The sequence below is a fragment of the Serratia sp. Je.1.23.a genome (assembly GCF_051129805.1).
Taxonomy (GTDB): Bacteria; Pseudomonadota; Gammaproteobacteria; order Enterobacterales; family Enterobacteriaceae; genus Serratia; species Serratia liquefaciens.
In genome coordinates this window covers 860850-1091535 of the sequence record NZ_JBCPSR010000001.1, presented here as the reverse complement: position 1 = coordinate 1091535, position 230686 = coordinate 860850, and the positions used below count along the sequence as shown (strand labels likewise).

The window sequence follows — 230686 nt, the reverse complement described above, 5'->3', positions numbered from 1 at the left end:
CGCGGGGGACATCCTGATGATTAACGGCGGCGGTTCGGCGATCGGCCTGCTGTTTTGTCAGTTGGCGGCTTTGCGCGGTATCAGATTGGTGGTTGTGGTGCGTAATCCCACCCATCGCCAGGCGCTGCTGAATGCCGGTGCCTGGCGGGTTGTAGAAGGACAATTACTGCAGCAATATCGTTTGCAACAGCTCACGGGCCATGCGGCGCGTGCCGCGATCGACTGCGTCGGCGGTGAAGATGGCTTGCATCTGGCACTTTCGGTCAGCGTGACCGGCGATTTTGTCGCCCTGGGGTTGCTCGGCAACCGGCAGGTGGACTGGCAGTATATTTCTCGCCAACTCCGGCTTCGCACTTCCCTGTTTCACCTGCGTAAATGGAACGCACAGGCAACTGCGGTGCAGTGGCAGGCGGCATTCCAACAGCTGTTCAATCTGGTGAGACGCGGCCAATTGGTGTTGCAAAGCCCGGCGGCTATTTATCCGTTGCGGCATTATAAACTGGCACTGCAACACGCCGCCGACAGCAAAACCCAGGGGAAAGTCTTCTTTACTCCGGAGTAACCGGTTTGCCTGGCTGACCATCGCCGAGAATAACCGCCAATTTATGTCCCCCTTCGGTGGTCTCCAGGGCAATGCGGGTAATAATGGTCAGCGGCACCGACAGTAACATCCCTACCGGCCCCATCAGCCAGCCCCAGAAGATCAACGACAGGAAAACCACCAGCGTCGATAACCCAAGTCCTCGCCCCATGACACGCGGCTCCAGCATATTGCCAATCACCAGATTGATCGCGATAAAACCTGCGGCTACCACCAGCGCATCACCAAAGCCGTTAAACAGCAGCGCCTGGATCAGTGGCGGAACCGCGGCGATCACCGAGCCGATGTTGGGAATATAATTCAGCAAAAACGCCAGCAGCCCCCAAATAAAGGCAAAGCGCACATCGACCGCAGCCAAAAATCCCCAGACGATGACGCCGGTTGCCAGACTGATCGCCGTTTTGATCACCAGATAACGCGTGACCCCGTCTAACGCACGCCGAATATTGGCGATGCCTTCGCTAGGTTTATCCAGCGCCTGCTGCAGTTTGTAAGGCAACAGCTGCACTTCAAACAGCATAAATACCACAGTCATCAGCAGCAGGAAAATATTGGTCATGGCCCCCGAGAAACGGCTTAACAGGCGGGTGATCAAATTCATCGCCGAGCTGGGGTCAACATACTGCAGCATCGCTTCGGGGGATATGGTGATGTTGAGGCGATCGGCGTAATGCTGCAGCTCACTCAGTTTTTCCATCATCATACCGCGGTACTGGGGGAGCGAACGGGCAAATTCGTTCAGCGATGCGCCCAATATGCCGATGAACAACATCAACGCCACCACGACCAGCACCACCAGTAAAGTCACACCGAGCACGCGCGGTATACGCCAGCGTTCTAGCTGCGTTACCAGCGGATTCAGTACCATAGCGAGAAACACCGCCAGTAAGAATGGCACCACGATATCCGCAGCCGCTTTGACGCCGGCGAGAATAATGACCAACATTGCCAGCAAGATAGCCAGGCGCAGGCTGCGATCGGTCAACAGGGTTCGACCCATGACATTTCCTTTGTGTTAATGGTGTGACCCTGCGGGCCATCCGATGTGTCTTATGTTAGCAAACTCTGTTGTCCTGCCGCAGAGGTATTGCTGTATGAATAAACGTCCCACTTTTGCAGAACATTGACTGGAAATAATCGACAAACTTGACTAGCGATTTATTCGCCAGAACAATCCACGCTATTTACGTAAAATGACAAAAGCTGACAATAATAAATAAAACCATTATTTTTCAATCAATAACAATCCAACAATACACAATCACAATTATTACCTTCAACGATTTCACTGATTAACCTGACGCTATCTCAGCCAAATTCACTGATTAATATTTTAAAGAAGTAACATAGTTAAATTTATTATTGATTTTATGTTTCTTAAAGTTTAATTATTGCAGCCAGAAAATGTTGAAAGTAGGGAAACACCATGCTTTGGAAAAATACCGCCAACCGCTTTGGTCATATTTCAGTGTTGATCCACTGGTTGGTTGCGCTGACGGTGTACGGTATGTTCGCCCTGGGCCTATGGATGGTCACGTTGGGCTATTACGATGTCTGGTACCACCAGGCACCGGAAATTCATAAAAGTATCGGCACGCTGCTGTTCATCGTGATGGTGGTCCGGGTGATCTGGCGTTTTGTTTCGCCGCCGCCCAAACCGCTGGCCAGCTACGGTCGTTTTACGCGCGTCAGTGCGATTCTGGCCCATCTGGCGCTGTATGTTGTGCTGTTCAGTATCCTGATTAGCGGCTACCTGATTTCGACCGCCGACGGTCAACCAATCAGCGTATTCGGCTGGTTCGATATCCCCGCGACCGCCACAGGTATGGCGGAGCAGGCCGATACCGCCGGTACCATTCATCTTTACCTGGCTTGGGCCGTCGTGGTGCTGTCAGTACTGCACGCTCTGGCTGCGCTTAAACATCACTTCGTTGATCGTGATGTTACTTTGAAACGGATGCTGGGTAGCAGCGCCGATTAACCTTTGGACTTATGGAGATTGCTATGTTGAAGAAAACCGTACTGGGCTTGACCGCAGGTGCCCTGCTGCTGAGCGCCGGTTCCGCGCTGGCTGCCGACTACAAAATTGACAAACAGGGCCAGCACGCCTTTATCGAATTCCGCATCCAGCACCTGGGCTACAGCTGGTTGTACGGCACCTTTAAAGACTTTGACGGCGGCTTCACCTTCGACGAAAAAGATCCGTCCAAGGACAAGGTTAGCGTCACCATCAACACCGCCAGCGTCGACACCAACCACGCTGAGCGTGACAAGCACCTGCGCAGCGCAGAATTCCTGAATGTGGAGAAAAACAAGCAGGCCAAGTTTGAATCTACCGAAGTGAAAAAGAACGGTGAAGGTTATGCGGTTGTCGGTAACCTGACGCTGAACGGCGTGACCAAACCGGTAACGCTGGACGCTAAACTGATCGGTCAAGGCAATGACCCTTGGGGCGGCTACCGTGCCGGCTTCGAAGCCAACGGTAAAATCAAGCTTAAAGACTTCGGCATCACTACCGATCTCGGCCCGGCGTCTCAGGACGTAGAGCTGATTATTTCCGTGGAAGGCGTTCGCGCGAAGTAATGCAAAAGCGCGGCAAGAACGCCGCGCTTATTTCAGGCTCAGTTGGCTGAGCCTTTATCTTCTTCCGGTGCCGGAATATGCATCGTGGTCTGCAATAACCCTTTCGACTTATTGAAAATCTTGATGCCATTCTCACGGCCAGCTCGGCGCGCACGCTGCTCTTCACGCGGCAGCTTCAGCTCTTCGCGGCAGATCTCGCTGCAGCAACCTTCAAACTTGGCGGCACAGCTCGGGCACTGAATAAACAGCAGGTGACAGCCGTCATTCTTGCAGTTGGTATGGGTATCGCAAGGTGCGCCGCACTGGTGGCAATTGGCGATCACATCGTCAGAAATCCGCTCGCCCATGCGCTCGTCGAACACAAAGTTTTTGCCGACGAACTTCAGCGGCAGCCCCTGCTCTTTCGCCTTGCGCGCGTACTCAATAATGCCGCCTTCCACGTGATAGACGTTTTTGAAGCCGTTATGCAGCATATACGCACTGGCTTTTTCACAGCGAATACCGCCGGTGCAATACATGACAATATTTTTGTCTTTATTGTCCTGCAACATCTCGACCGCCATCGGCAACTGGTCGCGGAAAGTATCTGAAGGCACTTCGATGGCGTTCTCGAAGTGGCCGACTTCATATTCGTAGTGGTTACGCATATCGACAAACAGCGTATCCGGATCGTCAATCATCTGGTTTACGCGATCGGCCTGTAAATACTCACCGACATTCGCTGGGTTGAAGCTTTCATCATCGATGCCATCGGCGACGATGCGATCGCGCACCTTCAGGCGCAGCACCCAGAAGGATTTGCCGTCGTCTTCCAGTGCGATATTCAGACGCACCTGATCCAACGCCGGATGCGAGGCAAACAACGCGGCTTTAAACGCCTCGAACTTGTTCTGCGGTACGCTGATTTGCGCGTTGATGCCCTCTTTCGCCACATAAATGCGGCCAAAAACCTTCAGCTTGTCGAACTGAACGTAGAGGCTGTCGCGAAACGCTTTGGGATCGTCGATGGTGAAGTATTTATAAAAAGAAACTGTGGTGCGCGGCTCGGTTTCCGCCAGCATGCGCGCCTTCAGTTCCTCGTTAGAAATTCGGTTATGTAACACTGGCATGGTGTACTTTCCTGTCTTTCGGAGGTGACTGATTTTGATGCGCGCCGGCCGCCGGCCCACGCGCGGCGCACATAATACCCGAAAATGTAGCTCAAAACAGCATTAACGCACCGGTGATAACAAAGGCTGGAAGCTTGACGTCGCTCACAAATCTCGATAAGCCTTAAGGGAGCTTATCCCATTTTTACCACGGACCTGGAGGACGTCATGAGTCAGCTATTTACCCCGATTACGCTGGGGAAACTGAGTTTGCCCAACCGTATAGTTATCGCACCGATGTGCCAATACTCCGCCGATGACGGCAAGGCCACCGAATGGCACACGATGCATCTCGGTCATCTGGCATTGTCCGGCGCAGGCCTGTTGATTGTCGAGGCCACATCGGTCGCCCCCGAAGGACGCATCACCCCCAACGATCTCGGCCTGTGGGACGACGCGACGGAACAGGCGCTTGCAGAAGTGGTACAAGCGGTAAGAAAACACGCCACCTTGCCGCTGGGCATTCAACTCGGCCACGCCGGGCGCAAAGCCTCCTGTGCAGTTCCCTGGGCCGGTGGGGGCCAACTGAACAGGACAGACGGCGGCTGGCAGACGCTGTCCGCCTCGGATATCCCCTTCGCCCAGCATGATGCCTCTCCGGCAGCAATGAGCCTGGAACAAATTGAACAATTGAAAGCGCAGTTCGTTACTGCGGCGAAACGCGCGGATCGGCTAGGTTTTGAACTGATTGAACTGCATGGCGCACACGGTTATCTACTACACCAGTTCCTGTCACCGCTGTCTAACCAACGTAACGACCAGTACGGCGGTTCATTGCAAAACCGCATGCGTCTGCTGCTGGAGATTTACAATGAAGTGCGCGCCGTATTCCCGGCACAAAAAGCGCTTGGTGTGCGTATTTCCGCTAGCGACTGGGTCGAGGGCGGCTGGGATGAACAGCAGTCGGTAGCCTTGGCAAAAGCGCTGAAGGAGCTGGGTTGCGACTACATCCATGTTTCCAGCGGTGGCCTTTCGCCACTGCAGAAAATCCCGGTGGGGCCGAATTACCAGGTACCGTTCGCCGAGACCATCAAGCGGGAAAGCGGGCTGCCGACCATTGCCGTGGGATTAATCACCGAGCCGGAACAGGCGGAAGCGATTGTCGCCACCGGGCAGGCGGATATGGTGGCGCTGGCGCGCGGTATCCTTTACAACCCACGTTGGCCATGGCACGCCGCCGCCAAATTGGGCGAGAAGGTCAGCGCGCCACCGCAATATTGGCGGTCTGAACCGCACGTATTGAAAGGGTTGTTCAAAAACGACTGATGATTCTGGGGTGGATGCTCAGCCTCTGCCCCGGCATTCGGTAAAACCGGAAATCACGATACCTGCCAGCAATGCGACACCTGCCACCAGCAGTAACGGATTAAACTGCAGGTGTGCGCCAACGCTGCCCAACAGTGCTCCTGAGACTAATAAACCCGCACTTAACCATGAAGCCAACATACATCCCCCTAAAAATTTGGGCAAAATTATACGCCGCCCACGTCTGCCAACTTTATCCTTTTGAGCGCATTAGCCCAATTAATCGCCAAATCATGTCCATTCATCACTAAAAATTATGTTTTAATGCGGTGTTTTTTCACGTTGCGCGATAAAAGTGCCACAATACTCGGTTATAAACGGCAGAAAGTTAATACATGGCCAAACCTCCTGCGGATGTAGGCCATACTATGACTCTGTTATTATCATTAAATGACTGCTTCTAAGCTGAGAACACATGACTCAAGTTCCCTCTTTTAATCGCTCTTTACTGCATCCACGTTACTGGCTTACCTGGTTCGGCATCGGTTTGCTCTATTTGTTAGTCCTGCTGCCATATCCGATCATTTATCGTCTGGGCACCTGGCTGGGCCGTTTTTCCATGCGCTTTCTCAAGCGCCGTGTGGCCATTGCACAACGTAACCTGGTGTTATGCTTCCCGGACATGCCGCAAGCCGAGCGCGATGCGCTGGTCGTGCAGAACTTTGAATCCGTCGGCATGGGGCTATTTGAAACCGGCATGGCGTGGTTTTGGCCGAACTGGCGTATCGAACGTTGGTTCAAAGTCAGCGGACTGGAGCATATCCAAAAAGCGCGCGACAACCATCAGGGCGTTTTGTTGATCGGTCTGCACTTTCTGACGCTGGAACTGGGCGCCCGCATCTTTGGCATTCACAACCCGGGCATCGGCGTTTATCGGCCGCACGACAACAAGCTGATGGACTGGCTGCAAACCTGGGGCCGCATGCGCTCCAACAAATCCATGCTGGACCGCAAAGACGTGAAAGGCATGATCCGGGCCCTGAAACAGGGTGATATTATCTGGTACGCTCCGGACCACGACTACGGCCCGCGCAGCAGCGTGTTCGCCCCGTTGTTCGCCGTTGAAAAAGCCGCCACCACCACCGGCAGCTACGTGCTGGTACGAATGGGCAAACCGGCCATTATTCCCTTTACCCCACGCCGCTTGCCGGACGCTAAAGGGTATGAGCTGATTATGCAGCCGGCGGTGGAAAACTTCCCGCTGGATAATGAGCTCGAGGCCGCTGCGTTTATGAATAAAGTGGTCGAAAAAGAGATCCTGATGGCACCGGATCAATACATGTGGCTACACCGTCGCTTCAAGACCCGCCCAGAAGGCGAGCCTTCACTCTACTGACTTCTGACCCGCCGTTTGGCGGGTTAGTTTTTTATGCCGCAGACCTTGAGAAACGACAGCAACGGTGGGATGGTAAAGCCTTCGTCGTTCATCCTGGAGCCGTTATGTACATCGTTAGCCTGACCTACCATCGCCCGATAGAAGAAGTCGATAGCCACCTCGAGGGGCACATTGCCTGGTTGAAAAAATACTTCCAGGACGGCACCTTTATCGCCTCCGGTCGCAAAAACCCGCGCACCGGCGGTGTGATCCTGGTGAAAGGGATAGATCGTTCACAGTTGGATACCATCGTGGCGCAAGATCCCTTCAATGCCGTGGCTCACTATGAGATAACCGACGTAGCCCTCTCGACAACCTCCAGCGGTTTTGAACTGCTCGCCGGGCTTTAAGTAAGCTTTTTTCCGCGCGCACAGCGCGGAATACTGTCTATATTCAATTTTTAAAACTTTATTTCATTTTCAGAATATCCCCTGCCACATCGATTGATGCAGCCTATAATTAAGCGCATACTTACCAGGCTAACTTTTTTGCTTTGCCCCATGGCCTGTGCACACGCGCAAAGCGCTCCTCTTTTTGCAGCAGGAATTTATGGCTTCGGCACCAGAACCCATCAACTGGAAACGCAACCTTTTCGTCACCTGGCTGGGGTGCTTCCTGACCGGTGCCGCGTTCAGCCTGATCATGCCCTTCCTGCCACTCTATGTAGAAACCCTCGGTGTTACCGGTCACGAAGCCTTGAACATGTGGTCCGGTCTGGTATTCAGCATCACCTTCCTGTTTTCAGCAATTGCTTCCCCATTCTGGGGCGGTCTGGCCGACCGCCGCGGGCGTAAGTTGATGCTGCTGCGATCGGCGCTGGGTATGTCGATTGTGATGCTTTTAATGGGTATGGCGCAGAATATCTGGCAGTTCTTGGCGTTGCGCGCGGTGTTGGGCCTTCTCGGCGGTTTTATTCCCAACGCCAACGCGCTGATTGCCACCCAGGTACCGCGCAATCGCAGCGGCTGGGCGCTGGGCACCCTGTCCACCGGCGGTGTCAGTGGCGCGCTGATTGGCCCGTTGATCGGCGGCCTGCTGGCCGACCAGTATGGTTTACGACCTGTGTTCTACATCACCGCTGGCGTGCTGTTGGCCTGTTTTGTTTTAACGCTGCTGTACGTTAAAGAACAATTCACCCCAGTACAGAAGAAAGATATGCTGCATGCCCGTCAGGTATTCGCAGCGCTGAAAAGTCCCAAACTGATCCTTAGCCTGTTTGTGACCACCATGATTATTCAGGTTGCCACAGGATCCATTGCGCCGATTCTGACGCTGTACGTGCGCGATTTGGCCGGCAATATTCATAACCTGGCCTTTGTCAGCGGCCTGATAGCCTCGGTGCCGGGCGTAGCCGCACTGATGAGTGCACCACGGCTGGGCAAACTGGGCGACCGGATAGGTCCGGAGCGCATTCTGGTGTTTATGCTAATCGTATCGGTGCTGTTGCTGATCCCCATGGCCTTTGTGCAAACCCCATGGCAGCTCGGCGTGCTGCGCTTCCTGCTTGGCGCCGCCGATGGCGCACTGCTGCCGGCCGTGCAAACACTGTTGATTTATAACTGCACTAATCAGGTGGCCGGCCGGATCTTCAGCTATAACCAATCGTTCCGGGACATAGGTAACGTCAGCGGCCCGCTGTTGGGTGCGGCGGTTTCCGCCAGCTATGGTTTCAGGGCAGTGTTCTGCGTTACCGCCATGGTAGTACTGTTCAACGCGATTTATTCCTGGTGGTGTTTGCAACGCCGCCCGGCGCGAATGAGAGAAGACACTCTGCAGGAAGAACAATAGCCGTATTTATCACCAGTTCTGCGCTCAAACAGAGCCGAGCCCCTGTTTACCTTACTTTTAGTATTGATACCCTCTGCGCCTCTTCACCCTATTCCCATAAGAATAATCTCAATGTAATTCCATGTTTTTAAACAGATAATTAACTTTTAGCGCAATAAACCAGCTGTCAATAACAATCCCGCCTTAACCAACATAAAAACCAGGAAAGGAGATGTTTGTCGACTTTTCATCTAAAAAATGGGATACAGGGACTAGACAAAACCATCATCCAGTTATCAAATGGTTAAATAATATCACGCCAGTTGTAAATCATTGGCCAAGTGAAAAAAGGCTAACGCGCTTTCCACGGTTCACAGGCGCTGCAGCTACGGTTTTGTCGGGTAATCCGCATTGGGCGGATCACCTTCCTTAAATACACATACATACCACAGTATAAGCTGCATCAATGCGGCGCATTTTATTGGGAAGACGTTATGCAATCCTCTGTTAATAAACAAGAAAGCCGGACCTTCTTCGGCCATCCTTATCCGCTCGGATCCCTGTTCTTTACCGAAATGTGGGAGCGGTTCTCGTTTTACGGCATTCGCCCATTACTGATCCTGTTCATGGCCGCCACCGTGTACGACGGCGGTATGGGGTTGGCACGTGAAAACGCCTCGGCGATTGTCGGCATTTTCGCCGGCAGCATGTACCTGGCTGCCCTGCCGGGCGGCTGGTTGGCGGATAACTGGCTTGGCCAGCAAAAAGCGGTGTGGTACGGCTCGATTCTGATCGCGCTGGGCCACCTGTCGATCGCCCTGTCTGCCGTCATGGGCAATAACCTGTTCTTCATCGGCCTGATGTTTATCGTGCTGGGGTCCGGTCTGTTCAAGACCTGTATCTCGGTGATGGTCGGCACGCTGTATAAGAAAGGCGACAACCGCCGCGACGGTGGCTTCTCGCTGTTTTATATGGGCATCAACATGGGCTCATTCATCGCCCCGCTGATCTCCGGTTGGTTGATCCGTTCCCATGGCTGGCATTGGGGCTTCGGCATCGGCGGGATCGGGATGCTGGTGGCGCTGGTGATCTTCCGCGTCTTTGCAGTACCGGCGATGAAACGCTATGACAGCGAAGTCGGCCTGGACTCCACCTGGAACAGCCCGGTCACCAAGAAAAACGGCGTCGGTCGCTGGCTGCTGGCGTTAGCCGTCGGCGTCGCGGTGGTTATCACCCTGATTGCCCAAGGCATCATCGTGATTAACCCGGTAGCGGTAGCCAGCATGCTGGTTTACGTGATTGCCGCCTCGGTGACCCTGTACTTTATTTATCTGTTCGTGTTTGCCGGCCTGAGCCGCAAAGAGCGTGCCCGCCTGCTGGTCTGCTTTATCCTGCTGGTGTCAGCCGCCTTCTTCTGGTCCGCATTCGAACAGAAACCGACCTCGTTCAACCTGTTCGCTAACGACTACACCAACCGTATGATCGGCGATTTCGAGATCCCGGCAGTGTGGTTCCAGTCAATCAACGCCCTGTTTATTATCCTGCTGGCCCCGGTATTTAGCTGGGCATGGCCTGCGCTGGCACGTAACAAGGTACGCCTGAGCAGCATCACCAAGTTCGTTATCGGCATTCTGTTCGCCGCAGCAGGCTTTGGCCTGATGATGCTGGCCGCGCAGAACGTGCTGAGCAACGGCGGTGCCGGTGTGTCGCCGATGTGGCTGGTGGGCAGTATCCTGATGCTGACGCTGGGCGAACTCTGCCTTAGCCCAATCGGGTTGGCGACCATGACCCTGCTGGCACCGGAAAGAATGCGCGGCCAGATGATGGGGCTGTGGTTCTGTGCCAGCGCGCTGGGTAACCTGGCTGCCGGCCTGATCGGCGGCCATGTTAAGGCCGACCAACTGGAAATGCTGCCTAACCTGTTCGCACGCTGCTCAATTGCGCTGCTGATTTGTGCCGCGGTATTGACCCTGTTGATCGTCCCTATCCGTCGCATGATGGAAAATACTCAGGGTAAAAGCGCGCAGAAACCGGCAACCAACGCCTGATAGCCTTTTCGCTTGACCCTTTCAGCCAGCGCCCGGTGCGCTGGCTTTTTTATTGCCCCCACGCCCGCTGTTGCAGCACCACCCGGTAACCGTCCGGATCTTCAAACGTCTGCCCATGGGCATCCCAGTAGGGATTGTAGGCCGCAACGCGCCGAAAACCGGCGGTCAACATGCGTTGGCATCCTGTAACCCACTCCTGTTCATCCGGCAGATAAAACACCAGCAGATGATCCTGCGTCGGCGCCTGCCCCACCGCCACTCCCCGATGATGAGTAAACTCAAGGTGATAACCCCGTTGTGGGTGCCCGACCATTACGCCATCAAAACCCTGATGATCGCGGAACTCACCCAGCCGTTCGAAGCCCAAGCCCTGGCAGTACAGGGTCGCAATCTCCTGTAACCTGTCGGTCGGGCGGGCAATGCGCAACACCGCGTTAGCTATCGGCATTATTTTCTCCAAAACAGAATAACTTCATACAACGCCATTCCTGCCAGCATTGCCGCAACGAACTGCCAGCCGGCTGACGAGCCCGCTCCGGCCAGCACCCAGGCCGGGCCGGGACAGATGCCCGCCATTCCCCACCCGATGCCAAACAGCGCGCTGCCTGCCAATAAGCGGCGGTCGATGCGGCGGGAAGATGGGAGTTGTACTGTTTCACCCAACAAGGTACGTGGTCGGCGGCGAACCCAAAAGAACGCCGGTGCCGCCACCGCAATCGCTCCCACCATCACCAGGGCCAGTGACGGATCCCAGTGGCCGGTGACATCGAGAAAAGCCAGCACCTTGGCGGGATTGGCCATTCCGGCGACGATCAGACCAAGGCCAAAGATGGCGCCACTCAGTAAGGCAAACACGGATCGGTACATCACGTTAACCCTCCCCACTGGCGGACGGCCCATACCGTAATAAACCCCAACAGCATAAATACCGCCGTGGCCACTAATGAACGCGGAGACAATCTCGCCACGCCGCAAACACCGTGACCGCTGGTACAGCCGCCGCCCAGGCGAGTACCCAGCCCGACCAATATCCCGGCGGCGATCAGCCATAAACTGCTGCCGTTAACCGGCATGTCCGGTAAAGGCCTGGCGATACGATACAGCCAGGGCGAAATCAGCAACCCGACAAGAAATGCGGCCCGCCAGCCTTTCTCTTTGCCCTGCGGCGTCAGCAGGCCACCGGTAATGCCACTGATGCCGGCGACGCGGCCGTTAGACAGCAACAACAGCGCCACCGCACTGCCGATTATCCCCCCGCCGACCAGCGCGGACAGCGGGGTAAAATGCAACCAGTCGACGGTCATGGCCTCTCCTCCCGTGCCGGGCAAAAGAGTTGATATAAAGTATTAAGCAGCGTCAGCGCCTTCGGATCGCAAACGGCATAGTAGATTTGTTTACCGTCGCGCCGCGTTGATACCAGCCCTTCCTGACGCAATACCCCAAGCTGTTGCGAAAGCGTCGGCTGGCGGATCTCCAGCGCCTGTGACAACTCCCCCACCGACATCTCGCCCTGGCTGAGTTGGCACAGCAGCAGTAAACGATCTTCATTGCCCAGCGCCCGCAGCAATGCCCCGGCCTGCGTTGCCGCCTGCCGCATACTGTCGATATCCATCTTCCCTCCAAACAATTTACTAAATTATATATTGTTTATTTATAGACTATAACGCCTCACCGTACCAGAGGCTGGTATGAAAGGTATCGGCGTGGCATGCTGCCATTATGATTTTCCGTGGACCGGGGATGCCCCAAGAAATGCTGCTTTTTCATGACGCTGTGCCCGCGAACCGCTCGATTGTGCCGGTCGCCAAAGATTATCAGCACGGCGAGTTCGAACCGCTCCATTACCACGACTGTGCACAGTTGATTCATAGCCTGAGCGGCGTAGTGCAAGTGAATACTCGTCTGGGCAGTTGGGTGGTCCCCCCAGGGCGTGGCGTTTGGCTGCCTGCGCGCGTAGAACACAGTCTGCAAATCACCGGTAAAGTGGCGGCAAGAGCGCTGTTAGTCGATCCGCTGGCACGAGCCGACCTGCCGGCAAGCTGCGAAGTGGTGCAGATATCCCCGTTGCTGCGTGAGCTGATTATCTGTGCGATGGACATTACGGCGGATTATCCGACGGGAGGTCGTGAAGAGCGAATTATGGAGCTGATCCTGGATGAATTGCGTGTGCTGCCAATCCTGCCGCTGAATTTGCCCGAACCGCGCAGCGATGCCCTATTAAGGTTGTGCCGGCATATTCAGCAATCGCTGGCACACCCCTGGGAGTTAGAACAGGCCGCCAGCTACATCAACGTCAGCGGCCGCACGCTGTCACGACGTTTTCAACGAGAAACCGGGCTGCGTTTTGGCGACTGGGTGCGCCGCGCCCGTTTGCTGGCGGCATTGAATGCCCTGGCCGCCGGGCATTCGGTGCTGGAAGTGGCGCTGGACTTGGGCTATGACAGCCCCAGTGCTTTCAGCGCCATGTTCCGCCGCCAGCTGGGCGTTGCGCCCAGCACTTATTTCGCTAAATAACGCGCAGCCACGTTGAACAACGCCTGCAGGGAAGCGCTGGCAGAATCGACGTCGATGCCGACCCCGTAAGCCGCCTCACCGTGCGCCAGCGTACAGCGAATATAGGCCACGGCACGGCTTTGGCTCTGATGCCCCAACGTGTGTTCGTGGTAGTCCTCTATCGCCAAATTCAAGCCAAAGCGCTGGCGCAGCGCATCCACCGCGCTGGACAACAAACCGTTCCCTACCCCCAGCAGCCGTTGCTGTTGCCCTTCGAACAACACCCTGGCACTGAAACTATAAGCCTCGATGCTGTGGCTTTCGGTCTGATAGCTCAGCAACTGCAGCCGCGGTTGTTCCACCAATCCATAGCTGATTCTAAACAGCCGCCACAGCTCGGCGGTGGTCATCTCTTTGCCGCTGCCGTCGGTCGCCTGCTGCACCACCTTGCTGAAATCAATTTGCAGCCCACGCGGCAACGACAGCCCATGGTTCTGTTCCAGTAGCCAGGCAGCGCCGCTTTTGCCCGACTGGCTGTTAACCCGGATCACCGCCTCATAGCTGCAGCCGACGTCCGCCGGATCGAGCGGTAAATAAGGCACTTGCCACAGACCGTCCTGCCTCTGCTGTTGGGCGGCAAAGCCTTTTTTAATCGCATCCTGATGAGAGCCGGAAAAGGCGGTGAACACCAACTCACCGGCGTAAGGATGACGCGGATGAACCGGCAGTTGGTTACACTGCTCAACCACCTCCACCACCTGCTTCAGTTGGCTGAAATCCAGCCCCGGCGCAACGCCCTGGGTATACAGGTTGAGCGCCAGCGTCACCAGATCGACATTGCCGGTGCGTTCACCGTTGCCGAACAGACAACCTTCTACCCGGTCGGCACCGGCCAGCATTGCCAGCTCGGCGCAGGCCACTCCGGTGCCACGATCGTTATGCGGATGCACGCTGATGGTCACCCGGTTGCGCTGACTGAAGCGGCGGCAGAACCACTCAATCTGGTCAGCGTAGACGTTCGGCGTACTGACCTCCACCGTGGCCGGCAGATTGATGATCATCGGCCGCCCCGGCCCAGGCTGCCAGACATCGGCAACGGCCTCACAGATTTCCAGCGCAAACTCCAGCTCGGTAAAGCAGAAAGTCTCAGGTGAATATTCGAAGGTCCATGCCGTTTCCGGCTGCTGCTCGCACTGCTGTCGAATACGCAGCGCGCCGTTAACCGCCAGCGCTACCGTTGCCGCCTTGTCCTGTTTGAAGACGATTTCACGAAACATCGGTGCGGTAGCGTTATACAGGTGCACGATGGCACGTGGTGCACCACGCAACGCATCGAAGGTACGGTCGATCAAATCGTCTCGCGATTGGGTCAGCACCTGAATACTGACGTCATCCGGGATCAACTGCTCATCAATCAGCGAGCGGACAAAATCGAAGTCCGTTTGCGAGGCAGAAGGAAACGCCACCTCAATCTCTTTGAACCCACACGCCAGAAGCATCTGGTAGAACTGGTGTTTGCGGGCGTTATCCATAGGTTCCGCCAGCGCCTGATTGCCGTCACGCAAATCGCTGGAGCACCAGCGCGGTGCCTGCTGCAAAGTGCGGCCCGGCCACTGGCGATCCGGCAAGGTCACGGGCGGGAACGGACGGTATTTGATTGAAGGGTCGGTTAACATGGCACTCTCCTGGCGGTAATAAGCAATGCCCTATTATTTCCTGCCGTGATCCCTCCTGCTCCCGCTTAGCGGACAACCATCGTCGCGAAACGGACAACAAAAAAATTTGCATCCTGCGCCAGTGCGGCAACAATTACTTCTGACGTTTGTCATGGCGCTTCGGCGCACCCAGCCCTGAGCAATGCTTACCCTGACTGGAGAAAAATATGAGCCTGTATGCAACCCTGGAAGAAGCCGTTGAAGCGGCGCGCGAGGAGTTTATCGAGTCTGCCGAAGGCGGTAACGACGACGAACCGCCGGTGCCGCAACAGTTCAATCTGCAAAAATACGTGATGCTGGATGGTGATATCATGTGGCAGGCCGAATTCTTTGAACAAGAAGGCGAATCGGTCGAATGCCTGACGTTACGCAGCGGCGCTGCCGCTCAGGCTATTTTCGACGGGGATTTTGACGAAGTCGAAATCAGCGCCGAATGGATTGAGGAAAATACGCTGCACGAGTGGGAAGAAGGAGACTTCCAGCTCGATCCGCCGTTGGATACCGAAGAGGGCCAAACAGCCGCCGACGAGTGGGATGAGCGTTGAATGATCACGGGCGGGAGCAGACAATCCCCCGCCCTTCACCCTATGATTTTCTGAGAGGCTGCATGATTATCCGCCAGGCGCGTCCCGAAGATTTCCCCGCGATTTTGCAACTGCAAACACAAAACACCCCGGCAAACTTGAGCGACAGCCAAAAACGCCAGGGATTTATCGTCTCGCGCATGAATGAAGCGCAGCTAACAAGCATTAACCAGGGGCTGGGTATTCTGGTGGCGGTCGAAGGTGAAGCGCTGGCCGGGTTTGTCTGCCTGATGCCGACGAATGCGCAACCGCACCCGCCGGTGGTGGATGCGATGCTGGACACGCTGGCCGGCCAATCATTCAAGGGACGGCCACTGAGTGAGCAGCGGGTGTTTCTGTATGGTCCGGTGTGCCTTGACAGCGCCTGGCGTGGCAAAGGTGTGCTGAAGCAGCTCTACGCCGCCGTCAAGGCGCGTACCCGCAAGGAGTTCGACGTTGGCGCGCTCTTTATTGACGACAGTAACCCGCATTCGTTAGCGGCTCATGTACAGGGCTTGCAGATGACGGCGCTGGCTCCGTTCCGCTGTGGTGATCAGGGTTACCAACTGGTGGTTTTTGCCACCGGGGATTAGCTTATTCGTAGGGGCCGTGTTGGGCGTCAAACGGCAGCATAAAGGTATCTACCACCATCGACAGCGGCACATCAATGACCGTGATATACCGCCAGGGGCTATCGCGCAGATCCCACTGAACGCCCGGATAATATTGATGGCCGTGCCCGGCCCCCGGCACTGTGCGACTGATAATACTGCCGCAGCCGGTTAACGCCGTGACTCCTGCCACCAGCAATACCAGACGAAGAAGAGAAGAGAGATTCACCAAAATGATTTTTGCCCCGGGTTTGTTTTGTGGGGCCACAACGCCCGGCGCGAATTTTAACACAGTTTTTCACGCGAGTTTGTCGGCGTTGCGTAAGCCAAATACCAAAAAAAAACGGGGAACACGCTATGCGTATTCCCCGTACAGGTCACCCGATCAGCCTTTAACGCTGACCCACCGGATGAGCCCGCTCATTGTGCGGCAGTTGCTGATAAAACTCGCGCCAAGCGGCGCCCTGCGGCAGTAGCCAAACCCGCTGATGCAAACGCGACAGCGCGACAGGATCGCTCAGCAGCTCAAGACGTTTGCCTTTCACCAGCTTCTCCGGCCCCAGCTCCAACGCCTCGTTCACTCGCTCTTCACGATTACGCTCGATAGCGCCGCGCAGATGGTGACGCGCAGTAGCCAGCGCCGTCGCCAATGCGTTGAAGGACGGGTTAACCACCGCGTGCATAAAGCCATTGCTCAATGCTCGCTCACGATTAAGCTGCAGATATTCTTCCGTCGCCAGCAGTTCACGCGGCGGCGAATACTCTTCCGGGATCAGGAACAGCTTGGCACGCTTGCTCTTGATACCTAACGTCGCACGGCTCGACAAGACCGAAACGAACGGCGACAGGATCAGCGAGAAGACGATTGGCGACAGCCACCACAGGAAGCGCAGATCCAGCCAGGCCATACCGCCAGCCCAGACCAGACCGAGCAGCATCTGTGAACCGTGGCGTTTAAAGGCTTCGCTCCAAGGGGTGTCATCATCGTCACGCTGTGGCGAGTTCCATACCACTTCCCAACCCAGGAAGGCACTGACCACGAATACCGTGTGGAACAGCATGCGCACCGGCGCCAGCAGCACCGAGAACAGCATTTCCATCAGCATCGACAGGAACAGGCGTATACCACCGCCGTACTCCTTGGCACCCTTCGCCCAGATCAGCACAATGCTCAACAGTTTAGGCAAGAACAGCAGCACCAGCGTGGTAGAGAACAGCGCTATCGCCAGTTCAGGACGCCACTGCGGCCACACCGGGAACAGCTGGCGCGGTTGCAGGAAGTACTGCGGCTCCATCAGGGTATGCACCACCTGCAGTGCGGTAGACAGCGCCAGGAACATAAACCACAGCGGTGCCGACAGGTAGGACATCACACCGGTCAGGAACACCGCACGGTGTACCGGGTGCATGCCCTTGACCAGGAACAGGCGGAAGTTCATCAGGTTACCGTGGCACCAGCGACGGTCACGCTTCAACTCATCCAGCAGGTTCGGCGGCAGTTCTTCATAGCTGCCCGGCAGATCGTAAGCAATCCACACGCCCCAACCGGCACGGCGCATCAACGCGGCTTCCACAAAGTCATGCGACAAGATGGAGCCGGCAAAAGAGCCTTCGCCAGGCAGTGGTGCCAGCGCACAGTGTTCGATAAACGGCTTCACGCGGATAATGGCGTTATGGCCCCAATAGTGCGATTCACCCAACTGCCAGAAATGCAGACCGGCAGTAAACAGCGGCCCGTAAACCCGGGTGGCAAACTGCTGCACGCGGGCATACAGCGTATCCATGCCTGATGCTTTCGGCGCAGACTGAATAATACCGGCGTTCGGGTTGGCTTCCATCAGGCGCACCAGACCGGTGAGACACTCACCGCTCATCACGCTGTCGGCATCCAGGATCACCATGTAGCTGTATTCGCCACCCCAGCGACGGCAGAAGTCGTCGATGTTGCCGCTTTTGCGTTTCACGCGGCGACGGCGACGGCGATAGAAGATACGGCCATGGCCATCTACGTCGCGGCACAGTTCCATCCAGGCTTTCTGTTCCGCCATGCAGATATCCGGGTCGTAGCTGTCGCTCAGCACGTAGATATCGAAATGCTCGAGCTGGCCGGTGGCCGCGACGGACTCATAGGTCGCGCGCAGGCCGGCGAACACGCGTTCGACGTCTTCGTTACAGATTGGCATGATCAACGCGGTGCGATGCGTCGGGTCGATCGGCTCATCGCCTTTGATGGTGGAAGAAATACTGTATTTGTCTTTGCCGATCAGTAACTGCAGGAAGCCCATCAGCGCAGTCCAGAAACCGGCCGAGACCCAACAGAACAGGATCGCGAACAGGATCAGAATGCCGGTTTGCAACACATAAGGCAGCAGTTGCAGCACCGACTGCATCAGATCCTGATCCCACATGGCCATCGGGTCGATCAGCGCCCAGCCCTGATACGGCAGAATCGTTTTCATGTACCAGGTGGCGATGCCGGTCTGCACCAGCATCAGCACCAACAGCACATAACGACGCATCGAGCCGACCACACGCCAGCGGTTTTCCGCCGCGGCTTCCTCTTTGGAGGCGTGACGGTTGTGTGGCGTGCGCCCCAGCAGAGAATCCCAGAAGCGCGCTACCGGGTTGGTACGCCAGGCTTCCGGGAACATGCTGGTGCGTTTGATTGGCGGCGTAGCCTTGAGAATGCTGCGCCCTTCCACGTCGGTATCGAAATCTTTGTCGCTAACCGCATCCGGCCAGGCGTCTTCGATTCGTGTTTTGACCGAGGCCAGCGTGACGTCATCGGCAGACAGCGTATTGACGTTGGCATCGTCAGCGCCCATCTTGCGATGCAGCGCCTCAAAAGCCTGGGCGTCATCCGCCCCCGGCTGTGGTTTAAGCGCCTCTGACCGCTCAGCGGTCAGAGGCATTGCCGCAAGATAATCCTGGGCAAGTTGAGTAGGCTTATTCATTGGCAGGTAGCTGATAGCTCCAGGTTTCCGACAGGGTCTTATCACCATTGACCAGCGCTGCGCGCATTTCTACCGGCTTCTTGTCGTCTTTCACTTTCAGACGCAGCGTCAGGCGCCAGCCTTTGGTCACTGGATTATAGCGGACATTGTTTTCTACCATTTCACCGTTGTCGCCGATGCTCACCTGAGAGGCAACCGGCGTAGCGCCGTCCAAGCCTTTCAGTACCGGGCCAACGAAGTCAACCAGGAATGCCACGCTGCCGTCTGGCTCGCGGATCAGGTTGGACTGCTTCACGTCACCGGTTGAACGCATGGTCTGGCTGACGTAGGCAATGTCCTGCGAATGCAGTTTGTCTTCGTCACGGGTGAAATGCAGGCGGTAGCTCAACGCCAGCGGAGTTTTGGCGTCCGGCAGAACGTCTGGCGTCCAGAAAGCAACGATGTTGTCATTGGTTTCATCCGCTGTCGGGATCTCCACCAGCTCAACCTTGCCCTTGCCCCAGTCGCCGCGTGGCTCGATCCAGGCGCTTGGGCGCAGATCGTAGCGATCGTCCAGATCTTCGTAATCCTTGAAGTTACGGCCGCGCTGCAGCAGGCCGAAACCTTTCGGGTTTTCGACCTGGTAAGTGCTGACGGACAGATGCTTCGGATTATTCAACGGACGCCAGATCCACTCGCCGTTACCGGCATGGATAGACAGACCGTTGGAGTCATGCAGCGCCGGACGGTAGTTCAGGGTTGGCGACGGCTGGCTCGGCCCGAACAGGTACATGCTGGTCAGCGGTGCCATGCCCAGTTTGCCGACTTTGTCGCGCAGGAACACTTTGGACTCAACGTCCACGGTGGTGTCGCGGCCCGGATAAACCACAAAACGGTAAGCCCCGGTAGCACGCGGCGAATCCAGCAGCGCGTAAATTACCAGATGCTTGTCGCCCTGCTTCGGACGTTCAACCCAGAATTCGCGGAAACGCGGGAATTCTTCGCCGGAAGGCAACGCAGTATCAATCGCCAGGCCACGTGCGGAAAGCCCGTAAACCTGCCCTTTACCTACCACGCGGAAGTAGCTCGCGCCCAGCAGGCTCATAATTTCGTCGTTCTTATCCGCACTGTTGATCGGATAAATCACCTTGAAGCCGGCAAAACCGAGGTTTTTTACCGACTCCGGATCGTGTTTTACCGAACCGAAGTTGAAGTAGTCCGGGCTGTACTTGATCTGTTTTACGCTGGTCGCGGTGACTTCATTGATTTTCACCGGCGTATCGAAGTACATCCCCTGATGATAAAACTCAAGCTTGAAAGGGGTTTTCAGTTTGCTCCAATAGGCTTTATCGTGATTGAACTGAATCTGTTGGTAATCCGCGAATTTCATCTCACGGAATTGAGAAGGAAGGTTGCTCTTCGGGGCTTCGAAGCCTTTTCCTGCCAGATCCTGCGCCTGCTTGGCCACATCATCTATAGAAAAAGCCCATGCCGGCGAAGTAAACAGCGTGAACAATACGGTCGCACCTAACCAACGTACGCTCGCGGCGCGTGGTTTTTTGGATAATATATTAACTAGCACATCCCCCCCTATTCGTGTGCTCAAATCATTTAAATCCATATTAATGGATTATTCAGCTTTCCGACAACATGATAAATGGATGGTTCATGTTTATGGCTCATAGTTTAAGCAGCTGACTAAACACCAGCGTAGCAAGCCGCGCATCAAGACGCTATGGAAAAATGTGAAACGGTATAGTAGGGTTTGTGATTCGATTTAACCATTGCCGACTTATTAAGCGTGTTAATGACCACTCGATAAAATCACCAGCGGTAACCTATGACTAAAGGCAGCAACCAACGCGAGTTTTTCCTCGATTCGATCCGGGCTTATTTGATGTTGCTCGGCATCCCTTTTCATCTTTCTCTGATTTATTCCAGCCATAGCTGGGCGGTAAACAGCGCCAGCCCCTCCTTCTCGCTGACGGTGCTGAACGACTTCATCCATGCTTTCCGCATGCAGGTGTTCTTCGTGATTTCCGGCTACTTCTCTTACATGCTCTATGAGCGCTACGAGCGCCACCAGTGGCTGAAGGTCAGGCTTGAGCGAGTGGCGATCCCCCTGCTGAGTTCGATTCCGTTAATAACGGTGCCGCAGTTTTTCATGCTGAAATACTTCACGGACAAATTAAACGGTTGGGAAAATTTTTCGCTCTATCAGAAAATAAATGTAACAGTTTGGGAACTGGTTTCTCACCTGTGGTTTTTATTAACCCTGTCATTGCTGACCACCCTATGTTTTTATCTGTTCAAAAAAATCAAGGCACTTAAAAATAATACCGTTCCCTACCCGATAAATAAAATGACCGGATTAGGAAACATCTCACTGCTCTTTCTTATTTATGCTTTATGCTATTCGGCCGCGCACCGTATGATTTTAATTTTTGCGCCAGCTTTACTCTCCAATGGTCTGTTCAATTTTGTGGTGATGGAGACGATGTTCTACCTGCCGTTCTTCATCCTGGGCGCCTATGCCTTTAAGTACGTGTGGCTGAAAGAGATTTTCCTCAAACCGTCCCTCGGCGCGCTGCTGGGTTCGCTGTTGCTGTTCATTGCCTATATGCTGAATCAGAAGTTTCTGGCTCACAGCAGCTATATGTTTGAGCTGGAAGTGCTGATCAAAACCCTGCTGGGGATCCTGATGGCCAACGTGACTTTCTCATTCGGACATAATCTGCTGAACTATCACTCACCGCGTATCACCTATCTGGTGAATGCATCGCTATTTATATATCTGGTGCACCATCCGTTGACCCTGATATATGGCGCTTTTGTGACGCCGCATATCAACAATAACCTGCTGGGTTTTCTGGCTGGCTTGGTGTTTGTCTTCTCTTGCGCCTTCCTGTTATATGAACTGCACAAGCGTATCCCGCTGTTCCGTTTCCTGTTCTCCGGTAAACCGCAATAATCCTACTGCCCGGCAGCCGTTTCGGCTTGCCGGGTAGCTCACGGTCATAGCTTCGTCTACCAATACCTTTATCATTTACCTTCGCACCGGCAACGCGCCTGGTGATTCAAGCACTGAGCACAGATTGCTCACCCCTATGACGAAAGTTAAGGCAAAGTTATGCTGGAGCATATTGCCGCGAGTTGTTATAACGGCAATGCATAAGTGGAAATCCACATCCCTGCCTTACGGTAGCGATTGGGCTCAATGAACCCTAAGGGACGGCCTTGTCACCATCGCGACAAGGCTTGCAGCATCTCCCTTCCGTCACGACAGAGAGGATTTTTAATGACTGATAAAGACACTTCGGCTCAGGAAGCCGTACCAGAGAACGCCACCCTACTGAAAATTCTTGGCCGGTTGCTTTCCGCACTGGATTCGTCGATCAGCGGCAAGGATCGCAGCATTCTGGTCGCCGAACTTTCCAGCCTTAACCTTGACGGTATCTCAGAGTCAGAAAGAAAACTGGCTGCCGAGCTGATCAGACGGGCCCTGCAGTCACTCGACCATTTATAACGCCTCGCCTGCAAACCATTAAGCCTCCTGGAGGGGGTTTAATGGTTTTTCCTTATCCGGGCACGGCAACGCCCACCATTTATTGCCTAAGCGCAATCACAGCAAGCTGATAAATATAGATAAAAGAAAGAAGTTCACCGGTTTCTCCCCACTTCCATATGGTTCTCCGCTTAAATGACAATAAAGGTCAAACTGTTTTATGAATCAGCCTTGGCGTTTTACCTGAAAAACAGGCTATCATCAGGGGGTATCTGCGCTAGCGCGCAACGCCCTTCCCCCCAGCCTGCAGGAGAACGTCATTTTGGATGCCAGCACCATTAACAGTTTGTTCATCATCGGTGCCGTGTTGGTGGGAGCAAGTATTCTTCTCAGTTCATTTTCGTCACGCCTGGGTATTCCTATTCTGGTGATCTTCCTGGCTATTGGCATGTTGGCGGGGGTCGATGGTCCGGGCGGTATCGTTTTCAGCAACTATCCGGTGGCCTATCTGGTCAGTAACCTGGCGCTGGCGGTGATCCTGCTGGACGGCGGGATGCGTACCCGAGTCAGCTCATTCCGCGTCGCGCTATGGCCGGCACTTTCGCTGGCAACTATCGGCGTGGTGATCACCGCCGGGCTGACCGGGCTGGCCGCCGCCTGGCTGTTCAACCTCGACCTGCTGCAGGGCATGCTGATTGGCGCTATTATCGGCTCCACCGACGCCGCGGCTGTCTTCTCGCTATTAGGTGGTAAAGGACTGAACGAACGCGTCAGCGCCACGCTGGAAATCGAATCCGGCAGCAACGATCCCATGGCGGTGTTCCTTACCATTACGCTGATTGCGATGATCGCCGCAGGCGAAACCACGCTGAGCTGGATGTTCCCTCTCCATCTGTTGCAGCAGTTCGGCATGGGGATTGTCTTTGGTCTTGGCGGCGGTTGGCTACTGCTGACGTTAATCAACCACATTAAACTGGCAGAAGGCCTGTATCCGCTGCTGGCCGTCAGCGGCGGCATTCTGATTTTTGCCCTGACCACCGCACTGGACGGCAGCGGCATTCTGGCAGTATACCTGTGCGGCCTGATGCTGGGTAATCGCCCGATCCGCAACCGGCACGGCATCGTGCAAACCTTTGACGGCCTGGCATGGCTGAGCCAGATCGGCATGTTCCTAGTGCTGGGATTATTGCTGAACCCGCATGAGCTGCTGCCGATCGCCATCCCTGCCCTGCTGCTTTCGCTGTGGATGATCTTATTTGCCCGACCGCTGTCGGTATTTATAGGGCTGTTGCCGTTCCGCAGTTTTACCCTGCGCGAGCGCAGCTTTATTTCCTGGGTCGGCCTGCGCGGGGCCGTACCGGTGATTCTGGCCGTCTTCCCGATGATGGCCGGCCTGCCCAATGCTCAGCTGTTCTTTAATGTCGCCTTCTTTGTGGTGCTGGTTTCCCTGTTGCTGCAGGGCACCACCCTGTCGTTCGCCGCGAAGAAAGCCAAGGTGATCGTCCCACCAGCGCTGGCGCCGATTTCACGGGTTGGGCTGGATGTTCATCCTGAAAACCAGTGGGAGCAGTTTGTTTATCAGCTGTCGTCCGAAAACTGGTGCGTCGGTGCCGCGCTGCGTGAGCTGAAAATGCCACCGGGTACGCGCATTGCCGCATTGTTCCGAGGCAAAGAACTGTTGCACCCCAGCGGCAGCACACGACTACGCGAAGATGACATTCTGTGTGTTATCGGTCACGAGCACGACCTGCCGGTGCTGGGTAAGTTATTTAGCCAGGCGCCGGTGGTTACGTTGGATGAACGCTTCTTCGGTGATTTTATCCTGCAGTCGGACGCGCGCCTGAGCGATATTTCACAGGTTTATGGTCTGAATCTGCACGAAGGCGTGGATGAACAGCAAACCCTCGGCCAATTCGTCATTCAACTGATTGGCGGCGAACCGGTAGTGGGCGATCAGATCGAATGGGATGGCCTGACCTGGACCATCGCCGAAATGGATGGCAATGCGATCAGTAAGGTCGGCGTAAGAATTGTTACTGACTGATCCCTCCGCATAACCGGTCTGCTGCGCGGCCATGCCCGCAGCGGACCTTTCAAACAGACGGAACTTATACGTCTAGGAAGGTTCTTAACCTCTGGAATAACCCAAACCGGGCATTCAGCTCCGGCGTTTTAACCTTTACTCTGGGAACATCGCATCGCGGTGATGGGTATCGATTTGAACAGTAAAATTCGATTTCTATCGGCCATGTTGGGGATCGCACTGACTGTTATAGTGCTGGATCTGGGCGTCGCCGATTTGGTCCATAGACTCTTAATTGGATAACGTTAACGTGGCACAGCAGCAAGAAAAAGACATTCTGGGAAAGATACTGGTTACCGTCTCCGCACTCTGCGTGATTATTGTGGCGGTATTGCTGATATGGGGATTTGTACTGGATTAATCCCCAGCCAGGCGCAGTAACATAGCAACACTACAACTACCGTTTTGTTACAAAACACCGAAATCACTTACCGGCCATTGCGCGTAAGCTAGACGCAGAGAGTTATAAAAATAATCCCTCATACGACTTAAGTGTTGGCCCGCCTGAAACGGGCTTTTTTTTTGCCCGCAACCCCAAATTTGGAGCATAAAAAAACCGCCGAAGCGGTTCTTTAAAGGCGATGGCGATCAGATTTTGCAGCCTTCGCAGTCCGCCTCGTCCTCAAGGATCTCGGGGAGTTCTTTCACTTTCTGCGCCGCTTTTTCTTCTGCTTGCGCCAATTCGGCATCGATATCAAAATCGAAAATATCATCACTCATCGTAAATTCCTCAGGCTTATCTGACTTCAATGCGTGAGTATAATCGACAACCGCGCGAGCGGAAACCCTCAGTTAAGCACGGCCACCTGCGGCTGCTCATCCTGCGGCTTCTTTGAGTACGCCAGATCGTAGACGTCATAGAAATCAATCTCGCCTTTATTAGCGATGATTTCCTGCATGCGATTTTTCGTCGCGGCACCGATTGTCGGTTCATCCAGCAATGCCTTCACCGACTGCGGCGACAGCGCCCGGGTGAAATACCACTCGCCGTTATAACAAACGCGCAGATCCAGCACGCCAATATCTTCAAAGCGATAGACCGGTTTGATTTCAATCAGCAGCATGGCGAACATGAACAGAACGAAGGCGGTGAAAGCCAAAAACGCGATGAAGCCCATGTAAGGAACCTGATACATCACGGCGATCACGGCAAAATAACCGGCAAACATGGCGAGACACAGATAACGGTGGTCGCGGGCAAACTCGCTATTGAAGCGCAACTTGCCGTCACGTCCTTCCTGTCGATTGATCCGTTCGATTTCTTTTACCAAGATGCTTTTAATCGCGTCCATAGCTACAACCTTATGCCTTGGGGGGACATTATTGCTATCAATAATCATTCCTCAAACTAACACAGGTACAGTTTGCCCAGGTAGATCAGTTATGCAATTTAATATCGGTAACTGTTATACCTGCTGTGGCTAGCGTTGCAGCGAGTTTTTGCCTTGAGCAAACATAAACATCCGCTGGGCGATATCGTCGGCCTGTTTGATTTTTTGCTTTTGCGGCTCGTTGCAGCGCTGAATAGCACGCGCATAAGCCAGTTCATGCGCCTGATCGATCATCGCAATAATCTTGTCACGCTCCTGTTGAGCCAGGTTGCCCAGCATGGTGGTGATAATTGCCTGATAGGCGTTGGAGGCGGCGGTAAGCGACTTCTCTCTGGCTTCGAGCGCCGCCACACGTTGCAATAACTCCTGCAGTTGATCGGACTCAGACATGGCGATCTCCTGTTGCCGGGCAGCGAACCTGCCTGATTAGAGTCTAGCAAAGATCGATTACAACAGAAGAAGATTAAGAAAAGGAGAGAACCCGTTACGGTAAAGCGCACCCGAAAATCCCAACAAGGAGCCGATAGTGCAAATCAACCCGGATGCGCTTTACGGTAACTGTTCCCGAAAAGGAAGCTGGCGCGCTATGCAGGACTCGAACCCGCGTCTATCAATTTTGTAGCCAAAATAAGCATTTTAAAACCAATCACTCTGCCAACTGAGTTAATAGCGCATTCCTTCGCTTCGGGACTTTATTATCCATATTGATACTAAGGACTCAACAAAAAGCACTATGAATACCTGAATTTTAAGAGAAATCCTGCATTTATGACTATTAAGCGTCCAGAGTGGTGATTGTTTTCATTGCGCGATAGTTAACCAATGAAACCTTTATTGCAGCGTCTGCTGCATGTTTATTGTTAGTTAAAGCACTGAATGCCACTATAAGTGCTTTCTGGGAAAGTCGTTCTCTCCGTTATGGACAACACTATGAAAGTTACTCCGCGCCGTTGGGCGTTTATACTGGCTGGCGCCCTGCTGGTGATTATTGCCTTCATGGCGGCGTTCTCTTTGCAATCCCCTTCTCAGGACGCCTATGTCACCGCACAGGTTCGCCTTGGCGATATAGAAAATGCCGTGCTGGCCACAGGTAAATTGGACGCATTCGAACGGGTCAACGTCGGTGCGCAGGTTTCTGGCCAGGTGAAATCCCTGAAGGTCAAACTTGGCGACCGGGTCACCAAAGGCCAACCGATCGCCGACATTGATGATCTGCCGCAACGCAATGATTTACGCAACGCTGAAGCGGCGCTGAACGTGGCAAAAGCGGATTTACAGGCCAAACAGGCGCTGTTGAAGCAGGCGGAGTCCCGTTTTAAACGCCAGAAACGCATGTTGAACGATGAAGCCGGCTCGCGCGAGGATTTTGAAGCGGCCGAGGCCACGCTTGCCGCTACCCGCGCCGAACTGATTGCGCTGAATGCACGTATTGTGCAGGCGCAAATTGAGGTGGACAAGAAGAAGGTCGATCTGAGCTACACCCGCATCCTGGCACCGATGGACGGCATTGTCATTGCCGTCATTACCCAGCAAGGCCAAACGGTAAACGCCAATCAGAGCGCCCCTACCATCGTCAAACTGGCGCAGTTGGATGTGATGACCATCAAGGCGCAGATTTCCGAAGCCGACATTACCCGCGTTACCCAAGGGCAAAAAGCCTACTTCACCATTTTCTCCGAACCGGACAAAAAGTACGATGCCACGCTACGCACCGTCGAATTGGCGCCTGAGTCCATCATGAAAGACGATTCGCTCAGCGGCGGCGGTTCCGCCTCAGGCTCCGGCAGCGCCAACGCTTCGGTGTATTACAACGCGCTGCTCGACGTGCCCAATCCGGAAAACCGGCTGCGCATTGCCATGACGGCTCAGGTTTCATTGCTACTGGGTGAGGCAAAAAACACGCTGTTGGTTCCGATTCAGGCAGTGCATAAAAACGCGGACAAAAAACAGCAGGTACAAGTGCTGACCGGGGATAACCGGGTGGAATTACGTGAGGTGACAACCGGTATTACCAATAACGTCGATATACAAATCCTCTCCGGATTAAAGGCGGGTGAACACGTAGTGCTGGTGCAAGAAAGCGCCAAGCCGGGCGAAGAAGGCCTGTTACTGTGAACACCATTATTGAACTGAAAGGGATTGGCCGCACCTATACCAACAGCAGCGAGCCGCTCACCGTACTGAAAAACATCAACCTCAAGATCGCCGCCGGTGAGTTGGTTGCCATTATCGGTGCCTCAGGCTCGGGCAAATCAACGCTGATGAACATCATCGGTTGTCTGGACGTGCCGGATCAGGGGGACTATTTCATCAGCGGCCATAATGCCGCACACCTGTCGCCGGACGAATTGGCCAGGCTTCGTCGGGAACACATTGGTTTTATCTTCCAGCGCTATCACCTGATGCCGGACATCAGCGCATTGGGCAACGTCGAAATCCCGGCGATTTACGCCAACAGCAAGCGCGACCAACGTCGCCTGCGCGCGGCACAATTGTTGGCGCGCCTGGGGTTGGAGGGCCGTGAGCACCATAAGCCCGGTCAACTGTCCGGCGGCCAACAGCAACGCGTCAGCATTGCTCGTTCGTTAATCAACGGCGGTGAAATCATCCTGGCGGACGAACCGACCGGCGCGTTGGACTCTAAATCCGGTCAGGAAGTATTGGCGATCCTCAGCGAACTGAACCAGCGTGGTCACACGGTGGTGATCGTCACCCACGACATGAAAGTCGCCCAGCACGCGCAGCGTATTATCGAACTGCAGGATGGCGAGATCGTCGCCGACAGCGGCCGTAAATCGCCGGTGCCTCCCCCGGTGATGAAAAAGAGCGCGCCAGTTGCACAAGGCTATTGGCAAAGCTTGCTCGACCGCACCCGGGAGTCACTGCAGATGGCGCTGAAAGCGATGAACGCCCACCGCTTGCGCACAGCGCTGACTATGACCGGCATCATTTTCGGCATCGCCGCCGTGGTTACGGTGGTCGCCCTGGGCGAAGGTGCAAAACAGCGCACGCTGGAGAGCATTAAAGATCTGGGCACTAACGTCGTCAGCATTTATCCCGGGCGTGATTTCTTTGACGACAGCATCGACAGCATTCGCACCCTGGTACCGGCGGACGCCGACGCGCTGGCCAGCCAGAGCTTTGTCGACAGCGTCAGCCCTGAAGTCAGCGCCTCAGAGAGCATTCGCTTTCGCAGCAAATCGGCGACCGCCTCCATCAACGGCGTCGGCCGCGATTACTTCCGCGTTAATGGTCTCACGTTGGTGCAAGGCAGCACTTTCCGGGGTGATCGTAATGCATTGCAGGAAGTGATCATTGACGAAAATGCACGTCGCTCGCTGTTCGGCGAGTTTGGCGTAGAGCCGTTGGGCCAAATTGTGTTTCTCGGCGCAGTGCCGGCCCGGGTCGTCGGCGTGGTGCAAAGCAACCAGGATTCGGCCCCCAACCGCATCAGCGTGTGGATGCCGTACTCCACCGTGATGTATCGCATGGTGGGTAAACCGACCCTGAGCAGCATCAGCGTGCGATTGAAAGATGACGTCGCTAACGAGGCCGCGGTCAGCGCCATCAGCCAATTGTTAACCCAGCGCCATGGCGTGAAAGACTTTATGCTGTTCAACCGCGATAAATTTCGTAAATCAATCGAACATACCTCAATGACCCTGAGTCTGCTGATCCTCATGGTCGCCTCAATTTCGCTGATTATCGGCAGTCTGGGCGTGATGAACATTATGTTGGTGTCGGTTACTGAACGCACCCATGAAATCGGCGTGCGTATGGCCGTCGGTGCCCGGCGTAGCGACATCATGCAGCAATTTATGATAGAAGCCGTGCTGGTTTGCCTGATCGGCGGTGTATTGGGCATATTGCTGTCATTCGCCGCTGGTTCGCTGTTTACCCTGTTGGCGGGGGGCATGCTCACCGCCATCTATTCCTGGCAGGCTGCTGCCGTGGCCTTCTGCTGCTCCACCCTGATTGGCATGATCTTCGGTTATCTCCCTGCCCGCAAAGCGGCGCGGATGGATCCGGTCATTTCTCTGGCCAGCGAGTAACTTATGAAAACCTTATCCCCTCTCGCATTATGCCTCGCGGCCTTGCTCAGTACCGGTTGCGGCAATGCGCTGAAAAGCGAGTATCAGTCTCCAAAGGTGCAGTATCCGGCCGACTGGCAGCAAAACGCCGAAGCCGACACGTCAGAACCATTCAACTGGCGTGATTTCCGCGATCCCCAGTTGGACCGATGGCTGCAGCAGGTGATGGCGGCCAATAACGATTTGGCCGCCGCCGCACTGCGCGTATACCGTGCCCAACTGGCGGCGCAGCGGGCTGATATCGGCACCGCGCCAAGTGTGAACGCAACGCTCAGCAGCGGAGCCAATACCACCCTTTCCGACTCCTCGCCTTGGAACAAAAGCAGCAGCGCAAATCTCGGCGTCAGCTATGAGGTCGATCTGTGGGGCAAACTGGCGCGGCAACGTGACGCTGCGGAATGGGCCAGCCAGGCCACGCAACAGGATTTGCAAAGTGCGCGTCTGGCTTTGCTCGCCAGCGCCAGCAAGAATTACTGGCGTATCGGCTTTATCAATCAGCGAATCCGCGTCAGTCAGCAAAGCATCGACTATTCCCAACAAACCCTGGGGCTGGTCAAGGCACGCTACCGCGCGGGCAGCGTCTCTTCATTGGACGTGGTGGATGCCGAACAGAACCTGATTAATCAGCAAAGCAGCCATCTGGCACTGCTGCGTGAGCGTCAACAGGCGCTGAACGAACAGACGGTACTGCTGGGTGCGCCGCCGGGAAATACGTTGATTGAGCCCGAGAGCCTGCCGACCGGTCCATTGCCGCAAATCAATGCCGGCATCCCGGCCAGCGTGCTGCGCCATCGGCCGGATATCAGTGCCAAAGAGTGGCGACTGCGTGAAACTCTGGCTAACGTGGACATCAAACGCACCCAGTACTACCCGGCCTTCAGCCTGACGGGCTCATTAGGTGCCAGCAGCACCGCATTGCTGGAGTTTTTGCGTAATCCGCTGGCAACGGTAGGTGCCGGACTGTCGCTGCCGTTCCTCGAATGGCGGCAAATGGACGTCGATATCAAAATCGCCCGCAGCGACTATGAACTGCAGGTGCTGGAATTCAAGCAGGCGTTGTATAAAGCCATGGCCGATATTGATGATGCCCTGTCGTTACGTACGCAACTGATGGCACAGGAGAAACACCTGCAGGCGGCATTGGCGCTGGCGCGTAAATCTGAACGGTTGAATGAAAGCCGCTACCGGCAAGGCTCGGTGCCGATCAATTTCTGGCTGGATGCGCAAAACCGCCGTCGGTTGGCGGAGCTGGCCGTGGATGAAAACCGGTTCGCTCAATACCAAAACCTGGCGCAACTCTATCTGGAGTTTGGTGGATCTGCGCAGTAAGGCTGAGCCTGGCGATCGCGCCAGGCTTTTTCATCTGGAATGCATTAATTTTGCCCGTTTTTACTGCAGTTCTTTCTATACTTGTTTCATCCCTTCCCAGACAAAAAACCACCATTATGAACAATAATTAATCTATTTATGCGCTAAATCGGTGCAAATTGATAAGATAAACTGCTAAATTTGATCGCCGCAAGATATAACGCTAAGCTATAGATGCAAAATAATTAGTCACCTAAATGACATATTCCCGGTGAAAATTGACTTATTACGTGACTCGCATCACACAAAAAAGGCAGTGGCGAATCTGGCAACATCGCAATAAGATTAGCCACGCTGATAACTGGGCAGAAGAAGTGAACGAGGATTGCGAATTCACGTACGACTAAAATTGATTAAGGGATGATTATATGAAGTTAAGAAAAAAACGACATAAACCGATGCATATTAATGACATCACCATCATCGATGACAGCAAGCTGAAAAAAGCCATTACCGCGGCCGCATTAGGTAACGCAATGGAATGGTTCGACTTCGGTGTATATGGCTTTGTGGCCTACGCCCTTGGGCAAGTCTTTTTCCCTGGCGCCACCCCTGGCGTTCAGATGATTGCCGCACTGGCGACCTTTTCCGTTCCCTTCCTGGTACGTCCATTAGGCGGTATCTTCTTTGGCGCGATGGGCGATAAATTCGGTCGCCAGAAAGTACTCTCCATCACCATTATTATCATGGCGGTCAGTACCTTCTGTATCGGCCTGATCCCCTCCTATGCCTCTATCGGCATCTGGGCACCGGTTCTGCTGTTGCTGGCCAAATTGGCACAGGGCTTCTCGGTAGGTGGCGAATACTCCGGCGCGGCTATCTTCGTAGCCGAATACTCACCGGACAGAAAACGCGGCTTTATGGGCAGCTGGCTTGATTTCGGCTCCATTGCCGGTTTCGTGCTGGGTGCTGGCGTGGTGGTGCTGATCTCCAGCATCGTCGGTGAAACCAACTTCCTCGACTGGGGCTGGCGTATTCCGTTCTTTATCGCAGCGCCTTTGGGTCTGATCGGTTTGTACCTGCGCCATGCGCTGGAAGAAACACCGGCCTTCCAGCAGCACGTGGAAAAGATGGAGAAAGACGACCGCAACGCCATCGAAAACCCGCCGAAGACCTCTTTCAAAGAGATCGCGGCCAAGCACTGGAGAAGCCTGCTGGTCTGCGTCGGTATCGTGATTTCAACCAACGTGACCTATTACATGTTGCTGACTTACATGCCGAGCTACCTGTCGCATAACCTGCACTACTCGGAAGATCACGGTGTACTGATCATTATCGCCATCATGATCGGTATGTTGTTCGTGCAGCCGGTCATAGGCCTGGCCAGTGACCGCATCGGCCGTAAGCCGTTTATTATCGGCGGCAGCGTCGGTCTGTTGGCTCTGTCTATCCCCTGCTTTATTCTGATCAACAGTAACGTGATTGGTCTGATCTTCGTCGGTCTGTTGGTGCTGGCGGTGCTGCTGAACTCCTTCACCGGTGTGATGGCCTCCACCCTGCCGGCGATGTTCCCGACGCATATTCGTTACAGCGCGTTGGCGATTTCATTCAACATCTCGGTACTGGTTGCCGGTGCGACGCCGACGGTAGCCGCCTGGCTGGTCGAAGCGACCGGGAACCTGTATATGCCGGCTTATTATCTGATGGTCGTCGCCGTCATCGGTCTGATCACCGGCCTGTACATGAAAGAAACCGCCAATAAACCGCTGCGCGGTGCCACTCCGGCGGCTTCGGATCGTTCGGAAGCCAAAGAGCTGCTGCAAGAAAACTACGACAACATCGAACAGAAAGTCGAAGACATCAATGAGCAGATTGCCGAGTTGGAAAAGAAAAAACAGACGTTGATCGACCAGCATCCAAAACTGGACTAAACAGCGTTCTAACGACAAGCCACCTTCGGGTGGCTTTTTTATTGCCGTAATCCGGTCAACGTCCGAACGTAAATTTGCACAACCTTCCTTCTGCGCCCCATGCGCGACCGCCGTTTTTCACCGGCAGTAATCATCGGGGTATAAGCGGCCACAGTGCGATTTCGGCAAACCGGATTTTGGCACTATTAGCCTGATATTTTATCCCGGCGAGGTTTGATGCTAGGCTTGAAATCAAGTTAACCCATTGAAGAAGATAGCCAATGAGTAGAATGGATATGCCGATCGTTATTGCCGTAGCCATCATGATTGCGATATGGATAGGCGCGTTATTTAACATTGGCGATATCACGCACGCCCTGGCGCGGATCTTCCACTGGATTGAGAGTCTTCGTTAAGGGGGCTTTCCGCCAGCTTAATGCATAAAAAAACCGCCTTTCGGCGGTTAGTCATACGGCTGGCAACTCAGTTGACCTGGCACCAGTTACGCTGCTTCACAATCCCGCCGTCCGGCGAGGTATAGCCGATACAACCCAGCACGCTGTCGAACAGCTTTTCATGAAACACCGGCGTTTTTGCCTTTTGCAGCGCCTTTAACTGATTAAATGCCGCCTGGTGATCGGGCTGACTGAGAAACTTGTCGGATGCCCAGACCATAATTGGCACGGTACGCTGTTCTTTCGGCGCGTGATCGCGCGGCGTGCCGTGGAAATGCATATTTTCCGAGATCGACTCACCGTGATCAGAGGCGTAAAACACGATAGCGTTACGGTTGCGCAACTGATTGAACACCTGCTCAAGAACATAGTCGGTGTACAACAGGCTGTTGTCGTAAGAGTTGATCATCGATTCCGTTGAACACGTATCGTCAATACCCTGGCATTCCGGCTGATAGCGAGCGAAAGCCCGCGGATAGCGTTCTGTGTACATATAGTGTGAACCTTTGGTATGCAAAATCACCAAATGTTTGCCCTGAGGATGGCGGTCCAGCGAATCCTGCAGTTCATCGATCAACGCAATATCATCCACGGGTTTACCGGCATTGCGTTTTTCCGCCTGAATGCTTTCTCGAAGAGCATAGCTGTCCGCCTGGGTCTTATTATAAAACCAGGCTTCGCTTTGCATAGAGAATAGCTCGGAGGAAAACCCCTGCTTCTTCAGCACCGAAAAGACGTTCATTTCCTTCAGTGTGCGCTGCGGCTCTTCCGATGCCCCGCCTTCTCTGACGAACATGCAACGCAGAGAGAGCTTGGTCGATGTGTCGCAAGAATAGCCTTGCAGCACCGCCAGGTTGGCTTCCTTGTCCAGATTCGGCGTATTGTCGCGCTGGTAGCCGTAAACCCCCATATGATCGCGTCTGGCACTTTCACCAATCACGAATACCACATAAAGATCATTCACGTCTTTTGGCGGCTGGTAGGTGAAATGCGCCGCCGGATCAAACAGATTCCGGCTGTCCTCTGCCTGGCTGTAGGAACTGTAAGTCAGCAGCCCAAGGGCCGAAAGCCAGTTAGACGGTGAATAGCTGCCGGCAACGACCCCGCCATAACTCGCCATCATCTGATTATTTTCACGGTCGTGTTGATCCTGAACCTGGCCCATCAACTGAAGCGGTAGCCAGCAGAACAGGCCAGCGGCCAGCATAATCCCGCCTTTTTTGACCAATGCCAGCTGATTGCCGCGTTTGAATGCGGCTTCGTGCATCGGGGCCAGCCAAATCAACAGCAGCGGCAACAGGCTCACCAGCACCATCCATACGCCAAAATGCCAGCCTACCGACTCTTTGGATAAATCAACGTCGGTGGTCATCACCGCCGCCAGAATGCCGTAGCCGATATCGACGTGGAACAACACCATGTAATAGCTGGCAGCAACCGAGCTCAGGACCAGCAGCGTGGCCAAAACACGAAACAACCGGCGCCCCAAAAAGGAGATAAGCAGCGTGATAAAGCATACGAGGCAAAAGGCCGCGACAATTTCAATGCCAATCGACAACAGGTTATCGTTATGAAGCTGTTGATAACGACGATAAAAAATAGGGATATTGAGTAATACGCCGAGATAGAAAGCGATAAAAAAAGAGACCTGCAACTGGGTCCAACGTCGGAACTTCTGCATTATTGATACCATTCCTGCCAAAGTGAGTTCATAGCCATCTGCCAGATACAGGTTGTTGTGAGAGTTTCTCTCCCCCTGCTACTGGGTGGTTATCTGACAGGTAATTTAGGCGGGCGTTGCCAGCACGGAGAAAAATAACGTTGTTATGATGTAACAATTCGTGTGCAAAACGGCTTTTATCCTTCCTGCGGTAGCGGTTAGTTGCGCTGCCGCAGGAAGATGGTTTATCCCGCTATGGCGTCAGGGATTGTTCACCAACCGCAGCGCTGGGTGCCGATGCCGCAGCCTGATTTTCTTCGCGGTACTTCTGCTTATCCCAGGCACGGAAGAACGGGTAGTAAATTGCCATTGAAATCAGCAGATTGACCACCTGGATCACCGTTCCCGAAATATGGCCTCCGGTTGCCAGATAGCCGCTAATGAAAATCGGCGTGGTAAACGGTAAGGCTATACCAACCGGCGGCGTCACCAAACCGGTTGCCATCGCGGTGTAGGTCACGATCACCAGCACCACTGGTGTCAGGATAAACGGCAGGAAGAAGTAGGGGTTCATCACCAACGGGATGCCAAACACCATGGGCTCACTGATATTAAACAGGCAACCCGGCGCGGCGATTTTCCCCAACTGCTTCATCTGCGCGCTACGGCTGCGCACCAGCATGAAGATCACCAACCCCAACAGGGCACCGGTTCCGCCGGGCGCTATCCATAAATCGTAAAATTGCTGGGTAATAATGTGCGGAATAGGCTGGTTGTTCTGAAACGCCACCAGGTTTTCCGACATATTCGCCAACCACACCGGCTGAATGAACACCAATACGATGGCATCACCGTGCAGCCCCAACGTCCATAACAGGCCAATCAGGATCACTGAGAAAATCATTCCCGGCAGCGTTCCGCCCACGTGGTGCATCGGGATACCGATCAGCGTAGCGATCATGGTGTTGATATCGCCAAACGGCGTGGCTTCGACGATAAGGCGCAGCACGAGGATCACCGCCAACACGCAGAACCCCGGGATCAACGCCAGGAAGGATTTCGCCACCGCCGGCGGCACGCCTTCAGGCATATTGATCACCAGATTGCGGTTATGCACGAACCGGTAGATTTCCGTCGACAACAGCGCCACCACGATTGCCACAAACAATCCCTGGCTGCCGATAAAGTTCATCGGCAGCACGCCTTTGACAATCTGCTCCGCGGCACCTTTCACCGGGGCAAAAAGGGTGTGTTGAGGAATGGTCATGATAAACGCCACTAACGAAACCGCACCGGTACTGAGTGGGTCCATACCACGGTATTTTTCCGCCAGCCGGTAGGCAATGCCAAAGCTGGAGATAATCGCCATGATGTCGTAGGTCGCTTTGACCGGATACAACAGCTTGTCGCGCCAGGCCGCACCGAATACCTCCCCCATCAGGTTGGCATAGCTCGGGATCGGCAAGTAGGCGAAGATCAGGAAAAATGACCCGATCAACATAAACGGCATATTGAGAATTATGCCGTCGCGTACCGATAAAATGTGTTTTTGCCCGGCGATTTTTAACGCCGTCGGCAATACGTAACGTTCCAGAATGCTATTTAAACTCGCCATCATTCCCCCTGCCCGGCCAAGCCGGCATCGTGATTATTATTATGGAATATCGACTTAGTTGAACTGCGGCAAATAGGCTTGGTTCAGGTTCAGCACCTCATCCAGCAAAGGTTCTGCGATACCGACGCCGCCAATCAGCGGATTCACCACCAGCGCCAACAGCGCACTCTGACGATCGCCATGCACCGCAGCCTCAATGGTCAAACGCTCGAAATCTTTCACCTGCTGAGTCAGCCCGTTCATGGCCAGCGGCAGCGGCCCGAAGCTCAGCGGGTGAGCGCCCTGTGCGTCGATCACGCAGTTGGTTTCAATCACTGCATCATCCGGCAGGCCCTGAATCGCGCCATTATTGCGGGTGTTCACCACCAGCACCTTGCCGCTGTTATTGTGAATGGCACGGATCAGCTCGACCGCAACTTCTGAATAGAAGGCACCGCCACGGAAGCTCAACTGCTCCGGTTTTTTATCCAGCGTTGGGTCGGCGTACAGTGCAAATAGCTCTGCCTCTACCTTCATCACCTGTTCAGCACGGGTTCCCTGAGCCGCAGCGGCTTCAAGCTCTTCTTCCAGCATGCCGGCGGTTTGGTAGAAATAGCGATGATATGGGCAAGGGATCGCACCCAGCGCCTGCAAAAACGCCGGCGGCCAAGGCAGATCCTTGATGTTGTTCATCGACAGCGTTTCGCCATTGCTCAGCATCTCCAACACCTGGGCGGTCACATCCCTGCCGCTTTGCGTTACCTGATGTACCCACACCATATGATTCAGTCCAGCAAAACGGAGATCGACCTGATCATGAGGTGCCTTCAGCATGTCGGCAATCATGTGGTGCATGGTGATCGGTACGTTGCACAAGCCGATAATCTTCGCCTTGCTGTAACGGGAGACCGCTTCGGTGACAATACCGGCCGGATTGGTAAAATTGATGATCCAGGCGTCCGGCGCTACCTCCTCTACGGTACGCGCCACTTCCAACATGACAGGAATGGTGCGCAATGCCTTGGCGAAGCCGCCGACACCGGTGGTCTCTTGCCCCAGGCGCTGGTATTTCAAACCCAAACGCTCGTCGGCAGCACGGGCAGCCAGTTGCCCGACCCGCAGTTGAGTCAGTACAAAGCTGGCACCGCGAATGGCCGTTTCCAGCTCGAAATGTACCGATACCACCACCTGCTCCAGCCCGTTGCGCTTGAGCATTCTTTTGGTCAGTTCGGCAATGATGCCCACTTTCTCGCGACCGGACTCTACATCTACCAACGCCAGTTCGGTTAATGGAACATCTTGATAGTGGGCGATCAGCCCCTCGACCAACTCCGGCGTGTAGCTGCTGCCCCCGCCAATTACGGTTATCTTAGTCATTGCTTTGCCCCTGCGGTAAACGGCGATAAAGCTCGATCATGTCGGTGGCCAGATCTTGAATCAGCATGGCGTTCATCAAATGATCCTGCGCATGCACCAGAATCAGACTGACCGGTATTTTCCCAACCCCTTCATCCATGCCAATCAGCTCCGTCTGCATGCCGTGCGCCCTCCCGATGCCGGCCTTCGCCTCTTCCAACTTAATCTCTGCGGCTGCGAACTGACCGCGACGTGCCAGCTGCAGCGCCGAAAGCAGCGAACTGCGAGCGCTGCCGGCATGAACCAGCAACTCCATAACGCTAGTTTCCAAATCCACCATCACCTCCCCGGCCTTATTTCAGGCGCAGCGATCCCGCCGAGAGTCATGAAATAACCCGCGGTCGATGAATAAAATAAAGGATAAAAGGGGCCAAGCCCCTCAGGGTGTTATCAGGCTAACAAGCCCAGCGCCTTATCCAGCACCTTGTCTCCACGCATGGTGCCGTAATCCATCATGTCGATCACCGCGACAGTTTTACCCAAGGGCGCAGCAAGTTCGGAAAGGCGTGCGTGTTCATATTTCACCTGCGGCCCAAGCAGTACAATGTCCGCACGCTCGACGATGCGCTCGAAATCCGCCACCGGCACGGCTTCAATCACGATATCCAGCGCCCGTTTTTGCGCCTCAGCTTTCATTTTTTGTACCAGCATGCTGGTCGACATGCCTGCTGCGCAGCATAAGACGATGGTTTGCATTTTAAGTATCCCGGTTGTTAGCCACTTGGCGATGCAAATATAAAACAGTTCCGTAACACTCTTGTAAATACCTTGATTCCATACGATTTGATTATGACTTTTGGCTAATCCTTTAAAAACAATGCATTAAAGAATTTTCATCGTGAAAATTTTTTTCAACACTGTGATCGGCGATCTAATTTTTCATAACCATAAAATTTAAAACCTGTCTTTAACGTTTAAAAACAAAGTGATAAATCACTACCTGATAAACAATGCGAAGAGCATCTCGTTTCAAATCTGTCCTGATTGAAAATTATTTTCATTAGCTTATTCTTCTGGTTATCGCTTTATGCCGTGTGAAAAACAGGCTAATTTGAAGCACAGACCGCCGGTTGGCATTACAGAAGGGACACTGCAGTCATGGATCTCGTTTACCACATTCAGTTTCGCCAGGATCCGTTCAGCCGCCAGGAAGCAAAAGTTGCCCGAGCCATACTGGACAACCCGGGGTTTACATCAACAGCAACCATTGCGCAATTGGCAGAGCGAGCAGGTGTCAGCACCGAGATCGTCGCTCATTTTGCCCAATCCCTTGGCTGTCAGGATCTTAACGACTTTATCGCGCTAATGCGCTCCCCGTCGACGGCAACACCTCCACCTACTGAGGTAGCCCAACCCGTGCTCGGCGGCATGGATATCGCCTTTGCCTCCGCGGCCGGCATCGGCAAACTGCCTGGCGTCAGCTCCACCACCCTCAGCCGTTTTGCTAAATCCATCGGTTGTGAAGATATTGGCGACATCGTCTATCAGATCCGCGCACGACAAAATCAGTTCAGTCAGCAGGAGGCCAAAGTCGCACAGACCATTTTGGACGATATTGCCTTCGCCTCCTCCGCCACCATCGAATTGCTGGCCAACCAAGCGGGGGTCAGCCCGGCCACCATTACCCGATTTGCCAAAACCATTGGCTGCGATGATATTCGCGATCTGCGCATGAAACTGGCTCAGGCCAGCGTGAGCGGCTCACGCTATTTGACCGCCCAAGCCACGCCTAATGGCCCACCGCGGCTGTGGCTACAGCGCGTCAACGACGTGGAAACCACCTTGCATCAACAGCTGCAACAAGTAGAACATGCAGCGCTGATCGATGCTTGCCAGCAGCTGAGCCAATCCAAGAGCGTGCATATTTTCGGCGTAAACAGCATGGCGCTTTATGCCAATGAGCTGCAACAGCGCCTGGTGGGCCTGGGTTACCCTGCATTTATCTGCCAGGACGCGGCGCTGATGCGCATGACGGCCTCCACGCTCAGCACGCAACAGTGCGTGATCCTGCTGTCTATGAGTGGGGAAAACAGCGATTTGCTGAACGCGGCCAAACTGACCGGCGCGACCGGTGCTTATCGCATCGCCCTAACCCCTGCGGGCACTACGCTGGCCGGGCTGGCGGATAAGGTGTTGCCGCTCAGCGGCGGCAGTACAGCACGCTATGGACTGATGCTGACTCTCGACCTGCTGCTGGCGCAGTTATTGCCCGAAAGCCTGGGGTCGCAGACAGAAGATTGAGTCTCTGCCACCGCGCCGTTTGCCGGGCTTTCAATGGTAAATATCGCCGCTGCGGCGCTGGCCTGAGGTTTTTCCTAATTAGCAGTTTGGCTTACAACTGCCTATTGATGGGAATATTCTTACTACGTTATCGTTAACATTCCACTTAGATATCAGCCTAAGTGAAATTTGCACGACTTTATTTTTTTAATGGCTTCTCTGCCAGCTTCGGCTGGCACTTTAAATTTCACCAGCGGTAAAATTCTATGATCGATTACTCCCTTTACGGTCTCCACGATAGAGATATCGAGACATACCGTGAACAAATATACAGCCTGCTCGGCAAAGGCGTTATTCAGGTGCTTTCCGCGAACAAACCCATCAGCAAGCAAAACATTCTCGCCTATCTCATCGCTGAAATTGAAAGGCAACCCGACGAGTACTGTCAGAAACTGCACAGAGCGGCAATCGAGGTTATTGGGATCAACGCTCGCTAAGGAGAAGCATGCGCAAATCGGATCTGTGCGCGATCATTTCCATCGCCGTCGTCGTGGCCGTGATGTGGGTGGCAAACTGCAGTGCGAATGGGCTTCCGTTCCTGGGCACCGGAGGTTAGGTTCTAAGGCCTGGAACAGGCAGTATCCGGCGATCGGCACAGCGATCAAACAGCCGGATATGGCTTGATTGGGTTATCGAAAGAGATTCACACTGGCCAAAGGGTTCGGCCCGGCAATAAATCGACGATGTTGCCTAACGGCATTCACCGGTGATGGCATTTTTCCCTTGAGGGCAAACATCGGAGCTTTGCGGGATCACACCCAGGAACGATCCAAAAGACCCCGAACACCCAGATAGCATGACAATCGCCAATAAAAATAACCCCCCTCTCATCCAACACTCCTTATCTATTGCACTATCTGGTTATAGTTCACTTATCGCCAACCGTCTTTAAAAAACGGCCATGCATCCATGTTTAAAACTGACAGCCGGATGATAGTCCCTATTGTAGGCAACAGTAAATTGTTCAAGGCACGAGAACAGAATAAAACTGGAAGAGAAAAATCGTGGAAAGGGGAATTTCAGGCACAAAAAAACCGCCTTCCGGCGGTCACGACATTACTACTTATTGCTTTGATTATTCTGGAATTTATTTTCCTGGTACCCGGGGCGGGACTTGAACCCGCACAGCCATAAGCCGAGGGATTTTAAATCCCTTGTGTCTACCGATTTCACCACCCGGGCTCGGGAAAATTGGAGGCGCGTTCCGGAGTCGAACCGGACTAGACGGATTTGCAATCCGCTACATAACCGCTTTGTTAACGCGCCTAAATTCTTGTTTGCCTTTATCAGGCTAAAGCTCGTGAAACACCAGCTTCATCAAATTTGGAGCGGGAAACGAGACTCGAACTCGCGACCCCGACCTTGGCAAGGTCGTGCTCTACCAACTGAGCTATTCCCGCATTAATCAGAACTTACTGATTTTTTTGCTATCTTTCGGCAAATCACCGCTGCCGTCTGATGCGATGCATTCTACTTACCTGACGTAATGAGTCAATAAAATTGTTGTCTCATTACGTTCGTTTGACGATTTTTGCATCGCTTTGATCAGGGTTCCAGCAAATCTTTCCGCGCAGCGTTCAAATATTGGAACATTGACCAGAAAGTCAGCACCGCCGCGATGTATAGCAAACCAAAGGATACGTACTCCACGGTGCGATCGGGACGCCACAGCAACCCGACCAGCGACATCATTTGCGCCATGGTTTTGACTTTGCCAATCCAGGACACCGCCACGCTGCTGCGCTTGCCGATCTCCGCCATCCACTCACGCAGCGACGAGATGATAATTTCACGGGCAATCATGGTCGCCGCAGGCAGGGTAATCCACCAAGTGTGATAGTGTTCTGCCACCAGCACCAGCGCAACCGCCACCATCACTTTGTCCGCCACAGGATCGAGGAACGCCCCAAAACGGGTCGTTTGCTTCCAGCGACGGGCCAGGAAGCCGTCAAACCAGTCGGTTATGGCAGCAAACACAAAAATGACGGCGCAAACCATCGGAGCCCAAGTGAACGGCAGGTAAAATGCCAGAACAAAGAATGGGATCAGAACTACGCGAAACAGAGTAAGCCAAGTCGGTATATTCAATTGCATAATGCTACGGTAACTATCTGGCTGGAGTGGGAATTAAGAGTATGTTGCTACATTGCCCTCAGTGTTTCAATGCATTGTAGATCTTTTCTGCCAATGCTTGTGAAATACCCGGCACTTTTGCAATTTCCTCAACGCTGGCGTTCAATAATGGTTGAAGTCCGCCCATATACTTCAACAGCACCTGTCGCCGTTTTGGCCCAACGCCGTCGATCAGTTCCAACGCGCTGGTGTTTCTTACTTTTGCCCTTCTCTGCCGATGCCCGGTTATCGCGTGGTTATGCGAATCATCGCGGATATGCTGGATAACATGCAGCGCTGGCGAATCCGACGGTAAGGCAATACCCTCGCCCTCCGGCACAAAAAACAGTGTTTCCAACCCGGCTTTGCGGTCGGCTCCTTTGGCGATGCCAATCAGCAAGGGTTTGTTTTTATCCCAGGTCACGTTCAGCGAGTTAAATACATCAATCGCCATACCGAGTTGCCCCTTGCCGCCGTCGATAAAGATAACGTCGGGGATTTTTTTCTCTTCGAGAGCCTTACCGTAACGGCGCTTCAACACCTGCGCCATCGCGGCATAATCATCCCCTGGCGTTATGCCGGTGATATTATAGCGCCGATATTCCGAACGTAGCGGACCATTCGAGTCAAATACCACACAGGAAGCCACAGTTTGCTCACCCATGGTGTGGCTGATGTCGAAACATTCCATGCGGTTAATTTCGGCAAGGTTGAGCACCTTCGCCAATTCGGCCAATCTCTGATGGATAGTCGACTGCTGTGAAAGCTTGGTGGTTAGCGCCGTCGCCGCGTTGGTACGAGCCAATTTAAGGTAGCGTGCGCGATCCCCTCGCGGTTTGCTCTGAATCTGAATTTTCCGGTCGGCAAGTTCTGAAAGCGACTCAGCCAGCAGGTCTTTCTCCGGAAGAGTAAAGTCCAATAGAATTTCCGCCGGCAAGGTGCGCATCTGGCTGCCCTGCAAATAGAACTGGCCGACAAAGGTTTGCACCACTTCGCTCATGTCGGTGCCGCCCGGCACTTTCGGGAAGTAACTGCGGCTGCCCAACACTTTACCCTGACGGATAAACAGCACGTGCAGGCAAGCCATACCGGCATCGAAGGCCACGCCGATGACGTCCAGATCGTCGCTATTGCCGGAAACGAACTGACGTTCGGTCACCCTTCGCACCGCCTGGATCTGATCGCGAATGCGTGCCGCTTCTTCAAAGTTCAGTGTCTTGCTGGCGTTTTCCATCCTTTCGATCAACTGGTGTAATACTTGCTGATCTTTACCGGACAGGAACAGGCGCACGTAATCCACCTGCTGCCGGTACTCTTCCTCACTCACCAATCCGGCGACGCAAGGCCCCAGGCAACGCCCAATCTGATATTGCAGGCAGGGACGCGAACGGTTGCGATACACGCTGTTCTCGCACTGGCGTATCGGGAACAATTTCTGCAGCAGCGCCAGCGTTTCACGCACGGCATAAGAATTGGGGAACGGCCCGAAATATTCCCCTTTGGCGTGTTTAGCGCCGCGATGAACCGCCAGGCGTGGGTGTCTGTCCGCGCTGAGGAAGATCAACGGATAAGATTTATCGTCTCGCAAAAGAACATTATATCGCGGTTGGTATAACTTTATGTAGTTATGTTCCAGTAATAGCGCTTCTGTTTCGGTATGAGTAACAGTTACGTCTATTTGGGCGATATTTTTAACCAACGTCTCAGTCTTTCGACTACTCACCTGTTGGCGAAAGTAACTGGCGAGGCGCTTTTTCAGGTCTTTGGCTTTACCGACATAGATAACCGTGCCAGTAGCGTCGTACATACGGTAGACGCCAGGCTGGCTGGTTACGGTACTGAGAAATGCTTTGGCATCAAAACGGTCACTCACTGCTTAACAACGTCTCCGCATTGAACAATCCGTGTCGAATAGCCAGGTGTGTCAATTCAACATCACCACTGATATTCAGCTTGCTGAACATGCGGTAACGGTAACTGTTCACCGTTTTAGGGCTGAGACTCAGCTGTTCTGAGATCTCGTTAACTTTTTTGCCTTTGGTGATCATCAGCATAATCTGTAGCTCACGCTCAGACAGGCAGCTAAACGGGGTTTCCGTTTGCGGCTCCAGTTGGCTCAACGCCATTTGCTGAGCAATATCGGACGCAATGTAACGCTGCCCAGCTTGCACAGTACGAATGGCATTCACCACATCCTGCGGCGCAGCGCCTTTACTGAGATAGCCCGCGGCACCGGCTTGCATCACCTTTGCAGGCAATGGATTTTCAGTGTGAATAGTCAGCATGATGACTTTTACGTCCGGCGCATAGCGTACAATTTTACGCGTGGCTTCCAGCCCGCCAATGCCCGGCATATTCATATCCATAAGAACGATATCTACAGCATTGCCACGGCACCATTTCACGGCGTCCTCACCGCACTGGGCCTCCCCGACAACTTTTATACCTTTGATATCTTCAAGAATGCGTCGAATCCCTGCGCGCACCAGTTCGTGGTCATCAACAAGAAGAACGCTAATCAAGGAAAAATCTCCAAAAAGAAGGGAGTAACGCAATCAGCCTCTGTTATAGCCCGAGATATTACTTGTTTTTCAGCCAAGAATGAACACAGATTAATACTTACTCCCGATTAACTTTGCGCTGTGGGCCTGATTTTTGAATTTTAGTCACTCAGCGTAGCCCGATAAAGTGGTCGTCCGCCGATGAAAAGCAGGCGACACCAATATTACCCACTATGCCCAAGTTTATGATACTGCGTCAATCCTACACCGCAGGTAAAATCTGTGTAAACAATCACAGCACAGATTATATTAACACGAACACAACAAAACTGTAATGCATTGAAATAAAACAAAATAGTAAAAATGGCATTATCCATCAGTACAAAATCTATTACGAAAAAAATTATTCACTTCACGTTTGGGTTACATCGAGCAAGATGGCAGCGTTAAACATTTAAATAATATCAGCCCGTAAACAATAAGCTCGTGGACAACGACTTATTAACTTGTCCAAAATAACTTAAACATTATTCTTCTGGCAACGGGATGTCATGAGAAGTCAATCGCTTTATTAATCAGTAGTGCGTATGCACTATAATCTTAAGACCGTTTAATTCTCGTCCAGCATGCGGATAACTGCAGTTCAGGCCGATTCACGCTATCAATGCAGATGGATATCTGCATGCTATGCTATACTCCGCGCCCAGTTAAATACGCATCTGCATGTCTGAGTAAGTTCAATCGGTGTGGGTGTGCGTCAAAAAGCACATTGTTTCAGGCTTCGGCCTCAAAAATCAGGAGAGAAAATGAGCAACGTTGACTTTACTACGTCTGCAAACCCGGAAACGCTGGCGACAGAAGTCGCCTGTCTTAAAGCTACGCTGACACTGATCCTGAAATCGATCGGCCAGGCCGATGCCGGGAAAGTCATTATCAACATGGAGCGCTTTATCGCGCAGATTGAAGATCCAACCCAGGCCGAAATCTTTAAAAACAGTATCCAACAAATTAAGCACGCCTACCGCCAATAAGCTGCCGCACTTCCGGCCTGCCATAACCGCGGGCCCGTTTTCCCTCAGCCCCTGTGATTGATCCCCCTGACACTTTCAGGCAATGTGTTTTTATTTACGTCAGAGAAACATATGGGCATCGTGGTAAAAGCGCTGATTGGCGCACTGGTGGTGGTACTCATTGGCCTGCTTGCCAAAAGTCGCAGCTACTATATTGCCGGTTTGGTGCCGTTGTTCCCTACCTTTGCACTGATTGCCCATTACATCGTCGGCAGCGAACGCTCAATCGAAGCGTTGAGAACCACGATGATTTTTGGCATGTGGGCCGTTTTACCCTATCTGGTTTACCTGATCTCGCTGTATTTCTTTATCAACAGCATGAGATTGTCTTGGGCGCTGGCCGCTGCGGTAATATGTTGGATCGCAGCGGCCTGGCTTTTGATTACCCTGTGGGGATGGTGGCAGGGGCGTTGACTGCCCCGCCAGAATTACGGCCTGCCGGCCTGCAGAACAAATCCGCGTTGCATATCTCCTGCCACGCGGAAATAGCGACTTTCACCGGCACGCAACGTCATCGGTAGCCGGCCGCTGGTATCGCGCCAGATACACAGACTGTTTTCGATCATATCCTGCCCAATGCTGATTTCATTATTGCCGACCGGCACCCGGAACTCAGCCTTTTCTTTCGCCGCCAGCGACGCAGCAAACTCCCCGTTGATATAAACCCCGGTTCGGCAACTGCCTGCCAACATTCCGCTGTCACGTACTACCACCAGGGTCGCATAAGGCGTCTGCGGCATATTTTGATAAAGCAACAGTCGGCTAGGAGGCGGTAATTCGGCCTGCTGCAGCGGAACGGACTGCGTAGCGCAGCCAGACAACAGCAAGGTAGTAACAAATAACGCGGCGTAATGCTTCATCCTGAGCTCCTGGGAAAAACCAGTCTTTATAGTAGCAACAGAATAGGCTGCGGCTGTAGCGCTGGGGTAACATCAATACCAAAATAAGATAATTTCCAGTGATCTGAAGAACATCGGGAGCACAACGGATTGGTCCTCGCCAACCGCGATGTTTGTTAGACAACGCGATCGATAGCATAAGAAAATTCCGTAGTTAGTATATTGAAATGAATAAGATTTTTATAATTCCCTTAAAGCTTGACCATACGTTTTTGAATGTCTTCGCGAAAGGCGTCACCCACAAAATTAAAACCATCCTCAGTCACATAAACGCGTGAGTAACCATTATCTGATAACGTCGTCACCATGTAACCCGCGCTTATCATCTCTGCTGAAGGCGCATTCATCAGCGTGAGAAAACCGCGTCCCCGGCACCATTGATAAAAACGAGTACGACCATAACCCAATGAATCCCCCACATCGGAAAGGTTTCTTAACCTGTCACAATCTTCTGATAATGAAGGTAAACCAGCGCTGTCTTTAGGTACTTCCGATTTATTCGCCAAAATAAAACTCCCTTTAACGTCTTCATCATCATGACAATCACTTCTCGATCCTGAATCTAAAAAATTTGCGCATGAATTGCAATCGTATTACCGGCAAATTTAATAATAGTTTTAATTTCGATAATTTATAAAAAGCAATAAAAAAGTCCCTATTCTAATTCACGGTTCTTCAAATACCTTTGTGTAACCAATAATAAGAATTAATCTTTAGGTAAATATCTTAAAAAATCACTTCCCATATATATCCAATAAAAGTTAGCAGGTACATTATAACAAGCGGGACTATTTCATGATTGGGAGTAACGTTCTTAGCCCTGCACTGTCGGTATTACATCAACCTCGCCTAAACAATAACTATTATCATTTCCAATTTTAACATCAGTTTATTACACTCATGCCCTATCTCGCTTAGGAAGATTCTTAGCGTGTGAATACAGGACGAAAGGAAGAGTTAGGGATACCATGAAGACGTTTAGCTTTTTGATTATTTTGCCATTAATGACATTAACCGCCTGCACCCAGTGGGAGAAACCCGGTGCCGGCAATGCCACCCGCGACATGGAATATGCTGAATGCAAAGCTCGCGGTTACGAACGTTTCCCTCCCGATGTGGTGAGAGATTTTGAGTTTAGCTACGAAAACCAATACCAAAGCTGTAAAAAAGACAAAAAAGACTGCCCGGCAGGTTACCGCTACGAAAAACAGCCCTCGTTCAAGACAGTGCAGAACGATCGTAACGAAGATGCTCGCTCAGCGACCATAGAAGCCTGCATGTATGGTAAAGGCTGGCATGAGAAAACCTATTACTGGCCACAGTGAAGGTAATACCAACGGCGCGGTCGGCGCACTGCCCCACTCGCCCGTAAGGATCACTCATCATCGCCATGCGGCATGCCGGTCCTGGGTTTAGGTTTACCCCCTTGCGGCTTTTTATCTTTTGCGGCCGATAGCGCCCGGCTAATCAACCACAACAAAAGCGGTATTAACAGCAGGCACAGCCCCAGCGTAATCAGTGCATTCGTCATCCGTTATCCGCCCGATTTGTCCGGTCATCTTGCCTGAGTGTAGCAGGCTTATTCGTCAGTCTCGATGTCGTTCAATCGGGCCAAGGTTTCGCTCCTTACCGGCGTCAATGGTATCCGCGGTGCCGGTAGCGGCCAGCCAAGCAAATGACGCGCCGCCGTCGCGCAAATCTTCCCCTGACAAGCCCCCATGCCACAGCGGCTGCTCAGCTTGGCCGCCGTCCAGTCAGGAAAGCCGTTTAGCTGGCCTAAGGAAACATCTTCACAACGGCACACCAAAGTTTGCGGTTCTGCCAACGCTTTCAGCGCGGGATTCAAGGCAAAAGTCTGTGCCACAGCATCGGCGAATCGCCTCCATTTATCACGTTGCCGCCTCAATCCCTTCGCCCGTTGTTGATTGCCGGTAGCGACATACCCAGCAATGGCTCCTTCCGTCAGCGCCAGTTCGCTGCCCCCTATTCCGGTACATTCACCGGCGGCATATATTTTCGGCTGGCTGGTGTGCTGGTTCTCGTCCACGGCAACGGCGTCATCACGAAGGCGGCAGCCCAGCAGCATCGCCAATTCGACGTTCGCCACCAGGCCAAAACCGCAGGCCAAGCGTTCGCAGGCCAGCGTCGTCACGCGAGTGCCCGTCTGCAGTCGTATCGCCGTCAGTCGTTGCTCACCTATTGCCTCCAGCACAAAGCTGTCAGGACGATAATGACGGTTGAGCAGGGTAAATGACTGGCGTAATTTGACTGGCCAACGCCACAACCCGCCAGCAAATGCCGTCAGGCGCATGGCTGACGCCTGTTCTGCCACCCTCACAACTTCTCCCCCTGCTTTGATCACGCTGTCGGCCACCGCCATCAGTAACGGGCCACTGCCGGCAATCGCCACCCGCTCCCCTTTGATCGGCATTCCCTGTTTAATCTGCGCCTGCAACCCACCGGCACCGGTGACGCCAGGCAACGTCCAACCGGGAAACGGCAATAGCAACTCACGTGCGCCACAGCACAAGATCAATGTTTGATAGTCCACCACTCCGCTGCCAGTCGCAGCTTCGTAGAGGATGTTCTGCGGCCCACAACAAGCGATGATTTTCACCCCGTTCAGCAGGGTCACGTTGCTCAGCGCTTCCACCGCCCGCCGATACTGCTGCGCCAGCGCCGGTAGCGCCACGTTGGGTCCGTCACGCCAGATCTGCCCGCCCGGGCGCAGGTTATCATCAAGCACCAGCACCGACTGGCCACTTTCTGCCGCCGCCCGGGCCGCCGCAAGCCCGGCCGGGCCCGCACCGATAACCAACACATCGCACACGAGATCACTCATTCTCCGTCCTCTCAATCTGCATTCCCGGCTGGCAGAGGGTCTGACACGCCAGCCGCCGCAGGCCATTTACGGTCACGCGGCACTCCTGGCAAACTCCCATGCCACAAAACGGCGTGCGCACTTGCCCGCTGACCGAAACGCGACAGCTGTCCTCGCCACTCAGACTGAGCGCCGCCGCCACGTTAACCCCTTCCGGAACCCAGAGGCTTTCACCGTTAAGGGTCACATTCAGTTGATTCTGTTTTTGACTCATATCGCTAACACCTCCGTACTGAACATGCGCGCAGCCAGATAAGGCGTGTCGTCAATCGCCGGACGATGATGATGGATCTGGGCGGAAATCAGCTCAGCACTGCCCAACGCGGTGGTGACGCCTAACCCTTCGTGCCCCAGCGCCAGCCACAGCCAACGGTGTTGCGGATGCGGGCCCAACAGCGGCAAACCGTCGGCGGAGGCGGCACGCTGGCCGGTCCAACAGCGAATGACGTTCATCTGTGCCAGCGTAGGCAGAAAAGCGTTGGCGCGCGCCAACATTGCGGCCAGCAACGGAAAATCGATGTCATTGCCTGGGGCGTCAAACTGGCGCGATGAGCCGATCAACAACTGGCCGGTTGGGCGCGCCTGAACGTTAAACGCCACCGAAGTCCCGTCGCTGGCATGGGCGCTGGCGCCATACCCCAATTCAACCAACTGATGATGGATCCTGTGCGGATAGCGATCGGTAATCGCCAACTGCCCTTTTTTGGCCCGCAGTATGGGCTGTTCCAGCAGCCTGTTGGCCTGCAGACCGCAGGCCAGCACCACTGCCGGTGCCGTCAGACGCTCACCACTCGCCAGCACGATGGCCCGTTCTTCCAACGCGCAAGCCTCTCCGGTAATGACTCTGATTGCCGACCCTGCGTCGTTCACGAGCCAGCGGGCCACGTTAGGTGCATAGACGATGCCATCGCCCGGCACTCGCAGCCCGCCCGCCAAACCGGGGCGTAGCATAGGTTCCAGGCCTGCCACCTGTGCGGCACTTTGTATTTCGCTGGCCACGCCATACTCCGCCATACGTTGGCACTTGGCTTCGGCAATCGCCATTTCATCGTCCCGCTCTGCCAGCCACAGCGTACCGCAGCCACGCCAGGCGCAGTTTTCCGGCAGTCGTTCCACCAGGCTGCGCCACAGCTGCAGTGAGTAGGCGCTTAAGGCCAGCTCGGCAGGGTTGTCGTCCATACACACCAGGTGCCCCATGCCTGCGGCGGTCGCACCGGCGCGCTGATTATCCACCAGCAGCACCTGCAGCCCTTGTTGCGCCAGGCGCCAGGCGCAGGCGGCACCAATAATGCCGGCCCCCACCACGATCGCTTCAGCACGCCTGTCGGCAGCCATCAGCGGATACCCCAAACGAAAGGATCGCGCTCATCCAACAGCAGTTGGCTGTCAGCGCATACATAGGCTTGCCCACGGATAAACGGCGTTACCCGATCGCCGTTGCGTTGGTAATACCCGCTGAACTGGCTGCCGATCACGCTCGCCTGGCGCCAGATCTCACCCGGTTGCAGTTTGCCGTCGGCCGCCAGACAGGCCAGTTTGGCGCTGGTGCCGGTCCCGCAGGGTGAGCGATCATAGGCTTTACCCGGGCAAAGCACGAAGTTACGACTGTCCGCCTGCGGATCGGCGGCAAACAGTTCGATATGATCGATAACCCCGCCGTCTTCGCCATAAATCCCCGCAGACTCCAGAGCCACCCGCACCGCCCAACAAAAAGCGGTGAGCGCGTCCAGGTTTTGCGTATCGATCGCCAGGTAATGTTCACCGATAAGGAAAAACCAATTCCCACCCCAGGCAATGTCACCCACCACCAGGCCATAGCCGCTCACCTCCACCCTTACCTGGCGGCGGTAGCGATAGGCCGGTACGTTTTCCACCGTCACGCTGCCATCCTCATGCAGCCTGGCATTTACCGTACCGACAGGCGTTTCAATCAGGTGATCTCCCACGCCAATTCGCCCCAAATAGGCCAATGAGGCCACCAGACCAATGGTGCCGTGGCCGCACATGCCCAAATAGCCGGCGTTGTTGAAGAAAATCACCCCGGCAGCGGCCTGCGGCGAACAGGGCTGGCAGAGCAAAGCCCCGACCAGGACATCATTGCCTCGCGGCTCCAGAATGATGGCGCTGCGCCAATCATCATAATCTTGGGCAAATCGGGCTTTGCGCTCCGCCATACTGCCGCTACCCAAATCGGGAAACCCTTCGATGATCAACCGGGTAGGTTCACCGGCAGTATGGGAATCGATCGCCCGCAGCGCGGTGAAATGCGAAGAAAGTGCCATCGGAGCCTCCTGAGTTAATGAAATGTTACCGTTGGCGTTAGACTGACCGAATATGTCAGCGGCGGCTTGATACATTTCGGCTCGGCACATGCAGAAATCAGCACAATCCTTAATTGGATATCCGGTTAACGCCGAACAGAGAAAAGCGATGAGCCATAAGAATGAGTTATTTATCAAATCGTTACTTTTATGTTATTTCCAGACTTGTGCGAAAGAGGCGATTTTTTTCTGCGTGGAATGTGTCACGGAGGGAAAAAGTTTGCGGTGATCCGCATAATTGACGGCTGCGCTTGAAAAGTTACAAGAAAGTTAATATTGATGAGGCGCGTCAACATGGCCGGCCCGGCCACTCCAGATTCTGTGCCATCCAGCGGGAAAAGGTATTGCCATGCGATTAACTCAACGCCACCAGGTTATCACTGACACCAGGCCCGCTTTCGATGAACAAGAAGATGACGTTTTCGCCGTTGAGCAACTGTCCCGCTGGTGCGACGGCCTGGCACAGCAACGGCCGAATACTCTGCGCGACCTGCTTAATTCCCTGGCGTTGATCGCCCCGCTGTTCAATGCCATGCCCAACGTGGTGTTCTTCATCAAAGACGTGCAAGCCCGTTATCTGTTCGCCAATCTGACGCTGGCCAAACGCTGTGGGTTTAAAACCGTCGCGCCGCTGCTGGGCAAAACCTCGGCGGACGTTTTCCCCGCCCAGCTCGGATCGGGGTATACCGAGCAGGATCTCCGCGTGCTGCGTCACGGGGAGCTGATCCAGGATCAGCTGGAAATGCACTTGTATAACGGACGTGAGACCGGTTGGTGCCTGACGCAAAAGCTGGCGCTGTACGATGCGCAGGGCAAAATCATCGGCATGGCTGGCATTTCGCACGATCTGCAGGAAGCCAAGGCCAATCACCCAGCCTATCAGCGGCTGGCGGCCATCGATGTCTACATTCGCCAGCATTACGCCCGGCCGATCGCACTTGAGGAACTGACGACGCTCACTGCACTTTCCGTGGCGCAGATTGAACGTTACTGCAAACGCATTTTTCATCTCACGCCGCGCCAGATGATCCACAAGGTGCGGCTGGAAAAAGCCACCGAACTGCTGGCCGGCGATATGCCGATTACCGACATCGCCTTGCAGTGCGGCTACACCGATCACAGCGCATTCAGCCGTCAATTCAAAGCCATGACCGGTTCAACACCGCGCGACTTCCGCACCACCATAACCCTTTAATACACTGATTTATATTAGTAAAAAAATCGCCATGGTGCCTTGTGCATCAGGTTCCTTCTCGTCTGAAGTCCCGCCTCACTGTGCCAATTTCGTCATGGCATTCGGCGAAAACCGTCAAGCCCCTGCGAACAATACAGGTCAATCTGTGATTGGATTTCACCAATAATTCACCATTGATTAACAAACTTGGACGACAGGAAAAACACTATGAGCCATAAAGCCATTAGCTGGAGCGGCGTATTCCCGGCGGTCAGCACCCAGTTCCGCAGCGATTTTTCTCTGGATCTCGACGCCACCCACACGGTGATCAAAAACCTGGTCAAAGACGGCGTTTCGGGCCTGGTGGTGTGCGGCACCGTGGGTGAGAACACCTCGTTGACCGTTCAGGAAAAACTGTCGGTGATTGAAGTGGCACGCGACGCAGCTCAGGGTCAGGTCCCGGTGATTGCCGGTATCGCCGAGTTCACCACCGCCTTTGCGCGCAATATGGCGCGCGAAGCCCAGAAGGTCGGCGTCGACGGCATTATGGTAATGCCGGCGTTAGTCTATTCAGCCAAACCCCATGAAACCGCAACGCATTTTCGCAGCGTCGCTACCGCCACCGATCTGCCGATCATGGTCTACAACAACCCGCCGATTTATAAAAATGACGTGACGCCGGACATCCTGACGTCACTGGTCGATTGCGAAAATATCGTCTGCTTCAAGGATTCCTCTGGCGACACCCGTCGCTTTATCGATCTGCGCAACGAAGTGGGCGATCGCTTTGTGCTGTTCGCCGGGTTGGATGACGTGGTGCTGGAAAGCATCGCCGTCGGCGCCGAAGGCTGGATCTCCGGCATGTCTAACGCCTTCCCGCGTGAAGGCGAAACCTTGTTCCGTCTGGCGAAGCAAAAACGCTTCGAGGAGGCGCTGGCGCTGTACAGCTGGTTTATGCCGCTGCTGCATTTGGATGCGCGTCCCGATCTGGTGCAGTGCATCAAGCTGTGTGAAGAGTTGGTGGGTCGCGGCAGCGCCATTACCCGTCCGCCACGTCTGGCATTGCAGGGCGATACCCTGGCCGAGGTCACCGCAGTGGTCAAAAAAGCGCTGGCAAACCGCCCTGCGCTGCCGGATGTCGGCCTCTGATCGCCACTCACGCCCGGCGGCCTGCCGGGCTCTGTCACTGACCCAACGGGGGAACCCATGTCCAACGCCCATACCATCAGCGGCCAACAGTTTATCGGCGGTCAACGCCGTGCCAGCGGCGAGGCCCAGCTTGTCAGCCTGCGCGCCGACAACGGCCTGCCGACCGGCCACGTTTTTTTCTCGGCCAGTCACGAAGAAGCCGCCGCCGCCGCCGATGCCGCCGCACAAGCATTCACGGCCTATTCTCAGCTCAGCGCCGAGCGTCGAGCCGACTTTCTTGAGGCCATTGCCGACCAATTAGACGCTCTGGATGAGGATTTCTTCGGCTTCGCCATGCAGGAAACAGCCCTGCCATTAGCCCGACTGAGCGGCGAACGGGCCAGAACCAGCGGCCAAATGCGACTGTTTGCCACCCTGCTGCGCCGTGGGGATGTGCATCGCGTGCGCATAGACAGCGCATTGCCTCAACGAACGCCGGTGCCCCGCCCGGATCTGCGGCAGTATCGCACTGCCCTCGGGCCAGTGGCGGTGTTTGGTGCCAGCAATTTCCCATTGGCATTCTCCACCGCAGGCGGAGACACCGCGGCCGCGTTGGCCGCAGGCTGTCCGGTGGTGTTCAAGGCGCACAGCGGCCATATGATCACCGCAGAACTGACCGCGCTGGCCATCGAACGGGCAAGAGAACAACAGCAGATCCCGGCCGGAGTTTTCAACATGATTTACGGGGACCACATTGGCGCGGAACTGGTGCAGCATCCGGCCATTCAGGCGGTGGGTTTCACCGGATCGCTACGGGGCGGCCGGGCCTTGTTCGATTTGGCCCAGCGGCGCGCCCAACCGATCCCGGTATTTGCCGAGATGTCGAGCATCAACCCGCTAATCATTATGCCGCAGGCTTTAGCCCGCCGTGGGCAGCAGATCGCCCGCGAGCTGGTCGCATCCTTCACCCTCGGCTGCGGCCAGTTCTGCACCAAGCCTGGGCTGATCATCGGGCAACGCGGCGAAGCATTCAGCGAATTTGTACGCGAACTGTCCGCACAGGTCAACGCCGCGCCTGCACAAGCCATGCTCAATGCCGGCACGCTAGCCAATTACCGCCGCGGATTGGCTGCTCTTGATGAGCAAAACGGTATCCGTCACCTGGCCGGTCATCGCGAAGAGCGCCCGCATTTATCAACGGCACAGCTCTATCAGGCCGATTTCGATTTGCTGCTCAGCGGAAACCCGCTGCTGCAAGAGGAAGTGTTTGGCCCGGCAGCCATTCTGGTGGAAGTGGAAGATCGTCGACAGCTAACTGCCGCACTGGACAGCCTGCAGGGGCAACTGACCGCCACGCTGCTGACAGAAAACGAGGATCTGGCCGACGCAGAACCGCTGGCCCAACGGCTGGCCCAAAAAGCGGGGCGGGTATTGTTTAACGGTTATCCGACCGGGGTAGAAGTCTGCGATGCCATGGTGCATGGCGGGCCTTATCCGGCCACCAGCGACGCACGCGGTACGTCGGTGGGTACGCTGGCTATTGAACGTTTTCTGCGCCCGGTCTGCCTGCAGAATTACCCCCCTGCATTGCTGCCCCCGCAGCTGCAAGACAGCAATCCACTGGGCCTGCTGCGGCTGGTTAACGGGGTTTACACCCGTGAACCTCTCCGCTCACCAGCCAACCACTAACCAAATCGCATCTGTCTGCCACCTAATAACAAAAGGGTCATTCCATGACAACCCAAGGCAAATTCAAGAAGCAGCTTACGCTCACCGATCTGACGTTTATCGGCCTGGGCGCAATCTTTGGTTCCGGCTGGCTGTTCGCCGCCAGCCACGTCTCTTCCATTGCCGGCCCGGCCGGTATTTACTCCTGGCTGATCGGCGGCCTGGCGGTGTTGCTGCTCGGCATTGTCTATTGTGAGCTGGGCGCAGCGCTGCCGCGCGCCGGCGGTATTATCCGCTATCCGGTATTTTCCCACGGTGAACTGATGGGCTATCTGCTGGGCTTTATCACCCTGATCGCGTTCTCCAGCCTGATCTCCATTGAGATCGTGGCCGCCCGTCAATACGCCGCCGCCTGGTTTCCTTTTTTGAGCCAACCGGGCTCCGGCGATCCGACGCTGATCGGCTGGCTGGTCCAACTGTTGCTGCTGTGTTTTTTCTTCGCGCTGAACTACTACAGCGTCAAGACCTTTGCCAAATCCAACAACCTGATCAGCGTGATTAAATTTGTGGTGCCGCTGTTGGTGATCATCGTGTTGTTCAGTTTCTTCAAACCCGAAAACCTGCACAGCCAGGGGTTTGCCCCCTTTGGCTCCGCCGGCGTCGAAGCCGCCATATCCGCCGGGGGGATTATTTTCGCCTACCTGGGCCTGACGCCGATTATCTCGGTTGCCAGCGAGGTGCAAAACCCGCAGCGCACCATTCCTATCGCGCTGATCCTGTCGGTGGTGTTGTCCACGCTCATTTACGTGCTGCTGCAGGTGGCTTTCCTCGGCAGTATTCCCAGCGAGATGCTGAACGGCGGCTGGGCCGGGATCAGCCAGCAATTTTCGCTGCCCTACCGTGATATCGCCATCACCCTGGGCATGGGCTGGCTGGCTTTTCTGGTGGTGAGCGATGCGATTATCTCGCCGAGCGGCACCGGTAACATTTATATGAACGCCACACCACGCGTGGTATACGGTTGGGCGCGCGCCGGCACCTTCTTTAAAATATTCACTCGCGTCGACGGCGAGTCCGGCATTCCGCGTCCTGCTCTCTGGCTGACTTTCGCCTTGTCGATCTTCTGGACGCTGCCCTTCCCTTCATGGGAGAAGCTGATCGGCGTGGTTTCCGCCGCGCTGGTCCTGAGTTACGCGATTGCGCCCGTCACCGCCGCCGGCCTGCGCCGCAATGCCCCTGAGCTGCCGCGACCATTTTTCGTGCGGGGCTTCTGCGTACTCGGTCCGGTGTCATTTATCATCTCGGCGCTGATCGTCTACTGGTCCGGTTGGAATACCGTCTCCTGGCTGCTCGGCCTGCAAATCCTGATGTTTGTGGTCTATATCCTGTTCAAAAATAAGGTGCCGACCCACGCCGTCAGCCTCAAACAGCAGATTTGGTCCTCGCTGTGGCTGATCGCCTTCTATGCGCTGATTATCATCGCTTCTTATCTCGGCAGTTTTGGCGGCATCAACGCTATCGGTCACCCATGGGATACCATCACCGTCGCAGTCATTGCGCTGGCGATCTACTACTGGGGCGCCTATACCTGTTTACCTCGGGCGAATTTTGCCGGTGATGAAGAAGAGTAAATCCAGAGGAGATATCTGATGACGCAAACCCAGAGGCTGACGTTGGAGCAAGCCTATGAGCTGGCGCTGCAGGCATTGCGCAGTAACGGATTCAGCGCTGAACACGCCGATGCCGTCGCCCAAAATGTGACGGCCGGTGAACGCGACGGCTGCGCTTCGCACGGTTTGTACCGAGTGCTTGGCTGCGTGCGTTCGCTATTGGCGGGCAAAGTTTCCGCCGATGCCCGTCCGACGCTGCTTGATCAGGCCCCGGCGATCTTGCGGGTCGACTCCCACGATGCTTTTTCGCTGCTGGCCTATCGCACGGCGCTGCCGGCTTTTGTCGAAAAGGTACGTACCAACGGCATTGCCGCGCTGGCCATTAACCACTGTGTGCATTACTCGGCATTATGGGCCGATATCGAACCTTTAACCGATCAAGGTCTGGTGGCGTTGGCCTGCACGCCCAGCCATGCCTGGGTTACGCCAGCAGGGGGAAGCCGGCCGTTGTTCGGTACCAACCCTATCGCCTTCGGCTGGCCGCGGCCACAGCGGCCCCCCTTTATTTTTGATATGGCCACCAGCGCCGCCGCACGCGGCGAGATTGAACTGCATCGTCGTGCCGGTACCCCATTGCCGCCAGGCTGGGGCATAGATCAACAGGGGAAACCCTCTACCGATGCCCAAAGCGTGTTGCAAGGTGCGATGCTGACCTTTGGCGGTCATAAAGGCTCGGCGCTGGCGGCGATGGTTGAACTGCTTGCCGGGCCGTTGATTGGCGATATGACCAGTAAAGAATCGCTGGCCTACGATCGCCAGACCGGCTCCTCCCCTTACGGCGGCGAGCTGATCATCGCCATGGATCCCGATCGTTTTCTGGGGCCGGATAAAGTGGCGCATTTGGCCAGGGCGGAAGCCTTGTTTGCTGATATGAGCGAGCAAGGGGCGCGCATTCCGGGTGAACGGCGCTTTCAACAGCGGCAATACAGCGAACAGCACGGCGTCACCATCCCGCAGGCGTTGTATGAGGAGATTGCGGCTCTTTGTCGCTAACGTTTAATAATGAGGCAGGCCCACAGCATTAAGCTGCGGGCCTGATTTGAAAGGATTACCGGACAACCATCACCGAAATATTGGCATGGCGAACAATGGCCGCCGCATTGGAACCCAGCAGATAGGTTTTCACGCTCGGTCGGCGCGAGCCGATGATGATCAGATCGGCTTCGATTTCCTCCGCCAGTTCCAGTACCTGATCGCGCGGCGAACCGAAGCTGACGGTGTAATCCAGCCGCTCCAGCGGAAGGTCGATTTCCGCCATGATCTGCTTAAGCTTATCCACCGCCTTCACTTCCGCCTTGTTCTCAAACTCTTTGATGCCGAACGAGTAAGCGGTAACGAATGCCGACGCGTCCGGCAGCGCATGGAAAAAGTGCACTTTGGCACCGGACATTTTCGCCAGGTACACCACATGCTCCAGCGCATGCTCGGTCAACAGATCCTCTTCAATATCTATCGGCACTAATATGGTCTTATACATATCACATCCCTTCTATGTAACCGTGGTGCCCACAGGGTACTGCCGGGGAGGATAAGGGTGAACCGCTTTGTCGCGCTTTTGTGATCGGCGGTAAATACTGAGTGGGATATTTCCTTATTTAACAAAATATAAACACAATCCGTCTAACGGCTAGCCGAATAATTATTTCAAAGGCGGCTAAATCAGCTGTAAATACACCGCTTTTGCGGTAGCGGCGGTTTTATTGGCCACCGACAGTTTTTTAATCGAGTTACCGATGTGGAAATTTACGGTGCGCTCACTCAAGCCCATTAACAGTGCCGTTTCTTCCGAGGTTTTGCCTTCGCTGCACCAGCGTAAAATATCTTTCTCACGCAGCGTCAGCACATCCTTTATTGCCTCGTCGTTTACCGATATTAATGCTTCGCGCAGCGTCTTGTGGGCGGTCTGTGCCAGCCACAGGAAGAAAGTTTCGTTACGTGCCCCGGCCTGCGGGGACTGAGTGGGGATACTCTTACCGGCAAAAGTGAGGATGCCCAACCGGCCGTAGCAATCCTTGACGGACTGCGACCAGCCTTCACGAATGCCGTACTGCGCCATGCGCCACCACAGCTCCGGTTTATCCCGGTAGAACGGCTCGTCCCAATAGAATTGCAGCGTAGAGTGATGGGCCTGCTCGATCATCGGATCCTGCAGGTAGATCCGCAATTTGCGATAGTCCTCAAGATATTGCGCAGGATAATTGCCCTCTATCAGCATCTTGGGCCGGCTGGCCGGGTAGCAGGAAAAGACCGTATAAGAGAAGTACTCGAAGCCCAGCGCCTGAGCGCAAGGTGCCAGACGGTTTAAAAAAAGGTCGCGGTCAGACAGGCTGCCAAGCAGATCATCCATCAAAGGCTGAAAGTGAGTGTCCATAACACGGGTTCTCCAGAGCACAGCGCCGCAATCATTAAGTGAGGTTAACTATAGTGGAGGGCTCAGGGCGACAACAGCCGTTTCATATAATAAAAAATACCATGGCTATAACAAAAACAGCTATTCCCCTGCCGTGATTAATAAATAACGAATTTATATTGCACCGGCGCTAAGAATTTCGCGAATAACATAAAGCCTATTTATTGTAAACCTGTCACTTCTACCGTTAGACAGTCACTCCGCTGCCAATTACCTTCGCCATAGGCACCTGGTGCTTTTTAAATTCAAAAAAATATAAGCATTTGCGAATTTTGCAAAGCAGAAGAATACTCACGGGGATTTTTATGGCAGAGAATAATACGGCAATAAATTCGGTCGCCGTGATTGGCGCCGGAACCATGGGCAGAGGTATTGCCTATCTATTGGCACTGAACGGCATACGAACCCTGCTTTATAATCGCAGCGCTCATTCTTTGAATCAGGCACGTGATTATATTGTCGGTGACCTGAATAAAAAAATCGATAACGGAAAAATAAGCCAACAGAAAAAAGGCGAGATCTTGGCCAACCTGGTTTTCTCGCCTGTTTTCGACGCTATCGCCGACAGTGACCTGGTGATTGAAACCATTGCGGAACATGAACCCACCAAGCATGAGATTCTCGCGGCCATTGCCGCCACGGTAAAAAAAGAGGCGATTATCGCCACCAATACCTCTTCGCTGTCGCTGAATAAACTGGCCGCGGGCATAGAAAATAACTCGCGCTTTATCGGCCTGCATTTCTTCAACCCGGCACCGCTGATGAAGCTGATCGAAATTATCCCGTCCTATTTTACCGCCCGGGTCACAACCTTACGCTGCCAGCAGTTGGTCACGGCGATAGGCAAACAGTTTGTGGTCTGCAAAGCCACGCCGGGCTTTATCGTCAATCGCATGGCGCGGCCTTTTTATCTGGAAGGTTTTCGCCTGCTGGAAGAAAACGTGGCGCGGGCACCGCAAATCGACCGTGCGCTCAAGGCCGGTGGCCACTTTCGCATGGGGCCTTTGGAACTGACAGATTTTATCGGTCAGGACATTAATTATCAGGTCAGCAGCCAGATTTGGCAGGACATGCAGTATGACCCCCGCTACACCCCCGGCCATTTGCAACGTTCGCTGGTGGATGCCGGGCTGTTGGGGAAGAAAAACGGCCGCTCCTTTTTTTCTCCCTCGGCTGACACAGCCCCCCCACCGGCTGCCGGCGGCGGTACGCTGAGCTCGCTGCATTTTTTTGGCGAACATCCGCTGTTCGATCTGCTGCAACAGCATGCCCTCGCGACCTGGGCGCCCCTCCCAATAACACGTCAGCCGGAACACCCGGTTCTGGGACGGTTTATCCAGGTGAATGACAGTCTGGCAGTCAAAATCACCGATGGGCGAACGGCCAATCAACTTGCCGACTTAGTGGGCCTCGATACCTTCGTGATCGACGTTGCACTGAACTACGCCAACACCGCTTTTCTGGTGGCGGCCCATAGCCAACAGGCTACCGAGACGAATAAAGCGCTGTTCCTCACGCTGGTGCAAGCGGTGATCCCGCAGGTGGAGTTTGTTAAAGATTCCCCAGGCCTGATCGTCGCGCGAGTTCTGAGCAGCCTGATCAATGAGTCGGTGATCATGGTGGAGAGCGGGGTTTGTAGCCGAGAAGACATCGATATCGCCGCCGTGGCCGGCGTCAACTATGCCGACGGTATTTTTGCCTGGCTGGCTCAGCTCGGGCAGAAAAACGTGAAATCGACGCTGGATAATATGGCGCAACTGCTGCATTCCGCCCGCTATTACCCGCATTACTCGTTGCTGCACACCACAAGGCCCGAGCTGGCCGTCGCGCCCTAAGGAAAAATGATGACGATTAAAGATGATGGGGTCTATTTGATTGACGGTACGCGCACGGCGATCGGCGCCTACGGCGGTAGTCTGGCATTAACCCGCCCGGACGATATGGCGGCCTCGATTATTCGGGCGTTGCTGCAACGACACCCGGAAAGCGAGGCGGATGTCGATGAGGTGGTGCTGGGCTGTGCCAATCAGGCCGGTGAAGACAACCGTAACGTTGCGCGCATGGCGGCGTTGTTGTCCGGTCTGGATCAGGGAGTACCGGCGATTACCCTTAACCGGCTGTGCGCCTCCGGGCTGGACGCCGTGATTTATGCCGGCGCAAAAATCAAAAGCGGCCTTAGCGATCTGGTGTTGGCCGGCGGTGTCGAAAGCATGAGCCGCGCGCCCTATGTGATGAGCAAAGGCGAAACGCCATTCGATAAGGGAATCAAACTGTTCGACACCACGCTGGGCTGGCGCTTTGTCAACCCTCAGTTGGCGCAACGCTATGGCAGCGATCCGTTGGGCATCACGGCCGAAAACGTCGCGCAGCAATACCGCATATCCCGCGAGGATCAGGATAATTTTGCCCTGGCGTCGCAGCAAAAGGCCTGGCGGGCTATCGAAAATGGCCGATTGGCCAGGGAGATCACCGCGCTGGATGTTCAGGTCGATCGCAAAACCCGCCAATCCTTCGCGCAGGATGAGTTCCCGCGCCAGACCACGCTGCAAAAATTGCAGGCGCTGAAGCCAGCCTTCAGCCCTGAAGGCTCGGTCACCGCCGGGAATGCCTCCGGTATCAATGACGGTGCCGCCGTGCTGTTGCTGGCCAGCGGTCGCTATGTCAAGCGCAAGTCACTCCAGCCGCTGGCGGAAATTGGCGACAGCGCCAGCGCCGGCGTTGCCCCCGCGTTGATGGGCATTGGGCCGATCGCCGCGACCGAGCGTCTGTTAGCACGTACCGGTTTTACGCTGAATGATTTCGACGTCATTGAAATTAATGAGGCATTTGCCGCGCAGGTGTTGGCGACGCTGCAAAGTTGGCGCATCGACTTCGACGATACGCGAGTCAATCCGAACGGTGGTGCCATCGCCCTCGGGCATCCGCTGGGCATGTCCGGCGCGCGTCTGGTGCTTTCCAGCGCGCTGGAGCTGCATACCCGGCAATTAAGCAATGCGCTGGTGACGATGTGTGTCGGTGTCGGCCAGGGTGTTTCATTGGTGATTAAAGCCCTCTAATGTAAGGAATTCCGTATGAGCGTATTGAACATTCTTGAAGAAAAACTGGCCGAAACCAAAAAACAGGGCCGGTTCCGCGAGTTCCTCAACCTTGAACGCAGCGTGCTGGATAAACCCTGGGCCACCAGCCACGGGCAACAGGGTGAGCGCCGTCTGAACGTCTGGTGCTCCAATGACTATCTGGCGATGAGCCATCACCCCAAGGTGATTCTGGCCACCACCGAGGCGGTAAACCGTGTCGGGCTGGGTACCTGCGGGGCACGCAGTATTTCCGGCACTTCGATCTACCACAGCGAGTTGGAAAGCTTGCTGGCCAAAGCCTACGGCAAGGAGTCCGCGCTGTTGTTCACCACCGGCTTTGGGGCCAATGACGCCACGCTCTCGACGCTGTGCGACGCCATTCCCAATCTGATCGTCTTTTCTGATGAGCTGAACCATGCTTCGATGATTTACGGCATTCGCTACAGCAAGGCGGAGAAGAAAATCTTTCGCCACAATGACGTTGCGCACCTGGCCGAGCTGCTGCAGGAAGCCGATCCGCAGCGTCCCAAGCTGATCGCCTTCGAGTCGCTCTATTCGATGGACGGCGACTTTGCCCCGCTGGCACAGATTGTCGCGCTGGCGGAGAAACATCAGGCGCTGACCTATCTGGACGAAATCCACTCCGCCGGCGTTTACGGCCAGCGGGGCTTGGGTTATGCCGAACAACTGGGCCTGCTGGACAAGATCACCATTATTCAGGGGGGCTTTGGTAAGTCCTACGGCGCTGCCGGTGGCTATATCGCCGCACCGCGCGCGGTGGTAGAAGCCGTACGCAGCTGGGCACCGGCGTTCGTCTTCAGCACCTCCTCCCCCGCGCCGGTGGTGGCGGCGGCGTTGGCCAGCTTCAAGTACAACCTGGAACATGACAACCAACGCAAACATCTGCTGGCGATAATCGATCACCTGAAATCCGGCCTGCGCGCCGCCGGTATTCCTCTGGTCTCGGAGGACAGCCATATTCTGCCGGTGCTGGTCGGCGATCCACACCGCAACAAGCACATCAGCAAACAACTGCTCGATGAGTACGATATTTACGTGCAACCGGTCAATGCCCCGACGGTGCCGGCCGGCAGCGAACGTTTGCGGGTTACGCCGACCTCGGCCCATACTCATGAGGACGTGGAATATTTCCTGGCGGCGCTGAGCAAAATCTGGGCCGCCAATGCGTTACGGAGAGCGGGATGAAGTTGACGGAATACAACGGCCATTTTCTTACGCTGTGTCTGATGGCGACCGGCACCTTTGCCATCGGTACCGATGCGTTTATCGTCGCTGGCATACTTGACGAGATTTCTGGCACCTTTGCCGTCAGCCCTGCGCAAGCGGGGCAGTTGATCTCGGTCTTCGCCCTGGCCTATATGGTGTTCGCTCCGCTGACCGCCTGGCTGCTGGGCAACCTCAACCGCAAACATATCTTGCAGTTGGCTCTGGTGTTGTTTATCGCCGGTAACCTGGTTTGCGCCTATGCCGACAGCTTTTTGCAAATCTCCGCGGGCCGCGTACTGGCGGCGCTGGGGGCGGCTTGCTACACGCCGCAGGCCGCCGCCGCCGCAGTCGGGCTGGTGGCGGAAAAACGCCGCGGGCTGGCGATATCGATTGTGTATGGCGGCATGACGCTGGCTATCGCGCTGGGCATTCCCTTTGGCACCTTCCTGGCCAAGCTGATCGGCTGGCGGGAGATCTTCCTGCTGATCGCCCTGTTAGGTGCCGTTGCGCTGCTGGGGCTTTCGCTGGCGCTGAACGCCATCGCCGCGCCGGGGAAACATTCGCTGAAAGAACGGTTGGCCCCACTGCGACAAAAGGCAGTGCTGACCACGCTGCTGATCACCTTCTTCGCCGTCTGCTCCGAACACATTGTTTACAGCTATGTGAGCGTATTGCTGAAGAATACTCAGTTGGGCCCGGAGGCGATTTTGCCCATCGCGTTACTGGTGTTCGGCATCGGGGCCGTCATCGGCAATTTCGTTTCCGGTTTATTGACCGATACCTTCGGCAGTAAATTTGTCCTGCTGTTTTCCGTGTCGATTCAAACCCTTTCATTGTTCCTGCTGGCCTTTTACGTCACCTCACCCTGGTGGGTGCTGGCAATATTTCTGGTATGGGGGATTACCGGCTGGATGTATCTGGTGCCTATTCAGCACCACTTGCTGTCGCTGTCCAAACGTTTTGGCGCGCTGACCGTGTCGCTGAACAGCTCGGTACTGTATGCCGGCATTGCGGCAGGCGGCATGCTCGGCGGCCTGACGCTGTATACCTTGCCTGCTTATTACCTGCCGCTGTTTTCGTTGCCGTTGGGCGCCATCGCCCTGCTGCTGACGCTGCTGTTCTTCCAGGGAGAAAAAAGCCATGACTGACCTGCCACCACCGGTGCTGTATGAACAACAGGACGGCATCGCCGTGATTACCCTGAACCGGCCGGAAAAAAAGAACGCCATCAATTTGGCGATGGCTCACCTGATCCAACGCTACCTGCAACAGGCCGAGCAGGATGAAAAGGTTCGGGTGATCCTGTTGACCGGTCAGCCTCAGGTGTTCTCGGCCGGGATGGACGTCAAAGCCTTTCAGCAGGGCGAACTTCCGGTGGTCGATCCGAATGGCTTTGCCGGCCTGGTGCATGCGCGACTCACCAAGGTGATTATCGCCGCCGTGGACGGTATCGCCTTCGGCGGAGGGTTCGAGATAGCGCTGGCCTGTGACCTGATCGTCGCCGGGCGGGATGCGCAATTCAGTTTCCCGGAGACCGGGCTGGGGCTGATTGCGGCACAAGGCGGATGTTCGCGCCTGCCGGCGCGCATCTCCCCCTATATCGCCCTCGACTGGTTACTGACCGGTCGCGTTATAGGCGTGGAGGAAGCCTGGCGGCACGGTGTTATTTCACGGATCAGCGAAGGAAGCGCTCTGGAAGAGGCACGGCTGATCGCCTGGCAAATCGCCCAGAAGAACCCGCTGGCTACCCAGGCGGTAAAAGCCATCGTTCGTCATGGGATGACGCAACATGAGGCCCCCAGCTTTGATTACCAACAAAGCTGGGTAGATCAGGTGCGGTTGGCAGCAAAAGTCTTTTAAGAGCATTCTGAGGGAATGGCAATCATTCGCAGTCTAATTTTTAATCACTACAAGACCGCAATTGAGAAGCCATTGACCCCGCTCTGCGGGGATTTTTTTGCCTGGTTAACCCTCGTCTGAGGGAAAAGGCTGCATAAACAAAAAGGTACAAGGCTTGCTCTGGTGCTGATTGATTAAAGGCACCAGGCGCTTGAAATGCTCGGTTTGGCAATGCGTGTCCAACGCTGCCCGATCGGGCCACTCCTCAACGAAAATAAAATGCCCCGGATCCTGATGGTCAATCAACAACTCATAGGAGAGGCACAGCGCCTCCTGACGGGTTTTCTCTACCAATTCGCGATACAGCGGCAACACCGTTTCAATACGGTCGTGCTTGATAAAATCTTCAGCAATCACCTTTAGCATGGCGTCTTTTCTCTTTCAATTTATCTGTCATGGGTGGCCACTCTACCCTCGAAGACCAGACTTTGCCTTCATTAATCGCGGTGATAATTCAAAGCTTGTCATTCAGTGATTACGCGCACAGATATTCATCAGCAGGCTTGAATCACGACCGGCCATGTGTGAGTTTCAGGTTAACCAATTGTCAATTTTTGGTTTCTACCAACAGATTTTCCGTGGCTGCACAGGCCAGGATAGCGTGCATTGCTGCTTTTTTTTGCCCACAAAGGCCTGACCATTAGTCCTTTAGACCTTTGGGTGAAAACTGAAAACCGACGGTGAATGTTCCGCAGTGGCAATAGGTGCAGGCAAGCTGCCGGCGTTACGCCGCCGGCCCCAGTTGTTTAACCTGTTTGAGAGGGTAGCCCCGTGAGTAATACGACCAACACCAGTTCCGCGCTCAATTCAGCGATTAAAAAAACGTGGCGCAGATTAATCCCCCTGATGTTCTCTCTGTATTTCGTCGCCTTTATCGATCGGGTAAACGTAGGCTTTGCCAAGGAGGCAATGTCGGTAGATATTGGCCTGTCGCAATCCGCCTTCGCATTGGGTGCAGGGATTTTCTTCGCGGCTTACGCCATCTTCGGCATTCCAGCCAACCTGATGATGAACAAACTAGGGGCAAAAGTCTGGCTTAGCGCCACCACGGCAGTGTGGGGGGCCTTGTCCGCCTGCACCGGTTTCGTCAGCAACGAATATCAATTTATCGCCTTGCGTTTCCTGTTGGGGTTGGCCGAGGCTGGCTTCTACCCGGGTATCCTGTTGCTGGCTTCCCTTTATTTTCCCAATAAGGTTCGAGCCTCAGTGATAGGTATCTTTGTCCTCGGGGTTCCCGCGGCCTTGACCCTGGGCTCGCCCATTTCTGGCGCGTTGCTCGAAATGCACGGCGTGCTGGGGCAGCCAGGTTGGTTCTGGATGTTTGTTTTGGAAGGTTTACCGGCCGTCGTGTTGGGGATCTTCGCCTATTTCTATCTTGACGACAGCCCGGCCAAGGCGCGATTTCTTAACCCGGAAGAGAAGCAGGCGTTGGTGGCACAGTTGGCCCTGGAGCAAACAAATACCGAGGCCAGCAGCGTGAAAGAGGCGTTGAAAAATTCCAAGGTTTGGCACCTGGCGTTTATTTACGGCACCATTCAGGTCGGCGTGTATGGCCTGTTGTTTTTCCTGCCCTCGCAGGTGGCCTCGCTGATGGGCACCAATATCGGGTTTAAGGCATCGCTGGTAGCGGCAATTCCCTGGGCCGTTTCTGCATTTGGGGTCTATTACATCCCGCGTTATGCCGACCGCAAAACCTCTCGCCGCTTGCCCATCGCCATCGGCTGCATGGTGATTGCCGCACTGGGATTGGTTGTTTCGTCCTATGCCGGGCCGACTGTTGCCATTATTGCGTTGTGCTTTTGCGCCGTCAGCTTCCTAGCGGTGCAGCCGATATTCTGGACCTTACCGGCGCAGATACTTTCAGGCCCGGCACTGGCGGCCGGCATCGGTTTTTGCACCACGCTGGGCGCACTGTTCAGTTTCCTGGCGCCGCTAATCCGCACCGAGGCAGAACTGCGCTTCGATAGCCCGCATGCCGGCCTGATCGTACTGGCAATTTTCTCTTTGCTGTGCGCCGCGCTGATTTTTGCACTCAAAGGGTGGGCTACGCAGAGCACCGAGCGTCAGGCTCAGGTGAGTGGGTAAGCCTGAGCTGAAGCCCATTCGATTTAGCTTATATTGAAGCGGTGAATGAGACACTGACCCTACATTTTCTGGGGGTCATCCATGGAGACATTAACCGCTATTATCACCAAATACGGCCCGGAGCCCGGTCTCCTGTTGCTGCTTATTTTTCTGTTTGTAATTTTTAGCATTATTATTTTTTCAAATCATTAATATATCTCTATATTTTTATAAAAAATAGACGTGTATTGACCCAAGAAAATGACAATTAAATTTCGCGTCAAAACGATAACACAACCTTTCCATATCCGCCATGCGTAGCATTTATCCTAAAAAACAAAAATAACCATTTGATTTATAACGGCTTTAAAAAAATAAGCGAGTAATAAAAATCCCAATCAAATAGCCCTACTATACTTTTCACGAAAATTTAACGAAAAGAAAACAACAAGATAACAACTCTTTTTCGTAAATAAAAATAAATCCATATCTATTTCAAAAAAGATTAGAGGTTTAATTGATGATTAGCATTCAGATATTAAGAGCTATAGCTGCAGTATTAGTTGTCATATATCATGTAACAGAAAAAGCTAAAACACAAAACATAGGGAGTTTCTTTTTCGATATTGGTGCCGCAGGCGTTGACTTGTTTTTTATAATATCAGGATTTATTATGATGATGGTGAGCGCCAAAGAAAAAAACGCCATGTCATTCATAAACAAACGAGCAATGAGAATATTGCCTCTTTATTATATATTTACAACAATAGCACTCACGGTATATTTAGTGGCTCCGTGGGCTATAAACAGTCAAGCAAAAGAAACCAATGTGTTATTATCATACTTATTCATTCCTTTAGAAAACAAACCAATGTTACTACTTGTTGGATGGACATTAACTTACGAAATCCTCTTTTACATCATCTTTTCTTTATTTGTCTTCACGAAAAACTTTCGCTGGTTATATATAAGTGTAGCCATGGTTACTTTTTCTTTATTTGCAAAAAAGTCTGATTTATTTATCGTAAATTACTTGGGGAATAATATAATTTACGAATTTATATTCGGGATTGTAATTCATGAACTTTATAAGAAAGAGGGGCGTATATTGACTTCGTCCGTACTGCCAAACGCTCTCCTTATCTTATGCGGCGTGATTTTGCTATTCACTTCAAGCATGTATGAATACAGCCGCGTTATCGAATTTGGAGTTCCAGCAATGTTAATATTTATTGGGGTGATAAATCTAGACCAAAAAATAAACAAAGAAAACAAAGTATCAACCATGCTGGCGTACACAGGAGATGCATCATACTCTATATATTTAAGCCATCTATTTTCCATAGGCATTCTCACCTTAGCATTTAAAAAAATGGACTTATTCACAACTAATCTTTACGAAGTCTACTTTACTATTTCGGTATTGATATCATTAATATCTGGTATATTGACGTATCATATATTAGAAAACCCTATCAACAATTGGATAAAAAAATACAGAGCGCGTAGTATCATTACGCCAGAACTCATAGAAAAATAATATTTTTACAACCTTCCACATTCAAAAAAACTTTATTTAACATTTATTGAGGTTAGAAATGAAATACTGACCCTCAGACACATTTTCTGGGGGTCATCCATGGAGACATTAACCGCTATTATCGACAAATACGGCCCGGAGCCCGGTCTCCTGTTGCTGCTTATTTTTCTGTTTGCATTGGGCAAGTCGGTCATTTTCATTTCTTCGGTTCTGCCGCCCGCATCGGTGACGTTGATGTTAGGCATTGTCGCCGGCAAGCCGGTGCTGGCCGATGCTCATGTCTGGGCGGCGATAACCCTGGGTGCCCTGTTCGGCTCCGTTTTGTCTTTCCATTGCGGCGCATGGCTTCAAAAGCGCCAAAGTGGGAATTGGCTGCCGGTCAGATACCGTGGCGCATTGAACAAGGCGCAATCCGCATTACAGAACAACGGGATCCCGCTGCTGTTTGTATCGCGCTTTCTGGCCGTAATGCGCTATACCGTGCCATTGGTTGCCGGCATGATTGCCCTGCCGCGCAAGCAGGTCTATTGCGCCAGTGCGCTGTCTGCCGGGGTGTGGGCCGTGGCTCTGATGTCCGTCGGTCAGCTGTTTTAATGGTCGCTCTCGATTATTGAGGACGGAATTCCAACGCGGCATTCTTAACCACAGCGTAAACCGCCGGTGTCGGGGGTTTGGGAAAGCTGGCATTTGCGGTTGCCACTACAGCCGCACGGCAAAGTGCGGGATCACCGCCTTCAGCCCGGACATCTAACAGCATGCCATCCGGAGCCAACTTGAGTCGTAATGAGCATTCCTTGCCGGCGTAGACGCTGTCATATTGAAAATGACTTTGAATAGCCGCTGCGATCTGCGCGATATATCGGTTGATCTCTTGCCCAGGTGCTGGCGCCGTTTTACCTTGCAATCCAGCGAAAAGGTCATCGACTTCGCCTCCAGATACCTCAGGTTTAGCCGCAGTGTCCGTCCCCGAGCAGCCTGCTAACAACAGCGTTGCGATAACGAGCAATACTGCCGACAGGCGAGTTTCCGATCCTGAATTAACTTTTCTCATGATTCCCTTCCTTTTAGAACCGCCCTATCCGCTGTTGACGGGTGCCTGTTCAGAATGCAAAAAGCCCACGCAAGTGGGCTTTATCGTAAATCAGTTCTGCCGGGTTGCGTGCTTCATTTCTCGCTCGCCCGGCGATTGTGTTTTGACGGATAAAGGCGCAACGAATGCCTTCCACTCTTTGCCACCGGCCTGGTCTGCAGAGGCCTTGTTACGCGACTCGTCGTCGTCCTGTTGCCCCGCACAGCCTGACAGTACCATCACACCCAGAGCCATTATTAACGCTTTACGCATCTCTATCTCCCTATAGAAAAATTTTCGCAAATGATAACAAATCTCAACTCTTAGCGTTAGCTGAAAGCCGGCTGTGAATTATAATAAGAAAATATTATCATTGGCGTGATACCCCACTTCCCTATAAGCAGTGAGTTTCTGATAATCCATGTATCAATACCCTGAACATCTGACCGGTGAGGTCGCCAACCTGCCGCAGAGCTGCGGGGTTTATTTCTTTCACGGCGACAACGGCGCCCATCCCCTCTACATAGGCAAGAGCGTCAACATTCGCCGCCGCGTTCAGTCTCATCTACGCAATCCGCGCGAAGCTCGGTTGCTTGCCGCCACCCGCCGCATAACCTGCATCGAAACCGTTGGGGAGATTGGTGCGCTGCTGCTTGAATCCTCCCTGGTGAAACAGCAAAGCCCGCTCTACAACAAGCGGCTGCGTAAAATCCGCCGGCTATGCGCGCTGCAGGTACAGGACTCCCAAACGCGAATCGTATACAGCGATGCGCTAGACTTTTCCCGGACGCCTAACTTGTACGGCCTGTTTCTACGGCGTGCGGCGGCCGTCGATTTTCTGATCGACATTGCCGATCGGGAGCAGCTCTGCCTGACATACCTGGATATTGAAAAAGGACGCCCCGGACAACCCTGCTTTCGCCATCAATTAGGCAAATGCGCGGGAGTATGCTGCGGTAAAGAGACCCCACAAGCGCACCAGAGCAGGCTGCTTAGCGCCCTGGAGCAGGCCCAGGTGCGGCACTGGCCATTCCCCGGCAGGATCGCCATTGAGGAACGACAAGGGCCACTTAAAGCTTTTCATGTCATCAGCAACTGGTTCTACCTCGGTACGGCACCGACGCTGTCTGCCGCCGAAAAACTCAGTTTCCCGGCCGATGAGTTCGACCGAGACTGTTACCGTATTCTTTGTCGGCGGTTATTCCATGAAAGCCGTGAGCACATTCACTTGATTGATACGCCCTGACCCCTGCGTAAGCAGATTTATCCCTTTAAAAGTTCCATTATCAATTTTGCAGGGAATAAGCGCCGTGGTGTCTCGATAAATAGATAGAGTCAGGCCTAACTTGCGCCAGATCACTCAACTGAACATTCAGGCTGAATTGATGTGATTTTGCATACTACTGTCTAGCCTATCAGTAATGTTTTTTTGCGCATCACAGAGCACCTATATAGATGCTCTGTGATGGACAATAAAAACCGCCCGAAGGCGGTTTTTTTGTAGTTTAATAGTGATTATGTGAGGATCTGTCAGCTTAAAATATTACAGTGACTCAAAATGAGTATTGATTTGCGCATCAATACTAGTTGAGTCATTTAAAGTAAGGTCTTCATAGTTTTTAACATGGAAATCAGGTTCGTTTTCGTAAATAGTTACAAAAGCATATTTAGAATCACTATTTGAGAAAACCTCGTATTTTGCTCTCTTACCTGTAGAATTCTTGAGCATGAGCACTTTTTCTAATTCGTGTTTCACAGCAGGAATAAAATGCTCAAAGGCAGTATAAACCATGGCCTTAATCTCATAATACCCTTCAACCGATGTCATGAAATCAAGATACATGTACACTTGGTTATCAGAATAATTTATCTCGATAATCATGTGATTCGGATAAACGTTATTCCAATTAGTAAGCAGAGCTTTAAGTGCATCAAGATTTTCATCATCTTTTGCTGTTCCATATAATTTCACTGGGAAACTAATAATTTTAACCGCATCTTCTTTGTTCATAATATAGTCCTTAATCGTCTTTTTGTCGTAAATTTACACTGATATATACTGCAACACTGTTTTGGCAGCTTCATAAGCATATCTGAAAATAATGCTGATAAGGCGAACTCTACCTTCTATAGCGACTCACACAACAATAGATATTGGTGTCATTAAAGAAAAGGTCCTGAACCTAGGAGTTCATATACGTTTCATTTTCAGGCTGCCAAAACGTGATCACCTCCTATAGGGATTCTCTGTCTTATTCCTTGTCGGGGGAATTTGTGCATCAGGTGGGTACTGACGAGGACTAGGCCTGCGTCGCACCATTTGCATTTAACACGCGATAGAGCGAGTGACGGTACCGGTCTAACAACCTTATCTCTGGCCTATATGGTGGTGGGGCCGGGAATTTTCTTCCCATTGGTATCTTCCAACTGACAGATGCCCTGATTCAGCGTTAAAGGTGAAACCTGGTATACGAGTTACTCGTAACCGGACAGCCAGCGAATTAAGGAAGGCCTTGCCCAATGGGCAAGCACCATGCACAGAACTTGCACGACATGCGAAAAACAGAGCTTTGGAGAATAAATTGTCTGGGAGAAATGCCGGATGCGACTTTAGAGGAAGTCTGCTTGCGCTGGCTTGGAAAAAAGCAAACAAGAAGCCGATTGATACAGACAAGGTGATAATCGGCTTCTGGCTGAATTGTTTTGAAGGTGTGAAATTGAAAAATACAACGGAAGCGAAGATTTATACGACCGTGAGCAAAATGACAAACCGTGCGCATTATGGGAACTGGCTCAGAAGTACTTAGTCTCTGACTAAACTAGTCAAGGAGGCCCCGGAGTTCAAACACAAGCCAGTTGCTGTTGATACCAAGGCTGCTTATCTGGCTTTTATGAAGTCCCTTCTAAGAGCCACAGAGCGAGAATGGAAATGGTAAGACAGAGCACCAATCATCAAGATCCCCCAGCCTAAGAATAGGCGGATTAGATGGCTAGAACCTCATGAAGCACAACGTCTAATAGACGAGTGTCTAGAGCCATTAAAGTCAGTTGTCAAATTTGCATTAGTTACCGGATTACGACGCTCGAATATTCTCGTCTTAGAGTGGTCGCAGATCGACATGCAAAGGAAGGTAACCTGGATACACCCAGAGCAAAGTAAATCGACCAGGGCAATAGGTGTTGCCCTAAACGACACTGCTTGTAAAGTTCTGCGTGACCAGATTGGTCGCCATAGTAAATGGGTGTTTGTTCAAACAGAAATCAAGATTCATTCTTATGGAACAGTTGCACCGGCAATGGAGGAAAATGCGCGTTAATTCAAATACAGCTTGGTGGGTGGCGAAAAAACGCGCAGACATCGAGAATTTCCGATTTCACGATCTCAGAAACACATGGGCGAGCTGGTTAATTCAAGCAAGAGTCCCATTATCAATTTTGCAGGATATAGGCGGTTGGGAGTCGATAGATATGGTGTGTACGTATGCCTACACTGCGCCAGATCACTTAACTGAACATTCACACCAAATCGATACAATTTTTGCAGAGTGTGTCCCAATTTTGTCCCTCACTGAAAAATCGGAGGGGACAAATAACAGCTAACCATCTGATTTGTTAGTGGGTCGTACAGGGTTCGAACCTGTGCCCCATTGCTTGAGAGTCAACTGCTCTACCGACGGAGCTCACCACCCAACGACGTAAACTATTCTCTTCAGCCCCCTCGACGTCAAACGCTTACACCCATTAGTTTTTCTCATGCGACATTTCCAAGGCCCTGTTATATCAACAAGATAAGTCAGATCAGGGCTGTTAATCTGCTACGACGAGGAGTAATCTTCCGCCCCCAAGACGTCCGATTTGCCTCCTCGGTGTAAAGAACAATCGACTTTTATCCCTCGCATAAATGTTGTAAACATGTTGCACAAAGGTGGCGTTATTGCACTACCTTACTAAAGCCGGGCCAACCGGATAATCGTATAAAAAAGAGCCACTTCAGAGCTCGCTATTTCACTCATGACAGGTAAAACAGGACATCATCAGATGGTAGATCACTCTAAAATAGCCACAGACGCCGCGCCTGCGTCAGAAGATCATCTACGGCGAAACCTAACTAACCGACATATTCAACTGATCGCCATCGGTGGCGCCATCGGTACGGGTCTGTTTATGGGTTCCGGCAAAACCATCAGTCTGGCCGGCCCCTCCATCATCTTCGTGTACATGATCATCGGCTTTATGCTGTTCTTCGTGATGCGCGCGATGGGCGAGCTGCTGCTTTCCAATCTGGAATACAAATCTTTCAGCGATTTCGCCGCCGACCTGCTCGGCCCCTGGGCCGGTTTCTTTACCGGCTGGACCTACTGGTTTTGCTGGGTGGTCACAGGCATTGCCGACGTGGTGGCGATCACCGCCTATGCCCAGTTCTGGTTCCCGGGATTGTCGCAATGGATCGCCTCGTTGCTGTGCGTCTTGCTGTTGCTGGGCCTTAACCTGGCGACGGTGAAGATGTTTGGCGAAATGGAGTTCTGGTTTGCGATGATCAAAATCGTTGCCATTGTCGGGCTGATCGTCGCCGGGCTGGTCATGATCGCCATGCAGTTCCAGTCGCCTACCGGTACCGTCGCGTCGTTCTCACACCTGTGGAATGACGGTGGCATGTTCCCGAAAGGCATCAGCGGTTTCTTCGCCGGTTTCCAGATTGCGGTGTTCGCCTTTGTCGGTATCGAACTGGTTGGTACCACCGCGGCTGAAACCAAAGATCCGGAAAAAGTGCTGCCCCGCGCCATCAACTCCATTCCGATCCGCATCATCATGTTCTACGTGTTCGCCCTGATCGTTATCATGTCGGTCACGCCATGGAGTTCTGTGGTTGCCGACAAGAGCCCGTTCGTGGAACTGTTCGTGCTGATTGGCCTGCCGGCGGCAGCCAGCGTGATTAACTTTGTGGTGCTGACCTCCGCCGCCTCTTCCGCCAACAGCGGGGTGTTTTCCACCAGCCGCATGCTGTTCGGTCTGGCGCAGGAGGGCGATGCGCCCAAGTCGTTCGCCAATCTGTCCAAGCGGGCAGTGCCGGCTAACGGGCTGACCTTCTCCTGTATCTGCCTGCTGGGCGGTGTGGTGCTGATTTACCTGATCCCGAACGTCATGACCGTGTTCACGCTGGTGACCACCGTCTCGGCGATCCTGTTCATGTTTGTCTGGACCATCATCCTGTGTTCGTACCTGGTTTATCGCAGGAAGCGTCCGGCGCTGCACCAGAAATCGATTTACAAGATGCCGGCCGGCAAACTGATGTGCTGGGTCTGTATGGCGTTCTTCGTGTTTGTGTTGGTGCTGCTGACGCTGCGCGATGACACCCGCCAGGCGCTGATCGTCACGCCGTTGTGGTTTGTGATCCTGGGTCTGTCTTACGTATTCCTGCGTAAGAAGAAAGCCGCCTAATGCCACAGGGGGATAGTTCGCTATCCCCCTGAATATCCCCTCTTTTGGCGCCTAGCGCGGCCGTATTCCGTCGATAATCACCCTCTGCACGTTCTCTACCGTCTGCTGAAAAAACGCCTCATCTTCTAACGTTTTACCGGTTACCGCTTCTATCTGGACCCAAAAATCGGCGTAGTGCTGAGTGGTCGCCCACAGCATAAAAATCAGGTGATGCGGCTCTGTCGGCGCGATATGACCTTCGTCAATCCAACGCTCGATCATGGCGGACTTCTCGTCCACCAGCATCTTCAACCCACCCTGCAACTCCTGTTTCAGCAACGGCGCACCCTGGATCATCTCCAGGCAAAACAGCCGTGAAGCCTGCGGATGATGGCGCGAGACCTCAAGCTTCAGCCGTATATATTCACGAATGGCCTGCAACGGCTCCTGATCGGCGCGCAGCGCTTTCAGCGGCGCCAGCCAGACATCGAGAATGCCTTTCAGCACCGCTACGTAGAGTTCTTCTTTGGAGGGGAAGTAGTACAACAGGTTGGTTTTGGAAACGTCGGCGCGCTCCGCCACCTGATCCAGACTGGTGCCGTGAATACCGTACAGCGAGAAGAACTCCAGCGCCGCATCCATGATGGTACTGCGTTTTGCAGCTACCGCACGCGAGCGGCGCGTGGGCGGTTTAACGGCTTGTGGCTTCACTGCGGCTCCTTGGCACAATCTGACTCCGGCCAGCATAGCAAAGCCCTTGTATGAAACCCACGCTTTTACCTACCCCTTCCGGGGGATCTTTTGCACCTTTAATGAGCATGCGCGCCTGTTTTTTGTGCAGATAATTTTGACCAAATGGTCTGTTTTGGACCATCCACTCAATAACTGGGCGCCAAATAAACTATAACAATTTGATAAATAAACAATTTTAAAACATGGCATCGGGTTTGCTTTGGTTCAGGCAAGCAGCCTGTGATTGTCCCCTTCACTGACCCGAGGTATTCAAATGAAAATTGGCGTATTTATTCCGATCGGCAACAACGGCTGGCTGATTTCCAGCAATGCCCCACAGTACAAACCGACGTTTGAACTCAATAAAACCATCGTGCAGAAGGCCGAGCACTACAACTTTGATTTCGCCCTGTCGATGATCAAACTGCGCGGCTTCGGCGGCAAAACCGAATTCTGGGATCATAACCTGGAGTCCTTCACCCTGATGGCCGGGCTGGCTGCCGTAACCTCACGCATCAAGATCTACGCCACCGCCGCCACCCTTACCATGCCGCCGGCCATCGTCGCGCGTATGGCTTCCACCATTGATTCTATTTCCGGTGGGCGCTTTGGCCTGAACGTGGTGACCGGCTGGCAGAAACCGGAATACGAGCAGATGGGCATGTGGCCGGGTGACGAGTACTTTGGTCGTCGCTACGACTATCTGGCGGAATACGTCAGGGTGCTACGCGATCTGTGGGGCACCGGAAAATCCGATTTCAAGGGCGAGTTTTTCCAGATGGATGACTGTCGCGTCAGCCCGCAACCCCAGGCGGACATCAAGGTGATTTGCGCTGGTCAAAGCGATGCGGGCATGGCTTTCTCGGCCAAATACGCCGACTACAACTTCTGCTTCGGCAAAGGCGTCAACACCCCCACCGCTTTCGCCCCGACGGCTGCCCGGTTGAAAACTGCCGCCGATGCCGAAGGACGCAGCGTGGCCTGCTACGTGCTGTTTATGATCATTGCGGATGAAACCGACGAGGCTGCCCGCGCCAAATGGGAAAGCTATAAAGCCGGGGCCGATACCGAAGCCCTGGCCTGGCTCACCGAGCAGAGCGGCAAAGACACTAAATCCGGCGCTGACACCAATGTGCGCCAAATGGCCGACCCCACTTCCGCCGTCAACATCAACATGGGTACGCTGGTCGGCTCCTACGCCAACGTGGCGCGAATGATGGATGAAATCGCCACCGTGCCCGGCACCGAAGGCGTGCTGCTGACTTTCGACGACTTCGTGCAAGGCGTAGAAGACTTCGGCGAACGCATTCAACCCCTGATGAAAAGCCGGGCAGACGTTTGCCCACAAACTGCAGCAAGCCGTGAGGTGGCATGATGAAAATTGTTGAAAGCCAAACAGTGGTACGCCGCCAGTCACCGCAAGGCGGAGCGACGGTCACCCTGCCCGCCCGTCCGGAGGCCATCGCCTTTGCGCCGCAGGAAACCGCATTAATCGTGGTCGATATGCAAAATGCCTACGCCTCGCAGGGGGGATATTTGGATTTGGCCGGGTTCGACGTTTCGACCACCGCGCCGGTGATCGCCAACATCAAGCGCGCCATCACTGCCGCGCGCGCCGCGGGCATTAAGGTGATTTTTTTCCAGAACGGCTGGGACAACCAGTACGTCGAAGCCGGCGGTGAAGGCTCGCCTAACTGGCACAAGTCCAACGCGCTGAAAACCATGCGCCAGCGCCCGGAACTGATGGGCAAGCTGCTGGCCAAAGGCGATTGGGACTACGACCTGGTGGATGAACTGCAACCACAGCCTGGCGATATCGTGCTGCCGAAACCGCGCTACAGCGGCTTTTTCAACACCCAGCTCGACAGCCTGCTGCGCTCTTACGGCATTCACCATCTGGTGTTTACCGGCATCGCCACCAACGTTTGTGTGGAATCCACGCTGCGCGACGGCTTTTTCCTCGAGTATTTCGGCATTGTGCTGGCCGACGCCACCCACCAGGCCGGCCCGGCGTTCGCCCAGCAGGCGGCGCTGTACAACATCGAAACCTTTTTCGGCTGGGTGTCGGACGTCGACAGTTTCTGTGACGTTCTCGCCGCTCCGCTTAGCCAGACGGCATGAATCTTGCCTGTTTAAACCCAAAACAACCTTCACCAGGAGCGCGACAATGCCAAAAACAGTGATCACTCCACCGGGCACCGGCAAACCGCTGGCTCCCTTTGTTCCGGGCACCCTGGCCGACGGCGTGGTGTATGTCTCGGGTACGCTGGCCTTCGATAAAGACAATAACGTCGTTCACGTCGGTGACGCCGCGGCACAAACACGCCACGTGCTGGAGACCATCAAAAGCGTGATCGAAACCGCCGGTGGAAGCATGGACGACGTGACCTTTAACTCGATCTTTCTCACCGACTGGCAAAACTATGCCGCCATCAATCAGGTATATGCCGAGTATTTTCCCGGCGATAAACCGGCCCGCTACTGCATTCAGTGCGGGCTGGTGAAGCCGGACGCATTGATTGAAATCGCCACAGTGGCCCATATCGGCCGCTGAGCCATTGAGGATCGAGCATGTACTTTGAGATTTTGGGAAAAGATACGCCACTGGCGCCGACGCTGGTGCTGTCCGCAGGCCTCGGTGGCTCGGGTAGCTTCTGGCAACCGCAGATTGATGCGCTAACCCGGCATTTCCGGGTGGTCATTTACGATCACTATGGCACCGGCCGCAGCAAAGGCGTGGTACCGGACGGCTATAGCATGGCCGATATGGCGGATGAAGTAGCACAACTGCTGCGTTCGTTCAGTATCGAACGCTGTTATTTCGTCGGCCACGCGCTGGGCGGCATGATTGGCCTGCAACTGGCGCTCACCCAGCCGCAGTTGCTGGAAAAACTGGTAGTGGTCAACGGCTGGCCGGCGCTGGACAGCCAGACCCGGCGCTGCTTCCACGTCCGACAGGATCTGCTGCTTAACAGCGGCGTTGAAGCCTATGTGCGCGCCCAGCCGCTGTTTCTGTTCCCCGCCGACTGGCTATCGCAGCACGAAGCCTTGCTAGGTGAAGAGTTGCAGCACCAAACCGCGCATTTTCAGGGCACAGAAAACCTGCTGCGCCGCCTGAATGCATTGATTAATACCGATTTCCGCCCTCACCTTGCGGACATCACCACACCAACCCTGGCCTTGTGCGCTCGCGACGATCTGCTGGTGCCCTATCTCTGTTCGCATCAGTTGGCGGAAAGCCTGCCCAACGGCGAGCTGGCGCAGATGACCTACGGCGGCCACGCGATGAGCGTGACCGACAGCGAAACTTTCAACCGCACCCTGCTGGACTGGCTATTGAAAACGCCGAACGCCAGCAGCAGCCTCGCCCTCTAGCCCGGAGATACCTTATGCAAAGCCAAACAGGGTTTGCCGATGCACCGCTGCAACCAGCGTACGTAGAAAAACAAGACTTCCGCAATGCCATGGCCCGCCTGGGATCGGCGGTGAATATCATTACCACCGACGGCCCCGCAGGCCGCGCCGGTTTTACCGCCTCTGCGGTATGCAGCGTCACCGACACGCCCCCCACGTTGCTGGTGTGCCTGAACCGCTCGGCGTCGGTGTATGCGGTGTTCAAGCAAAACCAAACGCTGTGCGTCAATACGCTGGCGGCAGAGCACGAATCGCTGTCGAATCTGTTCGGCGGCAAAACGCCGATGGACATGCGATTCTCCGCCGCTCGCTGGTCTACGCTGGTGACCGGCGCCCCGATTTTGCACGGCGCGCTGGCTTCTTTCGATTGCCAAATCAGCCAGATTGTCAGCGTCGGCACCCACGACATTCTGTTCTGTCAGGCGGTGGCATTGGCGCGTAATGACCACAGCCACGGCCTGGCCTATTTTGACCGGCGTTATCACTCGCTGTTGAAACAATGATCGGCGCGTAGCCGCAACGCTCGCATCTGTAACCCTAACCTGCACCTCAATATTTTGGAGATGACGATGGCGAATATCTGGTTTCCCCAATGGCGGCTGAAGCAAGGCAATCTGGACGGTGCGGTTGTTGCGCCCGATGAACGGCTGCCAGTGACCCAGACGTTGGTGATGGGTTTGCAGCATGCGGTGGCGATGTTTGGTGCTACGGTGCTGATGCCTTTGCTGATGGGCTTTGACGCCAATCTGGCCATTCTGATGTCCGGTATCGGCACGCTGCTGTTTTTTCTGGTGGTCGGCGGTCGGGTACCGAGCTATCTCGGCTCGAGCGCGGCATTTGTCGGGCTGGTCATCACCCTGACCGGTTACAGCGGCCAGGGCGCCAACCCCAATATTGCCCTGGCCCTCGGTGGCATCATCGCCTGCGGGCTGGTGTATCTGCTGATCGGTTTCGTGGTGATGAGCGTAGGCACCCGTTGGATAGAGCGGCTGATGCCGCCGGTAGTGACAGGGGCGGTGGTCATGGCTATCGGCCTCAACCTGGCGCCCATTGCGGTGCGCAGCGTTTCAGCCTCCCATTTTGACAGTTGGATGGCGGTGGTCACTATCTTGTGTATCGGTTCGGTGGCGGTTTTTACCCGCGGGCTGATGCAGCGGTTGCTGATCCTGGTTGGCCTGATCGCCGCCTATTTGATTTACGTCGTGGCAACCAACGGTTTCGGCCTCGGCAAACCGGTAGATTACAGCGCACTGAGCCAGGCCCCTTGGTTCGGTCTGCCGCAATTCACCGCCCCGGTATTTAACCTGCATGCCATGCTGCTGATTGCCCCGGTAGCGATCATTTTGGTGGCGGAAAACCTCGGGCATGTGAAAGCGGTGGCGGGTATGACCGGCCGGGATCTTGACCCTTATATCGGTCGCGCGTTCGTCGGCGACGGGTTGGCGACAATGCTATCCGGCTCGGTCGGGGGCACCGGAGTGACGACCTATGCCGAAAATATCGGGGTGATGGCGGTCACCAAAATCTACTCCACGCTAGTGTTTGTCGCCGCCGCAGCGGTAGCGATTGTGCTGGGGTTTTCACCCAAGTTCGGTGCATTGATCCACACTATTCCCGGGCCGGTGCTGGGTGGTGCTTCGATCGTGGTGTTCGGCTTGATTGCCGTCGCCGGCGCGCGCATCTGGGTGCAAAACAAGGTTGATCTGGGGGATAACGGCAACCTGATTATGGTGGCGGTAACGCTGGTGTTGGGTGCAGGGGACTTTGCGTTAACCCTCGGCAACTTCACCATGGGGGGCATTGGCACCGCCACTTTCGGTGCCATTATCCTCAATGCGCTATTGCGCAACCGTAAAATCTTGCCACTGGCAGACAGCGCTACCCGTTAGCACCGCGGCCCGGCTTGCCGGGCCTTATTCAACCAACGCCGCCTTTGCTTTACGTCGAATACGCATTTCGCTGACCAGCACGCCCAATACGATCAGCGCACAGCCCAATAGCGCTACGCCCGGCAAACGCTCGCCTGCAATGCGCCCCACCAGCCCGGCCCACACCGGCTCGCCGGCATAAATGACCGTGGCACGGGTCGGCGAAACGCTTCGTTGCGCCCAGTTCATCGTCACTTGAATGATGGCGCTGGCCAGCCCCAGGCCGACTGCGCTGTAGAGCAGGTAATTGCTGTAAGGCGGTACCGACTCGCCGGTCGGTACCATCATCAGAAACGCCGCCAGCGAGGCCGTCGCCAATTGCACCACCGTCACCCGCTTAACGTTAACCTTGCCCGCATAGGCACCAATCAAAATGATCTCGGCAGCCATGCCCAGCGTGCCAATCAACGTCAGGATCTCGCCGATGCTAAGCGCCATATCGGCACTGCTTGGCGCGGCCAAGAGCATCAGGCCACTGAAGGCCAATAACACGCCGACCCAGGCCATAACGCCGGGGAAGCGCCCGAGCACCAACCACTGCAATAACGGCACCATCGGCACATACATGGCGGTGATGAACGCCGACTGACTGCTGCTGATGGTTTGCAGCCCCACGGTTTGCAGGCCGTAACCGAACATGATGGCGATACCGATAAACACGCCCGCTTTCAGCTCGTACCAGGTCAATCCGCGTAAGCTGCGCAAGGAGAATAACGTCAGCACCAGCGTAGCCGCAGCGAAGCGCAAACCCACGAAGAAGAACGGCCCGCTGACCTGCATCGCAAGATGGACCGCCAGAAAGGTTCCGCCCCAGATCATGGTGATGAAAATCAGCACCGCTTCCTGCCGCTTTATCGTGGGAATGAAAGTGAAAATAGAGGATTTTTTTACTGCAGACACCGGCTTGCCCTTCCTGCTGGGTGCAATATAATGCACAGATCCTGCCAGTATGAGGTAAAGCCCTGGGATGAGCAATACGGTGAACAGCGGTAAACATGAAGCGCCCAAGGTGTTGCAATACCTGAGCAGCAACCTGCGTGGCTATCGCCAGCAGGCGGGGCTAAGCCAGGTGACGCTGGCGGAAAAATCCGGCGTCAGCCGCCGCATGCTGGCCGGCATCGAGGCCGGTGACCGCAACGTCAGCCTGGCGGTGTTGGACAAATTGGCCGAGGCATTGAATATCGCCTTCACCGATCTGATCCAGGCTCCCGAAGCGCGCGGCAGCCATTTGGTCGGCGAATTGGCATGGCAAGGCGTACAACCGGCAAGTCAGGCTTTGTTTGCCGCCAGCGTGCCTGCTCGTCAGCGGGTTGAGCTTTGGGAATGGACACTGATGCCCGGCGAGCACTACGATTCTGTGCCGGATGCCGAAGGCTGGAGTGAAATAATCTACGTGATTACCGGCAGCCTGACGCTGGTGCTGGAACAGCAAACCCTGACGCTGGACGCCGGCCAAACCCAGGTGTTCAACAGCGATCAGCACTATGCCTACGCCAACCGCACCGATTTTCCGCTGCGCTTTATCCGTAACGTCACCTTCTAACCCGCATACTCAGCGGGTTGTCACCTGGCTGTCGTACAGATGTCATGCGCCTGTCGTGGCGGTCAACGGCCTCAACTCCTACACTTGGCCTCAATGAAGGTTCATTTTTGGAGCGTGCAATGCAAACTTACCGCATCCGGCAATTACGGCTGGAAAAAGGCTGGTCTCAGGAACAATTGGCCAGCATTGCCGGGCTTAGCACCCGTACCGTTCAGCGCCTTGAAAATGGCGAGCAGGCCAGCCTGGAAACCCTGACCGCGATAGCCGCGGCGCTGGAGTTACAGATTGGCGATCTCAACCAGCCGCCGCAACAGGAAAACAGCGACAGCAGCCAGGCCGAGCAGGCGATTCGCCGACAGGTGGAGGAAGAAGGCAGGCTGCTGCGCATGATAGTGAGGTTCGCATTTATCGCAGTGCTGTTGTTCGCCATTAACTGGTTTACTCATCCGCAATATCTGTGGTCGCTTTGGGCCATGGCCGGCATGAGTATCGCGGTGATTATGCGCGCGACGCGCACCCTGCTGTTACGCGACTTCTTCAGCCGTTGGCAACGCCAGCGCCTGGAGCAAAAGCTCAAGCGTCTGCACTGAGTTTCAGCCAGTCTGCCAGCCGGGACAGCGCGCTGCCCGGCCTGATTTCTTGCGGTGTCAGCAGACAATAACCGCTACCGTCCGACGTAAAACCAAAGGGGGCGCTCAGTAGCCCACCGGCCACATCATCCCGCACCTGCTGCCAAGGGCCAATAGCGACGCCTATCCCCGCCACCGCCGCCTGCAAGCTGAAGTAAAAGTGATCGAAACGCTGCTCTGGACAGCCTTCCAACGACACACTCTGCTGCTGAGCCCAATGCCGCCAGGCATCAGGCCGGGTGGCCGAATGTAACAGCACCGCATCGCGGCTCAACTGCGGCTGACCGGCGTGGAGGGAGATAAAACGCGGCAGCATTTCAGGCTTGCATACCGGCCCGACTTGCTCGTTGAACAGCCACTGGCTGTGCAGCTTATCGCCCCAGTCAAAATCGTTGCGCCGTAGGGCGGCGCTGATGCCGTCGTGAAACGAAAATGGCCCGCCGCCCGCGACCAACTGCAGATGGATGTCCGGGTGCGCCAACTGAAACGCAGGCAGGCGGGGTATCAGCCAACGCATCAATAGCGTCGGCTCACAGGACAATACCAGTGGTGCGTCCTGTGCCTGCTGCCGCAGTTGTTGCGCAGTCTGCTCCAGGATGCCGAATGCCTGCTGCGACGCCTGAAACAACGTCCGCCCGGCGGCCGTCAGATACACCCGCCGATGACGACGTTCAAACAACGCAATACCCAGCTCATCCTCCAGCGCCCTGACCGCACGACTCACCGCCCCGTGCGTCAGGTTTAAACTGTTCGCCGCCTGGGTGAAACTTTCCAGCCTGGCCGCCGCTTCAAAGCATCGCAATCCGCCCAATGACAGTGGCCGGCTTATTTTGCGTGAGTTTTTCTCACCGAAATCGTCAGTTTTCATCGTTTGTCACCGTTGGCCATTCCCTTTATAAATCAGCCACTCTATTCTGATTCATCTACAGGATTACTATGACCGAACTCATCGCTGTCGTCACCATCACTTTACTTGCCGTCATTAGCCCAGGGCCTGATTTCGCCATGGTGTCGCGCAACAGCCTGTTGCTTTCCCGTCGTGCCGGCGTGGTGACCGCTTGCGGCATTGGTGCCGGGGTGTTGATCCACGTGAGCTACACCCTGATCGGCGTCGGCGTGGTGATCCAGCAATCGCTGTGGCTATTCACCCTGTTGAAGATGATTGGCGCTGCCTACCTGATTTACCTGGGTGTCAGCATGCTGCGTAGTGCCGGTGCTGCCACGGTTTCTGCCGGCGCGGCCCCCACCGCCGCCAGCGATTTCGCCGCGCTGAAAACCGGCTTTTTAACCAATGCGCTGAACCCGAAAACCACCATTTTTGTCGTCAGCCTGTTTATGCAGGTGGTTAATCCACAGACGTCGCTGGCGGTGCAAATCGGTTACGGCTTGTTTATCGCCCTGGCCCATATCCTGTGGTTCAGCGCCGTTGCGCTGCTGTTTTCCGCGCCGAGCATCAATGCGCGACTGCTGCGCCTGCGTAAAGGCATAGACAGGGTATTCGGTGGCCTGCTGATTGCCTTCGGTGCGCTGCTGGCGATAGCCGGGATGAGATAAGGCCACAAGGCCAAGTTCCGCATTCACTCCTATGCTTAGGAAGCATCTCTTTCATCCACCACAGCGGAGAACGGAACATGGCGAAAATTTTGGTACTGTATTACTCAATGTACGGACATATTGAAACCCTGGCGAACGCGGTAGCGGAAGGCGCACGCAAGGTCAGTGGCGTAGAAGTCACCCTAAAACGCGTGCCGGAAACCATGCCGTCAGAAGCCTTTGCCAAAGCCGGCGGCAAGCAAGATCAACAGGCTCCTGTCGCCAGCCCGCAGGAACTGGCCGATTACGACGGCATCATCTTCGGTACCCCAACCCGCTTTGGCAACATGGCGGGCCAAATGCGGACCTTCCTCGATCAAACCGGCGGGCTCTGGGCTTCCGGCGCCCTGTACGGCAAGGTAGGCAGCGTATTCTCTTCCACCGGTACCGGCGGTGGTCAGGAGCACACCATCAGCTCAACCTGGACCACGCTGGCGCACCACGGTTTCATTATTGTGCCTATCGGTTACGGAACACCCGAGCTGTTTGACGTTTCACAAACCCGCGGCGGCACCCCTTACGGAGCAACCACCATTGCCGGTGGCGACGGTTCGCGCCAGCCCAGTGCGGAAGAGCTGGCCATTGCCCGCTTCCAGGGTGAACACGTAGCGAAAATCACCGCCAAGCTGAAAAGTTAAGCTATCACCTGCCCGATGGGGCCGCGGATTCCTTCGGCCCCATCTTGTTGCCAACCCCCGGCAAGGTTAAAATGCCGCTCAGCCTGCCATTCACTACCTGAACGTCACGGTCGAAATTCGTTCTGCCCGCCAATCACCGGCCTTTGCCCTGATGACGGGCGTTCTGTTTTTGCGCATAGCGAAGGGAAATAAGTCAGTGTCTAAAGATTTTGATGAACTAATAAGAGACATGGATCTTATTATTGAAAATGTAGACAGTTTCAAGGCTATGGCCCCGCGCGCACCCGAGCCCCCCGCAGCACCGCCTGCGGTTCATCACTACGATTCGTTCTGCGAGAATGTGGCGCTGAAAGTGGTGTTGAAGGTGCTGCTCTCGTCGGTGGATAAGATCGTCAAGGTACAGATTGCCAATAAGGTCGAGCAGGAAATTGCTCAAATAGAACAGCAGGTGGTACGTGCCGGCGGTGGGCCTGTGTCCCCCGAGGATCTGGCGCAAATGACGCAATACGTGCGTCGCACCGTAAACACCCTGTTGGAATAATCGCCATTGCGATTAAAAAACGTGCCAACCCTTTCAGGCGATATGAATTTTTACGTTATTTTTATATCGCCTGCCTTATTCTTTCAGGCTTAAAGAATAAATTGACTCATTGCCGTCAGGCAACTCGGGCGCAAGTATTATGGTCAAGAATAAGCAGATATTGGTCGTTATTCATCTTTGCAGTTTTTTAGTTTTCCTTTACAGCCTGTCAATGATTCCACCTCTGCTGGTGGCGCTGCTCTATAAAGAAAAAAGCGTTTTCTCCTTTTTCTATACCCTGGTGATTGCCGGATCGCTCGGTGGGTTAGGCTGGTTCAGCACCCGTCAGGCCAAAGTACAATTGCGTACCCAGGACGGTTTTCTGATTATCGTCATGTTCTGGCTGCTGTTTTCGATGATCAGCGCCCTGCCGCTGTGGCTCGATGACACGCTGAACGTCAGCCTGACGGACGCGATGTTCGAAGGCGTGTCCGGCATCACCACCACCGGCGCTTCGGTACTTAACGATGTCTCGGGCATACCTAAATCCTTTCTCTACTACCGTTCCCAGCTCAACTTTATCGGCGGCCTCGGCGTCATTGTGTTAGCCGTGGCCGTGCTGCCGCTGCTGGGTATCGGTGGCGCCAAGCTTTATCAGTCGGAAATGCCCGGACCATTCAAAGAAGAACGACTGACGCCACGGCTGGCCGATACCTCGAAAAACCTGTGGCTGATCTATCTCGGTCTGGGGCTGGCCTGTACGGTGGCTTTCCGCATTGCCGGCATGCCGTGGTTCGATGCCCTCTGCCATGGGATTTCCACCGTATCGCTCGGGGGATTTTCCACCCGCAACGAGAGCCTGGGCTATTACGACAGCTCGGCGGTCGAAATGGTCGGCGGTATTTTCTCCATTCTGGCCGCGGTAAACTTCACCCTGTATTTCGTTGCCGTAGGCCGCCGCAGCCTGAAACCATTGTATAAAAACCCGGAGCTGCGCTTCTTCCTGCTGGTGCTGTCGATTATCGTGGCGATTGTTTGCCTCGAGCTTTACCGTTCCGGCATGTACGGCGCCAAGGACTCCTTCGTGCATGGCTTCTTTCTCACCAGTTCGATGATGACCGATAACGGTTTGGCCACCGCCGACTATGCCAAAATGCCCTCTCACACCATTATGTTGTTATTGGCGGCGAGCTTTTTCGGTGGCTGCGTGGGCTCCACCTGCGGCGGCATCAAGGCGCTGCGTTTTCTGATCATGTACAAACAAAGCCGGCATGAGATCAACCAGTTGGTGCATCCCAATGCCGTTTACACCATCAAGGTCGGCAACGCGCCGATTCACGATCGGGTGTTACGGTCGGTCTGGAGCTTTTTCTTTCTGTACGTTTTTTTCAGCTGCTTCTTCATCTGGCTGCTGAACCTGATGGGCTATGATCTGGTGACCTCTTTCGCCACCGTGGCCGCCTGCATCAATAACATGGGGTTGGGCTTCGGCGAAACTGCCGCGGGGTTTGGTACGCTTAGCGATGCGGCGAAATGGTTGATGTGCGCGGCGATGCTGCTCGGCCGCCTTGAGATCTACCCCATGCTGATATTGTGCTCGCGTGCCTTTTGGCGTTTTTAAGGCTTTGTAGCCCGCCATTTACAGGCTGTTTTAATCCACCTTGCTGTACCAATGCTGACACATTCGTAACGTGAATGTGTTGCATTGTTGTATTCGTTTCACTGCGATAAGTTACAAATACTGTAAATACATACAGTATTATTATAACTTATTGAGGATATGAATATGCGTTTTAACAAGATGTTAGCTCTGGTAACCATCCTGTTTACCGCCCAGGCTTCCGCCGAGGCATTGGAATCTATCGACAACTGCGCGGTCGGTTGCCCCACCGGTGGCAGCAGTAACGTGTCCATCGTCCGCCATGCTTATACGCTGAACAACAACAGCACCACCAAGTTCGCCAACTGGGTGGCTTATCACATCACCAAAGACACGCCGGCCAGCGGGAAAACCCGTAACTGGAAGGCCGATCCGGCACTGAATCCGGCAGATACATTGGTACCGGCAGATTACACCGGTGCCAACGCGGCGCTGAAAGTTGACCGCGGGCATCAAGCGCCGCTGGCCTCACTGGCGGGCGTCTCTGACTGGGAATCACTGAACTACCTTTCCAATATCACCCCGCAGATGGCCGATCTTAACCAGGGCTCCTGGGCACGGCTGGAAGATCAGGAACGCAAGCTGATTGACCGGGCGGATATCAGTTCGGTGTATACCGTGACCGGCCCACTGTACGAACGCAATATGGGAAAATTGCCGGGCACCCAGAAAGCGCACACCATTCCCAGCGCTTACTGGAAGGTCATCTTTATCAATAACAGCCCGGAAGTGAACCACTATGCGGCGTTTCTGTTTGACCAAAACACCCCGAAAAATGCCGATTTCTGCCAATATCGCGTCACGGTGAATGAAATCGAGAAACGCACCGGGCTGATTATTTGGGCTGGTCTGCCCGACGACGTACAGGCTTCGCTGAAAGCCAAACCGGGCGTGCTGCCAGAACTGATGGGTTGCAAGAGCTAAAATAATGACCAATAACCCGCTACGGCGGGTTTTTATTGGTCAATATAATGACGGCGTCTGTGATTTAAATATAAACATTACTTATTAATACCCCGTTTTAAATCCGTCCTAATAGCGGAAATAATGTTATTTACCGTCATTAATTATCTTTAAATACCCGCCACGGCACCGTTCACTCTCCCGCCAAGCGGCCACACCTCCGGTCTTTTTTATTCTTTCTGTGCTTTTTTATCAGGGCGTTTGAGCAAGTTTATTGCCGAAAAGTTATCGGCAAGTTAATATCCCGCCAAATTATTAGATACAGAACCGTAAACAATGCATTTATCCCATTGTTGATTATTTTTTATCTCTCTTTACCCCTTCTCTTTTGCCTGCTTTGGCAATAACACCTGTTTTGTGAGAAAAACACATGGAAAATTTGTTATCAGACGATGGTGAGTTACCGACCAAAAATGGAACCGGTTTCAGTCGACGGGAAGTGCTGCTGGGGCTGGCCTCAACCCTGCTGGCAACGTCATTGCTCAGTTACCCGTTCCTCAGCCTGGCAGAACAACATACCGCGGCGGCCAACCCGCTGCAGTTTGCTCGTTTCTTCAAAATATCCCAGACATTGAGCGAACATGAGGACATCGATCAGGGAATGTCGGCGCGTATTTTTACGGCCTTACATAATCAGAATGATCAGTTCGCCACGCAGGTTGAGCAGCTTGGTGGGCTGTTACAGTCGGGTCAAAGCGCAAAACAGCTGCAACAACTGGCCATTCAGGCCGGCTTGCAGGCCCTGGTGACCGCCATTATCACCGCCTGGTATACCGGCACCGTCGGCCACGGCCAAACGGCTGAGCTGATTGCCTATAAAGACGCGTTGATGTACCTCCCCGCCAGCGACGCGCTGATCGTTCCCACCTACTGCGGCAATGGCCCGTTGTGGTGGACCGCTCCCCCTCCAGCGGTCAACGCTTCCCTGTGATCTGAGAGTCTTCTAATGAAAAAACCTGAATTTACTGCCGATGGCAACGCCTCGGCCGATATCGTGATCGTGGGCTCCGGCATTGTGGGCGGCATGATGGCCGATCAATTAGTCAGCCAGGGTTATTCTGTGCTGGTGCTGGAAGCAGGCCTGCGTATTGAACGCGCCCAGGCCGTAGAAAACTGGCGCAATATGCCTTTTGATAACCGCGCCGGCTCCGATTATCAAGGGTTGTACCCGCAATCCGAGTTCGCCACTGCTCCGCTCTATTTTCCTGAAAACAACTATGTCGCCCTGAGCGGCCCGAGCGCAGGCAGCTTCAAGCAAGGGTATCTGCGTACCGTCGGCGGCACCACCTGGCACTGGGCCGCGTCCTGCTGGCGCCACCTGCCCAGCGATTTCCAAATGAAAACCCTGTACGGCGTTGGCCGCGACTGGCCGATTTCCTATGATGAACTTGAGCCGTACTATTGCCGGGCCGAAGAGGAAATTGGCGTGGCGGGCCCTAACGATCCGCAGCAGCAGTCGCCGGTTGAACGCAGCAAACCCTACCCGATGGATATGGTGCCCTGGGCGCATGGCGATATTCGTTTTGCCGAAGTGGTTAACCCGCACGGCTACCGTTCAGTCCCGATCCCACAGGGGCGCAGTATCCACCCGTGGAAGGGCCGTCCAACCTGCTGCGGCAACAACAACTGTCAGCCCATTTGCCCCATCGGTGCCATGTACAACGGCATTCATCATGTTGAACGTGCTGAAATGAAAGGTGCGGTGGTGCTGGCGGAAGCGGTGGTCTACAAGATAGATACCGATGAGCAAAATCGGGTCACTGCGGTGCATTGGCTTGACAACAAAAAGCAGTCTCACCAGGCCACGGCCAAGGCTTTCGCGTTGGCCTGTAACGGCATAGAAACGCCGCGCCTGCTGTTGATGGCGGCCAACGATCGCAACCCGAACGGCATCGCCAACGCTTCCGATCAGGTCGGTCGTAACATGATGGATCACTCCGGTTTTCACTGTACTTTCCTGGCGAAAGAGCCGCTGTGGCTCGGGCGTGGCCCGGCGCAGAGCAGCTGCCTGGTCGGCCCACGTGACGGTGAGTTCCGCAAAGACTACTCGGCCAATAAGATGATCCTCAACAACATCAACCGGGTCGTGCCTGCCACCCAGAAGGCGCTGGAACAAGGCTTGGTCGGTAAAGAATTGGATGCCGAAATACGCCGTCGCGCCGCTTACGGCGTCGATTTATCCATCAGCCTGGAACCGTTACCAGACCCAAATAACCGCCTGACGCTGAGTAAAACCCGCAAAGATGCCCACGGTTTGCCTTGCCCGGACATCCACTACGATGTCGGCGATTACGTGCGTAAAGGCGCAGAGGCCGCACATAAGCAATTGGAACATATCGGCCAACTGTTCGACGCCGAAGAGTTCAACATCACCACCAGCCTGAATGCCAATAACCACATCATGGGCGGCACCATCATGGGCGATAACCCAGCAGACTCGGTGGTCGATGGCAACTGCCGCACCCATGACCATGCCAACCTTTGGTTGCCGGGCGGCGGCGCAATTCCTTCCGCCAGCGTGGTGAACAGCACCTTGACCATGGCGGCTCTGGGCATCAAGGCCGCCGATGACATTGCGCGGGCACTGGCGGTGAAACCATGAAAAAACAGGCGAAATTGACGCTATTATCCCTGCTGTTGCTCGGCGGCAGCGCCGTGCAGGCGGCGGATAACGGAGAGTTAAGCGGTGCGGCGTTGATTAAAAAAGGCGAGCAAATTGCTATCTCCTCGGACTGCCAGGCCTGCCATACCAAACCCGAAGGCGGTACCCCCTTTGCCGGCGGCTATGGTATCAGTTCCCCTATGGGCGTGATTTACGCAACCAACATCACCCCATCAAACGCGGAGGGCATTGGCAGTTATAGCGAAGAGCAGTTTGCTCGTGCCGTCAGGGACGGGATCCGTGCCGATGGCACCCACCTCTATCCCGCCATGCCCTATACCTCTTATACCAGGTTGAGCGATGCGGACATCAAGGCGCTGTATGCCTACTTTATGCACGGCGTGAAGCCGGTCGATCAGAAAAATACGCTGACCGACCTGCCCTTCCCATTCAACCTGCGCTTTAGCATGGCCGCCTGGAATCTGCTGTTTCTCAAAGACGGCCGATTTGCACCCGATGCGGCCAAAAGCGAGCAATGGAACCGGGGGGCTTATCTGGTCAACGGGCCTGGGCACTGCGACACCTGCCATACCCCGCGCAACCTGCTGATGGCTGAAGACAGCAGTCAGGCTCTTGCGGGTGGCATGGTCGGCAGCTGGTACGCTCCCAATATCACGTCAGACCCGATCAGCGGTATCGGCGGCTGGAGCAACCAGCAACTGGTGCAGTACCTGAAAACCGGTCGGGTGGTCGGCAAAAATCAGGCTGCGGGCGGCATGGCGGAAGCCATCGAAAACAGCCTGCAATATTTTTCCGATGACGATCTGGCGGCTATTGCCGTTTACCTGAAAAGCACCACGCCTGTCAGAGATGCCAAGGATAGCCAGCCGGCCGACAGTTACGGCAAGCCGTTGAACGTTGAGCCTCAGCTGCGCGGGTTGCAGCCTGCCAATGCCAACAACACCGTTACCGACGGCGCAGCGTTATTCAGCGGCAACTGCGCCAGTTGCCACCAACCGGACGGCAGCGGCAGCAGAAACCAGGCTTATCCTTCGCTGTTCAATAATACCGCCACCGGTTCAAGCAATCCGGCCAACCTGATCTCGGCCATACTGTTCGGGGTCGAGCGAAAGGTGGGCGATCAGCACGTGCTGATGCCGAACTTTGGCCCGCTGTCGTACGTCAATCCGTTGAACGACCAGCAGATCGCCGCTATCAGCAATTATGTGCTACAGCAGTACGGCAATCCCGCAGTGAAGGTCAGCGCTGCGGACGTGACCGTATTGCGCCTGGGTGGCCCGGTGCCACTGCTGGCGATGCTGCAGCCTTATATGGCCCCGGCAATCGGCATTGCGGTGGTGGCGTTGATCTTTATGGCATGGCTGTTGGGGAGAAAGCGGCGCTGAATTGATGACTGCAGGCTGGGGAGCTATCCCCAGCTTGCAGGCATTGCCGCATTTCCACAGGGATAGTTCGCAGACCGAATCTGAAAAGAACGGGGGTTATTGCGTTTGATTTTCCACACGGGTAATACCGTGTTTCTTCATCACTTCTTCCATGGTCAGATTGTCATCATCCGGCGTTTCGTCAATCACAACATCCTGCGGGCGGACATAAGGCTTGGTTGCGCGTTTGAACATCCACCACCAAACGAACACCAGAAAGGCACCGGACTTCAGAAAGATCATGGTCCATAACGCTATTTGATACCAGCTCATCTTTATCTCCATGAAAGCGTTAAACGCGAGCGAATGGATCTATTTTAACCCTTGGCTTGATCGGATCAATAGTAAACGGCAGATCCCTCCGGGTTCAGGCCACTGTTATAGGGATTTCTATCATGATCTGCTCTACCTGCCGCTAAAACCCCCTTGAACTGCCTCAGAAACCCTGCCCGCAGCCTGATCCTGTTTTTGCCCGCATTTTGTCATAGTGAAAGCCATGCAAATTCCTCTGCACCGGTTTTTCCCTGCAAAAAGAGTGAATTACCCTTTCTCATCGCAATGTTTTTATATAGCTAAAACGTCTAACCAAACCACTTAAAACAGCCTTTTTGACCATAAAAATGTAAATTGCCCCGATTTTTCTATATACTCGCGGAGTTTAATTTCTTGGGCAGCCTGTTTGCCCCTCTTTTTATGGAGTTGTTTTAACGGACTATCCCATTCCCTAACGGACTAGCAAGAAGGTATTCTATGAGCCAAAACGACACTGAAATTGTGGCACGTCGTAGCCATATCAATCCTCCGGTATTTTTTATATCTGCCGCTTTAATCATCGTCCTGGTGGCCTTTGCCGCCTTCTATCCTGAGTTAGCCGATCGTAAGTTCAAGGCGCTGCAACAGGGTATTTTCACTAACGCCAGCTGGTTTTACATTCTGGCGGTCGCCCTGATCCTGCTGAGCGTGACCTATCTGGGGTTATCGCGTTACGGCAATATCAAGCTCGGGCCGGATCACGCCCAGCCAGACTTCAGCTATGTTTCCTGGTTTGCCATGCTGTTTTCCGCCGGTATGGGCATTGGTCTGATGTTCTTTGGCGTCGCCGAACCGGTGATGCACTACCTTTCTCCCCCGACCGGGACACCGGAAACAGTGGAAGCGGCTAAACAGGCCATGCGCCTAACCTTCTTCCACTGGGGCCTGCATGCCTGGGCGATTTATGCCATCGTGGCGCTGATCCTGGCGTTCTTCAGCTACCGTCATGGCCTGCCCTTGACGCTGCGTTCCGCGCTTTATCCCATCATCGGCGATCGCATATACGGGCCGATTGGCCACGCAGTCGATATTTTTGCGGTAATAGGTACCGTATTCGGCGTCGCGACCTCCCTGGGCTACGGCGTGTTGCAGGTTAACGCCGGGCTTAATCACCTGTTCGGCTTGCCGATCAATGCAACGGTGCAGGTGGTGCTGATCGTGGTGATCACCGGGCTGGCAACGTTGTCGGTGGTTTCCGGGTTGGATAAGGGCATCCGTATTCTGTCCGAACTGAACCTCGGCCTGGCGGTGCTGCTGCTGGTCCTGGTGGGTACACTCGGCCCGACCGTGCTGTTGCTGAAATCCTTTGTTGAAAATACCGGCGGCTATCTTTCCGATATCGTCAATAAAACCTTTAACCTTTACGCTTACGAGCCGAAATCCAGCAACTGGCTGGGAGGCTGGACACTGCTGTATTGGGGCTGGTGGCTATCCTGGTCACCGTTCGTCGGCATGTTTATCGCCCGCGTTTCACGCGGACGTACCATCCGTGAATTCGTTACCGGCGTGTTGTTCGTTCCGGCGGGCTTTACGCTGCTGTGGATGACCGTTTTCGGCAACAGCGCCATTAATTTGATCATGAACGAAGGGGCGCGCGATCTGGCCAATACGGTGCAAAACGACGTAGCCCTGGCGTTGTTCAACTTCCTGGAGCACTTCCCGTTCTCTAATATTCTGTCGTTTATCGCTATGGCGATGGTCGTGGTGTTCTTCGTCACGTCGGCAGACTCTGGGGCGATGGTGGTTGATACGCTGGCTTCGGGCGGTTCGGATCAAACCCCTATATGGCAGCGGATCTTTTGGGCTTCCCTGATGGGTCTGGTGGCGATTGCGTTGTTGATTGCCGGCGGTTTAAGCGCATTGCAAACCGTGACTATTGCCAGCGCCCTGCCGTTTTCGATGATCCTGCTGGTCTCAATCTACGGGTTGTTAAAAGCCTTACGTATCGACGCCTACAAACGCGACAGCCAGATGATGACCACGATTGCGCCGACCGCCGCGCGCAACCCGATCTCATGGCAGCGGCGTTTGCGTAATATTGCCTATTTCCCGAAGCGTTCTCAGGTAAAACGCTTTGTCGGTGAAGTGGTTCAACCGGCGATGGCGCTGGTGGAAGCCGAACTGGCCAAGCAAAATACCACCTCCTCGATTGACGATTCGCAAGACGATCGCATCCGTTTCGAAGTCGATTTAGGGGAAGATCTGAACTTTGTCTATGAAGTGCGCCTGCGCGCTTACATTCAACCGGCCTTTGCTCTGGCGGGGTTGAAAGATGAGGAACGCGACGAGGAACATAAATACTATCGCGGTGAGGTTCATCTGAAGGAAGGGGGCCAGGATTACGATGTGATGGGCTGGACGCAAGAACAGATCATTCACGATATTCTCGACCAGTACGAGAAGCACCTGCACTTCCTGCATTTGGTGCGTTAGCGGTTGCTTTGCCAGACAAACCGTCCCAGCCGGGGCGGTTTTTTTATGGGTCCACGGCGGCGATTGCCGTTTTTCAAACCCAATAAAAAACCCCGCGCTCAGAGAGCACGGGGTCATAATTTATGGCGGAGGAGCAGAGATTCGAACTCTGGAACGGTTTCCCGTCGACGGTTTTCAAGACCGTTGCCTTCAGCCACTCGGCCACCCCTCCGCAACGAGGCGAACTATAAACAGAGCTGATCCGCTTGTAAAGCCCAAGGCCGTTCAACCGAACGAAAAACCAGCACCTCACGCTTGAGCGTTGAAGAAACCGCCAACTCCGGTTCAAGGTTGCAGCAATGATAACTAAGGGTAAAGATTGGTAAACAAACTTTAATCAAACGCTTGCGCTGCCTATCATCGTCACTAATTTTGTGATGACCTGACTAAGAGAGATCATTATGGACCGTATTGTCGTCTCATCCTCCTCGCGCGACTCTTTGCTGAGTACGCATAAGGTTCTGCGTAACACCTATTTTCTGCTTTCACTGACGCTGGCTTTCTCGGCGCTCACCGCAACCGCCAGCACCATGCTGGGGCTGCCGGCGCCGGGCCTGCTGCTGATGCTGGTCGGCTTCTACGGGCTGATGTTCCTGACCCACAAGCTGGCTAACAGCCCTGCAGGCATCCTGGCGGCATTCGCCCTGACCGGTTTTATGGGTTATGCCCTGGGCCCCATCCTCAGTTCATTTATTAATACCGGAGCCGGCGACCTGATCATGCTGGCGCTGGGAGGCACCGCAGTGGTGTTCTTCTGCTGTTCGGCCTACGTGCTGACCACCCGCAAGGATATGTCGTTCCTGTCCGGAATGATGATGGCCGGTTTTGTAGTACTGCTGGTGGCGGTGATCGCCAATCTGTTCCTGCAGATCCCGGCCCTGCACCTGGCGATTAGCGCACTGTTTATCCTGTTCTCCGCCGGCGCCATCCTGTGGGAAACCAGCAACATTATTCACGGCGGCGAGACTAACTACATCCGCGCCACCGTCAGCCTGTACGTATCGTTGTACAACATGTTCATCAGCCTGTTGAGCATTCTGGGCTTCGCGCGCAGCAACTGATTCGGCGTCTGAGTCATACCCAAAGCCCCGCTCCGGCGGGGCTTTATTTTTTGCGGCGGTAAAAGTTTGCTAAACTGGCGGCCGTTCTGAATTACCCGTTACCGAGGCAGTATGTTGGAGTATCAAGGTCAGGTTATTGAAACTGACGCACAGGGTTACCTGAAAAACAGCGCCGACTGGCACGAGGCCCTGGCGCCGCTGCTGGCCGAGCAGGAAGAAATCACGCTAACCGAGGCGCATTGGGAAGTGGTGCGTTTCGTACGCGGCTTTTACCTGGAATTTAATACTTCACCGGCGATCCGCATGCTGGTCAAAGCTATGGCGCAGAAGTACGGAGAGGAGAAAGGCAACAGCCGCTACCTCTATCGCCTGTTCCCCAAAGGCCCGGCCAAACAGGCAACAAAAATCGCCGGTTTGCCGAAGCCGGTAAAATGCATCTGAGACGCTAATAGCGAATGCTGAAGCCTTGATAATCTGCCGTACCGCGCGGTTCCACCAGCACGCGATCGACACGTGCGCTACGCGGACCGCCGCTTTTCAGCCATTCCACCAACTTATCCACCTGCGGTTGCTCGCCGCAGGCCACCACCTCGACGCTGCCGTCATCAAGATTGCGCGCATATCCGCTTAACCCCAACGCCGTCGCCTGATGCTGGGTGTTGTAGCGAAACCCTACCCCTTGCACCACGCCATAGACATACGCAGCAATACAAACTTGTGTCATAATCGGCCCCTTATCGAATTTCGTTTATGGCATTTTCTGTGCGTTTGCACGGCAATGTCACTCTTTTTACCTAGCTGGCAGCATTCTTAATTATGACCGTACGCCTGTTTCTCGCCAAAGGACGTGAAAAGTCCTTACTCCGTCGCCACCCATGGGTCTTCTCCGGTGCCGTTCAACGTATTGAAGGTAAAGCCCTGTCCGGCGAAACCATCGATATTCACGACGCGCAGGGCAAATGGCTGGCGCGCGGCGCCTACTCGCCTGAATCGCAAATCCGTGCCCGTGTCTGGACTTTCCAGCAGGATGAAGACGTTAACATCGAATTCTTCATCCGCCGTTTACAGCAGGCACAAAGCTGGCGTGATTGGGTTGCGAAGCGCGACGGGTTGGACGGATACCGTCTGATCGCCGGTGAATCCGACGGCATGCCGGGCATCACCATCGATCGCTTCCAGAATTTCCTGGTGTTGCAATTGTTGTCTGCCGGCGCCGAGTATCAACGTGCTGCGCTGATTACCGCCTTGCAGCATTGCTACCCGGAATGCGCCATTTACGATCGCTCAGACGTCGCGGTGCGTAAGAAAGAAGGCCTGCCGTTGGCGCAAGGGCCGGTATTGGGTGACCTGCCCCCTGCTCTGTTGCCGATCACCGAGCATGGCATGAAGCTGCTGGTGGACATTCAGCAGGGCCATAAGACCGGTTTTTACCTCGACCAGCGCGACAGCCGCCTGGCTGCCCGTAACTATTCCGCCGGCCGCCGCGTGCTTAACTGCTTCTCTTATACCGGCGCATTCGCGGTATCTGCATTGATGGGTGGTTGCTCACAGGTGATCAGCGTAGATACGTCGCAAGCGGCGTTGGATATCGCCAAGCAGAACGTTGAACTGAACCGGTTGGATCTGAGCAAGGCCGAGTTTGTGCGCGATGACGTGTTCCAACTGCTGCGCAACTACCGCACGCAGGGTGAAAAATTCGATCTGATTATTATGGATCCGCCGAAGTTCGTCGAAAATAAAAACCAGCTGGCCAGTGCCTGCCGTGGCTATAAAGATATCAACATGTTAGCGCTTCAGTTGCTGAATCCAGGCGGTATTTTGCTGAGCTTCTCCTGCTCCGGTCTGATGCCTACCGATTTGTTCCAGAAAATTTTGGCCGATGCCGCTGTAGATGCCGGGCGTGATGTACAATTTATAGAGCAGTATCGTCAGGCTGCCGATCACCCGGTAATTGCGACTTACCCTGAAGGGCTGTATTTGAAAGGGTTTGCGTGTCGGGTGATGTAACTTGAAATACGCTGTTTTGCCCTCATATAGAGAGCAAGGCACTGTTTCTCAGGAGGTCATCATGATTGCCAGCAAATTCGGTATCGGACAACAGGTTCGGCATAAGCTGCTGGGGTACTTGGGGGTGGTAATTGATATCGACCCTGAATACTCCATGGAACAGCCTAAAGCTGATGAAATAGCGGCGAATACCGATCTACGTTTCGCCCCTTGGTACCACGTGGTGATGGAGGACGAAGAAGGCCAACCGGTGCATACCTATCTGGCAGAAGCACAGCTGGATGGCGAAGCCCAGGATGCCCATCCTGAACAACCTTCACTGGACGAGTTGGCGGAATCTATCCGTCACCAGCTCCAAGCCCCGCGCCTGCGCAACTGATTAGCCAGGCCTGAGAAACACCCAATAAGGGCCTGGCATTTGTCAGGCCTTTTCTTTTACCGGCTTTCAGCGCTCCAGACCCAGGCGAGGAAGCTCGATTTTAGGGCAACGGTCCATTACCACCTTCAATCCTGCCTCACGCGCCAATGCCTCGGCCTGTTCATTAATGACGCCAATTTGCAGCCATAACGCTTTGGCACCAATCGCAATCGCCTCTTGCGCTACGCCATACGCCGCCTCTGAATTACGGAACACATCAACCATGTCCACCGGGTGCGGAATATCTTTCAGCGTGGCATAGGCCTGTTGGCCAAGCAACGTTTGCCCTGACAGCTTGGGACTGACCGGCGTTACCTGATATCCCTGTGACAGCAGATAAGCCATGACACCAAAGCTGGGCCGGGACGGATTATCACTGGCACCCACCAGCGCAATGGTTTTCACCTGCTTGAGCAGGTCGGCAATCTCATGGTCTTGCATCTTCGGCTCCAATCATCAACGGGCGATTTCCCTGTTCCGAGTGTACTCTATCGGCTTTAAATCGGCTAAACGCAACCATGCGGAAACTCCCGGCCACTTTTGCGGTCTGATGCTGTCACTGCCAGCACATCCGGCTCAAATAAATATCCAAATGAAAATAAGTGTGTACATTTGTAAATCAAACCGTAATCCTGAAAAACTTTGACACAATCTATGGCGTGTTCAACACTAATAGCGATGCCACTTATAAGGAGATAACCATGAAATTTGGTCTGATGGTTGCGGGGCTGCTCAGCATCAGTATCAGCATGCCTGCCGTGGCTACGACTCTGAAACTCTCCCCGGACATCGATCTGCTGGTGGTCGACGGCAAGAAAATGACAGGAGCGTTGTTAAAAGGTGCCGACAGCCTGGAGCTGGATGGCGGGCAACATCAGTTGCTGTTTAAAGTGGCCAAGTCTGTACGTTCAGGGCAGCACGAACAAACTGCCTATACCTCCCCTCCGCTGATCGCGACCTTCAGTACGCAGAATGTCAGCTCCGTTGCCATTGAGCTGCCGCGTATTGAAAATGTACGTGATGGCCAAAGATTCGATAAAACGCTCAACTATCAAGTGATTGATAAGAACGGTAACGCGCTGGCGATGAAACACGACGTGCTGCATGCCGATGGCGCCACGCTCAGCGTCGATTTGGAAAAAGTCATGGCGGACTACAACAGTCAAAACCGCCCGGCCTCGGTGCCGGCTTTCACCCAGGTGCGCGCGACCACGCCTTCCTCTCCGCTCGCCAGTGCCGCGCTGAACTCCCCCACGGTCACTTTGAAGGGTGAAAACGTTTCCGAACAGATGCTGCAATACTGGTTCCAACAGGCGGACAAAGAGACGCAAAAGCGTTTCCTCCAGTGGGCGAATAAACAGCCCGTTCGTTAAGATTACCGGCGCCTTTATTTAAAGGCGCGCTTTCTTCGCATTTTCAGGTGTAAACGCTAGGCAGTGAAAAACAGTTTCAGTAATCTGTCGCACATCCCCTGATTAGCGAAGGACATCGAGATGGAATTTACTACCCGCACTATCGCCGCGCGTAAACACATTGCGCTGGTGGCACACGATCACCGCAAACAAGCCCTGCTTGCCTGGGTTGAAGAAAACAAATCCGTCCTTGAGCATCATCAACTGTACGCCACCGGCACTACCGGTAACCTGATCCAGCGTGCCAGCGGCATTCCGGTGCAGAGCATGTTAAGCGGCCCGATGGGAGGCGATCAGCAGGTCGGCGCGCTGATTGCCGAGGGCAAAATAGATATGCTGATCTTCTTCTGGGATCCCCTCAATGCGGTTCCCCACGATCCGGATGTGAAAGCCCTGCTGCGTCTGGCGACGGTATGGAACATTCCCGTCGCCACCAACCGCTCAACGGCGGATTTCCTGATCGATTCCTCGCTCTTCAAACGTGAAGTGGAAATTGCTATTCCTGATTATCAGCGCTATTTGCAGGATCGTCTGAAGTAACGCTCGCGGCCTGGTTTCCGCCAGGCCTTAATTTTAAGGCTTCTTCTGAGCAGGAACGCCGAGATCCTGCAGTTGTTCAACGAAGACCGACGGACGTTCACGATCCTGCAGTAACCAGACCTGATGCTTGGCGCGAGTCAGCGCTACATACAGCAGTCGCCGCTCTTCGGCATCAGGGAAATCTTCCGGCTGCGGCAACAAAACATCCTCCAATACCGACTCACGCGCGACCGCCGGAAAACCGTCGCTGCCTTGGTGCAAACCGGCGATGATCACGTACTCCGCCTGCTGCCCTTTACTGGCGTGAATGGTCATAAACTCGAGGGTCAGTTTTGGCCAACGGGTCACCGCTTTTGCCAGCGCCTGCGGTTTCAAATGGTGATAGCGCGCCAGCACCAGAATTCGCTCATCCGGCTTGGCATAACCGCTCAGCTTGTCCAACAGATTTTCAAGCTGCTCATTCGGTAATAAAATCACCGATTTCTTATTGCCCTTGATCAGGCTGTTCAACGGTTTTTTCAGCTGATGCGGGTTCTGTTGCACAAAACGATTCGCGATCTCGCCGATACGATCATTAAAACGGTAAGTGGTATCGAGCGCACACTGGGCACCTTCGCCAAAGTTCTCGGCAAAGGCGGTGGTCAACGTCAGCTCGGCCCCGCTGAAGCGGTAAATGGCCTGCCAGTCGTCACCCACCGCAAACAGGCAGGTTTGTTTATTTTGTTTACGCAACGCCGCCAGTAATTGCGCACGCTGGGGTGAAATGTCCTGAAACTCGTCCACCAGGATGTGTTTCCACGGGCTGACGAACCGACCTTTCTCCAAGATATTGACCGCCTGGTGGATCAGGCCTGAGAAGTCCACCGCCCCTTCCTCTTTCAACGCCCCTTTCCAGGCCTTGAGCAAAGGAGCCATTAAGCGAATGCGTTTTGAGAACAGGTCACGGATTTCTTCATCCGCCTGTTCGATCATTTCTGCCTGGCTACCGCCGTGCATGCGCATCAGGCCCAACCAGCGTTCGAGTCTGCCGGCCAACCGCTCCGCCAGGCGCTTGTCCTGCCAAAAATCGCCTTCGGGCACTTCCCATTCCAACTCTTCAATCAACCATTGGCGCCAGCCTTTAGCCTGGGCTTTTTTCTCTGCGCACTGCTGCTGCCAATGGGTAATCAGCAAAGCCCGGCGAGCCTTGCTGTCGGTTTCCAGCTTACTGATCGCCGGCACCTTGCGGTTGCCCTGTTGGATAATCTGTAGTGCCAGTGCATGGAAGGTTTTGGCCTGGATGGCCACGCCGCCCAGCCGTTCCTGAATGCGTTCGTTCATCTCTTCCGCCGCCTGGCGACCGAATGCCAGCAGCAGTATTTGCCCGGGTTCGGCCTCCTGACGGCGCAATAGCCAGCCCGCGCGCGCCACCAATACCGAGGTTTTTCCGCTGCCTGCTCCGGCCAATACCAATACCGAGTCTTCACCATTAACTACGGCGCGACTTTGCGAGTCGTTCAGCGGTGAGCTTTCTATGCTCTGGAAGAAATCCTGGTGCGTCTCCAGCATCCGTTCGGTCCACTGCCGGTTACGCTGCTCCACGCTGTGCAACCCGTGCTGCAGCCATTGGCGGCAGAGTTGATAATCCTCCCGACAGTTGTCAAATTCCTCCAGCCGTGCGACCGGCATGGGCAAAGCACCGAAAGACTGGCGAATCTGTTGCTGCAACTTGCCCAGTTCGGATTTCTTGAACCACTTATCCTGTTGCTCAATTCGCTGAATATGTTCGACCTGTTGCTGTAAAACGCCGGCGCTGACCTCGCTCATCTCAGCGCTCCACTGCTGCCAGGCTTGCTGGAGGTAATGATAGAAACGCTGAGTTTCCTGCCATTCAGTCCCGTGCAGGCGCACCACTTTTTCATCCGGTAGCTCAAACTCCAGCTCGCCCCAGACGATGCCGCGCTTGCATCTAACCTGAATCAACTGATTGAAAGGAATAAGGTATTCATGCTTTTCACCGCTCACCTCGACCCCGGCGTGCAGCAAACGCACGCGGTTATAAGGATGCTGAGCCAGGTGTTTCCCCAGCGATGTCGCTTTAAGTTCCATATCTTCGCGCCATGACTATGTTGAGATTAAATAACGGATATCTGCCAGTTTACCTGCGATAAGCAGTGGCACTCTAGCGCTAAAAAAAGGGTAGAATAGATTTTGCGTTTTGATAGCAAACGCAACCGCATCGCGGTTTGGCCATCATTAGAGCAGAATGACGACTATGCGTACTGTACTGAATATTCTTAATTTTGTGTTGGGCGGTTTTGTCACTACCCTGGGCTGGCTGATCGCCACGGTATTTAGCGTGCTGTTGATCATCACCCTGCCACTGACTCGCTCCTGCTGGGAGATCACCAAGCTGTCGTTACTGCCGTTCGGTAATGAAGCTATTCACGTTAATGAGCTTTACCCGGAAAAAAGTAATGCGCTGCTTTCCGCCAGCGGCTCGCTGCTGAATATTGTCTGGCTGATCCTGTTCGGCTGGTGGCTCTGCCTGTCGCATATCGCTGCCGGTATTGTGCAGTGCGTAACTATTATTGGCATTCCGGTGGGCATTGCCAATTTCAAAATTGCCGCCATTGCCCTGTGGCCAGTTGGGCGTCGCGTGGTCTCAGTAGAAATGGCGCAACAGGCCAGAACTGAAAATGCCCGTCGTCAGTATCAGCAGCGTTAATTTTTTCTCCGCCCGAGGAGTTTTTTGTGCTCTCTTTTGCACCAGCAATACGCCGTTATGCCTACAACAGCAACCTGCTTTATGACCTGCGTATTTTTATTGCGCTGGCCGGCTCAGCCGCCGTCCCCTGGTGGCTCGGTATACCGAAACTCACCATTCCCCTGACTCTGGGGGTGGTGGCGGCGGCGTTGACCGATTTGGACGACCGCCTGACCGGCAGACTACGCAACTTGCTGATTACGCTGGTGTGTTTTTTTGTTGCCTCTGCCTCCATTGAACTGCTGTTTCCCTACCCCTGGCTGTTCGCGCTTGGCCTGACGACCTCCACCTGCGGCTTTATTCTGTTAGGTGCTCTGGGGCAACGTTACGCCACCATTGCATTTGGTGCCTTGCTGATCGCGGTTTACACCATGCTCGGCACTTCGATGTATGACGCCTGGTATCAACAGCCTATGCTGCTGATCATTGGTGCCCTGTGGTACAACCTGTTGACGCTGATAGGTCACCTGATCTTCCCTATCCGCCCTTTACAGGAAAACCTGGCGCGTTGTTACGACCAGTTGGCGAATTATCTGGACGCCAAAGCCAATCTGTTTGATCCCGACGCCGAACAGGATGCAGACCTGCCCTGGATGGACGTTGCCATGGCCAACAGCACGCTGGTGACTATCCTCAACCAAACCAAAGCTTCATTGCTGACGCGGTTAAAAGGCGATCGCGGCCAACGAGGCACCCGCCGGACACTGCATTATTACTTCGTTGCGCAGGACATCCATGAACGCGCCAGCTCCGCGCACGTTCAATACCAGGCGCTAAGCCGACAATTCCGTCATAGCGATATCCTGTTCCGCTTTCAGCGCTTGCTCAGCATGCAGGCTCGCGCCTGCCAGCAGTTGGCCCAGTCAATTTTGATGCGGCAAAAGTATCAGCATAACATTCGCTTCGAACCTGCCTTTGCTCGCATTGATGAAGCTTTGGCTCGCGTTACCCTGACCCCGGAAAATCGCGAGTTGACCAAGGCGCTTTCGCACCTGTTGAAAAATTTGCGAGCGATTGACGCACAGCTGGCAAATATTGAATCCGAACAGGCATTGGCCAACGGCCAGGTGGAAGAGAACAGCCTGTCGGATGACCGGCTCACCGGCTGGAGCGATATTCGCTTGCGCATCAGCCGCCATCTGACGCCGCAATCGGCCTTGTTCCGCCATGCCATTCGCATGTCTGTGGTGCTGTGTATTGGTTATGCCTTTATTCAATTTACTGGGATGCAGCATGGTTATTGGATCCTGTTAACCAGCCTGTTTGTCTGCCAACCCAACTACAACGCCACTCGCCGCAGGCTGGCCTTGAGGATAATCGGCACACTGGCCGGTATTCTTGTCGGGCTGCCAATCCTCTATTTTGTGCCCTCGGTGGAAGGCCAACTGGTGCTGATTGTGATTAGCGGCGTTTTGTTTTTTGCTTTTCGCACCGTGCAGTACGCACATGCCACCATGTTTATCACCCTGCTGGTATTGCTGTGCTTTAACCTACTGGGCGAAGGTTTCGAAGTCGCCGCACCGCGCGTATACGACACGCTTTTGGGTTGCGCCATCGCTTGGGCCGCGGTCAGCTTTATCTGGCCTGACTGGAAGTTCCGCCAATTACCCACGGTGGTCAGTAAGACGCTGAACGCCAACTGCCGTTATCTTGATGCCATTCTGGTGCAATACCATCAGGGGAAAGACAACGGCCTTTCCTACCGTATCGCTCGTCGGGATGCGCACAACAGTGATGCAGAGCTGGCATCGGTGATTTCAAATATGTCTGCCGATCCCAAGGCTAATAAGGCTATTCAGGACGCTGCATTCCGCCTGCTTTGTTTGAACCACACCTTATTGAGCTATATCTCTGCGCTCGGTGCACACCGTGAACGCCTGAATAACCCTGCGACCTTGGATCTGCTGAATGATGCCGTTTGCTATGTCGATGGTGCCCTGCACCAGGAGGAGCAGGACAACCGGCGCATCACTCAGGCATTAGAAAGCTTGGCAGAACGTATTCAACACGCAACGCCGGAGCCGGAAAGTAAAGATCAATTGGTACTGCAGCAGATTGGGTTGGTGATTGAACTCTTGCCGGAACTGACGATGCTTAAGGCGCAAATAGGTAAATCGGCATAATCATTCGGGCTATTTATCAGGCCCCTTATTTTTGGATTGTGGCCATGGCTCAGCAACATCATGGTACGCTCGAGCCATTGCGTCAGTTCACTGCTCAATTGCGAAGTCAATTAATCTTGATAAATAGCCGGTTCAAGAAAACAATTTAGAATAATGATGTTGCGAAAAAGAAATGAAATTAATTGTCAAATCATTTCCGGTTGGCTCTGCACTTTTTCATGCCACTTACAATTCAACGGCCATCCGCTCCCGCCGAGATAAGTAAGAATTGGTTGAGCAGCTTGACTACGGAGGAGAGCTAAAGATGAAGTATTTTTTTGTTAGTCTGAAGGTACTATTATGGGTGCAATCTTCGAGTTTTGGCGGGGATGACCTGATGTTATCAAAAGCAAGTGGCAAGTCGCAGAGGTACACATAAATACCGAATTTCCACGCACTCCATTCTACGCATGGAACGACCGGCAGCCTATTGGGTGACTTTTTACGGTGATGTAAAAAGGATTGCGAATGATACTTCAGAGGGGTAGGGTCACCTCCACAAAATCCGGGGGGGTCATCTTGTTTGAAGCGGGTATGAACTGTAATTGCTGGAATTAATCTCATGAAAAAGGCCGCATTGCTTCTGATCATTGCCTTCACATCTCTTTGTGCGGAGGCATCGCAATCCATGTGCACCAGCAACGTCACAAAAGAGCTTGAGGCGTGTGCAAAGGAAAATTTCGAAGATTCAGATAAAAATCTGAATCTTGCCTATAACGACTTAGCAGAAAAGCTATCCGCCACCGACAAGGGAATTCTCGTCCGTGCAGAAAAAGAGTGGCTCGCGTACAAAGAATCCACCTGTCAGAGCGCCTTTGAAATCACATTCCCTGGCGAAGAGGCAGGAATCGACAAATGGACGTGCCTGGACCAGATAACAAGAGCACGGACAGAAGAAATACAGTATTTGAATGCTGGAATTGGAGCATTGGGATTTTATAAGGCATTAGATGTAGTCCCAAAACTCTACGAGGCTGGTTCGCGCGATAAATTTATTTCGAAGCTGACCGATGCTTACGCCAAAGAGGATAACAAAAACTGGCGTGCGTACGTTGAAGACAATTGCAAATTGGCCGTCTCCAGAGTACACGAGGACAGATTCGCTTGTATCGCGAGACAAACATTCTATCGATATTAGATTTGACAAAGCACAATGGACCTAGCGGCATAAACGATCGACAAGGCAGGGATGACTATGCAGTTGTCACCGCGGTCAAGTTGCGACAGCCCGAATTCAGCATGGCCCGACAACAAATGCTGCAACGTCAGCGATAAAAAATCTGAACAGGCCAAACTCGGAAACCCGTGAGTATGACCAGGCCCTGATTGATGTCATTTATGCGGAATGCGGGAAGACCAACTCACATGGTCAATTAATTAGATTCATACACTCTTCGGCTGCCTAGCAAGCGGGAGTCGCTGGACGATACACATTGGAAAAACCAAAGGTTCAGGATGAACTGCGAAATGAAAGCGATTATTAAATCAATTTTTCTCAGTGTTCTACTTCTCCAATCTCAGTATGCAATGTGCGGAACGGCGATAAGTATATACGCCGGCGCGCATGGCAACGCTATATTGATTGATTCTGGCGAAAGTAAAACGCTACTTGTAGCTGGGGGAGCAATACCCCAAGGTCCGGCTACGCCTTCGGATTGCTTCGCAAAGGCCACACTGCACCTAAAAAAGGGGCCAAATTATTATGAGGGGGCACTCAATCCTGTTCACAACGAGATAATCGACACCGATACTAATGCTATTTCAGGAAAGCAAGCTGGCGTATTTATTTATCCGTCTCGTATCCGCATTGGAAATGTGGAAGTTGATGGTATCTGTGCAGACGGCATAGATTTTTCGGGTTACTATAAAAAAGTCGCCGAGCAAAGTGCAAAGTATGCAAGCACTTTCACTTATTTCATGCGCATGGAAGACCAGAATGCAGCGGAAATGAGAAAAAAAGGTAAGTCCGCTGAGGCAAATGAAGAATTGCGGCCTTTCATTGAGGCAAACCACAGCAAACTGAAATTAGATAATCAAGACAGAAAAATCGTCGAATCCATTTCGAAAGAATATATATTCACACAGAAGCCATGATTACGCTTGCTGTCAACGAGGGGCGCCCTTGCAAAAACGATTGGGATTCAACCTTAACGGTGGGGGAATGGATGAAGAAAAGATTAATAGGTTCGCTAGCGTTCCTACTGTGCATTGCATGGATATCACTTCCTGTCTACGCTACAGAGGAGTCGCCACTCGAAGTCTCTGCCAACGCGATTCGGGTCGGCTGCTTGGTGTCGTTCGCTAAACAATTTCATCCCGTTCAGGATGACCCTTTGAGTGCCGCTCCATTTGATTTGCTGGCAACATGGCAATGTGACGATGGTGAGAAGTCGGTAATTGACAAATATGAGATAAACGGCGCCAGCCCAGAGGTGGCGACTGTGTTGTACTGGGGGCAGCACCACATCGTAGTACTTGTTAAATGGTCAATAAACTCACAGGCGGCGGATTATAGTGGTGATTTTTATAAGGTATTTATATATAAATCCACCAAAACTTCCGGCAAAGATAATTTTGAAAGGGACGTCGCCGCAATGAAACGTCTTCCTGCTGGCTGGGACGGTCAAGCGAAAGACGGAAAAACCATTGTGTATCCATTTAAGGATGCAGATTCGATACGCAAGAGGCTTCAGGCAATTAATTTTGATAAATAGCCGGTTCAAGAAAACAATTTAGAATAATGATGTTGCGAAAAAGAAATGAAATTGATTGTCAAATCATTTCCGGTTGGCTCTACACTTTTTCACGCCACCTACAATTCAACGGCCATCCGCTCCCGCCGAGATAAGTAAGAGTTGGTTGAGCAGCTTGACTATGGAGGAGCGTTAAGGATGAGATATCTTTTTGTTAATCTGACGATACTATTTTTGGTGCAATCTTCGCGTTTTGGCGGGGGTGACCTGATGTTATCAAAGGCAAGTGGCGGAGGTTCACATAAATACCGAGTTTCCACGCGTTCCATTCTACGCATGGAACGACCGGCAGCTTGCTGGGCGACTTTTTGCGGTTAATGTAAAAAGGATTGCGAATGTTACTTCCGATGATTCCGAGTGCATCACGCCAAGAATTAGAGCAACTCTCATGCGATAGCTGCGCTTGTCCCCATTGAATCGTAAATCATAAATATTACGAATACCTGCTCGCCACAGCAGGCGCTCCATATTGATGTCGATGTTCGGTAAGGTTTTTAATCGACTCTGATTGTCAGCTTGAACCTCAAGCTCCCGCCGCGCCTCCCGAATGGCTTGCCGCGCCAGTCCTATCAGTTCCTCCCTTTCTCGCCACATGGTTTCATCCACCTAGTAATAGCAGATTGGGTTGGTGATTGAACTCTTGCCGGAACTGACGATGCTTAATACGCAAATAGGTAAATCGGCATAATCATTCGGGGCTATTTATCAGGCCCCTTATTTTTGGATTGTGACCGTGGCTCAGCAACATCATGGTACGCTCGAACCATTGCGTCAGTTCACTGCGCAATTGCGAAGGCAAGGCCGCATGATGGTAACCGGCAATGGCCCCACCCAATGATAGCAGCACCCGTAGCCCTAAATTCTTTTGCTGTTGCAACAGCCTCAGATAGCTGCGCTTAGCCCCATTGAGTCGTAAATCATAAACATTACGAATACCGGCTCGCCACAGCAGGCGCTCCATATTGATGTCGATATTCGGTAAGGTTTTTAATCGACTCTGATTGCCAGCTTTAACCTCAAGCTCCCGCCGCGCCTCCCGGATGGCTTGCCAGGCCAATCCTATCAGCTCCTCCCTGTCTCGCCACATGGCTTCATCCACCCAGTAATAGCGCATGGTAATTGGCACCCCGCGTTTGGAGTAGACCATATTGACCATGCCGCGCGAACGGAAGACAGATTCCAGCCCTTCCGTAGCGCGGAGATAAAGCTCTCCTTCGGCGATCACGGCAAACATGATGCCGTCAGCCAGTATGCCATAGCCTCCGAACTGTGAGCGTGTGGTGATACCGCCCAATGCGTAAAAACAGGCTTTGGCCTGTGCGATCCTTCCCGTTGATGTCCCTTTCATAACGTTCTCCTGGTGTAGGTTACCGTTCTATCATTTCCCGTATCAATGAAATAAAACTAACGCGAACAAGTAATTAGAAAAATACGCACTATCCGTGGTCATGCCAATCATAAAAGTTGATCGTATAAAAAATGATCGCGATTATGCGAGGTGCCACGAAGATTTGGGTTGATCTTAATGGCAACTGGATGTACTGTATAAACATACAGTGACACTACGGGCGGGATACTTTATGCGTACTCAATCACTCTACAAAACCCATTTCAGCCACACCTCTTTTGCGGTGAACAATGCTGCAGAAAACACAGATGCCGGCAACAAGAATGGCCTTATCAGTGAACTTGTTTACAACGAGCATCAGCCCGCAGTGGCGCAACTGTTGCTGCCTTTGCTACAGCAGTTGGGCATGCAGTCGCGCTGGTTGTTATGGCTGACTCCACAGCAAAAGCTGAGCAAACGGTGGCTACAGCAGTCCGGCCTGCCGGTTGGGAAAGTGGTGCAGCTGAGCCAAATCAGTCCGCTGGACACGGTCGAAGCGATGGAAAAAGCGTTACTGACGGGAAATTACAGTGTCGTACTCGGCTGGCTGCCCGATCTTACAGAAGAAGATCGTCTAAAATTAAGACGCGCGGCAGAATTAGGTAACGCTTATGGGTTCATTATGCGTCCTCAACGTGACATAAACCCGGTTCACGGACAGTGTTCCACCCTAAAAATTCACTCTTCTTTGTATCATTAAGTAAATTTAGGATTTTTCCCATCATTTTCATCGTTCCTCAATGGAACCTTTATGGGATCAGGGGCAAAGCGAGTGCGGCTGCGGTTCCGCGTCCCAAAACGAACGTCAAAATGCTCGTTTTTTTGCCGGTTAATGTTAGTAAATATGTACGATTCCGCGTTTTTTTTTAGAGCTTTATCACATCACACTTGTAACTTTCGCGCCACGTTGTAGACTTTACATCGCCAAGGTTGCTCTATAACGCCAGATAAACTGGCCGAGTAACAAACGAGGGCTCAAACCTTGGCGAAGGAATTTAACCAAGGGCTTAAAACAGCTTTAAAGCTCATTGCCTATTTGGATGATAACGAGGCGCAAAATGAAAAAGACAGCTATCGCATTAGCAGTGGCACTGGCTGGTTTCGCTACCGTAGCGCAAGCCGCCCCAAAAGATAATACCTGGTACACCGGTGCTAAACTGGGCTGGTCCCAGTACCATGACACTGGTTTCTACGGCAACGGTTACCAGAATGGTATCGGCAATGGTCCGACCCATAAAGATCAACTGGGTGCTGGCGCGTTCCTGGGTTACCAGGCGAACCAATACCTGGGCTTCGAGCTGGGCTATGACTGGCTTGGCCGTATGCCTTACAAAGGCAGCGTGAACAACGGTGCTTTCAAAGCACAGGGCGTTCAACTGGCAGCTAAACTGAGCTACCCAATCATCGACGATCTGGACATCTACACTCGTCTGGGTGGTATGGTATGGCGTGCAGATTCCAAAGCTAACTACGGCAATGGCACTCGTCTGAGCGACCACGACACTGGCGTTTCTCCGCTGGCTGCAGTGGGTGTTGAGTACGCACTGACCAAAAACTGGGCTACTCGCCTGGACTACCAATTCGTTAGCAACATCGGTGATGCAGGTACTGTCGGCGCACGTCCAGACAACACCATGCTGAGCCTGGGTGTTTCTTACCGTTTCGGTCAGGATGATGTTGTTGCTCCAGCACCAGCTCCGGCTCCAGCTCCAGTTGTTGAAACCAAGCGTTTCACTCTGAAGTCTGACGTGCTGTTCAACTTCAACAAATCCACTCTGAAAGCAGAAGGCCAACAGGCTCTGGACCAGCTGTACACTCAGCTGAGCTCCATGGATCCTAAAGATGGTTCTGTTGTAGTTCTGGGTTACACCGACGCCGTTGGTTCTGACCAGTACAACCAGAAACTGTCTGAAAAACGCGCTCAAAGCGTTGTTGACTACCTGGTATCTAAAGGTATTCCTTCAGACAAAATCTCTGCACGTGGTATGGGCGAAGCTGATTCCGTCACTGGTAACACCTGTGGCTACAAAGCTGGCCGTGCTACCAAAGCACAGATCGATTGCCTGGCACCAGATCGTCGCGTAGAGATCGAAGTTAAAGGTATCAAAGACGTTGTAACTCAGCCACAAGGCTAAGCTACCACTCTTAGTAAAAAACCCCGCTATGCGGGGTTTTTTTTCGCTCAAAATCAGCGTAACTGGCTACGTGCCCCCTTTCAAGGAATCACGGAGCGGGGACTTACTGTTCGTCTTTACCGAGAATGGCTTTTAAATCCTGTTTCAGCGATGACATCTGACTGGCATACTTCTCTTTACGTTCCGCATCTTCAATCAACTGAACCACGGTTTCTGACAAAGTCACGCCACGGCGACGAGCCAGGCCGGCCAAACGCTGCCAAACCAAAAACTCCAGATCGATAGATTTTTTACGCGTATGTTGGTGTTCTGCGTTAAAATGACGTTTACGCCGTGCGCGGATCGTCTGCTTCATCCGGTTATCCAGTTCCGGATTCATATGGTGGCTAATCCACGTCAGCACTTTTACCGGCTCATTTTCCAGCTTCAGCAGCTCTTCAATGGCTTCCTGAGCAACGCTGTTTTCAATGTGGCGGGTAATAGCTTCCCCTTCCCGGTGCTTCTTCACCAGGTACTTCCATTTCCAACCGCTCTCCAGATTTTCCAGTTGCTGATATTTCATCGTGAGCTCTTCAGTGACCGCGTAACTTTAATTAAGCATAACAGCTTTACGCCGAATTTCCCCGGCAATTCCCCCTCTTTTAGACTGTTTTTTGCACAGTCATCGCGCGATGTCAAACTCCCTGACACCAACTACGACTCTGCATGTATCAAGCTGTCATTATTCTTGTATAATCGCCCTTTCCCTTTTTGACGATTGCATCTAACACTTTGACCAATAACCGACTTGAATGGCAATCACTGTTGCCGGACGTTACGCCTTATCAAGCGATATTTGATACCGCCGCGCAGTTGGCGCCCGTGTCCTTTGCTTCCATTCAGCCTCGGCTGGAAAATGCACTGACGCTGTTTTGCCATCCACAGTCGCCACCGCGTTTCATGCTGTTGAAAGCGCAGGAAACGCGTGAGTATCTGGCATTGATAGCCCAGGCAGTTGAGCAACTGCAACCGCAGAATACCGCGTTTAAGGGCAGTCACTATGTGATCCAGGGCAGCAAAGTCAGCGTTGAACCCGCAAGCCAGGGTGATGAAGCCTTTGCGGCCGGTGGCGCCTGTGTGTTTCAGGAGTGGATTGAGCCGGAGCAGCTGTTTGGCTGCGTCAGGATCCACAACAATGAAATCAGCTTGCAACCTGGCCTGGTGCATAAAGCCAACGGTGGCGTGCTGATCCTGTCGGCACGTTCCCTGCTGGCTCAGCCGTTACTGTGGCTGCGGTTGAAGCAAATGATCACCCAGCGCCAATTCCATTGGGTTTCCCCGGATGAAACGCGACCGCTGCCGATTGCCATTCCCCCGATGCCGTTGGAATTACGGCTAATCGTTGTGGGCGATCGCCACGGTCTGGCCGATTTCCATGATATCGAGCCGGAGCTGAGCGAGCAGGCGGTCTACGGCGAATACGAAGAAGATCTGCAACTCACCGAAATCGATGACATGGCGCAATGGTGTGGCTACGTCAATGCCCTTATCGACGAGAAGCAATTACCACCGCTGGCCGCCGATGCCTGGTATCCGTTAATGGTTCAAGCCGTGCGTCACAGCGGCGATCAGGGCAATCTGCCGCTCTCCCCGCTGTGGATCAGCCAACAACTTTCTGAAGCGGCGCTGTATGCCGAGGAAGAGAGCATCACCGCCAAAGCATTCGAAGCCGCATTGAATGCCCGCGAGTGGCGTGAAAGCTACCTCGCAGAGCGGATGCAGGATGAAATTGAGCTAGGCCAAATCCTGATTGAAACCGAAGGTGAAGTCGTCGGCCAGATCAACGGCCTGTCGGTGCTGGAGTATCCTGGCCACCCACGCAGCTTTGGCGAACCATCTCGCATCAGCTGTGTGGTGCATCTTGGCGATGGCGAATTTACCGACGTCGAGCGCAAAGCCGAACTTGGCGGTAATCTGCATGCTAAAGGCATGATGATTATGCAGGCGTTCCTGATTTCCGAACTGGAACTGGACCAGCCGCTACCCTTCTCGGCTTCAATCGTGTTTGAGCAATCTTACGGCGAAGTGGATGGCGACAGCGCCTCACTGGCCGAGTTATGTGCGCTTATCAGTGCACTCTCGTCGCAGCCAATTACCCAGCAGATTGCGGTAACCGGCTCCGTCGACCAATTCGGCAATGTACAGCCTATTGGCGGCGTCAACGAGAAGATCGAAGGCTTTTTCGAAGTTTGCCAACGTCGCGGTTTGACAGGCAAACAGGGCATCATCATGCCCGCTACCAACGTGCGCCACCTGTGTCTACGCCAGGACGTAGTCGATGCGGTGCGCGAGGGGCAATTCCATCTGTGGGCCGTCGACAGCGCCGCAGAGGCCTTGCCATTACTCACCGGTTATCCTTACTCTGATGAACAGCAACCTAATCTGTTGGCTGCGATTCAGGAACGGATTGCACAGGTGAATCCGCAGGAACGCCGGCGCTGGCCGTGGCCACTTCGTTGGCTCAACTGGTTCAACCACGGCTGATCGGACTTGTTCAGCGTACACGTGTAAGCTAATCTGCGCCCTTCATTAAAATAAGGTTTACTGAGAACATGGTAGAAAAACGCGACTCCTATACGAAAGAAGACCTCGAAGCATCCGGCCGTGGCGAGCTGTTTGGCGCCGGCGGCCCGCCGTTGCCGGCAGGTAACATGTTGATGATGGACCGCGTGGTCAAGATGACCGAAGACGGTGGTACCCACAACAAAGGCTATGTGGAAGCGGAACTGGATATCAATCCTGACCTGTGGTTCTTCGGTTGCCACTTTATCGGCGATCCAGTGATGCCAGGCTGCCTGGGTCTGGATGCCATGTGGCAGTTGGTAGGCTTCTACCTCGGCTGGCTGGGTGGCGAAGGCAAAGGTCGTGCGCTGGGCGTGGGTGAAGTTAAATTCACCGGCCAGGTATTGCCGACTGCGAAGAAAGTCACCTACCGCATCAACTTCAAACGCGTGATCATCCGTAAGCTGATTATGGGTGTGGCTGATGGTGAAGTTCTGGTCGACGGCCAGGTGATTTACACCGCCAGCGATCTTAAAGTGGGCCTGTTCAAGGACACTGCTGCGTTCTAATCGCAGTCACGGCGGCCCTTCCCGGTCGCCGTTTTATTTCCCCGCCATTATCGTGCCCTGTGCTTTTAAACCCCAGGTTCATGGCGGCTAAATAGTAACTACAATTATTGTAGTTACCAGGAGGTATGCCATGCAGAAAACCCGTTTTGACAACATGCCATGCCCAGTAGCCCGCTCACTGGACCGCGTGGGAGAATGGTGGAGCATCCTGATACTTCGCGATGCGTTCCATGGCCTATCGCGGTTTGATGAATTCCAGCAAAGCCTGGGGCTTTCGCCCACCATATTGACCCGCCGCCTGAGATACCTGGTGGAAAGCGGTATCCTGCATAAGCAGCGATATCAAACCCGACCAGTACGGTATGAGTATCTTCTCACCGAACGCGGTAAGGATTTTTTCCCAGTGCTCGCGGCCCTGTTCCATTGGGGAAATACCCATCTGGCCGATGACGGCATTAGCGCGGAACTGGTCGACCGCCGTACCGGGCAGCCAATACGCGTAGAACTGATCGACAGCATTACCCGGCAGCCTATCGCGCTGCATAATATTACCTTAGCGCCAGGGCCGGCAGCGACCGACGGTATGCGCCAACGCGCGGCCCTGATGCAGCAGAACCTTTCTGCATTCCCCCCCGAATCATCCAAGGAGTCACTATGAACAGTCGTCGTATAGTCATTACCGGCATGGGCGCCGTTTCGCCACTGGGATGCGGCGTAGAGGCTATCTGGCAGCGTCTGCTGAATGGCCAGTCCGGTATTCGTCCGCTCCCGGAAGAGATCGTTGCCGACCTGCAGGTTAAAATCGGCGGGCAGGTGCCTTCACTGGAGCAGGACGCCGAGGCAGGTTTTGACCCCGACAGCTCCGTACCGCCAAAAGACCAAAAGAAAATGGACCGCTTTATTCTGCTGGCGATGGCGGCGGCCGATGAGGCCATTCGTCAGGCAGGCTGGACAGCGGATACGGAAGATAAGCAGGAGCGCACCGCAACCGTGATTGCCTCCGGTATCGGTGGCTTTCCGGCGATTGCTCACGCGGTGCGCACCACCGACAGCCGGGGAGCCAAACGCCTTTCGCCATTTACCATTCCTTCGTTCCTGGTCAATCTGGCGGCCGGTCATGTGTCGATTAAGCACCAGTTCAAGGGCCCGATCGGCGCCCCCGTTACCGCTTGTGCAGCAGGCGTCCAGGCTATTGGCGACGCGGTACGCATGATTCGTAATGATGAGGCCGATATCGCGCTGTGTGGCGGTACAGAAGCCGCAATCGACACCGTCAGCCTCGGGGGCTTTGCCGCAGCGCGCGCCATGTCCACGACGTCACCTGAAGAGGCAGAAAAAGCCTCCCGGCCATTCGACAGTGCCCGCAACGGTTTTGTCATGGGGGAAGGTGCCGGCATGTTGGTTATTGAAACGCTGGAACATGCGCTGGCGCGTGGTGCCACACCACTGGCAGAAATTGTCGGCTACGGTACCAGTGCCGATGCCTACCACATGACCTCCGGTGCTGAAGACGGTGACGGCGCCTATCGCGCAATGAAAATTGCGCTGAAACAGGCCGGTGTCGCACCGGAGCAAATTCAGCACCTGAATGCCCACGCGACCTCAACACCCGTCGGTGATTTGGGTGAGATCAACGCCATTAAACACCTGTTCGGTACCGGGGGCAGCGTAGCCATCACGTCGACCAAATCCGCCACTGGGCATTTACTCGGGGCTGCTGGCGGGCTGGAAACCATATTTACGGCGCTGGCATTGCGCGATCAGATCGCACCAGCCACGCTGAATCTGGATAATCCGGATCCGGCGGCCGAGGGGTTGCATTTGGTGGCCAATAAAGCGCAACCAATGACCATCAACTACGCGCTGTCGAACGGCTTTGGCTTTGGCGGCGTGAATGCGAGTATCTTGCTGAAACGCTGGCAGGGATAAGACCGTTTAAACAAAAACCTCCGCCCGGAGCGGAGGTTATTCCTTTTTTTTGACAGAGAGCCGCTTAAGCGGTCACAGCCCTGTCTTCCATGGCTTCTCGCCAACCTCCCAGCCATTGAGACCGGGCGTCCACAGATGATTGGTAGGGACAATATTCCCTAGAACGCCCTAAGATACCTGCCTGATAACCTCGTGAATGCGCCCTTTCCAGACGATCGCGTTTCTGTCTCTTCATGCCTCGTTTCCCTCATATTTGGTCTGGTGGAAAGAAAACAATGGCTGCTTTTTGTGCAGCCACGTATAAGCAATAGCGCTAAATGAAGGGAAGATCAATGCGCAAAATTCACGCCAATGTCATATTTGTGAGCTACACACGCAGAATTGGCTAAGTGGCTGATATGCCGGGAAAGAGGTTAACTAATTGAAATAAAATAAAAATCCCTCCCGACGAAAAGTTTTAATATTTTTCATCGGAAGGGATTAGACCTTTTTAGTCCAAATTATGACTAAAAACGACCGGCCTGCGAGGCGATGGACTGCGCCTCTTGCTGCCAGCCTTGCGCCAAGGTACGGACTAACGCATCGTAACCATCCTCGCCCTGTTTCAGCTCCAGGCTGAATGGCCGTTTGGTCAGCTTGCCTTGATGACTCAGCACCCATTCGCCACGAATAATCACCTTGCCATCAAAACGACCATGGAAACCGCTGATCGTCACGTTCAACACATCCTGATCGCTGCTCATCGGCTGGGAGGAGACCACCCAGCCCGGCAATGCGCTGCTCAGGTTAGTGACCAGCGTTTGCTGCAGCTGCTGGTCGAGCGGGCTGGCCCACAGGTTATTCTGAGCAATAACGTACTGCACATCATTGGTTTGATAAACCACGCCGTTCTGCGCCAGATAATCCGCCACGGTGACGTGTTCCAACCACAGTTGGCGAGAAGTCTCACCGCCGCTCACCTGTGTCGGCGCACCCAGCGCCGGCAGTTGGTAGTAGGTTTTCTGTGGTGTGCTGCTACAGGCGCTGAGTACCAGCGCCAGGGCTACAGGAATCCATTTCATCATTTATTGGCCTTCTTCGGCTGAGGATCGTTACTGCCCGCGGCTTCAAATACCAGCGCGTTGCTCTTTTCGTTCAGAGTGCGCAGCACTGGCTGCAACTCACGCAGCACCTGATCGAGACGTTGCATATCGCCGACCATCTTGTTGTAGGCCGGTGAACCTGGCTGGAAGCCTTTCATGCTGCGATTCAGCTCCTGCAGCGTTTTCTGCATATCCTGCGGCAGTGCCTTCATCTCTTTGCTGGCGATGATGTCGTTCAACGATTTCATGGTCTGTTGCGTCGACTTCATGGTTTTCTGACTTTCCGCCAGGGTCTTGGTCGCTTCATTGATCATCGGATTCAATGGCATCGCGTTGATCTTATCCAAGGTCTGCATCAGTTTCTGTTGGATCTGCGCCAGACCGCCGCTGGTGGTCGGCATCAACGGATAACCAAACAGCTCACGCGGCCCTTTCCACGGTTTCTCCTGCGGATAGAAATCCAGATCGATGTACAGTGAACCGGTTAGCAGGTTGGCAGATTTGAGCGCAGCACGCATACCGCGAGATTCAGCATCTTTCAGATGGCCTTCAATATCGAAATTGCCGCCCAACTGTTTTTGGAAACGATCGGGTTCGATGCGGATCAGCACCGGGATCCGGTAATCGTTATCCAGACGCTGCATCATACCTTCTTTATAGAATGGCACTTGCGCCACGGTCCCCAAACGGATGCCGCGGAACTCAACTGGCGCCCCCGGCTGCAGGCCACGGATCGAGTCGGAGAAGAACATCAGGTAATCTTTGTGTACGGTGTACAACGAATCCTGGATGCTGCGTTGGTTATCGAACAGCTGATATTCGGTTTTCTCTTTTACCTGCTCACCGCGATCCCAACCGTCCGGCACGTCAAAGCTGACGCCACCGCTGAACAGCGTAGCCAGGGACCCCATTTCTACCCGCATCCCCTGCGCGGACATGTCGAAGGCCACGCCGCTGTCTTTCCAGAAGCGAACGTTGCTGGTCACCAGTTGGTCGTAAGGAGCTGAGACGAACAGCTGATAACGCATAGCGCGCATTTTCGGATCAAAATAGCTGGTCTCTACCGAGCCAACGCGGTAGCCACGGAACAATACCGGATCGCCGGCATTCAACTGACCCGATTTCTCACTGTCCAGTATGATGCGCAAACCTTTGGCGTCCGGAGAAGCCAACGGTGGTGCATCCAGCAGTTGGTAATCGTTTTTCTCTTTGCCTTTTTTGCCCGGCTGCAGCTCGATGTAAGCCCCAGACAGCAACGTACCCAGACCGGAAATGCCTTCACGGCCAATCTGCGGTTTCACCACCCAGAAGGCGGTATCCTCGCGCAGCAATTTCTCCATGCCGGAGTTTAACCGAGCCTGCACCACCACCTTGCTCAGGTCATCGCTCAGGGTCACGGTTTCCACTACACCGACGTCAACGCTACGGCTGGTGATTTTGGTTTTACCCGCCTCCAGCCCTTCAGCGGTTGTGGTGACCAGCGTCACCTGAGGCCCCTGGTGGCTGAAATGGTAAAACAGGATCCAGGCGCCGATCAGCGCAGTGACGATGGGGATAATCCACACCGGCGACCAGCGCTTGATCTTTTCAACGTCCGCGACGCTATGATTATTTTCCGTCACCTTGCGGCTCCTTTTTTATTGTTTCATTTACGCGATCCCAGGTCAGCCGGGGGTCAAACGTCATGGCAGCAAACATAGTGAGGATCACCACCATGGCGAACAGCAGTGCGCCAGTAGCAGGATAAATACTCATCAATTGTCCCATCCGTACCAATGCCGAAAGCACGGCAATCACAAACACGTCGATCATTGACCAACGGCCAACGAATTCAACCACTTCATAAATCAGGTGCATCCGTTCGCTGTCAGCCCGGGGTTTATGCCTGCCGTTAGCATCCCAGCACAACCAGCCAATCGCCAACATTTTCAACGAAGGCACCATGATGCTGGCGATGAAGATCACCATCGCCACCGGATAAGATCCCTCGCCCCACAGCAGGATCACCCCGGCCATGATGGTAGAGGTGATTTTGTTGCCCAGGGCTTCGGTAACCATAATAGGCAGCAGATTAGCCGGAATATACAGCATGATAGAGGTGACAAGCAGTGCCAATGTCCATTGCAAACTGTGGCGACGACGGACATAACCTTTGGTGTGGCAACGCGGGCAACGGGTCATCTCGGCCGGCAGAATCGCCGTACAGCATTGGCAAGAGCGCAGGCCCTGGCGCAACCCGATGTGCCCAACCTGCATTGGACGATCGAGCCGCGGTGCAGGTTCAATGTCATTCCATAACCAGCGGCGATCGACACATTGGAAGGCACGCACCTGCAGCAGGCAGAACAGGCAATAAGGCACAAAGCTGCTGCCGATACCGATATCGCCATAGGCCATCAGCTTGACGAAGCTGACCAACACCCCTGCGAGGAAAATCTCCACCATGCACCAGGTTTTAAACTGGAACAGCATCTTGGCCATCCACTCTTTCAGGCCAAGGGGGATGCGCACTCGGGCACACAGCACAATGATCGCCACCATGCAGAATGCAGGGATCAACTGTACGAACACCATAAACAACGTGGCCATGCTGGCGTAGTCTTCCGCCACCATCACCTGCGGGATCTGGATCAGTTTGATTTCGTTACCGAGGCCGGCAACGCGCATATTGATAAACGGGAAAATATTCGCCAGCAGCAGCATGAACAATGCGCTGAGGGCATAGCCAATTGGCCGCTTGCGCGGTTCCTGCCAGCGTGAGCTGAGGGTCGTTTTACAACGCGGGCATACCGCTTTTGAACCATATGCCAGCGGCGGCAACGCCACCAACATGTCGCATTGTGGACACAGCATCAGATTGTCCTGTTGCTGTTTTGCGTGTGTTGCGTGACTGTGCTGCTCGTGATTCTCGTGGGAACACACCATAATCCTCCTTAACAACGTCGCTCACCGGTACGGCAATACCGTCCGCAGCAGCGCGCGGACGGTATTCTCAACGGTTAGCCGTTTTTCATCGCTTCCAACTCTTCCCAACGGGCGAAGGCTTCTTCCAACGCCCCTTCGGCAGCGGCCAGCGCCGTCAACACCTGTTGTGTTTCGCTGTGAGGGCGCGTGAAGAAATCAGCATCGCTCATTTGCGCCTGCAGTGCTTCAATTTCCGCTTCCAGCTGTTCAAGGCGTTGCGGCAACTGTTCCAGTTCGCGTAACAAGTTATAGCTCAGTTTAGCCGCCGGTTTCTTGGGCTGTTCAGCCTTTTTCTCCGCCGCCGGTTTATTCTGTTCAGCCGCAACCTGACGAATAGGTTTTGCCGTTGCGCGCTGGTGGTGCGCATCGTAATAACCGCCGACAAAGGTGCTGATCTCGCCGTTGCCTTCAAAGATCCAGCACTCAGTCACGGAGTTGTCGACGAATTGACGATCGTGGCTCACCAGCAGCACGGTGCCCTGATAGCCATCGATCAACTCTTCCAGCAGCTCCAGCGTTTCGACGTCAAGATCGTTGGTTGGTTCATCGAGAATCAATAAGTTGCTTGGCTTCAGGAACAGCTTGGCCAGCAACAGACGGTTACGCTCGCCGCCTGACAATGCTTTCACCGGCGTCATGGCGCGTTTCGGGTGGAACAGGAAGTCCTGCAGATAGCCCAGTACGTGGCGGGAACGGCCATTGACCATCACCTCCTGCTTGCCTTCTGCCAGGTTGTCCATCACCGTACGTTCCGGATCCAGTTCGGCGCGGTGCTGGTCGAAGTAGGCCACTTCAAGCTTGGTGCCGCAGTGTACGCGACCGCTGTCGGCCTTCAACTGGCCAAGCATCAGCTTCAGCAAGGTCGTCTTGCCGCAGCCGTTCGGACCGACCAGGGCAATCTTGTCGCCGCGCTGCACCTGAGCGGAGAAATTGCGCACCAGCACTTTACCGCCGACCTGATAGTTGACGTCTTCCATCTCGAACACAATCTTGCCGGAGCGTACCGCTTCTTCAACCTGCATTTTGGCGGTGCCCATCACTTCACGACGTTCTGAACGCTCGTTACGTAACGCCTTCAGCGCACGTACGCGGCCTTCGTTACGGGTACGACGCGCCTTGATGCCCTGACGGATCCACACTTCTTCCTGCGCCAGCTTGCGGTCGAATTCGGCGTTTTGCAGCTCTTCTACCCGCAGCGCTTCTTCTTTGCTCAGCAGATACAGATCATAATTGCCCGGCCAGGACACCAGCTTGCCACGGTCGAGATCGACAATGCGCGTCGCCATGTTGCGGATAAAGGAACGGTCGTGGGAAATGAACACGATGCTGCCCTGGAACTCTTTCAGGAAGCCTTCCAGCCAGTCGATGGTGGTAATGTCCAGGTGGTTGGTCGGTTCGTCCAGCAGCAATACGCGTGGAGAGCTGACCAGCGCGCGCCCCAGCGCCGCTTTACGCAGCCAACCGCCGGAAAGCGAGGAAAGCTCCGCGTCCCCGTTCAGGCCCAGCTGCAACAGCACTTCGCTGATGCGGCTGTCGAGCTGCCAAAGTCCCTGGTGATCGAGGATTTCCATAATCTGCGCCATACGCGTCAGGTTTTTTTCGCTCGGATCGGTTTCCACCAGGTGCGAAATCGCGTGATAGGCCTTCAGGTGTTCCGCCTGCTCGGCCACGCCTTCGGCCACGAAATCGAATACTGTCCCGCCGATATTGCGCGGGGGATCCTGTTGCAGACGCGCAACGATCAGATCTTGCTCGTAAATCACCCGGCCATCGTCCAGCGGAATTTCTTTACCGAGGATCTTCAACAGCGTGGATTTACCGGCGCCATTACGCCCAACCAGACAAACGCGTTCGTTGTCTTCAATATGAATTTCGGTGTTATCTAAAAGCGGCGCATCGCTGAAGGACAGCCAGGCACCGGACATGCTGATTAACGACATAGTAATTATTTTCCTTCGCCGGCGTGGGTAACCAGCCAGCAGTTATGAATTTGACGGTTACGGGCAAAGTCCTGCGACTGCGTCTGGGCGGTAATTTCTTTCGCCTCCAGACCCAGGGCGCTCAGGCCGGCCATATCCATCTGGAAACCGCGCTTGTTGTTCGAGAACATGATGGTCCCGTTACGACGCAGTAACCGTTTCAAATCTTGCATCAGCACCAGGTGATCGCGCTGAACGTCAAAAGTGTTCTCCATCCGCTTGGAGTTGGAGAAGGTCGGCGGATCGATAAAGATCACATCGAATTGTTCGTCGGCATTTTGCAGCCATGACAGGCAATCCGCATGGATCAATCTGTGCTGTTTGCCGGTCAGGCCGTTAACGCGCAGGTTTTTCTCTGCCCATTCGAGATAGGTACGCGACATATCCACCGTGGTGGTACTGCGCGCGCCACCCAATCCGGCGTGTACGCTGGCGGTGCCGGTATAGGCGAACAGGTTGAGGAAGTCTTTGCCCTTGCTCATCTCACCCAGCATGCGGCGAGCAATGCGGTGGTCGAGGAACAGGCCGGTATCGAGATAGTCTGTCAGGTTAACCCACAGCTTGGCGTTAAACTCTTCCACCAACAGGAACTCGCCCTTCTGCGCCAGTTTTTCATACTGGTTTTTGCCTTTCTGGCGCTCACGGGTTTTCAGGATCAGCTGATTGGACGGCAATTCCAGCACCGCCAGCGTGGCATTGATCACATCGAACAGACGTTGACGCGCTTTCTGCGCATCGATGGTTTTCGGCGGCGCATACTCTTGTACCACCACCTTGCTGCCGTAGCGGTCTACCGCCACGTTGTATTCCGGCAGGTCAGCATCATACAGGCGATAGCATTCAATGCCCTGCTGTTTGGCCCACTTGTCGAGCTTCTTCAGGTTCTTGCGCAGGCGGTTGGCAAAATCTTCCGCTACCTGAATACCGCCGGAGCCCTGTGGGTTCTCCGCCAGTTGGTAATTTTTCTGCACGCAGTCCAGCGGGCCATTTTTGGCCTTGAACTGGCGTTCGGCACGCAGTTGCAGGCAGCTCAGCAGTTCCGGCGATGCGCTGAACAATGACAACTGCCAGCCGCCGAATGCGCTCTTCATGATACGGCCCAGCATATTATGCAAGGCGATCAGCGCCGGTTCACTTTCCAGACGCTCGCCGTACGGCGGGTTGCACACTACGGTGCCCGTCGGGCCTTCCGGCAGTGGATTGGTCAGTTTGGCGACGTCGTTGATGTTAAAGGTAATCAGTTCGGCAACGCCTGCACGACGGGCATTGCCGCGCGCCATTTCAATCACCCGACGATCGATATCAGAACCGAAGAAACGTGAGGTGGTTTCTTGCAAGCCACGGCGTGCACGCACCTGTGCTTCGGTGATCACTTCGCGCCACAGATCGACGTTATGGCCATTCCAGGCGGTAAAGCCCCAATGTTGACGGTGCAGACCCGGAGCGCGATCGGAAGCTATCATCGCCGCTTCGATCAATAGCGTCCCCGAGCCACACATAGGATCGAGCATCGGAGTCCCCGGCTGCCAGCCGGAACGTTGCACAATCGCCGCCGCCAGGCTCTCTTTCAGCGGTGCCTGGCCGGTCAGATCACGGTAGCCACGTTGATGCAGGCCTTCACCGCTCAGATCGAGCGCCACGCTGGCCATATCACGCTGCAGGAACACATTGACGCGAATATCCGGCTGTTGCTTCGCAACCGTCGGACGCTGGTCGAGTTTGCGAGTGAAGCTGTCGACGATGGCGTCCTTAACCTTCAACGCACCATATTGGCTGTTGCGGATCTCTTCGTTCACGCCGCTGAAATGCACGGCGAAGGTTTTATCCACGCCGAAAATGTTAGTCCAGTCGATCGCCTGCACACCCAGATACAGATCCAGATCGCTGTGCACGCGGAATTCATTCAGCGGCAGCAAAATACGTGAGGCCAGACGGCTCCACAGCAAGCTTTGGTACAGAAGACGATCGCCACCCTGAAAATGTACCCCACCCTGCACTACTTTACAGGCGTGAGCGCCCAGCGCTTCCAGTTCGCTTTTTAACAGTTCTTCCAGTCCACGCGCCGTGCTGGCAAACAGAGAGTTCATATCGTACTTATCACCAAAAAGAAAATTGTTGCGCATTATAGCTAATCCAGACCGCTTGTCATAAAGTTGCTCCCTTCTATTTAATAATCGCACGGGGATAAGGGTGATTACGCTTTCGAAAATTTACGTTCATCCGGTGAAATCGCTTCGTGGTTTGCAGCTTTCGCACGCGCAGGCTTCCAGCAGTGGATTGGCTTTCGACCGTACCTTTATGATCACCGAACCGGATGGCACCTTTATTACCGCGCGCCAATATCCGCAAATGGTGATGTTCACCCCGGCTCTGCTGCCCGATGGGCTATTTCTGACCGCGCCGGACGGAGAAAGTGCGGCCATCCGCTTCAGCGATTTCGCCCCTGAGGCGCAACCGACCGAAGTTTGGGGCAATCATTTCACCGCCCTGATTGCGCCGGCAGCGATTAACAGCTGGCTGAGCGGTTATTTCCAGCGTGAAGTGCAGCTGCGTTGGCTTGGCCCCGAGCTGACCCGCCGCGTGAAAAAACACCCGGAAATCCCCCTTTCTTTCGCCGACGGCTATCCTTATTTGCTGATCAACGAAGCCTCATTCAACGATTTGCAGCAACGTTGCCCCGGCAGCATCAAGCTTGAGCAGTTCCGCCCCAATCTGGTGGTCACCGGCGCGAATGCCTGGGCCGAGGATGGTTGGCAGGTGATCCGCGTCGGTGACGTGATGTTTGATCTGGTCAAGCCCTGTAGCCGCTGCGTGTTGACCACCGTCAGCACCGAACGTGGGCGCAAGCACCCAAGCGGCGAACCACTGAGCACTCTGCAGAAATTCCGCACGGCTGATAACGGCGATATCGATTTTGGCCAGAATATGGTGGCGCGCAGCAGCGGTATTATCCGCGTCGGCGATAGAGTAGAAGTGTTATCCACCAAGCCGCCACGCCCGTATGGCGCTGGAAAAGTGGTTGAGAGCGTGCAGGCACCGCAGGACAGTGAACATAGCGTCACTATCGAATACGCGGGAACGGTGTTTACCGGCAATAATCAGCAGATCTTACTGGAGCAGTTGGAACAGCAAGGGCTCCGCGTGCCTTATTCATGCCGTGCGGGAATTTGCGGAAGTTGTCGCATCACCTTGGTCAGTGGCGAAGTGGCGCCGCTGAAGAAAAGTGCGGTAGCCAACAATGGCACCATCCTTTGCTGCAGCTGTATTCCAAAAAGCGATTTGACGCTGGCGTAATCGCCGTTATACCGCCCTGTCGTAAGCCGGGGCGGAAGTTTCATCTTGCGCGCAGGGTTTAAGGCGATCGTGCATCACTTTGATGGCGTCACCCAGAACCATAGTGCGACCAGCGACGGAGAGTTGGTTTTGCGCCAGCAGGCACAGGCTGGCGTTATCACCGGCTTCCACCACCAGCAGACGCGCTTCAACGCCGCTCTCCATCACCTTCACCGCCGCTAATTCGCCATTTTTCGGCTGCAACGGGTAATGCTGCTGCGAGAAATGCCAGCTTTTCGGCATCAGCGGTTTCAGGAAGCGATAGGCCACCAGGGCATTTAATACCAGTTCGGCGCGTTGTTCATGGCTGAGCTTTATCTGTTTGCACTGCTCTTCATAATTAAAATAAAGCGCCGCGTCATCCACACAGAAAGAACACTCATCAAAGGCATCCGGCGTTAACATTTTGGCAGGAAAACGCGAGCGGAAGATCATCCCATTGGCTAAATCCAGCATTAGCCGATCGTGTTCGGCGTCAAAATACCAACGCCAATTATCGTCAGGTTTTATCTTCATGTCTTATCCTTCTCGCTGCCCATGCCACGCCGTATTTACCCTAAAAGGTGATTTTATCACCACTCAAGTTGCTTAAACATCGGATAATTCCGCGAACGATATTTATGCTAGTGGACAAAATATAGACGAGCCGGGGGAAGAAATAAACCCCCGGCTGAAAATGAAAGGAAAAATATTAGATGTAGTTAACGATATCTTTAATCAGGCGCGGACCTTTGAAGATAAATCCGGAATAAATTTGTACCAGCGAAGCACCGGCCGCCATTTTTTCCCGTGCGGCCATCAGGGAATCAATTCCGCCAACGCCGATAATCGGTAAACGCCCTTGCAGCTCTAGCGACAAACGACGGATCACTTCGGTGCTGCTCGCCTGCAGTGGACGACCACTTAGGCCCCCCATTTGCTCGCAATAATTCAGCCCCTGGATCAATTTACGATCCAGCGTGGTATTGGTCGCGATCACACCATCAATATTATGGCGCACCAAACTGTCGGCTATTTGGATCAATTCTTCTTCTGAAAGATCCGGCGCGATCTTTACCGCCACCGGCACATATTTGTGATGGCGCGCATGCAATTCCTGCTGCTTATTTTTAATGGCGGCCAAAAGATCGTCTAACGCTTCGCCGTACTGTAAGGATCGTAACCCCGGCGTATTGGGTGACGAAATGTTAATCGCGATATAACCGGCATACGGATAAACTTTATCCATACAGATCAGATAATCGTCTTTTCCTTGCTCGACCGGGGTATCTTTATTCTTACCGATATTAATCCCCAGAATACCGCCGAAATGGGATTTCTTAACGTTTTCAACCAGATTATCCACGCCCTGGTTATTAAAGCCCATTCGGTTGATCAGGCCTTCCGCTTCCACGATGCGGAATAGACGCGGTTTGTCATTGCCCGACTGCGGGCGTGGCGTCACGGTGCCAACTTCGACAAAGCCAAAGCCCATGGCACCAAATGCGTCGATGCACTCGCCGTCTTTATCCAGGCCGGCGGCCAAACCCAAAGGATTTTTAAAAGAGAGCCCCATGCAGCTTACTGGCTTGGTCGGCACAGACTGGCGAATAACAAATTCTAACGGGGTGCCGGTGACGCGGCGGAGCTGATGAAAAGTCAATTCATGCGCACGCTCGGGATCGAGCTGGAACAACGCTTTTCTGATGAGGGGGTAGTACATGTACTCTCCTGATTTCCCGGTTGCAAACCGGGGGCGTATTATCCGGTATCCCTTGGCCAATTGGAATTGATTAAAAGCAAAAAAAGCGTTTTTAACGCAATCGTTTCCCCTGACGGGGAGCCAATGCCCCGCCAATCCGCATTTACGCATATCAAAATCAAAAAATGAGATTTAAGTAACCCGCCCCTTTGCTGATAGGTTTAAAACACTTCTCGACGATTTTTTAATTAAACCTAACTTTTAGTTATAAGGAGTGGTAATGCGCGTTATATCACTGTCCGGCAGCCCTCGCATCCCATCACGTTCAGCGGCCCTGCTTTCCTTGAGTAAAAATTGGTTGCAGCAGCAAGGTGTAGAAGTGATCTCCTACACCCTGCACGACTTTGATGCAGAAGACTTGCTGTACGCCAATTTCAATAGCCCGGCGATAAAAGCCTTTACCGAGCAACTGGCTTTGGCCGACGGCCTGTTGGTCTCTACGCCGGTGTATAAGGCCTCGTTTTCCGGTGCGCTGAAAACCCTGCTGGATCTGCTGCCGGAGCGAGCGCTTGACCATAAGGTGGTGTTACCCCTGGCCACCGGCGGTTCTATTGGTCATATGTTGGCAGTGGACTATGCCCTTAAGCCGGTGTTGGCGGCATTGAAAGCTCAGGAAGTGCTGCACGGGGTGTTCGCCGACGATAGCCAGGTGGTATTGAGCGGTGAAGATATCACGCTGTCCGACGGGCTGGCATCGCGGTTGGAAGAAGCCCTGGAAAGCTTCTACCTGGCACTCGGTCGCCGTAAACCGCCCCAGGCAAAACTCTCCCCGTCTCTGTTTGCACGTCAAACCGCCTGACAGCACGCTCTATATAAGGAAAGAGAATGACGCGACTTTCATCACTTGGCCGTTGGCTTGGCACTGGCGCTTTGGCCGGCATCATCTCACTGGCGTGGATCAATTCCGCCAGCGCACAGGATCCGGCGCAGTTTCGTATTGGTTATCAAAAAGGATCGGTCAGTCTGGTATTGGCAAAATCCCACCGCCTGCTGGAACAGCGTTTCCCCACTACCAAAATCAGTTGGATCGAATTCCCCGCCGGCCCGCAGATGCTTGAGGCGTTGAACGTCGGCAGTATCGATCTGGGCAGCACCGGCGATATTCCGCCGATCTTTGCCCAGGCCGCCGGGGCGGATCTGCTGTATGTCGGCGTAGAGCCACCTAAACCCAAGGCGGAAGTGATCCTGGTGCCGGAAAATAGCCCGATCAAAACCGTCGCTGATTTGAAAGGCCACAAGGTCGCCTTCCAGAAAGGCTCCAGTTCCCACAACCTGCTGCTGCGTTCGCTGCAAAAAGCCGGACTGAAATTCACCGATATCCAACCGGTTTACCTGACGCCGGCAGATGCCCGCGCCGCATTCCAGCAGGGCAACGTCGATGCCTGGACCATCTGGGACCCGTACTATTCCGCAGCCTTGTTGCAGGGCGGCGTGCGGGTGCTGGGTGACGGCACCGATTTGAATCAAACCGGCTCCTTCTATCTGGCGGTGCGCACTTATACCGAAGCTAACGGGCCGTTTATTCAGCAGGTGCTCGATGAGTTGACCAAAGCGGATGCGCTGACCCAAAGCGACCGGGCGCAAAGCGTCACGCTGCTGGCGAACGCCATGGGGCTGCCGGAAAAAGTGATCTCGTCTTATTTGGATCACCGTCCACCGACCGCCATCAAACCGCTGGACGCACGCACCATTGCCGCCCAGCAGCAAACCGCCGATCTGTTTTACGCCAACCGTCTGGTGCCCGTGAAGGTCGATATCTCGCAACGCATCTGGCGCCCGAGCGCACAATAATTTTGGAGAATAGACGATGAGCCTGAACGTATTCTGGTTTTTACCAACCCATGGCGACGGCCACTATCTCGGCAGCACCGAAGGCGCGCGCAGCGTTGATTACGGCTATTTGCAGCAAATTGCCCAAGCGGCCGATCGGCTAGGGTTCGGCGGCGTGTTGATCCCCACCGGCCGTTCTTGTGAAGACTCCTGGCTCGTGGCCGCATCGTTAATTCCTGTTACTCAACGGCTGAAATTCCTGGTGGCTTTGCGCCCCGGCATAATTTCGCCCACCCTGGCGGCTCGCCAGGCGGCGACGCTGGATCGTCTTTCCAATGGTCGAGCGTTGTTCAACCTGGTTACCGGCGGCGATCCCGAGGAGCTGGCGGCGGAAGGGCTGCATCTGAATCACGAAGAACGTTACGAGGCATCGGCAGAGTTCACCCACGTTTGGCGAAAGGTGCTGGAAGGGGAAACCGTCGATTTCGATGGCAAGCATATTCAGGTGAAGGGGGCAAAGCTGCTGTACCCGCCGGTGCAACAACCGCGTCCGCCGCTGTATTTCGGCGGATCCTCTGCCGCTGCGCAGGATCTGGCCGCCGAACAGGTTGAAATGTACCTCACCTGGGGAGAACCCCCGGCGCAGGTGAAAGAAAAAATTGCCGAGGTCCGCGCCAAAGCAGCGGCTAAAGGTCGCAAGGTGCGCTTCGGCATTCGCCTGCACGTGATCGTGCGTGAAACTACGGAAGAAGCCTGGCGTGCAGCAGACCGACTGATTGCCAATCTGGATGAAAAAACCATCGCCGATGCACAAAAGGCATTTGCCCGCTTTGACTCTGTAGGGCAACGACGCATGGCAGCGCTGCACGGCGGCAAAAAAGACAATCTGGAGATCAGCCCCAATCTGTGGGCCGGGGTGGGCTTGGTCCGTGGCGGGGCCGGTACTGCCCTGGTCGGCGACGGCCCGACGGTGGCGGCGCGCATGCAGGAATATGCCGATCTGGGCATCGATACCTTTATCCTGTCCGGCTACCCGCACCTGGAAGAAGCCTATCGCGTCGGCGAACTGCTGTTCCCCCATCTTGACCTGGTGGAAAACCAAATCCCCACGCAGCGCAAACCGGTCAAGGCCCAGGGAGAAGTGGTGGCCAATATCTATATTCCGCAAAAAGCGTCGCAAAGCTGAGGAGCCCCCTTATGGCGAAGGGTACACAACGCATATTGCACCGGCTGGCCCCTTGGGCATTGCCGGTAGCGCTGGTGGTTATCTGGCAAATCTCCGTCGAGGCGGGGTGGCTGTCGAACCGTATTCTGCCGGCGCCGAGCGCGGTCGTCACCGCCTTCTGGACGCTAACCAAAAGCGGCGAATTGTGGCAACACCTGACGATCAGCAGTTGGCGCGCACTGATCGGTTTTAGCATCGGCGGCAGCATTGGGCTGGTGCTGGGCTTTATCACCGGTTTGTCACGTTGGGGTGAGCGCCTGTTGGACAGCTCCGTGCAGATGATCCGCAACGTGCCGCATCTGGCGCTGATCCCGCTGGTGATCCTGTGGTTCGGTATCGATGAGTCCGCCAAGATTTTTCTGGTGGCGTTAGGCACGCTGTTCCCCATTTATTTGAATACCTATCACGGTATCAAGAATATCGATCACGGCCTGCTTGAAATGGCACGCAGCTACGGTCTGAGCGGTTTCCAGCTCTTTGCTCAGGTGGTTTTGCCAGGCGCTCTGCCGTCGATTATGGTCGGCGTGCGTTTCGCGTTGGGCTTTATGTGGCTGACGCTGATCGTGGCCGAAACCATTTCCGCCAATTCGGGTATCGGTTATCTGGCGATGAACGCACGTGAATTCTTGCAGACCGACGTGGTGGTGGTGGCGATTGTGCTTTATGCCCTGCTCGGCAAGCTGGCGGACGTCAGCGCACAGTTGCTGGAACGCGTCTGGTTGCGCTGGCACCCGGCCTATCAACTGAAACAAGGAGAAGCGCTATGACGACTCCCGCTCGAATTCCCCAAGGGACGCCGGTCACGCTGGAGTCCATTGCCAAGCGCTACGGTAACCGCACCGTGCTGGACAATATTCAATTGCGCATCAGCGCGGGACAGTTTGTCGCCGTGGTCGGCCGCAGTGGCTGCGGTAAAAGCACGCTGCTGCGTCTAATGGCAGGACTGGAAAAAGCCACCAGCGGCGCCTTGCTGAGCGGGAATGCGCCCCTTGCCAGCGCCAGAGACGATACCCGCTTAATGTTTCAGGACGCCCGCCTGCTACCGTGGAAAAAGGTGATCGACAATGTGGGCCTTGGCCTGCGCGGTAACTGGCGTGCCGATGCGTTGCAAGCGCTGGAAGCCGTCGGGCTGGCCGACCGCGCCAACGAGTGGCCAGCGGCCTTGTCCGGAGGACAAAAACAACGAGTGGCTCTGGCACGTGCGCTGATCCACCGTCCACGCCTGTTGCTGTTGGACGAACCTTTGGGGGCGCTTGACGCCTTGACGCGAATTGAAATGCAGGGATTGATTGAAGGGTTGTGGCAACAGCACGGTTTCACCGTATTGCTGGTGACACATGACGTCAGTGAAGCCATTGCGCTGGCGGATCGTGTGATTTTGATTGAAGAAGGCCGTATCGGTTTGGATCTGACCGTCGACCTGCCGCGCCCACGACGCAAAGGGTCGGTCAAACTGGCAGAGCTGGAAGCCGAGGTGCTGGACAGAGTATTGTCTCCGCCCTCCCCCTTAAGCCAGGCCACACGCCGCGCAGCAAATTAAAAAAGGGACGGCATGCCGTCCCTTTTTAGACTTACGCGTCGAGCGCCTTGGTGATTTTCTCGAACAGGTCACCGGACAAATTCTCCAGTCCTTTCAACTGTTCAAGCGCTTTGCGCATTAATGCCTGACGTGAAGCATCATAGCGTTTCAAGCGGATCAAAGGTTCGATCAGGCGAGCAGCAATCTGCGGGTTGCGTTGGTTCAAATCGCTGAGGATTTCCACCAGGAACTGATAGCCACTGCCGTCCGCCGCATGGAACGCCGCCGGGTTGGCAGAAGCAAAGCCTCCAATCAATGAGCGTGTGCGGTTTGGATTGCTCAGGCTGAATGAACGGTGTTTCAGCAACCCACGCACTTTGGTCAGCACGTCCGCCGCCGGGCTGGTCGCCTGCAGCACAAACCACTTGTCCATCACCAGACCATCCTGGTGCCAGCGTTCGTCAAAGGCCGCCAGCAGCGCGTCGCGGCAAGGCAATTGCGCCGCCACCGCAGCGGCCAGTGCCGCCAGCGAATCGGTCATATTATCCGCCTGGCGATACTGCTCCGTCACCAATCGGTCGGCCAGCGCTTCATCGCCAAAGGCCAGGTAACCCAAGCACACGTTGCGCAACGCACGTTTCGCGATATCAGCATGTTCAACCCGGTAGCCGTCGGTCTTGTTAGCGTGATAAACCGCCAGCCACTCATCAGCCATTTCCTTCGCCAGACAGCGGACGATCGCTTCGTGCACCACGGCGATCGCTTCAGGATCGATAGTGGCAAACAGCTCGGCAATTTCACTTTCTGAAGGCAACGTCAGGATCTGTGCAGCCAACGCCGGATCCAACTTCTCGTCCAACAATACGGCGCGGAACGCATCAACAACGTGCAGCGGCAGCGACAACGGCTGTTGTTGCTGATGTTTGGCCACGTTCAGTTTGATGTAGGTCGCCAGCAGGCTCTGTGCCGCATCCCAACGGGCAAACTCATTACGAGCATGCTGCATCAGGAAGGTCAGTTGCTGATCGCTGTACGGATAATCCAGTTTAACCGGTGCAGAGAACTCACGTAGCAGGGACGGTACCGGCTTGTGCGCCACGCCATCAAACACGAAGGTCTGTTCCGCTTCGGTGACGTTAAGCACGTTATTGATCGGCGAGCCGTTTCTCTGCAGGGCAATCACGTTGCCTTGTGCATCGTACAATTCAATATCCAGCGGGATGTGCAGCGGCAGTTTTTCCGGCTGATCGGCGGTCGGCGCGGTTTTCTGGCTGACGTGCAGACGGTACTGGTGGTGCTCGGCGTCGTATTCGTCACGAACCGTCAGTAACGGCGTACCAGACTGGCTGTACCAGCGGCGGAACAGCGACAGGTCAACGTTGGACGCATCTTCCATCGCCTGAACGAAATCGTCACAGGTCGCCGCACTGCCATCATGACGCTCGAAATAGAGCTGAATCCCCTTCTGGAACTGTTCTTCTCCCAGCAGCGTATGCATCATGCGGATCACTTCGGAACCTTTCTCGTACACCGTCAGGGTGTAGAAGTTGTTCATTTCGATCACTTTGTCCGGACGAATAGCATGCGCCATTGGGCTGGCATCTTCGGCGAACTGCGCACCGCGCATAACGCGCACGTTATCGATACGGTTGACCGGACGCGAGCCCAAATCGGAGCTGAACTCCTGATCGCGGAATACCGTCAGCCCTTCCTTCAGGCTGAGCTGGAACCAGTCACGACAGGTCACGCGGTTGCCGGTCCAGTTGTGGAAATATTCGTGGCCGATCACCGCCTCGATATTCAGGTAATCCTTGTCGGTGGCGGTTTCGGCTTTCGCCAGCACGTATTTGGAGTTAAAAATATTTAACCCTTTGTTCTCCATCGCGCCCATGTTGAAGAAGTCGACCGCGACGATCATATAAATGTCGAGATCGTACTCCAGGCCAAAACGGGTTTCGTCCCATTTCATCGAGTTCTTCAGGGAGGTCATTGCCCAATCGGCGCGATCCAGGTTACCGCGGTCAACGAACAGCTCCAGCGCCACTTCGCGACCGGAACGGGTGGTAAAGCTGTCGCGCAGCACGTCGAAATCACCGGCCACCAGCGCAAACAGATAACAGGGTTTTGGGAAAGGATCTTGCCACTGCACCCAGTGACGCCCATCTTCCAGTTCGCCCTGCCCCACGCGGTTGCCGTTTGACAGCAGGAACGGGTAACGCGCCTTGTCGGCCACGATGCGAGTGGTAAACCGCGCCAGCACATCCGGGCGGTCGAGATAATAAGTAATGTGGCGGAAGCCTTCAGCTTCACATTGGGTACACAGCGCTTCGCCGGACAGATACAGTCCTTCCAGCGCGGTGTTTTTGGCCGGGTGGATATCATTGACAATAGTCATGGTAAATTGTGCTGGCAATTGCTCGATAACCAGTTTGTTATCCTGCAACTGATAGACTGTCCACGGCTGACCGTCGATCTCAATACTCACCAGCGTCAGGTCTTCACCGTTCAGCACCAGCGCCGCATCGGCAGCGCCCTGGCGTTTGATTTTGCTGACGGCAGTGACGCGAGTGCTCTCTGCATCCAACTCAAAATTCAGGTCAATATCAGTGATGGTGTAATCTGGCGCGCGATAATCGTGGCGATACTTCGCCTGTGGCTGTTGTGTCATAAAAACCCTTTGACGTCTCAGTGAGTTACAGGTGCCAGGCTTTCATCATTCGCCTATTTCGCCGTCGGAAAAGAGCAGAAATTTCGATGAGCCTGATTGTAAATAAACTGTATCACAGCTACAAAAAAAACCCAGAGAGAGCAGGCCACAGGAGCGGAGAAATCGGAGGTGGATCGTAATCCTGTCGAAGAATTGCCCACGCCATCAGGCTCCTTCACCTGATGCGGCATCAAAATCAGCATTAAATGCTAAAGATGCCCTGCGGAGTTGTACGTTTTCCAGATGAGAACATCGGCGTCAAAAGTGCGAATTTACCCTATCTCACGGAGCAGCCTTCCCGGCTCAACGGCACTTTGCAGGCAATCTTCCCTTATTGGGTATAGCCAAGACAGGCCGGGAGACTCAGTGATATAATTAGCGGATCGGGCTCAAGGACGCGTAGTGCATATGAAAGTAAAATATCTGATCTATTTTTTTACCTTTGCCCTGATGTCCTCATTTGCCCTGTTTATTTCCGATGAGTTGTCGGAAGCTGACACCGAGTATCGCGACAACCAACTCAATCTATACAAAATTACCCGAGCCAAAGAGATTTCAGAGGCTTTTCAGGCCACACTATTGGCACATCGCCTTAAACGTTTAAGCCTGATCGACCCACGTATCACTCCACATCAGTGGCAAGACGCCGATCGCGTAGCGCGGGAGAAAATTGCCCACTTCCGACCGCACATCGACAGCGAAATCTCGCAACGGCTCGGCATCAGGCAAAAAATTGCCGCACTTTCCATGCTCAGTCTGATGGAACAATTGCTCAATAATGACAACCTGCAGCTTTCGCAGGTGACCGAAGCCAATGCCAATCTGTTCAATATCAATAGCGCTTACTATATTTCCCAGGCCAGTAAAAGTTACTACCGCTATAGCTACGATAACCGCATGGTCGATGGCGATTCATTTATGTTTCTTGAGGCAGTGCGATTAAATAACCGGCTGAACATGTCAGTGACCGAACTCATCGATCAGATTATTGACGTCAATACCAATCGACTGGCGCGCAAAGACGCTTATCTGAAAGCAATTCAGCTCACCGGCGTATTGAATGCGTTGAGTACTCGGCTGATTTTTATGAAACTTACCTATAACGACGTGAAAACTACTGCACTGGTGAATGAGATTCTGGGGCAGCTGTCAGCTCAGCAGATCAAGATCATTACCGAAGGATTATATACCGCCGTAAACACGCATACCGCCTACCCTACAGACGCTATTTATCCCTATGTTAAAAACCTGAGTGAGCTGTCACAACGGCTCTATCAGCGCAGTTTCGAAATGGAGACCGCCGCCTCGCAGAGCAAGATTTATGACAGCCAAACCGCCATTGACGGCATGATTTCGCTGGCGGGTCTGATTGCGCTATTTATCTTCCTGCCTACGCTGGTTTACTGTTCAAATATCAGCCGCTGGCTGACGAAAACGCATAATAATATTTTGCGCTTGTCCCACGGCGATATGAATATCGCTCGCAACGAAGTGTTCTACGGCCAGGAGTTGATAGCCATCAGCGACGCTATCAAACAGCTTAAACAGTACCAGTTGGAAAAGGTAACGCTGGAAAATGAGAAACACCTGCTGATTAAAGAGCTGGAAGCCTCCTCCTATCTCGATCCTCTCACCAATATCTATAACCGGCGCAAATTCTTCCTGGAGTGCGAATCGCTGGCTGCCGGCAGCTACCCACTCGCTTTTTGTCTGATCGACATTGATAATTTCAAAAGCCTCAATGACACCTACGGCCATCACGTAGGCGACCTGGTGCTGGTGGCATTTGGCAAGCTGCTGCAAAGCACCTTCCGCTCCAGCGACATTTTCTGTCGCTACGGTGGTGAAGAATTTGCCGTGATCCTCGGTAACTGTACGCTGGAAAATGCGCAGGAAGTGATGTCCAAGCTACGCGAGCGTACGCACCAGTTCAGCCTGACACTAACCGATGGGCAAAACGTCCGCTTCACCACCAGTTGCGGCATTGCCCAGGTTCGCGATATCCGCTTGTTGCCGGCAGCAATCAAACAGGCGGATGAAGCGCTCTATTTTTGCAAGAAAAACGGCAAAGACCGGATAGGCATTCATACCCAGAACGGTTTTATCTGAATTGTTGTTTAAAATAATTAACATTATAATTTTTATGACTAATTAGGCTAAGTCATTCACCTTACAGACTTATCTGACTTTTCTGTCGGTATCCTGATGGCAAGCAGAGATAAAGGCACGTTTAATCCTCGACCGGCTCCGATGAATTGTGGTGTGATGCAGCTTCAATAACAGGATAATCCGGGTATACTCCCCCCACTTTTTTATGATTATCCGGATTTGGACACGCGCCTGACGAGGATGCAGTAACGCGATATGACTCAATACGCCTCCCCGATTTTGACATCACTGCTTGATACTGATGCTTATAAGCTTCATATGCAGCAAGCAGTGTTCCATCGCTATCCTGCTATCAGCGTGGCGGCGGAATTCCGCTGCCGCGGTGACGAGCTGCTTGGCGAATATGCCGACGAGATCCGTGCCCAGATCGCACTGATGAGCCAACTGGCGCTAACAGACGCTGAGTTCAACTATCTTTCCGGGTTGCCTTTCTTCCGCGAGGATTACCTGAACTGGCTGCGCGAGTTTCGTTACGATCCGCAACAGGTTCAGATCGAAGATCATGCGGGCAAGTTGCACATCCGCATTGCCGGTCCCTGGCGTGAAGTGATCATGTGGGAAGTCCCACTGCTGGCAGTGATCAGTGAGGTGGTGCACCGTCACCGCTCCCCGGAAGTCACGCCTGAGATGGCCGTCGCTCATCTGCGCAGCAAACTCGAGCATTTTAAAGCCATGAGCGCTGACGTGGACATTTCTCGCTTCAAACTGATGGACTTCGGCACCCGCCGTCGTTTCTCGCAGAGTGTGCAGCAGGCGATTGTCAGCACCTTGAAAGACGAATTTCCTTATCTGGTCGGCACCAGCAACTACGATCTGGCCCACCAGCTTGCTCTGGCGCCCGTGGGTACTCAGGCTCATGAATGGTTCCAGGCGCACCAGCAAATCAGCCCGGTGTTGGCCAACAGCCAACGTGCAGCTTTGCAAGCCTGGCTGGATGAATATCCGGACCAGCTCGGCATCGCGCTGACCGACTGCATCACCATGGACGCCTTCCTGCGTGATTTCGGTCCGCAGTTCGCCCAGCGTTATCAGGGCCTGCGCCATGATTCGGGTGATCCGTTCGAATGGGGCGAGAAAGCCATTGCGCATTATCAGAAGCTCGGCATCGACCCGATGAGCAAAACGCTGGTGTTCTCCGACAATCTGGATCTGGACAAGGCGATGGCGCTGTATCGCCGTTTCTACCAACGCGTCAATCTGGTGTTCGGCATAGGTACGCGTCTGACCTGCGATATCCCGGGGGTTAAACCGCTGAACATCGTGATCAAGCTGGTCGAATGCAAAGGCAAGCCGGTGGCTAAACTGTCCGACAGCCCGGGCAAAACCATCTGCCAGGATCAGGCCTTTGTGAAAGCGTTACGCAAGGCCTTCGATTTACCGCTGGTGAAGAAAGCCAGCTAAGCCACACCGCCCTGCCAACGCGAAAAAGCCGGCTGAAGACCTCACGCCGGCTTTTTTCTTCTTTATAAGAGACTTTGCCGTGCTCCCTTTTCGCCCAGAGCCAAGAAATGTTGCTCCAATCCGGCGATTTCTGCTTGTGCTCTGCACCGCGGCAAGTAACATAGCAACATCCCCATATTCTTGGGTTGTAAGCTATTTCTAAACCAAATTATTAAGAGAGAAATCTATGAGCGTAGTGCCTGTAGTCGACGTACTGCAAGGCCGTGCTGCGGTTGACAGTGAAGTCACCGTGCGCGGTTGGGTGCGTACCCGGAGAGATTCTAAAGCTGGTATCTCCTTCCTGGCCGTCTATGACGGTTCCTGCTTTGATCCGTTACAGGCCGTCGTTAATAATTCTCTGCCGAATTATCAGGATGAAGTGTTACATCTGACCACCGGTTGCTCGATTGAAGTGACAGGCAAAGTGGTCGCCTCTCCAGGCGAAGGTCAGAGTTTCGAACTGCAGGCGACCGAGATTAAAGTGGTCGGTTGGGTTGACGATCCGGACACGTACCCGATGGCGGCCAAACGCCACAGCATCGAATATCTGCGCGAAGTGGCGCACCTGCGCCCACGTACCAACCTGATCGGTGCCGTTGCCCGTGTTCGCCATACCCTGGCGCAGGCTATTCACCGCTTCTATCACGAGAATGGTTTCTTCTGGGTTTCCACCCCGCTGATCACCGCTTCCGATACCGAAGGCGCCGGCGAAATGTTCCGCGTTTCCACGCTGGATCTGGAAAACCTGCCACGTACCGATAAAGGCGCTGTCGATTTCAGCCAGGACTTTTTCGGTAAAGAAGCGTTCCTGACCGTTTCCGGCCAGTTGAACGGCGAAACCTACGCCTGTGCGTTGTCGAAAATTTACACCTTCGGCCCGACTTTCCGCGCCGAAAACTCCAACACCAGCCGTCACCTGGCCGAGTTTTGGATGATCGAACCGGAAGTCGCCTTTGCTGATCTCGAGGATATCGCGGAACTGGCAGAGAAAATGCTGAAGTATGTGTTCCAGGCCGTATTGAACGAGCGTATGGATGACATGCAGTTCTTCGCAGAACGCGTAGACAAAGATGCGATTGACCGCCTGAAGCGTTTTGTTTCTTCCGACTTCGCTCAGGTTGATTACACCGAAGCGGTGGAAATTCTGATCGCCTCTGGCCAGACTTTCGAGAACCCGGTTTCCTGGGGTATCGATCTGTCTTCCGAGCATGAGCGTTATCTGGCCGAGAAACACTTCAAAGCGCCGGTGGTGGTGAAAAACTACCCGAAAGACATCAAAGCTTTCTATATGCGTATGAACGACGACGGTAAAACCGTTGCGGCGATGGACGTGTTGGCCCCAGGCATCGGCGAGATCATCGGCGGTGCTCAGCGTGAAGAACGTCTGGACGTGCTGGATCAGCGTCTGGATGCCATGGGCCTGAATAAAGAAGATTATTGGTGGTATCGTGACCTGCGTCGTTACGGCACCGTGCCACACGCCGGCTTCGGTTTAGGTTTTGAGCGTTTAATCGCCTATGTCACCGGTGTGCAAAACGTGCGCGACGTAATTCCGTTCCCTCGCACACCACGTAATGCAACCTTTTAATTAATCAGATAATACATTTTCTAATTAATTTAGTTACAAAACCAAGGCCAGCTTAGCTGGCCTTTCGCATTTTTTAATATTGACCTGCGTCACAAAGTTCCCTCAAAATTACATTTTGTTACAAATACTTTCTTTCTGAAACCTCATTGGGACATTGGTAGCATTTTCGTTCTAGATTAACCCGCCCGTGAATGGAACACTGCGTGCAGACACAGGACGACACCAATCTATCAACAATAGTTCCAAAAGAATTATTGGCGGCAGTGGCAAAGGTGTCCGAATAACACCAATGAGGGTAATATAATGATGAAGCGCAATATTCTTGCAGTGGTAATCCCAGCTCTGTTAGCCGCTGGTGCAGCTAACGCTGCTGAAATCTACAACAAAGACGGCAACAAACTGGATCTGTACGGTAAAGTTGACGGTCTGCACTACTTCTCAGACGACAAAGGCAATGATGGCGATCAGTCCTATGTTCGTTTCGGCTTCAAAGGTGAAACCCAGATTACTGACCAACTGACCGGTTACGGCCAGTGGGAATACAACGTTCAGGCTAACCACTCTGAATCTCAAGGCACCGAAGGCACCAAGACTCGTCTGGGCTTCGCTGGTCTGAAATTTGCTGACTACGGTTCATTCGACTACGGCCGTAACTACGGCGTACTGTACGACGTAGAAGGCTGGACAGATATGCTGCCAGAGTTCGGTGGCGATACTTACACCATTACCGACAACTACATGACTGGCCGTACCAACGGCGTTGCTACTTACCGTAACAACAACTTCTTCGGTCTGGTTGACGGTCTGAACTTCGCTGTTCAGTACCAAGGTAAAAACCAGAACGACGACCGTGACATCAAGAAACAAAACGGCGACGGCTGGGGCCTGTCTTCTACTTATGACATCGGCGAAGGCATCAGCGTAGGTGCAGCATACGCTTCTTCCAACCGTACCGATGATCAAAAACTGCGTTCTAACGAACGTGGCGACAAAGCTGATGCATGGACCGTTGGCGCGAAATACGACGCTAACAACGTTTACCTGGCAGCTATGTACGCAGAAACTCGTAACATGACTCCATTCGGCGGCGGCAACTTCAGCTCAACCTGTAATGCTTCTACCGATTGCGGCGGCTTCGCCAGCAAAACTCAGAACTTCGAAGTGACTGCACAGTACCAGTTCGACTTCGGTCTGCGTCCAGAAGTGTCTTACCTGCAGTCTAAAGGTAAGAACCTGAACGTCCCTGGCGCAGGTACTGACCAGGATCTGGTTAAATATGTTTCTGTTGGTACCACTTACTACTTCAACAAAAACATGTCTACCTACGTTGATTACAAAATCAACCTGCTGGACGACAACGAGTTCACTAAAGCCACTGGCACTGCTACCGATGATATCGTAGGTGTTGGTCTGGTTTACCAGTTCTAAGTTGTCTCACTTAACGGCGGTTCACCGTCGGCTAAGTTAAAAAACAGGGCTTCGGCCCTGTTTTTGTTTTTGCGCTACGCGTAAATTTTTATCCTGCCAATGTCCCCTTCTTCCTCATTTTTTATGCTGAATCTGCGCCCTTCACAAGATCGCTGTGTTTTTCTCGCAAACGGTTGGCAAAGCGCATAACTGGCGCTACCCTGATGCTTCTGTCTGCTTAACTCCGAGCCATGGAAGCACCTGACATGTTTGAAAAAATCACTGCTGCACCTGCCGATCCGATTCTGGGTCTGACCGACATTTTCCGCGCCGACGCGCGCCCGAACAAAATCAATTTGGGCATTGGCGTCTACAAAGACGAAACCGGCAAAACGCCGGTGCTGACCAGCGTGAAAAAAGCTGAGCAGTATCTGCTGGAAAATGAAGCCACCAAAAACTATCTCGGCATTGAGGGCATCCCCGCTTTCGCCAACTGCACGCAAGAGCTGCTGTTCGGCAAACAAAGCCCAATCATTGCCGACAAGCGTGCACGCACCGCGCAAACACCTGGTGGCACCGGCGGCCTGCGTGTGGCAGCTGACTTCATCGCCAACCAGACCAGCGCTAAACGCATCTGGATCAGCAACCCAAGCTGGCCGAACCATAAAAACGTGTTCGGCGCCGTCGGCCTGGAAGTGCTGGAATATGCCTACTACGATGCGGCTAATCATGCGCTGGACTTCGATGGCCTGCTGAACAGCCTGAAACAGGCTCAGGCAGGCGATGTGGTTCTGTTCCATGGTTGCTGCCATAATCCGACCGGTATCGATCCTACGCCAGAACAGTGGGCTCAGTTAGCCGAACTGTCTGTGGCTAACGGCTGGCTGCCGCTGTTCGACTTTGCTTATCAGGGCTTCGCAAAAGGCCTGGAAGAAGATGCGCAGGGCCTGCGTATTTTCGCCGCCAAGCATCAGGAACTGATCGTAGCCAGCTCGTACTCGAAGAATTTCGGCCTATACAACGAACGCGTCGGCGCCTGTACTCTGGTTGCTACAGATGCGGATACCGCTGACCGCGCCTTCAGCCAGGTGAAAGCCGCCATTCGCGCCAACTACTCCAATCCGCCGTCACACGGTGCTGCGGTGGTCGCGACCATCCTGGGTGATGATGCGCTGCGCGCCCTTTGGGAGCAGGAGCTGACCGATATGCGTCAACGCATTCACCGCATGCGTCAGCTGTTCGTGAATACTTTGCAGGAGAAAGGCGCAGAGCAGGACTTCAGCTTTATCATTAATCAGAACGGCATGTTCTCGTTCAGCGGATTGACCAAAGAACAGGTGCTGCGCCTGCGTGACGAATTTGGCGTTTACGCCGTTAACTCCGGCCGGGTTAACGTCGCAGGCATGACGCCAGACAATATGGCGCCTCTGTGCGAAGCCATCGTAGCCGTGCTGTAAAGGTTACGGTTTCAAATAAGCAAAAGGGGCGCTAAATGCGCCCCTTAGTTATTTCTGCCGGGAAATAACCTTACCAGATGGCCGGTTCTTCTCGCAGGAACGGATTGGTTTCACGCTCCTGACCGAAGGTAGACATCGGTCCGTGCCCCGGGATAAACGCCATGTCATCCCCCTGTGGCAGGAGCTTGGTGCGGATCGAGTTGATTAATGCCTGGTGATCGCCGCGTGGGAAGTCGCTGCGACCCACGCCACCGTTAAACAATACGTCACCCACCAGCGCCAACCGCGCCTGCTCATTAATAAACACAATATGACCAGGAGTATGACCCGGGCAATGCAGCACCTTGAGCGTCATTTCACCCACCTGCACGCTGTCCCCTTCTTCCAGCCAGCGAGTTGGCGTCAGAGGCGCACACTCTTCCAGACCAAACATCCGGCTCTGTGCAGGCAGACCATCCAACCAGAAAGCGTCTTCCTTGTCCGGACCGTAGATCGGTACCTGATAGTGTTCCGCCAGCTCAGCCGCTGCCCCTACGTGATCGAGATGGCCGTGCGTCAACAGGATCTGCGTGACCGTCACGCCCTGCCTGGCAATTTCGGTCTTTAATTTTTCCGCTTCGCCGCCGGGATCGACCAACGCCGCCTGTTGAGTACTCTCACACCAGATCAGGCTGCAATTCTGACTAAAAGCGGTAACGGGAATAATTTGGTATTTCATAAGGCTCCAACGACAACAGCGCCATACCCTGATGGGCTGGCGCTACTCACTTATGGTGCACAGCGATTACCAGGTCCGCACCGGGCCGGTATCGATGTGTACAAAGTTGCTACGTGGGTAATATCCTACACCACCGGCGCTCATTTTTAACGCCGCTTTGCGGATATTGCTCAACTGGATGCCTTCGATATGGAAGTCCATCGCCTGGCCCTTGGTATGATAGCTGTGCTTGGCCACACCGCGGCTGCGCTCACGCAGCTCATTGTTGGTATCCAGGGAACGATAACCTGAAACCAACTGTACCGGTTTGTTGGTGCCCAACAGACCCTGCAGGCGATAGAGGTGATCAAATAGACGAGGATCGATCGACTTGACTTTATTGGCTCGATAATCACGGAAGAGATGATTAAGACGAACTAATTCGTCTTTATTATATCCCTTGCCGTCGAAGAATTCGGCTTTCAAGGATTCGCCCGTATGCATATTATTAACGACAAGAATACGCGGGCGCGAAGTAGAAAGACTGGCAAAGGCTTGCCCAGGGAGCAGCGCTATGCCCACAGCGGCGCTACCTAACGCCAGCCACTTACGGCGATGATGATCAATTTTGTCCATGTTTCTGTTAAACCCGGCAAGAATATCAAAATATATGCACAAAACAGCGCACTGCCTGAACCATAACCGCCCACACTGATTGAGTCAACCCGTGATATCCCGCGGTTTGCAGGCACTCACGGAATGAGTGCCTGCACCATGGCCCGATATTCTGACCGTTATTTATTTATAATTACTGCATTTATTGCATTAATTTTTCGGCCTGAGCCAAAATTTGTGCACCCGATCTCACCGTATCATCGTAATTGTAAATATCTGTACGGAATTGTGGCTTTCCATCATCAGAGACCCAGGCGGTTAAATAATACAATTTAACCGGAATATGCTGGCGGATATTTACGTAGGTGGTATTTCCCTGTTTTAGGGTCGAGGAAACACGGGTATTGTTCCAGCCCGCATCCTGCAACAGCATATTCGCCAAATCCGAAGCCTTGTTGACCCGCACGCAACCCGAGCTCAGGGCACGAATGTCTTTCTGGAACAGGTTATGGTTCGGCGTGTCGTGCAAATAGATGGCGTCCGAACTCGGCATGTTGAATTTAAAACGCCCCAGCGAGTTGGTCGCTCCCGGAGCCTGGCGGATCCGGTACGGGAAGTTACGGGCCGACACCATATTCCAGTCGATCATTGCCGGGTTGATCACCTCAGCATCGTTGCTCCAGCCGGAAAGCACGGTATAACCGTGTTTTTGGAAGTAGCTGCCGTCACGCATCGCCTTCGGCACAATGTCTTCGCGCACCAGCGTGGTCGGCACGTTCCACGGCGGGTTAACTACCACATTGTTCAGCGCACTGTTCATCAACGGCGTCTTGCGGCTGGGCCGCCCTACGATCACCCGTGACGAAAGCACCTCATTGCCGTTCAGGTAATAGGTCAACGAGTAGTTAGGAATGTTGACCATAATTCCGGTGTCAACACGACCGGGAAGAATGCGTAAACGCTGGATGTTCAAGGCTAACAGCGAAGCTCGCATTTGCGGCGTCACGTTAAGCCATTCGCGGGTGCGTACGCCAATCACGCCATCAGCGCTCAACCCTTGCCATTTCTGGAAGCGTTTAACGCCCTCAACCAAATCGGCAGTATAGCGATTGTCCGTGACCGTGACCGGACTCTCCTGCTGCTGACTGAACGGCGATTGCGGTGACGGCGCCAAGTCTTTTACCGGCGCGGCGGCCGGGCTGACTACCGCACTCTGGGCCTCGCGATTTTTCTCTTCATCTACCGATAAGCCACCATCGTCTGGCTCATTGCGCGAACCGGTCAATACCGCAGGCGGCTCCTGCGCCTCTGCCGGCGCGGCAGAAGTGGTCAGCATACCGTTGCGCGCCAGGATCTCGCGCAAGGCAGGAATATCATCGCTCAGTTGATCGGGGCGCAAACTCGGGCCATTGGCCATCTGCGGCCATGGGCGTCCATCAGCCAGCATGTCGCGTAATGCCTGATGCATCTTGGCGTATTGCGGGTGCTGCGGTGCCAGCGAGTTGACATACGGCACCGTTTTACCCTGACGCACCGCCAACTGCCACTGGTTAATCACCGTATTGGGTGGTAAACCGAGCTTGTAGGGAATGTTGCTGTACAGCCAGCTGTTGCCATTGGCGCCGATCGATGAAACGAACTGCAAATAGCCCAACATCGCATCAGACAGTACGATATCGCGAGCCACACCGGTAATGGCTGGATTGGTCAGCAATTTCACCCATTGGGTGAACTGCGGCTGAACGCCAGACATCGCCAACTCGGCCAACTGCTGCTGAAATTGCTGTACCGCTTCGCGATCCTGCCACATCAACTGCATCCGGTTCGCTGCGTACAAAGGAGCAAGCGTTGAAAGATAATGTGGCGTAATGCCCTTCGGCAATGCCGCAAGCAATTCCGAACGACTTTGCGCAACTGACATGCCGGAAGACGCCACCGGGAATGCAGGAACGGTTGCCCATACGGGTAGCGACGACGCAAGACCACATGCCATTGCGCAACTCAACGCCAAACGTCGTACCTTGTTTCCATTTCTAAGCAACATCCATTGCCCCCTGTATGCTCACAAAAAATACAACTAAGACAGCTTATTAGTTTCAGTATACGAACAGAAAAGCCATTTTGCCCTTTGGCACTAATGAATAACTGTAATTCATTAAGCTACCCGTTTAAAAGCGGATAAAAAAGCAGGACTATCATCCATGTGTACAAAAAAATAGCCACCCCAGGGCGGCTATTTTCAGATTATTAGCGGGCTTTTTTGCGCTTACGGCGTTTCAGCCGCGGTGACACCCAGTGCCGCAGGCGGTTCGTTAGCGAAACCGCGCAGCCCCACAACGTGTACGTGTTCATGGTTCTGGAACACCTTACGCACCAGCTTATACGTGGTCCCTTTTTCCGGGCTGATGTTTTCCGGTGCGGCGATGATCAGCTGCATTTCCAGGCGATCGCACAACTCGAACAGGGTCGCGATGGATTTGGCATCCAGTCGAGCCGCTTCATCGAGGAACAGCAGACGGCATGGGGAGATATCTTTACCGCGCAGGCGGCGAGATTCTTCTTCCCAACTCTGTACCACCATCACCAGAATCGACATCCCGGTACCGATCGCTTCACCGGTAGACAACGCGCCGCTCTCCGCACGCAACCAGCCGTCGGAGCCGCGGAACACTTCCACTTCCAGCTCGAGGTAGTTACGGTAATCCAGCAGCTCTTCACCGATGGTCTGCGGCGTGCGCTGGCCCATATCAATCTGCGGATTCAGGCGCTGGTACAGCTTGGCCAGCGCTTCTGAGAAGGTCAGGCGGTTGCTGTTAAACAGATCCTGATGCTGTTCCTGCTGCTCAGAGAGCACGTCCAACAGGGTCGCGTGCGCTTCACGCACGTTGACGTTCAATCGCACGCTTTTCACCTGGCCGAAGGAAACCGCCTGCAAGCCCTGGTTGAGCATACGGATACGGTTCTGTTCGCGCTGGATGGTTTTGCGAATGATGTTCGCCACGCTCTTGGAACTGATCGCCAGCTTCTGCTCACGGGCGGTCAGTTCTTCGGTCAGACGGCCCAGCTCGATTTCCATCTGCTCGATAGCCTCGACCGGGTCATCAGTACGAATGATGTCCTGACGAATACGCTCGCGCAGATGCTGGTACACCGCGATATAAAACTGGATCTTGCGTTCAGGACGCTTAGGATCTTCAGACAGACGCAGCACGTCGCGCAGGTGTTCGTTATCCGATACCGCCAGACGCAGCGCACCGAGCGCCTTATCCGACATCGAGCGCAGTTCGTCGCCGTCCATATAGGCCAGTTCGCGACGGTGCAGACGACGCTCAACTCCATTGTCTTTCACCATGCGCATCACAGCGCACCAGCCCGCCTTGGCGGTCACCACCTGCTCACGCAACTGATGGTAATCACGCTCAAGCTTACGCAGTTTCTTCTGCAAGCCGTCCATTTCCGCTTCGCAGAAGGTCAGCTGTTTTTCCAACTGGTTACGGCGTGCGCGGTTGTTGCTCAGGCCGGCGTGCAGTTCATCACGACGTGCGCGGGCACGGGCTTCAGCATTGGCATCCGCCTGTACGCCAATGTCGACCAGCTCCTGGCTCAGTTCTTTCAGCATGTCGCGCTTGGCGTCATACGAGCTTTTCAGCGACGCCAACACTTGGCTGTACTGAGTAAACTGGGTCTGATACTGACGTAACTGCTCGCGGGCACGGGTACGTTCCGCTTCCGCGTGCTCAAGACGTTGGCGCAGCTTGTCGTTCAAATCGTTGTTGGCGTTTTGCATACCGGCAGAGTCGGTATAACCGAAGTGCGCGCGGCGCTGTACCACTTCGATCAAGGCAAACGCCTGCTGTTTAGCCTGACGCTGTACGCTTTGCGCCTGGATGTAATCCTGCTGCAGCTGTTCATGTTGCTGCGGATCGCTCTGCAGCACCGACAGCAACGGCTCCAGCTTGGTCAGGGAAACGCCGTGCTGCTGAATATGACGCGCGGCATCCTGCGCCTCTTCCAGCTCTTCACGGATTTCTTCTACGCGATCCTGCAGGGTTTCATCGTTTAACAATGAGACCAACGGCATCAGGCGGTTCAGCGCGGAGATGCCTTCTTTCGCCTGCTCATATTGCTGGCGTTGCTGCTGGTTCTGCGCTTCATGGTTGTTCAGCGCGCGCTCTACTTCACCGCGACGGGAAGTGAGGCTGCGGATTTCCGCTTCCGGATCGGCGTCAAACGCCACCGCCAGATGAGAGCCGATGAAGCGGCTGAAGGCCTGATGCGAACGCTGGGTCTTTTGCACGTCGAATGACAGCGTGGCGTAACGCTCAGCCAGCGTTTCACGCTCGGCGTGCAGCACTTCCAGGCGGTTTTCGCGGGCAGCGCGACCAAACAGCGGCACTTCCGGATAACGGGAGTAACGCCATTGGCGATCGGCGGTTTTCACCAACACCGCTCGGTCCTGCTCTTCAACGGCGAACACGCTGTCATCGAATGACTGCGGATCCCCTTCGATCAGATAGAGATCTTCCGGGCAATCTTCCAACCCTTCCAGCATTTCGCGGACCAGCGACAGATCCGGCACCACGATCGCGTGACGCGACGGGCCATACAATGCGGAGAAGTAAGGCGCATCGTCGATAGTGACATCGTCGTAAATTTCGGAGAGCAGCACGCCGCCAAAACGTTCGGCCAGCGTAACCAGGCGTTGGTCTTCGGCCCCGCCCGGCTGGCTGAGACGTTCGATCTGCGCTTCAACCGCACGCTTGCTGGCAGCCACTTCGTCACGCTCAACGGTGGTTTCGCGTTCCCGCTCCAGCAGTTGCTGCATGTACTCAGTCACCTGCTGGCTGCTTTCCAGCGGTTCGCCGCTCTGCTCGCTGAGCTGGCTCAGGGCATCCTGCGCCGCTAACCAGACAGGGGCGCGGGTGGTGAGCTCACGAATGCGTTGCTGAATTTGCTCCAGTTCCTGGCGCATTTCCATCCGACGTTCGCCGGCCTCGCTGACGCTTTGCGACAGCGACTCCAGACGCTCTTCCAGCTCTTGTTGCAGAGCATCGAGTTCATCCGGCTGATACTGCTGACCATGCCGCTTGCAGAATTCCTGCAGCAGGCGTTCGGCATCCTGCTGGGAGCGCAGACGTTGTTCCAGCTCGCTCAGGCGCATGCGCAATGGCTGTACGCGTTCGGCAAGGTGTTGTTGCGATGGCCAGTCACGCAGCAATTCGCGCGCGCACTGCCAGGCTTCGCTGCGGCTGACCTGACCGGCGATTTTCCCCACCAGCTGATAAGCCTGTTCAAACTGACCGTGCGCGGCATCGGCCACGCTCAGTTTCTGCTCGAGCATCAGCAAGGCTTCCGTCGCCTCTTGCTCGCGCGCCTGGAAAGTATCCAGCCACTGTTCGGCATTTTCGGCGGTCAGCTCCGGCAGTTGGCACAGTGCTCGCGCACGTTCCAACGCCTGCAGCGCTTGCTGATATTGAATGGCGCGGGTCTGCTGCACGTCCAGCGCCTGCTGGTAGTCGGCGAGTTGGCTTTTCAGCTCATCCACTTCCAGTTCGGCCGCCTCGGCGCGCGCTTCGTTTTCGGCCTGCTGTTCGCTGGCCTCCGCAACCACTTCGTTCTGTTCTTCCAGACGGTAGGTCAGCTCTTCCAGATCGCCTTCATAGCGCTCGATCTTTTCCTGCTGACGCATCGCCGTCTGCACCAGGTTAAGGTGATCGCTGGCGGCCTGATAATCCGTTTCCAGATCGGATTCTGCGCCACTCTGCTCCGCCAGTTCGCGCGCCATTTCGACATGGCGATACTGCTCAGCAGCCAGCTGTTTGCGGCTGCCCAACAGATCGCTGCGCAATGCCAGCGCGCCGTCCAGATGAATACGCCGCTCATTGGCATGGCGCATATAGTCCGCCGCCACGTAGGAGGTGGCTTCTGAAATCAGGTGCTTGAACAGATCGCGATCGCTTTGGGTCACGCGGATCGCTTCCAGCGTCATGCGGTTTTCACGCAACGCCGCTTCCATGTCCTGGAAGGCCTTGCGCACGCCGCTGTTTTCCGGCAACAGATAGTCGCGCAATGAGCGGGTGATGGCGCTGGAAATACCGCCGTACAGTGAAGCTTCGATCAGACGATAGAACTTGCTGCGATCGGACGATGAACGCAAGCGTTTCGGGATCACGCCCAGATCGAACATTAATGAGTGGTAGTCGGTGATGGAGTTGAATTGCTTGAACTGCACGCCTTCCATCTCTTCAACGCGCTCTTTCAACTCCTGCAGTGTCAGCACGCGCGCCTGGCGCTCGCCCACCGTTTGGGTCAAAAGTTCGGTCGGCTGTACTGCCGTTGGCAGGCCCTGGATGGTGAATGGCTTGATGTCCACTTTACGGTCACGGCCGGCCACCTGTTGCAGGCGCACGCCCACCACGACACGCTGGTGGCGTGAGTTGATCACATCGAGAGTGGAATAACACACCCCGGCACGCAGCTTACCGTGCAGGCCCTTGTCGCGCGAGCCGCTGGTGGCGCCGGCTTCGGTAGTGTTACGAAAGTGCAACAGCGTCAAGTCGGGGATAAGCGCAGTGACGAAAGCCGCCATGGTGGTGGATTTCCCTGCCCCGTTACCGCCGGACAGCGTGGTCACCAACTCATCGAGATCAAAGGTGCGGGCGAAGAAGCCGTTCCAGTTGACCAGCGTCAGCGAGCGAAATTTACCGCGTTCAATCATTCCTGTTCATCCTCTGCACTGTCCGGTGTGGTATCAAGCTGCGAATCTTCAGCATCGCTTTCATCAGTCAGCGACAGGCTGTTTTCAACCGGCATCGCTTCGCCGTCACGGATCATACGTAACTGTGCTTCACGCGGATCGTCACCGCTGCGCACATCGGCGCCAAAGCGGAACACCGCTTCGGTGATGCGGAACTTGCTGCTGTCATTGCCCATGAAGTAGATCATGCCCAGACGACGCAGGCGGTTCAGTGAAGTGCGCACTTTTTCGTGCAGCTTCTGGCGATCGAGATCCGAACCGGTAGAGCGCTGATTAACGAACTTCAGCAATTTGGTTTCGTCTGCCAGGCTCAGCAACTCGTCGTACAGCTCCTGATGGCTGAAAATCCCCTCATGCGCCAGACGCTCCGGGCTGAGGTAGAGATAGCACAGGATTTTCCCCACCATCATGTCCAGCTCGGATAAAACCGAACGCGGGATCAGGGTAGTGGAGCGCGGACGCAGATAGAAGAACCCTTCCGGCGCGCGGATCAACTCCACGCTGTAGCGGGCGTAAAACTCTTCCAGTTCATCCTGGAAATCCATTAAGAAGGCGTGGTTGTCCAGCTCATCGATACCGATGTGACGACCTGCGCGCAGATGGCTGTCCAGCGCAGGGAACAGCGCGTTAGACAATGCCTTGGCCAGCTTGACTGGCATTACTTGTTCAATATTTGTCGATGACATGGGCCTGGACCTTGGCTCCGTAATCATTGATTGCCTGCCATTGTGCCGGCAACCCTGAAAAATCTGCTTCAGCCACACCAAGGCGCACTGCCTGGTCGACCACTATACGTGCCACATCGAAATGACGGGCACGCGGATATTGCGCCAGATAATCGCGCATCACCGCCCCTAAATTGAGCGGCATCTGTTGTTCCTGATAAATCTTCAACGCCTGTTCGATCATGGCCGCCAGTTGCTCGCGAATTTCGCTGAACTCCTCGAATTCCAGATCCGGCGGCAATTCCCCGGTCACTTCCTCGCTGCGCAAGGCCAGCTCTTCGTCACGCATATCCAGCAGGCGATCGGCGTTGGCATGGGTCAGTGTCCATGGATTGTCGAAATAGTTCTGCACCGACTGGCGCAAACGCTGGGCGAACACCCGGTTCTTGTCCATGTCGATCGCGGTACGGATAAATTTGTGCACGTGGCGGTCGTAGCCAATCCACAGGTCGATCGCCTGCTGGCCCCAACTGATGATGCGGTCGAGCTTGCTTTGCAAGTCGAACACCAGCTTATCGACGAAACCCAGCTCCGCGCCACCCAGTGTAGCATCCTGAATGCGCAGCAGATTGGCCTGCAGCTTGTCGCCTGCCGCTTCCAGAGTATCCTGCAGTTCACGCAGTGTGCCTGAGGTTTCGGACAACAGCATCTCACAGCTGGAAATGGCCGCCCGCCAGTCCTGGTTCAGCAGCGCGGCGATATCATCTTTTACGCCCTGCTGCTGTTCATCCATCACCCGTTGGGTCATGTCGATGCTGTCGAAGATTTCCGCTACCGAATATTTCAGCGGGGCAAATACGTTGCGGTGCCAGTGGAAATCGTCACCGCCCTCTTCGGCGGCGTCGGCGGCGCGTTTCAGCTCCTGCGCCACGATCGACAGCTGCATCGACAGACGCAGCGTGGAGAATTCGCGCTGACGAATATAGTAATCGGTAATGCCGATCCCCAGCGGCGTCAAACGGTAAATTGCGTTACCGTCCGCCAGTTCGCTGGTGAAGCGGTTTAACAGGCGCTGGCGCACCATGTCGTTAATCGCATTGTTGGCGCGGACCGCCACCGTTTCATGCGTCTGTTCGAAACCCTTGCTGACATGGCGAAATGCATCAACCAGCTCACCTTCGCTCATCTCGCCGTCCAGCCGCTCGCCGTTCAATGTGGCGATAGCAAGCAAAAACGCGAGACGCTCCGTAGGGAGCGAAATAGAGAAATCATTTTTCCGTGCCCAGGCGACCAGTTCGGGTACTGTCTGGGAAAATTCACTCATAGTTCGTCCTTCAGGTTTGGTTTATGCGCCATGACGTGAATATAGCGCCCCAAACTCACGTACGGCTCCTGCCGGCAATAGTGCTGTTCAAGCGCCAGTAACTCTTCAAATTTTTGCGTCTGTAACTGCCTGCTTTGCAGGTAATCGTGGAACACCCGCACGCCGGTTTTCCCGCTGATGCGCATGCCCAATTGTTCCAGCCAGCCGTATACCTGCGGCGGACTATGTGGATATTGCGGTGACAACGAACGCTTTCTGCGCCTTCTGACCTCGGGGTTCACCAGTTGGAAATTACCCAACACCACATTGCGCATCAAGAGGCCATTGGCATTAAAGAACATCAATGACAGTGCGCCACCTGGCAGCAGGCAGTCGAACAACGCCCGCAGTGCCGCTTCAGGTTCGGCAATCCATTCAAGCACAGCATGAAACAATACCAGATCAACCGGCTGTTCCAAATGTTGGCCAATATCCTGTGCTGAACTTTGTATGAATTGCATGTTCTGGCTCACACCTTTCTGCTCAGCCAGTAATGCGGCGCGTTGGATCATCTCACCAGAAAGATCGCACAACAACACCTGATGTCCTAATTCTGCCAATTGGCAAGCCATATGGCCTTCGCCGCCGCCGGCATCCAGAATGCGCAGCGGCCGCTGCGGCAACTGGGCCAACAGCGTGGTCAGATCCTGCCAGACTACCGCCTGACGGATTTTCCCTTTGGTGGTGCCGTAAATATTACGCGCAAACTTTTCAGCAATATCGTCAAAATTGCGATCCTGCATGGACAACGGCTCCGCTGATCTTATTCTGTTGGGGGCAAAGCGCCAGCCCATTCAAACCTGCTATTTTGGCACAGACTGGCTTAGAATGAATCTTCTTGCGGCCTGAATGTGCCCGGATGTCGTTTTTTCGCCCAAAAGGACCTGATTTTTGATGCTGTTTAACCTGAAAAAGTTCATTGGCGCCATTTTAATGCCGTTACCTGCGCTGCTGCTGTTGATGGGACTGGCGCTGTTGCTGCTGTGGTTCACCCGTTGGCAAAAAAGCGGCAGGGTCATTTTGACGGTGAGCTGGCTGTTTTTACTGCTTTTCAGCCTGCAGCCGGTGGCCGACAGGCTGCTACGCCCAATCGAATCGGAGTATGCCACCTATCGCGGCACTGACCCGGTAAAGTATATCGTGGTGCTGGGGGGCGGTTATACCTTTAATCCCGATTGGGCCCCCAGTTCCAACCTGATCGGTAACAGCCTGCCACGCGTCACGGAAGGCGTGCGCCTGTATCTCGCGCATCCCGGGGCAAAAATGGTATTCACCGGAGCCGGGGGGCCCAATACTCTGAGTAACGCGGCGACGGCGGCGAAGGTAGCGGAAAGCCTGGGAGTGCCAGGCAGCGACATAGTGCTGTTGGATCGCCCGATGGATACCGAGCAAGAGGCGTTGCAGGTGTCGAAGCTGGTCGGGCAACAGCCCTTTATTCTGGTGACCTCGGCTAACCATTTGCCAAGGGCGATGCGCTTCTTTGAAGCCAAGGGGCTGCACCCTATTCCGGCACCGGCCAACCAATTGGCCATCAGCTCACGTTTGAATATCTGGGATCGCGTGGTGCCATCGGCTATGTTCCTTGGCCACAGCGAACGCGCCTGGTATGAAACGCTCGGCAGCCTGTGGCAATGGCTTAAAGGGGCCGATGAGGTTTCTGCCGACTAAACCAGCTTAACCGGCAAGCCAGGGCAGCAGCTGTTTGGAAGCATAATCAAACGGTTGCCGATCCAGCTTGCCGGTATGAATCAACCGCCCCACCGCCTCCCACACCACATACAACCAGCGCCGCACCAGGAAAGATTCCGCCACCGGCGCACGTTGCAAATAATAAAACAGCAGTTGGCTGGGCATGCCCGCTTCACACAGCCTGAAAAGCTCATATTCCCGTGGCGCCCACAGCATCATTCCAGGGTTCAACATCGCCAGTAATTGATCGCTTTTGGGGTCTTTTAACATACTGCGTAGCGACAAGTTGCCGTGCACCAGCACGCAGGGATCGTCGAATCCGACAAAAAAATGGGTCAATGCTTCACGTGTGCGATACAGCAAGCGACGGTCTGCCATCGTCAGCTGCGGCGAATTAAGGTTGCTGACCGTTGACCACAGCACTTCCACCCGCTGTTGATACCAGCAGAACCAGTCGTTTTCCTGAGTGCTGTCGACCGTGCCGACGCAGCCGTGGCTGTCGATACGGTGCCAGGCTAATACGCCGTCGACCACCTGTTCCATCAACGAATTCCAACGATCCGGTGTGCGCGTCGGCGCTTCTGCGGATACGCCCCGCAAACGTTCTATCAGCAAGATCTCTTTATAGGGTGATTGCTGGGTATAGACCACGCCATACACCGTCGGCAAACGAATATCGCCTTCGCGCGCCAGCATCGACAGCTTATAGGCCTCCTGCTGGGCAATCCCTTGGCAGACAAAGCTTTTCGCCATCAGCGGAATAGCGTGCCCCTGTTGGTCGTACAGTGAATACATGTGTGCATAAGGCTGCTCGCTGACGCGTTCCAGTCGGCTGATAGACTCACCCAGCACAATACACAGTTCAGCGCGTAACTGCTCCATAAGGAAATAGCCTCAAGAGATAGGAAGAGACGCAGCTATCATCGAACGCTAAGCAGATAAATTCTTCAACGCAGATCAACAAAATGGGGATATAAGAAGGGAAATGATAATACCGCCGGCGCGCCGTGTGGCGCACCGGCGTTCAATGATCAGCTTTTCATGCTGTCACGGACACGCTGCAAGTCTTCCGGCGTATCAACCCCCACGCTCGGCATTGCCTTGGCAACCGCCACGTGGATTTTTTCGCCGTACCACAGCACCCGCAACTGCTCCAGCAACTCAATTTGTTCCAGTTGGCTTGGCGCCCAGGTGACATAACGGCGCACAAAGCCGGCGCGATAGGCGTAAATGCCGATATGCCGCAACAGGCTGTCGCCGATGCTCTCTTTGGATTGGGCGAAACGTTCACGATCCCACGGAATGGTGGCGCGCGAAAAGTAGAGCGCATAGCCCTTCGCATCCATAACCACCTTAACTGCATTGGGGTTAAAGGCTTCTTCCGCACTGTCGATCGGCACTGCCAAGGTAGCCATACCAGCCTGGCTGCCCGCCAGGTTTTCAGCCACCTGCCGTACTATGACCGGAGGGATAAGAGGTTCGTCACCCTGAACGTTAACGATGATTTCGTCATCATTAAAGCCATAATGCTCGATCACTTCAGCCAAACGTTCGGTGCCCGAATTGTGATCGGCCCGGGTCATGCAAACTTCACCACCGGCCGCTTTCACCGCTTCGGCGACGGCTGGGTGGTCGGTCGCCACAATGACGCGGCTGGCACCGGACTCGCGCGCACGTTCCATGACGTGCACCACCATCGGCTTACCGTGAATATCGGCCAGTGGTTTCCCAGGCAAACGGGTTGAAGCATAACGAGCTGGAATAATAGCGATGAAACTCATGCGTGTTTCTCATCCAATGAAAGCGCCCGCGCCTCATTTTCCAGCAGAACCGGAATGCCATCACGCAGCGGGTAGGCCAGGCCATCCACTTTACACACCAGTTCCTGGTTTTCTTTGTTGAAATAGAGCTTACCGTTGCAGACCGGACAGGCAACGATTTCGAGTAAACGGTGGTCCATGCATCCTCCAGGGTGGAGATCTTACGTAAGGAAAGTGGATGAGGATAGCACAACGCTATGCGCCAGGTTAATCACCGGCTGCCTTGCTGTTGCGTTTTAATCTGCTGCAGGGATTGAACTGGCAATGGCGCAGGCGTAGAATTTTGTGATTCAGATCACAAAAAGATATTTCTCATGATCAAACGTATTCATAAGATCATCGCCATGTTTGCCAACTTCAGCAACTGAGGCCCCCCCCTTGTAACGAGCGGCGCTGGAATTCGTTTTACCCACGCCGACAACGCCGTTCGTTATTCCACTTCCCAACCCTCGCGCCATTCGGTCGCCAGCGGTGCCGGAATATCACCCAAAATAACCTGATTTGCACCGTGCCATTTTGCACTACGGGTGATGGCTAGCCGAATGTCCTGCATACGCTGTTTACCAAAGCGAACCTTGGTCTGCGGATGGAAACTGATGATTTCAAATATACCCTGCCGACGATGCATTTTTGCATCAATGCGACCAATCAGTTCTCCACGTTGCAACACGGGAAGGGTGAAATAGCCATACTGCCGTTTTTCTTTTGGCGTGTAACACTCCAACCGGTAATCGAAATCGAACAACTCCAGGGCGCGGCGGCGATCCCAAACCACTGGATCGAAGGGAGAAAGCAGAGTGGTTACGCTTGATTTCAGCTTACCTTGCTCCGCCAGGTGCAGTTCTGCGGCCAACGAATGGTGTACGTAAAACTCCCCGTCCAATCCGTCGATCAACACCGGCAGCACTTCTCCCTGCTGCTGCAACCCGGCCAAGAGCGCCTTCGGCGCCACTCGCTTCAGTCGGTAGTAATCTGCCAGCCATTCAGCCTTGAATATCCCCAGGAAGCGACAGGTACGCGTCAACATCTCATGCCGCGCATGATCGGCCGCCAGCCCGTGTCGACTATCATCCCAATGGGGCATTAGCCTTTCCGTAAGATCATAAACGCGGTGGAAGTTGCGTCGCTCAGCCACCATAAGTTTGCCGGCGGTAAACAGGATCTCGAGATGCCGCTTTTCCGGCTTCCAATCCCACCAACCGCTGTTACCTTTCTTCTCGGCGCTAAAATCCGCCGAACGTACGGGGCCAGCGGCTTCAATATGTTGCAGCAGTGCATCAATTGCGGTGCGATGGTCCTGCATCCACTCTTCGGAATACTTCCAGCCCATACCCTGCGGCTGCAGCATACGATGTCGCAGCAGGCCAAAATCTTCAATGGGTAAAAAGCAGGCTTCATGTGCCCAGTACTCGAACAACTGTCTACCGGCCAGCGCCTGTTCCAGCCATTCGGGCTGATAATCACCCAAGCGGCTGAACAGCACCAAATAGGGGCTGCGAGCGACAACGCTGATGGTATCGATTTGCAGGAGGCCCATACGCTGAATGGCGGCAACCACATCGTCGGGCTTGGCTTTACGTTTTATCGGGGCTAACAACCCCTGTGCGGCAAGGTGGAGCGCACGGGCGGCAGTAAGAGAAATAACGGGGGTGTTCATCCTGATATCCGAAGTGACTGAACAATCGCTTGATAATAGTGGATATCGGGAAATTTATCTTCGCCAGTGCTTGGGGTGGCGGCACCGGCACTGGCGAGGAAGGGGTGGGTCAGAACGCGATAACGTCTGCCGCTGACAGCCCATGAGAGCTGCGATAGATCGAGAACTCGACGTTCTGACCTTCGTTTAATGATTTATTTTTAGTATTGGCAATAGAACGACGGCTTACATAGATTTCGTCGCTACCGTCTACCGGTGAAATAAAACCATAGCCTGCAGCCTGATCAAACCATTTCACACGGCCCATTTGTAACACAGTATTTTTAAACATAACTTATATCCTTTTACTTGAGCATCCTTAACAACGTCATTTTTATTATTGTTGGACGCTACCAGCCCATCCTAAAGTTTTTCGTAACAAACCTCTCGTGAGCAAAAAATAAAAAACCCGCACTACGGCGGGCCTGTTGAACTTAATATCTTCCGCAATGAATCAGCAATAACGCATCATCATGGTTGTATTAAGATCGTTTTACGCTATTCCCTGTTTTCTTACAGAGCAACAACGTTGGCGGCAGCCGGCCCGCGCGGGCTGTCCTGGATGGTATACTCAACACGCTGGCCTTCAGCCAGAGTTTTGAAACCATCGGTCGCGATTGCAGAGAAATGTACGAATACATCTTTTCCACCGTCGTTCTGTTCAATAAAACCAAAACCTTTGCTTTCGTTGAACCACTTCACCTGACCAGTCTTCTTAGACATTACACATTTACCTTTTAAATATATATACAAAACCTGCCATAAGGCAATTTAGGCCGTTTTTAGAAACATTACTTATGGGAGGTACTTAGAAGGTTCGTCTTTGAAGCGGAATCAGATGATAACGTTTTTGGAGGAACTGCTTAACTCTATACTCGAACATAAATAGGTCTGTATCACAGGCCGACTTGCATTTACTCATAAATCTATTCTTTGCACAAGAGGTTTATTGCCTTATTTTTATCATTACTTCGAATTTGTTTTTATGTCTATGATTGTGCATGAGTTAATTTATCTTTTTTTATGTAAAAATCTTGGCGTTATTGCCTTCTGGACGGCCAATGTTACCGCCCTGTGCTGTTCAAATGAGAGCTAACGCATAAAAATCTAATATGCTTGCCCAAGCTATAACAAAACCCAATCGACATGGCTAAACTTGAGGTGAAAACAAGGCAGATGGCCTTGCAGCCAGCACTTATGCCGTCAAAAATATAATTTTTCAGATTATACTGAATCAAGGAGCTATGCGCATGACCGCCCAGCAGTTCGTCTCACCGAATGAAATCCGCGCCAGATTCTCCCACGCCATGTCAGAGATGTACCAAAAAGAGGTACCTCTGTACGGCGATTTGCTCGAACTGGTAGCGGAAACTAACAGACAGGTCCTGCGCGAAGATGCCGCATTGGCTCATCAATTACAAATTACTGGCGAAATCGAACGACTGGCCATGGAGCGTCACGGCGCTATTCGGGTGGGTACTGAGCAAGAACTGGCGACCCTGCGGCGGCTGTTTAACGTTATGGGCATGTCGCCGGTGGGCTATTATGACCTGGCAGTAGCAGGCGTTCCGGTCCACTCCACCGCATTTCGTGCGGTACATGAAGACGCGCTGCAGATCAGCCCCTTTCGTGTGTTCACTTCGCTCTTGCGACTAGAGCTGATTGATAATCCGGAACTACGTCAACTGGCGCAACAACTGTTGGCGCGTCGTAGAATATTTACCGAGCGCGCACTAGAGCTGATCGCCTTGCAAGAAGCCCAGGGTGGGTTGGACGAGAACCAGGCCGACGAATTTGTCGAGCAAGCGTTGGAAACCTTCCGTTGGCACAGCCGGGCGACGGTCAGCGCAGCCGAATATCAGCAGTTGCACGACCAACACCGTTTGATTGCTGACGTGGTCGCGTTCAAAGGCCCGCACATTAACCACCTGACGCCGCGCACCCTTAATATCGACCTGGTTCAACAGGCAATGCCTGGCCGAGGCATCACTCCCAAAGCGGTGATTGAAGGGCCACCGCCGCGTCGCCGCCCTATCCTGCTGCGCCAAACCAGCTTTAAAGCGCTGGAGGAAAACGTCGATTTCGTTGAGCATGACGGCAGCGCCGTTCACGGGCACCATACTGCCCGCTTCGGTGAAATAGAACAGCGCGGCGTTGCGTTGACGACGAAAGGCCGCGCACTCTACGATCGTCTGCTGCAGGCTACCAACGATGCACTGCAGGCACCGCCCAACGAGAAAAACGCAGATCGCTACAATCAACTGCTGGCGCAAAACTTTCAGGCGTTTCCGGATGATTATGCCACCCTGCGAGAGCAGCAGTTGGCCTGGTTCCGCTATTTCCCGACCGAATGCGGGCTGGCAGCCAAAGACTCATTGGATCAGCACAGCACGCTGGAACAGTTGATTGCCAAGGAATATATCCGCTTCCAGCCATTGGTGTATGAAGATTTCTTGCCGGTCAGTGCCGCGGGTATTTTTCAGTCGAATCTCGGCGATACCAGCCATGCGCAATACAACGCAACGTCAAGCAAAGCGGCGTTTGAACTGGCTTTGGGAGCCGAGGTGATCGATGAGCTATCGCTGTATCAGCAAACACAGCAGCGCTCGATAGACGCCTGCGCGCAAGCCTTGGGGCTGCACGCGCTAGCGGTTTGAATTATTGCTTCAGCAGGGCTTCGATGTTTTGCAGCAGTTGCTCAGCCTGATCGGGGGGAAGTACCGCATCAACCGGTAAATACCACCAGTTAGGCTGGGCAAAGGCCCGGCATTTGACCGCATCTTTTTCAGTCATCAGCAGCGTTTGTCCAGGAGTTACCAGCGCCGCCAGCGGGTCATGTTGGTATTCCTGATGATCGGCAAACGCCACTTCTCTTTCAACGTCCACACCCAGCTTTTCCAGCGTGGCGAAGAAGCGCGGCGGATGGCCAATGCCGGCCATCGCCACCACATGCAGCAATTCAACCGCGGGCCGGCGTTCGCCAGTGGCAACATTCACCGCTTCGCGCGCCTGCAATCGCATGGCAATTTCACCCGGTTGCGCCACGCCACCGTTGGTGATCAATGCATCAACGCTGTTCAAACGCGAAACGCGTTCGCGCATCGGGCCCGCAGGCAACCACCAACCATTACCGAAGCGGCGTACACCATCAATCACGACCAATTCAAAATCGCGCTGTAAGGCGTAATGCTGCAAACCGTCATCGGTAATCACAATATCAAGTCGGTGCTGCTTAAGCAGCGCCTGAACCGCTTCGGCACGGTTCGGCGAGATGGCAACCGGCGCGGCGGTACGTTGATATATCAGAACCGGCTCATCCCCGGCCTGCCGGGTAGTAGTACTCGCATTGAGTAACAGCGGATACGCCTCTGCTTTACCGCCATAACCGCGCGAAACGACACCCACCCGGTAACCACGCTGCTGCAACTGCTCCACCAGCCAGATCACCATCGGGGTTTTGCCATTGCCGCCAGCGGTGAGATTTCCCACCACTACTACCGGTACCGGCGCACGCCAGCTTTTACGCAGGCCGCAACGGTAGCTGAGCCGAATCAGTCCGCTGACCAGGCCATACAGCCAGGACAGCGGTAATAACAGCAAATAAACCAGCGAACTGCCTGACCAGATGCGTTCGATCATTATTGACCAAACTGCATACGGTGCAGCTGGGCATAGGCGCCCTGCTTTTCGATCAATACGGCATGCTCGCCACGCTCGACGATACGGCCATCCTCAACCACCAGGATTTCATCGGCTTTCTCAATCGTCGACAGACGGTGCGCAATCACTAATGAAGTACGGTTTTTCTGCAACTCATCCAACGCGGCCTGAATAGCACGCTCTGATTCGGTGTCCAGTGCCGAGGTGGCTTCATCGAGGATCAGAATCGGGCAATCGCGCAGCAAGGCACGGGCGATGGCGATACGCTGGCGCTGACCGCCGGAAAGCATTACGCCATTCTCGCCAATTACCGTATCCAGACCATTGTCCATTTTCTCAATGAAATCCATGGCGTAAGCCATGCGCGCGGCCTTCTCTATCTCTTCGCGGGTATAGCGTTCCTCACGCGCGTAAGCGATGTTGTTGGCGATGGTGTCATTGAATAAATGCACATTTTGCGAAACCAGGGCTACCTGATCGCGCAACGACGCAAGCGTGTATTCGCGCAGATCGTGACCATCCATCAGGATCTCGCCTTCCTGAACGTCATAGAATCGGGTCAGCAAATTGGCGATGGTCGACTTGCCCGATCCTGAACGGCCCACCAACGCCACCGTTTTACCTTCTGAAATGCTCAGATTGATATCACGCAGCGCTGGGGTTTCTTTGCCTGGATAGTAGAAAGTAACATTGCGGAATTCGATGTCGCCTTTCGCACGAGTCACTTCGCGGGTACCGGTGTCTTTTTCCTGCTCCATGTCCAGAATCGAGAACAAGGTCTGGCACGCGGCCATCCCACGCTGGAACTGCGCGTTGACGTTAGTCAGTGACTTCAGCGGACGCATCAGAGCGATCATCGAAGAGAACACCACGGTGATGGTACCCGCAGTCAGGGTTTCCATCACGCTTGGGAAGCTGGCGGCATACAGCACAAAGGCCAAAGCCAACGAAGCGATCAACTGAATGATAGGGTCAGAGATTGAGGAAGCTGAAACTAACTTCATACCCTGTTGACGCATGCGATTGCTGACCGAATTGAAGCGATCGGTTTCAACCTGCTGGCCGCCAAAAATCAGAACTTCCTTGTGGCCCTTCAGCATTTGCTCGGCGCTGGTCGTCACCTGCCCCATGGTGTTCTGCATGTTTTTACTGATATTACGGAAGCGCTTGGAAACGATGCGGATCGCAATAGAGACAATAGGAGCCAGGACGATCAGGATCACCGAAAGCTGCCAGCTGTAATAGAACATCATGGTGAACAGCGCGATGATCGACGCCCCTTCACGCACCACGGTCACCAGTGCACTGGACGAGGATGAAGCGACCTGCTCGGAATCATAAGTGATGCGAGACAGTAATGTACCGGTAGATTGCTGGTCGAAGAAGGACACCGGCATTCTCATCATGTGGCCAAACAGACGACGACGCATGTGCATCACCACCATGCCGGAAACCCATGAAATGCAATAGCTGGAAACAAAGCCCGTCGCCCCGCGCACCACCATGAGGCCAATAACGGCCAATGGCATCCACAGCAGGATACTGCTTTCCGTTTTCCCAAAACCGTCATCCAATAAAGGTTTAAGCAAAGACAGCATAAAGGCGTCGCTGGCTGCGTTCATTACCAACGCAATGGCGGCCACGATCAGCCCGGTCTTAAAAGGTGTGATCATCGGCCAGAGGCGACGGAAAGTCTGCCAGGTGGAGAGATCTTTATCATTCATCATGCAAATACCAGCATCGGAAGAAATAGCGGCCCATTTTACTCATTATCACCCTCTACGCCAAACCGCTGATGGTACCAACGGGGCATTATTTGTTCACGAAAGCCTTTAATTTGCCAATCGTTGTCGAAAAAAAGTACGGATAACTGACCGGAGCGCGATGTATCGCGCCATATGATGCCATTTTCCCGATATCTGGCGACGACTTTAACCGCAGGTAATCGCCATTTATTGTAACGCGATGCGGAAGCTATTGCCGCCTCCGGCGCTACAGCACGTAAAAATGGCGGAGTGGATGACGTTTTACTGCCATGGTGAGGAACCTGTAATATCGTCGAACGCAACAAATGGCGCTGATGCCGTACCAGCTGTGCTTCCGACCTTTTTTCCGCATCACCGGTCAGCAACAGGCTGTATTTGCCATCATCGATACGGATGACGCACGAGTCGTCATTTCCCGCGGTCTTTACTGCTTTCGGTGGCCACAGCACCTGGAATTGCAGCGATTGCCATTGCCAACTTTCCCCCGCGATGCAGGGTAAGTGGCCAGCGCCAAGCCGAGGACTTCTCACCGTCGCCAGCGGGAATGCCTGCTGCAATTCCTCAAGACCACCGATATGGTCCAAATGATCGTGGCTAATGACGATTTGATCCACCGGCAGCCCACGCCAGTTAAGAAAGGGGACGATATTGCGCGTGGCCGCACTGCCCGTCTCCCAACGGGGTCCAGTATCGTACAATATCGCCCGGCCATTCTTTTCAACCACCATGGCCAAGCCATGACCAATATCGAGCATATCTACGCGCCAGCGATATGACGGGGCTTTCTCCCGCCACAGCAGGCAGCACACTGCCAGCGTTACCAGCACCGAGACATAGCGCAGCCACCAATGAAAGCGCCAGAAAATCACCATCAACCAGCCCATAATGCTGACAACCAGCGATGCTGCGCCAAGGTCAAGCCACCCGTTCTGCAGGTAGTGTAATGGGGTGAAAACCCACGCCAGCGTGAGGTCTGCTGCCCACCACAACCCGGTACTCAACGGAGGGAAAATCCCCAGTACCACGGCGAGAAGTATCAGCGGAACCGTCACCAGGGAAACCAAGGGTACGGCCCAAAGATTGGCCGGTATTGAGGTCATACTGAGGCCAAGAAACAAGCCTGCTTGCATCGGCACCAGCAACAAAGTGATACCACACTGAATATGCAGCCAACGCAGCGGTGCCCAATACCATCCCACGCGAAAACGGGAATTGAGGGGGACCCATTCAAACCAAAATATCAGGCATAACACCGCCATCGCCGAGAGCCAAAAGCTGTCGGACAACACCGCCAGCGGATCGCAAATCAGTATCAAGCCGATACACCACAACCAAACTTGCCAAGAGGAACAATGAATGCCCCGTATGCGTAGCAGCATCCAGAGGGTCAACGCCAGGCCGGTTCTTACCGCCGGTGGGTGTGCACCAGCCAACCAGATATAACCCAATGCACCGAGCCAACTGATCACCAGAGGGAAACGGTAACCAATCCTATGGGCAGGCAACAAAACTTGTATCACCCGCAGCAAAGACCAAATCAAAATGGCCACCATCGCCACATGTAACCCTGAAATGGCCATCAGGTGAGCAATACCAGTTTTTAACATCAGCGAACGCAGTGAAGGCTCTAGTGCCCCGCGCTCACCAAAGGCCAAAGCCAGTAAAACGGCCTGATAACGAACCGTACCAATATTGTTTTCGGCATGGCGGATAATACGCTGTCGCCTGCTACAGGCGGGATCCAAAAGTGTGGCGCTCTTTACCTGTGCCGTTAATGGTTGACGCTGCGAGATAGCCCAACGTTGGCTGTCAAAGCCCCCTTCATTTAAATTGCCGTGCACAGGCCGCAGGCGCAGTTGCATCTGCCAGCGCTGTCCGGCGCACAAAGGTTGCTCTTTGGGTTGCCACAGTGTGGAAAAGGCAATGGATGGCACCAACCACCTGCCATTAATCTGTTCTATATGCATTACCGTCTGCTTGCGTGCTGTAGCCGCAAGCTCAATGCCGCTAACCTTGACCACGGCATGCACTACAGGCCCCTGGCTCAGGCGGTTGATTTGATCGACCAGGTTTCCGGCAGTGAATACCGCCCACAAAAAGCCTAAAGCCCCCCATGCCATAAATCGGCATAGGGCCCCCCTGCGCCACAGGTAACAACAGATGGGCAAAATGACGCATAGCATTATTCGTGCGTCAGGCAGGTGCGGCATGAAAAGCAGGGGCAGAGTGCCGCAGATAATCGCGATGATCGCCAAATCCAGCGAGGTCTTGATAGGGTTTCTCCCGGTTTGGGGCAGCTATTCAAGCCGCCAACATCACGGGATTGTTCACATCAAGACCAGGTTCCACCAGCCATAATCTAACGACGTGCGCGAGGCGCCGCACAATAACGATGACCGTTACCTTCAGGAGCAACATGTTGCGACCTAGCAAGCAGAAAAGTGCAGAATCAACCTGTCAATCTCAGCGTTCAGGCCAAAAAAAACGGCGCCCTGGGGGCGCCGTTTTATATTTCAGTACAAGCAACAACTCTATGGAAGTCAGTGACTAACCATAGATATTGGCGCGGTCACGCAGCTCTTTGCCTGGCTTGAAGTGAGGAACGTACTTGCCGTCCAACTCAACTTTATCACCAGTTTTCGGGTTGCGACCCACACGCGGAGCACGGTAGTGAAGAGAAAAACTGCCGAATCCGCGGATCTCAATGCGTTCACCATCGGCTAACGTAGCAGCCATATGTTCTAGCATCTCTTTCACTGCATCCTCAACGGCTTTCGCCGGTACATGAGATTGCTGGCCAGCAAGTCTTTCAATAAGTTCAGACTTGGTCATAGTTCCTCCAAGCTTTGCAGCTAAACTACCGTATCGGGGCGATTAAAAAACCGCCCCCCGTCATTACTCGCCTTTAGCCGCTTTGAAAGCTTCAGCCATAGCGTTAGAGAAGTTGCTCTCTTCCTGTTTGTTGTTAACAGTAGCGATTGCGTCTTTCTCGTCAGCTTCGTCCTTAGCACGTACGGACAGGCTTACTACGCGGTTCTTACGGTCAACGCCGGTGAATTTAGCTTCAACGTCGTCACCCACATTCAGAACCAGAGTTGCATCTTCAATGCGGTCGCGAGAGGCTTCAGATGCACGCAGGTAACCTTCTACGCCGCCTGCTAATTCAACTGTAGCACCTTTGGCGTCAACTGCAGTGACTTTACCAGTAACAATAGTACCTTTCTTGTTCATAGACAGGTAGTTATTGAACGGGTCTTCAGCCAGTTGCTTCACGCCCAGGGAGATACGCTCGCGCTCTGCGTCAACTTGCAGAACAACCGCTGCGATTTCGTCGCCTTTCTTGTATTCACGAACTGCTTCTTCGCCTGCAACGTTCCAGGAGATGTCAGACAGGTGAACCAGGCCGTCGATGCCGCCGTCCAGGCCGATGAAGATACCGAAGTCAGTGATAGACTTGATTTTACCTTCAACGCGGTCGCCCTTGTTGTGGGTTTCTGCAAACTGCTGCCATGGGTTGTTTTTGCACTGCTTCAGACCCAGGGAGATACGACGACGCTCTTCATCGATGTCCAGAACCATAACTTCCACTACATCGCCCACGTTAACAACTTTGGACGGATGGATGTTTTTGTTGGTCCAATCCATTTCAGAAACGTGTACCAGGCCTTCAACGCCTTCTTCGATTTCTACGAAGCAGCCGTAATCAGTCAGGTTGGTTACACGACCAGTCAGCTTGGTGCCTTCTGGGTAACGTTTCGCGATAGCGACCCATGGATCTTCGCCCAGTTGCTTCAGGCCCAGGGAAACACGAGTACGCTCGCGGTCGAACTTCAGCACTTTAACAGTGATTTCGTCGCCAACGTTGACGATTTCGCTCGGATGCTTAACGCGTTTCCAAGCCATATCAGTGATGTGCAGCAGGCCGTCTACGCCGCCCAGATCAACGAATGCACCGTAGTCAGTGAGGTTCTTAACGATACCTTTAACTTCCATGCCTTCCTGCAGGTTTTCCAGCAGTTGATCACGTTCTGCGCTGTTCTCTGATTCGATAACCGCACGGCGAGAAACTACAACGTTGTTGCGTTTCTGGTCCAGCTTGATGACTTTGAACTCAAGCTCTTTGCCTTCCAGGTGCAGAGTGTCACGTACTGGACGCACGTCAACCAGGGAACCTGGCAGGAACGCACGAATACCGTTCAGCTCTACAGTGAAGCCACCCTTAACTTTGCCGTTGATAACACCGACGACAGTTTCAGCTTCTTCGTAAGCTTTTTCCAGCGTGATCCAAGCTTCGTGACGCTTAGCTTTCTCACGGGACAGCAGAGTTTCACCGAAGCCATCTTCAACAGCGTCCAGCGCAACATCAACTTCGTCGCCTACCTGGATTTCCAGCTCGCCCTGTGCGTTTTTGAATTGCTCAGCCGGGATGGCAGACTCAGATTTCAGACCGGCGTCAACCAGTACTACGTCTTTGTCGATAGCAACTACAACGCCACGAACGATGGAACCCGGACGGGTTTCGATTGTTTTCAGGGATTCTTCAAAGAGTTGAGCGAAAGATTCAGTCATGTTTAATCTTCAGGGTTCTATAGTTTAACGTCCATTTAGCATCCCGCCGAATGGGGTTGTTTCACATACCCCGCCATTGGCTCCATGCCGACAGGGTTTAGGTTACAGGGGTAAAATTTTACCCGATATAGTTCGATACTGCCATGACAAATATGACAAAAAGCCAATAACGCCGCCGCGCTTACTGCTGCGGCAACGCTAAAACTTCATGTGCATATGTCAGCGCACGCTGGATGACTTCGTCGATCGACATGCTGGTTGAATCCAGCACGAGGGCGTCGGAGGCCGGCACCAGTGGCGCGATAGGCCGATTACGGTCACGGTCGTCCCGTTCCTTTATCTCGGCTAAAAGACGTTCAAAGTTAACATTAAAGCCCTTTTCCTGCAACTGTAGCATGCGGCGGTGCGCACGCTCTTCAGAACTGGCATCCAGGAAAATTTTTACCGGCGCATCGGGGAATACCACGGTGCCCATGTCGCGTCCATCGGCAATCAGGCCCGGGGCCTCGCGGAATGCACGCTGGCGCCGCAACAAGGCTTCACGCACGCGCGGAAAAGCCGCGGCCTGCGAAGCGGTATTGCCGACGGTTTCAGTGCGGATTTCATTGCTGACATCCTCACCTTCCAAAATCACCTGCAGTTTGCCACCTTCGGCAACAAAGCGAACATCGAGATGTGCGGCCAGGGGAACCAGCGCCTCCTCAGAAGTGATATCAACCTGATGATGCAGTGCCGCCAGTGCCAGTACGCGATAGATCGCACCGGAATCCAGCAAACGCCAACCAAGGGATTCGGCCAGCGCCTTACACAAAGTACCTTTGCCTGCGCCACTTGGTCCATCAACGGTTATCACCGGAGCTGTAGCCGTCATTTCTCTCTCCTTCAGGTAGAAAACCTCACAGGGACATAACCTGCCGTCAGCACAATGCGAAAGCATAATTAAAAGCGTCCCTGCCGCCTGCCCAGTCGGGGCAGTCACGGTGGCGCATTATACGCTGCCAAACGACTAACTGTTACCCTGGAACTGTCTGGTTGTTGAAAATAAGCGTACGTCCGCGCAAAAGTATAGTGGACGCCCGCAGCCTGCGGGCGTTAAAAACGATAAAGGCCCAATTAAGGGCCTTAAAAAAAAAGCATCTGACTGCGGAGTTATGCCAATTGACTGATGCGCGCCAGCTGTTCGAAGTAATCCGGGAAGGTTTTCGCGGTACATTTCGGATCGAGAATGGTCACTGGGGTGTCCGATAACGCCACCAGCGAGAAGCACATCGCCATACGGTGATCATTATAGGTGCCGATATCGGCAAATTTCAGCTTGGCCGGTGGCACCACGTGAATGTAGTCTTCCCCTTCATCCACCTCAGCCCCCACTTTACGCAGCTCCGTCGCCATCGCCGCCAGGCGATCGGTCTCTTTGACCCGCCAGTTGTAGATATTGCGGATGGTGGTCGGGCCTTCGGCAAACAGGGCTGCGGTTGCGATGGTCATTGCCGCATCAGGAATATGGTTCATGTCCATGTCGATACCGCGCAGTTCACCACGGCTGCATTCAATATAGTCATCGCCCCAGGTAATACGTGCGCCCATTTTTTCCAGCACGTCGGCAAACTTGGTGTCGCCCTGAACGCTTTTTTTACCAATGCCGGTAACGCGTACAGTACCGCCTTTAATCGCCGCTGCCGCCAGGAAATAAGACGCGGAAGAGGCATCCCCTTCCACCAGATAATCACCCGGTGAGCGATAGGTTTGGCTACCGCTAATGTGGAACACGCGATAGTTGTCGTGGCTGACTTCAACGCCGAAGGTGCGCATCAGATGCAGGGTGATATCAATGTACGGCTTGGAAACCAGCTCGCCCTTGATATGGATATGGGTGTCCTGTTTGGCCAGCGGTGCCGTCATCAGCAATGCGGTCAGAAACTGACTGGATACGCTGCCGTCCACGGTCACATCGCCGCCCTGGAAGCCACCGCGCAGGCGCAATGGCGGGTAATCGGTCTGCTCCAGATAATCAATCTGCGCGCCCCCCTGACGCAGGGCATCCACCAGATGACCGATTGGGCGCTCTTTCATCCGCGGTTCGCCGGTCAACACCACATCATTGCTGCCCAGGCACAGCGCCGCCGCCAAAGGGCGCATCGCGGTGCCGGCATTGCCCAGGAACAGCTCAAGCGGTTGGTTAGCCACCAGCGGGCCGGCAACACCTTCGACTGTACAGGTGGTACGATCGTCTGACAGTTGGTAGCTCACCCCTAATGCCTGTAGCGCATTCAGCATATGGCGCACGTCATCGCTGTCCAGCAGATTGGTCAGCGTCGTCGTCCCCTCCGCCAGCGCAGCCAGCAGCAGAGCACGGTTGGACACGCTCTTGGAGCCAGGTAAGTTGACGGTGCCATTGACCAAGGCAACCGGTTGTAACGTCAGGGAATCCACCATGTGAACAAAAATCTCCAAAATCTGATAAACGAAACGGCCCCGGGATAATGCCGGAGCCGCTTTAACGCAAAAGGACAACAGCGAAGGCTACCTGCTCACGACAGGCGCCGGACTTAACCGTGACGACGTTCGAAGTCGACCATAAAGTCGGTTAAGGTCTTCACCCCGGCCAACGGCATTGCATTGTAAATAGAAGCACGCATGCCGCCAACCACCCGGTGACCTTTTAACGCCTGCAGGCCAATGGCTTCTGCTTCGCTGAGGAAGACTTTATCCAGCGCAGAATCCGCCAGTTGGAACGGCACGTTCATCCAGGAGCGGTTGGCATGCGCCACCCGGCTACGGTAGAAGTCAGAGCTGTCGATGGTCGCGTACAGCAATTCGGCCTTGGCCTGATTGCGTTTGTGCATCTCTACCAGGCCGCCCTGCTCTTTCAGCCATTTGAACACCAGGCCGGACAGGTACCAGGCAAAGGTCGGCGGCGTGTTGAACATGGAATCGTTTTCGGCCAGCACGGTGTAATCGAGGATGGACGGGACTTCGCGACGGGCTTTGCCCAGCAGATCTTCACGTACGATCACCAGGGTCAGCCCGGCCGGCCCAATGTTTTTCTGCGCACCGGCGTAAATTACGCCGAAACGGCTGACGTCCAGCGGACCCGACAGAATGGTGGAGGAGTAATCGCCAATCACCACTTTATCGCCAAAGTCAGGTAACTCATCGATCGCTACGCCGTCGATGGTTTCATTCGGGCAATAGTGCACATAGGCCGCGTCATCGCTTAACTGCCACTCTTTCATCGGTTTGATGCCGATCAGGCCGTCGACGTTGGTTTTCACGTCAATGGTGTTTGGCGAGCAGTATTTTTGCGCTTCTGTGATGGCGCTGTGCGCCCAATAACCGCCGTCGATATAGTCCGCGGTGGTTTTGTCACCCAGCAGGTTCAACGGCAACGCAGCAAACTGTGCGCGAGCGCCACCGTGGCAGAACAGCACTTTATAATTGGAGGGGATCTTCAGCAGATCGCGCAGATCCTGCTCGGACTGCTGGGCAACTTCGATAAACTCTTTACTGCGATGGCTAATTTCCATCACCGAGGTACCGAGGCCGTGCCAGTTGCACAGCTCCTGTTCTGCACGACGCAACACTTCAACCGGCAGCATTGCCGGGCCAGAGCTAAAATTATAAACCTGAGTCATTTCCCCTCACCACATTCACTATTCGCCAATGATACTGGCCTACCGAAATACGCCCGAAGTAACCCATCGGTTTTATCACTCACGCCCCCCGCCTGCAATGGTTATTCGCCCGATGCCGGGAAAGCCTTGAACGTGACGATAACAGGCTCTGCCAAATCACCGGTATTTTCTGCAATAAAACGCTGTGAAGGTGGCCAATTCAGTGGGTTAACGCGGTTTTTTATGCTGTATTCAGCCAACATAGCTAGGGGGCTCCAGGGCCCCCGAATGAGGAAAATGCACTCAGTATTGATTGAACATCTGCTGGATCTGTTTGGCGTCCTTGGTCTGCGTCAACGCCAGTTGAAGCAGGATCCGCGCCTTCTGTGGGTTCAGCGTGCCGGCAGCGACAAAGCCGAACTTCGCGTCATCCACTTCAGCGTCTTCGGTGGTGGAGCCGGTGGGCACTCTGGAAGAACGCACCACGGCGACACCGTTATGTGCGGCCGTCGCCAGCGTATCGAACACCGTTTTATACAGGTTGCCGTTACCGACCCCGGCACTGACGATGCCTTGATACCCTTCGGCGATCAAAGCCTTCGCAGGGGCATCGGAAGCATTGGCGTAATTGTAGATAATGCCCACCTTCGGCAACGCTGTCAGGTTAGACACGTCAAACGGGGTCTCGGTGGTGTGCTTGCGCTGCGGCGCACGCTGGTAATCAACCTTGCCGTTATGGATGTAACCAAGCGGGCCGAAGTTAGGCGATTGGAAAGTCTGCACCGACGTAGTATTGGTTTTTGTCACATCGCGTGCATCCAACACGCTGTCGTTCATCGCCACCAACACCCCGTGTTTCGCCGATTGCGGATCTGCCGCCGTCACCACTGCGTTATACAGATTGAACGGACCATCAGCGCTCATCGCCGTTGCCGGGCGCATTGCCCCGACGATCACCACCGGTTTGTCACATTTGACCGTGAGATCCAGAAAATAGGCGGTCTCTTCCAGCGTATCTGTGCCGTGGGTAACGACAAAGCCATCCGTTTTGGCGCAGTCGGCGTTGATTTTCTTCGCCAGCTTCAGCCACACCTCATCGTTCATGTCCTGCGACCCGATGTTCACCACCTGCTCGCCCTGCACGTTGGCGAGGTTTTTTAGCTCAGGCACGGCACTCACTAAAGCGTCAACGCCCAGTTTCCCCGCCGTATAGTTGGATTTCGTCGCCGATTCGCCACCGCCAGCAATGGTGCCGCCGGTCGCCAACAAGGTAATGGTAGGCAAAGCCAACGCCGAACCGCTTGCACCCGCCAACAGTAGCGCCACGGCGCTGAGTTTCACTGATTTCATTGAGTTTCTCCATGATAGATAACCCGCTGAATTATGGCCCTTATCCCTAAAAAAACTGTGACTTTGCCACCGCTTTAGGAATACATGGAGCTTGAGCGTAAAACCCCGTATCATTGCGCGTTTTTAGTACGCTCAAAAAGTGAAGACAATGACGCAAACTTTTATCCCTGGCAAAGACGCCGCGCTGGAAGACTCTATCGCCCGTTTCCAACAGAAATTAAGCGACCTGGGTTTTAATATCGAAGAGGCCTCCTGGCTGAATCCGGTACCTCATGTATGGTCGGTTCATATCCGCGATCGCGATTGCCCGCTGTGCTTCACCAACGGCAAAGGCGCCAGCAAAAAAGCTGCTCTGGCCTCCGCTTTGGGCGAATACTTCGAACGCCTTTCCACCAACTACTTCTTTGCCGACTTCTATCTGGGGAAACAGATTGCCGAAGGTGACTTCGTGCATTACCCGAACGAGAAGTGGTTCCCGATCCCAGCCGATGACTCGTTGCCGGCCGGTATTCTCGATGAGCGTCTGCATGCTTTCTACAATCCGGATCAGGAAGTCAACGCAAGCGATCTGATCGATCTGCAGTCCGGTAATGGCGATCGCGGCATTTGCGCCCTGCCGTTCTCTCGCCAGTCTGACCAGCAGACCGTTTACATTCCGATGAACATCATCGGTAACCTGTACGTGTCCAACGGCATGTCCGCTGGTAATACCGCCAACGAAGCGCGCGTACAAGGCCTGTCCGAAGTGTTTGAGCGTTATGTGAAAAATCGCATCATCGCCGAATCCATCAGCCTGCCAGAGATCCCGGCCGAGGTACTGAACCGCTATCCTGGCGTGGTAGAAGCCATCGCCAAGCTTGAAGAAGAAGGCTTCCCGATCCTGTCTTACGACGCGTCGCTGGGCGGTAATTATCCGGTGATCTGCGTGGTGCTGTTTAACCCGGCTAACGGCACCTGTTTTGCCTCGTTCGGTGCCCATCCTGATTTCGGCGTGGCGCTTGAGCGTACCGTCACTGAGCTGCTGCAGGGCCGTAGCCTGAAAGATCTGGACGTGTTCACCGCACCGACCTTCGACGACGAAGAAGTGGCGGAGCACACTAACCTGGAAACCCACTTTATCGACTCCAGCGGTTTGATCTCCTGGGATATGTTTAAACAGGACGCAGATTACCCGTTTGTCGACTGGAGCTTCAGCGGCAGCACGCAGGAAGAATTCGCGACGCTGATGAGCATCTTCGACAAAGAAGGCGCTGAAGTGTATATCGCCGACTATGAACATTTGGATGTCTACGCCTGCCGCATCATCGTACCGGGCATGTCCGACATCTACCCGGCGGAAGACCTGCTGCTGGCCAACAACAGCATGGGGGCGCACCTGCGCGATACGCTGCTGGCACTGCCGGGCAGCGAGTGGGAGCCGCAAGAGTATCTGGCGCTGTTAGAACGCCTGGACGACGAAGGCCTGGACGACTTCACCCGCGTGCGCGAGCTGCTGGGAATTGCTTCCGGCAAAGACAACGCCTGGTCTACCCTGCGTATCGGCGAGTTGAAGTCAATGCTGGCCCTGGCCGGCGGCGATCTGGATCAGGCGCTGATCTGGGCCGAATGGACGCAGGACTTCAACTCTTCCGTGTTGAGCCCGGCGCGCAGCAACTACTACCGTTGTTTGCAAACCCTGTTGCTGCTGACGCAGGAGCCTGAACGCGATCCGGCGCAATACTATTCCGCCTTCGTGAAGATGTACGGCCAGGGAACGGTGGATGCCGCCTCTGCGGCCATCAGCGGTGAAGAACGCTTTAACGGCCTGTTCGCTGTCGATAGCGATCTGAAAGCCTTACCGGCACATCAGGCTCTGCTAGCGGCCTATGAAAAACTGCAGACCGCCAAGCGTCGCCATTGGGCACAGGCATAATCTCAGTATCTGTGCGCCGGCTGCCTTCTGCCGGCGCAACACCAAGATAGAAAAATAACAAAGAATTATTTGACGGTTAAATAGCCGTTTTTTTGTTTTATTTTTTTTGCCTAATTACGCACTTAACGGTAAACAAGATAAATAAAACAGCAGTTGTTACGGGCCGGTAAAATAATAATTAACCGATAATTAAACCTTGCCGCTCTGAAAGTGACAAAATGCGCTAAAATTTAACCTATTCAAGGTTGGCTCGGTCGTAAATTCAAAATTATTTGCAAACATTAAAAAATTGTTTTTCTTTAAAAATCAATAAATTAACCAAATAAACCTTGCGATTTATCTGGTTTTTGGCCGTTTTAGTTTCCCGCCTTATGATCCAAATCAATTTTTACCCTATACTGCTTTGCTAGTATCTCATTGCGTTGTTTTAACCCTTAAAAGCGAGAGTTAGTGTGAAAGCTGACAACCCCTTCGATCTGATATTACCTGCAGCAACGGCGAAAATCGCTGAAGATGCAGGTGTGTATAAAGCCACCAAGCACCCGCTGAAAACGTTTTATTTGGCGATCACTGCCGGCGTCTTTATTTCAATCGCATTCGTATTTTATATCACTGCGACTACCGGCACTGCCGGTGTGCCTTTCGGCCTGGCAAAACTGGTCGGCGGCATCTGCTTCTCTCTGGGGTTAATGCTGGTCGTGGTTTCAGGCGCCGACCTGTTCACTTCCACCGTGCTGATTGTCATCGCCAAAGCCAGCGGCCGCATCAGCTGGTACCAGTTGGCTGCCAACTGGCTAAATGTCTATATCGGCAACCTGATCGGCGCCCTGTTCTTCGTCGCGCTCATCTGGTTCTCCGGCGAACACATGGTGGCCAACGGCCAATGGGGACTGAACGTCCTGCAAACCGCTGACCACAAGCTGCATCACACCTTTGTTGAGGCCGTCTGCCTCGGCATCCTGGCTAACCTGATGGTTTGCCTGGCCGTGTGGATGAGTTACTCAGGCCGCAGCCTGATGGACAAAATGTTCGCCATGATCCTGCCGGTCGGCATGTTCGTCGCCAGCGGTTTCGAACACAGCATCGCCAACATGTTTATGATCCCTATGGGTATCGTGGTTAAAAACTTCGCCACGCCGGAATTCTGGCAAGCCATAGGGGCAGCACCCGAGCAGTTTGCTCATCTGACCGTAAGCAACTTTATCATCGACAATCTGATCCCAGTCACCATTGGCAACATCATTGGCGGCGGTTTACTGGTTGGGTTGACTTACTGGGTAATTTATCTGCGCGGTGGTGAACAACAGCACTAAGCTGTTAGTTATCGCGCGCCGAGTTAGAACTCCACAATTAAAGGTAGGTGTATAATGACCGAACTTAACGAGAAGTTAGCCAAAGCTTGGGAAGGTTTCAGCAAAGGTGACTGGCAGAACGAAGTCAACGTTCGTGACTTCATCCAGAAAAACTACACTCCTTACGAGGGTGATGAATCCTTCCTGGCTGGCGCAACTCAGGCCACCTCCACCCTGTGGGAAAAGGTTATGGAAGGGATCAAACTGGAAAACCGCACCCATGCGCCAGTTGATTTCGACACCAACGTTGCCGCGACCATCACTTCCCATGACGCTGGCTACATCGCTAAAGAGCTGGAAACCATCGTAGGTCTGCAGACTGACGCCCCTCTGAAACGCGCGCTGATCCCATTCGGCGGCATCAAAATGGTCGAAGGTTCTTGTAAGGTCTATGGCCGCGAACTGGATCCACAGCTGAAAAAAGTGTTCACCGAATACCGCAAAACCCACAACCAGGGCGTATTCGATGTTTACACCAAAGACATCCTGAACTGCCGTAAATCCGGCGTGCTGACCGGTCTGCCAGATGCATACGGCCGTGGTCGTATCATCGGTGACTACCGCCGCGTAGCGCTGTACGGCATCGATTTCCTGATGGCCGACAAACTGAACCAGTTCAAGTCACTGCAGACCAAGCTGGAAAACGGCGAAGATCTGGAAATGACCATCCAGCTGCGTGAAGAAATTGCTGAACAGCATCGCGCTCTGGGTCAGATCAAAGAAATGGCTGCCAAATACGGCTGCGATATCTCTGGTCCTGCTACCACCGCACAAGAAGCTGTACAGTGGACTTACTTCGGCTACCTGGCCGCGGTGAAATCTCAGAACGGCGCAGCAATGTCCTTCGGCCGCGTGTCTACCTTCCTTGACGTGTTCATTCAACGCGACATCGATGCAGGCAAACTGACTGAAGAACAAGCGCAGGAACTGATTGACCACCTGGTAATGAAACTGCGTATGGTGCGCTTCCTGCGTACACCTGAGTATGATGAGCTGTTCTCCGGTGACCCAATCTGGGCGACCGAGTCCCTGGCAGGTATGGGCGTTGACGGCCGTACTCTGGTAACCAAAAACAGCTTCCGCTTCCTGAACACCCTGTACACCATGGGGCCGTCTCCGGAACCGAACATGACCATCCTGTGGTCTGAAAAACTGCCTCTGAACTTCAAAAAATACGCGGCGAAAGTGTCTATCGACACCTCTTCCGTACAGTATGAAAATGACGACCTGATGCGCCCAGACTTCAACAACGATGACTATGCCATCGCCTGTTGCGTCAGCCCGATGATTGTCGGTAAACAAATGCAGTTCTTCGGTGCCCGTGCCAACCTGGCGAAAACCATGTTGTACGCTATCAACGGCGGCGTTGATGAAAAACTGAAAATGCAGGTAGGCCCGAAAGAAGCGCCAATGATGGACACCGTGCTGGACTATGACAAAGTCATGGAACGCATGGACCACTTTATGGATTGGCTGGCCAAACAGTACGTGACCGCGCTGAACATCATTCACTACATGCACGACAAGTACAGCTATGAAGCTGCGCTGATGGCACTGCATGACCGTGACGTTTATCGCACCATGGCCTGCGGCATCGCCGGTCTGTCGGTTGCGGCTGACTCCCTGTCCGCCATCAAGTACGCTAAAGTGTCCACCATCCGTGACGAAGACGGCCTGGCTATCGACTTCAAAATCGAAGGTGAATATCCGCAGTTCGGTAACAACGATGCTCGTGTTGATGACATCGCCTGTGACCTGGTAGAACGTTTCATGAAGAAAATTCAGAAACTGCGTACCTACCGTAATGCGGTACCGACTCAGTCCGTGCTGACCATCACTTCTAACGTGGTCTACGGCAAGAAAACCGGTAACACCCCAGACGGTCGCCGCGCTGGCGCGCCATTCGGTCCAGGTGCTAACCCAATGCACGGTCGCGACCAGAAAGGTGCTGTAGCCTCCCTGACCTCCGTAGCCAAACTGCCGTTTGCTTACGCGAAAGACGGGATCTCCTACACCTTCTCCATCGTGCCAAACGCGCTGGGTAAAGACGACGACGTGCGTAAAGCCAACCTGGCGGGTCTGATGGACGGTTACTTCCACCACGAAGCGTCTATCGAAGGTGGTCAACACCTGAACGTTAACGTGATGAACCGTGAAATGCTGCTGGACGCGATGGAAAACCCTGAGAAATACCCTCAGCTGACCATCCGCGTATCTGGTTATGCCGTTCGCTTCAACTCGCTGACCAAAGAACAACAGCAAGACGTCATTACTCGTACTTTCACTCAGTCGATGTAATTGCCCCATCCGGGCGGGAAACCCCGCCCGGTAGTCAAGCTGAAATTCGGGGCCGGATCTTTCCGGCCTTTTTAGCAAATGCACTACCCTGACTCACTCAGAGTCTGTTTTGCCAGATAGCTATACTGAATGGAATTGGTGGATATCCGGCAAAACAGTTATCCGGCGTAATAACCGGCCAACAGGCATCGTTTCACCCCAGTCGTCGGGCCTTGCCCGGTTGCTGCATCGCTGATCCCTGGCTGGCGGTTATGAGCCTACTTTTAGACTGCGTTTGACAGTCAATATTGGAGAAAACCCCGCAATGTCAGTGAAAGGTCGCATCCACTCCTTCGAATCCTGTGGCACCGTAGACGGTCCGGGGATCCGTTTTATCGTCTTCTTCCAGGGCTGCCTGATGCGCTGCCTGTATTGCCATAACCGTGACACCTGGGATACCCACGGCGGGAAAGAAGTGACCGTTGAAGAATTGATGAAAGATGCCGTCTCTTATCGTCACTTTATGAATGCCTCCGGCGGTGGCGTAACGGCCTCCGGTGGTGAAGCCATACTGCAGGCAGAATTCGTCCGCGATTGGTTCCGCGCCTGCCATGAAGAAGGGATCAATACCTGTCTGGACACCAACGGCTTTGTACGCCGTTACGATCCGGTGATCGATGAGCTGCTGGATGCCACCGATTTGGTGATGCTGGATCTCAAACAGATGAACGACGACATTCACCAGAATCTGGTCGGCGTTTCCAACCACCGCACGCTGGATTTCGCCCGCTATCTGGCGAAACGTAATCAACGCACCTGGATCCGTTATGTGGTAGTGCCGGGCTGGTCAGACGATGACAAGTCGACGCATATGCTGGGCGAGTTCACCAAAGACATGACCAACATCGAGAAAATCGAACTGCTGCCCTATCACGAACTGGGTAAGCACAAATGGGTGGCGATGGGTGAAGAGTACAAGCTGGACGGCGTCCATCCGCCGAAAGCGGAAACCATGGATCGCGTGAAAAGCATTCTGGAAAGCTACGGCCACAAAGTAATTTACTGAGCCCGTTAGCTACAACAAAAAACCCGGCACACGATGGCCGGGTTTTTTATGCTCAGGCGGCAGCCAACGGAGTGTGGTGACGATCCGGTTTTCTCAGCAGCATCATCAGATAGACCAAGGCAACGGCAGCAATCATCACAAACAGCAGGCGGTCGGAATAATTTTGCATCAGCAGCGCAGTCATCGACGGGCCAAGCAGACTGCCAATGGTATAGCTCATCAACAATGCCTGGTTCATCGCCACCAGCTCATGCGGCAACGCCTTTTCACAAGCCCAGGACATCGCCACCGGATATAAGGTGAACCCGGCACAACCGAGAATAAACAACGCCGGTGCCATCGCATAGTTGCCAAGCATGGCGATGCTGGCAAGGATCACCACAAACACCTGAATGCGCAGCACCAGCAAACGACCATAGCGGTCTGCCAGACGCCCGACCGGCCATTGCCCGACAATGCCTGAGCTGACCAGCAATGCCATCCAGTAACCCACGTTGGCGTCACTCATGCCCTGATGGGACAGGTACAGCGGCATCAGGCCGTATAGCGAGCCGAGTACAATGCCGGAAATGATACAGCCATTAATCCCCAACCGCGCGCTACGGCGCTTCAACATTGGCCAAACCGCAGCCTGTTGGGGTTCGTCGTGCCGACTGTTAACCCGGGCAAACAGCATCGGCAGCGTGGCACTCAGCACGATGGCCGTGACCCATGGCACCACATTCAACAGTTCGGTCGATACCATACTTAACAGCAGTTGGCCGACAACCGTACCCAGGTAATAAACCATCATATAAGCCGCCAGCAATTGCCCACGGTTAGACAGATTACCGCTCCGCAGCAAGGCGCTTTCGACGATCACCCAGATCCAGGCGCAGCCGATGCCGGCAAAGAAACGCCAGCCCATCCAACTCCAAAAATCGAGCGACAATGCCATACCGGCAGTCGCCACGGCGAATACCACACAGGCAAGATGATAGCTGCGGGTAAAACCAATGCGCTGGATGAGTTTGCCCGCAATCAGCGTGCCGACCAGATTGCCGGTAAAGTAAGAGGAACTTACCATTCCTACCTGCCAGGTTGACAACTGAGCATGAGTCAACCAAAGAGGGACTAGCGTATTCAATACGGCGATAGAGACCGTAAGCAGCAACAAGCCACAGAGCAGCAGGAGCACTGGGCGGGAGTATGCGGACATAGTGAGATTGAAACCGAACGCGCAATGAGAGTGCGCGCATCATGCCACTGGCGATAAAAAAGTCAATCAGCTCTTATATGTATACCGCACAATTTGTATTACGCGGCCTATTTAACGGCGGAGTGGCCGCCGGCGCCTGCGATGTTAGGCACCTGACGGCCATTCATTTTTTATCAGAAATACAGTTCTAAAGATTCAACTTCAGCCGTGCATTCCGCACCCCAGGCACCCAGGGTGATTTGCGCTAATTGGGCCAGTCCCTGATAGAAAGGATGCTGCGCATTGGCTTCCAGCAGTTCCAGATAGCGTGGTGCCCATGGCAACAAATGTTTCGTCAGCAGTTGCTCGACCAACCCGCCCTGACGTTCTTCGGCCAGCCACGCCACCATCATCAGCAAAGTGCCAATATGATCTTCCGGCTCATTGCGATCGTGCTGAGCTTCTATGCCGTTGGCCCGTAACCACTTGCGCAACCGCAGGGTCGAATGACCAAACAGCACGTTCTCTTTGTCCAGATACACCGAACCCCATAATGGCGCCGGTAAGGTATCAGGCCCCACAAACAGACGTTGGTAAGCTTCCGCCAGGGATTCATCCTGTTGATCTTCAATACCGGTCGCAATCAGCGCAGCCGCCTTCTGTAACCGATCAGCATCGCCGTACGGCCACTCTTTGACCCACTCAGATTCAGACAGGGTTGCCAAGAGCTGTTGGCCGTCTTCACTTTCTGGCGGCGCGTACAGCAACACACCCAGTACCCGCCCCGTTAAAGCGATATTTTCAAGCGTCATAAATCAAGGATCCTTTTAAGGGCGCAGTTTATCACTGCGCCTCACTACAATATTAACCGGCCACCGCCATGCCGACGGTCATATGCAGGCCGTAGAACACGCCCCGCCCAACCAGCTCACCGGCGATAACCAGAATCAAACCTAAAGCCATTCCCATCACGCTAGCGTTACCACGGCGCAGTAGCGGGCAGATCCAGCAGCCCAACCCCAGCACCACCAGCACCAAACGCCCAACCATTAATTGGCCGTACTGTGGGATCAGCGCTGATGCCTGCTGTACCGAACTGCTGATGCTGGCCAGTTCGTAGCCTTGCATCATAACGCTCCCCAGACTGACCAGCAGCGCCACCACGCTCAGGGTAGCCAGTGAATGCCGGGTTGTAACGTCCAGCCCCGCAAAACGCAGCAACAAAACGCCCAGCATCGGCCCCCCGATCGGTACCGTCAGGAAAAAGCTCAGCGTAGTGTAACCGTTATGCCAGGTTGGCACCGTATCGATTTGATATACCCGCGTCATCATGTAAACAAAGACCAGGCCCAGTGCCATGGTCACCCACAACCACACCCGACCCAATAACGGCGGTATTTTGCCCAATACCGCCAACAGCCAATAACAACCGCCGACGGCGAAGAACAAGGCGCCAGCGGCTATTTCGTTACTCAATGCCGAAGCGCCAATGCGGTTCAACGAGTTAAACGCCCGCCACGGCGAACCGAGGTGCAGCGTGGAAGCAATGAAAGCGATGCCCATCAACAACCACAGGAAGAACATCGCGCGATGAACTGCCCTGCGCTGCTGTTCGTTCAGGTTACCGCCAATTATGGCGAGCCCCATGACGATAACCCCCCCTACCACACATTGTCCCAATACGGTAAACAACATCAGCGGCCATTCTTGCCATCCCATGCCCATATCAAACCTCCTTTGGATTGGCCAAATAGCCAGTGGTGTCGCCACTTGGGCGGCTGTTGGCATTGGGTTTTACCACCAGGCACGGTCGGGTAAAATGCGCCGCCGGCAAGGGGGCCACCTGCGCCAGAGAGCCATGCTGCTGCCGCAGTTGCTCAATCGGGCCAAAATCCAGGGCTCGCAGTGGACAAGATTCCACGCAGATAGGCTTATGGCCTTCGGCTACCCGCTTATAACAGCCATCGCACTTGGTCATGTGGCCCTTGGTCGAATTGTACTGCGGTGCGCCGTATGGGCAGGCCATATGGCAGTAGCGACAGCCGATACACACCTCTTCATTCACTACCACAAAGCCGTCTTCCCGTTTGTGCATCGCGCCGGTCGGACACACTTTGGTGCAGGCGGGATCTTCACAGTGGTTGCAGGCAATCGACAAATAATAAGCGAATACGTTTTGTTGCCAGCCGTCGCCATCCTGGAACCAATCTCCTCCGGCATATTCATAGATGCGGCGGAAACTGACGTCCGGCGTCAAATTTTTATAGTCTTTGCAGGCCAGTTCGCAGGTTTTGCAGCCAGTGCAACGACTTGAATCGATAAAGAATCCATATTGCTGAGTCATTTGGTCCTCCCTTACACCCGAGGTAGTTGGAGTTGCATCGCGGCGGCAACTAAGCGCATCCCCAGGATGCGTACAGGTAGTACGTGACTGGGGTAAGCGCAGGCGGCCAACAAAGATGCGGCTTCAAGTACGCAGGGTTATACCTTTTCGATTTGAATCAGGTTGGTATGCTGCGGATTACCCTTGGCCAACGGCGAAGGCCGGTGGGTGGTCAGGGTATTCATACAGGCACCATGGTCAACACGGTCACCGCGCATATCGGCCTGATGCCAGGCTCCCTGCCCCATCGCGACAACGCCAGGCATGATCCGCGGCGTCACTTTGGCTTCGACACGCACTTCGCCACGCCCATTAAATACCCGCACCTTGTCGCCGCCGATAATGCCGCGCGACTGGGCGTCCAGTGGGTTGATCCACACCTCCTGACGACAGGCCGCCTGCAACACATCGATGTTGCCGTAGGTCGAGTGGGTACGGGCCTTGTAATGGAAGCCAAACATTTGCAATGGATAAGTGTTGCGCAGAGGATCGTCCCAACCTTCAAAAGTAGAGGCGTAAATTGGCAACGAGCTGATGGTTTCATCTTTTTCCAACTGCCAGCTGTCGGCGATCTCAGCCAGCCTGGAGGAATAGATTTCTATCTTGCCGGACGGCGTTTTTAATGGATTCGCTTTGGGATCCTGGCGGAATTTTTTGTAGGCGACAAAATGCCCATTGGGATCTTTACGCTTATAAATCCCCATACTGCGCAACTCTTCATAACCCGGCAGCAGCGGATCCCTGTCTTGCATTTTGGCGTACAAATGTTGCAGCCACTGTGCCTGGGTACGCCCTTCGGTGAACTTCTGATGCACCTCTGGCCCCAGCCGACGCGCCACTTCACTCAGCACCTCATAGATGCCCTTGCGTTCAAATTTGGCGGGGGTTGCAGGCTGGATAAAGATCAGGTACCCCATGTTGCCGGCATAGTCGTTGGGAATAATGTCTTCCTGTTCGACGGTCATCAGATCCGGCAGTAAAATGTCGGCATATTTGGCCGACGAGGTCATAAAGTTTTCGAGCACCACGATCATTTCGCACTGGGATTCATCCTGCAAAATATCGTGGGTTTTGTTGATGTCGGAATGCTGGTTGGTGATGGTGTTGCCGGCATAGTTCCAGATGAACTTGATCGGCACATTCAGTTTGTCCTGCCCACGTACCCCGTCGCGTTTGGCGGTCATCTCCGGACCGCGCACTATGGCATCGGTCCAGCTAAAACAGGAGATTTGCGCTTTGACCGGGTTTGCCAATACCGGCATCCGCTCAATAGTAATGGTGTAGGTTGATTCACGCGCCCCGCTGTTGCCGCCATTGATGCCAACATTGCCGGTCAGGATAGGCAGCATGGCGATTGCACGCGAGGTCAGTTCGCCATTGGCCTGTCGCTGTGGCCCCCAGCCCTGGCAGATGTAGGCTGGTTTCGCCGTGCCTATTTCCCGCGCCAGTTTGATAATACGTTCGGCCGGAATGCCGGTAATTTTCGCCGCCCACTGCGGCGTTTTTTCAACGCCGTCTTCACCTTGCCCAAGAATGTAAGCCTTATAATGCCCATTTACCGGCGCATCGGCTGGCAAGGTTTTTTCGTCATAGCCGATGCAATACCGATCCAGAAACGGTTGGTCGACCAACTGTTCGCTGATCAATACATGCGCCAGCCCGGCAACCAATGCCGCATCCGTGCCGGGACGAATAGGGATCCATTCGTCCTCACGTCCGGCGGCCGTATCGGTATAACGCGGATCGATAACGATCATGCGCGCATGAGAACGTTCACGCGCCTGCTCCAGATAATAGGTAATGCCGCCGCCGCTCATCCGCGTTTCCGCCGGGTTGTTACCGAACATCACCACCAGCTTGCTGTTTTCGATGTCAGACGTGCTGTTGCCTTCGTTGCTGCCATAGGTATAGGGCATGGCGCAGGCGATTTGCGCTGTGCTGTAGGTGCCATACTGGCTGAGGTAACCGCCATAGCAGTTCATCAGCCGAGCGACCAGCGACGCATTCGGTGACGAACGGGTAATATTGCCGCCGACGATGCCCGAGGTGTAATTGATATATACCGCTTCGTTACCGTACTGTTCGACGATGCGTTTTAGGTTGTCGGCAATGCTATCAAAAGCTTCTTCCCAACTGATGCGCTTGAACTTGCCTTCACCCCGCTTGCCAACACGTTTCATCGGGTAATTCAGACGATCGGGATGATTCATGCGGCGGCGAATAGAACGGCCACGCAAACAGGCCCGAACCTGGTGGTCGCCATATGCGTCCAGTCCGGTGTTATCGGTTTCGACCCAATAGACTTCGTTATCACGCACGTGCAAACGCAAGGCGCAGCGGCTGCCGCAGTTGACCGAACAAGCCCCCCAAACCACTTTATCCTGCGCGGTTTTTTGCACACCTTCGCTGATTGAATCCGCCAATGCGCGGCGACTAAACGGTAAGGCTATACCCCCCACGGCCATAGCCAGCCCGACGATACCACCGGACTTTACCAAGGCGCGACGGCTGACGCCTGCAGACACTTGGCTGTTTTCTTTGTTTTCCGACATAACTCACTCCACGTTTTACCCTGGTATTGATAAACGTCATGCCTTTGACTCAAGGCGGCGAGCAGAGGAGACAGAACTGATGTCTGCTGATGAGCTTGAGTAAAAACCCTCCTCTATAAAGGGATATTACTCAGAAGTGGGTAGTGAACTTTGTCTGCTATCAATAAAGCGGGGGAAGGAGATGAAAGAAAAAGTCCTTTCGAACAAAAGGATAATAATTTTCTTATAAAAAAAGCGCCCGCAGGCGCTTTTCATAGAACAGGCAATAAGTTAGCCGATATATTCCAGGCCGCCCATATACGGACGTAATACTTCCGGTACCTGAACACGGCCATCGGCCAACTGGTAGTTTTCCAGCACGGCAACCAGCGTACGACCGACTGCCAGACCAGAACCGTTCAGCGTATGCACCAGGCGCGGCTTCTTCTCGGTTTTGCTACGGCAGCGAGCCTGCATGCGGCGTGCCTGGTAATCCCACATGTTGGAACAAGATGAGATTTCACGGTAAGTGTTCTGCGCCGGCAGCCACACTTCCAGATCGTAGGTCTTGCATGAGCCTGCCCCCATGTCGCCGGTACACAGCAACATTTTACGGTACGGCAGGTTCAGCAGCTGCAGCACTTTCTCCGCATGACCGGTCAGCTCTTCCAGCGTAGCCATGGAGTCTTCCGGACGGACGATTTGCACCATCTCGACCTTGTCGAACTGGTGCATGCGGATCAGACCGCGGGTATCGCGACCATAAGAACCAGCTTCGGCACGGAAACATGGCGTATGCGCGGTCATCTTCAGCGGCAGTGATTCTTCTTCCAGGATCTCGTCGCGTACCAGGTTGGTCAACGGCACTTCTGCAGTTGGGATCAGCGCGTAGTTGCTGCTGTCGGATTCCTCTTCCAGCGGTTTGGTGTGGAACAGATCTTCACCAAACTTCGGCAACTGACCGGTACCGTACAACGTGGCGTGGTTAACCAGGTAAGGCACGTAGGTTTCCTGGTAGCCGTGCTGTTCGGTATGCAGATCCAGCATGAACTGGGATAACGCACGGTGCATGCGGGCGATTTGCCCTTTCATCACCACAAAGCGTGAACCGGTCAGTTTTACGGCAGCGGCGAAGTCCAGACCACCGGCCATTTCGCCCAGATCCACGTGATCGCGTACCTGAAAATCATACTGGCGCGGCTCGCCCCAGCGGCTGACTTCCTGGTTATCGCTGTCGTCTTTGCCATCCGGCACTGCATCATCCGGCAGGTTCGGGATCGCCAACGCATAATCGCGGATTTCAGTCTGCAACTGATCCAGAGCGGCCTTGGCAATATCCAGCTTGTCACCCAGCTCGTTGACTTCGCGACGCAGCGGCTCAATGTCTTCCCCGCGCGCTTTAGCCGCGCCGATGGATTTCGATCGGGAGTTACGTTCTGCCTGCAGCATTTCAGTTTCTACCTGCAGAACTTTGCGACGCTCTTCTTGAGAACGCAGCAGATCCAGATCGAGTTTAAAGCCTCGGCGAGCCAGTTTGACGGCGACTGCGTCTAGCTCATTACGCAGCAGATTGGGATCGAGCATGCTAATCCTGTGCTTATTGTTATTGAAAGAAAATTTGTTGTTTTATGCGGCTGTTTAAAAGCCGCATAAAGGAAGAGTGGTACCCGCTAACCTTACCGCAACGGCAACGCTAGCGGTAGCGTTTTGTCTGGCTATTTTGATCCTGCTCAGCCAGCCATGCCAGCTTTTCGCCGATTTTACCTTCCAGCCCGCGTGCGGTTGGATGATAGTAACGCGTCCTGGCCATTTCGGCCGGGAAATAGTCCTCACCGGCGGCATAGGCATTGGGTTCGTCATGAGCGTAACGGTACTCTGCACCCAGCCCCATTTCCTTCATCAGCTTGGTTGGCGCATTGCGCAGATGTTCGGGCACATCATAATCCGCCCGCTCTTTAGCATCGCGCATCGCCGCTTTGAAGGCGGTATAAACGGCATTACTTTTTGGCGCGCAGGCCAGGTAAACGATCGCTTGAGCAATCGCACGTTCACCTTCGGCCGGACCAACGCGGGTAAAGCAGTCCCAGGCGGCGATCGCCACCTGCATACCGCGCGGATCGGCATTGCCGACATCTTCCGAAGCAATGGCCAGCAGCCGGCGTGCCACATACAGCGGATCGCCTCCGGCGGTAATAATGCGCGCATACCAGTACAGCGCAGCATCCGGGGCGGAACCTCGCACCGATTTATGCAGCGCCGAAATAAGATCGTAAAAACGATCGCCTTTATTGTCGAAGCGCGCGCTGCGTTCGCCGGAGACTTCTTTCAGTAATTCCGGCGTCAGCACGCGAATGCCTTTGGCGTCGATCTCCGCCATGTCCGCCATCATCTCCAGGCTGTTCAACGCCCGGCGCGCATCGCCGCCCACCAGTTCCGATAGCATGCGGCGGGTCTCTTCCGGCAGCTCGATATTCTGGCCGCCAAACCCCCGGCTGTTGTCCTGCATCGCCTGATCAAGCACCTGGCTGATATCTTCTGCCGTCAACGCTTTCAGCAAATACACGCGGGCGCGGGACAACAGCGCCGAGTTAAGCTCAAAGGACGGGTTTTCGGTTGTCGCGCCAATAAAGGTAATGGTGCCGTCTTCAATGTGCGGCAGAAAGGCATCCTGCTGGCTTTTGTTGAAACGGTGTACCTCATCGACAAACAAAATGGTGCGACGACCGGCGTCACGATTCTGTCGTGCCCGCTCAATCGCCTCACGGATTTCTTTGATGCCCGATGTCACGGCGGAAATTCGCTCGACGTCCGCCTGGCCGTAGCGGCCGATCAGCTCCGCCAGCGTCGTTTTCCCGGTGCCGGGCGGCCCCCACAGAATCATCGAATGCAGTTGCCCCGCCTCGATGGCGCGCGGCAAAGGCTTACCGGCAGCCAGCAGGTGTTGCTGGCCGATGTATTGCGCCAGCGTGGTTGGCCGCATCCGCGCGGCCAATGGCTGGAACTCATTCTGGGAAAAATCGAGCGACATGTTACTCACGCGGACCTCACTGGCGCTGGTCGTCCAGCGTCACCCCCTTCGGCGGGGTAAATTTGAATTTGCTGGCATCAGCAGCAACGTTCTGCTGACTTTTCAGCGCGTAAGAACTGCGCTGACCATCCTGCTCAACCGCAGCAAAACTGCGGATGGTGCCGCTGTTGGTCACGGTAATGGCGAACTGCTTCAGGTTACCGCTGCTGGATTTTGGCGTCAGCTCAAAATCATCGCCTTTCTGTTTAACGTTGTACTGTTTCCAGTCGTTGGCGTTATTGCGGGTAATCAGCATAAATGGCGTATTGCCGGTCGCATTTTTTAACCAGGTCGCGGTGACTTGCTCAACAAAAGGATTGTAGAACCATAAGGTTTGGCCATCCGACACCAGCACGCTCTCGTCCGGCGAGGTCATATGCCAATTAAACAGGTTCGGACGTTTCACCCAGAGTTCACCTTCCCCCTGCTGTACCGCAGCACCATCGCTGCTGGTCACAGTCTGGGCGAAGCTGGCGTGGAAACTGTTCACTTTCGCCAGGCGACTTTGCAAATCCTGCGCAGCGTCGGCCAGCACAGAGGTGGAAGCGAATCCCGAAAGCAGACAACAGGCAACTAACAGTTTTTTCATTATTCCAGATACCTTATGAAATGCGTTTACCGCAAGGCGGTGCCGTGCGGGTCAAATTAACCCTTAACACCCTTACTCTACCCGAAGCTATCCGCAGGCAGATAGGCCAATGTTCTGAGAAGCCGAGGGTTTACGCTTCTTTGCACAAGGGCCGCTAAGCGGCCCTTCAGAGTGCTGACAAAGTCCTCTGTACTCAAAAGTTAGGTTTTATGCACTAATAAAACAAAGGATTATGTCTTCAGGTTTATCCCAAACATCCGAAAACCACGTTTTTCGGGTGTTTGTCATCAGTCTAAAGGGCCGCTAAGCGGCCCTTTATTATTAAATAACAACGACTAAAGCTTCGTCAGTCATGCCGTGGCGGTGCCAGCACCTCGCGGTTGCCGTTGTGCCCCTGCTCGCTGACGATGCCCTGCGCTTCCATCTGTTCGATGATGCGCGCGGCGCGGTTATAGCCGATACGGAACTGACGCTGTACGCCGGAAATGGAGGCGCGGCGTTTATCCACCACAAACTCCACCGCCTGGTCAAACAGCGGATCCAGCTCTTCATCACCTTCCAGACCGCCGCCAGCACCACCCTCACCGTCGTCACCGCCGTTGAGGATACCCTCTTTATATTGAGGTCGCTCACGCGCTTTCCAATCCTTAACTACCGCATGCACTTCCTGATCGCGCACAAATGCACCATGTACACGGACCGGAATGGAGGAGTTAGGGGCCAGATACAACATGTCGCCCATCCCCAGCAGCGATTCAGCACCGCCCTGATCGAGGATAGTGCGCGAGTCAATCTTGCTCGACACGGTAAAGGCGATACGGGTCGGGATGTTGGCCTTGATCAGGCCGGTGATCACATCCACCGAAGGACGCTGTGTTGCCAGCACCAGGTGGATACCCGCCGCACGCGCTTTCTGCGCCAGACGAGCAATCAGCTCCTCAACCTTTTTACCAACCGTCATGATCAGGTCAGCGAATTCGTCGACCATCACCACGATGTAAGGCTCTTTCTCCAGAACCGGCGGCGTGATGTCCATGCTGTCGGTCGGTTTCCAGAACGGATCCGGGATTGGACGTCCCATCGCCTCGGCCTGATCGACACGTTCGTTGTAACCTGCCAGGTTACGCACGCCGAGCGCAGACATCAGCTTGTAGCGACGCTCCATCTCGGCGACGCACCAACGCAAGGCATTGGCGGCGTCTTTCATGTCGGTAACCACGTCCGTCAGCAGGTGCGGAATACCTTCATAGACCGACAGCTCCAGCATTTTCGGGTCAATCATGATAAAGCGCACTTCTTTCGGCGTGGCCTTATACAGAATGCTCAGGATCATGGCATTGACCCCAACCGATTTACCGGAACCGGTGGTCCCCGCCACCAGCAGGTGTGGCATTTTCGCCAAGTCGGCCACCACCGGCTCGCCGGAGATGTCTTTACCCAGAACGATCGCCAACGGCGATGGATTATCGCGAAATGCCGGGCAATCCAGCACTTCTCGAAGATAGACCGTCTGACGTTTAACGTTAGGCAACTCCAGACCGACGTAGGGCTTGCCGGGGATCACTTCAACCACACGCACCGCGGAAGTTGACAGTGAACGCGCCAGGTCACGCGACAGGTTGGAAATACGCGCTGCTTTAACGCCCGGCGCCAGATCCAGTTCAAAACGGGTAATGACCGGGCCTGGTAAAATGTCTACCACGTCGGCTTTTACCCGATAATCGGCCAGGCTGGCTTCGACCAAACGCGCCTTCTGTTCCAACGCGAAGGAATCCACCGGCTCAACCTCTTTCGGCGCTTCGGTCAGCAGATCAAGCGTCGGTAGAGGCGTGGTCGGTTTTTGCAACGGCATATCGTTGCGCATCAGGAACGGGTGGATCAGGCTGTCCATTGCCGGCTGCTGCGGGGCCGTCGGCGCCGGTTGCGCTACAGGCTGCTGATAGGCCGGTGGTTGCTGTTGCGCTGCCGGTTGCTGATAAGCTTGCGCCGGCGGAGTCTGAGGTTGCGTTGGCGGCGCATAAGCCGGCGCGGCTGGCTCAAACTGGCCGAAAGGCACATCATCCTCGCGTTCGCTTTGTTGCTCAATGCGATCTTCAAGCTGTGGCGACAGGGTGAACAGTGGCTCAACCGGGCCATCGTCAACCAAATCATCCATCGGCGAGAAGCCGAACGCATTACGAGTATCTACTGGCGTAGTTGGCTGTACCGAAGGCGCAGCCTCTTGCTGCCCATAGCGCTGATTCTGCTGTTCGGCAAACGCCTGACGCAGTTCGGCCTCTTGCAGAGCAGCCTCATCATCCTGGTTATCCTGCGCGTACTCCTCGCCATAACGTTGGTTTTGCTGCTCGGCAAACGCCTGACGCAGCGCCGCTTCCTGCAAAGCTTCATCGTCTTGATCTGACGGAAGAGCATTGGCATTCGGCAATGGCTCGTCGTCCCCACGGTTACGCTGTTCCTGTTCGGCCATTCGCTGCGAAGGCAGCTTGATGCCGTAAGAAGCCAGTTCACGTCGGGTTGGGATGCGCACCGGATTCGGACGCGGCAACTCAGGCCCCAGGCCTTGTTTGACCTGCGAGTTAGCGTCGCTGGTGGCCGTAAAGGCCGGCATAAAGGTATTGGCGGCAACAGCGCCGGCAGCTGCCGTTGCTGCAGCCTGCGCCTGAGGTTTCACGCTGCCGAACGATGGCACTGCAGGCTCACCGGCACTGAAACCGGCCGGAGCACTGACGTCAGCGCTATCGCGTTGAGCGGCGGAGAAATCAAACGGAGAACGATCGTGCGACGGTGGTGCTGCCGGCGCGTCCCAGTTCCCCATACGCGGTTCGTCATCGTCCTGGTAAGGATCGGCCAGACGCGTTACCTTCGGCGTCGGCGTCTCTTCAGGAATTTCAAATGAATACAGCGGTGGAGCACTGTTTTCCGCTGGCGTACTCATCGGACTCTGGTTCACCGAGGCCGGAGCCGTTGGAGCTACCGTAACCGACGGCGCCTGCGCCACAACCGGGGCTGCGGTAACAGGTTCACGAGCCACCGCTGGCGCGACAGGCGCGACATCGGCATCTTCGTCGTCATTCGTCCGCAGGCCGCTGAGCAATGGATCCTCAGCCTCTTCCGCCGCAATTTTGGCGGTTTCCGTCACCGAAGGCGCTGAGAACAAGACGTCGTCTTCCGCCGCGTTGGCCGCAGCCGCCGTCGAGGCCACAGCAAGCGCTGCCCCTTTCTCTGCCGATTCTGGCTGATCTTCGACATAACGGTCGTCATCGTCGTGATAACGATCGTCACGGCGCGAACGGTTGGTCATAAAAGTGGCCGTCCCCAGCACCACGCCGCCGATCCTCTCGGCAATTACCAGCCATGACCAGCCGGTAAACAGCGTAAGGCCCGCCGCCCAAACGCAAAGCAGCGCCAAGGTTGCGCCAATGCCGTTGAACCAGGGGAGCATGGCGTTGCTCAGCAAACTGCCGATAACGCCGCCGGAGGCAAAGTAATAGAGATCGTCAACGTTCAGTGCCGCCAGGCCACACGAAGTGAGCACCAGCGCCAATGTGCCGATCAGGCGCAGTGAAAGCGCAAAGTAATCGATGTATTCGCCGCTGCCGCGCTGACGATAAGCCGCCCAGCACAACACCAGCATGATCGGCGGTATCGCATAGGCGAGTACCCCGAAGGTGAAGAACAGCGTGTCGGCCAACCAGGCCCCGACGCCACCGCCCAGATTATGAATAGGCTCATGCCACGCGGTCTGCGACCAGCTTGGGTCAGAGGGATTGAAACTGACCAAGGCAGCCATGAGGTAAATGGCAAATATGGCTACCACAATCAACACAGCTTCGAGCAAACGGCGACCGCTGCTGAGTTTTCTCAAGGTAACTTCTTTATCTTCTGTATATTCCTGGCTCAAGAAAGGCTCTCCAGGTTCCTGTTAGCTGACATAGCAACAGCGCCGAGAAGCTTCCCCGGCGCTGAAACTGTATGGATAAACAGGAGTGTAACCAATTTAATCAGGTTTTGCACCTGCACCCTACCGTGTTTTGATAACCAGACGGTTGCTCTGTTTCACTTCTTCCATTACCACGTACGTACGGGTGTCGTTAACCCCCGGCAGACGCAGCAAGGTTTCGCCAAGCAACTTACGGTAAGCGGACATATCCGGCACGCGGGTTTTCAACAGATAGTCGAAATCACCGGACACCAGATGACACTCCTGAATTTCTTCAAGCTTCTGAACTGCTGAGTTGAATTGCTCAAACACATCCGGCGCACCGCGGTTCAGCGTGATTTCCACGAAGACCAACAGGGACGCATCCAGATAATGCGGGTTGAGCAACGCGGTATAACCATGAATAAAACCCTGGCGCTCGAGGCGGCGCACGCGTTCTAAACATGGGGTTGGGGATAACCCCACGCGCTTCGAAAGTTCAACGTTCGAAATACGCCCATCCTTTTGCAGTTCGTTGAGGATGTTGCGGTCGATACGATCGAGATCTTTACCCGGGCGTTTCTTATTGTCTGCCATTATTATTGTCTCTCTTATTTTCTTCCCTGCACTTGCCACACCCTAGCCAACGTCAATGTGTAAGGGCTCGTTCCAAGCGAAGACCCGATGCCTGTCATATGCTTCACTACCATCATTCACCGCTGTGCAGCCTGTCTGTCAAACTCTGCACAAGGTGTTTTAAGCAAGAAGAAAGGTGCCATCCGCTTGCGCGATGTTCCTCCCCTGCCGCACGCAGATCCGGCAACGGCGCAAAATCCTGCGCCAACGCCGCAAATACGTACGATTTACTGCAGGTGGGAGGATAATTTCTTCTTCCTATGATGTTTTCGCAAATGCGCAGCGGATTGTCAAAGTAAAAGAAGCAAAATCAGAAGAACGTACCGTCATGAAAAGTTAGCACCCCGTTTTTAGTTATGAATCGCTGGCTTAAAAACGCCGTGGGCAAGGCACTTAAACCCGCTTGATGTGCTGTTTCCGGCCGTTTGAGTACCAAACGCCCGCAAGCGGCTTCCATAAGTTAAATTGCTGCGTTTTGCGCTCGCTTAAGCAGCAAAACAATAATTAATAGGCAATGACTATCAAACAAATCGTTAACAACATCCCCTGACGCTTTTTTTAATGCCGCATTTTCCCTACAATCGAATCCATTGTCCGCCATTGTGGGAAAAGAGGTTATTCATGGGCACGGCTAAACACAGCAAATTATTGATTCTGGGCTCCGGCCCGGCTGGCTACACCGCCGCGGTTTACGCAGCGCGCGCCAACCTGAGCCCGGTGCTGATTACCGGTATGGAACAAGGGGGTCAGCTGACCACCACTACCGAAGTGGAAAACTGGCCGGGTGATGCCGAAGACCTGACTGGTCCGGCGCTGATGGATCGTATGCGTGAGCATGCAGAAAAATTCCAGACCGAGATCGTGTTTGACCATATCACCAGCGTTGATCTGCAGAACCGTCCATTCCGTCTGTTTGGCGACAGTGGCGAATACACCTGTGATGCGCTGATTATCGCCACCGGCGCATCAGCCCGCTATCTTGGCCTGCCGACAGAAGAAGCCTTCAAAGGCAAAGGCGTTTCCGCCTGCGCTACCTGCGACGGTTTCTTCTACCGTAATCAGAAAGTCGCCGTTGTAGGCGGTGGTAATACGGCGGTAGAAGAAGCGCTGTATCTGTCCAATATCGCGGCCGAAGTTCACCTGATCCACCGTCGCGACAGCTTCCGTTCAGAGAAGATCCTGATCAACCGGCTGATGGAGAAAGTGAAAAACGGCAATATCGTGCTGCACACCGACCACACTCTGGACGAAGTTCTGGGTGACGAAATGGGCGTTACCGGCGTACGCATTCGCAGCACTAAAGCGGAAAATGAAACGCGTGAACTGGCGCTGGCCGGCGTATTTATCGCCATCGGCCACAGCCCGAACACCAGCATTTTCGGTGGCCAGTTGGAGCTGGAAAACGGCTATATCAAGGTGCAGTCCGGCATTCACGGCAATGCCACCCAAACCACCATTCCGGGCGTATTCGCCGCTGGCGACGTGATGGACCACATCTACCGCCAGGCGATCACTTCCGCCGGGACCGGTTGTATGGCTGCGCTGGATGCAGAGCGTTATCTGGACGGTATTGCCGACGCAGAAGTTCTGTAACGGCACAGACTGTCATCCTGAAAAGCGGCTATTTATTAGCCGCTTTTTTTGTATCTCAAACACCATCAGGCGGGTCTTCGATGCAGAATCTTCTCCACTGGCGTCTGTTGGTTGCCATAGCCGACAGCGGCAAGATCACCCTGGCGGCAAGTCAATGCGGCATGACACAGTCTGGCGCCAGTCAGGCTATCGCTCAGTTGGAAGAGGCGTTGAACACTCCGTTGTTGGTTCGGCTGCCGCACAGCGTTGCGCTAACGCAAAGTGGTGAACAGATTGTCAGCCATGCCCGCACCATGCTGGCCGAACTCAATGCAATCCAACACTGCGCGCAGCAGGCGCAAAGCTCGCACGCCGGCAAAATACGCCTGGCCAGTTTCCCTTCGGCATTTGCGCTGTTGTTACCCCCGTTGCTACGCAAATTTCACCGCCGCTTTCCCGCCATTGAACTGGTGCAGTTGGAAGGTACCGATCTGGAGGTCGAAAACTGGCTGGCATTGGAAGCTGCCGACGTGGGCATAGTGTTGAATCCGAAACCGGAACGGCAAAGCCACCCGCTGGGAAAAGACCTGTGGCTTGCCGTGACGGCAACTGCTCATAAGCTTGCCAGAAACCGCCAGCCGATAGATTTCAATGAACTGGTCAAACAGCCGTTTGTCTTGGCTACCGGAGGTTGCCAGCTCAATGCTCAGTTGCTGGCGCAGCAGGCAGGTTTGGCGCTGACGGATGTCCGCGTTACCGTCAGTGACTGGAACACCGCGCTGACGCTGGTACGTGAAGGGATCGGCGTATCGCTGGTGCCCGCATCGGTGATACCGGCCGATACGCCAGGCATTTGCGCCCTGCCGCTGAGCGCGCCACTTTATCGCCATTTTGGCCTGGTTTGTTCATTCGCCGGTGCAAGCTCCGCGCCAGTGCAAACTCTGTTGCACTTTCTACAGGATCATTTGCCGTTGCCCGTCAGTAGCTGAGCTGATACCGGGTTTCTGAGATTCTAATTTTTCTGCCGGCGGCGCCGACGGCATTCTGACGGCCAAGCGATGTCGCTTTTTGCCTCAGGAATATGTCGATGAAACTCTATTTTGCGCCCGATACCTGCTCCCTCTCGCCACATATCGTGCTGCGGGAATTGGATTTGCCGTTCGAACTGATCCGCGTCAATAACCGCACCAAGCGCAGCGCCGACGGCGGAGACTTTTATCGGGTTAATCCCAAAGGTTACGTCGCCGCGCTGATGCTGGACGACGGACAGGTGATCACCGAAGGCACTGCCATCGTGCAGTATCTGGCGGATATGCGCCCTGAGGCCGGGCTGGCCCCACCAAACTCGACCTTCGAACGGGTGCGCTTGCAGGAGTGGCTGAACTTCATTACCTGCGAGATCCACGCGGGATCCAGCCCGCTGTTCAACTCAACCCTGCCGGAAGAGGTCAAAACGCTGTTTCGCGACAAGCTGCAACGCCGCCTCGATTTTGTTGCTCAGACGCTGGACGAACCGGCGTTTCTACTGGGAGAAACTTTCAGCGTCGCGGATGCCTATCTGTTTACCGTACTGCGCTGGATGGATCAGTTTTCCATCGACCTAAAATACTGGCCATCGATAACCCGTTATATGTCGCTGATTAGCCAGCGCAGATCCGTGCAAACCGCCCTGGCGGCGGAAGCAGCCAGTCAAGCGGTGCCCTAATCCTGCTGCCGCGGTCTGTTATAGCGATATTTGACCGCTTTATTATTTTCAGTCTGCCGGGTGAAGAGGTAACATTGACCTTCACTTGTTCGCTTCAGGTTGGGGCAAACACTTTTTTTAACAGTACGTTAACCTTGCCTGTAACAATAGGCACCGGCGACGCAGACTCATATCTGATGAAAAAAACCAGACAGCAGCAATTAACCCGTTGGCTCAAAACTCAGAGCACCCTGGCGCAGCGTTGGTTGCGCCTTTCCATGTTGTTGGGGCTAATCAGCGGCATGCTTATTGTCGCTCAGGCATGGCTGTTGGCCGCCCTGCTCCACGCCCTGATTATCGAACAGGCGCCACGTGAACAGTTGATTCCGTCGTTTATCTGGTTGGCTGCCACCTTTGCACTGCGGGCCGTGCTGAGTTGGCTGCGTGAACGCGTCGGCTTTATCTGCGGACAAGTGATCCGCCAGCGCATGCGTCAGCAGGTGCTGGATAAACTGCAACAACTCGGCCCCGCCTGGATCCAGGGAAAACCGGCCGGCACTTGGGCCAGCATCATCGTCGAACAGATCGAGGATATGCAGGACTACTATTCCCGTTATTTACCGCAGATGTATCTGGCGGTGTTTATCCCGCTGCTGATCCTGATCACCGTATTCCCGATCAACTGGGCCGCCGGTCTGATTCTGTTGACCACCGCGCCGCTGATCCCCATGTTTATGGCGCTGGTCGGTATGGGTGCCGCCGATGCCAACCGACGCAACTTCGTGGCGCTGGCACGCCTGAGTGGTAACTTCCTCGACCGCCTGCGTGGGTTAGACACGCTGCGCTTATTCAATCGGGCGCAGGCGGAAACCGAGCAGATTGCCAAATCTTCTGAAGACTTCCGTAGCCGCACCATGGAGGTGCTCCGTCTGGCTTTCCTGTCATCGGCGGTGCTGGAGTTCTTTGCCTCCATTTCTATCGCCGTGGTGGCGGTCTATTTTGGCTTCTCGTTCCTTGGCGAACTTAATTTCGGCAGTTATGGCACCGGCGTCACGCTGTTTGCCGGCTTCCTGGTGCTGATCCTGTCACCGGAGTTCTTCCAGCCGTTGCGCGACCTGGGGACTTTCTACCACGCCAAGGCGCAAGCCGTGGGTGCCGCCGAAGCGCTGGAAACCTTTCTCAGCGCCGAGGGCGAACAAATGGGCAATGGCACACAAATCCTGGATGCCAATGCGCCGCTTGAGCTGCAAGCACAGGATCTGGAGATCCTGTCGCCCAATGGCGTGCTGCTGGCCGGGCCGCTGAGCTTCACTCTGCCCGCCAACCAGCGCATTGCGTTGGTCGGGTTAAGTGGTGCCGGGAAAAGTTCGTTGCTGAACCTGCTGCTCGGGTTTTTACCCTATCGCGGTTCGCTGCGCATTAATGGTATCGAACTGCGCGAACTGGCCGCCGAAGGCTGGCGCCAGCAACTCGGCTGGGTAGGACAAAATCCGCATCTACCGGCGCAAACGCTGCGTGCCAACATACTGTTGGGCAATCCGCAGGCCAGCGAAGCCCAACTGCAACAGGCCGTGGAGGACGCCTATGTCGGCGAGATCCTACCGTATCTGCCGCTGGGTCTGGATACCGAAGTCGGCGATAACGCCGCGCGCCTGTCCGTCGGGCAAGCGCAACGTGTGGCAGTCGCTCGAGCGTTAATCAGCCCGCGCCGTTTGTTGCTGTTGGATGAACCGGCCGCAAGTCTCGACGCCCACAGCGAGCGGCAAGTCATGCAGGCGCTGAATGCGGCTTCGCATCAACAAACCACGCTGCTGGTGACTCACCAGTTGGAAGATACCGAAGATTACGACCAGATTTGGGTAATGGAAGGCGGACACATCGTCCAGCAAGGTGATTACGCCACGCTGAGCGCCCAACCGGGCCTGTTTGCCAACCTGATCGCTCACCGCCGCGGGGATCTATAATCATGCGCGTTTTGCTGCCGTTCCTGGCGCTGTACCGTCGCCACAGCCTGCTGATTTGTCTGGGCATTCTGCTGGCCATCATTACGCTACTGGCCAGTATCGGCCTGCTGGCGCTGTCCGGTTGGTTCCTCGCCGCCTCCGCCCTGGCCGGGCTGGCCGGCCTGTTTACCTTCAACTACATGCTGCCGGCGGCCGGCGTGCGTGGTGCCGCCATTTTCCGCACCGCCGGGCGCTATGCCGAACGGGTCGTCAGCCACGACGCCACCTTCCGCGTGCTGTCTCATCTGCGGGTCTTCACCTTTAAAAAGATCCTGCCGCTGTCGCCGGGAGGCATTGCCCGCTTCCGCCAGGCCGATCTGCTGAATCGACTGGTGGCGGATGTCGATACGCTGGATCATCTGTATCTGCGGGTAATTTCACCGCTGGTCAGCGCCGCCGTGGTGATTGTCGTGGTGACTTACGGCCTGAGCTGGCTGGACGTTTCACTGGCCCTGACGCTGGGCGGTATCCTGCTGTTGCTGTTGCTGCTGGTGCCGCCGGTATTTTATGGTGCCGGCAAGCCGATTGGCGGCCAGTTGACCGCCCTGCGCGGCCAGTACCGTACCGATCTGACCGCCTGGCTTCAAGGCCAGGCTGAGCTGGTGGTATTCGGTGCCGTGGATCACTTCCGCGCGGCTCTGGATGCCACTGAAAAACAGTGGCAGCGCCGTCAGTGGCAGCAAGCTTCGTTGGGCGGCATGGCACAGGCTTTGATGATCCTGGCCAGCGGCCTGACCGTGACGTTGATGTTGTGGCTCACCGCTGCCGGTATCGGTGGCGACAGCCAACCCGGCGCGCTGATTGCGTTGTTCGTGTTTGCCGCCCTGGCTTCGTTTGAAGCCTTGATGCCGGTAGCCGGCGCCTTCCAGCATCTGGGACAGGTGATAGCTTCCGCCACGCGGGTGAAGCAGGTCATCGATCGACAACCGGAAGTGACCTTCCCTGCCGATGGCCCAACTGCCGAAAAGGGTGCCATGCTAAGTCTGCAACAGGTTACCTTTACCTATCCCGGCCAGCCGCAGCCGGTGTTGCAGGACGTCACGCTGGAGATTACCGCCGGTGAACATATTGCATTGCTCGGCCGCACCGGGTGCGGTAAATCGACCCTGCTGCAGTTGCTCACCCGCGCCTGGAACGCCGACAGCGGACAGATGCGGCTCAACGGCCATCCCTTGGCCGCTTACGATGAAACCACGCTGCGTCAGATGACCACCGTCGTCAGTCAGCGAGTGCACATCTTTAGCGATACGCTGCGCGAAAACTTGCGCATCGCCGCCCCAACGGCAACCGACGAACAATTGCGCGAAGTGTTGCAGCAGGTCGGTTTGGACAAGCTGCTGGAAAACGAAGGGCTCAACGCCTGGCTGGGAGACGGTGGCCGACAGCTTTCCGGCGGCGAGCAACGCCGTCTGGGTATTGCTCGCGCATTGCTGCATCAGGCGCCGCTGTTGTTGCTCGATGAGCCGACCGAAGGTCTGGACGCCGAAACTGAACAGCAGATCCTGGCGCTGCTGCGCCGACATTGCCAGGGAAAAACGCTGATCCTGGTGACCCACCGCCTGTATGGGTTGGAACACCTTGACCGAATTTGCGTGATGGACGGTGGACGCATCGTTGAGCAAGGCGATCACCTCAGCCTGATGCGTCAGCAGGGGCGTTATGCCCAGTTCCGTCAACGTATCAGCGGTATACCGCTGTAAAAGGGCCTGTAGAGGACGCTGAGACCTTATATGCGCATTGTTAAGCTGTCATCGCAGTCGCTGGTGTTCCCCTCTCCTGAGGGCGCACTGCGCGATCCTAACGGTTTGCTGGCTATCGGCGGTGACCTGACGGCACCTCGCCTGCTTGCCGCCTATGAACGGGGCATTTTTCCCTGGTTTTCCCCCGGGGAAGCCATTTTGTGGTGGTCGCCCGACCCACGGGCAGTGCTGTTCCCTGCCGAACGCCATATCAGCCGCAGTCTGAAACGCTTTTTGCGCAACAACCCCTTTCACATCACGCTGAATCACGACTTTGCGGCGGTGATCGCCGCCTGTGCCGATCGGCCGGAGGAAGGCACCTGGATAGGCCCGGAGGTGCAGCGCGCTTATCTGCACCTGCACCGCCTCGGTTTCGCCCATTCGATAGAGGTGTGGCAGGATGACAAGCTGGTGGGGGGCATGTACGGCGTGGCTCAGGGCGCCCTTTTCTGCGGCGAATCGATGTTTAGCCGTACCCCCAACGCGTCCAAATGCGCTTTGATGGCTTTTTGCCGTCATTTTGCCGCTTATGGCGGAGAATTGATTGACTGTCAGGTGCTTAACGCTCACACTGCCACGCTGGGAGCGAAAGAGATCCCCCGAAGACAATTTTTGCAGCAGCTCAGCCAACTTCAGCGCAAGCCATTAGCGCCAGAGTGTTGGGCACCGCAAGTGTTACCCCCACAGCAGGTTGAACCACCCTCCCCAACAAACTAATTTTGCGGAAACGGTGCAATGTTCGCCGACACTTCTTTACATAATGTGGGTTTTTCGGCATTATCTTGCCGGTTAAAAACTAAGGTAGTTAGACCTAGAGGATTCGATGGCCAAAGAAGACAATATTGAAATGCAGGGCACCGTTCTTGATACGCTGCCGAACACCATGTTCCGCGTTGAATTGGAAAACGGGCACGTGGTAACCGCACATATCTCCGGTAAAATGCGTAAGAACTACATCCGCATCCTGACGGGCGACAAAGTCACTGTAGAGCTGACCCCGTACGACCTGAGCAAAGGCCGCATTGTCTTCCGTAGCCGTTAATCGGCTCACTCGTCGCCAGCCGATGGCGGCACCGAGGATGTAATGCCTCCGGAGCCCTTTCCGTTTACCCCCGTAGCAACGTTCAACATCGAGTTGCGAGAGCGCAGGTAAACTGAGAGGGCTCAATCATTTCTGTTGTGGTGAAATTCACCCATAAAAAAAGCGATGCCGAAGCATCGCTTTTTCTTTATCTGACCCGGCCTTAGTGCACCGCACCTTCATCCGCTTTACGCATCGACGCGCTGAGGAAGTGGTAAGTCAGTTTCTGATTGTCCTTGTCCAGCTCGACTTTCACCGAACCGCCGTCCACCAGTGAACCAAACAGCAATTCGTTGGCCAGCGGTTTCTTCAGGTTTTCCTGCATCACACGCGCCATCGGACGAGCGCCCATTGCACGGTCATAGCCTTTCACCGACAGCCAGTCACGCGCTTCATCGCTCACTTCCAACGACACGCCCTTCGCATCCAGCTGCGCCTGCAGTTCGACGATAAACTTATCGACAACCTGCTGGATCACCTCGGTCGACAGATGGTTGAACCAAAGAATGTTGTCCAGACGGTTACGGAATTCCGGCGTGAACACTTTCTTGATCTCTTCCATCGCATCGGTGCTGTTGTCCTGCTGCACCAGACCAATCGATTTACGTTCGGTTTCACGTACCCCGGCGTTAGTAGTCATCACCAGGATCACGTTGCGGAAGTCCGCTTTGCGGCCGTTGTTATCGGTCAGGGTACCGTTGTCCATAACCTGCAACAACAGGTTGAACACGTCCGGATGCGCCTTCTCGATTTCATCCAGCAGCACCACCGAGTGCGGATGCTTGAGCACCGCGTCGGTCAGCAGACCGCCCTGATCGTAACCGACGTAGCCCGGAGGCGCGCCAATCAGACGGCTGACGGTATGACGTTCCATATACTCGGACATATCAAAACGCAGCAGCTGAATATCCATCGCCTTCGCCAGCTGCACCGTCACCTCGGTTTTCCCGACGCCGGTTGGCCCGGCAAACAGGAAGGAACCGACCGGCTTTCGATCGTGCCCCAAACCAGCACGGCTCATCTTGATCGCTTCAGTCAGCGCTTCAATCGCCTGATCCTGCCCGAATACCAGCATTTTCAGACGATCGCCCAGACTTCTCAGTACGTCGCGATCGCTCGCCGACACGGTTTTCTCCGGGATACGCGCAATACGCGCCACCACAGATTCGATGTCGGCCACGTTGACGGTTTTCTTGCGTTTGCTTACCGGCATTAACCGGCTGCGGGCGCCCGCCTCGTCAATCACGTCGATAGCCTTGTCCGGCAAATGACGGTCGTTGATGTATTTCACCGACAGCTCGACCGCCGCACGCACCGCTTTGGCGGTATAACGCACGTCGTGGTGCGCTTCGTACTTGGTCTTCAGGCCGTTGATGATCTGAATGGTCTCTTCCGGCGTCGGCTCGGTAATGTCGATTTTCTGGAAGCGACGAGCCAGCGCACGGTCTTTTTCAAAAATGTTGCTGAATTCCTGGTAAGTAGTGGAACCGATAACCCGGATCTTGCCGCTGGAGAGCAGCGGTTTAATCAGGTTGGCGGCATCCACCTGCCCACCGGAAGCCGCACCGGCACCGATGATGGTGTGGATCTCATCGATAAACAGAATGCTGTTCTTATCCTGTTCCAACTGTTTCAGCAGCGCTTTAAAACGTTTTTCGAAGTCGCCACGGTATTTGGTACCGGCCAGCAATGAACCGATATCCAATGAATACAGCGTACAGTCCGCCATCACTTCCGGAACGTCGCCCTGCACAATGCGCCAGGCCAGGCCTTCGGCAATCGCCGTTTTACCGACGCCAGACTCCCCCACCAGCAGCGGGTTGTTTTTGCGACGACGGCACAGCACCTGAATAGCACGCTCCAGCTCAGGGTCACGGCCAATCAAAGGATCGATGCCGCCTACCCGTGCCAACTGGTTGAGGTTGGTGGTGAAGTTTTCCATACGGTCTTCCCCTCCGGACTGCTCTTCATTCACCGGGTTTTCCGCATTCGGCGCTTGGCCCGGTTCGTCTTTACGTGTGCCATGTGAAATGAAGTTCACTACGTCGAGACGGCTGACGTCGTGTTTGCGCAGCAGGTAAGCCGCCTGCGACTCCTGCTCGCTGAAAATCGCCACCAGCACGTTGGCGCCGCTGACTTCGCTGCGGCCGGAAGATTGCACATGGAATACCGCACGCTGCAGTACGCGCTGGAAGCTGAGCGTCGGCTGAGTGTCGCGCTCTTCTTCGCTGGCGGGCAGCGTCGGCGTGGTTTGTTCAATAAAGGCTTCCAGCTCCTGGCGTAACGCGGCCAGATCCACCGTACATGCCTCTAGCGCTTCTCGCGCGGCAGGGTTGCTGAGTAACGCCAGCAACAGGTGCTCCACGGTCATAAACTCGTGTCTGTGCTCACGCGCTCTGGCGAAAGCCATGTTGAGACTGAGTTCCAGTTCTTGATTGAGCATAAGCACCTCCCCAATAGTTGCCTAAATCTAGGCTTTTTCTAGCGTACAAAGCAACGGATGCTCGTTCTCCCTCGCATAACGGTTCACATGGACGACCTTGGTTTCCGCCACCTCGGCGGTAAAGACACCGCAGATCGCCTTGCCTTGATAGTGGACCGTGAGCATCAGTTGCGTTGCGCGTTCAATATCATAAGAAAAGAACTTTTGCAGAACGTCAATCACAAATTCCATCGGTGTGTAATCGTCGTTGTTAAGTATAACTTTATACATAGACGGCGGTTTTACCGCATCGATTTGTTTTTCCTCGGCCAAATGTTCGAAATTTAGCCAACCGTTGTTATTGCCCATCGCTGCTCATCTTCTCTGCTCTGTCCTTTAATATGGGGACAGGTTCCGGTTATTCAAAGTGGGGTATCATTACTATTTTATCATCTTCGCCATCATCCCGCCGCACTGGAACGTGCGCAAAAATCTCTGACGAATTGTTACCAAACAATGTCAAGATCGTTACCTGCTTCAAACTTTGATGAACTGCTCCCTGCCGACAAAAGCCGATCCCTTGACGTGATGATCATTTGCTCTAGAGTGTAAATTCGTGAGCTGGTGGTGTTTTAACCACTTTCAGGCTCATCTGCTACCTGCTTCTGGCGGGTGCGAATTCAGTTATTCATCTCACCTAAAAATAGCGTTGCGAGGGATGTAAAAGCATGGAGACGGGTACTGTTAAATGGTTCAACAACGCCAAAGGGTTTGGGTTTATCTGTCCTGAAGGCGGCGGCGAAGACATATTCGCCCATTATTCTACGATTAAGATGGATGGGTACCGGACACTCAAAGCCGGCCAGCAGGTCAGTTTTGATGTGCACCAAGGGCCAAAAGGGAACCATGCGAGTCTTATTGTGCCACTGGAAAGCGAGGCCCTGGCCTAACGCGCTTCCACAGAGTCAGTTTGAAACACCCCGCTAAAAAATGCCAGCCGCCGTGTGACTGGCATTTTTTATTCGCTGATTATTCGCGTGCCAGCGCGTCAATCGGGTTAAGCCGCGCCGCGCTGCGGGCCGGAAGATAACCGAACACCACGCCGATAGCGGTGGAACAGACAAACGCACTCAACAAGGCCGCCGGAGGGAAGCTGATTTGCCAACCCGGCAACACCAACTGCACCAACAGGCCGATGGCAAAGGACAACGTAATCCCCAAAGCACCGCCGACCAGACACACCAGCACCGCTTCAATCAGAAACTGCTGTAGTACGTCGCCGGAACGTGCCCCCACCGCCATGCGGATGCCGATCTCACGCGTGCGCTCCGTCACCGACACCAGCATGATGTTCATCACGCCGATACCGCCGACCACCAGTGATATCACCGCCACCAGCGTCAAAAACAGCTGCAGCGTACGCGTGGTTTTCTCTGCAGTCTGCACCAGGCTGTCCATGTTATAGGTGAAGACGTCTTTCTTGCCGTGGAGCAGCGTCAGCAAGCGCGTCAGCTGTTGCTCCGCCTCCTGGCTGTTGTAACCATCACGAATGCGCACGGTAATCGAATCAAAATAGGCGTTCCCCATCAGCCGATTGGCCATGGTGCTGTAGGGCACCCAGACGTTCAGCGTCTTGCTGCTGCCGAACATAGATTGCTTTTCCTTCGCTACCCCCACTACCGTCGCTGGCATATTGCCCACCAGGATCACCCGGCCTACCACCTCTTTCTGATTCGGGAACAGGCGGCGCTGGGTATTGGCGTCGATCACCACCGTCTGCGACTGTGATTGCACCTGCAGTTGATCAATGCCGACGCCCTCAGTAAAGGTCATGCCGTACACGCGGAAAAACTGTTCGCTGACGCCGTTAACGTTGGCTGCAACATCAACGTTACCCAGCCGCAGCCGCATACTGCTGGCGATGCTGGGTGACAATGCGCTGACGTAAGGCTGCTCGCGCAACGCGGCAAGATCGTCGTACTTCAATGCCTGGCGGAAAGTCGGATCGTCGTCACCAAAGTCCTTGCCGGGATAGATATCTACCGTATTGGTGCCGATGGATTTGATATCTGCCAGCACCATCTGTTTGGCTGCGTCGCCGATCACCAGGATCGAAACCACCGAGGCGATGCCGATAATAATACCGAGCATGGTCAGCGCAGTGCGCATCTTACTTGCCCCCATTGCCCGCCAGGCCATCACCAAGGCTTCGCGGAAACGTCCGATAGTTTGCTGCCAGGACGGCGCCGGCGTAACCATCTCCAGCGGTTTGGCGTTCGGGTTGCTCTGCCCATCAGGGCGTGAATCGGCAATGATTTCGCCGTCGCGGATTTCAATGATCCGCTCAGCCTGCTGGGCCACGGCCGGATCGTGGGTCACGATAATCACCGTATGCCCCTGCTCGCGCAGCTGCTTGAGGATGGTCATCACCTCTTCACCGGAATGGCTGTCGAGGGCACCTGTCGGTTCATCCGCCAGGATCACCTGACCGCCATTCATCAGCGCACGAGCGATACTGACCCGCTGCTGCTGACCGCCGGAAAGCTGGCTAGGTCGGTAACTGACGCGCTCGCTTAGCCCCAGGCGCTGTAACAGCGCCACCGCACGCTCACGTCGTGCCGCCTTGCCCAGCCCGGCATATACCGCAGGCACTTCGACGTTATGCGCCGCGCTCAAATGCGGCAACAAATGATACCGCTGGAAAATAAAGCCGAAATGTTCACGCCGAAGCCGAGCCAATGCGTCGCTATCGAGCGTCGCCACGTCCTGCCCGGCCACCCGATACACGCCGGCGCTGGGCTTATCCAGGCAGCCGAGAATATTCATCAGCGTCGATTTACCGGAGCCGGAGGCGCCCATAATGGCCACCATTTCGCCGGCCTCGATGCTCAGGCTCACGTTCTTCAGCACCGCCACCGTCTGATCGCCCGACTGATAGCTACGGCTGATGCCGCTCAGTTCCAACAATGCGGCCATCAGAGAGGCTCCGCGCCGCCGCGGCTGACGATCACTTCGTCGCCGATATTCAGTCCGCTGAGGATTTGCACGTCAATATTATTACGCAGGCCAATCGCCACTTCGCGCTTTTCCTCCTTGCCCTGCTTGAGGATCGAAACCTGATAGCGGTTATCCGCAATTTGATCGCCCAGGGCCGCCAAAGGGATAATTTGCGCCTGATTGACCCCCGCCAGTTGAATATGCACCTGCGCCGTCATTTGCAAACGCAGTAACCCCTCGGGGTTCGGCACTTCAAAGCGCGCGTAGTAGAAGATAGCGTTATTGACCTTTTCCGGCGTTGGTTGGATATCTTTCAGCACGCCATCAAAGCGTCGATTAGGATCGCCCAGCACGGTAAACCAGGCTTTTTGCCCCGGCTTCAGGCTGATGACGTCCGCTTCCGACACCTGGGCTTTTACCAACATGGTGCTGAGATCTGCCAGCGTCAAAATGTTCGGCGCCTGTTGCGCCGCGATCACCGTCTGGCCTTGAAGCGTGGTGATTTGCACCACGTCGCCATCCATCGGCGCTTCAATGCGGGTAAACGCCAGATTGATTTTTGCCGTGTCCAGGCTGGCCTGGTTTTTGGCGATTTGCGCATGAATGGTGCCTACCTGCGCCTTCTTCACTGCCAGTTGTGTGGCGGCCTGATCCAGATCCTGACGCGAGACGGCTTGCAGTTTGGCCAAGGCCTGATTGCGCTGCAGCGTAACCGCCGCCAGCTGTTGTTCCGCTTGCGCCTGCTGTAACTGGGCATGCAGCTCGCGCAGCGTCGCCTCGCCCTCGCGGATGCTGTTTTTCGCCTGCTGCGGATCAATCACGCCGAGCAACTGACCTTTCTTCACCCGGTCGCCAATTTCGACGTACAGGCTTTCCAACTGCCCGCTGACCTGCGCACCCACGTCCACCTTGCGAACCGCGTCGAGCTGACCGGTCGCCAGTACGTTTTGCTGCAGACTGCCCTGGGTGACCTTCACCGTTTTAAACTGGGTTGGCGTCGGGTGCCCAAAGTGCCAGACCGCCGGCACAGCGATAACCGCCGCTACGATCAGCGCCATTATCCAGCGTCGTTTGTGTCCTTTAAACCACGTCAAAATAGGTTCCTGCCTGTTGCAATTCATACTGCCAATAGCGGCAGCGGGGCTAAATTATCACGCACGATGCGGAATAACTAAACCTTAGCTCAACACAATGTGGAGACACGCTTGGTTACAGTTGGGCATTGACCTCTCGTTTAGTGAAGCCTTGATGAAATAGCACCATTCAATACAGTCAAGGATTTCATCATGTCACAGCTCAGCTACCCACTCGTATCTGCACGTCCGCTTAACAGCTGGCAACTGATGACGGCGCTGATCAATGGCGAAAAGACGCCGAGTAAAGCCTGGAAAAAAACGTCATTCCGCTTGAAGTTTATCGGCCGTTCGTTATTTTGCTGGCGCACCACCAGCGGCCTGCTCAGCACGCTGGCGTCCAATCCCCTGCTGGATGAGATCCTGAACGCGCAACCTAATCTGCCGTGCAAACTGCATCGTCCGTATCTGGCGGCCAACATGAGTAAAATCGAGTGCTTATTTGCCCTGCGCGACCACTACGATCTCAGCACCCAACGCATGCCAATGAAAATGCTGCTCGGTCATCTGAAAAAGCCTTTTGTGCTCGCCAGCGCCGAAGGCAAGAGTGGCGCCGCGGTGTCACTCGAACTGGCGGCCATCGACAACCTGAACAAGGAAGGCGAAGCCACCCTGCTGCTGCGCAACGCCAACGGTATTATGTTAGCGGAAATCACCTTTTCGCTGATGCACTATCAGCAGAAACCGACGCTGTTTATCGGCGGGTTACAGGGAGCTAATCATCAGGTACCGCATGCGGAAATCCAGCAGACCACTAAGGAGTGTCACGGATTGTTCCCGAAACGCCTGGCACTGGAAGGGATTTGCGCTCTGGCCCACCATTTGGGCATTCAGCAAATCGTGGCGGTCGGCAACGCCACCCATATCTACCAGAACTGGCGTTATCACAGTAAAAAGAAAGACAAGCTGCATGCCGATTACGATCAGTTTTGGGTATCAATGGGCGGCCAGATGCTTGAAAGCGGCTATTTTTTATTGCCGAAGAACATCACCCGCAAACCGATCGAAGAAGTGGCCAGCAAGAAACGCGCTGAATACCGCCGTCGCTATCAACTGCTGGACGAGTTGGAACTGGGAATGGCAGAGCACTTTCGTGCCCAGTCCCGTTTTACTTCGGTCTAATCGGCGCGGCCACGCGCCAGCCAGGTCACACGCGAAAACATTTTCTTCAGCAGTGGCGGCACCGAGTCCGTGCCCCACTGGCCAGCTTGCATCGCTACTTCGATCGCCAAATCGGGTTTCGAGGAGTGATGCACCGCCTTGAGGATCACCTTACGCACCGGCATCTGCGTATTCTTCGGCACCGAGGCCACCCGGTAGTAGACCGGGCTAAAGCCTTCGCGGAACATAAAATGCTCCATATCCGGTGCCGGTAACGCGGTCAGTCGGTCACGCTCGTTATCGTCGTGGTTATCCAACATGCTGCGTACGGTATTGGCGTACTTTTTCCCCGCTTCATCACCGTCCACCAAAGCATGCCATTCAATGCCCATGCGACGGGCGAACTTCAGCAAAGGTTTTAATCCGCATTGGGCGAACTCGATCACGCGTACGCCCTCTGCCTCAAAGTGATATCCGCACTGGCGCGCCAGCTCGCTCAACAGCCAGACCTCGGTCTCGCCTTCCACCAGCAACCAGCAGCGGGCAAACAGCGAAGATGGCCGATTAAAACGAATATGAAAAGCAATGCGGCGCCCATCCTCCGGGCTCAGCCCTCGCGGTCCCAGGCGATAAGTGGCGACGCGCCCGGACTCGCGCACCAACCGACAAACATGCTCTACCGGCACCAGCGACACCAGTTCACTGGAGTTGGTGGTGGTGATCCGTTGCAACGGCAACTGGTTAAGCAGCCCCCAGGCCACCGACAGCATAATCGGATGCAGACGGGTTTCCGGGTCCTCCACCAGCAGCAGTGGCCGGGCGTGCGGATCCAGCTTGATGCTGCCCTTGGCCTGCAGCAGCGTAGAAAACATTCCCAGCAAGATAAGCCGCATGCTACGGCTGTTAGGTTCTGCCACCATACGGTTGATGCTGTCCAGGGAGCGCCATGCCTGCTGATCCTGATCTTGATTCAACCGTTGCCGACGCGGCCGGGAGACCTGCGAACCCTGCTCGGCAAAGTAATGCTCCAGCAGTTGCTGCATTGCTGCCAACCCCTGCCGCAGCTCGGCGTTAGTCAGCTTTTGCGGGTTGCGCACCAATTCTCGCGTCAATTGATCCAACTGCTGGGACAGGGCCTTATTATCAGCCGGGTTTTCATCGTTCAGCGTGCTGGGCCGCAGACGGCGGATGAAACGCGCATCGCGCAGGCGCAATACCGGATGGATGCGAATAATGGCATGTGCCAGTTGCTCAATATGATGCAACTGCATCGCGTTACCGTCGGCATCCAGGAAGCCGCGCCAGGTACAAACCGTGCCGTCATCGGCCAGTTCACCTTCGCAGCGGTAATAAATTCGGTTGAGGTTATCCTCGCCTTTGACCCACAGCGGCGAAAGGTGGCGGTAACGGGGGAGATGAGCATGGCCGATGTCTTTCTCACAGAAGGTAAAGACCACCTGTAAATGCCGTTCTTTGGCCTCTTCCTCACCAGGGGGGAAATGAAAGTCATGCCCTTCAAAACGGTACAGCTTTTGCTCCGGCGCCAGCAGCAGGGTCAAGGCGTCCAACAAGCTGGATTTACCCCAGGCGTTTTCACCCAGCAGCAGCGTGTTGTCGTCCAACATCAGCGACAGCCGGTTAATGCCGCGAAAACCTGCAATCTCGATACGCTCTAAGAACATCTGTCGCCTCCCGTGCGCGCTGCCACCGTCCTTAATGGGGTGACCTTCTCTGAGCATGGTCAAAAAACCCCTTGCAGGTCAAGAGGACGACGTCAAATCTGCCGCTTTACTCCGGTCGCCGTTTTGGTTAGCGTGTGGGGCCTCGCCGGTCATCCTGGCGTCACCTGCCAAACAAAGGACGTAAGCTTCACCATGTATTCAGGACTGCTGATTATTCTCTTACCGCTGATTGCCGGTTACCTGGTTCCATTACGCAGCAGAACGTTACTGCAAACCATTAACCGTCTGCTGAGCTGGATGGTTTACGTGATCCTGTTTTTCATGGGTATCAGCCTGGCGTTTTTGGAAGATCTGAGCAGTAATCTGGTGCTGATTTTCCAGTATGCCTCGGTGTTCTTCCTGTGCATTCTCGCTGCCAGCCTGCTGATGCTGGCGCTGCTGGAACATAAAATGCCGTGGCGAAACAGCCATAAACAGGAAAAGCTGCCCTCGCGCCTGCATATGGCGCTGGAATCGCTCAAACTCTGCGCTGTGGTACTCGGCGGCTTCCTGCTCGGCCTGACCCAGTGGCAATGGTTGCAGTTTGCCAATAAAGGCAGCGAATACGCGTTAATTTTCCTGCTGTTGCTGGTCGGCATCCAGTTGCGCAACAGCGGCATGACCCTGCGCCAAATCGTGCTTAACCGACGCGGCATGATGGTGGCCGTGGTGGTGACGGTCAGTGCGCTGGCCGGCGGGGCGCTGGCAGCGCAACTGCTGGGGTTGCCGCTCAAAGCCGGGCTGGCCATGGCCTCCGGTTTTGGCTGGTATTCGCTTTCCGGCATTCTGATCACCGATGCCTACGGTCCGGTATTGGGCAGCGCAGCGTTCTTTAACGATCTGGCACGCGAGCTGGTGGCGATTATGCTGATCCCAAGCCTGGTAAGACGCAGCCGTTCCTCTGCGCTGGGCCTGTGCGGTGCCACCTCCATGGACTTTACCCTGCCGGTGTTGCAGCGCAGCGGCGGGTTGGAAATGGTGCCACCGGCGATTGTGCATGGCTTCCTGCTAAGCCTGCTGGCACCGGTACTGATCGCCCTGTTCTCCTGACCTCTTTTCCGGGGGCACCGCTCCCGGAAAGCGTAATAATTCCCATCCGCACAGCGAAATTGCGCTAAATCAAACTTCCCTTTGGTTACACCATAAAAACCTTTTTAAGCCTCGGTTGCCGATCTATGCTCTTAAACAAGCATTTAAAATGCAACTTTAAAAAAGGAAGCGATTATGTTCTGTGTGCAATGTGAACAAACCATTCGTACCCCGGCAGGCAACGGCTGCTCTTATGCCCAGGGCATGTGTGGTAAAACGGCGGAAACTTCGGACCTGCAGGATCTGCTGGTAGCGGCGTTACAAGGGCTGTCAGCCTGGGCTCTGCAGGCACGGGCTCTCGGGATCGTCGATCATGATATCGACAGTTTTGCCCCGCGCGCCTTCTTCTCCACCCTGACCAACGTCAACTTCGATTCTGACCGCATCATCGGTTATGCACGCGAAACTATCACCCTGCGAGAATCACTGGCGGCACGTTGCCGCCTGCTGGATGCCGGCGTAAGCGTCGATCATCCACTAGCCACGTTGCAGTTGGCCGGTGACGATATGCCTACTCTGCTGCAACAGGCGGCTCAGTTCGCTCTGAATACCGATAAAGCCGAGGTCGGCGACGACGTGCACGGCCTGCGAATGCTCTGCCTGTACGGCCTGAAAGGCGCGGCGGCCTATATGGAGCACGCCCACGTATTGGGTCAATATGACGACCAGATTTACGCCGACTATCACGCCTTTATGGCCTGGCTCGGCACCCAGCCGCGTGATGTGGATACCCTGCTCAACAACGCGATGGGCATCGGCAAGATGAACTTCAACGTGATGGCCATCCTCGACCACGGGGAAACGCAGGCCTATGGCGATCCGCTGCCAAGCGCGGTAAATGTCCGTCCGGTGGCGGGTAAAGCCATTTTGATCTCCGGTCACGATCTGAAAGATCTGCGCATGCTGCTCGAGCAAACCGAGGGACAGGACGTGAACGTCTATACCCACGGCGAAATGTTGCCGGCACACGGCTACCCGGAGCTGAAAAAATTCAAACATCTGGTGGGGAACTACGGCAGCGGCTGGCAGAACCAGCAGACCGAGTTTGCCAAATTCCCCGGTCCTATCGTGATGACCTCCAACTGCATTATCGATCCTAACGTCGGCAACTACGGCGATCGCATCTGGACGCGCAGCATCGTCGGCTGGCCGGGCGTCAACCATCTGGAAGGGGATGACTTCACCCAGGTGATCGCCCAGGCTCAAGGCATGAAGGGGTTCCCGTATACCGAAATCGAACATATGATCACCGTCGGCTTTGGCCGTCAGACGCTGCTCAACGCTGCCGATACGGTGATCGATTTGGTGGCGCAAAAGAAACTGCGTCACGTCTTTCTGGTGGGTGGCTGTGACGGCAGCCGCGATGAACGCAGCTATTTCACCGATTTTGCCCGCAGCGTCCCGCAAGACTGCCTGATCATGACGTTGGCCTGCGGCAAATACCGCTTCAACAAACTGGATTTCGGCACCCTGGAAGGCTTGCCGCGCCTGCTGGATGTCGGCCAGTGCAACGACGCCTATTCTGCCATCATGCTGGCGGTCAAACTCGCCGATACGCTCGGTTGTACCGTCAACGAACTGCCACTCAGCCTGGTCCTGTCTTGGTTTGAGCAGAAAGCGATCGTCATCCTGCTGACGCTGCTGTCGTTAGGGGTGAAAAATATTGTCACCGGCCCGACGGCACCGGGTTTCCTGACCGATAACCTGATGGCGATCCTCAACGACAAGTTCGGCATGCGTCCGATTACTACCGTTGAGCAGGACCTGCACACCCTGCTTGGTTGATCCCGTTTTTTGGGGCCGCAGATGCCGGCCCCTTTGCTTTTGAGGTGCCCTATGACCCAACCCAGCCCACTTTGCCCTAACCGTATGCAGGTCCATTCGATCCGACAGGAAACCGCCGACGTCTGGACGTTAAACCTGATCTGCGACGTTTTTTACCCTTATCAAGCCGGTCAGTTTGCGCTGGTCAGCATTCGCAATAGCGAAGAGACGCTGCGCGCCTATACCTTGTCTTCTTCCCCCGGCCAAAGCCGTTTTCTCAGCATCAGCGTACGTTGCCTGCCGGACGGCATCGGCTCTCGTTGGCTGACGCGTGAGGTTAAACCCGGCAACACCCTGTGGCTGTCTGACGCCCAAGGCGAGTTCAGCTGTGAACAACACCCGGCCGCCAGCTACCTGATGTTGGCTGCTGGCTGTGGCGTCACGCCAATCATCTCCATGTGTCGCTGGCTGGTGGCCAATCGTCCGGCCTGTGATGTCGCCGTAATCTTTAACGTACGAACCCCTGCCGATACCATTTTCGCCGAGCAGTGGCGCGAGCTTTGTGCCGCTCATCCGCAACTGAGGCTGACGCTGATGGCCGAACAAGATATCCAGCCAGGGTATCTCAGCGGGCGGATCAGTGCCGAAGTGCTGCGCCAGGTCGCGCCGGATATCACCGAACGCAGGGTGATGACCTGCGGTCCTGCGCCTTATATGACCCAGGCGGAGCAACTGTGCCTGCAGCTTGGCGTGCCGGCTTCCCGCTTCCATAAAGAACAGTTTCATACCCCGGCGGAAACCGATAGCGGGCAAGGTGCAACATTAATGCTGCGCTCCGCCCGGCCGTTGGGTCAATACCGTATCCCGGTAGGCAGCACGCTGCTGGCAGCGATGGAAGCCAACGCGTTGCCGGTCAACGCGGCCTGTCGCGCCGGGGTATGCGGCTCGTGCAAAACGCGCATCCTCGAAGGCGACTACACCACCACCAGCAGCATGACGCTCACACCGGCTGAAATCGCCCAGGGCTATGTGCTGGCCTGCAGTTGCCAACTGCAGGGCGACGTTACCCTCGCCTGACGCTTGTCGCCCCATCGCCAATGATGGGGCATTTATCGGCAAGCAGGCTTGGCACTCCCCTTCTACACTTTCCCGGTTGCGCGCTTTTATTACGTTCATCTGCTCAATAATCAATAAGCCATACCCGAGGAATTCAGACGATTGAAAATCAAGGGTATTTCTATCATGTTTGGGGGAAGTATGAAGCAAACCGTAGCCACGCTGATCGCCAAAACTCTGGAACAGGCCGGTGTGAAACGCATTTGGGGCGTCACCGGCGATTCACTTAACGGCCTCAGCGACAGCCTGCACCGTATGGGCACCATCGAATGGCTGGGCACGCGCCACGAAGAAGTCGCTGCCTTTGCCGCCGGTGCGGAAGCCCAGCTTACCGGCCAACTGGCGGTCTGCGCCGGATCTTGTGGGCCAGGTAACCTGCATCTGATCAACGGTCTGTTCGACTGTCACCGCAACCACGTACCGGTACTGGCCATTGCCGCCCATATTCCCTCCAGCGAGATTGGCAGCGGTTATTTCCAGGAAACTCACCCACAAGAACTGTTCCGCGAATGCAGCCACTACTGCGAGCTGGTTTCCAACCCGGAACAGCTGCCGCGGGTGCTGGAGATTGCCATGCGCAAAGCGATCCTCAATCGTGGGGTGTCGGTGATTGTGCTGCCGGGGGACGTGGCGCTGCGCATGGCACCGGAAGACGCCAGCATGGTGTGGCACACTCCGGCATTGCCGCTGGTGCAGCCGCCCATGAGCGAGTTGAACAAGCTGGCCGCAACCCTTAACAAGGCAAAAAATATTACGCTGATGTGCGGCAGCGGCTGTGCCGGTTCTCATGATGAAGTGGTCAAGCTGGCCGAACTGTTGCAGGCGCCGGTGGTGCATGCTTTGCGCGGTAAAGAGCATATCGAGTGGGATAACCCCTATAGCGTCGGCATGACCGGTCTGATCGGTTTCTCTTCCGGCTATCACGCCATGATGAACGCCGATACCCTGGTGCTGCTCGGCACCCAGTTCCCGTACCGCGCCTTCTATCCTACCAACGCCAATATCATTCAGATCGACATCAACCCAGGCAGTATCGGTGCACACTGCCCGGTCAATATGGCGCTGGTGGGCGACATCAACACCACCCTGACCGCCCTGCTGCCGCAGTTGGAACCCAAGAGCGACAGTGCCTTTCTTGACAAGGCCCTGGAGCATTACCGCAACGCGCGCAAAGATCTGGACGGCCTGGCCACCGCCAATGACGATCAGCCTATTCACCCGCAGTATCTGGCGCAACAGCTCAGCCAGTACGCCAGCGACGACGCCATCTTCACCTGTGACGTCGGCACGCCGACGGTATGGGCGGCCCGCTATCTGAAAATGAACGGCAAGCGCCGCCTGCTCGGTTCGTTCAACCACGGTTCGATGGCCAACGCCATGCCGCAGGCGATTGGCGCACAGGCAACCGAACCGAACAAGCAGGTGATAGCCATGTGCGGCGACGGCGGTTTCACTATGCTGATGGGCGACTTCCTGTCGTTGGCCCAGCTAAAACTGCCGGTCAAGATTGTGATCTTCAACAACAGCGTTTTGGGCTTCGTAGCCATGGAAATGAAGGCCGGGGGCTACCTGACTGACGGCACTGACCTGCATAACCCTGATTTTGCGGCGATAGCCAATGCCGCCGGCATCAAGGGCATTCGCGTGGAGAAAGCGTCGGATCTGGACGGCGCACTGCAGGAAATGCTGGCGCACCCCGGCCCGGCATTGCTCGATGTCGTCACCGCCAAGCAGGAACTGGCGATGCCGCCGCAGATCAAATTCGAGCAGGCCAAGGGCTTTAGCCTGTATATGCTGCGGGCGATCATCAACGGCCGTGGCGACGAAGTGGTCGAACTGGCAAAAACCAACTGGTTGCGTTAATGCCCCATCCCGGGAACAACGATCGCTGTTCCCGGTATTTTTTTCTCTTTTGTCATCAGAAAATCTGGCTATGATGAAAACCGCATTCTCTTTCACATTAGCTATCCCCAATATATTTCAAGTTGCAGCCAACAACGCTGCGGCTTGAAAGATGAAGGGGATAAGGAATTTTTATGCTTATTGATCTACGCAGCGACACAGTAACCCGCCCTAGCGCCGCTATGCGTGAAGCTATGGCCCAGGCCGAAGTCGGTGATGACGTTTATGGCGATGACCCCACGGTCAACGCACTGGAGGCGGAAGCGGTTCGCCTGTCCGGTAAAGAGGCGGCGCTGTTCTTGCCAAGCGGCACCCAGGCAAACCTGGTAGCGCTGCTGAGCCATTGCCAGCGCGGTGACGAATACATCGTCGGCCAGCAGGCGCATAACTATAAATACGAAGCCGGCGGTGCCGCGGTACTGGGTAGCATCCAACCACAGCCGATTGAAGCCAACCCGGACGGTACCCTGCCGCTGGACAAGGTCGCGGCGGCAATTAAACCCGATGATATTCACTTTGCCAGAACCCGTCTGCTGAGCCTGGAAAACACCATCAGCGGCCGCGTTTTACCGCTGGCGTACCTGCAACAGGCCTGGCAATTCAGCCGTGAACACAAGCTGGCACTGCATATCGACGGGGCGCGCATCTTCAACGCCGCAGTCGCGCTGAATGTGCCGCTGAAAGAGATCGTGCAGTATTGCGACACCTTCACCATTTGCCTGTCGAAAGGGCTGGGCGCACCGGTAGGCTCATTGTTGTGCGGCAGCGAAGCCTTTATTCAGCAGGCGATACGCTGGCGCAAAATGACCGGCGGCGGCCTGCGTCAGGCCGGTATTCTGGCCGCCGCGGGACTCTATGCGCTGGAGCATAATGTCGAACGGTTGCGGGAAGATCACGATAACGCCAAGTGGCTGGAGCAGCAGTTGCAAAACATTGGCGTGGAGATCGCCGAGCCGGGCGCGCAAACCAACGTACTGTACCTGCGTCAGTCCCCTGAATTGGCGGCAAAACTGGGCCCCTGGATGCGCGAGCGCGGCGTGCTGATCAGCAGCGGTCCGCTGACGCGTATTTTGACCCACCTCGACGTCAGCCGTCAGGATTTACAGCACGTGGTCGATTTGTGGCAACAATTCCTCAAGCAGCATGCCTGATGCATGCCTCAACGGGGCGCTAACACGCCCCGTGTTTTAGAGGATCCAGCGGCCGTAAACCCAATACCAGATCGCCAACGTTGCCACGACGTTCAACACCACGCTGAAGATAAACCAACTTTTGAACGGCTGTTTTTGGGTTTTGTGACGGAACAATTGCTGCGCAACGATCGCCCCAATCCAGCCACCCACCAGCCCGAACACCCATAGCGTGATTTCAGGCACCCGACGCCAACCCTTGCGCGCGGCCAGTTTATCGACACCGTACACCAATAACGTCAGCAGGTTAGCCAACAGCCACCACATCCAAATCGGATGCAGGAAAAATAAACTGGCGATCAGCGCCAGACCTAACAGGGCATAACAAACGGCATTGAGTTTCATATTTTTTCGGCTTAGCACAGACAAACGGTGCGTAGTGTGACGCTGCCTTAAGGTGGATGCAATGCCCGCATAACCACACAAAAAGTGCATTTAAACCCTGAGTTTGGCATGCTGTCATCGACTTCCACTGCATAAGGCAGCGCTAATGACACCTCAACGCGTATTGGTTCTTGGAGCCAGCGGCTATATTGGCCAGAACCTGATCCCCCACCTGATCGAACAGGGACACAGCATTACCGCTGCCGCGCGCCGCCTTGAATGGCTTCAGGAGCAGCATTGGCCGCAGGTCAACTGCCAGTATGTGGATGTCTACCAACCAGAAACCCTGACCGCCGCGCTGTGGGAGATCGACGCCGTTTATTATCTGATCCACGGTATGGGCGACGGTGATGACTTTATCGAAAAAGAACGCCAGGCGGCGGAGAATCTGCGCGATGCGCTACGCAACGCCAGCGTAAAACAGGTCATTTTTCTCGGTGCGCTGCAACCGGAAGGCGAGAGTTCACCGCACCTGGTGGCACGCAAGCTGACCGGGGAGATCTTGCGCCAGAGCGGCGTACCGGTCACCGAGCTGCGCGCCAGCATCATTGTCGGCCCCGGTTCGGCGGCCTTCGAAATTATGCGCGATATGGTCTACAACCTGCCGGTGCTAACCCCGCCGCGCTGGGTACGTTCCAAATCTTCGCCGGTCGCGTTGGAAAACCTGCTGGTGTATCTGGCCGATCTGTTGGCGCACCCGGCGGAAGAAAACCGCATTTTTGACGTCGCCGGCCCGGAGTACATCAGTTATCAAACAATGTTTGAACGCTTCATTGCCATCAGCGGAAAAAAACGCTGGCTGATCCCCATCCCCTTGCCCACCCGGTTTATCTCGGTATGGTTCATCAGCATGATCACCTCGGTGCCCACCTCGATCGCCAATGCGTTGATCCAGGGGTTGAACCACGATCTTCCCGCCGACGGTAAACCGCTACAGGCTCTGATTCCACAGACGCTGCAAACCTTCGATCAGGCGGTGGCGGCTACCCTGCGGCGCGAGGAAGAAGTGGTCGACTCCGCCGACTGGGGCTACGCTCCGGAAGCACGAGCCCGCTGGCGACCTGGCTATGGCTTCTACCCGAAACAGGCGGGCTGTTCGCTGGAAACCCAGGCCTCCAGCCAGGCGCTGTGGCATACGGTGCAGCAACTGGGCGGGAAAGAGGGCTATTTTTACGCCAATATCCTGTGGAAAATCCGTGCCCGCATGGACGATATGATCGGCAATCGCGTGGTTTATGGCCGCCCCCAGCGTGAGACGTTGGCCATTGGCGACCTGGTCGATGGCTGGAAGGTCATCACCATTAAACCGCTGCGGCAGTTGGCGTTGCTGTTCGGCATGAAAGCGCCGGGGCTGGGCCGGCTGGTGTTCACCATCAAAGATCATGGCGACCACCGCACCCTGGATGTGCGTGCCTGGTGGCACCCTGCCGGTTTTAGCGGACTGCTGTATTGGTTCGCCATGATGCCCGCTCACCTGTTCATTTTTCGCGGTATGGCGCGCCGTATCGCCAGGCTGGCCGAAGAGAACCCGCGCAATATGTCCTGACCATCGCTTATTTGTCGATCAACCGCACAGTTTACTGCTGCGGTTAGGGCCTTTCCGATTGCATAGCGCACGAAATAACGGAAGAATGGCATCTTATTTGCTGGAACGCCGCTGAAGGCCGTCAGCATTCTGATTTTTGGTGAGAATAGAGTTCGTTATGAAGGTATTGGTCACCGGTGCAACCAGTGGGTTAGGCCGTAACGCCGTTGAATATCTCCGCCGCCAGGGCATTAAAGTGCGTGCCACCGGCCGCAACCAGGCCATGGGCAGTCTGCTGGAAAAAATGGGCGCGGAATTCATTCATGCCGATCTCACCAACCTGATCTCATCGCAGGCCAAAGCCATGCTGGCCGACGTGGACGTGCTGTGGCACTGTTCCAGCTTCACCTCGCCATGGGGCACCGAAGAAGCCTTCGAACTGGCCAACGTGCGCGCTACCCGTCGCTTGGGCGAGTGGGCAGCGGCCTACGGCGTTTCGCAGTTTATCCATATCTCTTCGCCGGCGATCTACTTCGATTACCATCACCATCGCAACATTACCGAAGACTTCCGCCCCGCGCGCTATGCCAACGAGTTTGCGCGCAGCAAAGCCGCCGGTGAACAGGTGATCCAGCAGTTGGCGATGTCCAACCCGCAAACCCACTTCACCATTCTGCGTCCTCAGGGGTTGTTCGGGCCGCATGACAAAGTGATGCTGCCGCGCCTGTTGCAAATGATCAAACGCTACGGCAACCTGCTGCTGCCACGCGGCGGCGCGGCACTGGTGGACATGACCTATCTGGAAAACGCGGTGCACGCCATGTGGCTGGCCACCCAGAAAGAAAATACCCCGTCCGGCCGCGCTTATAACATCACCAATCAGCAGCCACGTCAGTTGCACAGCGTAGTGCAGCAGTTAATTGACGAGTTGGGGATGAAGTGCCGGATCCGCTCTGTGCCCTATCCCATGCTCGATATGATGGCGCGCGGTATGGAGAAACTCGGCAGCAAAAGCGAGAAAGAGCCGGTACTGACCCACTATGGGGTCGCCAAGCTCAATTTTGATCTGACGCTGGACACCACTCGTGCCCAGCAGGAGTTGGATTACCGGCCCATAGTTTCGCTCGATGAAGGCATTTCCCGCACCGCTCGCTGGCTAAAAGAACACGGTAAACTGCACGGCCTTTAATTAGCGAGCTGCCCCGTACTTCAACAGCAAGGCATCAACGATCGCCTCCGTCTCCGCATCCGGCTCACCGCGATAATCGCTGGGCCGGAAATGCATCTGAAACGCCGCCAGCACGTTCTTCTGCTGCCTGACATCCCACCGAGCGTCAATACCATAACCGTAACGCGCCAGCTTTTCGATCAAAGGAGCCAGGGGCACGGCCGCCTGCTTGTCGCGGCCGGCCAGTAGCTTCTGCACCTGCTGCTCGTCCGGCCAGGCGCCAATACCGGCCTGCGCCAGTTGCCGCCAGGGGAATAACGGACCCGGGTCCTGTTTGCGTTGGGGCGCTATATCGCTGTGCCCCACTACGTCTGTCGGCTGAATGCCATAGCGTTGGATGATATCGCGGCTCAGCGGGATCAACAGGGCTATTTGCTGTGGCGTATAGGGCTGCCAATGGGTAAACAGCAGGGTGCGGTTGAATCCGCGATTGACTATTTCAATCCCTATCGAGGTATCGTTCAGGTTGGTTCTGCCGCGCCAGGTGCTGGCCCCGGCATGCCATGCGCGCAGGGCTTCAGGCACCAGTTGAAACGCCACCGGTTTGCCTTGTACCAATGGCGGGTGCGCGGGCAGCAGATAGTGCGCGCTGACGTGTTCATCCGTCAGGGTTTTAAGCGAGGAATGGAAATCTTCTGCGGTGTAATGCATCACCAGAAAACGAATGCGCTGGTCTGCTCCCTGCGCCTGATGCAGGGTTTCCAACTGATAGTCGCCCCGGTCTATGGTGGTGCTTTGCGGTGCGCTTTGGCAGCCGGCAAGCAATGCGGCAGCAAATATCCCTGGCCAAATTTTCACGAATCCCTCCTGCCGTCGAGCGGCTCAAATTTGTAACTCAAATTGATTAATCTGTATCCAATAATCAAGTTAATCAATAAATGATGACAGAGAGGCCAGATGTGCAAGTGAGTGTTGCGCCGCGCTGGCGGACTCCATGGCAGATGATAGCTTCATAGTATTACCTGCGCTGATAAAAGTGAGTCGCTCATGTTCAAGCTCAACCCTGTCGCCTGGCTGATCTGCATCGCCATGCTGCCGCTCAGCGGCTGTGACCAAAAAACGGTGGCCAATACCATGGGGGGAAGCGCGCCTGCTGTGGCCACGCCCGCGGCAGCATCAACCTATACGCCACTGAGTGCCGATCAATTGTATCAACTGGTCAGCCCGGTGGCGCTTTTTCCTGACAAACTGTTGGCGCAGGTGCTGGCCGGTGCGGGTTATCCCGATCAAATCAGCGCGGCGGATAACTGGCTGGCGCAAAACCGGGGGCTGCAACCGGCCGCGCTCACCGCAGCCGCTGGCGCTCAACCCTGGGACCCCAGCGTACGCGGTTTGGTACAATTTCCTGACGTGCTGGATCAGATGGCTAAAAATATTCCCTGGACCACCGCGCTGGGCAGCGCTTATCTCAACGACCCTACCGACGTGATGAACGCCATTCAGGTCATGCGCCAACGTGCCGCCGCCAAAGGCACGCTGAAAACGTCGCCGCAGCAAAGGGTGGTCATCACGCCTGCAACCCGTTACGTTGAACCGCAACCCTATCCGCAAAGCGTCGTGGTTGCGCCGGCGCAAACCATTGTCATCGAACCCAGCCAACCGGATGTGGTTTACGTGCCGCGTTACGATCCCTGGGTGGCCTATGGCGAACCTGTCCCGGCCTACCCGAGCTATCACTATCAGAGTGCCTCAGGCTATAGCAGTGGCGATATGCTGGCGGCAGGCGTGATCAGTTTTGGCGTGAGCGTCGCGGTCGGGGGATTGATCAATCAGCATCATGACAACTGGCATAGCTGGGACGTGCGCTGGAATGATCGGCGTCAACCGGTGGTCTATAACAATGCGCCTTATATCTCGCACTCCACCACGGTGATTAACCGTGTCACCAATATCAACCAATACAATAATGTGAATCGCAGCACCACGGTGAATAACTATCACAATGCGCCAGTCAATCAGGTGCCGCATTTTGCCGCACCAACGCCTTATGCGGCCCCTAAGGTTGCCAACCTGCAACAGCCACATTTTACGCCGCCCGTCGCAGCCAATGAACGCCAGCCGATGACGGCGCCGAACTTTGCCCATGCAGCTACGCCAGCGCCCCATGCGATGACACCGGTCGCCCATGTTCAGCAGCCAATGACCCTGCCGAGTTTCGCTCATTCAACACCGGCAGCCGTGCGCCCGCCCCCAGCGACAGTCACGGCCCCCGTTCATCAGGCCGAGATGCGACCGGCTCGTACGCCTGAACAACATCTACCGACACCTGTCAGCGTACAGCAAAGGGCGCAGTTGCCGGCCGTTAAACCTGTCGAACACGTCGCGCCCAAGGCTAACGTTATTCGCCCACAGCCGGTTCAACCACGGCCAAATGCCATGATGTCGCATAGCGCACCAACGCCGTTCCATCAGCCACAGATTCAACAGGCACAGCATCACCCTGCCCCAGCGGCCAAACCGCAGGAACATCGCCCGCTAAAAGTGGAAGAACACAAGGTAGGATAAACGAATGCCCCCGGCCTTGGCCGGGGGCAAAGAAAGGATTAGCGGCTGACTTTCACCGCGGTACCGCTGACGGTCACCATTAACATGCTGCTGTCTTTACCCACGGTTTCGTAATCGATATCAATGCCGACCACCGCATTGGCGCCCAATTCTTTCGCCTGCTCCTCCAACTCCCGGAAGGCAATCAGGCGCGCTTTACGCAGCTCTTTCTCATAAGCGCCCGAACGGCCGCCCACGATGTCGCGCACGCCGGCAAAAAAATCGCGGAAAATATTCGCGCCCAAAATGGCCTCGCCGGTGACAACGCCGCAGTACTCGGTAATAGTAAACCCTTCCAGGGTCGGGGTAGTGGAAAGCTGCATGAAAACTCCTTGCTTGATTGATTCATCGCACTTATCTGACCATTGATTTGGCATTATGTTCTGTATTGAAATGGCACGCAGTACGAATGCAAGGCCAGAAATCGCATTTATACTGTAGGCTAATGGTCTTCATGGTAGAGACTTTCACATAAGGTAATGAGATGAAAACAAAAACGATTGCGGCTGTTTTGCCCTTAGCGCTGTTACTGAGTGCCTGCACCACCGTCGAACCGGCATTCAAGGATATCGGCTCCCGTACCGGCGGTTGTGTGGAAGGCGGCCCGGATACGGTCGCACAGAAATTTTACGATCTGCGCCTGCAACAGGGCGCCGCTACCACCCTGCCCGACAGCAACCGTCTGGCGCAGTTGCAGCCTTACCTGAGTAAAGTACTGTATCAGGATCTGGTGACCGCCAACCAGAACCCGGGCAAACATCAGGTCACTGGCGATCTGTTTACCGGCAACGCGCAGGGACCGACCAGCGCCACCGTTGCCAGCGCTTCTACCATCCCGAATACCGACGCCAAAAATATTCCATTGCGCGTACAGCTCAGCTACCAGAAGGACGGCGGCAGCGCGGTCAATTGGCAGGATGAGGTGCTGATGGTGCGTGAAGGCACCTGTTGGGTGGTGGATGATATCCGCTATCTGAACGTGCCGCCGCATGCCGCCAGCGGGACGCTGCGTCAGGTATTGGAAAACCAGTAAGCTCACACGCCCCACCGTCATCTGCTTGATGTCGGTGGGGAAAAAAATGCCTTGATTCCGCTCAACATTCGTTCACTTTGAGAATTTTCGCTACATACCTCACAGCGTGCACGACAAATCCCCCCTTCGAACCTGACTCGCGGTATCTTGTGCTATTCTTTTACTATCCTGCCGCGCAGTAATAAATTTTAACGCACAAAGATTGCATAAGTATTCTGTGGAAGTTAACATTCGCGGCATCAATATCTATTCAATTCTGGCGCATGAGCATTCAACTTAACGGTATCAACTGCTATTACGGCGCACATCAGGCGCTGTTTGACATCACGCTGGATTGCCCAGCAGGGGAAACTTTAGTGCTGCTGGGTCCAAGCGGCGCGGGGAAAAGTTCATTGCTGCGGGTGCTGAACCTGCTGGAAATGCCGCGCTCGGGTCAGTTGCAGATCGCCGGCAATCAATTCGACTTCAAGCAGGCCCCAGGCGAGAAAGCCATTCGTGAGCTGCGTCAGAACGTCGGCATGGTATTCCAACAATATAATCTCTGGCCTCACCTTACCGTGGTGCAAAACCTGATCGAAGCGCCGTGTCGCGTGCTTGGCCTGACCAAGGCTCAGGCGATGGAGCGTGCCGACAAGTTGCTGAAGCGTTTGCGCCTGACCGATTTTGCCGACCGTTTCCCGCTGCACCTTTCCGGCGGCCAGCAGCAACGCGTGGCCATTGCCCGTGCGCTGATGATGGAGCCGCAGGTGCTGCTGTTCGACGAACCGACCGCCGCGCTGGATCCTGAAATCACCGCCCAAATCGTCAGCATCATTCGCGAGCTGGCCGGCACCGGGATCACCCAGGTGATCGTCACCCACGAAGTGGAAGTGGCGCGCAAAACCGCCAGCCGCGTGGTCTACATGGAAAACGGCCACGTAGTGGAACAAGGCGATGCCAGCCACTTTGCGCAGCCGCAGACCACCGAGTTTGCCAATTACTTATCACACTAACAATTTTACTTGCTGTAATTTGGGGAGTTTGCGATGAAAAAACTAATAATCGCCGCCGTTCTGGCTGGCATCAGCGTTTCCGCCTCTGCAGCCGAAACGATCCGTTTCGCTACCGAAGCTTCTTATCCTCCGTTTGAATTTATTGACGCCGGCAACAAGATCCAGGGGTTTGACGTCGATCTGGCCAATGCCCTGTGCAAAGAAATGCAGGCCGAGTGCAGCTTCACCAATCAGGCTTTTGACAGCCTGATCCCGAGCCTGAAGTTCAAGCGCTTTGACGCGGTCATGGCCGGTATGGACATCACGCCTGAACGTGAAAAACAGGTGCTGTTTACCAAACCGTATTACGACAACTCCGCGCTGTTTGTCGCCCAGAAGGGCAAAGTTGCCGACGTAGCGGCGCTGAAAGGCAAAAAAGTGGGCGTGCAGAACGGCACGACGCACCAGAAATACCTGACCGATAAGCACCCTGAAATCACCACCGTGCCTTACGACAGCTATCAGAACGCCATTTTGGATCTGAAGAATGGCCGCGTTGACGCGGTATTTGGTGACACCGCAGTGGTCAACGAATGGCTGAAACAGAATGCCGCTCTGGCCGCGGTAGGCGATAAGGTGACCGACAAAGACTACTTCGGTACCGGGCTTGGCATTGCCGTTCGCCAGAAAAATACCGATCTGCAGGGCAAGTTCAATGCTGCCCTCGACAAGATCAAACAGGATGGGACTTACGAAACCATCTACAAAAAATGGTTCCAGCAGTAATCTATCCCCATGAATGAAATTCAACCTCTAGCAAGCGCCGCCGGGATGACCGTCGGCCTTGCCGTTTGTGCCCTTATCCTCGGGTTGATCCTGGCGATGCTGTTTGCCGTCTGGGAGTCATCGCGCTGGAAAGTGGTCAGCTGGCTCGGCACCGCCTGGGTTACGCTGTTGCGCGGCCTGCCGGAAATTCTGGTGGTGCTGTTCATCTATTTCGGCTCATCGCAGCTGCTGTTGATGCTGTCCGACGGCTTCACCCTGAACTTTGGCCTGTTCCAGCTGCCCGTCCAGCTGGCGATTGATAATTTTGAAGTCAGCCCGTTCCTGTGTGGCGTAATTGCCCTCGCCCTGCTCTATTCCGCCTATGCGTCACAAACATTGCGCGGGGCACTCAAAGCGGTGCCACAGGGGCAATGGGAATCCGGCCAGGCACTGGGGATGAGCACTGCAGCGATTTTCTTTCGCCTGATCATGCCGCAGATGTGGCGCCACGCCCTGCCAGGGCTGGGCAATCAGTGGCTGGTTTTACTGAAGGATACCGCGCTGGTGTCGCTGATCAGCGTTAACGATCTGATGCTGCAGACCAAGAGCATCGCCACTCGTACCCAGGAGCCTTTTACCTGGTATGTGATCGCGGCGGCCATCTATTTGGTGGTGACCCTGTTTAGCCAGTACATCATCAAACGCATTGAACTGCGCACCACGCGTTTTGAGCGGGGGCCAGCCTGATGTTTGAGTTCTTGCCGGAAATTATCAAAGGGCTGCACACCAGTCTGACGCTGACCGTTACCGCGCTGATCGTGGCACTGCTGCTGTCATTGGTGCTGACGGTGATCCTGACGCTGAAAACGCCGATCCTGACGCCGCTGGTGAAAATCTATATCACCCTGTTCACCGGTACGCCGCTGCTGGTGCAGATCTTCCTGATCTACTACGGCCCCGGCCAGTTCCCGGCGATCCGCGAATATCCGTGGTTGTGGGATCTGCTGTCGCAGCCGTGGCTGTGTGCGATGATCGCATTGGCGCTGAACAGCGCGGCCTACACTACCCAGCTGTTTTACGGTGCGGTGCGGGCGATCCCCGCCGGTCAGTGGCAATCTTGCGAAGCGCTTGGTATGTCGCGTGCCCAGTCGTTGCGT

207 protein-coding genes, 6 tRNA genes and 1 pseudogene (2 of these 214 only partly in view) are annotated in these 230686 nt (G+C 54.5%); 115 read left to right on the top strand and 99 right to left on the bottom strand.

The window, feature by feature from the left end; all coding sequences use genetic code 11:
* On the top strand, positions 1–562 hold the 3' portion of the coding sequence (locus AAZT04_RS05245; RefSeq protein WP_261439719.1) for a zinc-binding dehydrogenase. Its footprint begins 161 nt before the window's first position; 562 of the gene's 723 nt are visible here — the last part of the coding sequence; its start codon lies off the left edge, out of view; the stop codon is at positions 560–562.
* On the opposite strand, the gene AAZT04_RS05240 is transcribed toward AAZT04_RS05245, so the two are convergent.
* A complete protein-coding gene (locus AAZT04_RS05240) occupies positions 549–1601 on the bottom strand; it encodes an AI-2E family transporter (RefSeq protein ID WP_020826322.1) in 1053 nt (350 codons plus the stop codon). The two genes, AAZT04_RS05245 and AAZT04_RS05240, sit on opposite strands and share 14 nt — an antisense overlap.
* A gap of 426 nt (positions 1602–2027) precedes the next feature.
* Here AAZT04_RS05240 and AAZT04_RS05235 point away from each other — a divergent pair, with 426 nt between their 5' ends.
* Together AAZT04_RS05235 and AAZT04_RS05230 are read left to right on the top strand one after the other, a co-directional pair.
* Positions 2028–2582, top strand: a complete 555-nt coding sequence (locus tag AAZT04_RS05235; RefSeq protein ID WP_046373919.1) for a cytochrome b — start codon at positions 2028–2030, stop codon at positions 2580–2582.
* Between the two features lie 23 nt (positions 2583–2605).
* On the top strand, positions 2606–3184 hold the full coding sequence (locus AAZT04_RS05230) for a YceI family protein (protein ID WP_020826320.1): 579 nt from the start codon (positions 2606–2608) through the stop codon (positions 3182–3184).
* Between the two features lie 38 nt (positions 3185–3222).
* Here AAZT04_RS05230 and AAZT04_RS05225 read toward each other — a convergent pair whose 3' ends face one another.
* Positions 3223–4293: a rhodanese-related sulfurtransferase gene (locus AAZT04_RS05225; RefSeq protein ID WP_046373920.1), complete on the bottom strand. Its 1071-nt coding sequence runs from the start codon at positions 4291–4293 to the stop codon at positions 3223–3225.
* A 207-nt stretch (positions 4294–4500) separates the two neighbouring features.
* On the opposite strand from AAZT04_RS05225, the gene AAZT04_RS05220 reads away from it, so the two are divergent.
* Positions 4501–5598 (top strand): NADH:flavin oxidoreductase/NADH oxidase, encoded by a 1098-nt coding sequence (locus AAZT04_RS05220; protein WP_129982522.1) that lies wholly within the window; start codon positions 4501–4503, stop codon positions 5596–5598.
* An 18-nt stretch (positions 5599–5616) separates the two neighbouring features.
* On the opposite strand, the gene AAZT04_RS05215 is transcribed toward AAZT04_RS05220, so the two are convergent.
* Entirely contained in the window at positions 5617–5778 is a 162-nt protein-coding gene (locus tag AAZT04_RS05215; protein WP_041414433.1) for a hypothetical protein, read from the bottom strand.
* A gap of 274 nt (positions 5779–6052) precedes the next feature.
* Between AAZT04_RS05215 and AAZT04_RS05210 the strand changes: the two genes are divergently transcribed.
* The 4 genes from AAZT04_RS05210 to AAZT04_RS05195 all read left to right on the top strand — a co-directional run bounded on the left by AAZT04_RS05210 (position 6053) and on the right by AAZT04_RS05195 (position 10827).
* A complete protein-coding gene (locus AAZT04_RS05210) occupies positions 6053–6973 on the top strand; it encodes a Kdo(2)-lipid IV(A) acyltransferase (protein ID WP_020826316.1) in 921 nt (306 codons plus the stop codon).
* A 104-nt stretch (positions 6974–7077) separates the two neighbouring features.
* Positions 7078–7362 (top strand): YciI family protein, encoded by a 285-nt coding sequence (locus AAZT04_RS05205; protein WP_020826315.1) that lies wholly within the window; start codon positions 7078–7080, stop codon positions 7360–7362.
* 199 nt (positions 7363–7561) lie between these two features.
* Positions 7562–8800 carry a multidrug efflux MFS transporter MdtG gene (mdtG, locus tag AAZT04_RS05200; protein ID WP_129982521.1) on the top strand — a complete coding sequence of 413 codons (1239 nt, stop codon included), beginning with the start codon at positions 7562–7564 and terminating at the stop codon, positions 8798–8800.
* Between the two features lie 473 nt (positions 8801–9273).
* A complete protein-coding gene (locus tag AAZT04_RS05195) occupies positions 9274–10827 on the top strand; it encodes a peptide MFS transporter (protein ID WP_115059158.1) in 1554 nt (517 codons plus the stop codon).
* A gap of 49 nt (positions 10828–10876) precedes the next feature.
* Here AAZT04_RS05195 and AAZT04_RS05190 read toward each other — a convergent pair whose 3' ends face one another.
* Genes AAZT04_RS05190 through AAZT04_RS05175 form a run of 4 tightly spaced genes read right to left on the bottom strand, consistent with a single transcriptional unit; the run spans position 10877 to position 12439 of the window.
* Positions 10877–11275 carry a VOC family protein gene (locus tag AAZT04_RS05190; protein WP_115059159.1) on the bottom strand — a complete coding sequence of 133 codons (399 nt, stop codon included), beginning with the start codon at positions 11273–11275 and terminating at the stop codon, positions 10877–10879.
* Positions 11275–11694, bottom strand: a complete 420-nt coding sequence (locus AAZT04_RS05185; RefSeq protein ID WP_020826311.1) for a YeeE/YedE family protein — start codon at positions 11692–11694, stop codon at positions 11275–11277. Before AAZT04_RS05185 ends, AAZT04_RS05190 begins: the two co-directional genes overlap by 1 nt.
* A complete protein-coding gene (locus AAZT04_RS05180) occupies positions 11694–12131 on the bottom strand; it encodes a YeeE/YedE family protein (protein ID WP_337047309.1) in 438 nt (145 codons plus the stop codon). The genes AAZT04_RS05185 and AAZT04_RS05180 overlap by 1 nt, the downstream gene beginning before the upstream one ends.
* Positions 12128–12439, bottom strand: coding sequence for an ArsR/SmtB family transcription factor (locus AAZT04_RS05175; RefSeq protein ID WP_020826309.1), 312 nt, complete (start codon positions 12437–12439; stop codon positions 12128–12130). The genes AAZT04_RS05180 and AAZT04_RS05175 overlap by 4 nt, the downstream gene beginning before the upstream one ends.
* Positions 12440–12579: 140 nt before the next feature.
* On the opposite strand from AAZT04_RS05175, the gene AAZT04_RS05170 reads away from it, so the two are divergent.
* The gene (locus AAZT04_RS05170; protein ID WP_020826308.1) at positions 12580–13341 is read left to right on the top strand and encodes an AraC family transcriptional regulator; all 762 of its coding nucleotides are present in this window, start codon (positions 12580–12582) and stop codon (positions 13339–13341) included.
* Here AAZT04_RS05170 and leuA read toward each other — a convergent pair.
* Complete coding sequence (leuA, locus tag AAZT04_RS05165; protein WP_048762066.1) at positions 13326–14996, bottom strand: 2-isopropylmalate synthase; 1671 nt, start codon at positions 14994–14996, stop codon at positions 13326–13328. The two genes, AAZT04_RS05170 and leuA, sit on opposite strands and share 16 nt — an antisense overlap.
* A 206-nt stretch (positions 14997–15202) precedes the next feature.
* Between leuA and AAZT04_RS05160 the strand changes: the two genes are divergently transcribed.
* Positions 15203–15580 (top strand): MysB family protein, encoded by a 378-nt coding sequence (locus tag AAZT04_RS05160; RefSeq protein ID WP_262259110.1) that lies wholly within the window; start codon positions 15203–15205, stop codon positions 15578–15580.
* Positions 15581–15642: 62 nt separating this feature from the next.
* Positions 15643–16191 (top strand): GNAT family N-acetyltransferase, encoded by a 549-nt coding sequence (locus tag AAZT04_RS05155; protein ID WP_115059163.1) that lies wholly within the window; start codon positions 15643–15645, stop codon positions 16189–16191.
* 1 nt (position 16192) lies between these two features.
* On the opposite strand, the gene AAZT04_RS05150 is transcribed toward AAZT04_RS05155, so the two are convergent.
* The 3 genes from AAZT04_RS05150 to AAZT04_RS05140 form a co-directional block, all read right to left on the bottom strand.
* On the bottom strand, positions 16193–16438 hold the full coding sequence (locus AAZT04_RS05150) for a YceK/YidQ family lipoprotein (RefSeq protein WP_104410961.1): 246 nt from the start codon (positions 16436–16438) through the stop codon (positions 16193–16195).
* A gap of 163 nt (positions 16439–16601) precedes the next feature.
* The gene (gene mdoH, locus AAZT04_RS05145) at positions 16602–19163 is read right to left on the bottom strand and encodes a glucans biosynthesis glucosyltransferase MdoH (protein ID WP_434679167.1); all 2562 of its coding nucleotides are present in this window, start codon (positions 19161–19163) and stop codon (positions 16602–16604) included.
* On the bottom strand, positions 19156–20724 hold the full coding sequence (locus AAZT04_RS05140) for a glucan biosynthesis protein G (protein ID WP_020826302.1): 1569 nt from the start codon (positions 20722–20724) through the stop codon (positions 19156–19158). The genes mdoH and AAZT04_RS05140 overlap by 8 nt, the downstream gene beginning before the upstream one ends.
* 258 nt (positions 20725–20982) lie before the next feature.
* Between AAZT04_RS05140 and mdoC the strand changes: the two genes are divergently transcribed.
* The 4 genes from mdoC (at position 20983) to AAZT04_RS05120 (ending at position 25091) form a co-directional block, all read left to right on the top strand.
* Entirely contained in the window at positions 20983–22113 is a 1131-nt protein-coding gene (mdoC, locus tag AAZT04_RS05135; RefSeq protein WP_262259112.1) for a glucans biosynthesis protein MdoC, read from the top strand.
* A 327-nt stretch (positions 22114–22440) separates the two neighbouring features.
* Positions 22441–22668, top strand: a complete 228-nt coding sequence (locus AAZT04_RS05130; protein WP_020826300.1) for a hypothetical protein — start codon at positions 22441–22443, stop codon at positions 22666–22668.
* A 301-nt stretch (positions 22669–22969) separates the two neighbouring features.
* Positions 22970–24691 (top strand): potassium/proton antiporter, encoded by a 1722-nt coding sequence (locus tag AAZT04_RS05125; RefSeq protein WP_020826299.1) that lies wholly within the window; start codon positions 22970–22972, stop codon positions 24689–24691.
* Positions 24692–24965: 274 nt separating this feature from the next.
* Complete coding sequence (locus tag AAZT04_RS05120; RefSeq protein WP_255417459.1) at positions 24966–25091, top strand: hypothetical protein; 126 nt, start codon at positions 24966–24968, stop codon at positions 25089–25091.
* A gap of 227 nt (positions 25092–25318) precedes the next feature.
* Here the strand turns inward: AAZT04_RS05120 and AAZT04_RS05115 are convergent, their stop codons facing one another.
* From AAZT04_RS05115 to AAZT04_RS05100, 4 genes are all read right to left on the bottom strand, one after another.
* On the bottom strand, positions 25319–25450 hold the full coding sequence (locus AAZT04_RS05115; RefSeq protein WP_012006291.1) for a hypothetical protein: 132 nt from the start codon (positions 25448–25450) through the stop codon (positions 25319–25321).
* Positions 25451–25518: 68 nt separating this feature from the next.
* Positions 25519–26022: a YlaC family protein gene (locus tag AAZT04_RS05110; RefSeq protein WP_020826298.1), complete on the bottom strand. Its 504-nt coding sequence runs from the start codon at positions 26020–26022 to the stop codon at positions 25519–25521.
* A 129-nt stretch (positions 26023–26151) separates the two neighbouring features.
* A complete protein-coding gene (locus AAZT04_RS05105) occupies positions 26152–26451 on the bottom strand; it encodes a hypothetical protein (RefSeq protein ID WP_020826297.1) in 300 nt (99 codons plus the stop codon).
* Between the two features lie 187 nt (positions 26452–26638).
* Positions 26639–26734: transfer RNA gene (locus tag AAZT04_RS05100), tRNA-OTHER, on the bottom strand.
* A 257-nt stretch (positions 26735–26991) separates the two neighbouring features.
* Here AAZT04_RS05100 and AAZT04_RS05095 point away from each other — a divergent pair.
* The 5 genes from AAZT04_RS05095 to AAZT04_RS05075 all read left to right on the top strand — a co-directional run bounded on the left by AAZT04_RS05095 (position 26992) and on the right by AAZT04_RS05075 (position 33786).
* Complete coding sequence (locus AAZT04_RS05095; protein ID WP_434679162.1) at positions 26992–28176, top strand: efflux RND transporter periplasmic adaptor subunit; 1185 nt, start codon at positions 26992–26994, stop codon at positions 28174–28176.
* Positions 28173–30113, top strand: coding sequence for a MacB family efflux pump subunit (locus AAZT04_RS05090; RefSeq protein WP_434679160.1), 1941 nt, complete (start codon positions 28173–28175; stop codon positions 30111–30113). Before AAZT04_RS05095 ends, AAZT04_RS05090 begins: the two co-directional genes overlap by 4 nt.
* A gap of 3 nt (positions 30114–30116) precedes the next feature.
* Positions 30117–31481, top strand: coding sequence for a TolC family protein (locus AAZT04_RS05085; RefSeq protein ID WP_129982515.1), 1365 nt, complete (start codon positions 30117–30119; stop codon positions 31479–31481).
* Positions 31482–31888: 407 nt separating this feature from the next.
* The gene (gene proP, locus AAZT04_RS05080; RefSeq protein ID WP_020826248.1) at positions 31889–33391 is read left to right on the top strand and encodes a glycine betaine/L-proline transporter ProP; all 1503 of its coding nucleotides are present in this window, start codon (positions 31889–31891) and stop codon (positions 33389–33391) included.
* 260 nt (positions 33392–33651) lie between these two features.
* Complete coding sequence (locus AAZT04_RS05075) at positions 33652–33786, top strand: hypothetical protein (protein ID WP_020826247.1); 135 nt, start codon at positions 33652–33654, stop codon at positions 33784–33786.
* A 67-nt stretch (positions 33787–33853) separates the two neighbouring features.
* Here AAZT04_RS05075 and eptB read toward each other — a convergent pair whose 3' ends face one another.
* From eptB to AAZT04_RS05050, 5 genes are all read right to left on the bottom strand, one after another.
* Positions 33854–35506, bottom strand: a complete 1653-nt coding sequence (gene eptB / locus AAZT04_RS05070) for a kdo(2)-lipid A phosphoethanolamine 7''-transferase (RefSeq protein WP_020826246.1) — start codon at positions 35504–35506, stop codon at positions 33854–33856.
* A 232-nt stretch (positions 35507–35738) separates the two neighbouring features.
* Positions 35739–37100 (bottom strand): PTS cellobiose transporter subunit IIC, encoded by a 1362-nt coding sequence (gene celB / locus AAZT04_RS05065; protein WP_129940268.1) that lies wholly within the window; start codon positions 37098–37100, stop codon positions 35739–35741.
* A gap of 54 nt (positions 37101–37154) precedes the next feature.
* Complete coding sequence (locus tag AAZT04_RS05060; protein ID WP_129982514.1) at positions 37155–38456, bottom strand: 6-phospho-beta-glucosidase; 1302 nt, start codon at positions 38454–38456, stop codon at positions 37155–37157.
* Positions 38449–38775 carry a PTS lactose/cellobiose transporter subunit IIA gene (locus tag AAZT04_RS05055; RefSeq protein WP_020826243.1) on the bottom strand — a complete coding sequence of 109 codons (327 nt, stop codon included), beginning with the start codon at positions 38773–38775 and terminating at the stop codon, positions 38449–38451. The genes AAZT04_RS05060 and AAZT04_RS05055 overlap by 8 nt, the downstream gene beginning before the upstream one ends.
* Before the next feature lie 110 nt (positions 38776–38885).
* The gene (locus AAZT04_RS05050; protein WP_020826242.1) at positions 38886–39191 is read right to left on the bottom strand and encodes a PTS sugar transporter subunit IIB; all 306 of its coding nucleotides are present in this window, start codon (positions 39189–39191) and stop codon (positions 38886–38888) included.
* Between the two features lie 402 nt (positions 39192–39593).
* Between AAZT04_RS05050 and AAZT04_RS05045 the strand changes: the two genes are divergently transcribed.
* The 3 genes from AAZT04_RS05045 (at position 39594) to AAZT04_RS05035 (ending at position 41909) form a co-directional block, all read left to right on the top strand.
* A complete protein-coding gene (locus AAZT04_RS05045; protein ID WP_129982513.1) occupies positions 39594–40736 on the top strand; it encodes an SIS domain-containing protein in 1143 nt (380 codons plus the stop codon).
* A gap of 245 nt (positions 40737–40981) precedes the next feature.
* A complete protein-coding gene (locus AAZT04_RS05040; RefSeq protein ID WP_020826240.1) occupies positions 40982–41212 on the top strand; it encodes a biofilm development regulator YmgB/AriR family protein in 231 nt (76 codons plus the stop codon).
* A gap of 472 nt (positions 41213–41684) precedes the next feature.
* Positions 41685–41909, top strand: coding sequence for a hypothetical protein (locus tag AAZT04_RS05035; RefSeq protein ID WP_071844564.1), 225 nt, complete (start codon positions 41685–41687; stop codon positions 41907–41909).
* Here the strand turns inward: AAZT04_RS05035 and AAZT04_RS05030 are convergent.
* From AAZT04_RS05030 to uvrY, 6 genes are all read right to left on the bottom strand, one after another.
* A tRNA-Leu gene (locus tag AAZT04_RS05030) sits at positions 41872–41957 on the bottom strand. The genes AAZT04_RS05035 and AAZT04_RS05030 overlap by 38 nt on opposite strands.
* A 10-nt stretch (positions 41958–41967) precedes the next feature.
* A tRNA-Cys gene (locus tag AAZT04_RS05025) sits at positions 41968–42041 on the bottom strand.
* 58 nt (positions 42042–42099) lie between these two features.
* Positions 42100–42175 (bottom strand) — tRNA-Gly (locus tag AAZT04_RS05020).
* Between the two features lie 145 nt (positions 42176–42320).
* On the bottom strand, positions 42321–42869 hold the full coding sequence (gene pgsA, locus AAZT04_RS05015) for a CDP-diacylglycerol--glycerol-3-phosphate 3-phosphatidyltransferase (RefSeq protein WP_020826238.1): 549 nt from the start codon (positions 42867–42869) through the stop codon (positions 42321–42323).
* A 58-nt stretch (positions 42870–42927) separates the two neighbouring features.
* Positions 42928–44760 (bottom strand): excinuclease ABC subunit UvrC, encoded by a 1833-nt coding sequence (uvrC, locus tag AAZT04_RS05010; RefSeq protein WP_434679154.1) that lies wholly within the window; start codon positions 44758–44760, stop codon positions 42928–42930.
* Positions 44753–45409: a UvrY/SirA/GacA family response regulator transcription factor gene (gene uvrY, locus AAZT04_RS05005; protein ID WP_041414407.1), complete on the bottom strand. Its 657-nt coding sequence runs from the start codon at positions 45407–45409 to the stop codon at positions 44753–44755. The genes uvrC and uvrY overlap by 8 nt, the downstream gene beginning before the upstream one ends.
* Before the next feature lie 785 nt (positions 45410–46194).
* Here uvrY and AAZT04_RS05000 point away from each other — a divergent pair.
* Entirely contained in the window at positions 46195–46419 is a 225-nt protein-coding gene (locus AAZT04_RS05000) for a DUF2594 family protein (protein WP_020826235.1), read from the top strand.
* Positions 46420–46530: 111 nt separating this feature from the next.
* The gene (locus AAZT04_RS04995) at positions 46531–46872 is read left to right on the top strand and encodes a GlpM family protein (RefSeq protein WP_349525499.1); all 342 of its coding nucleotides are present in this window, start codon (positions 46531–46533) and stop codon (positions 46870–46872) included.
* A 14-nt stretch (positions 46873–46886) separates the two neighbouring features.
* On the opposite strand, the gene AAZT04_RS04990 is transcribed toward AAZT04_RS04995, so the two are convergent.
* Positions 46887–47318 carry a hypothetical protein gene (locus AAZT04_RS04990; RefSeq protein ID WP_046373938.1) on the bottom strand — a complete coding sequence of 144 codons (432 nt, stop codon included), beginning with the start codon at positions 47316–47318 and terminating at the stop codon, positions 46887–46889.
* Positions 47319–47548: 230 nt separating this feature from the next.
* The gene (locus AAZT04_RS04985; protein WP_129982510.1) at positions 47549–47863 is read right to left on the bottom strand and encodes a hypothetical protein; all 315 of its coding nucleotides are present in this window, start codon (positions 47861–47863) and stop codon (positions 47549–47551) included.
* Between the two features lie 462 nt (positions 47864–48325).
* On the opposite strand from AAZT04_RS04985, the gene AAZT04_RS04980 reads away from it, so the two are divergent.
* On the top strand, positions 48326–48682 hold the full coding sequence (locus AAZT04_RS04980) for a hypothetical protein (protein WP_020826230.1): 357 nt from the start codon (positions 48326–48328) through the stop codon (positions 48680–48682).
* 254 nt (positions 48683–48936) lie between these two features.
* Here the strand turns inward: AAZT04_RS04980 and AAZT04_RS04975 are convergent, their stop codons facing one another.
* From AAZT04_RS04975 to AAZT04_RS04960, 4 genes are read right to left on the bottom strand one after another with little or no spacing between them, the layout of a single operon-like run.
* Entirely contained in the window at positions 48937–50199 is a 1263-nt protein-coding gene (locus AAZT04_RS04975) for an NAD(P)/FAD-dependent oxidoreductase (protein ID WP_129982509.1), read from the bottom strand.
* On the bottom strand, positions 50192–50452 hold the full coding sequence (locus AAZT04_RS04970; RefSeq protein WP_129982508.1) for a (2Fe-2S)-binding protein: 261 nt from the start codon (positions 50450–50452) through the stop codon (positions 50192–50194). The genes AAZT04_RS04975 and AAZT04_RS04970 overlap by 8 nt, the downstream gene beginning before the upstream one ends.
* The gene (locus AAZT04_RS04965; RefSeq protein WP_048762036.1) at positions 50449–51573 is read right to left on the bottom strand and encodes an NAD(P)/FAD-dependent oxidoreductase; all 1125 of its coding nucleotides are present in this window, start codon (positions 51571–51573) and stop codon (positions 50449–50451) included. Before AAZT04_RS04965 ends, AAZT04_RS04970 begins: the two co-directional genes overlap by 4 nt.
* Positions 51573–52520: a 4-hydroxyproline epimerase gene (locus AAZT04_RS04960; RefSeq protein ID WP_129940262.1), complete on the bottom strand. Its 948-nt coding sequence runs from the start codon at positions 52518–52520 to the stop codon at positions 51573–51575. Before AAZT04_RS04960 ends, AAZT04_RS04965 begins: the two co-directional genes overlap by 1 nt.
* A gap of 388 nt (positions 52521–52908) precedes the next feature.
* On the opposite strand from AAZT04_RS04960, the gene AAZT04_RS04955 reads away from it, so the two are divergent.
* From AAZT04_RS04955 to AAZT04_RS04935, 5 genes are all read left to right on the top strand, one after another.
* The gene (locus AAZT04_RS04955) at positions 52909–53754 is read left to right on the top strand and encodes an AraC family transcriptional regulator (RefSeq protein WP_020826224.1); all 846 of its coding nucleotides are present in this window, start codon (positions 52909–52911) and stop codon (positions 53752–53754) included.
* Between the two features lie 207 nt (positions 53755–53961).
* Complete coding sequence (locus AAZT04_RS04950) at positions 53962–54882, top strand: dihydrodipicolinate synthase family protein (protein WP_020826223.1); 921 nt, start codon at positions 53962–53964, stop codon at positions 54880–54882.
* A 57-nt stretch (positions 54883–54939) separates the two neighbouring features.
* Positions 54940–56550: an aldehyde dehydrogenase (NADP(+)) gene (locus AAZT04_RS04945; protein ID WP_129982507.1), complete on the top strand. Its 1611-nt coding sequence runs from the start codon at positions 54940–54942 to the stop codon at positions 56548–56550.
* Between the two features lie 44 nt (positions 56551–56594).
* Positions 56595–58160, top strand: coding sequence for an APC family permease (locus AAZT04_RS04940; protein WP_129982506.1), 1566 nt, complete (start codon positions 56595–56597; stop codon positions 58158–58160).
* Between the two features lie 18 nt (positions 58161–58178).
* On the top strand, positions 58179–59192 hold the full coding sequence (locus AAZT04_RS04935; RefSeq protein WP_129982505.1) for an Ldh family oxidoreductase: 1014 nt from the start codon (positions 58179–58181) through the stop codon (positions 59190–59192).
* A gap of 55 nt (positions 59193–59247) precedes the next feature.
* Here AAZT04_RS04935 and AAZT04_RS04930 read toward each other — a convergent pair whose 3' ends face one another.
* The gene (locus AAZT04_RS04930) at positions 59248–59676 is read right to left on the bottom strand and encodes a universal stress protein (RefSeq protein WP_020826219.1); all 429 of its coding nucleotides are present in this window, start codon (positions 59674–59676) and stop codon (positions 59248–59250) included.
* Between the two features lie 177 nt (positions 59677–59853).
* The gene (locus AAZT04_RS04925) at positions 59854–60570 is read right to left on the bottom strand and encodes an autoinducer binding domain-containing protein (protein WP_020826218.1); all 717 of its coding nucleotides are present in this window, start codon (positions 60568–60570) and stop codon (positions 59854–59856) included.
* Between the two features lie 344 nt (positions 60571–60914).
* On the opposite strand from AAZT04_RS04925, the gene AAZT04_RS04920 reads away from it, so the two are divergent.
* Genes AAZT04_RS04920 through AAZT04_RS04900 form a run of 5 tightly spaced genes read left to right on the top strand, consistent with a single transcriptional unit; the run spans position 60915 to position 66773 of the window.
* Complete coding sequence (locus tag AAZT04_RS04920) at positions 60915–62444, top strand: 3-hydroxyacyl-CoA dehydrogenase NAD-binding domain-containing protein (RefSeq protein ID WP_434679147.1); 1530 nt, start codon at positions 60915–60917, stop codon at positions 62442–62444.
* A gap of 9 nt (positions 62445–62453) precedes the next feature.
* Positions 62454–63665, top strand: coding sequence for an acetyl-CoA C-acyltransferase (locus AAZT04_RS04915; RefSeq protein ID WP_129982539.1), 1212 nt, complete (start codon positions 62454–62456; stop codon positions 63663–63665).
* A gap of 15 nt (positions 63666–63680) precedes the next feature.
* Entirely contained in the window at positions 63681–64892 is a 1212-nt protein-coding gene (gene hemA / locus AAZT04_RS04910; RefSeq protein WP_020826215.1) for a 5-aminolevulinate synthase, read from the top strand.
* Positions 64889–66061: an MFS transporter gene (locus tag AAZT04_RS04905; protein ID WP_434679141.1), complete on the top strand. Its 1173-nt coding sequence runs from the start codon at positions 64889–64891 to the stop codon at positions 66059–66061. The genes hemA and AAZT04_RS04905 overlap by 4 nt, the downstream gene beginning before the upstream one ends.
* Complete coding sequence (locus AAZT04_RS04900) at positions 66054–66773, top strand: enoyl-CoA hydratase-related protein (RefSeq protein ID WP_048762014.1); 720 nt, start codon at positions 66054–66056, stop codon at positions 66771–66773. Before AAZT04_RS04905 ends, AAZT04_RS04900 begins: the two co-directional genes overlap by 8 nt.
* A 105-nt stretch (positions 66774–66878) precedes the next feature.
* Here AAZT04_RS04900 and AAZT04_RS04895 read toward each other — a convergent pair whose 3' ends face one another.
* Positions 66879–67178 (bottom strand): putative quinol monooxygenase, encoded by a 300-nt coding sequence (locus AAZT04_RS04895; RefSeq protein ID WP_046373950.1) that lies wholly within the window; start codon positions 67176–67178, stop codon positions 66879–66881.
* Positions 67179–67658: 480 nt separating this feature from the next.
* Between AAZT04_RS04895 and AAZT04_RS04890 the strand changes: the two genes are divergently transcribed.
* The 3 genes from AAZT04_RS04890 (at position 67659) to AAZT04_RS04880 (ending at position 71010) form a co-directional block, all read left to right on the top strand.
* Positions 67659–68897 carry an MFS transporter gene (locus AAZT04_RS04890; RefSeq protein WP_082144855.1) on the top strand — a complete coding sequence of 413 codons (1239 nt, stop codon included), beginning with the start codon at positions 67659–67661 and terminating at the stop codon, positions 68895–68897.
* Between the two features lie 499 nt (positions 68898–69396).
* A complete protein-coding gene (locus AAZT04_RS04885; RefSeq protein WP_176983826.1) occupies positions 69397–70416 on the top strand; it encodes an acyltransferase family protein in 1020 nt (339 codons plus the stop codon).
* A gap of 99 nt (positions 70417–70515) precedes the next feature.
* A complete protein-coding gene (locus AAZT04_RS04880; protein ID WP_434679138.1) occupies positions 70516–71010 on the top strand; it encodes a DedA family protein in 495 nt (164 codons plus the stop codon).
* A gap of 13 nt (positions 71011–71023) precedes the next feature.
* Here the strand turns inward: AAZT04_RS04880 and tolA are convergent, their stop codons facing one another.
* Together tolA and AAZT04_RS04870 are read right to left on the bottom strand one after the other, a co-directional pair.
* Positions 71024–71467 (bottom strand): cell envelope integrity protein TolA, encoded by a 444-nt coding sequence (gene tolA / locus AAZT04_RS04875; RefSeq protein WP_176983824.1) that lies wholly within the window; start codon positions 71465–71467, stop codon positions 71024–71026.
* Between the two features lie 90 nt (positions 71468–71557).
* Positions 71558–71758, bottom strand: coding sequence for a hypothetical protein (locus tag AAZT04_RS04870; protein ID WP_434679136.1), 201 nt, complete (start codon positions 71756–71758; stop codon positions 71558–71560).
* 148 nt (positions 71759–71906) lie between these two features.
* Here AAZT04_RS04870 and AAZT04_RS04865 point away from each other — a divergent pair, with 148 nt between their 5' ends.
* Positions 71907–72731, top strand: coding sequence for a hypothetical protein (locus AAZT04_RS04865; protein ID WP_046373954.1), 825 nt, complete (start codon positions 71907–71909; stop codon positions 72729–72731).
* A 297-nt stretch (positions 72732–73028) separates the two neighbouring features.
* On the opposite strand, the gene AAZT04_RS04860 is transcribed toward AAZT04_RS04865, so the two are convergent.
* Positions 73029–73496 carry a hypothetical protein gene (locus AAZT04_RS04860; RefSeq protein ID WP_048761997.1) on the bottom strand — a complete coding sequence of 156 codons (468 nt, stop codon included), beginning with the start codon at positions 73494–73496 and terminating at the stop codon, positions 73029–73031.
* A gap of 441 nt (positions 73497–73937) precedes the next feature.
* Here AAZT04_RS04860 and AAZT04_RS04855 point away from each other — a divergent pair.
* Positions 73938–75085, top strand: a pseudogene (locus tag AAZT04_RS04855) (site-specific integrase); the annotation flags it as partial.
* Positions 75086–75101: 16 nt separating this feature from the next.
* On the opposite strand, the gene AAZT04_RS04850 reads toward AAZT04_RS04855, so the two are convergent.
* Positions 75102–75174, bottom strand: a tRNA-Glu gene (locus tag AAZT04_RS04850).
* Positions 75175–75523: 349 nt separating this feature from the next.
* On the opposite strand from AAZT04_RS04850, the gene cycA reads away from it, so the two are divergent.
* On the top strand, positions 75524–76924 hold the full coding sequence (cycA, locus tag AAZT04_RS04845; protein WP_197820503.1) for a D-serine/D-alanine/glycine transporter: 1401 nt from the start codon (positions 75524–75526) through the stop codon (positions 76922–76924).
* A gap of 51 nt (positions 76925–76975) precedes the next feature.
* On the opposite strand, the gene rutR is transcribed toward cycA, so the two are convergent.
* Positions 76976–77650, bottom strand: coding sequence for an HTH-type transcriptional regulator RutR (gene rutR, locus AAZT04_RS04840; protein WP_122078385.1), 675 nt, complete (start codon positions 77648–77650; stop codon positions 76976–76978).
* Between the two features lie 259 nt (positions 77651–77909).
* Here rutR and rutA point away from each other — a divergent pair, with 259 nt between their 5' ends.
* The 6 genes from rutA to rutG all read left to right on the top strand — a co-directional run bounded on the left by rutA (position 77910) and on the right by rutG (position 82938).
* The gene (gene rutA / locus AAZT04_RS04835) at positions 77910–79010 is read left to right on the top strand and encodes a pyrimidine utilization protein A (RefSeq protein WP_116690786.1); all 1101 of its coding nucleotides are present in this window, start codon (positions 77910–77912) and stop codon (positions 79008–79010) included.
* Positions 79010–79756 (top strand): pyrimidine utilization protein B, encoded by a 747-nt coding sequence (gene rutB, locus AAZT04_RS04830; RefSeq protein WP_261159096.1) that lies wholly within the window; start codon positions 79010–79012, stop codon positions 79754–79756. Before rutA ends, rutB begins: the two co-directional genes overlap by 1 nt.
* Before the next feature lie 46 nt (positions 79757–79802).
* On the top strand, positions 79803–80189 hold the full coding sequence (rutC, locus tag AAZT04_RS04825) for a pyrimidine utilization protein C (protein WP_115059214.1): 387 nt from the start codon (positions 79803–79805) through the stop codon (positions 80187–80189).
* A gap of 17 nt (positions 80190–80206) precedes the next feature.
* On the top strand, positions 80207–81010 hold the full coding sequence (gene rutD, locus AAZT04_RS04820; protein WP_115059216.1) for a pyrimidine utilization protein D: 804 nt from the start codon (positions 80207–80209) through the stop codon (positions 81008–81010).
* Positions 81011–81024: 14 nt separating this feature from the next.
* Entirely contained in the window at positions 81025–81552 is a 528-nt protein-coding gene (rutF, locus tag AAZT04_RS04815) for an NADH-dependent FMN reductase RutF (protein ID WP_174574031.1), read from the top strand.
* A 66-nt stretch (positions 81553–81618) separates the two neighbouring features.
* On the top strand, positions 81619–82938 hold the full coding sequence (gene rutG / locus AAZT04_RS04810) for a pyrimidine utilization transport protein G (RefSeq protein ID WP_419226285.1): 1320 nt from the start codon (positions 81619–81621) through the stop codon (positions 82936–82938).
* Between the two features lie 24 nt (positions 82939–82962).
* Here the strand turns inward: rutG and AAZT04_RS04805 are convergent, their stop codons facing one another.
* Positions 82963–83877 carry a DMT family transporter gene (locus tag AAZT04_RS04805; protein WP_046373961.1) on the bottom strand — a complete coding sequence of 305 codons (915 nt, stop codon included), beginning with the start codon at positions 83875–83877 and terminating at the stop codon, positions 82963–82965.
* A 67-nt stretch (positions 83878–83944) separates the two neighbouring features.
* On the opposite strand from AAZT04_RS04805, the gene AAZT04_RS04800 reads away from it, so the two are divergent.
* Positions 83945–84520, top strand: coding sequence for a helix-turn-helix domain-containing protein (locus AAZT04_RS04800; RefSeq protein ID WP_046373962.1), 576 nt, complete (start codon positions 83945–83947; stop codon positions 84518–84520).
* Between the two features lie 119 nt (positions 84521–84639).
* Positions 84640–85110: a helix-turn-helix domain-containing protein gene (locus AAZT04_RS04795; RefSeq protein WP_020826196.1), complete on the top strand. Its 471-nt coding sequence runs from the start codon at positions 84640–84642 to the stop codon at positions 85108–85110.
* Here AAZT04_RS04795 and AAZT04_RS04790 read toward each other — a convergent pair.
* Positions 85094–86017, bottom strand: a complete 924-nt coding sequence (locus tag AAZT04_RS04790) for a LysR family transcriptional regulator (RefSeq protein ID WP_434679130.1) — start codon at positions 86015–86017, stop codon at positions 85094–85096. The two genes, AAZT04_RS04795 and AAZT04_RS04790, sit on opposite strands and share 17 nt — an antisense overlap.
* A 68-nt stretch (positions 86018–86085) precedes the next feature.
* Between AAZT04_RS04790 and AAZT04_RS04785 the strand changes: the two genes are divergently transcribed.
* The 8 genes from AAZT04_RS04785 (at position 86086) to AAZT04_RS04750 (ending at position 94531) form a co-directional block, all read left to right on the top strand.
* Complete coding sequence (locus AAZT04_RS04785) at positions 86086–86703, top strand: LysE family transporter (RefSeq protein WP_434679128.1); 618 nt, start codon at positions 86086–86088, stop codon at positions 86701–86703.
* 77 nt (positions 86704–86780) lie between these two features.
* On the top strand, positions 86781–87380 hold the full coding sequence (gene wrbA, locus AAZT04_RS04780) for an NAD(P)H:quinone oxidoreductase (protein WP_261135171.1): 600 nt from the start codon (positions 86781–86783) through the stop codon (positions 87378–87380).
* A gap of 229 nt (positions 87381–87609) precedes the next feature.
* Complete coding sequence (locus AAZT04_RS04775) at positions 87610–87921, top strand: hypothetical protein (protein WP_020826192.1); 312 nt, start codon at positions 87610–87612, stop codon at positions 87919–87921.
* 139 nt (positions 87922–88060) lie between these two features.
* A complete protein-coding gene (locus AAZT04_RS04770; protein ID WP_020826191.1) occupies positions 88061–89521 on the top strand; it encodes a TrkH family potassium uptake protein in 1461 nt (486 codons plus the stop codon).
* Between the two features lie 165 nt (positions 89522–89686).
* Positions 89687–90484 (top strand): DNA/RNA non-specific endonuclease, encoded by a 798-nt coding sequence (locus AAZT04_RS04765; protein WP_434679126.1) that lies wholly within the window; start codon positions 89687–89689, stop codon positions 90482–90484.
* Between the two features lie 409 nt (positions 90485–90893).
* On the top strand, positions 90894–91454 hold the full coding sequence (locus AAZT04_RS04760) for a sugar dehydrogenase complex small subunit (protein ID WP_434679124.1): 561 nt from the start codon (positions 90894–90896) through the stop codon (positions 91452–91454).
* A 15-nt stretch (positions 91455–91469) separates the two neighbouring features.
* Positions 91470–93125, top strand: coding sequence for a GMC family oxidoreductase (locus AAZT04_RS04755; RefSeq protein WP_258089905.1), 1656 nt, complete (start codon positions 91470–91472; stop codon positions 93123–93125).
* Positions 93122–94531 (top strand): c-type cytochrome, encoded by a 1410-nt coding sequence (locus tag AAZT04_RS04750; RefSeq protein WP_434679122.1) that lies wholly within the window; start codon positions 93122–93124, stop codon positions 94529–94531. Before AAZT04_RS04755 ends, AAZT04_RS04750 begins: the two co-directional genes overlap by 4 nt.
* A gap of 96 nt (positions 94532–94627) precedes the next feature.
* Here the strand turns inward: AAZT04_RS04750 and AAZT04_RS04745 are convergent, their stop codons facing one another.
* Positions 94628–94843 carry a hypothetical protein gene (locus AAZT04_RS04745; protein WP_020826186.1) on the bottom strand — a complete coding sequence of 72 codons (216 nt, stop codon included), beginning with the start codon at positions 94841–94843 and terminating at the stop codon, positions 94628–94630.
* A 477-nt stretch (positions 94844–95320) separates the two neighbouring features.
* Here AAZT04_RS04745 and AAZT04_RS04740 point away from each other — a divergent pair, with 477 nt between their 5' ends.
* Positions 95321–97315: a BCCT family transporter gene (locus tag AAZT04_RS04740; RefSeq protein ID WP_020826185.1), complete on the top strand. Its 1995-nt coding sequence runs from the start codon at positions 95321–95323 to the stop codon at positions 97313–97315.
* A 123-nt stretch (positions 97316–97438) separates the two neighbouring features.
* On the opposite strand, the gene AAZT04_RS04735 is transcribed toward AAZT04_RS04740, so the two are convergent.
* Positions 97439–97526, bottom strand: a tRNA-Ser gene (locus tag AAZT04_RS04735).
* 229 nt (positions 97527–97755) lie between these two features.
* On the opposite strand from AAZT04_RS04735, the gene yccA reads away from it, so the two are divergent.
* Both yccA and tusE read left to right on the top strand, forming a co-directional pair.
* On the top strand, positions 97756–98415 hold the full coding sequence (yccA, locus tag AAZT04_RS04730) for an FtsH protease modulator YccA (protein ID WP_004942825.1): 660 nt from the start codon (positions 97756–97758) through the stop codon (positions 98413–98415).
* Positions 98416–98526: 111 nt separating this feature from the next.
* Positions 98527–98856: a sulfurtransferase TusE gene (tusE, locus tag AAZT04_RS04725; RefSeq protein WP_020826184.1), complete on the top strand. Its 330-nt coding sequence runs from the start codon at positions 98527–98529 to the stop codon at positions 98854–98856.
* A gap of 4 nt (positions 98857–98860) precedes the next feature.
* Here the strand turns inward: tusE and yccX are convergent, their stop codons facing one another.
* Positions 98861–99139, bottom strand: a complete 279-nt coding sequence (yccX, locus tag AAZT04_RS04720; protein ID WP_020826183.1) for an acylphosphatase — start codon at positions 99137–99139, stop codon at positions 98861–98863.
* A gap of 92 nt (positions 99140–99231) precedes the next feature.
* On the opposite strand from yccX, the gene rlmI reads away from it, so the two are divergent.
* A complete protein-coding gene (gene rlmI, locus AAZT04_RS04715; protein ID WP_044549619.1) occupies positions 99232–100422 on the top strand; it encodes a 23S rRNA (cytosine(1962)-C(5))-methyltransferase RlmI in 1191 nt (396 codons plus the stop codon).
* A 61-nt stretch (positions 100423–100483) separates the two neighbouring features.
* The gene (gene hspQ, locus AAZT04_RS04710; protein WP_020826181.1) at positions 100484–100801 is read left to right on the top strand and encodes a heat shock protein HspQ; all 318 of its coding nucleotides are present in this window, start codon (positions 100484–100486) and stop codon (positions 100799–100801) included.
* Positions 100802–100867: 66 nt separating this feature from the next.
* On the opposite strand, the gene AAZT04_RS04705 is transcribed toward hspQ, so the two are convergent.
* On the bottom strand, positions 100868–101281 hold the full coding sequence (locus AAZT04_RS04705) for a CoA-binding protein (protein WP_046373973.1): 414 nt from the start codon (positions 101279–101281) through the stop codon (positions 100868–100870).
* 260 nt (positions 101282–101541) lie between these two features.
* Between AAZT04_RS04705 and AAZT04_RS04700 the strand changes: the two genes are divergently transcribed.
* Entirely contained in the window at positions 101542–102213 is a 672-nt protein-coding gene (locus AAZT04_RS04700) for a DUF2057 family protein (protein WP_046375058.1), read from the top strand.
* Between the two features lie 120 nt (positions 102214–102333).
* Entirely contained in the window at positions 102334–102792 is a 459-nt protein-coding gene (locus AAZT04_RS04695) for a methylglyoxal synthase (RefSeq protein ID WP_020826178.1), read from the top strand.
* Between the two features lie 33 nt (positions 102793–102825).
* Here AAZT04_RS04695 and helD read toward each other — a convergent pair whose 3' ends face one another.
* Positions 102826–104880, bottom strand: a complete 2055-nt coding sequence (gene helD, locus AAZT04_RS04690) for a DNA helicase IV (protein WP_434679116.1) — start codon at positions 104878–104880, stop codon at positions 102826–102828.
* A gap of 166 nt (positions 104881–105046) precedes the next feature.
* Here helD and AAZT04_RS04685 point away from each other — a divergent pair, with 166 nt between their 5' ends.
* The 5 genes from AAZT04_RS04685 to AAZT04_RS04665 all read left to right on the top strand — a co-directional run bounded on the left by AAZT04_RS04685 (position 105047) and on the right by AAZT04_RS04665 (position 110414).
* Entirely contained in the window at positions 105047–105499 is a 453-nt protein-coding gene (locus AAZT04_RS04685) for a YccF domain-containing protein (RefSeq protein ID WP_020826176.1), read from the top strand.
* Positions 105500–105525: 26 nt separating this feature from the next.
* A complete protein-coding gene (gene yccS, locus AAZT04_RS04680) occupies positions 105526–107661 on the top strand; it encodes a YccS family putative transporter (protein WP_434679114.1) in 2136 nt (711 codons plus the stop codon).
* A gap of 601 nt (positions 107662–108262) precedes the next feature.
* A complete protein-coding gene (locus tag AAZT04_RS04675) occupies positions 108263–108838 on the top strand; it encodes a lysozyme inhibitor LprI family protein (RefSeq protein WP_046373976.1) in 576 nt (191 codons plus the stop codon).
* A gap of 329 nt (positions 108839–109167) precedes the next feature.
* On the top strand, positions 109168–109794 hold the full coding sequence (locus tag AAZT04_RS04670; protein ID WP_434679112.1) for a hypothetical protein: 627 nt from the start codon (positions 109168–109170) through the stop codon (positions 109792–109794).
* Complete coding sequence (locus tag AAZT04_RS04665) at positions 109791–110414, top strand: hypothetical protein (RefSeq protein WP_434679110.1); 624 nt, start codon at positions 109791–109793, stop codon at positions 110412–110414. Before AAZT04_RS04670 ends, AAZT04_RS04665 begins: the two co-directional genes overlap by 4 nt.
* Positions 110415–110723: 309 nt before the next feature.
* Here AAZT04_RS04665 and AAZT04_RS04660 read toward each other — a convergent pair whose 3' ends face one another.
* Together AAZT04_RS04660 and AAZT04_RS04655 are read right to left on the bottom strand one after the other, a co-directional pair.
* Positions 110724–111059, bottom strand: a complete 336-nt coding sequence (locus AAZT04_RS04660) for a TfoX/Sxy family DNA transformation protein (RefSeq protein WP_434679108.1) — start codon at positions 111057–111059, stop codon at positions 110724–110726.
* An 82-nt stretch (positions 111060–111141) separates the two neighbouring features.
* The gene (locus AAZT04_RS04655; RefSeq protein WP_434679106.1) at positions 111142–111801 is read right to left on the bottom strand and encodes a TfoX/Sxy family DNA transformation protein; all 660 of its coding nucleotides are present in this window, start codon (positions 111799–111801) and stop codon (positions 111142–111144) included.
* A gap of 232 nt (positions 111802–112033) precedes the next feature.
* Between AAZT04_RS04655 and sulA the strand changes: the two genes are divergently transcribed.
* Together sulA and ompA are read left to right on the top strand one after the other, a co-directional pair.
* Positions 112034–112540, top strand: a complete 507-nt coding sequence (gene sulA, locus AAZT04_RS04650) for an SOS-induced cell division inhibitor SulA (RefSeq protein ID WP_020826173.1) — start codon at positions 112034–112036, stop codon at positions 112538–112540.
* A gap of 358 nt (positions 112541–112898) precedes the next feature.
* Positions 112899–113975, top strand: coding sequence for a porin OmpA (gene ompA / locus AAZT04_RS04645; RefSeq protein ID WP_020826172.1), 1077 nt, complete (start codon positions 112899–112901; stop codon positions 113973–113975).
* 103 nt (positions 113976–114078) lie between these two features.
* Here ompA and matP read toward each other — a convergent pair whose 3' ends face one another.
* Positions 114079–114537, bottom strand: a complete 459-nt coding sequence (matP, locus tag AAZT04_RS04640) for a macrodomain Ter protein MatP (protein ID WP_041415290.1) — start codon at positions 114535–114537, stop codon at positions 114079–114081.
* Between the two features lie 209 nt (positions 114538–114746).
* On the opposite strand from matP, the gene AAZT04_RS04635 reads away from it, so the two are divergent.
* The 4 genes from AAZT04_RS04635 to fabF all read left to right on the top strand — a co-directional run bounded on the left by AAZT04_RS04635 (position 114747) and on the right by fabF (position 119014).
* A complete protein-coding gene (locus tag AAZT04_RS04635) occupies positions 114747–116498 on the top strand; it encodes an AAA family ATPase (RefSeq protein ID WP_207214229.1) in 1752 nt (583 codons plus the stop codon).
* A 68-nt stretch (positions 116499–116566) separates the two neighbouring features.
* On the top strand, positions 116567–117085 hold the full coding sequence (gene fabA, locus AAZT04_RS04630; protein WP_012006178.1) for a bifunctional 3-hydroxydecanoyl-ACP dehydratase/trans-2-decenoyl-ACP isomerase: 519 nt from the start codon (positions 116567–116569) through the stop codon (positions 117083–117085).
* 130 nt (positions 117086–117215) lie between these two features.
* Positions 117216–117743, top strand: coding sequence for a winged helix-turn-helix transcriptional regulator (locus tag AAZT04_RS04625; RefSeq protein ID WP_048761943.1), 528 nt, complete (start codon positions 117216–117218; stop codon positions 117741–117743).
* Positions 117740–119014 (top strand): beta-ketoacyl-ACP synthase II, encoded by a 1275-nt coding sequence (gene fabF, locus AAZT04_RS04620; RefSeq protein WP_129940241.1) that lies wholly within the window; start codon positions 117740–117742, stop codon positions 119012–119014. The genes AAZT04_RS04625 and fabF overlap by 4 nt, the downstream gene beginning before the upstream one ends.
* 64 nt (positions 119015–119078) lie before the next feature.
* Here the strand turns inward: fabF and rmf are convergent, their stop codons facing one another.
* From rmf to rlmKL, 6 genes are all read right to left on the bottom strand, one after another.
* A complete protein-coding gene (gene rmf, locus AAZT04_RS04615; RefSeq protein WP_071827009.1) occupies positions 119079–119249 on the bottom strand; it encodes a ribosome modulation factor in 171 nt (56 codons plus the stop codon).
* A gap of 271 nt (positions 119250–119520) precedes the next feature.
* Positions 119521–120078, bottom strand: a complete 558-nt coding sequence (pqiC, locus tag AAZT04_RS04610) for a membrane integrity-associated transporter subunit PqiC (protein ID WP_129983611.1) — start codon at positions 120076–120078, stop codon at positions 119521–119523.
* Positions 120075–121718 carry an intermembrane transport protein PqiB gene (gene pqiB, locus AAZT04_RS04605; RefSeq protein ID WP_020826166.1) on the bottom strand — a complete coding sequence of 548 codons (1644 nt, stop codon included), beginning with the start codon at positions 121716–121718 and terminating at the stop codon, positions 120075–120077. The genes pqiC and pqiB overlap by 4 nt, the downstream gene beginning before the upstream one ends.
* On the bottom strand, positions 121705–123021 hold the full coding sequence (gene pqiA / locus AAZT04_RS04600; RefSeq protein WP_020826165.1) for a membrane integrity-associated transporter subunit PqiA: 1317 nt from the start codon (positions 123019–123021) through the stop codon (positions 121705–121707). The genes pqiB and pqiA overlap by 14 nt, the downstream gene beginning before the upstream one ends.
* 74 nt (positions 123022–123095) lie before the next feature.
* Positions 123096–125000: an ABC transporter ATP-binding protein gene (locus tag AAZT04_RS04595; protein WP_046373980.1), complete on the bottom strand. Its 1905-nt coding sequence runs from the start codon at positions 124998–125000 to the stop codon at positions 123096–123098.
* A 5-nt stretch (positions 125001–125005) separates the two neighbouring features.
* Positions 125006–127126, bottom strand: coding sequence for a bifunctional 23S rRNA (guanine(2069)-N(7))-methyltransferase RlmK/23S rRNA (guanine(2445)-N(2))-methyltransferase RlmL (rlmKL, locus tag AAZT04_RS04590; RefSeq protein ID WP_129983636.1), 2121 nt, complete (start codon positions 127124–127126; stop codon positions 125006–125008).
* 103 nt (positions 127127–127229) lie between these two features.
* On the opposite strand from rlmKL, the gene AAZT04_RS04585 reads away from it, so the two are divergent.
* Positions 127230–128333 carry a YcbX family protein gene (locus AAZT04_RS04585; RefSeq protein WP_020826162.1) on the top strand — a complete coding sequence of 368 codons (1104 nt, stop codon included), beginning with the start codon at positions 127230–127232 and terminating at the stop codon, positions 128331–128333.
* A gap of 6 nt (positions 128334–128339) precedes the next feature.
* Here AAZT04_RS04585 and AAZT04_RS04580 read toward each other — a convergent pair whose 3' ends face one another.
* Together AAZT04_RS04580 and pyrD are read right to left on the bottom strand one after the other, a co-directional pair.
* Entirely contained in the window at positions 128340–128888 is a 549-nt protein-coding gene (locus AAZT04_RS04580) for a cell division protein ZapC (protein WP_020826161.1), read from the bottom strand.
* Between the two features lie 175 nt (positions 128889–129063).
* A complete protein-coding gene (gene pyrD / locus AAZT04_RS04575; protein ID WP_020826160.1) occupies positions 129064–130074 on the bottom strand; it encodes a quinone-dependent dihydroorotate dehydrogenase in 1011 nt (336 codons plus the stop codon).
* 259 nt (positions 130075–130333) lie between these two features.
* Between pyrD and ssuE the strand changes: the two genes are divergently transcribed.
* The 5 genes from ssuE to ssuB are packed head-to-tail and all read left to right on the top strand — an operon-like array spanning position 130334 to position 134648.
* Positions 130334–130912: an NADPH-dependent FMN reductase gene (ssuE, locus tag AAZT04_RS04570; RefSeq protein WP_020826159.1), complete on the top strand. Its 579-nt coding sequence runs from the start codon at positions 130334–130336 to the stop codon at positions 130910–130912.
* A 26-nt stretch (positions 130913–130938) separates the two neighbouring features.
* Entirely contained in the window at positions 130939–131904 is a 966-nt protein-coding gene (locus AAZT04_RS04565) for a sulfonate ABC transporter substrate-binding protein (RefSeq protein ID WP_020826158.1), read from the top strand.
* A 16-nt stretch (positions 131905–131920) separates the two neighbouring features.
* Positions 131921–133069, top strand: a complete 1149-nt coding sequence (gene ssuD, locus AAZT04_RS04560) for an FMNH2-dependent alkanesulfonate monooxygenase (protein ID WP_020826157.1) — start codon at positions 131921–131923, stop codon at positions 133067–133069.
* Between the two features lie 11 nt (positions 133070–133080).
* The gene (gene ssuC / locus AAZT04_RS04555; RefSeq protein WP_020826156.1) at positions 133081–133875 is read left to right on the top strand and encodes an aliphatic sulfonate ABC transporter permease SsuC; all 795 of its coding nucleotides are present in this window, start codon (positions 133081–133083) and stop codon (positions 133873–133875) included.
* On the top strand, positions 133872–134648 hold the full coding sequence (ssuB, locus tag AAZT04_RS04550) for an aliphatic sulfonates ABC transporter ATP-binding protein (RefSeq protein WP_020826155.1): 777 nt from the start codon (positions 133872–133874) through the stop codon (positions 134646–134648). Before ssuC ends, ssuB begins: the two co-directional genes overlap by 4 nt.
* 31 nt (positions 134649–134679) lie before the next feature.
* Here ssuB and pepN read toward each other — a convergent pair whose 3' ends face one another.
* Entirely contained in the window at positions 134680–137295 is a 2616-nt protein-coding gene (gene pepN, locus AAZT04_RS04545) for an aminopeptidase N (protein WP_261156887.1), read from the bottom strand.
* A gap of 447 nt (positions 137296–137742) precedes the next feature.
* Here pepN and AAZT04_RS04540 point away from each other — a divergent pair, with 447 nt between their 5' ends.
* The 5 genes from AAZT04_RS04540 (at position 137743) to AAZT04_RS04520 (ending at position 145395) form a co-directional block, all read left to right on the top strand.
* Positions 137743–139443 (top strand): GGDEF domain-containing protein, encoded by a 1701-nt coding sequence (locus tag AAZT04_RS04540; protein WP_128864124.1) that lies wholly within the window; start codon positions 137743–137745, stop codon positions 139441–139443.
* A 255-nt stretch (positions 139444–139698) separates the two neighbouring features.
* Complete coding sequence (gene pncB / locus AAZT04_RS04535) at positions 139699–140904, top strand: nicotinate phosphoribosyltransferase (RefSeq protein ID WP_020826152.1); 1206 nt, start codon at positions 139699–139701, stop codon at positions 140902–140904.
* Positions 140905–141130: 226 nt separating this feature from the next.
* Positions 141131–142531: an asparagine--tRNA ligase gene (gene asnS / locus AAZT04_RS04530; protein WP_020826151.1), complete on the top strand. Its 1401-nt coding sequence runs from the start codon at positions 141131–141133 to the stop codon at positions 142529–142531.
* Positions 142532–142834: 303 nt separating this feature from the next.
* On the top strand, positions 142835–143959 hold the full coding sequence (gene ompC, locus AAZT04_RS04525) for a porin OmpC (protein WP_020826150.1): 1125 nt from the start codon (positions 142835–142837) through the stop codon (positions 143957–143959).
* 245 nt (positions 143960–144204) lie between these two features.
* Positions 144205–145395, top strand: a complete 1191-nt coding sequence (locus AAZT04_RS04520; RefSeq protein ID WP_401526044.1) for an amino acid aminotransferase — start codon at positions 144205–144207, stop codon at positions 145393–145395.
* A 70-nt stretch (positions 145396–145465) separates the two neighbouring features.
* Here the strand turns inward: AAZT04_RS04520 and AAZT04_RS04515 are convergent, their stop codons facing one another.
* From AAZT04_RS04515 to cmoM, 7 genes are all read right to left on the bottom strand, one after another.
* The gene (locus tag AAZT04_RS04515; protein WP_116690808.1) at positions 145466–146113 is read right to left on the bottom strand and encodes an MBL fold metallo-hydrolase; all 648 of its coding nucleotides are present in this window, start codon (positions 146111–146113) and stop codon (positions 145466–145468) included.
* A gap of 66 nt (positions 146114–146179) precedes the next feature.
* Positions 146180–146728: a YcbK family protein gene (locus AAZT04_RS04510; protein ID WP_020826147.1), complete on the bottom strand. Its 549-nt coding sequence runs from the start codon at positions 146726–146728 to the stop codon at positions 146180–146182.
* 181 nt (positions 146729–146909) lie between these two features.
* Complete coding sequence (gene ldtD / locus AAZT04_RS04505; RefSeq protein WP_051150508.1) at positions 146910–148751, bottom strand: L,D-transpeptidase; 1842 nt, start codon at positions 148749–148751, stop codon at positions 146910–146912.
* Between the two features lie 222 nt (positions 148752–148973).
* Positions 148974–153425 carry a chromosome partition protein MukB gene (mukB, locus tag AAZT04_RS04500; RefSeq protein WP_020826145.1) on the bottom strand — a complete coding sequence of 1484 codons (4452 nt, stop codon included), beginning with the start codon at positions 153423–153425 and terminating at the stop codon, positions 148974–148976.
* A complete protein-coding gene (gene mukE / locus AAZT04_RS04495) occupies positions 153422–154150 on the bottom strand; it encodes a chromosome partition protein MukE (RefSeq protein ID WP_041414390.1) in 729 nt (242 codons plus the stop codon). The genes mukB and mukE overlap by 4 nt, the downstream gene beginning before the upstream one ends.
* Complete coding sequence (gene mukF, locus AAZT04_RS04490; protein WP_020826143.1) at positions 154131–155453, bottom strand: chromosome partition protein MukF; 1323 nt, start codon at positions 155451–155453, stop codon at positions 154131–154133. Before mukF ends, mukE begins: the two co-directional genes overlap by 20 nt.
* Positions 155450–156235 carry a tRNA uridine 5-oxyacetic acid(34) methyltransferase CmoM gene (cmoM, locus tag AAZT04_RS04485; protein WP_020826142.1) on the bottom strand — a complete coding sequence of 262 codons (786 nt, stop codon included), beginning with the start codon at positions 156233–156235 and terminating at the stop codon, positions 155450–155452. The genes mukF and cmoM overlap by 4 nt, the downstream gene beginning before the upstream one ends.
* Before the next feature lie 151 nt (positions 156236–156386).
* On the opposite strand from cmoM, the gene elyC reads away from it, so the two are divergent.
* Complete coding sequence (gene elyC / locus AAZT04_RS04480; protein WP_048761905.1) at positions 156387–157160, top strand: envelope biogenesis factor ElyC; 774 nt, start codon at positions 156387–156389, stop codon at positions 157158–157160.
* 6 nt (positions 157161–157166) lie between these two features.
* Here elyC and AAZT04_RS04475 read toward each other — a convergent pair whose 3' ends face one another.
* From AAZT04_RS04475 to cspE, 6 genes are all read right to left on the bottom strand, one after another.
* Positions 157167–158063, bottom strand: coding sequence for a YcbJ family phosphotransferase (locus AAZT04_RS04475; protein WP_048761901.1), 897 nt, complete (start codon positions 158061–158063; stop codon positions 157167–157169).
* Between the two features lie 149 nt (positions 158064–158212).
* Entirely contained in the window at positions 158213–158962 is a 750-nt protein-coding gene (gene kdsB, locus AAZT04_RS04470) for a 3-deoxy-manno-octulosonate cytidylyltransferase (protein WP_129983605.1), read from the bottom strand.
* On the bottom strand, positions 158959–159141 hold the full coding sequence (locus tag AAZT04_RS04465) for a Trm112 family protein (RefSeq protein ID WP_006320791.1): 183 nt from the start codon (positions 159139–159141) through the stop codon (positions 158959–158961). The genes kdsB and AAZT04_RS04465 overlap by 4 nt, the downstream gene beginning before the upstream one ends.
* 290 nt (positions 159142–159431) lie before the next feature.
* Entirely contained in the window at positions 159432–160658 is a 1227-nt protein-coding gene (locus AAZT04_RS04460; RefSeq protein ID WP_434679090.1) for a winged helix-turn-helix domain-containing protein, read from the bottom strand.
* Between the two features lie 109 nt (positions 160659–160767).
* The gene (locus AAZT04_RS04455; protein WP_006320799.1) at positions 160768–160989 is read right to left on the bottom strand and encodes a cold-shock protein; all 222 of its coding nucleotides are present in this window, start codon (positions 160987–160989) and stop codon (positions 160768–160770) included.
* A 221-nt stretch (positions 160990–161210) separates the two neighbouring features.
* Entirely contained in the window at positions 161211–161420 is a 210-nt protein-coding gene (gene cspE, locus AAZT04_RS04450; RefSeq protein ID WP_020826136.1) for a transcription antiterminator/RNA stability regulator CspE, read from the bottom strand.
* Between the two features lie 527 nt (positions 161421–161947).
* On the opposite strand from cspE, the gene hglS reads away from it, so the two are divergent.
* Complete coding sequence (gene hglS, locus AAZT04_RS04445) at positions 161948–163354, top strand: 2-oxoadipate dioxygenase/decarboxylase HglS (RefSeq protein ID WP_020826135.1); 1407 nt, start codon at positions 161948–161950, stop codon at positions 163352–163354.
* Between the two features lies 1 nt (position 163355).
* Here the strand turns inward: hglS and lpxK are convergent, their stop codons facing one another.
* The 9 genes from lpxK to ansB form a co-directional block, all read right to left on the bottom strand.
* Complete coding sequence (gene lpxK, locus AAZT04_RS04440; RefSeq protein WP_116690813.1) at positions 163356–164336, bottom strand: tetraacyldisaccharide 4'-kinase; 981 nt, start codon at positions 164334–164336, stop codon at positions 163356–163358.
* Positions 164336–166084 (bottom strand): lipid A ABC transporter ATP-binding protein/permease MsbA, encoded by a 1749-nt coding sequence (gene msbA / locus AAZT04_RS04435; RefSeq protein ID WP_048761888.1) that lies wholly within the window; start codon positions 166082–166084, stop codon positions 164336–164338. Before msbA ends, lpxK begins: the two co-directional genes overlap by 1 nt.
* Before the next feature lie 35 nt (positions 166085–166119).
* Positions 166120–168420 (bottom strand): ComEC family protein, encoded by a 2301-nt coding sequence (locus AAZT04_RS04430; protein WP_434679520.1) that lies wholly within the window; start codon positions 168418–168420, stop codon positions 166120–166122.
* Between the two features lie 250 nt (positions 168421–168670).
* A complete protein-coding gene (ihfB, locus tag AAZT04_RS04425; protein WP_004942652.1) occupies positions 168671–168955 on the bottom strand; it encodes an integration host factor subunit beta in 285 nt (94 codons plus the stop codon).
* Between the two features lie 63 nt (positions 168956–169018).
* Positions 169019–170692, bottom strand: coding sequence for a 30S ribosomal protein S1 (rpsA, locus tag AAZT04_RS04420; RefSeq protein WP_020826130.1), 1674 nt, complete (start codon positions 170690–170692; stop codon positions 169019–169021).
* 181 nt (positions 170693–170873) lie between these two features.
* On the bottom strand, positions 170874–171563 hold the full coding sequence (gene cmk, locus AAZT04_RS04415; protein WP_020826129.1) for a (d)CMP kinase: 690 nt from the start codon (positions 171561–171563) through the stop codon (positions 170874–170876).
* Positions 171564–171841: 278 nt separating this feature from the next.
* A complete protein-coding gene (gene aroA, locus AAZT04_RS04410) occupies positions 171842–173128 on the bottom strand; it encodes a 3-phosphoshikimate 1-carboxyvinyltransferase (protein WP_020826128.1) in 1287 nt (428 codons plus the stop codon).
* A gap of 113 nt (positions 173129–173241) precedes the next feature.
* Positions 173242–174327, bottom strand: coding sequence for a 3-phosphoserine/phosphohydroxythreonine transaminase (serC, locus tag AAZT04_RS04405; RefSeq protein WP_046373996.1), 1086 nt, complete (start codon positions 174325–174327; stop codon positions 173242–173244).
* A gap of 282 nt (positions 174328–174609) precedes the next feature.
* Positions 174610–175656, bottom strand: a complete 1047-nt coding sequence (gene ansB / locus AAZT04_RS04400) for an L-asparaginase 2 (RefSeq protein ID WP_420283204.1) — start codon at positions 175654–175656, stop codon at positions 174610–174612.
* Positions 175657–175804: 148 nt separating this feature from the next.
* Between ansB and ycaO the strand changes: the two genes are divergently transcribed.
* The 4 genes from ycaO (at position 175805) to pflA (ending at position 182263) form a co-directional block, all read left to right on the top strand.
* Positions 175805–177568, top strand: a complete 1764-nt coding sequence (gene ycaO, locus AAZT04_RS04395; protein WP_048761873.1) for a 30S ribosomal protein S12 methylthiotransferase accessory factor YcaO — start codon at positions 175805–175807, stop codon at positions 177566–177568.
* A gap of 452 nt (positions 177569–178020) precedes the next feature.
* On the top strand, positions 178021–178881 hold the full coding sequence (focA, locus tag AAZT04_RS04390) for a formate transporter FocA (protein WP_020826123.1): 861 nt from the start codon (positions 178021–178023) through the stop codon (positions 178879–178881).
* Positions 178882–178935: 54 nt separating this feature from the next.
* Positions 178936–181218 carry a formate C-acetyltransferase gene (gene pflB, locus AAZT04_RS04385; RefSeq protein WP_020826122.1) on the top strand — a complete coding sequence of 761 codons (2283 nt, stop codon included), beginning with the start codon at positions 178936–178938 and terminating at the stop codon, positions 181216–181218.
* A 304-nt stretch (positions 181219–181522) separates the two neighbouring features.
* Positions 181523–182263, top strand: coding sequence for a pyruvate formate lyase 1-activating protein (pflA, locus tag AAZT04_RS04380; protein ID WP_020826121.1), 741 nt, complete (start codon positions 181523–181525; stop codon positions 182261–182263).
* A 52-nt stretch (positions 182264–182315) separates the two neighbouring features.
* Here the strand turns inward: pflA and AAZT04_RS04375 are convergent, their stop codons facing one another.
* The 10 genes from AAZT04_RS04375 to lrp all read right to left on the bottom strand — a co-directional run bounded on the left by AAZT04_RS04375 (position 182316) and on the right by lrp (position 196526).
* Positions 182316–183461, bottom strand: coding sequence for an MFS transporter (locus tag AAZT04_RS04375; protein WP_041414385.1), 1146 nt, complete (start codon positions 183459–183461; stop codon positions 182316–182318).
* A gap of 173 nt (positions 183462–183634) precedes the next feature.
* The gene (dmsD, locus tag AAZT04_RS04370; protein ID WP_020826119.1) at positions 183635–184252 is read right to left on the bottom strand and encodes a Tat proofreading chaperone DmsD; all 618 of its coding nucleotides are present in this window, start codon (positions 184250–184252) and stop codon (positions 183635–183637) included.
* A gap of 52 nt (positions 184253–184304) precedes the next feature.
* The gene (locus AAZT04_RS04365; RefSeq protein ID WP_020826118.1) at positions 184305–185165 is read right to left on the bottom strand and encodes a dimethyl sulfoxide reductase anchor subunit family protein; all 861 of its coding nucleotides are present in this window, start codon (positions 185163–185165) and stop codon (positions 184305–184307) included.
* Position 185166: 1 nt separating this feature from the next.
* Positions 185167–185784 (bottom strand): DMSO/selenate family reductase complex B subunit, encoded by a 618-nt coding sequence (locus AAZT04_RS04360; RefSeq protein WP_046374000.1) that lies wholly within the window; start codon positions 185782–185784, stop codon positions 185167–185169.
* Positions 185785–185921: 137 nt separating this feature from the next.
* Positions 185922–188375, bottom strand: a complete 2454-nt coding sequence (ynfE, locus tag AAZT04_RS04355) for a selenate/tellurate reductase subunit YnfE (protein WP_434679081.1) — start codon at positions 188373–188375, stop codon at positions 185922–185924.
* A gap of 270 nt (positions 188376–188645) precedes the next feature.
* Positions 188646–189938 carry a serine--tRNA ligase gene (gene serS, locus AAZT04_RS04350; RefSeq protein ID WP_020826116.1) on the bottom strand — a complete coding sequence of 431 codons (1293 nt, stop codon included), beginning with the start codon at positions 189936–189938 and terminating at the stop codon, positions 188646–188648.
* Between the two features lie 109 nt (positions 189939–190047).
* On the bottom strand, positions 190048–191391 hold the full coding sequence (locus tag AAZT04_RS04345) for a replication-associated recombination protein A (RefSeq protein ID WP_258089917.1): 1344 nt from the start codon (positions 191389–191391) through the stop codon (positions 190048–190050).
* A 7-nt stretch (positions 191392–191398) separates the two neighbouring features.
* Positions 191399–192010, bottom strand: a complete 612-nt coding sequence (lolA, locus tag AAZT04_RS04340) for an outer membrane lipoprotein chaperone LolA (RefSeq protein WP_020826114.1) — start codon at positions 192008–192010, stop codon at positions 191399–191401.
* A gap of 346 nt (positions 192011–192356) precedes the next feature.
* Complete coding sequence (locus AAZT04_RS04335) at positions 192357–195911, bottom strand: DNA translocase FtsK 4TM domain-containing protein (RefSeq protein WP_434679078.1); 3555 nt, start codon at positions 195909–195911, stop codon at positions 192357–192359.
* Between the two features lie 120 nt (positions 195912–196031).
* Entirely contained in the window at positions 196032–196526 is a 495-nt protein-coding gene (lrp, locus tag AAZT04_RS04330; protein WP_004928318.1) for a leucine-responsive transcriptional regulator Lrp, read from the bottom strand.
* 660 nt (positions 196527–197186) lie between these two features.
* On the opposite strand from lrp, the gene trxB reads away from it, so the two are divergent.
* The 7 genes from trxB to infA all read left to right on the top strand — a co-directional run bounded on the left by trxB (position 197187) and on the right by infA (position 204605).
* A complete protein-coding gene (gene trxB, locus AAZT04_RS04325; RefSeq protein WP_197820466.1) occupies positions 197187–198158 on the top strand; it encodes a thioredoxin-disulfide reductase in 972 nt (323 codons plus the stop codon).
* Positions 198159–198238: 80 nt separating this feature from the next.
* Positions 198239–199126 (top strand): LysR family transcriptional regulator, encoded by an 888-nt coding sequence (locus tag AAZT04_RS04320; protein WP_434679075.1) that lies wholly within the window; start codon positions 198239–198241, stop codon positions 199124–199126.
* Positions 199127–199224: 98 nt separating this feature from the next.
* Positions 199225–199842: a glutathione transferase GstA gene (gene gstA / locus AAZT04_RS04315; RefSeq protein WP_434679073.1), complete on the top strand. Its 618-nt coding sequence runs from the start codon at positions 199225–199227 to the stop codon at positions 199840–199842.
* A gap of 176 nt (positions 199843–200018) precedes the next feature.
* Positions 200019–201785, top strand: coding sequence for a heme ABC transporter permease/ATP-binding protein CydD (gene cydD / locus AAZT04_RS04310; RefSeq protein WP_434679071.1), 1767 nt, complete (start codon positions 200019–200021; stop codon positions 201783–201785).
* A gap of 2 nt (positions 201786–201787) precedes the next feature.
* Positions 201788–203524, top strand: coding sequence for a heme ABC transporter ATP-binding protein/permease CydC (gene cydC, locus AAZT04_RS04305; RefSeq protein WP_434679069.1), 1737 nt, complete (start codon positions 201788–201790; stop codon positions 203522–203524).
* A gap of 30 nt (positions 203525–203554) precedes the next feature.
* Entirely contained in the window at positions 203555–204280 is a 726-nt protein-coding gene (gene aat / locus AAZT04_RS04300) for a leucyl/phenylalanyl-tRNA--protein transferase (RefSeq protein WP_149573109.1), read from the top strand.
* Positions 204281–204386: 106 nt separating this feature from the next.
* Complete coding sequence (gene infA / locus AAZT04_RS04295; protein WP_002211347.1) at positions 204387–204605, top strand: translation initiation factor IF-1; 219 nt, start codon at positions 204387–204389, stop codon at positions 204603–204605.
* A 202-nt stretch (positions 204606–204807) separates the two neighbouring features.
* Here infA and clpA read toward each other — a convergent pair whose 3' ends face one another.
* Together clpA and clpS are read right to left on the bottom strand one after the other, a co-directional pair.
* Positions 204808–207087, bottom strand: coding sequence for an ATP-dependent Clp protease ATP-binding subunit ClpA (clpA, locus tag AAZT04_RS04290; protein WP_020826106.1), 2280 nt, complete (start codon positions 207085–207087; stop codon positions 204808–204810).
* 27 nt (positions 207088–207114) lie between these two features.
* Entirely contained in the window at positions 207115–207435 is a 321-nt protein-coding gene (clpS, locus tag AAZT04_RS04285; protein ID WP_020826105.1) for an ATP-dependent Clp protease adapter ClpS, read from the bottom strand.
* A 359-nt stretch (positions 207436–207794) separates the two neighbouring features.
* Here clpS and cspD point away from each other — a divergent pair, with 359 nt between their 5' ends.
* A complete protein-coding gene (cspD, locus tag AAZT04_RS04280) occupies positions 207795–208016 on the top strand; it encodes a cold shock-like protein CspD (RefSeq protein WP_004942590.1) in 222 nt (73 codons plus the stop codon).
* Positions 208017–208095: 79 nt separating this feature from the next.
* On the opposite strand, the gene macB is transcribed toward cspD, so the two are convergent.
* Together macB and macA are read right to left on the bottom strand one after the other, a co-directional pair.
* On the bottom strand, positions 208096–210042 hold the full coding sequence (gene macB, locus AAZT04_RS04275; RefSeq protein WP_434679063.1) for a macrolide ABC transporter ATP-binding protein/permease MacB: 1947 nt from the start codon (positions 210040–210042) through the stop codon (positions 208096–208098).
* A complete protein-coding gene (macA, locus tag AAZT04_RS04270) occupies positions 210042–211157 on the bottom strand; it encodes a macrolide transporter subunit MacA (protein ID WP_258557338.1) in 1116 nt (371 codons plus the stop codon). Before macA ends, macB begins: the two co-directional genes overlap by 1 nt.
* A gap of 192 nt (positions 211158–211349) precedes the next feature.
* Between macA and AAZT04_RS04265 the strand changes: the two genes are divergently transcribed.
* The gene (locus tag AAZT04_RS04265; RefSeq protein WP_434679061.1) at positions 211350–212318 is read left to right on the top strand and encodes a VirK/YbjX family protein; all 969 of its coding nucleotides are present in this window, start codon (positions 211350–211352) and stop codon (positions 212316–212318) included.
* Here the strand turns inward: AAZT04_RS04265 and AAZT04_RS04260 are convergent.
* Positions 212315–213979 (bottom strand): ATP-dependent endonuclease, encoded by a 1665-nt coding sequence (locus AAZT04_RS04260; RefSeq protein WP_434679059.1) that lies wholly within the window; start codon positions 213977–213979, stop codon positions 212315–212317. The genes AAZT04_RS04265 and AAZT04_RS04260 overlap by 4 nt on opposite strands.
* A 192-nt stretch (positions 213980–214171) precedes the next feature.
* Between AAZT04_RS04260 and AAZT04_RS04255 the strand changes: the two genes are divergently transcribed.
* The 5 genes from AAZT04_RS04255 to ltaE all read left to right on the top strand — a co-directional run bounded on the left by AAZT04_RS04255 (position 214172) and on the right by ltaE (position 221040).
* Positions 214172–215068: a lysine exporter LysO family protein gene (locus AAZT04_RS04255; RefSeq protein ID WP_046374013.1), complete on the top strand. Its 897-nt coding sequence runs from the start codon at positions 214172–214174 to the stop codon at positions 215066–215068.
* 174 nt (positions 215069–215242) lie between these two features.
* The gene (gene hcp, locus AAZT04_RS04250; protein WP_349526009.1) at positions 215243–216892 is read left to right on the top strand and encodes a hydroxylamine reductase; all 1650 of its coding nucleotides are present in this window, start codon (positions 215243–215245) and stop codon (positions 216890–216892) included.
* A 51-nt stretch (positions 216893–216943) separates the two neighbouring features.
* Complete coding sequence (hcr, locus tag AAZT04_RS04245; RefSeq protein WP_349526008.1) at positions 216944–217948, top strand: NADH oxidoreductase; 1005 nt, start codon at positions 216944–216946, stop codon at positions 217946–217948.
* A 180-nt stretch (positions 217949–218128) separates the two neighbouring features.
* Complete coding sequence (gene poxB / locus AAZT04_RS04240) at positions 218129–219850, top strand: ubiquinone-dependent pyruvate dehydrogenase (RefSeq protein ID WP_020826097.1); 1722 nt, start codon at positions 218129–218131, stop codon at positions 219848–219850.
* A 173-nt stretch (positions 219851–220023) separates the two neighbouring features.
* Positions 220024–221040 (top strand): low-specificity L-threonine aldolase, encoded by a 1017-nt coding sequence (ltaE, locus tag AAZT04_RS04235; protein ID WP_020826096.1) that lies wholly within the window; start codon positions 220024–220026, stop codon positions 221038–221040.
* A 36-nt stretch (positions 221041–221076) separates the two neighbouring features.
* On the opposite strand, the gene AAZT04_RS04230 is transcribed toward ltaE, so the two are convergent.
* Positions 221077–221424, bottom strand: a complete 348-nt coding sequence (locus tag AAZT04_RS04230; RefSeq protein WP_048761815.1) for a DUF1294 domain-containing protein — start codon at positions 221422–221424, stop codon at positions 221077–221079.
* A 145-nt stretch (positions 221425–221569) separates the two neighbouring features.
* Between AAZT04_RS04230 and AAZT04_RS04225 the strand changes: the two genes are divergently transcribed.
* Both AAZT04_RS04225 and AAZT04_RS04220 read left to right on the top strand, forming a co-directional pair.
* Entirely contained in the window at positions 221570–223009 is a 1440-nt protein-coding gene (locus AAZT04_RS04225; protein WP_434679055.1) for a DUF2867 domain-containing protein, read from the top strand.
* A 157-nt stretch (positions 223010–223166) separates the two neighbouring features.
* On the top strand, positions 223167–224177 hold the full coding sequence (locus tag AAZT04_RS04220; protein ID WP_020826093.1) for an NAD-dependent epimerase/dehydratase family protein: 1011 nt from the start codon (positions 223167–223169) through the stop codon (positions 224175–224177).
* Here the strand turns inward: AAZT04_RS04220 and AAZT04_RS04215 are convergent, their stop codons facing one another.
* The gene (locus AAZT04_RS04215) at positions 224178–225014 is read right to left on the bottom strand and encodes an N-acetylmuramoyl-L-alanine amidase (RefSeq protein WP_046374018.1); all 837 of its coding nucleotides are present in this window, start codon (positions 225012–225014) and stop codon (positions 224178–224180) included.
* A 189-nt stretch (positions 225015–225203) separates the two neighbouring features.
* On the opposite strand from AAZT04_RS04215, the gene AAZT04_RS04210 reads away from it, so the two are divergent.
* Complete coding sequence (locus AAZT04_RS04210) at positions 225204–226721, top strand: DUF3300 domain-containing protein (protein WP_434679053.1); 1518 nt, start codon at positions 225204–225206, stop codon at positions 226719–226721.
* Positions 226722–226759: 38 nt separating this feature from the next.
* On the opposite strand, the gene AAZT04_RS04205 is transcribed toward AAZT04_RS04210, so the two are convergent.
* Entirely contained in the window at positions 226760–227083 is a 324-nt protein-coding gene (locus tag AAZT04_RS04205) for a heavy metal-binding domain-containing protein (RefSeq protein WP_020826090.1), read from the bottom strand.
* A 161-nt stretch (positions 227084–227244) separates the two neighbouring features.
* On the opposite strand from AAZT04_RS04205, the gene AAZT04_RS04200 reads away from it, so the two are divergent.
* The 5 genes from AAZT04_RS04200 to artM form a co-directional block, all read left to right on the top strand.
* Positions 227245–227793 (top strand): lipoprotein, encoded by a 549-nt coding sequence (locus AAZT04_RS04200; protein ID WP_020826089.1) that lies wholly within the window; start codon positions 227245–227247, stop codon positions 227791–227793.
* A 263-nt stretch (positions 227794–228056) separates the two neighbouring features.
* Entirely contained in the window at positions 228057–228785 is a 729-nt protein-coding gene (gene artP / locus AAZT04_RS04195; RefSeq protein ID WP_020826088.1) for an arginine ABC transporter ATP-binding protein ArtP, read from the top strand.
* Between the two features lie 33 nt (positions 228786–228818).
* The gene (gene artJ / locus AAZT04_RS04190; RefSeq protein WP_020826087.1) at positions 228819–229550 is read left to right on the top strand and encodes an arginine ABC transporter substrate-binding protein; all 732 of its coding nucleotides are present in this window, start codon (positions 228819–228821) and stop codon (positions 229548–229550) included.
* Between the two features lie 9 nt (positions 229551–229559).
* On the top strand, positions 229560–230276 hold the full coding sequence (artQ, locus tag AAZT04_RS04185; RefSeq protein ID WP_041414381.1) for an arginine ABC transporter permease ArtQ: 717 nt from the start codon (positions 229560–229562) through the stop codon (positions 230274–230276).
* Positions 230276–230686, top strand: the 5' portion of a protein-coding gene (artM, locus tag AAZT04_RS04180) for an arginine ABC transporter permease ArtM (RefSeq protein WP_129940212.1). 258 nt of this gene lie beyond the right edge of the window; 411 of the gene's 669 nt are visible here — the first part of the coding sequence; the start codon lies at positions 230276–230278; its stop codon lies beyond the right edge, outside the window. Before artQ ends, artM begins: the two co-directional genes overlap by 1 nt.

Excerpts from the sequence above, each read along its gene's own strand:
- AAZT04_RS05240 (WP_020826322.1), bottom strand. The coding sequence starts at position 1,601 with ATGGGTCGAACCCTGTTGACCGATCGCAGCCTGCGCCTGGCTATCTTG.
- AAZT04_RS05235 (WP_046373919.1), top strand. The coding sequence starts at position 2,028 with ATGCTTTGGAAAAATACCGCCAACCGCTTTGGTCATATTTCAGTGTTG.
- AAZT04_RS05230 (WP_020826320.1), top strand. The coding sequence starts at position 2,606 with ATGTTGAAGAAAACCGTACTGGGCTTGACCGCAGGTGCCCTGCTGCTG.
- AAZT04_RS05225 (WP_046373920.1), bottom strand. The coding sequence starts at position 4,293 with ATGCCAGTGTTACATAACCGAATTTCTAACGAGGAACTGAAGGCGCGC.
- AAZT04_RS05220 (WP_129982522.1), top strand. The coding sequence starts at position 4,501 with ATGAGTCAGCTATTTACCCCGATTACGCTGGGGAAACTGAGTTTGCCC.
- AAZT04_RS05215 (WP_041414433.1), bottom strand. The coding sequence starts at position 5,778 with ATGTTGGCTTCATGGTTAAGTGCGGGTTTATTAGTCTCAGGAGCACTG.
- AAZT04_RS05210 (WP_020826316.1), top strand. The coding sequence starts at position 6,053 with ATGACTCAAGTTCCCTCTTTTAATCGCTCTTTACTGCATCCACGTTAC.
- AAZT04_RS05205 (WP_020826315.1), top strand. The coding sequence starts at position 7,078 with ATGTACATCGTTAGCCTGACCTACCATCGCCCGATAGAAGAAGTCGAT.
- mdtG (WP_129982521.1), top strand. The coding sequence starts at position 7,562 with ATGGCTTCGGCACCAGAACCCATCAACTGGAAACGCAACCTTTTCGTC.
- AAZT04_RS05195 (WP_115059158.1), top strand. The coding sequence starts at position 9,274 with ATGCAATCCTCTGTTAATAAACAAGAAAGCCGGACCTTCTTCGGCCAT.
- AAZT04_RS05190 (WP_115059159.1), bottom strand. The coding sequence starts at position 11,275 with ATGCCGATAGCTAACGCGGTGTTGCGCATTGCCCGCCCGACCGACAGG.
- AAZT04_RS05185 (WP_020826311.1), bottom strand. The coding sequence starts at position 11,694 with ATGTACCGATCCGTGTTTGCCTTACTGAGTGGCGCCATCTTTGGCCTT.
- AAZT04_RS05180 (WP_337047309.1), bottom strand. The coding sequence starts at position 12,131 with ATGACCGTCGACTGGTTGCATTTTACCCCGCTGTCCGCGCTGGTCGGC.
- AAZT04_RS05175 (WP_020826309.1), bottom strand. The coding sequence starts at position 12,439 with ATGGATATCGACAGTATGCGGCAGGCGGCAACGCAGGCCGGGGCATTG.
- AAZT04_RS05170 (WP_020826308.1), top strand. The coding sequence starts at position 12,580 with ATGCTGCTTTTTCATGACGCTGTGCCCGCGAACCGCTCGATTGTGCCG.
- leuA (WP_048762066.1), bottom strand. The coding sequence starts at position 14,996 with ATGTTAACCGACCCTTCAATCAAATACCGTCCGTTCCCGCCCGTGACC.
- AAZT04_RS05160 (WP_262259110.1), top strand. The coding sequence starts at position 15,203 with ATGAGCCTGTATGCAACCCTGGAAGAAGCCGTTGAAGCGGCGCGCGAG.
- AAZT04_RS05155 (WP_115059163.1), top strand. The coding sequence starts at position 15,643 with ATGATTATCCGCCAGGCGCGTCCCGAAGATTTCCCCGCGATTTTGCAA.
- mdoH (WP_434679167.1), bottom strand. The coding sequence starts at position 19,163 with ATGAATAAGCCTACTCAACTTGCCCAGGATTATCTTGCGGCAATGCCT.
- mdoC (WP_262259112.1), top strand. The coding sequence starts at position 20,983 with ATGACTAAAGGCAGCAACCAACGCGAGTTTTTCCTCGATTCGATCCGG.
- AAZT04_RS05130 (WP_020826300.1), top strand. The coding sequence starts at position 22,441 with ATGACTGATAAAGACACTTCGGCTCAGGAAGCCGTACCAGAGAACGCC.
- AAZT04_RS05115 (WP_012006291.1), bottom strand. The coding sequence starts at position 25,450 with ATGAGTGATGATATTTTCGATTTTGATATCGATGCCGAATTGGCGCAA.
- AAZT04_RS05110 (WP_020826298.1), bottom strand. The coding sequence starts at position 26,022 with ATGGACGCGATTAAAAGCATCTTGGTAAAAGAAATCGAACGGATCAAT.
- AAZT04_RS05105 (WP_020826297.1), bottom strand. The coding sequence starts at position 26,451 with ATGTCTGAGTCCGATCAACTGCAGGAGTTATTGCAACGTGTGGCGGCG.
- AAZT04_RS05095 (WP_434679162.1), top strand. The coding sequence starts at position 26,992 with ATGAAAGTTACTCCGCGCCGTTGGGCGTTTATACTGGCTGGCGCCCTG.
- AAZT04_RS05085 (WP_129982515.1), top strand. The coding sequence starts at position 30,117 with ATGAAAACCTTATCCCCTCTCGCATTATGCCTCGCGGCCTTGCTCAGT.
- proP (WP_020826248.1), top strand. The coding sequence starts at position 31,889 with ATGAAGTTAAGAAAAAAACGACATAAACCGATGCATATTAATGACATC.
- AAZT04_RS05075 (WP_020826247.1), top strand. The coding sequence starts at position 33,652 with ATGAGTAGAATGGATATGCCGATCGTTATTGCCGTAGCCATCATGATT.
- eptB (WP_020826246.1), bottom strand. The coding sequence starts at position 35,506 with ATGCAGAAGTTCCGACGTTGGACCCAGTTGCAGGTCTCTTTTTTTATC.
- celB (WP_129940268.1), bottom strand. The coding sequence starts at position 37,100 with ATGGCGAGTTTAAATAGCATTCTGGAACGTTACGTATTGCCGACGGCG.
- AAZT04_RS05060 (WP_129982514.1), bottom strand. The coding sequence starts at position 38,456 with ATGACTAAGATAACCGTAATTGGCGGGGGCAGCAGCTACACGCCGGAG.
- AAZT04_RS05055 (WP_020826243.1), bottom strand. The coding sequence starts at position 38,775 with ATGGTGGATTTGGAAACTAGCGTTATGGAGTTGCTGGTTCATGCCGGC.
- AAZT04_RS05050 (WP_020826242.1), bottom strand. The coding sequence starts at position 39,191 with ATGCAAACCATCGTCTTATGCTGCGCAGCAGGCATGTCGACCAGCATG.
- AAZT04_RS05045 (WP_129982513.1), top strand. The coding sequence starts at position 39,594 with ATGGATCTCGTTTACCACATTCAGTTTCGCCAGGATCCGTTCAGCCGC.
- AAZT04_RS05040 (WP_020826240.1), top strand. The coding sequence starts at position 40,982 with ATGATCGATTACTCCCTTTACGGTCTCCACGATAGAGATATCGAGACA.
- AAZT04_RS05035 (WP_071844564.1), top strand. The coding sequence starts at position 41,685 with ATGTTTAAAACTGACAGCCGGATGATAGTCCCTATTGTAGGCAACAGT.
- pgsA (WP_020826238.1), bottom strand. The coding sequence starts at position 42,869 with ATGCAATTGAATATACCGACTTGGCTTACTCTGTTTCGCGTAGTTCTG.
- AAZT04_RS05000 (WP_020826235.1), top strand. The coding sequence starts at position 46,195 with ATGAGCAACGTTGACTTTACTACGTCTGCAAACCCGGAAACGCTGGCG.
- AAZT04_RS04995 (WP_349525499.1), top strand. The coding sequence starts at position 46,531 with ATGGGCATCGTGGTAAAAGCGCTGATTGGCGCACTGGTGGTGGTACTC.
- AAZT04_RS04990 (WP_046373938.1), bottom strand. The coding sequence starts at position 47,318 with ATGAAGCATTACGCCGCGTTATTTGTTACTACCTTGCTGTTGTCTGGC.
- AAZT04_RS04980 (WP_020826230.1), top strand. The coding sequence starts at position 48,326 with ATGAAGACGTTTAGCTTTTTGATTATTTTGCCATTAATGACATTAACC.
- AAZT04_RS04975 (WP_129982509.1), bottom strand. The coding sequence starts at position 50,199 with ATGAGTGATCTCGTGTGCGATGTGTTGGTTATCGGTGCGGGCCCGGCC.
- AAZT04_RS04970 (WP_129982508.1), bottom strand. The coding sequence starts at position 50,452 with ATGAGTCAAAAACAGAATCAACTGAATGTGACCCTTAACGGTGAAAGC.
- AAZT04_RS04965 (WP_048762036.1), bottom strand. The coding sequence starts at position 51,573 with ATGGCTGCCGACAGGCGTGCTGAAGCGATCGTGGTGGGGGCCGGCATT.
- AAZT04_RS04960 (WP_129940262.1), bottom strand. The coding sequence starts at position 52,520 with ATGGCACTTTCTTCGCATTTCACCGCGCTGCGGGCGATCGATTCCCAT.
- AAZT04_RS04955 (WP_020826224.1), top strand. The coding sequence starts at position 52,909 with ATGCGATTAACTCAACGCCACCAGGTTATCACTGACACCAGGCCCGCT.
- AAZT04_RS04950 (WP_020826223.1), top strand. The coding sequence starts at position 53,962 with ATGAGCCATAAAGCCATTAGCTGGAGCGGCGTATTCCCGGCGGTCAGC.
- AAZT04_RS04945 (WP_129982507.1), top strand. The coding sequence starts at position 54,940 with ATGTCCAACGCCCATACCATCAGCGGCCAACAGTTTATCGGCGGTCAA.
- AAZT04_RS04940 (WP_129982506.1), top strand. The coding sequence starts at position 56,595 with ATGACAACCCAAGGCAAATTCAAGAAGCAGCTTACGCTCACCGATCTG.
- AAZT04_RS04935 (WP_129982505.1), top strand. The coding sequence starts at position 58,179 with ATGACGCAAACCCAGAGGCTGACGTTGGAGCAAGCCTATGAGCTGGCG.
- AAZT04_RS04930 (WP_020826219.1), bottom strand. The coding sequence starts at position 59,676 with ATGTATAAGACCATATTAGTGCCGATAGATATTGAAGAGGATCTGTTG.
- AAZT04_RS04925 (WP_020826218.1), bottom strand. The coding sequence starts at position 60,570 with ATGGACACTCACTTTCAGCCTTTGATGGATGATCTGCTTGGCAGCCTG.
- AAZT04_RS04920 (WP_434679147.1), top strand. The coding sequence starts at position 60,915 with ATGGCAGAGAATAATACGGCAATAAATTCGGTCGCCGTGATTGGCGCC.
- AAZT04_RS04915 (WP_129982539.1), top strand. The coding sequence starts at position 62,454 with ATGACGATTAAAGATGATGGGGTCTATTTGATTGACGGTACGCGCACG.
- hemA (WP_020826215.1), top strand. The coding sequence starts at position 63,681 with ATGAGCGTATTGAACATTCTTGAAGAAAAACTGGCCGAAACCAAAAAA.
- AAZT04_RS04905 (WP_434679141.1), top strand. The coding sequence starts at position 64,889 with ATGAAGTTGACGGAATACAACGGCCATTTTCTTACGCTGTGTCTGATG.
- AAZT04_RS04900 (WP_048762014.1), top strand. The coding sequence starts at position 66,054 with ATGACTGACCTGCCACCACCGGTGCTGTATGAACAACAGGACGGCATC.
- AAZT04_RS04895 (WP_046373950.1), bottom strand. The coding sequence starts at position 67,178 with ATGCTAAAGGTGATTGCTGAAGATTTTATCAAGCACGACCGTATTGAA.
- AAZT04_RS04890 (WP_082144855.1), top strand. The coding sequence starts at position 67,659 with ATGTTCTCTCTGTATTTCGTCGCCTTTATCGATCGGGTAAACGTAGGC.
- AAZT04_RS04885 (WP_176983826.1), top strand. The coding sequence starts at position 69,397 with ATGATTAGCATTCAGATATTAAGAGCTATAGCTGCAGTATTAGTTGTC.
- AAZT04_RS04880 (WP_434679138.1), top strand. The coding sequence starts at position 70,516 with ATGGAGACATTAACCGCTATTATCGACAAATACGGCCCGGAGCCCGGT.
- tolA (WP_176983824.1), bottom strand. The coding sequence starts at position 71,467 with ATGAGAAAAGTTAATTCAGGATCGGAAACTCGCCTGTCGGCAGTATTG.
- AAZT04_RS04870 (WP_434679136.1), bottom strand. The coding sequence starts at position 71,758 with ATGCGTAAAGCGTTAATAATGGCTCTGGGTGTGATGGTACTGTCAGGC.
- AAZT04_RS04865 (WP_046373954.1), top strand. The coding sequence starts at position 71,907 with ATGTATCAATACCCTGAACATCTGACCGGTGAGGTCGCCAACCTGCCG.
- AAZT04_RS04860 (WP_048761997.1), bottom strand. The coding sequence starts at position 73,496 with ATGAACAAAGAAGATGCGGTTAAAATTATTAGTTTCCCAGTGAAATTA.
- cycA (WP_197820503.1), top strand. The coding sequence starts at position 75,524 with ATGGTAGATCACTCTAAAATAGCCACAGACGCCGCGCCTGCGTCAGAA.
- rutR (WP_122078385.1), bottom strand. The coding sequence starts at position 77,650 with ATGCTGGCCGGAGTCAGATTGTGCCAAGGAGCCGCAGTGAAGCCACAA.
- rutA (WP_116690786.1), top strand. The coding sequence starts at position 77,910 with ATGAAAATTGGCGTATTTATTCCGATCGGCAACAACGGCTGGCTGATT.
- rutB (WP_261159096.1), top strand. The coding sequence starts at position 79,010 with ATGAAAATTGTTGAAAGCCAAACAGTGGTACGCCGCCAGTCACCGCAA.
- rutC (WP_115059214.1), top strand. The coding sequence starts at position 79,803 with ATGCCAAAAACAGTGATCACTCCACCGGGCACCGGCAAACCGCTGGCT.
- rutD (WP_115059216.1), top strand. The coding sequence starts at position 80,207 with ATGTACTTTGAGATTTTGGGAAAAGATACGCCACTGGCGCCGACGCTG.
- rutF (WP_174574031.1), top strand. The coding sequence starts at position 81,025 with ATGCAAAGCCAAACAGGGTTTGCCGATGCACCGCTGCAACCAGCGTAC.
- rutG (WP_419226285.1), top strand. The coding sequence starts at position 81,619 with ATGGCGAATATCTGGTTTCCCCAATGGCGGCTGAAGCAAGGCAATCTG.
- AAZT04_RS04800 (WP_046373962.1), top strand. The coding sequence starts at position 83,945 with ATGAGCAATACGGTGAACAGCGGTAAACATGAAGCGCCCAAGGTGTTG.
- AAZT04_RS04795 (WP_020826196.1), top strand. The coding sequence starts at position 84,640 with ATGCAAACTTACCGCATCCGGCAATTACGGCTGGAAAAAGGCTGGTCT.
- AAZT04_RS04790 (WP_434679130.1), bottom strand. The coding sequence starts at position 86,017 with ATGAAAACTGACGATTTCGGTGAGAAAAACTCACGCAAAATAAGCCGG.
- AAZT04_RS04785 (WP_434679128.1), top strand. The coding sequence starts at position 86,086 with ATGACCGAACTCATCGCTGTCGTCACCATCACTTTACTTGCCGTCATT.
- wrbA (WP_261135171.1), top strand. The coding sequence starts at position 86,781 with ATGGCGAAAATTTTGGTACTGTATTACTCAATGTACGGACATATTGAA.
- AAZT04_RS04775 (WP_020826192.1), top strand. The coding sequence starts at position 87,610 with ATGGATCTTATTATTGAAAATGTAGACAGTTTCAAGGCTATGGCCCCG.
- AAZT04_RS04770 (WP_020826191.1), top strand. The coding sequence starts at position 88,061 with ATGGTCAAGAATAAGCAGATATTGGTCGTTATTCATCTTTGCAGTTTT.
- AAZT04_RS04765 (WP_434679126.1), top strand. The coding sequence starts at position 89,687 with ATGCGTTTTAACAAGATGTTAGCTCTGGTAACCATCCTGTTTACCGCC.
- AAZT04_RS04760 (WP_434679124.1), top strand. The coding sequence starts at position 90,894 with ATGGAAAATTTGTTATCAGACGATGGTGAGTTACCGACCAAAAATGGA.
- AAZT04_RS04755 (WP_258089905.1), top strand. The coding sequence starts at position 91,470 with ATGAAAAAACCTGAATTTACTGCCGATGGCAACGCCTCGGCCGATATC.
- AAZT04_RS04750 (WP_434679122.1), top strand. The coding sequence starts at position 93,122 with ATGAAAAAACAGGCGAAATTGACGCTATTATCCCTGCTGTTGCTCGGC.
- AAZT04_RS04745 (WP_020826186.1), bottom strand. The coding sequence starts at position 94,843 with ATGAGCTGGTATCAAATAGCGTTATGGACCATGATCTTTCTGAAGTCC.
- AAZT04_RS04740 (WP_020826185.1), top strand. The coding sequence starts at position 95,321 with ATGAGCCAAAACGACACTGAAATTGTGGCACGTCGTAGCCATATCAAT.
- yccA (WP_004942825.1), top strand. The coding sequence starts at position 97,756 with ATGGACCGTATTGTCGTCTCATCCTCCTCGCGCGACTCTTTGCTGAGT.
- tusE (WP_020826184.1), top strand. The coding sequence starts at position 98,527 with ATGTTGGAGTATCAAGGTCAGGTTATTGAAACTGACGCACAGGGTTAC.
- yccX (WP_020826183.1), bottom strand. The coding sequence starts at position 99,139 with ATGACACAAGTTTGTATTGCTGCGTATGTCTATGGCGTGGTGCAAGGG.
- rlmI (WP_044549619.1), top strand. The coding sequence starts at position 99,232 with ATGACCGTACGCCTGTTTCTCGCCAAAGGACGTGAAAAGTCCTTACTC.
- hspQ (WP_020826181.1), top strand. The coding sequence starts at position 100,484 with ATGATTGCCAGCAAATTCGGTATCGGACAACAGGTTCGGCATAAGCTG.
- AAZT04_RS04705 (WP_046373973.1), bottom strand. The coding sequence starts at position 101,281 with ATGCAAGACCATGAGATTGCCGACCTGCTCAAGCAGGTGAAAACCATT.
- AAZT04_RS04700 (WP_046375058.1), top strand. The coding sequence starts at position 101,542 with ATGAAATTTGGTCTGATGGTTGCGGGGCTGCTCAGCATCAGTATCAGC.
- AAZT04_RS04695 (WP_020826178.1), top strand. The coding sequence starts at position 102,334 with ATGGAATTTACTACCCGCACTATCGCCGCGCGTAAACACATTGCGCTG.
- helD (WP_434679116.1), bottom strand. The coding sequence starts at position 104,880 with ATGGAACTTAAAGCGACATCGCTGGGGAAACACCTGGCTCAGCATCCT.
- AAZT04_RS04685 (WP_020826176.1), top strand. The coding sequence starts at position 105,047 with ATGCGTACTGTACTGAATATTCTTAATTTTGTGTTGGGCGGTTTTGTC.
- AAZT04_RS04675 (WP_046373976.1), top strand. The coding sequence starts at position 108,263 with ATGAAAAAGGCCGCATTGCTTCTGATCATTGCCTTCACATCTCTTTGT.
- AAZT04_RS04670 (WP_434679112.1), top strand. The coding sequence starts at position 109,168 with ATGAAAGCGATTATTAAATCAATTTTTCTCAGTGTTCTACTTCTCCAA.
- AAZT04_RS04665 (WP_434679110.1), top strand. The coding sequence starts at position 109,791 with ATGATTACGCTTGCTGTCAACGAGGGGCGCCCTTGCAAAAACGATTGG.
- AAZT04_RS04655 (WP_434679106.1), bottom strand. The coding sequence starts at position 111,801 with ATGAAAGGGACATCAACGGGAAGGATCGCACAGGCCAAAGCCTGTTTT.
- sulA (WP_020826173.1), top strand. The coding sequence starts at position 112,034 with ATGCGTACTCAATCACTCTACAAAACCCATTTCAGCCACACCTCTTTT.
- ompA (WP_020826172.1), top strand. The coding sequence starts at position 112,899 with ATGAAAAAGACAGCTATCGCATTAGCAGTGGCACTGGCTGGTTTCGCT.
- matP (WP_041415290.1), bottom strand. The coding sequence starts at position 114,537 with ATGAAATATCAGCAACTGGAAAATCTGGAGAGCGGTTGGAAATGGAAG.
- fabA (WP_012006178.1), top strand. The coding sequence starts at position 116,567 with ATGGTAGAAAAACGCGACTCCTATACGAAAGAAGACCTCGAAGCATCC.
- AAZT04_RS04625 (WP_048761943.1), top strand. The coding sequence starts at position 117,216 with ATGCAGAAAACCCGTTTTGACAACATGCCATGCCCAGTAGCCCGCTCA.
- fabF (WP_129940241.1), top strand. The coding sequence starts at position 117,740 with ATGAACAGTCGTCGTATAGTCATTACCGGCATGGGCGCCGTTTCGCCA.
- rmf (WP_071827009.1), bottom strand. The coding sequence starts at position 119,249 with ATGAAGAGACAGAAACGCGATCGTCTGGAAAGGGCGCATTCACGAGGT.
- pqiC (WP_129983611.1), bottom strand. The coding sequence starts at position 120,078 with ATGATGAAATGGATTCCTGTAGCCCTGGCGCTGGTACTCAGCGCCTGT.
- pqiA (WP_020826165.1), bottom strand. The coding sequence starts at position 123,021 with ATGGTGTGTTCCCACGAGAATCACGAGCAGCACAGTCACGCAACACAC.
- AAZT04_RS04595 (WP_046373980.1), bottom strand. The coding sequence starts at position 125,000 with ATGTCGTTAATCAGCATGTCCGGTGCCTGGCTGTCCTTCAGCGATGCG.
- rlmKL (WP_129983636.1), bottom strand. The coding sequence starts at position 127,126 with ATGAACTCTCTGTTTGCCAGCACGGCGCGTGGACTGGAAGAACTGTTA.
- AAZT04_RS04580 (WP_020826161.1), bottom strand. The coding sequence starts at position 128,888 with ATGAAGATAAAACCTGACGATAATTGGCGTTGGTATTTTGACGCCGAA.
- pyrD (WP_020826160.1), bottom strand. The coding sequence starts at position 130,074 with ATGTACTACCCCCTCATCAGAAAAGCGTTGTTCCAGCTCGATCCCGAG.
- ssuE (WP_020826159.1), top strand. The coding sequence starts at position 130,334 with ATGCGCGTTATATCACTGTCCGGCAGCCCTCGCATCCCATCACGTTCA.
- AAZT04_RS04565 (WP_020826158.1), top strand. The coding sequence starts at position 130,939 with ATGACGCGACTTTCATCACTTGGCCGTTGGCTTGGCACTGGCGCTTTG.
- ssuD (WP_020826157.1), top strand. The coding sequence starts at position 131,921 with ATGAGCCTGAACGTATTCTGGTTTTTACCAACCCATGGCGACGGCCAC.
- ssuC (WP_020826156.1), top strand. The coding sequence starts at position 133,081 with ATGGCGAAGGGTACACAACGCATATTGCACCGGCTGGCCCCTTGGGCA.
- ssuB (WP_020826155.1), top strand. The coding sequence starts at position 133,872 with ATGACGACTCCCGCTCGAATTCCCCAAGGGACGCCGGTCACGCTGGAG.
- pepN (WP_261156887.1), bottom strand. The coding sequence starts at position 137,295 with ATGACACAACAGCCACAGGCGAAGTATCGCCACGATTATCGCGCGCCA.
- AAZT04_RS04540 (WP_128864124.1), top strand. The coding sequence starts at position 137,743 with ATGAAAGTAAAATATCTGATCTATTTTTTTACCTTTGCCCTGATGTCC.
- pncB (WP_020826152.1), top strand. The coding sequence starts at position 139,699 with ATGACTCAATACGCCTCCCCGATTTTGACATCACTGCTTGATACTGAT.
- asnS (WP_020826151.1), top strand. The coding sequence starts at position 141,131 with ATGAGCGTAGTGCCTGTAGTCGACGTACTGCAAGGCCGTGCTGCGGTT.
- ompC (WP_020826150.1), top strand. The coding sequence starts at position 142,835 with ATGATGAAGCGCAATATTCTTGCAGTGGTAATCCCAGCTCTGTTAGCC.
- AAZT04_RS04520 (WP_401526044.1), top strand. The coding sequence starts at position 144,205 with ATGTTTGAAAAAATCACTGCTGCACCTGCCGATCCGATTCTGGGTCTG.
- AAZT04_RS04515 (WP_116690808.1), bottom strand. The coding sequence starts at position 146,113 with ATGAAATACCAAATTATTCCCGTTACCGCTTTTAGTCAGAATTGCAGC.
- AAZT04_RS04510 (WP_020826147.1), bottom strand. The coding sequence starts at position 146,728 with ATGGACAAAATTGATCATCATCGCCGTAAGTGGCTGGCGTTAGGTAGC.
- ldtD (WP_051150508.1), bottom strand. The coding sequence starts at position 148,751 with ATGTTGCTTAGAAATGGAAACAAGGTACGACGTTTGGCGTTGAGTTGC.
- mukB (WP_020826145.1), bottom strand. The coding sequence starts at position 153,425 with ATGATTGAACGCGGTAAATTTCGCTCGCTGACGCTGGTCAACTGGAAC.
- mukE (WP_041414390.1), bottom strand. The coding sequence starts at position 154,150 with ATGTCATCGACAAATATTGAACAAGTAATGCCAGTCAAGCTGGCCAAG.
- mukF (WP_020826143.1), bottom strand. The coding sequence starts at position 155,453 with ATGAGTGAATTTTCCCAGACAGTACCCGAACTGGTCGCCTGGGCACGG.
- cmoM (WP_020826142.1), bottom strand. The coding sequence starts at position 156,235 with ATGCAGGATCGCAATTTTGACGATATTGCTGAAAAGTTTGCGCGTAAT.
- elyC (WP_048761905.1), top strand. The coding sequence starts at position 156,387 with ATGCTGTTTAACCTGAAAAAGTTCATTGGCGCCATTTTAATGCCGTTA.
- AAZT04_RS04475 (WP_048761901.1), bottom strand. The coding sequence starts at position 158,063 with ATGGAGCAGTTACGCGCTGAACTGTGTATTGTGCTGGGTGAGTCTATC.
- kdsB (WP_129983605.1), bottom strand. The coding sequence starts at position 158,962 with ATGAGTTTCATCGCTATTATTCCAGCTCGTTATGCTTCAACCCGTTTG.
- AAZT04_RS04465 (WP_006320791.1), bottom strand. The coding sequence starts at position 159,141 with ATGGACCACCGTTTACTCGAAATCGTTGCCTGTCCGGTCTGCAACGGT.
- AAZT04_RS04460 (WP_434679090.1), bottom strand. The coding sequence starts at position 160,658 with ATGAACACCCCCGTTATTTCTCTTACTGCCGCCCGTGCGCTCCACCTT.
- AAZT04_RS04455 (WP_006320799.1), bottom strand. The coding sequence starts at position 160,989 with ATGTTTAAAAATACTGTGTTACAAATGGGCCGTGTGAAATGGTTTGAT.
- cspE (WP_020826136.1), bottom strand. The coding sequence starts at position 161,420 with ATGTCTAAGAAGACTGGTCAGGTGAAGTGGTTCAACGAAAGCAAAGGT.
- hglS (WP_020826135.1), top strand. The coding sequence starts at position 161,948 with ATGACCGCCCAGCAGTTCGTCTCACCGAATGAAATCCGCGCCAGATTC.
- lpxK (WP_116690813.1), bottom strand. The coding sequence starts at position 164,336 with ATGATCGAACGCATCTGGTCAGGCAGTTCGCTGGTTTATTTGCTGTTA.
- msbA (WP_048761888.1), bottom strand. The coding sequence starts at position 166,084 with ATGATGAATGATAAAGATCTCTCCACCTGGCAGACTTTCCGTCGCCTC.
- ihfB (WP_004942652.1), bottom strand. The coding sequence starts at position 168,955 with ATGACCAAGTCTGAACTTATTGAAAGACTTGCTGGCCAGCAATCTCAT.
- rpsA (WP_020826130.1), bottom strand. The coding sequence starts at position 170,692 with ATGACTGAATCTTTCGCTCAACTCTTTGAAGAATCCCTGAAAACAATC.
- cmk (WP_020826129.1), bottom strand. The coding sequence starts at position 171,563 with ATGACGGCTACAGCTCCGGTGATAACCGTTGATGGACCAAGTGGCGCA.
- aroA (WP_020826128.1), bottom strand. The coding sequence starts at position 173,128 with ATGGTGGATTCCCTGACGTTACAACCGGTTGCCTTGGTCAATGGCACC.
- serC (WP_046373996.1), bottom strand. The coding sequence starts at position 174,327 with ATGACTCAGGTTTATAATTTTAGCTCTGGCCCGGCAATGCTGCCGGTT.
- ansB (WP_420283204.1), bottom strand. The coding sequence starts at position 175,656 with ATGAAATCAGTGAAACTCAGCGCCGTGGCGCTACTGTTGGCGGGTGCA.
- ycaO (WP_048761873.1), top strand. The coding sequence starts at position 175,805 with ATGACGCAAACTTTTATCCCTGGCAAAGACGCCGCGCTGGAAGACTCT.
- pflB (WP_020826122.1), top strand. The coding sequence starts at position 178,936 with ATGACCGAACTTAACGAGAAGTTAGCCAAAGCTTGGGAAGGTTTCAGC.
- pflA (WP_020826121.1), top strand. The coding sequence starts at position 181,523 with ATGTCAGTGAAAGGTCGCATCCACTCCTTCGAATCCTGTGGCACCGTA.
- AAZT04_RS04375 (WP_041414385.1), bottom strand. The coding sequence starts at position 183,461 with ATGTCCGCATACTCCCGCCCAGTGCTCCTGCTGCTCTGTGGCTTGTTG.
- dmsD (WP_020826119.1), bottom strand. The coding sequence starts at position 184,252 with ATGACGCTTGAAAATATCGCTTTAACGGGGCGGGTACTGGGTGTGTTG.
- AAZT04_RS04365 (WP_020826118.1), bottom strand. The coding sequence starts at position 185,165 with ATGGGCATGGGATGGCAAGAATGGCCGCTGATGTTGTTTACCGTATTG.
- AAZT04_RS04360 (WP_046374000.1), bottom strand. The coding sequence starts at position 185,784 with ATGACTCAGCAATATGGATTCTTTATCGATTCAAGTCGTTGCACTGGC.
- ynfE (WP_434679081.1), bottom strand. The coding sequence starts at position 188,375 with ATGTCGGAAAACAAAGAAAACAGCCAAGTGTCTGCAGGCGTCAGCCGT.
- serS (WP_020826116.1), bottom strand. The coding sequence starts at position 189,938 with ATGCTCGATCCCAATCTGCTGCGTAATGAGCTAGACGCAGTCGCCGTC.
- lolA (WP_020826114.1), bottom strand. The coding sequence starts at position 192,010 with ATGAAAAAACTGTTAGTTGCCTGTTGTCTGCTTTCGGGATTCGCTTCC.
- lrp (WP_004928318.1), bottom strand. The coding sequence starts at position 196,526 with ATGGCAGACAATAAGAAACGCCCGGGTAAAGATCTCGATCGTATCGAC.
- trxB (WP_197820466.1), top strand. The coding sequence starts at position 197,187 with ATGGGCACGGCTAAACACAGCAAATTATTGATTCTGGGCTCCGGCCCG.
- AAZT04_RS04320 (WP_434679075.1), top strand. The coding sequence starts at position 198,239 with ATGCAGAATCTTCTCCACTGGCGTCTGTTGGTTGCCATAGCCGACAGC.
- gstA (WP_434679073.1), top strand. The coding sequence starts at position 199,225 with ATGAAACTCTATTTTGCGCCCGATACCTGCTCCCTCTCGCCACATATC.
- cydD (WP_434679071.1), top strand. The coding sequence starts at position 200,019 with ATGAAAAAAACCAGACAGCAGCAATTAACCCGTTGGCTCAAAACTCAG.
- cydC (WP_434679069.1), top strand. The coding sequence starts at position 201,788 with ATGCGCGTTTTGCTGCCGTTCCTGGCGCTGTACCGTCGCCACAGCCTG.
- aat (WP_149573109.1), top strand. The coding sequence starts at position 203,555 with ATGCGCATTGTTAAGCTGTCATCGCAGTCGCTGGTGTTCCCCTCTCCT.
- infA (WP_002211347.1), top strand. The coding sequence starts at position 204,387 with ATGGCCAAAGAAGACAATATTGAAATGCAGGGCACCGTTCTTGATACG.
- clpA (WP_020826106.1), bottom strand. The coding sequence starts at position 207,087 with ATGCTCAATCAAGAACTGGAACTCAGTCTCAACATGGCTTTCGCCAGA.
- clpS (WP_020826105.1), bottom strand. The coding sequence starts at position 207,435 with ATGGGCAATAACAACGGTTGGCTAAATTTCGAACATTTGGCCGAGGAA.
- cspD (WP_004942590.1), top strand. The coding sequence starts at position 207,795 with ATGGAGACGGGTACTGTTAAATGGTTCAACAACGCCAAAGGGTTTGGG.
- macB (WP_434679063.1), bottom strand. The coding sequence starts at position 210,042 with ATGGCCGCATTGTTGGAACTGAGCGGCATCAGCCGTAGCTATCAGTCG.
- AAZT04_RS04265 (WP_434679061.1), top strand. The coding sequence starts at position 211,350 with ATGTCACAGCTCAGCTACCCACTCGTATCTGCACGTCCGCTTAACAGC.
- AAZT04_RS04260 (WP_434679059.1), bottom strand. The coding sequence starts at position 213,979 with ATGTTCTTAGAGCGTATCGAGATTGCAGGTTTTCGCGGCATTAACCGG.
- AAZT04_RS04255 (WP_046374013.1), top strand. The coding sequence starts at position 214,172 with ATGTATTCAGGACTGCTGATTATTCTCTTACCGCTGATTGCCGGTTAC.
- hcp (WP_349526009.1), top strand. The coding sequence starts at position 215,243 with ATGTTCTGTGTGCAATGTGAACAAACCATTCGTACCCCGGCAGGCAAC.
- hcr (WP_349526008.1), top strand. The coding sequence starts at position 216,944 with ATGACCCAACCCAGCCCACTTTGCCCTAACCGTATGCAGGTCCATTCG.
- poxB (WP_020826097.1), top strand. The coding sequence starts at position 218,129 with ATGAAGCAAACCGTAGCCACGCTGATCGCCAAAACTCTGGAACAGGCC.
- ltaE (WP_020826096.1), top strand. The coding sequence starts at position 220,024 with ATGCTTATTGATCTACGCAGCGACACAGTAACCCGCCCTAGCGCCGCT.
- AAZT04_RS04230 (WP_048761815.1), bottom strand. The coding sequence starts at position 221,424 with ATGAAACTCAATGCCGTTTGTTATGCCCTGTTAGGTCTGGCGCTGATC.
- AAZT04_RS04225 (WP_434679055.1), top strand. The coding sequence starts at position 221,570 with ATGACACCTCAACGCGTATTGGTTCTTGGAGCCAGCGGCTATATTGGC.
- AAZT04_RS04220 (WP_020826093.1), top strand. The coding sequence starts at position 223,167 with ATGAAGGTATTGGTCACCGGTGCAACCAGTGGGTTAGGCCGTAACGCC.
- AAZT04_RS04210 (WP_434679053.1), top strand. The coding sequence starts at position 225,204 with ATGTTCAAGCTCAACCCTGTCGCCTGGCTGATCTGCATCGCCATGCTG.
- AAZT04_RS04205 (WP_020826090.1), bottom strand. The coding sequence starts at position 227,083 with ATGCAGCTTTCCACTACCCCGACCCTGGAAGGGTTTACTATTACCGAG.
- AAZT04_RS04200 (WP_020826089.1), top strand. The coding sequence starts at position 227,245 with ATGAAAACAAAAACGATTGCGGCTGTTTTGCCCTTAGCGCTGTTACTG.
- artP (WP_020826088.1), top strand. The coding sequence starts at position 228,057 with ATGAGCATTCAACTTAACGGTATCAACTGCTATTACGGCGCACATCAG.
- artJ (WP_020826087.1), top strand. The coding sequence starts at position 228,819 with ATGAAAAAACTAATAATCGCCGCCGTTCTGGCTGGCATCAGCGTTTCC.
- artQ (WP_041414381.1), top strand. The coding sequence starts at position 229,560 with ATGAATGAAATTCAACCTCTAGCAAGCGCCGCCGGGATGACCGTCGGC.